Genomic DNA, 230,686 nt, shown 5'->3' on the forward strand with positions numbered 1-230,686 from the left:
CGTCATAAAAGTAAAAGGTTGAACATAATCCATTCCCGTGCGTTGAGCAACAAATGCGGTTCCCCAGATAAACGATGTCAGTATGAGCATTGCATTTCCCGCCGCCTTATTTTTATTCATAAAAAAATCCCCTTAAAAAATTTAATTCCGTATATATAGCTGCAAATAAAAATACCGAATAACCTTTTATAAAAATCATTCGGTATGTATTTAAAACCCGTTTTAAAATTTAGAACAGACTGTCATCGGCCGGTTTACCGATTACTTCCGGTTGAGGAGCCGTTTTTTTCTTTTCGGAAGGCTCTTCTCTTTCTTTATTTTCCGTGTCCGATGAGGTTGAAGAATCGGAGCGTGCGGCGGCGGCGGCTTTTTCCTGAGCTTCTTTTTGTTCTTGCGTTTTTTCTACAAAGCTTGAAACATAGGGCCTTCCGGGAAAGAGCTTTTCCCGCAATTCTTTTTCGATGTTACGCGTAAGCTCAATATTTTCTTCCAAAAATTTAACGGCATTGGGGCGACCTTGTCCTATTTTATCATCTCCGTAAGAATACCATGAACCGCTTTTTTTAATAATTTCCTGTTTAACGGCCGAATCCAAAAGGCTTCCGTAAGGACAAACTCCTTTTCCGAATTGTATTTCCATTTCGGCTTTTTTAAAAGGCGGGGCTACCTTATTTTTTACAACTTTTACCTTAATTTTATTTCCCCATGCTCCGTCATCGTCTTTTCCGAGAGTTTCGGTTTTTCTTACATCAAGACGTACGGACGCATAAAATTTAAGGGCATTTCCGCCGGTAGTGGTTTCAGGGCTTCCGAACATAACACCGATTTTCATTCTTATTTGATTAATAAAGATAATCATACATTTAGATTTACTTATAATCGCAGTAAGTTTTCTTAAGGCCTGACTCATAAGGCGGGCCTGTAATCCCATGTGAGAGTCTCCCATTTCCCCTTCTATTTCCGCTTGAGGTGTAAGGGCGGCAACCGAGTCAATTACTATTATATCTACGGCGCCGGAACGTACCAAACTCTCGGCAATTTCAAGGGCTTGTTCTCCAGTGTCGGGCTGCGAAACCCAAAGCTCGTCGATGTTTACGCCCAAAGCCTTTGCATATTGAGGGTCAAGAGCGTGTTCGGCATCTATAAAAGCCGCTATGCCCTTTTGTTTTTGAGCTTCCGCAACGGCATGAAGAGCTATTGTAGTTTTTCCCGACGACTCCGGTCCGAAAATCTCGATAATACGGCCTCTGGGGTATCCGCCTATCCCTAGAGCTTCGTCCAAAAGAATACTTCCTGAAGGAATTGAATCGATATTTCCTATTGCAGGATTGCTGCCGAGCTTCATTAAAGAGCCCTGTCCGAATTGTTTTTCAATTTGAAGTCTCGCCGCTTCAAGAGCCTTTAATTTGTCTTCGGTATTTGCGTCCGCAGGCATTTCGTTTCTTGTTTTTGCCACAATAATCTCCTTATGTGTAATTTAAATTTATTTTCCGCCCTTACACTATTATTATACGGAATAAAAAGGCTTTTGTATATTTTTTTTAAAATCTTATAAAAATATTTATAAGCGGTTCGTATTATATAAAATTCAAAGCTAAAAAGCAAGGCTGAAACTTATAAGGAAATAATTTTCTTTTCGATTTTGAGGTGATTTTCATCTATAAATTTTAAAAGTTAATTTTTATACGGCTTTCTTTTTCCATACTTTAATAAAATGTAAAAGAATGATATAATATAAGACATCTCTAAAACTCGATTATATTTTAGAGGTTATCCGGATTATTTCTAAAACTTAAGTTATATTTTAGAAAATTCCTATACGTCGGGAGGGGATAATGTCTATCGGAACAATAGTTACTTTAATGCGGGAAGGTATATGGGTAGTTTTAGTAATTTCCGCACCTATTTTAATTGCGGCTCTTTTGGTAGGGCTTATTGTGGCGATTTTTCAGGCTACAACTTCAATACAGGAACAAACCCTTACCTTTGTTCCGAAAATTTTTACTATACTCGGAATGCTTGCCCTTTTAGCGGGTTGGATATTTGCCGTTTTACGCGGATATTTTATTTCGCTGATGGATTTAATTCCTCAGCTGGTACGCTGATTGTTCGGTTATAACTTTATTTAAAGGCGTAAAAAATGCAGCCCTTAGGTTTTATTTTAAATAAAGAGCCCGTTTTTTTACTTGCGGCGGTCCGTATTTTTGCGATGATAATGACCTCTCCTCTTACTTCTATGCGGAATGTTTCGCGTATTGCTAAAATAGGGCTTGCAGGACTTACCGCCTTTACGGTTTCGCCCTATGCCTATCCTGCACTTACGATTCCCGACGCTTTTTCGCTTGAATACGCTCTTTTGCTTTTAGGCGAGGGGTTAATCGGTGTTTTAACCGGTTTTTTTATAAGTATTCTGTTTGCAACTTTCAGCACGGCAGGACAATTTTTTTCATTTCAAATGGGTTTCGGCGCTTCCGAAGTTTACGATGCCCTTGCTCAAATTGAAAACCCCTTAATGGGACAATACTTCAATTTTGTTGCAGCCCTTGTTTTTTTGCAAATTAAGGGCTTTCAAAAGCTTTTTTTAGGCGGAGTAATGAAAAGTATAGAATATGTAAACTGTCTTGCTTTTTTACAAAGACAGGAGCCTCTTTCAAATTATTTTTTAAACGCTGTAGGAAATCTTTTTTTAAATGCTATTATAATTTCGCTTCCCATTATGGGAACCCTTGTTTTAATTCACGTTACAATGGGGCTTTTAACAAAGGCGGCTCCTCAAATGAATTTATTGTCGGAAGGTTTTCCTATTACGATATTAACGGCATTTTTAATTCTTACAATAGCCTTGCCGTTTTTTATAAACACATTTGAAATTATTTTGGAAAACGGGTTATCCGCATTTTGGAATTTATTAAGCGGTTTAGGAGGGGCAAGGTGAAAAGTGCGGACGGTATTCTTTTGTATAAAATCTGTTTTGACTCCGAACTCGATTACTTTAATAAATTAATCGGATTACAATGGTTTGCCGCTGAAGATGACGGTAAAACGGAAGACCCTACCGAGCATAGAATCAGAAAGGCAAGGGAAGAGGGGCGCGTTGCGAAAAGTCAGGATTTAAACGCTGCGGTAGTAGTTCTTTTTCCAGTAATTGCTCTTATTATTTTGGGTCCTTATATGTTTAAATCCCTAATGCAGGTTATTTCTTTCTTTTTTGAAAGGTGCACTACCGAAAGTCTTTTTAACGGAGCTTGGTTCGCCGTATTTCTTAACTACTTGCTTAAAACCGTTTTTCCGATTACCATAATTGCAATGCTTGCAGGTGTTATAAGCAACATTATTCAAAACCGCGGTTTTTTATTTTCGGCAAAGCCGATTCAGCCTAATTTCCAAAAAATAACGCCCAATTTCGCGCGTTTTTTTAAGCGGGCTCTTTTTTCATCTGAAGGGCTTTTTAATTTGGCAAAATCGCTTTTTAAAGTAGTAATTATCGGTTTTATAGGATATCTTGTTATAAAAAGTAATATCACTACAATGATTTCCATGCTGCAAGTCGGCTTTGCGGATTCGGTTTTTTTTATTGCAAAGACGGCTGCGAAAATTTTAGCCTTTGCCGCTGCGGCATTGGTTGTATTGAGTATCCCGGATTATATTTTCCAGAGAAAACAGTTTTTAGATTCTTTAAAAATGTCGAAAACTGAAGTTACTCAGGAATACAAGGAATTGGAAGGCGACCCTATGATAAAGTCGCAAATAAGCAGACAAATGCAGGCAATTTTGAAAAAAACGGGAATAAAAAACGTGCCTAATGCCGATGTGGTAATTACAAACCCGACTCACTATGCGGTAGCATTGCAATGGAAGCAGGGAGAAATGCCTGCCCCTATGGTTATTGCAAAGGGTACGGATACGGCTGCACAAAACATAAAACGCATTGCCCGCGAACACGATATACCTTTAATGGAAAACGTTCCCTTAGCGCGGGCCTTATATGCAAATGTGGATTTGGGACAGGTAGTTCCCAATGAATATTATACATCTCTTTCTATTATTTTTATGAAAGTTTATGCAATGAAGGGGAAATCCCCGGGAGGACTGACGGAATAAATGGCTGATAATAAAATTATAAAAGATATTCCGAATGTAGCGGTCGCTGTTGCGGCGCTTCTTATTGTTTTTATGATAATAATTCCGCTTCCTACTTCGCTGTTGGACTTATTTATGGCGGTTAACCTCATATTCAGTTTGATGATATTGCTGATTGTTCTGTTTGTAGATAAGCCTACGGAATTTACGGTATTTCCATCTCTTTTATTGGTTTCCACGATATTCGGACTTGCTATAAATGTTTCTTCTACGCGCCTTATTTTAACCCTAGGCTCTAAATTTGACGGAAAAATGATTGATGCCTTCAGCTCCTTTGTTATAGGTTCCGGCGGAAATCAGGGCTTAGTGGTAGGTTTGGTAGTTTTTTATTATTTTAATTGCCGTACAAGCCTTTGTTATAACAAAGGGTGCAACCAGAATTGCCGAAGTTGCGGCACGCTTTGCCTTAGATTTTAACAATACGCGCAGTATGTCGATTGAGGCGGAATATAATGCCGGTATTATAACCGAAGCGGAAGCCCGTAAAAAAAAGGAAGACTTACAAAAGGCTACGGATTTTTACGGGGCAATGGACGGTGCAAGCAAATTCGTTTCCGGCAATGTTAAAATAGGAATTTTTATGACTATATTAAATATCTTTGCCGGTTTAATTATAGGCATGGTATTTAGAAACGAAGCTTTCGGCAATGCGGTACAAATGTATACGCGCTTTACGATAGGCGACGGGCTTTTAGCCCAGCTTCCGTCGCTTTTAATTTCGGTTGCAACCGGTCTTGTGGTAACTCGTTCAGCTTCTACCGGTTCTTTCGGAAGCGAGGTAACAAACCAATTTTCTCAAAATTCGAAAATATATTATATCGGAGCCGGAACTCTTTTGCTTATGGCGATACTGCCGGGCTTTCCTTCAATTATCTTGATTATTCTGGCACTTGCTCTTGCATTTTTGGGTTGGCGGTTGCAAAAAACGCAGACACTACGTATGCTTACCGAAAATGAAGCAAAGGCGGCAAAGAGCGCTTCCGAAAAGGCTTCAAAGCCGGGCGGTGAAGATTCCAAAGCGGTAAATCCCTTGGACGACCTTTCTCTTCAATTCGGCTACGGACTTTTACCTCTCGTTGACGAATCTAAGGGCGCAGAGCTTTTAGCCCGTGTAAAGCGGATTCGTCAGGAAATAGCCCTTGAAATAGGGCTTGTTATGCCCATTATCCGCATTATGGATAATGTAAAATTGGACCCCGATGAGTATTGTTTTACCATTCAGGGAACGGAGGTTGCAAGAGCTAAAATAAGAATGGGGGCATATCTTGCCGTAAATCCCGGTAATGTACAGGACGAAATTGCGGGCGAAACAACCGTAGACCCCGCCTTCGGACTTCCGGCTCTTTGGATTTCCGAAGAAAATAGGAGCGCTGCCGAACGTGCGGGTTATACGGTTATAGACCCCCCTTCTATTGTTGCAACGCATTTAACTCACATCATAAAAACACATGCGGCGGATATTTTAACTCGTCAAATGGTAAGCGATATTTTGGAATCCGTTAAAAAGACCAATCCCGTTGTTGTTGAAGAAATTCAGTCTAACCAAAAATTCAGCCTCGGCGAACTGCAAAAAATTCTGCAATGTCTTTTGGAAGAAAACGTTTCAATCAGAAACACGGCGGCAATTTTGGAAACCATTGCAGATTACCGCCGTTTAACGGGAGATGTGTATTTAATTGCCGAAAAGGTTCGTCAGAGACTGGGACGGCAAATAGTTCAGCAGTATATAGATAGCGATAATACGCTTAGAGCTTTTATGGTTGACCCCGTATTTTTACAAACCGTAATTGAAAGCAGAGTGGAAACCTTTAACGGACCTATGCCTGCAATAGATACGGAACAAAAAAAGGCTTGGCTCCGTTCGGTACAAACCGCATATAATAACTTTAATTCACAATTTATGGGTATTGCGGTTATTCTTGTACCTGAAGAAGGACGTCTTTTAATTAAGAAACTTATCGAATACGAGCTGCCTATGGTTCCGGTTTTGGGAATCCCGGAAATACCTAAGAATATTTCGGTAATAGGTTTGGGGAATATTAAACCGGAAGAAAAATAATGCGTCCGTTAGATTTTAATCCGGTATTTTTAAATTTACGCTTAAAGTTTATTTTAAAAAATATCGGATTAAAAAAAGAGAAACTCATTTTTTCTTTAAACCCCGTACGGATAAAATCAATGTAAAAAAGAGATTTACTTTTTAAAATATAAAAATCACTGAAATATCGTGTATTATCTTCAAATAAAACCGGTACGATTTTTGCCTATGTTTAAATGCCATTACAGGCATAATAGGAGAAATCGAAAAATGGAATTTACTGTAGATAATTTAAATATACTTGCGGAAAACTACAAATCGGCAAAAACGCAAAACTTACGCGATGAACTGACTATGAAAATTTTTACGGTTATGTACTTTAACTTGGAAAAACTGGGAGTTATTATCGGCGATGAAGACAAGCGCAACGACTTTCTTTTAGAATTTTATAAAAAAATTCCTAGCACTCTTAAATGTTTTAATCCCAACTTTTCATCATTTAAAACATATTTAATTACAAGGTTAAAGTATGCCGCTATAAATTTTATTTCGGAATTACGGAATGCGCGTATCAAAGAAGAAGTTTTAAAAAGTGAAGAGCAATATAGAATGAACATTATTGCCGAAGATTTGGAAAATGAAGGGTATTACACTTTTTACGCAAGTGAAAACACTGTTCCTTATAAAAAAGACGATATGGGAAAAAACTTTAAAGAAGTTTCTCTGCGTACCGTTTATGCAGGTATGAATATATACCAGAGAAGAATATTTTTGCTGACTTGTAAGGCTTGTTTATTTTTGGACGATAATATGATTAAAAAAATATCTAAAGAGATAAATATGCCTTTCAGGCTTTTATTCGATATAGTGCACTCTTTTAAAAACGAATGTGTGCGCTGTAAAGAAAATATTAAAGAAATAAATTACAAGCGGAATAAATATTATATAAAATTAAAAGTATTTGAAAATCTTTTAAAAATAACCGAAAAAGATTATCAGTCGTATGCGAAATTAACAAGGTCGTATAAGGCAAATGTCCGGTTTTTTTATAAGACAAAAGAAATAAGCGATAAACAGGTAAAAGGACCCAGTAATGCGGCTATAGGCAGGCGGCTTAATTTGGGCAGGGGAACGGTCGATAAAAATATTTATACTTCGCTTAAAAACGGAATTACCGCCAAAAATACGGGAACGTCTTTTTAAACTGTTTTATAGGGAATTCAATTTTAATCTTGCTTTTTTTTAAAAAAACTGGTATATTACGCCCGGAGGTACACAATATGTTTTCAAATAAATGGGTTGCTTTTGGTGTAGGAGTTGCCGCAGGTCTTGCAGCGGCTTCAATTATACGTACTCCTGTATTCCGCAAGGCTTGCGCTTCCGTTGTAGGAAAGGGAATGCAGCTGAAACAGGAAGCTGTAGCTTTTGCGGAATCTATAAAAGAAGATGCGCAGGATATTGCAGCGGAAGCCGAATATAATCAAGCAAAAAAAGCCTGATAAGTTTTTAGCTTACAATGGAAATTACCGTTAAACATTCTCTGCCGGGAAGAATCAGAGTGCATTATAAACGTTCTGGAATTTCGCCCCGGCAGGCGGTTCTTGCGCAAACTTTAATTGCGGTTCAGGAGGGTATTACCGATATTCAAGTAAACCCTAAAACCTGTTCTTTTTTAATTTATTACGACCTCAATATTATCTCGGAAAAAGAAATCATCGCCTTATTTAAGGTGCTTTCCGACAAGTATTTAAACGATGAAAAATTACTTGCAGCGGTTGCGGAAATACCTTTTACGGAAAGTATTTTGGATATTTTAGTCGGTACGCTCTTTGATGTTGTATTACGCTCTTTCCTTCCCATGCCGATACGCAATTTATTATTATATAAAAGCATATTACCCCGTATTTTTAAAGCGATACAATCCGTTATAAACGGGAAGTTTTTCAGTACCGATTTGCTTGATGCCGCGGCTCTTACGGCGGCAGTACTTGACGGTAAGATATCTACCGCACGTTCCGTTGCTACCTTGCTGGATATGGGCGAAGAAATAGAAGAGCTTACCCGCAGACAATCATACAGCAATTTAGCTCAAATCCTTCTTATTTCCAATGAGCCGGTTCATCTTGTCGAAGGAAGTGAAGAACGCAGTATTCCTGCTTCCGCCTTAAAAAAGGGCGACTTTATAGTTGTCCGTGCGGGCAGTCAAATTCCTGCCGACGGTAATGTGGAAAAAGGTGAAGGTCTTGTAAATCAGGCAAGCATCACAGGGGAATCGTTGCCGGTAGAAAAAACCGAAGGCTGCATCGTTTTTGCCGGTACAATTCTTGAGGACGGCGAACTTTATATCCGTGTACGCAGCGCGGGAACGGAAACCAAGGTAAATAATATTATTTCTATGATTGACCGCTCTCAGAGTTTAAAAGCCGCCGCACAAAAACGCTCCGAAAAGCTTGCCGAGCAAATAGTTCCTTTTAACTTTTTACTTACGGGTTTAACTTATTTATTTACGAGAAATATTTCAAAAACCATTTCCACACTGATGGTAGATTATTCTTGTGCAATGAAGCTGGCGGCTCCGATTGCCGTTCTTTCGGCAATGAAAGAAGCTGCCGAACAATATATTTCCGTTAAAGGCGGAAAATTTTTAGAAGAAGCCGCCTTGGCCGATACCGTTATTTTCGATAAAACCGGAACCCTTACTTATGCTGAACCCGTTTTGGCGGAAGTATATGCGTTTGAAGGGTTTAAAAAGAATGAAATACTTAAACTTGCGGCCTGCCTTGAAGAACATTTTCCTCATCCGCTTGGACGAGCCGTAGTAAAAGCTACCGAAAATCGGGGGCTTACCCATCCGGAGCGGCACGCAAAAGTAGAATATATAGTTGCTCACGGAATAGTTTCCACATTAAAAGGAAAAAGACTTTGTATAGGAAGCGCTCATTTTATTTTTGAAGATGAAAAAGTTCCGCTTACCGAAAAAGCTCTTTCCGTTCAAAAAGTCGCTGCGGAATCGGGATACTCCCTTTTATACTTGGCCGTTGACGGAAAACTTGCGGGTATTCTTACAATAGGAGACCCCGTGCGTGAAGAAAGCGCTGCGGCTGTAAAAGAATTAAGGCAAACCGGTATAAAAAAATGCGTAATGATAACCGGCGATGCCGAACAGGCTGCGGCAAAAATTGCTTTGCAAACGGGAATAAACGAGTATTATTCTCAAGCCCTGCCTGAAGATAAGGTAAACTATGTTCAAAACGAAATAAAATCGGGAAACAAGGTAATAATGATAGGAGACGGCATTAACGATGCCCCGGCACTGTCCGCAGCGAATGTAGGTATTGCTATGGATAACTGCTCCTCTATTGCAGGCGACACTGCCGATATAGTTTTATCGGGCGGCGGAATTAAAAGTCTTGTTACCGTGCGCCGGTTGGGGCAAGGTTTATTAAAGCGTATAGAAAACAACAACAAACTGATTATAGGAGGAAACTCTCTGTTGCTTTTCGGCGGAATGTTCGGTCTCATATCTCCGGCGATGGCGGCGGTACTGCATAATTCGCTTACCGTAACTATAAGCATTAAGGCTATGCAAAAAATTTTAAGCGGAGAAGAAAAGTGATTACGAGTTTTTTCCCGGGCAGAATACGGCTTAGAGCCGCAGTATTTAAAGATGAAGAAATTACCGCCGCCGCCGTTTCGATTTTAAAAAAATTCCCCGCCTTAAAAAACATTGAGCATAATCCGCTTACCGGCAGTATTCTTTTGGAATATAACCATTCCAAGGTTGATATAAATCAATTAAAACCTCTTTTGCCGGTTTTGGAAAAACTGAAAGACGAAGCGAATATTTATTCCGAAGATAAAAAGGTTAAAATACTTTCAATATTAAAAGATTTGGATAAAATTCTTCCTATAGAAACAATATAAATACCGACGGTATAATTTAAACTGAAAAGATTGTATATATGTTGTATACGTGATACAATGTTTACAGATGAGGACGTGTATTTATTCTGCATATTCAAAAAAAGACGTTGAAATGCTTTTATCTCAAACGCACGATATTTGGGATTTACAGGTAACTTACAACAGCGGAGCTATTTTTGAATTTTTAGAAAAGATTAAGTGTGATTTCCTTCTCTTTGATGTTGAAACCGGAGGTATGTTTCCCCTTGAAGCATTGGATAAATTAAAAAATTATTTCCCTATGCTTAATGTATTTCTTATCGTTCACGGCGGAGCCGAAATTTTAAAATTGCAATTTTCGAAATATTTAATTTCCGGCATTTTTGATTTACCGCAAGACTTTTTATTTATCAAACAATATATAGAAAATTTTTTTTCCGATAAAGAAAGCCGTAAGAATCAAACCGTTTTAATGAATATGGATAAAAATACTGCGGATATAATAAATTCAAACATTATCGGTAAAAGCCGAGCGGCAGCCGCCTTAAAGGAATTTATTGTAAAAGCTTCAAAAAACGATTTTCCCGTTTTGCTTTTGGGCGAAACAGGTTGCGGCAAGGGTTTGGTTGCCGAGCTTATCCATAAGCTGTCGGCTTTTAAAACTAAAAAATTTATGCCTATAAATGTCGGCTGTATCCCCGAAAATCTTGCAGAGTCGTTTTTGTTCGGAACTGAAAAGGGGAGCTTTACCGATGCTGAAACAAAAGACGGAATATTTGCTGCGGCAAACGGAGGTACTATATTTTTAGATGAAATGGAGAGTTTATCGCCGGCCGTTCAGGCCAAACTGCTGCACGTCCTGGAAACAAAGGCTTTTTGCCCCGTAGGCTCTATGAACATTAAAAAAACCGACTTTAGGTTAATTTGCGCTTCAAACGAAAATTTAAGAGAGCTTATAAAGAAAAAGCTTTTTAGACGGGATTTATACTATAGGCTTGATGTTTTGCGTTATGAAATTCCTCCTCTCAGAAAACGTAAAGAAGATATTGCCTTGTTGGTTAATTATTATTTAAAAAGTACGGGAAAAAGAATTTCTTCAAGCGCAATGGAAAAACTTTACCTTAATAACTGGCACGGAAATATACGCGAACTGAAAAATTGTCTAAACAGAGCCTGCTGCAAGGCGTCGGATACCGATATTATTACCGCCTTGCATATAGAATTTTAAATTTTTTATTCGTTTTCGGCAGGCTTTTGGCTTTGATGAATACCCTTGCCTCTTAAACACACTACTCCGTCTTTTATTTGAATTTGTCCTAAAACGCTTACCGGCCTATCGGGGTCTATTTTTGCGACAAATTCGCATGAAACGGTTACCACACCTTCCAATTGCTGTTTTGTATCATAACCTACTAAAAGATTAAAGACGGTGCTGTAAGAGCCGGATTGAATATTTGTAGGCATTCCCTTCCATACTACCCAGCAATCGAGATAAAGCAGGGGCTCTTTACGTACTTTAGAAAATTCATAAAGGTCTTTTATACTGTCGAAACCCGGCTCTTCAAGATAATCCATTAAAAGACGGGCTTTTTGTTTTATGGAAAACGAAGCATTGGACGAAAGCAGGCGGTTTATTTCCACTTGAGCCGCATTGTCGCGGTGCTCTTTAAAGTAGGATTGCGCATTTGAATAAGCCGAAAGAATTTGGCTTTCGGTAAGGACGTATAAAAACGTGCCTTCCATATCGACGGCATATTTTTTTTCGTTTGAGCTGAGTTTAAAATCGTCCATATTGGCTCTTTCGTTTTCGGAAAATTTACGTGTTTTGTAAATATACGGAACTATAACGGATATTGAAACGGCTGCAATTAAACAAACCAGAGCAACCGCTATTCTTTTCCCTCTTTTTTCCTCTTTCATGGGATTGGGATACAGTTTTTTTATTTTACCCGATTGGACAATATCTCCTATTTTTTCAGGAGAATTATTATTTCGGATAAAGCCCAAGCCTTTTTGTGCAAGTTTATAGTTGGGATTATATTCCAGGGCAAGAATATAATATTGAATGGCATTTGCGGTATCGCATCTGCGTAAAAACATTACGGCTTCTGCAGCAAGTAAATCGGGGTCGGTAGGTTTAATTTGTCTTGCCCGCGAAAAATAATCCTTTGCTGCGGGAATTTCTCCGGAATATAAATAGGCAAGTCCGAGATAAAAGTGGAAGGTAAAAGAATCCCTATAGTCCAAAACATGACGTTCAAGAGTGGAGATTACTTCGTTATATTTCCGCTTTGCAAACAGTTTTTTACCCTGGTCGATTACTGAAAGAGCCATTAGTTATTCCTGTATATCGTTTATAGCACTATCGGCTTGTTTTGTCAAATCGTCTATGTATTCATCGGAAACTTTGTCGGGGTCGGCTTCCACTTCCGCTATTTTTTCAAGCAAAGTTTTTATATAAGTATAATCTTTTAATTCTTGAGAAGACATTTGTTCCGGAACGGGCTGTACCGGTTCGGGCAAAACCTTTACGGTTTCTTGAACTTCCGTTACGGCTTCTTCTTTAGGTTTTTCATTACGTCTTAAGTAGTCGTAATAACCTATGAACATACTTACGGTTAAGGTTTCGTTGTTTTGCAAATGAGCTTCGGGCCAAACAAAAAGCAAGGCCGAATCGTTATGAAAATATTTTGTACTGAAACTGCGCCCCTGTACAATAGGCGGAATCCAGCCTACACTTTGAAGTCTGTCCCAGTTTGCGATATAGATATTTTCAACCTGCGAAGCGTCGGTATGGTTGATTAAAAACAGACAGGCAGCGTCCGAGTTGGCTGAAATAACGGCGGAATCTTTTTCAAATTTGGGTTCCAGTACGGTTTCGCGGAAAATTCCGGTACGTAAATCGGTATAAAGCGGAATACGTCTGTTTTCTCCCAAATTAGTATCGAATATGGCTTTTAAGGCTACATCGGCATAGGTTCCGCAAGTGTTTTCTATAGCGGTTTCAATTTTTAAAAGAGGCCCGCTTGTGCCGTATGTTTGTGCCGTAAAAGACAGTTTTTGAGTAACGTAAAATTTATCGGTAAAGTAAAAAATTATATTTATAAAGTCATCGCCTTGTTCTATTTTAACGGGTTTACCTATTTTCTTTTTCAGCTCATAAATTTTTTTGTTGTGCAGAACGTAAAACTTATTATCTCTTCCTAAAGAGCGGTCATCGTAAAGAGGCATATATAGCCCTTTTCCCCGCGGAGAAAGACTGTATAGGCAAAAATGCCCCGTTGCGGCGAAAACTTTAAGTTTTAAATTCCCCGAAATAAGTTCATAATCGGTTTTTTGCTTTGTATAACCCGATGAAATACACAATATCGATATTAAACTTATAAAAAAATCTTTTTTTTCATTTTTTATTTTCCTCCAATAATTGGTCGTACATACTTTGAAGCTGTTTTGCCTTTTCACGTAGGGCTTCAAGCGCCGCACGTTTTTTCTCGGCATCCGCATAGTCCGCTTCCGGAACTTCTCCGTTCATTTTTGCGGCATAATTGGGGTCAAGTTTGGCAAGCATAGCTTCCAGTTCTTGGTTTTTTAATTCAAACATAACCAATTTATCGTATAATTCTTCGTTTTTCTTTTGCTCCATTTGAAGTTTTTCGGCAAGCTCTGCAATTCTACCGTCGCGGTTTATTTCTCCCGCCTGTTTTTGGTAAACGGCTACGGTTTGTTCATAATTTTTCTTTGCCTTTTCATATTCTTCCGAAAGTTTTAAAAGTTCTTCATGGCTTATTTTTAACAGCTTTAACAATTCGTCCTGTGTTGAAGATTGGTCTATGAGGGCTATTTTATATCGTGAAGGCTCCACCTTTGCGGACGACGGGTAATCGATAATAACGCGGGAAAAAATGGTACGCGCATCTTTTAATCTGCCCGCCATATAGAGATTTTCGCCTATCCAATAATAGGCCGAAGGAATTTGTCTATGCCCGGGATAACGGCGCAAAAATCCGTATAAAATATTAATTGATTTTTCATGTTCCGCACAAAGACAAAGTATTCTTCCTTGCTGATAAATAACTTCCGGAGCTTTAAGACTGTTCGGAAATTTTTGCAAAAAAAGAGCCGTATCGGATAGGGCTTGCCTGTAATTTTTTGCGGAAGCATTCGCCATAATCAACCAATAGAGGGCCTCATCGGAGGTTCCGCTTGAAGCTTCAATTGCTTTTTGAAAGGAAAAAACCGCAGAAGACCAGTCGGAACGGGCATAAGCGTCAAGCCCCGAAGATAGGTAATCTTTATAAGTTTGAGAAAAAAGCTGCACACACAGTGCCGCAAAAAAAATTAAAAAAACACGCTTTTTCATATTCTTAATTCTCCCGAAAAAAATGCCGAGCCGGAAACTATAACTTCCGCACCTGCTTTTTTTACCGTTTCAATATTTTCGGAATTAACTCCGCCGTCAATCGAAATCAAATATTTTAAGTTTTCCTCTTTTTTTATTTCTTTTAAGACGGAAACTTTTTTTAAGCAATAAGGAAGAAGTTTTTGTCCTCCGAACCCCGGATTTACGCTCATTATCAATACAAGATCTACGATCGGTAAAATATTCTCTATAATACTTATCGGCGTTGTAGGCACAATACTTATACCCGCCTTCATTCCATTTGCTTTAATATCGGATATGAGTCTGTCGGTATGAACGGAAGCTTCCGCATGAAAGGTAAACCAGTCTGCCCCTGCCGCCGCAAAGTCCTTTACAAGATTTTCAGGATTATTTACCATAAGATGAACATCGAAGGGCAAAGAGGAGCACTTTCGGATACTTTTTACTACCGGAGCTCCGAAGGTTAAATTAGGTACAAACTGTCCGTCCATTACGTCGATATGAACCCATTTGCCTCCGTTATCTTCTATATATTTTAACTCGCTGCCGAGTTTTGAAAAATCCGCGCTTAAAAGCGACGGACTCAATATAAAACTCTTATCCATAATGTATATATTATCAAATATTTTCAGATATGTAAATACGGTATTTAAGGCTCATATTAAGGGAAAAGATTTATAATAAATTGTTATTTTGCTTTAAACCCCTTGACATAAAATTGAATTTACTGATATAATTTGAACCTGTTGACAGGGGGATATAGCTCAATTGGTAGAGCGCTTGCATGGCATGCAAGAGGTCAGGGGTTCAATTCCCCTTATCTCCATTTAAAAAAGGGCTTTCGGTTAAGATGCCTGATTTAGTTAAGGCGGTTAATCTTATGGATTCAACAACTGAAATAGATCTTGACGAACTTCTCAAAGATGTAGTAGTGCCGGCTAAAGGCGGAACGGGTACTGTTTCTATGCCCGATTCTCAAAATTTTTCGTTTAATGAGGATTCTAAAACCGTATTTCCGGAAATTAAAACAGGCGGTATAAGCAAAGATACAATGTTTTCCAATGCTCCCGAGGCAATAGGGGAGCGGCGGCGCGATGCAAGCGAAGTGGACCTTGCTTTAACTGGTTTTGAAAAAATCGAAAAATTTTATGAAGATAAACCTCATACTCTTTTTGATTCTTCCGAATTTTATAAGACTGTTTTAAAAGGCGAGGGTGAAAATGCTCAAAGGTTTCATACCGCTCTTACGAAATTTTTAACGGCGACGGACCCTAAAGACCGAGGCGTTTTTAAACAACAGGTGGAGTCGGCTTATTGGAATTTTGTTTCGGAAATGGTTACAAAAATAGCTTCGGCTAAGGCTTCAAAAGAAAAACAATATGCCGTACGCTACGGACTTGTTCTTCCTACCTTATTGACAACTTCCCAAAAAGATTTGTTTGCAAAAATTATCGATGAAAATTCTTATTGTGAGGCCGTTTATTATCTTGACGAGTGGTTCCGCGAAATAGGCTGCGGTAAAATAAGTCCGTCCGCTACGGATGAGGTTAAGGTTTCAAAAAAAGATGATAATTCGCGTTTTAATCAGCTTTTGGAAAAGGCGAAGGGTAAATTTCAAACGGCGGAAAACTTGCTGCGTGCGAAATCCGAAGAAATAAGCAGGTTTGAAGATTCCATTAAACAGTATATTTCGGAGATATTTTCTCACGATATTAAGGGCAATATAAGCGGAGTAAAGACGGTTTATAGCGAAAGCCAAAAGCAGCAAATAGGACAGGTCAACGAGCGGCTAAAAAAACTTTTAAATTTGGATAAGGAGCTTCAGCGTTTTTATGAGGAATATAAAGAAGCGGACGCCGATGTAAGAAGTTTAAGAGAAAAAGCCGATGCAACCGGAGGTGAGGCTACTAATGTTTCGGGGGCAACCGGAGAATACGATACCGTCAGGCAGATGGCAAAGATGACTTGCGGAAGAAAGGGGAATCATTTTCCGATTTTATCCCGTGAGTATTTTCGTTCCACTTCAAATGATGTAGGTACTCGTGAAAATGTTTTGAGGGAGCTTCGCTGGATTGAAAGTATAGATGTACAGGCTTATTGCAGGCAATATAAAAATCAATTAAACCGCATTCCTCCGTTTGTAATTTTGCTCCCCACTTACGGCGATATAGGTTTTTGCTGGGAACCTTTTGACCGTTATAACCGTGTTACAAGCCGGGGTCGTATTGCGATTCCGATGTATCCTAAAAGTTTGAGGGTTTCGCTTTTAATGGCAATTGCCGATTTACGTTGGCAGGTTGCAAAAGAAAAGGCTTCATACTATTGGATGGAAGAAGGCTTAACCGGAAATTATTATCAATGGTTTCAAAATCAAAAATTAAAAGGCGATATAAAAGAGTATTTTATTCAAGATTACATTACGTGGATGGTTAAAGAAAGCGAAGGCATTCAAAAAGTAGACAAGGAAGTGCGTGAAGTCTTTTGGAGGTATATGCCGTTTTCCGATGCCGTAAAGGCAAAGTTAAAAGACAGAGCTCTTGTTTATCAGGAATTATGTCAGCGCGATTTAAACCGCCAAATGTCGGACGGGTATTAAAATGGCAAAAAGACAATTATTTTTATTCGGAAGTAAACTGTGTCCCGATTGCGGGCCTGCAAAAGGATATTTAGAAAAAAAAGGAGTTAAGTTCCGTTATTTTGACATTACCGAAGACCTCGGTCATTTAAAATTTTTGTTAAAATATCGGGACGAGCGAGCCGAATTCGGTGAGCTGAAGAGGGAGGGGAAAATCGGCATTCCGTGTTTAATGGTTGGGAACGGAGAAGAATTTTTCTTTGATGTTACGACTGCGGATTTATCCGAATGGCTTTGACGGGCCGTTAAAGATTTTACCGCACCGCCTTTGCCGGTTTTGTACTCAAGATTTTTCTTGAGTATGCCTACTGCAGAATGGGGAAAAGAAGTAGTTTCTCCATTCTGCTTTTTTTTTGTAAGTTACCATGAAAATTTCCCTTTAAGCTAAACGGAACTTATCTTATTTAATTGTACAAAGTCTTCCATTACTGTCATAGTCTTTGGTATGAATGTCTCCTGCTAAAATTATATGCAGGTTGTCGGTAAAAGCGTAATCAATCCCATATCGTTTTTATGATTTAAAATAAGGTCTTCAAAATATTGGACACTTATCAACCATTGGCTTTTATTACAATTTCCGTTCCTATGCTGATGTCAATATCGGTGATTGAAGTAACCGAATCGGTATATGGTACTTTTTCTAAAAGCTAATTTTCGATTTCCTGTATCATATTTAAAACTTCACTCTTAAAAATGTAGTCCGATTTTATGAGTAAAACGATATTGTCGTTGCTGCCGAAAAGTTCTTTAAATCGGTATTCATTTTTTTTGTGTACTCATTTACATTTACAAAAACTTCTTCGGTCATATAAGTTGTTCTAAACTTTTTTAAACCGAAAGCCGCAAATACAGTTACGGCTGCGAGCAAAATCAGTAAAAGAAAACGGTGCTTTAATTGAAATTTTGCAATTAAAAAAAACCGTGTATTCCTTCCAATTTCATTTTATAAATCTCCTTGTAATACTAACAATTGGTAGACATCGTTTAGGGGGCGGATGTTTACACCGTGTTTTTTTAAGTCGCCGATAATTTTTTGCATGCAGCAACATCCGCCATTACGAATTCGTGGCGGATATTTTCGTATTTTTTTCCTGCCGAGCGGTTAAACAAAAGCTTAAATTCGTCTAAACGGCTGTAGACAAGAGTGCATAAATTCTGCAAAGATGTGCGTATTGTTTCTTTTGTTGAGAAAAGGTCTTTAGTTTTGTATAATGTATTGGGATTTAAGAAAAATCGGTATCGATGTTTAATGTTTGAGTGATAAGCTGCTGTACGGCAGCTTCAAAGATTTCCGCTTTTGATCTGATGATTTACTTTAGGCACATGAACCTGATCCAAATTTAAGACAAGCGGAAAAAATATCGTTCAAAGAACCTTTAACCGTATCTGTAAACGGTGAATTTTGCGAAATCTTAGCTCTTTCCGGTGTTGAAGAACAATTTTCAGATACCCCAATAACCTCTTTTCTTATACAGATTTCAACGGATGAGGTGAAATTTTCCGATAAGAATAAACTTGAACTCAGCATAATCGATAAAAACGGCGACTATGGAGAAGTCTCAATATTCTTGTTTACAATGTGATAAGGAGATACTAATGCAAAACAAAACTGCACCGAGATGGGGTTTAAAAAACATTTATCACAATTTTAAATCAAAAGAATATGTTGAATAAAAAAAGAAGATTCCTGTATTGATTCCCAAGTTTGAAAAGCTCTTAAAGGTTTTTTCGTACAGGGACTAAAAAAAATGGCTTATAAAAGCTTTAATTATAATACTTTCGCCTGTAATTCATAAAGCTCTTTATACTTGCCTTCTTGGTTTATAAGCTCTTCATGATTTCCGTCTTGAACAATCTTTGCATTGTCAAAAACAAGAGTCCTATCCGAAAACTTCGTTACCGCCATTCGATGCGAAATATAAAGCGAGCACTTGTCTTTAAAGAATTCATCAAACTGTTCATAAATTTTATTTTCGGCTTTCGGGTCTAGGGCGGCGGTAGGCTCATCTAAAATTGCTATCGGTGCATTTTTATATGCTGCTCTTGCAATCGCAATTTTTTGCCCTTGTCCGCCCGACGGTGTAAAACCCGCATCATCGAAATCGCGGTACACTAATGTGTCTACTCCCTTATTGAGTTTTTCTATAACTTCTTTTAAGCCCGTGCTTTCAACTATTTTTTCAAACCGTTTTTTATCTTCTTCCGTTTCCGTTTTACCGAAGGTAATGTTTTCTTTTATGCTGAAAGAAAAAAACTTAAAGTCTTGGAAAACGGCGGCAAACCAAGTTTGATAATAATCGTAGTCGATTGTTTTGATGTCGATACCGTTAATTAAAATCTTCCCATTTGTAGGCTCGTAAAGTCTCATTAACAATTTTACAAAGGTGGATTTACCCGCACCGTTTTCTCCGATGACGGCAATGCGCTCTTTAGAATTAAACTTTACGCTTACATTTTGCAGTGCGTACTTTTCGGATTTACCGTATTTAAAAGAAACATTTTGAAATTCAATATCGAAAGAAAAGGGAAGGGCGGGTTTCATATTGGAAAAATTTTGTTCTATAGGGATACTTATATAGTCCTTATATGATTTAAATAATATTTTAAAATGTTGAATATCTATTATATATCTTATTATTACGGTTAAAATGTTAAAAAAAGCTGTGATAGAAGCTAAATACATGGAAAAATCTGCAACCGTTAAAGAACTTGTAAATGTTTTTCTAAAAAGATAATAATAGGCTATGATTAATTGAAAAAGCATTGCAAATGCCGAAATGCAACCTGACTTCCAATTTGCAAACCCGATTTTTTTATAAAAAGAAAAAATTTCAGTTAATTGTATTTTATACTTGTCTAAGAACCAATCACCTAAATTATAATTTCTAATTTCTTTACCATATTGAAAATCATTTAATTTTTCATCAAAGTACATTCTGCGTCGCTCGAGTATTGATTTTTCTAAATAATATGTTTTTATCGGTTTTAAATATTTATCTAAAAAAAATGATTGTAAAAATACCACTATGACCAGTGAAAGCACAACGATAGGGCTTAGTGTAAAAATAATTCCGGCAAAACTTGCAAGTGCTAAAAATTGTCCGAATATGGAAAATCCGTTTCGTAAAACCGTGGCAAAATCCTCTCCTGAAGCAGAGATAAACTGCATAGCTTTTATTTTTTTATCGAGAAAACTTTGCTTTTCGAGTTCTTCATATTTTATTTTTACAAGGTTATCCGTAAATTTAAGGCTGTAAAGTTGCAAAGTTTTATTCCTTTGAACGAATTCTATACCATATAAAAAATTGCGCAACAGCGTTAAGATAAAAACAACAGAAATAACAGTCACTATCCAAAAAATTGATAGTATCTTACTTTTTTGTATAAACAATGCTTCTATAATGAACTTAGGCAACATGGCATTTGCAACATAGATTGAAGCAAGAATGATTTCATTTATCATAAGAAAAAAAGGAAATTTCCAATTAAGTTTCCAACATTCTAAAAAAAAGAACCAAAAAGCTTTGATCATTTTAAATTTCTCCCATTTTATTGTTTCCGAAAATTTTTAAATTCCGCATAAGGGTAATTTATATCGGACATATTTACATTATTATAAACCTCATAACATTGTTTAAGGCATCTGCTATATAGTTTATGGCATATTTCATAATTTTCATTGTTACAGGTTTTACAAGGAGTGCCATCTGGAAATACATTTCTATCCGGCGGTTCCAACCGTTTTTTGAGTTTATTGCTATTCCAATACTCCATTACAGAAAGTTCCGGCTAGGCTAAAATTAGATTGCATTGATACTGCTCACAATTCGTACCGCAAAAAAGTCCCCATGTGGGACCGCATTGATCGCCACATCCTAAACCAATAGCCTGTATTTCCGCATCATCAAAAATACCGGCAAGCTCTTACGTATTAGACGCTTCAATAAGTAATTGTTTATTACTCATAATATAACTCCTTTGATGCATACTCTGTATCACCTATAATTCTATCATATTTTATATATATATCAAGCCTAAAATGTAAAAAATGTATTTTTTTTGTTAAAATTTTACTTAATTTTCAATAAATTAAACTGCAAATATAGCTGTAAAATATATCTTATAGATATACTTTTCATCGTCAAATTTAAATGCGGTTAAATATGCCTGCATAAAATAAGCCTTAATTTATTTTATGCAGGCATTGTATAAAAATGCTGACCGGTTTTGTAAAGCAAACTTGTGTTATTGTATGAATTTTTTCGGTTTCGCTTGAAAAAATACGGCAAATCCATCGGTATGCTTAAGGTAAGCGCTCCTCTATGTTTGAAAAATATGCCGTTGATGAATTTATTGTAAGTGAAAAAATTTGAAGCTGCAAGAAGCGGAAGTTTTATACTGAGCGGAGGGTTTAACCCGTTCCGGGCTTATAAATAGTATCACGTTACTTTTGAAGTGAAACAAAGGGGATTAAAACCGTACCGCTATATCTTTTAAAAAACAGCCTTGCTGCTTTTAATTAATAAAATCCCGATTGATTTCTTTTGAAGGAGCTCATCGTTTTCTTAACTCATTAACTTTGCTTTTTTTAAATAAATTTTGAACTAATTTACTGCCGACCTTTCCCGGACTTTTGGTACTTAAGTAAAAAAATATCAAATAAGAAAAAGGCTATAAGAAAATTTTTTTGATGAACGTTATGGAAAATATAGCTCATTTGAGGTTGCCGCCTTCGTTTACGGTTTTACTCCGGCACCGGTAAAAAGGTTAATCTTATTTTAAAACCGTAAGCGGATTTATAAGTTTTCCGTTTTTATAAACCGAAAAGTGAAGATGCGGACCGGTAGAGCGTCCCGTATTACCTACTTTTCCGATTATTCCTCCCTGATTTACGGTTTGCCCGCGCTTTACCGCTACGGCACTAAGATGGCCGTACATGGATTGGTAACCTCCGCCGTGCGAAATAATTACATAATTTCCGTAAATTACGGAAACGCCCGTATAGGCAACCGTTCCGTCCAGAGTAGCTTTAATTTGGGTTCCTACGGGAGCTGCAATATCAATGCCTGTGTGAAAACTTAATCGTCCGGTAAACGGGTCACGTCGGTTTCCGAAAGGAGAAGTTAGACGGCCAGTTATCGGATAAATAAAAAGTTCTCCCAAGGCTTTTTTTAATTCAAATTTCCCGATAGAAGCTCCTGGAATAAATAATTTTTGGCTTATACTTACGGTTTGGTTTTCCAAATCATTTGCGTCCAAAATTGCCGTAACAGGTAAATTAAATTTGGCGGCAATGGAGCTTAAACTGTCTCCTTTTACCGCAGTATAAAATATTCCGTCGATTGAAGGAATTTTTAACTTATTTCCGGCTTGCAGGCGTTTTACGTTGGAAATGTTATTTGCCGAAATGAGCGTACCTATATTTTTTAATCCGAATTTATATGCAATACCGCCTATAGTGTCGCCTTTGGCTATAATATAATTTTGAAAATCAACTATAGGAATAAAATCCGGTACTTCGGCAAAAGAGGTTTCCTCTCCATCTAAGGTTCCGGCGTTTTCCGTTTCGTCCGAACTTGAGCCTTGTACAGACGCGGGCATTGAATATTCTTGCATTGCATTTTTTACTGACGGTTCCTCCCAAAAAGAGATGGTTTTTATAGAGGAAAGTCCTAAATCAAGTTTTAAAAAAGGAAGGTATAAAATTATAACGGCTGTAAAACTTGCAATAAAAGCAAGCGTTAAAGCCGTATGCGAAAAACCTTTGCCGGTTTTCGGCTTGATATATTTAAAAAAAGATGTTTTTTTTCTATTTTTTCTGCCTAAATATTCGGTGTTTTCTACAGGCAGACATGTAATAACGTTCATATCTTTTATATCGGCAAAAGAAAATACGGTTTTAGAAAATTAAAATTTATAAATTTGAAAAAATTAATATTTTCCATTGACATTTTTTTAAAATGAAGTTATTATCATCATCGGACAGTAGTACACTTTTAAGGAGCATACATATGAACTGGCTTTTATACGTTCTCCTTCCTGCTGTCGGAATAATTCTTGGATGGACGATTCGCTGGCTTTATGCCAGATTTCAACTATCTGCTTCTGAACAACGTGCAGAGCGGGTTTTACAGGAGGCAATAAAAGATGCCGAAGCCCAGAAGAAGGAATTTCTTCTTGAGGCAAAAGAGCAGCTGATTCGGGAACAAAAACAGCAGGAACGGGAAAACAGAGAGCGCAGGGGCGACCTCCAGCGTCTCGAACGCCGATTGGCGCAAAAGGAAGAGCAGCTTGACAAACGTGTTGAAGCGGCGGGAAAACAGGAAAAAGAGCTTATCGAGAGGGAAGCCGCTCTCGATGAAAGAACTAAAATTTTAAGCGGCGAAGAAGAACGATATAGGGAAGAACTTGAAAGAATATCGGGTTTAACTCAACAACAAGCTAAAGATTTAATTATCCGCAGCTTGGAAACTGAAGCAAAGCATGACGCTGTTTCTATAATAAACAAAATAGAAGAAGAAGCGCAGCTTACTGCCGAAAAAAGGGCCAGAGATATTCTTGTAACAACAATTCAGCGGCTTGCTACGGAAACTGCAAGCGATATTACCGTTTCAACGGTTAGTTTGCCCAGCGATGAAATGAAGGGTAGAATAATCGGACGAGAGGGGCGGAATATTCGTGCGCTGGAAACGCTGACAGGTGTGGATATAATAATAGATGATACTCCTGAAGCTGTTGTCGTTTCATGTTTTGACCCCGTACGGAAAGAAATTGCGCGTGTTGCATTGGAAAGACTGATTCTTGACGGAAGAATTCACCCCGCAAGGATTGAAGAAATAGTACAAAAGGTAACGCGTGAGATTTCACAAAAGATTTATGAAGAAGGGGAGCGTGTTTTATTCGACCTCGGGATTCATAATATGAACCAGGAAGGCATAAAGGCTTTGGGAAGGCTGTATTTTAGAACAAGTTACGGGCAAAATGTTTTGCATCACTCTAAAGAGGTTGCAATTATTGCCGGTATGATTGCAAGCGAAATAGGCGCCAATGTTGAAATTGCCAAACGCGGAGCCCTCTTACACGATATCGGAAAAGGCGCTGAAACCGATTCCGATAAAAATCATGCCGAAATCGGTATGGAGCTTACGCGTAAAATGAATGAAGACCCGCGCGTGGTAAACGCCGTGGGAGCTCACCATAACGATATCGAACCTTCTTCTATAGAAGCTATTATCGTTCAAATTGCCGATGCGATTTCCGCTGCAAGACCCGGAGCAAGACGCGAAACTATGGATAATTATGTTAAGCGGCTTGAAAATCTTGAAACGCTTGCGGAAGGTTTCACCGGTGTGGAAAAGGCTTATGCGATTCAGGCAGGACGGGAATTGCGTGTAGTAATAAATAATGAAAAAATTTCCGATGCCGATACGAAAATTCTTGCACGCGATATTGCAAAGAAAATTGAAAGCGAATTGCAGTATCCGGGCAGAATTCGGGTTACGCTTATCCGCGAAACAAGAATCGTAGAATACGCAAGATAAATTTAATACTTAAGAGATAAAAGCAAAGAGGCTGTATGCTTCTTTGCTTTTTTTTATAAAAAAGATAAATTGGCCGGTTTATAACGGCAGCTTAAAGTCCTCAGGCGGGTATTGTTTTCCGCGGAAGTAAATTCTAAAAAAAATATAAGAAAAGGTATTGACAAGATTTGTAGAAAGTGGTATAAACAAGACCGTTCGCCGGGTTAGGCGAAACCGTTAGAAAACGGAAGAAAAAAGTAGAAGTAAAGCGAAAATGTAGGAAGAATAGAGGCGTTTTTGCTTGAAGATGAAAAAAAAAAGAATACACTTTACTTTAAGTAAAAAATTAAAAAAAACTTTTAAAAACTACTTGACACAAACTGAAAAGTTATGATATAATCCTTTTTGCTCGCTAACGCGTTAAGCCGTGCGGGTAACGTTAAGAGAGAAGCTCTTAGCCTGATATTTGACAATTAAGAGGGAAGGAAAAGAACGCAAAGACATAAGTGTAGACCTTTAAAAGACAACTTTTAAAGGAAAACTTAGAATTAAGGGAAAATGAGTATCGGAAAAATAAGCTTAAAAAGAGTTCTTTTTCTATGTTAAGAAGAAGAGTTAAAAATAAGCAATTCCTTAAAATGAATAATTTGAAAGGGAACAAACTTAATTAAAATCGGGCTCTCTTTAAGGGAGCTTGAAATAAAAATAATGGAGAGTTTGATCCTGGCTCAGAACGAACGCTGGCGGCGCGTCTTAAGCATGCAAGTCGAACGGCAAGGTAAGAGCTTGCTCTTACCCTAGAGTGGCGGACTGGTGAGTAACGCGTAGGTGACCTGCCCTGAAGATGGGGATAGCTAGTAGAAATATTAGATAATACCGAATGTGCTTATACGGATAAAGCCGTATAAGGAAAGGAGCTACGGCTCCGCTTTAGGATGGGCCTGCGTCCCATTAGCTTGTTGGTGAGGTAACGGCCCACCAAGGCGACGATGGGTATCCGGCCTGAGAGGGTGAACGGACACATTGGGACTGAGATACGGCCCAAACTCCTACGGGAGGCAGCAGCTAAGAATCTTCCGCAATGGACGAAAGTCTGACGGAGCGACGCCGCGTGAATGAAGAAGGCTGAAAAGTTGTAAAATTCTTTTGCAGATGAAGAATAAGGAGATGAGGGAATGCATCTTCGATGACGGTAATCATGCGAATAAGGGGCGGCTAATTACGTGCCAGCAGCCGCGGTAACACGTAAGCCCCAAGCGTTGTTCGGAATTATTGGGCGTAAAGGGCATGTAGGCGGTTATGTAAGCCTGATGTGAAATCTACGAGCTTAACTCGTAAACTGCATTGGGTACTGCGTAACTTGAATCACGGAGGGGAAACCGGAATTCCAAGTGTAGGGGTGGAATCTGTAGATATTTGGAAGAACACCGGTGGCGAAGGCGGGTTTCTGGCCGATGATTGACGCTGAGATGCGAAGGTGCGGGGAGCAAACAGGATTAGATACCCTGGTAGTCCGCACAGTAAACAATGTACACTAGGCGTTGGAGCAAGAGCTTCAGTGCCGACGCAAACGCATTAAGTGTACCGCCTGGGAAGTATGCCCGCAAGGGTGAAACTCAAAGGAATTGACGGGGGCCCACACAAGCGGTGGAGCATGTGGTTTAATTCGATGATACGCGAGGAACCTTACCTGGGTTTGACATCAAGAGTAATGGTATAGAGATATATCAGCGTAGCAATACGACTCTTGACAGGTGCTGCATGGCTGTCGTCAGCTCGTGCCGTGAGGTGTTGGGTTAAGTCCCGCAACGAGCGCAACCCCTACTGCCAGTTACTAACACGTAAAGGTTGAGGACTCTGGCGGAACTGCCGATGACAAATCGGAGGAAGGTGGGGATGACGTCAAGTCATCATGGCCCTTACGTCCAGGGCTACACACGTGCTACAATGGTTGCTACAAATCGAAGCGACGCCGCGAGGCCAAGCAAAACGCAAAAAAGCAATCGTAGTCCGGATTGAAGTCTGAAACTCGACTTCATGAAGTTGGAATCGCTAGTAATCGCACATCAGCACGGTGCGGTGAATACGTTCCTGGGCCTTGTACACACCGCCCGTCACACCATCCGAGTCGAGGGTACCCGAAGCCGCTAGTCTAACCCGCAAGGGAGGACGGTGTCGAAGGTACGCTTGGTAAGGAGGGTGAAGTCGTAACAAGGTAGCCGTACCGGAAGGTGCGGCTGGATCACCTCCTTTCTAAGAGAAAGGTAAATAATTAAAGAAAGCGAATGTTTTCTTTAATAAAACCGTATAAATTGTTTTAATTTTTAATATACGGTAAGTCTTGAAGTACACAAGACACTCCCTTACTCTTTTCCCCAATGCCTGTTCTTTTCCTCTTCCTCTTTTTTTATAGGGCCTGTAGCTCAGTTGGTTAGAGCACTTCTCTGATAAGGAAGGGGTCATTAGTTCAACTCTAATCAGGCCCATACCGACTGAACTCGGTTTTTTATTCGATTGATAAAAAAAATCGAAATTGATATTTGAAATAGATAGGGAAGGGAACGAAAAAATGAAAGTAAGGCGGTTTATATCGGAGTATAAGCGTAAAATCGGTTAATTAAATTGACTGTGAGAGTTTATGTAAAGATATAAGCTGTTAAGAAATAAGTTCATTCTTTGAAAATGAGAAAGAAGGGACGATAATATGGTCAAGCGAAAGAATAGGTTTATGGTGGATGCCTAAAGGAGCTGTAAGGCGAAGAAGGCCGTGGTAAGCTGCGAAAAGTTTCGGGGAGGAGCACACATCCTGAGAACCGGAAATAGCCGAATGGGGTAACCCGTCAGTAGTGATACTGACATTACGTACCTGAATAAAATAGGGTAGTAAAGCGATACTGAGTGAACTGAACCATCTAAGTAACTCAAGGAAAAGAAATCAAAAGAGATTCCGAAAGTAGCGGCGAGCGAAATTGGAGGAGCCTAAACCCTTATAAGGGAGTTGAAGGACTGCATCGGCGTAGGACCGACAAGTTTAGAGAAAATCAATTTATAGCAGAAAGGTTTTGGGAAAGCCTGGCGAAGAGGGTGAAACCCCCGTAAGCGAAATAAATTGAACTTGTTGATGCGGCACCTAAGTACGGCGGGACACGAGAAACCCTGTCGGAAACCGGGTCGACCACGATCCAAGGCTAAATACTAGACAGCTACCGATAGTGAACAAGTACCGTGAGGGAAAGGTGAAAAGAACCCCAGCTAAGGGGAGTGAAATAGAACCTGAAACCGTAAACCGACAAGATGTTACAGCCCTTATAGAGGGTAGTAGCGTGCCTTTTGTAGAATGAGCCTGCGAGTTACGGTATGCAGCGAGGTTAAGGAATAGGAGTTCCGGAGCCGGAGTGAAAGCGAGCCTAAATAGGGCGTGTTTCAGCGAAAGCTGAAGTTTAGTTGCATGTCGTAGACCCGAAGCCGGAGTGATCTAGTCATGAGCAGGTTGAAGCAAGGGTAAAACCTTGTGGAGGACCGAACTATAATCTGTTAAAAAAGGTATGGATGACTTGTGACTAGGAGTGAAAGGCTAATCAAACCCGGAAATAGCTGGTTCTCCCCGAAATGCCTTTAGGGACAGCCTCATACAAAATTATCGGAGGTAAAGCACTAGTTGGACTAGGGGGTGTCAAAGCCTACCAAACCCAGTTAAACTCTGAATGCCGATAATCAACGTATGGGAGTGAGACTGCGTGCGCTAAGGTTCGCAAGTCAAAAGGGAAACAGCCCAGACCGTCAGCTAAGGTCCCCAAATACTGCTTGAGTGTGAAATGAAGTGTGGATACAAAGACAGCCAGGAGGTTGGCTTAGAAGCAGCAATTCCTTTAAAGAGTGCGTAACAGCTCACTGGTCGAGTGTTCATGCGCAGATAATGTAACGGGGCTAAGCAGTATACCGAAGCTACGGGTCTTACGCGTAATGTGTAAGGCGGTAGGGGAGCATTCCATTAACTGAAGAAGGCGTACTCGCGAGAGATGCTGGAGGAGATGGAAGAGAGAATGCAGGTATAAGTAACGAAAAGAGAGGTGAGATCCCTCTCCGCCGAAAATCTAAGGTTTCCTGGGTAAAGGTAATCTGCCCAGGGTAAGTCGGCCCCTAAGGCGAGGGCGAAGGCCGTAGTCGATGGGAAATCGGTTCAAATTCCGATACCTTTTATAATTTCGAGGGCAGGACGCATGAGGTGAAACCCGGCCGGAGAATGGTAGTTCCGGTCGAAGTATCCGAGCCGTTAAAAAGGGTAATAGGCAAATCCGTTATCCTAGGTAAGGAGCGACAGCGAGTGAAGCTACGGCAGAGCGAAGCGGGTGTAATCAAGGTGCCGGGAAATACTGTCTAAGGCTAGGTTATAAAAGACCGTACCGTAAACCGACACAGGTAGATGAGATGAGAAATCTAAGGCGCTCGAGAGAACTCGCGTTAAGGAATTCGGCAAAATGCACACGTAACTTCGGAAGAAGTGTGGCCTCCTTTTTTAAAAGATATGGGGGCGTCACAAACCAGGCCCAGGCGACTGTTTATCAAAAACACAGCCATCTGCGAATCATCAATGAGACGTATAGGTGGTGACACCTGCCCGGTGCCGGAAGGTTAAGAGGAGGGGTTAGCGGGTAACTGCGAAGCTCTGAATTGAAGCCCCGGTAAACGGCGGCCGTAACTATAACGGTCCTAAGGTAGCGAAATTCCTTGTCGGGTAAGTTCCGACCCGCACGAATGGTGTAACGATTCTGGGCACTGTCTCAACGCGAGACTCGGCGAAATTTATATACCGGTAAAGAAGCCGGTTACCCATAGTTAGACGGAAAGACCCCGTGAACCTTCACCGCAACTTATTATTGGGACTTGGTTTATCATGTGTAGAATAGGTGGGAGGCTGTGAAACTTGGCCGTTAGGTCAGGCGGAGCCGACAAGTGAAATACCACCCTTGATAAATCAGGTTTCTAACCTGTCCCGTGAAACCGGGATAGGGACAGTGGTAGGCAGGCGGTTTGACTGGGGCGGTCGCCTCCTAAAATGTAACGGAGGTGCGCGAAGGTCTCCTCACGCCGGTTGGAAATCGGCGCAGCGAGTGTAAAGGCACAAGGAGGCTTAACTGCGAGAGTGACAGCTCGAGCAGATACGAAAGTAGGTCTTAATGATCTGGCGGTAGCGAGTGGAAGTGCCGTCACTTAACGGATAAAAGGTACTCCGGGGATAACAGGCTGATATTCCCCAAGAGTTCACATCGACGGGAATGTTTGGCACCTCGATGTCGGCTCATCGCATCCTGGGGCTGAAGCAGGTCCCAAGGGTTTGGCTGTTCGCCAATTAAAGCGGTACGTGAGCTGGGTTCAGAACGTCGCGAGACAGTTCGGTCCCTATCTGCTATGGGCGCAGGATACGTGAGAGGAGCTGTTTTTAGTACGAGAGGACCGAAATGGACGAACCTCTGGTGTACCGGTTATCCTGCCAAGGGTAATTGCCGGGTAGCTAAGTTCGGAAGGGATAACCGCTGAAGGCATCTAAGTGGGAAGCCCGCCTCAAGACTACGTATCCCTAGGGGTTTAACCCCTCTAAAGACTCCTTGCACACTACAAGGTTGATAGGTTGGAGGTCTAAGCATAGTAATATGTTAAGCCGACCAATACTAATAAGTCGTGAGGCTTGACCATATTATTGTTTCTTTTTTCTTTTCGTTCTCTTTTTTATACCTTTAAAATGTTCTTTATATTTTTAAAGCTTTAATCAGTTTATTTTGCCATGTGACCATAGTGGAGAGGTAATACCCGTTCCCATCCCGAACACGGAAGTCAAGCTCTCTTACGCCGATGATACTGCAGATTATGCGGGAAAGTAGGTTGTTGCCTGGCTTTTTTTATTTTTCAAAACAGCAACCATATATTTTTATATCCTTGCTGTTTTTTTAATATTTTGTTTCAGCCGTTTTAAAAGAAAAAAGCGTTCGATTTTACCGAGGCATTAAATTTTAAGATAAGTATAAGTAAATTTTATTTTTTTACTGCCGCCGCTTTTTTAATAAGAGATTTTTTTTCGGCTGTTTCTTCAACGGAAAGAACCTCTCTGTTTGCAAGGCGTACTCCTAAGGTTTTTAAACCCTTTTCGGCATAATCCGATGACGAAAATTTATCTTCCGTCTTTTTTACACGCGGTTTAGGGGCGTATTTAACGGTAAATGAAAATTTAGGTTTTGTACTTACAAAAAGAATTTCTTCCGCATCGGGTGCAAAAACATAGTCTCTGTTTAAAATATATCCTTCAACACGTGAACGCTTAATATAAGGATACTTAGTTTTTGTATCACGGTAAATAACAGTAAACAGCACTTGAGATAACTCCTCTTTTTCCGCAAAGCCGCAATACCACATTCCCGTATCGACGAAAACCCTGTCGGGGACGTCCATAACGGTATATACTCCGCTTTTTCTTAAAATGAAAATTCTGTCATAGGGACTTACCCGTAAAATTTCTTTTCCTGTAGTAATTGCGGTACCGAGGTATCCCGTTTCTTCATCATATCGTAAAGGCGTATCGCGCGTTACAGCCTCTTTAACATCGACTTTTGTAAAACCCGTAATTTCGGTTTTTCTTTTAAATTCTTCATCGGGTAATTTCTTTAATATTCCGTCCAAAACGGAAACCGCGTACTCTTTTAAATTTTTTAAAAGTTTTGCGATTTCTTTTAAACGGTTATTTATTTCGCGTACTTCTTCACGGTTTTTATTTATATCATAAAGAGAAATTCTTCTAATCGGAATTTTAAGTAAGCGGTCTACATCATCTTCGGTAACTTCACGGATTAATTCTTTTTTAAATGGAACAAAGCCTTTTATAACCGCATTGATTACACCGTCGGCGGTTTTCATAGTTTCAATCTTTTTATAAATACGCTCTTCAATAAAAATGCGTTCAAGGGTACGTAAATGCAGTCTGTCCGTAAGCATATTGCGCTCATATTCAAGTTCGTCTTTTAAAATTTGAAGAAGCTGCTTTGCATGGTTTTTTATAATATCGGTAACGGTAATTTGAACGGGAAGATTATCTTTTATTACCAAAAGATTACAGGGAATCGATTGTTCACATTCCGTAAAAGCATAAAGAGAATCTACAACGTCCTGACTGTAAACTCCCCGCGGAAGTTTTAATTCTATTTCAACATGTTCGCCCGTGTAATCGCTTATTTCGGAAATTTTTACCTTTCCCGACTTTGAAGCATTTTCAATTGAAGTAATCATACTTTCTGTGGTACTGCCGAAGGGGAGTTCTCTTATTACAATCCGTTTATCATCGGAAGTGTCGAGTTTTGCCCGCACAAGCACCTTTCCTAATCCGTCATTATATTCTGAAATATCGATTAGGCCTCCTGTAGGAAAGTCGGGAAAAAGTTTGAAACTTTTTCCTTTAAGGCACTGTTTTTCGGCTTCAATTATTTCGATTACATTGTGCGGTAAAATTTTCGTAGACATACCTACGGCAATTCCTTCCGCTCCTATTGCAAGTACAACGGGAATTTTGGCACGAAAAGTAACGGGCTCCTTATTCCGTCCGTCGTAAGAAGTTGTGTAATTTGTAATATTCGGATTATATAAAAGAGTTTTTGCAAGTTCGTTTACACGGCATTCTATATAACGCGGAGCCGAAGCCTCATCGCCGGTATAAAGATTGCCGAAGTTCCCCTGTTTTTCAATAAAAAGATTTTTTGATGCAAGAACAACGAGGGCATTTCCGATTGAAGCATCTCCGTGCGGATGATACTTCATACAATGACCGATGACATTTGCTACTTTATGAAACTTTCCGTCGTCCATTTCAAAAAGAGAATGAAGAATTCTTCTCTGAACGGGTTTTAATCCGTCTTCTAAATCGGGGATTGCTCTATCTTTAATAACATAGCTTGCATATTCCAAAAAATTTTTATTAAAAAGACTTTCAATATAATCCATAGTTTCCTCAAAATAAAATATCCTTAAATAGTACACAAAAATTAAAAAATTGTCTATAATGTAAATACAAGCGATGTGATAAATAATTTCCGAGAGGAAGGTTTGTTTATCTTCCGTGTTTGTCTTTAGGCAAACACGGGAATAGTGTATCCGCTTTTTACTTCCGCTTATAAAAGCGATTAAAAAGTTTTTTTTTGGGATTTGATAATCCTTGTAAAAAAATTTTATGGGAGATGTTTTATGAAAAACTTAAGAAAAATCTTATGTGTTGCCGTTATGTTTGCGGTAACAACAGCTGCCGTATTTGCAGGAGGAGCGAAAGAATCCTCTGACGTTACTTCCGTAATCGATTTGTCTAAAGACCGTGCAGGAAACGAAATTACGCTTCCTGCAAAAATAGAGAAAATTATTTCTATGGCTCCGTCGACAACCGAAATTCTTATTGATTTGGGGCTTGCCGATAAAATTATCGCCGCCGATACGAACACGCAAAAAGACGGTTTGTTAAAACAGGATATTCCCTACTTTAATATGATGACCCCCGATACGGAAAAACTGATTGCGTTACATGCAGATGTGGTTTTTACTTCCGGTATGTCAAGGGCAAAAGGTAAAGACCCGTTTGCGCCGGTACGTGCTGCCGGTATTTGCGTCATTGAAATTCCGTCATCTACAAGTATCGCTGCAATTTATACGGATATTGCTTTTATTTCGAGTGTTGTAAAAGCGGAATCTCAAGGTGCAAAAATAATTGCAAATATGAAAAAAGAAATTGAAACGATTAAAAATACTGCCGCTAAAATTCCTGCCGATAAAAAGAAAACTGTTTATTTTGAAATAGGTGCGGCTCCTCATATGTACAGTTTAGGCACGGATACTTTTATCCATGAAATGATTGAAATTATAGGTGCAAAAAATATTCTTGCCGAACAAAAAAGCTGGGTTTCCGTTTCGGACGAAACGGTTTTATCAAAAGACCCGGATATCATTTTAACAAATGTAAGTTATCTTCCCAATACTGTTGAAGAAATTATGAGCCGAGCCGGTTGGCAAACGCTTAAAGCCGTAAAAGAAAAACAGGTTTTCAGAATAGACAATAATTCTTCCTCGCGTCCGAATCAAAATATTATTAAGGCGTTAAATCAAATGGCAAAAGCCGTTTATCCTGAAGTCTTTAAATAATAAATGAACACAAAATTAAAGACCGCAGTTTCCATAGCGGGCTGCGGTCTTATTCTTATTTTAGGCATCGGAATAGGAAGCGTCTTTATTCCGCCTAAAGATATTATTAAAATTATTTTTTGCAAAATAACTCAAAGAGAAATTACAGGCATTGCCGATACTTTTATAGCAATAGTTTGGAATGTGAGGCTGCCGCGCGTGCTTGTAGGATTTTTAACCGGAGGAAGTTTGGCGGTAAGCGGTGCGGTTATGCAAAGCGTTTTAAAAAATCCGCTCGCGTCTTCTTACACTATGGGAGTTTCTTCAGGGGCTGCATTCGGAGCAGCTTTAATTATTGCAACGGGAATATATCTTCCGCTTATTCCGAACTTTACACTCCCGATAGCGGGAACGGTTTTCGGTCTATTAAGCGTATATGCTGCGGTAAAGTTCGCTTCTCTCATTGATAAAAATTTTGAAAACGGTACGATTATTTTGGCGGGTATCGTTTTCGCTCTTTTTATAAACGGAATAATTACTCTGCTTATTGCATTAAACAGACACGGAATGGCGCAGCTTATTTTTTGGCAAATGGGAAGTTTTTCTACGCAAAATATAAAAAACTTTTTTGTGCTTTTACCCTTTACCACCGTCGGAATTTTTATCTTGACGGTATTTTCCCGCGAGTTGGATATGCTTACCTTCGGAGAAGAGCAGGCCGCTTCGATGGGTGTAAATACAAAAAAAATAAAATGGCTTTTTTTATTTTCGGCGTCCGCACTTACCGGTATTTCAATTTCATTTACGGGAATTATCGGTTTTATCGATTTAATTGCACCGCACTTGGTACGGAAGATTTTCGGAGTAAATCATAAAATTGTAATACCGATGTCGTTTGTTTTAGGCGGAACGGCAATGGTTCTGTTTGATATGGCGGCACGTACTATTTTATCTCCGCAAGAATTACCGGTAGGCGCAATTACGGCTTTAATCGGTGCTCCGTTTTTTTGTTATGTTTATTTTTCCGGAAGGAGAAAATAAAAAATGGATAGCCCTCTTATTAAACTGCAATCCGTTTGCGCCGGATATAATAACACACCTATATTAAAAAATATATCTTTTTCGGTTTCGGCAGGTGAAAGCATTTGCATTTTAGGACAAAACGGTTCGGGCAAAACAACCTTGCTTAAAACGATTGCAGGACTGTTATCTTATTCGGGAGATATTTTTTTAAACGGAGATAATTTAAAAGAATTAAACCGCAAACGGATTGCAAAAAAAATTGCAGTGTTAAGTCAAATTTCTTCAATCTACTTTTCTTATTCGGTGTACGATACGGTAATGCTTGGAAGATATGCGCAAAATAACGGAGGCGTTTTTTTCGGTATTTCAAAAGACGATAAAGTATGCGTTGAAAAATGCTTGCGTGCGGTTGACGCTTGGGATTTACGCGAGCGTAGAATAGATACTCTTTCAGGCGGACAGCTTCAGCGCGTATATCTTGCGCGCACCTTAGCACAGGAACCTGAAGTAATTTTATTGGACGAGCCGACAAATCACTTAGACTTAAAAAATCAAATTGAACTTATCGCTTTTTTAAAATCTTTAATTAAAAATGAAAATAAATCGGTAATAGGAGTTTTTCACGATATAAATCTTGCAATGCAATTTGCGGATAAAATTATTTTTTTAAAAGACGGATGTATAAAAAATTTCGGTACAAAAGAAGAAACCGCAACCGTTCAAATTTTTAAAGAAGTGTACGGAGTCGATGTTGTAAGCTGGATGCAAGACTCGCTTGCAGTGTGGAAATAAAAAAGGTTTCGAGCAGTATCAGCTTCGCTCCGAGCGCAAAATCCCGTATGAAATACTGTCATAATAGGTATTTTTCCAAAACCGCACTTTTCTTATCTGCGCTTCTTTTTTCATTCCCGCCTTTTCGGCAGCTTTCATCATTCCGATATTGCCGCTCCAAGTGGTAAGCCCGATATGTTCAAGTTTTTCGTACTTACAGAAATTTTCGTCTATCCAAAGTTTAAGCGCTTTCGTGCCTATTCCGCCGCTCCAATATTTAGAATCATATATGGTAATACCTATCTCAAACCATAACGTTTTTTTATCTTTCCAATATCCGGAAACCATTCCGACAGGTTTCCCGTCCGATAATATACACCGGCATTTTTCGCTCATAAAAAATTCATATTCCGATGATTTAAGAAAGGCTTCAAAAGTTTTAAAACAGGTGTAATCGTCATCAAAATACGGGCCGTCCCAATTTTTCCACTCGGGGTGTTCTTCCCTGAATCCCGCTTTCCATATATCTTTTAAAAATTCTTCGCGAAATTTTTCTAAAGTTACATTTTTTTGCATACGTATTACTCCAATAAATTTAAGATTTACCGCCGTACATGTTCATCATAGAAATTTAAAAACCGTTTAAAAAGTTTTTCGTCCAACCTGCCGCACCATCTTGTTCTATCAAGATTATCATTGATATACTTTGCTTTATCCGCCGCAAATTGCGCCTTGTTTGCATCGGCTTTATAGTCGTAATTGAGCGTTTCAGTCCATTTATTAAATCCCGTATTAAACTCATTTAAATAAGTATCATTGATGTCGGTAAAAATCTCATTATGCCCCTTATTCTCAAAACGGATAAAAGTAAATCGCGGGTTGTTATTATACTTGTTGTAATATAAATCGTATCCATAAGAAGCGGGCACAATGTTATCATCTGCGCTGTGAACAATCATAACCGCCGCCTTACTTGTCTTAAAACCGTCCATTGCCGTATTTCTTGCATATTTACCGTATTTTATCAGTTCGTAAAATTTAATAAACGGCATCATAGTATAAATTATCTTACCTGCTTCTCTTTTTCCGCTCGCTTCAAATAAATCGGATGACCTGTTGCAGCCCGAAATTTCTATTACGGCTTTTATTTCCGGGTGATATGTTAATACACTGCATACGCTGTAACCGCCCCAACTATGTCCGAATAAAGATATAGGCAGAGCGGGAAACTTGCCGCTTTTCTCTAGAAAAGATATTGCATAGTCGAGGTCTATTACACCTTGAGGGATACCGCCGACACCCGCTCCCTCGCTTTCATCGTTTCCGGTAGCATCATAGGCAAAAACATAGTATCCGTGCCGTGCGAAATAATTTGCACAATCCATATATGAATTATGTCCGCCTCCTCCGAACCCGTGAGCAATTACAATTATTCCGCACTGATTATCCCCGGCGCTATACATATATCCTGTCAGCATTTGTCCTTTGTCCGAAGAAAATTCATACTTTGTACGCTGTAAGCCTTCAAAATCCTCTACATGCAGCATTAAGGGTTCATAACTTTTAAAGCGTTTATTAAAATTGGAATTATAAATGTTCACGGCTAGCAATCCCCAGCCGCCGAGCAACAAGATTAAAACGCAAGATATGATTATAAAAACTCTCTTCTTTTTTGATTTTACCTTTTTCATTTATTTCCGCTCCTTATAACTTCCGATTTGTTTTTGTTTGTTTGTTTATTTATCATTATACTACTTTCTCTTAATTTTTTTCAATCTATGTAGATTATAATCCGTGCTTATGTACAGGAGGAAAAAGTTAATCAAAATAATTATTTTCTATTATTGTAAATTTAAACGGTATATGCTATAATAAATTTTATAAAATTGAGGAGGAAAATAATGCTTACAACAAAAATTAACACGGTAAAAAAGAACATCGCCTTATTATCGGCTTCACAATTTATTTCCGATTTTATTTTACTTTCAACGCTGAACTGCGTATTTGACGGTGCGGCAATAGTAATAATTAAACGTATCGGAGAAAAAAGTAATTTGGTTAAACTTAATAAGGAGATTCATAATGCGTAAAAATATTTTTTTTAAAATGTATTTAAAATATACACCGATTTATGCCGTTATTTTTGTATTGGATGTATTTTCCATCTATGTGTTTTTTAAATTATCCGATTTTTTAATCGGGTTCACACAAAATATTTCAGAATTTAAGAATACTGCTCATGAAATTTCTGCTTATTTAATTACATTATTACCGATTTTTTTATATTTTATTTCTCGCGTGTTTGATTCTTTTAAGTATAAACTGATTCAAATATTTTTATTGACTAAACCTAAGGAATTCTTACAAGCGCTTATATTAAAAAATATTATGACTTCAAATTTAAATATAGATAATATTTTAGATATCAACCGCAAGATAAACGGTTTTACATCGGCTGTTGCCGCAATGAGAAGTCCCATATTGAATATTTTAAAAATATCCGTTTCCATATATGCCGTTGCCAAACTCAACTTTATTGTTTCAGTAATCGGTTTTGGTTGTATGCTTATCATATTTTTTATAGGGCGCAAATTTTTAAAATACGAAAAACGGGGATTTGATAATATCAATACAGCTCAGTCCCATAGTATTGGTTTATTAACTGAAATGGCGGATTCTGCCTCGACAATCCATTTTAATTCTGCGGAAGATTTTTTTATACAACGTTTTACAAAAACTGTAAACTATTTAAGCAGGAGTTTTCAATTAACCGGTTTTACGGGGAGATTTCGAGAGCTTTTTTTTACTCTCTTCCCGTTTATTTTACCGCTTATATTTATATACATAAATTTAAACAGTACAAACAAAATGGAAAGTTTAGCGGGTGTTTACTCGGTGTTTCTCCTTTTTTTGCCCGTTGTGGTAAGTTTAATAAATACCGATTTTAAAACATATAAAGGTTTAAAATTCTTCACCTACCTTAAACCTTTTATTAAAAGCAAAAGGCTTACGTTTTTTCCGGAAAGAATAAGCAGCATTAATATGGAAAATATTAACCTGATAGCGGACGGTAAAAATATTTTAAATGATATAACTTTAGAATTTAAAGCAAATGAAAAAGTAGGCATAATAGGAAAAACAGGTTCCGGTAAATCGGTCATTGCAAAAACGCTTATGCTTAATCTTGCTCCTTCATCCGGAAAAATCAAATACAATGAAAAACAGGTTTTATACGGAAGTTCCGCAGGAAATCTTATAGGCTATGCAGGCTCGGATACTTTTATTTTTTCAGGAACATTAAAGGAAAATATTTTGTTGGGATTGGAAAATTATGATAAAAATTTTTTAACTGAAGCAATAAAATTATTTTCTTTTTCTTTTGCAGAAGATGATGTACTCCATAAAAATTTGTCGGGAGGCGAGAAAGCAAGAATAGGGGTTCTCCGTGCTCTCATACGTAAACCGGACTTTTTAATTATAGATGAAGCCCTGTCTTCAGTAAGCTCAAAACTGGCGGATGAAATAATAAACTTCATACAACCGTATATCAAAATGCTCATTATAATATCGCACCGTTTTTCGGATATAAAAGATATGGAGCGGATAATTATGATTAAAGACGGTTGTATAGTTTTCGATAAGCCTAAAGATACTGCCATGCAAAATGAATTCTTACGAAGTCTTTTTTCGGAACAAAAAATAAATTACTTGTTTTAGGAGATTATATTTATGAGATTAATTAAATTTTATTTGTATTTTTTTAAAAATTATAAAAAAGAACATGCGATACTCTTATTAAAAGAGTTATTTATCTCTCTTTTTATTATTCCAATCCCAATAGGTATAAATATTTTATATAAAAACAATGACCCTCAAATTCTTTTTTATCTTTTTATTTCAATTACCGTATGGTTTATATTTTCAATTATTTTACTTAAAAAACATATACAAGTTTTTTTATTTGAACCGATTCATATTATTGCGGTAACTTTTTATAAAAAATTTTTGAATGCACAAGAAAAAATAAATCACGGTTTTCTTATAGATTCTTTTAATTCAAACGGAATGATGTCTATAGAATACCTGGAAATAATAGCATATATGTTACTTTCTTTTTTTAAACTTATACTTGTAATTACCATTTGCTTTTTTATCAATTCAAAACTTCTTATTATATCCGTAATTCCCGTTTTATTTTTAATTCCAATTCAAATTTATTTTTATAAGCATATGGAAGAAAAAATATCAAATGCATCAAAAACAAATAAGACATTACAAAACACCATTTCTGAAATAGGTAATGGTATAGAAACAATAAGAAAATATGAAGCTTCAAATTATTTTTTAAATCAATTTTTTGCTAAAAGTAAAAAAGCGAGAGCCGCTAACATTAAAAAAGCTTGCGGAAATTATAATGAGACGCTTCTTACCGATATGATAAAAACCCTGTATATCCCTTTATTCTTTGTTTTTACGGCGTTTATTCCTTTTTTTAAAATTATGCCTGAAGTTTTTCTTACCTCTCTTACATATATCTATTTTATAACGGGAATATTATATGAGTTTATAGATTTCGTTTCTTTTGTACGGGAAACTGCGGTTATGACTGAGGAACTGGTATTGAGTTTTCCGCCTCAAAAAAATATTTCCGAGAATATTGAAAATATTTTTCCGATAGAATTTAAAGATTTTTCTGTACATATAAATGAAAAGAAAATACTTAATTCCATTAATTTAAAAATAGACAAAGAAGAAAAAATAGCTATTGTAGGAGAAACGGGCAGCGGTAAAACTTCTTTTTTAAATGCAATAATCGGCGGCTTTGAGCCTTCATCTGGAGAGATTTTATTTGCAGGAAAAAAAGCCTGTCAAACAAAAAATAGATTTGGTAAAATTGCCGCAGCGGAGCAAAGCCCTTATTTTTTTAAAATGTCATTAAGTGAAAATATATTTTTTTCTTTGAAAAACGATACAAAAATCGAACAAGCAATGAAAGATGCGGAGCTTAAATTATTTTATGAACAACTTGAATTTGGCGGATTAACTCGTTTAAAACCGGAAATCCTTTCACAGGGAGAAAAATCAAGACTTTCGGTATGCCGTATAAATGAAAAAGAAGCGGAACTTATTCTAATGGATGAAACAACGGCAAATCTTGATTCCGAAACGGAAGATAAAATACTTCCTAAAATACTTAACAGAAAAAATACTGCTGTTCTGTGTATTTCACATAGACTTTCTACCGTAATGAAATTTAAACGTGTATTGTTTTTTAAAGATGGAAAAATAATATATGACGGAGCCGTATGTAATGAACTTTTCTCTCTCCCGTTTTTTATAAATTTGTTTAAAGAACAGCTGTGTCCATAAAAATAAATTTTTTTCTTGATATATATTTTTGTTGTTATACTGTATCTTATATATTTCTAAAAGCTCAAAAGAAATTTTAATTATTTTCTATTTGTAAATTTAAACGGTATATGCTATAATAAATTTTATAAAATTGAGGAGGGAAATAATGCTTACAACAAAAATTAGCACGGTAAAAAAGAATATTGCCTTATTATCGGCTTCACAATTTATTTCCGATTTTATTTTACTTTCAACACTTAATTGTGTATTTGACGGTGCGGCATAATAATTAAACGTATCGGAGAAAAAAGTAATTTAGTTAAACTTAATACGTTTTTAGTACTGCTTGCAAATGCTTCGCTGTTAATCGGGCAATATCTCGGCGGATACTGTTTTACAAAAAAAGGAATATCGGAAATTTTAATTATAAATGCGATATCTTTTTTAATTTCAGGATTAATTAATCAATTCTTGTATAAAGAATATTGTACTGCCGTAGATAAAATGCAAGGCTCCGTATTTAAAGATTTGTATACGGCAATAAAAGCCGTTATAAAAAATAAAACGGCAATAATATTAATTATTACTATTTTGCTTATAAATATTCACTCTGCCGTATCGGGATTTTCAGTATTCTTTCTTTTTTCGGAAATAAATAACAGTATATTTACACCTGACGCTTATACCGGGTTTATTATGGCGGGAACCGTCGGAAATATTATAGGACTCAGTATAACGGTTACAACGGGAGATAACATTTTTAAAATAAAACATATTCCTTTGTTATTGATTTTTATATTTTTATGCACGATTTTTCATTTCAGTTTCGGCAATATAATATATGTTTGCATTATAAACTGTCTTATTTTCATAGCTCTGGGGCTTATGAATTCTTTGCTTGAAGCATATATTATGCATACGATTGACGAAAATTTCTTAGGGCAATACTACACCGTTTCCGCCAATATCAAGTTACTGTTATCTCCCGCTATAACGTATGCTCTTGGGTGCCTTTTACGGACTGTTTCAGCGGTTTATGTATATACCGGGTCGGCAGCTTTGTTAATAGGTCCGATTTTGTATATAGTTTTTAATGTAAAAAAGTTAAAAATATAATTAAAAGGTGGTGAAAAGCGATGAATAAAACGGAATTTACTCTACGGAACAAGTAGAAGACAGCAAAGATTTTTCGTTTGCAGATGTTCTTTTCGATGAGAATAATGCCGAAATAAGAAGCTGTTGTGTTATTGAGAGAAATCGAATGACAAGTTTATAAACAAACTATTTTAAGTTTATAATTCTTGATTATCAAACAATGCAGATTATTTCATCTGCAACTGTCGCTCTATCTTTTTTGTGGTCAATTATTTTCATTTTATGTTGCTGATTACAAAAAATAAGGCTTGATTTAAGTCTTTAGGTGTTCCTAATTTATAATTTCTTTTTTTAGGGGTTTTTTCTTGTTAGGTTTATACAAAGCAATAAAATCCCTAATATTTTATCCCAATTATCAAAAAATAAAGCAATATTGAATGTTTGGAAGAGAGTCAAAAAAGAGCCTTATTAAGAATGAATATGTCAATACTTAATTTAATGTTATTAAAAAAGAATTGATACCCAACGAAATTTTTCTAAAGTTATATGTTTTACCCGTTCACGACTTAATCAGCAAACGATATCCCGTGAACCGTACCGCCTGTCGCTTCCATCTGAGCAATATACTTTCTCAACCTTGCAATATTCAAAGGATTATAAAACCGGTCATTTTCAGTGAATATTTCAAAAGGTATTTTTATAATCGGACATAATTTTATAATCTTTCGATATTCCTTATGATTTTTATATTCGGTTGTGAAGACTCCTTTGCGGTGATTATATTAATTATTCTTTTAAATTCGACAACCGCAGAAATCATCAGATTTCGAGGATTGCCGAATTGCCGCATTTTTGCAACGAAGTGAAAAAGTGCATACAATAAAATCGATGTTTGCCGAACGGCAAACTCGGCTAGTGTTTTTAAGCGGCGCTATTTTAGCCGCTTAAAATAAACCTTCCTTTTTAGTTTCTTGTATGCATAATGTTAATTTAATTTATTATCTTAATAATTATAACCTGTATTGTACTTGCAGCAATTTCGGTTTTTATTTCATATAAACTTTTCTATGCACTTAAATACCGTACACAATTATAAGGAGAAGTTTATGGTTTTTGATATTACTTTCGGGTACAAAAACTCTTTAATTTTCGATGATTTTCACTTTGAGATTCCCGACGGAGAAATAACCGTTTTGTGCGGACATAACGGAGCGGGAAACCTACGCTTTTAAAAATTATTTCAAGTATTTTACCGTAAATCCATAAAATGTAAATTGCAAGTACTATTGACAAATATGTAATACCGTGTATATTTGAATTATGCTTTAAACTATAACTGCCTACATATTTATAATATGGTTTGACAAATATTTGATATGGTTTATAATGAAAACAGCGGCTATGATAGCTGTCATACCGGTTACTTATAAAGATGACGTATTAGAGGTATTAATCGAATGAAATCGAATCTTAAAATTTTACTTAAGAAAGAATTATACGAATTTAAGTATAACTATAAAGCGTGGATATTGACAATTATTGTTATTTGCTTTTCATATTTTCCAAATGTACGAAAATCGGCTATGCGGGATTTTACTATTTTAGCATTTATTATATTAGCAACAGGACAATATATTTATAACTCATACTTGACCGATATTTCTTATAATGGAATTTTATTTTAAAAAAATATAGGCATAAGACCTGTTTATCTTTTTTTTATTAAACTACTCTTTTCATCTATACTTACCGGTATTATTATGCTGGCGAATATTCCGAATCTAAAAGGAGTATTTTCTTTTTCGGATATTTTTTGGATATATCCGATTGTAGTTTTTTCATCGGCAATTATGCAAATTTCCGCCGCTTATGTAAACGGAGCGGAAAATACGGCTTCGGCAATTGCGATTACGATAAGTTTTGCAATGCTTATTTGTATTTTTTTTATACAAGTATTTTTTCTTAAAATTATTTTTAGTATTGTAATTACTTGTTTTTTTGTATTTATATCGATAAAAATTTTATATACTAAAATATATAGAATACAACTATAAGGAGCAATTACTTTCACGTCATTTTTCCATCAGCTTGATTATTTACTTGCTATGGTGTATAAAAATTATGATAAACAATCTTATTTAGAAAGGTATTAAAAATATGAATTCAAATCTAAAAATTTTATTAAAAAAAGAATTATACGAATTTAGATATAACTATAAAGCGTGGCTTATAATTATTATATGTACGGCAGTGAGTTATGTGCCATGGTTACGCAAGCATGACATATCGGTTTTTACAGCTTCCTTTTTTATATTATTAGCCGTAGAGCAATATATTTATAATTCATATTCGGACGAAATAAATTCTTCCGGCTCGATTTTTATCCATAATTTAAATTTCAGCTTTTTACAAGTCTTTTTTATTAAAATATTTTTTTCATTTGCAATTGCAGCGGTAATACTTATTGCCGATATTCCCAATATAAATGGGGTAATAAAAACAGCCGACTTTTTTTGGTTATTTCCCCTTATCGTTACGGGAGCTGCCGTAATGCAGTTATCATCCGTATCTTCTAAAGGTTCCGAAGATACTTCCGCTACGGTTTCGATAATCGTATCATTTATAATGCTGGTGTGCATTATGTTAATTCAAGTTATGATTTTAAGAATTTTAGCCTGTATGTTTTTAGCCGTATTATCGGTATATGCCGCCTATAAGGTTTCTTATTCGCTAAAATATCGTACACAATTATAAGGAGAGATTTATGGGTTTTTGATAATTTTCACTTCATAACTTAGAAAATTTAAAGGTTTACTTGACTTTTGATATAATACATTATAATATTAACATTGATAGATAGTCTATTTTAATGTATGCTGATAGATACCGCTGTAAACTAAAATTTATGTATGAGGAGGCATTTATATTGCACTAAAAATTGGATTTATTATATTGTTTATGCTTATAGGCGGAACCGCTTATTAATTTATCTTGGGATACAATAAAATTCTATTGTATTATCGCTATTAAGGCAATCCTTTAAGTGGGAAACTTGGGGATTGACTTTTATAGGAGAGAAGATGAAAATTTTATTTAAAAAAGAACTATATGAATTTTTAGCTAATTATAGACTTTGGATGGCTTTAATCATTTTTTCTTTAGTACCTTATTTACCGCAAATACAAAAATTGAAATTTTACCCTTTTATTATGCTCTTTTTTATGTTGTTAATCATTATTCAATATATATATGATTCATATAAAAATGATTTGCTTTATAAAGGTGTCTTTTTTTTACATAACATTAAGTTCGGTTTTTTCAAACCGTTTATTGTAAAAATTTTATTTGCCTTTCTTATGAGTATTGTTATGCTTTTAATTAATCTTCCAAATATTTATCATTTAATAAATTTACAAAGTAGTATATGGTTCCCTCTATATTTTATATATGCAAGCTCCGTTACATATATTTGCTCAATATATGCAAGAGGTGTAGAAACTACTGCAATCTCCTTTGCAATATTGATAATAGTTTCAATTTTGGTCTTAATCTTTTTACTGCCTTCCTTGCTGCTTAAAATAGTAACGGTTTTAAGTATTTCACTTGTTTCTATTATTGTCTGTCAAATATTTTCGCAATCTATGTATTACCGTACACAATTATAAGGAGAAGTTTATGGTTTTTGATATTACTTTCGGGTACAAAAAAAAGGATTTGATTTTCGATAATTTTCACTTTGAGATTCCCGACGGAGAAATAACCGTTTTGTGCGGACATAACGGAGCGGGTAAAACTACGCTTTTAAAAATTATTTCAGGTATTTTGCCGAGTACGCTTAAAAATACCGGCGGCTGGTTTGTACCTGCTTCAGGCGGTTTAATTCGGCATTTTTCGCTTGCAGAACATATCAAAATATTGGGCGCGGAAACAAACGAATTATATCAAGAAGCCTTTGAATTATTAGGTGCAAAAGAATTCGAAAAAAAACGCGTTTCAAAACTATCGGCGGGGCAGACGGTCATAGCTTCCGTTTTAACGGCTTTTGCAAGTAACAGAGATTTTTTATTATTGGACGAACCGTATGCCTCTCTCGACCCGGTCAATGCGGAAAATTTAACAAACCTTTTAAAAAAACGGAAGGGCACCACAATAATTACCAGCCACGATTTATTTTTAACCGCCGAAACAAGTTCTCATATTCAGTTTTTAAAAAACGGAAAGATTTCTTGGATAAACGATAAAACCGATATTACCGTAGATGAGTTAAAAGAAAAATACAAGGAATTTGCATAATGAATTATTTTTTAATTTTATTAAAAAAAGAATTGATTGAATGTATGCAAAATAAAAAATTTTGGAGCTTTGTTATTTTTGTAATTTCGGCGGTTGCCGCTATTTTTTTTGCAAAAAGAAAATTGCCCGAACAAGTTTATTTAATATTGATTGTTATGCTGGTAAGTCAATATGTTTTCGATTCCTGCTATAATGATATCCGCTCAGGCGGCGCTTTATTTTTTTTGAATATACGATGCGGTTCAATGCATATCATTGCGGCAAAAGCCGTGTATGCACTTATAATCGGTACGTTTTTATTTATACCCGCCGCCGCTTTTTTATTAAAAGAATTCGGGTATGCCGATTTAATTTGGCTGCTTCCTTTTTTTGTCTTTGTTACGGGACTTACTTATAATGCCGCAATTCTTACAAAAAAATCGGATTTACTTACTTCACTTGTAACTTCGGCACTGACACTCGGCTTTTTGCAACTGCTTCCTTATATTCCTTCATTATTTTTGAGGTTTGTTATTTTATGTTTTCTTTCATGCCTAACCATAATTCTTGCTTCAAAATTATCAAAGACAATAAAATACCGCACGGAAATTTCCGCTTTATAAATAAAGGATAAATATATCACTATTTAATTTGATACTGTCAAAGAAAAAAAAGAATTTTACTTATGTACGGTATTTTCCCGATAGTATTAAATATTGGAGATAGGGACAACCGTTAAATGATTTAAAACTTTTACTACTTCCGTTTTAATATTATAAATGGAAAGAATATTTTCAGGGGTCAAAACTTTTTCAGGTGTGCCTTGTACAAAAAGTTTTTTATCTTTTAAAGCAAAAATATAATTGCCGTAGCGGGCTGCCTGATTTAAGTCGTGCAACACTAAAATAATTGCGGTATTTGTTTTTTGATTTAACCCGTTTACAAGTTCTAAAAATTCTATCTGATGAGCAGGGTCTAAAAAAGTGGTGGGTTCGTCAAATAATAAAATGGAAGGTTCTTGAGCCAATGCCATTGCAATCCATGTCCGCTGTCTTTCTCCGCCGGAAAGAGTTTCCAAAGTTTTATGACGTAAGCCGAAGGTATTTGTAAGCTGTAAAACCTTTTTTACAATCTCATTATCCGATTGATTAAAAAATTCAAAATTATTTTTGTGCGGATATCTTCCGAAAAAAATAAGTTCTTCAACCGTTATTTCGTCCGGATATTTATTTTGCTGTAATAATATCGAAACCTTTTTTGCAAGCTCTTTTGTTTTCATTTTGGAAATATCTTTACCTTCAATAAAAATTTTCCCTGATGCCGGCTTTAAAATTCCTGCAATCGCTTTTAAAATTGTAGATTTACCGGAGGCGTTAGGACCTATTATCGAAACTATTTGTCCCGCCCGTACGGAAATATTTAAGTCTTCTATTATGCTTGAGCTGCCGTAAGAAAGATTAAGGTGTTCAATTTGCAGTATATTCATTTTTTAAAATCTCTTTTTCTATTTCATCGAGGCTGTCTATTCCGTTTTGTTCTTCGCGGTCAATCATAATCGGAACTATATTCAGTTTGCTGCAAGCTTCAAGTTTTTCTTTTGTGCCGCCTTCTTCGCCGCTGTTTTTAAGTACGACATATTCGGCCCCGTATTCCCGGAACATTGCCGTATTTAATTTTTCCGAAACAGGCCCTACAATTGCAATTATATCTTTTGCGGCAACTCCGGCATTTTTACATTTTTCAATACTTTCCGCCGTAGGAAGAATTCTATAAACAAAGCGGCGGTTTAAACGTACCTTTTCAAAATCCGGAATATTTTTTGAGCCTGTAGTAAAAAAAACGCATTCGGTTTTAAGTATTTTTAAAAAAGTGCAAACTTCTTCAATATTTTTAAAATGGAGGGTGTTTTTATTTTCGGTTATTTCAGAACGTAAAAAGCGGAAATATTTTATGTTTAACTCGTTTGAAGTTTCGTATGCCAGTTGTGAAACGACCAGCGCATAGGGATGGCTTAAATCCGCAATTGTAGTTATTTTTTCGGTTTTACAAAATTCAAGCATTTCTTCTTTTGTCATTCTGCCGATTTTTAATTTGCAATCTTGAAAAAATTCTTTTCCGTCTTCTGTTGCAATGCTCATAATATAAGCATTGCCGTTTTTTTCAAATCTCTTTGCAAGAATACCCGCTTCGCTTGTTCCTCCGATAAGCCAAATCATTTTATGCTATAACCTCTGGGTGTAATTATTTTTCCGTTTTTAATATAAGTGGCGGAGTTCCCTATAATTATAATTGTAAACATATCTATAGTTCCGTAATCGATTTTATCTAAGGTTGTTATAATTATTTTTTCTTCCTCCCTGCATACATTCTTTACTATACCTACAGGAGTTTCAGATGAGCGGAATTGTAAAATTGCTCCGACCGCTTCTTCTATATAATTTATGCGGGTTTTTGATTTGGGATTATAAATTGCAATTACAAAATCCGCTTCGGCTGCAAGACGGATTCGTTTTTTTATTATATCGTAATCGGTAAGCCTGTCGGATAAACTGATAAATGCGGTATCGTGCATTAAAGGCGCCCCCAGTTTTGAAGCCGCCGCAAAGGCCGCCGAAATGCCGGGCACGATTTCAATTTCCGTATTTGCCGTTGCCTTATTTTCAGGATATAATTCGTAAGCCAATTCAAAAATAAGACCTGCCATTCCGTATAAGCCGGCATCGCCTGAGCTTACGACGCTTACGATTTTCCCTTCCGCAGCTTTTTGGAGGGCATATTTACAGCGTTCAATTTCGCCTGTCATACCGGTTTGAAAAATTTGTTTTCCGCAAGCTAAATGTTCAATGTATTTTATATAACCCGAATAGCCTACAATCAGGTCGGACTTTTTTAATGCCTCGATTGCCTGAAGCGACATATATTCCGCTCCGCCCGGGCCTATGCCTACAACAAATATTTTTGCCATTTTTTCCTTTAAAGTATGTTTAATATTTCATCGGTTTTTTGAAAAGTGCTTACCATTCTGTCGGAAAATCCTGAAACCGCAGTGTACATTTTATCGGTTTTAAGATTGAGCTCGGTAAATGCCTTGTCAAGAGATTCGCTGCTTTTTGCGGTAACCGAAATGCTTTTTACGACTTCCATAACGGTCTTACCTATATCGGAAGAGCTTTCCAAGGCTGCCGCCGCAAGACGGCCGAGTTCTTCCGCAACAACAGCGAACCCTTTTCCGTATTCGCCCGCATGAGCGGCTTCAATGGCCGCATTCATACTGAGCATTTTGGTTTGCTCTGCAATTCCTGAAATTACTTCAGCCATTTCCTTAATTGCGGAGATGCTTTGATTTATGTAAATGATTTTTTCGTAAGTGGTTTTAAAAAGTTTATGCCCTTCTTTAAAAGTGTTTACAAGGTCGGCTGCGACCATTGCATCATCTTGTGCATTTGCCGCCGTAATTTGTACATCTTGTAAAAAGTTGCGTACCTGTTCTACACGTTCTTCTTTATCGTTTCCGAAAACCGACTGTTCGTTTTTTAATTTTAAATATGAGTCTTCAAGTTCGGTATATTTTTGTGCAAGTTCGGTTTTTGCGGTTTCCAATTCTTCCGACATAGTTTTAAGTTTTGCATACTCGTCTTTTAATTGAAGATAATTTTGATTATTATATGCGGTATTTGAGTCGGAAGTCCGTTCGGTTTCTGTTAAGCGGTTTGTAAATCGGTTTTGTGTAGAAGAATTAAAATTGCTTTCGGCTAAGGTCGATTTTTTTTCGATACCGCTTGACGCTTCCGTAAAAGAGTTTAAGGCTTTTTCGGGTTTGTTTGCAGTATCGTAAGTGACGCTTGTAAACAGGTTTTTTTCAGGTTTTAAGTTTTTTAAAGTTTCCTCAGTTTCCGTTTTTTGTGGACTATAGCCGGTTTTAAAAGAAGCAGATCCGTATTCCTGCAAGTTGATGTTTTCACCGTTATTTTTATTTTCGGTTTTAGGGCCTAAATGCAATCTTAATTTTGCTTTTTTGGCACGTTCCCTTTCTATATAAATGGAATAAATTACGGAGGAAACAAGCCAAGTTAAAAACACTCCTATTCCCCATGCCGTAATCATAAGCATAATTGAAAAGGTTTTTGCTTTTTTTTCTTGACGCATAAAGAGGTTTTGGTATGCCGTTTTTAAAGCTTCAAAATTTTTCTTTACGGAATCGAATTGTTCCAATACGGGTTTAAATGTTTGCTCCGAAGAATCCGAGCTTGCCTCGAATTCCTGTCTCCAGGCTTCAAGATTTTGAAAAAGCTTTTTATTTGCATTTTCATATCCTGTATATGCGGAGTTGACTTCGCTTTCATCTTTTACGGAGTATACCAGCTTTTTAAAATTGGAATAATATTGTTCGGTTTCGTTAAGTTTATTTTTTAAATCACTTGCGGAAAATCCGTTTCCCTTTACGGCGGTTCTGAACATATCCGCTTTTAGGGCTTCCGCATAAAATTCGTATTCAACAAGATAATTGATTTTTAATTGAAAGTCCGAAAAAGGTTTTGCGGCAATAACGAAGGCCGCTCCGGCAATTCCAAGAGCTAAAATAATACCGCTGAAGGCAAAGATAATCTTTATATAATTTTTCATTTTAACGTTCCTTTATTGAACACTGCACATAAGTATAAAAGCAAAATAGACGGTTCTCCTTTGCTGTCCAGTATGGGTTTTGCATAAAATTTACTTTATAAGTGTACCATAAGGAGGAAGCTCTGTCAATTGTATCGGAGATGTCAATTTATGCAAGGTTACGGCTCTGCGTTTTTTAGGTTGTCAGCTTATACTTTCCAAAAAACCGCTGCAAAAAGTAAAATTAAAATTTTGAAAAGAGGCCAAAGTGTTTTTATATGCGTAGCCGTCATCAAAAAAGCTTTCCGGTTCCGAATAAGGCTGCGGTTTACATACTTTAAAAGCGTGGGCTTCGTTTGTTATTGCCTTGGATTTATGATATTCGGCGGCATGTAAGACGGTTCCTTTCTTTCCTAAAAGGCAATTTTTTTCGAGTTTAATTATTTTGTAGCCGAAGTTGTATAAGGTTTTTGTACTTTCGGTTTTGCCCTTAAAAATACCGCACATTCCGTATCCGTCAAATTCTTCAAACAAATAACAAGCGGCCTCTCCTTCCGCTAAGATATAACCGCCTTTTTCCGCAAAAGATTTTACGGCGTTAAGCATATTTTTATTTTCGGAAAGAGCTTTTGCAAAAGGTTTTATATTTCCGCTTCCGAAATATAAAAAATTGCATTCGGGCAGGTTTTTATCGTGAATGGGCGAAAAATATTCTACGCAGCCCAAGCTCTTAAGTAAAAAAATGTTTTCGGTATAATATAAATTGATTGCATTATCTAAAGCGATTGCGGTTTTAATTTGTTTTTTCAAAGACCGTATTGTAAAGTTTCCTGTTTTTACTTCTTTAAATAGAGAAAGCAGTTTATCTTTATCAATATTTTCGCTTACGGTCTTATCCAGTAAATTTAAAAATTCGGAAGATTGTAATTCCGAGTTAAGATTAAGGCCCAGCCCTGAATCCTCTATTTTCAGTTTTTCTTCGTTCGGAAAAAAACCTAAAACCGGTAAGTTTAAATTTTCTTCTATCATTTTTTTATAAAGAGAAAACATTTTAGAAGAAATCTTATTTAAAATTATTCCGCAAATTCTTTTTTCGGAGCAGTCAATCATACCCTTTAATTTGGGTATCATTGTAAACATTTCGCCTGATGGGCTGTAAACTAAAATTATATTTATATCCAATTCTTTTGCGGCGGCGTATGAAGAGTTTTCCGAAGTGGAACCTATGCCGTCAAAACAGCCCATTACTCCTTCTATAATTGCATACTCGGAATTTGCAAAACCTAAGGCGTGTTTTATTCCGTTTTTACCCATCATAAATAAATCTATATTGCCGGCCGCTTTTCCGGATACGGTTTCTAAAATTTTACGGTCAACCTGGTCAGGGCCTGTTTTAAAGCCGCTTATATCAAAGCCCTTTTTTTTTAAAGAATAAAGGAGGGCGGCGGAAATGATTGTTTTGCCTGAATTACTGTTAGGGGCGGAAATCATAACGGCTTTCATTTTTAATTATCCTCCTCTTTTTTACTTTCGCTTATTTCGGTTTTATTTGTTTTGCGGGCAAGCATAAGGGAAATATAATTTCCGTCCGTTAAAATTTTTTGTTTATCGTTTGAGCGTAGTACGGTTTCTCCTTCAAGCGAAGCTCTCTTTATATAAACGTAATCCAATCCGTTTTTTTCAAATTCGCCGATTGCGGTTTCTTTTTGTTTGTAAGTTTTTAAAAGGGCAATGGAATCCGAATTAGCCGTAATTAAAGGATTAAGATGGTCGGTAACGGTAAGAACTTCTCCTTTTTTTGCAAGAGGAGTTTTTGAAATTGCGGCGGCGGCTGTAAATGAGGTTATTCCGGGAATTATTTTTAAATTTATTTTACTTTTTTTAAAATACGGAAGCAGATAGATAAAGGTGCTGTAAATCATAGGGTCACCTATTGTTAGAATTACCGAAGACTTTTCCTCTTCGGTTTTTTCAATTATCATTTCGGCCGCATTTTTATAGTGTTCTTGCGAAACAAAGCCCATAGGGAAATCCAAAAGAATTATTTTTTTTCCGTTTATAAATTCTTTTACGGTATCCAATGCCATTTGTTTTCCTTTATTATCGGGAGCAAAAATTATATCGGCATTTTTTATTGCATTAACGGCTTGAAGTGTAAGATATTCCGCAGCACCGGGGCCTGTGCCGACTGCAAAGATATTTTTCATTTTTATTTTCCGCCTTCGTTTTCTTTTATGGTATTTTCCAAAGATTGAAAAATAAGGCTGCGTATTTCAGGATATTCCCCCAAACCTTTTAATACGGGATAAACTTCATAGCCTTCATTTTGTAAAACCGTTTTCCAGCTGTCTTCTTCATCTCCCGCCATATCGTTTTGCGCATGGTCTCCTGCTACAATCATAAGGGGATAAAGATAAACTTTTTTTATTTTTTGCTTTAAAAGTTCCGGTAAAATATCGTTAACGGTTTTACTTCCTTCAACCGTTGCAATAAAAATATTGCCGTAGTTATGAGCTTTTATTTTTTCTTCCAATATACCGTAAAATTTATCCGCACCGTGATACGAACCGTGACCCATAAAAAGTATTGCCGTATCGCAGGGGAGTTTCGGGAGTTCGAGCGCTAAAATAAATTTTTCAAAATCGGCATTTTCGTTTAAAAGAGTTTTACCTAAAATACAGCCCGGTATTTTCAGTTTATCGTATTCGGCGCCCGGAATAATATGTGTAGGCTGAATATAAATTTCGGTATAGCCTTTTTGTTTTAATTGAGATGCGGCTTCTTCGGCTGAAGGAATCGAAATTAAATCGCGTTTTTTTAAAATTGAGCGTACAATATTTGAAGTATAAGCCGTAACAATTTCGATATTTTTAAATTTGTTTTCGGCTTCTTTTTCAATAACATCAATGGTTTTGCTTCGTGTTTCGGAGTATGTAGTGCCGAAACTTGCAATTATAATTGCTTTTTTCATAATGCGATAAGTATAATATATTGCGCCGTTAAATGCAATTACAAGCGAAAACATTTGTTGCAAGGTGTAATTTTTTAATGATAAAAGAAAACCGGAAAGAGTTTAAAAGGTGATATTATATAAGTGCCGATTTTACGGAGCTATAAATTTTCAGCGAAAATATATGGAAATTTTATAAATCCGGATTGACAGTAGAGGAAAGATATGAGAAAATTGGAGAAAGAAGGCGAGGCTTGAAAGGCTATATGAGAAATATATGGAAGGAGAGGAATGAATGAGGGGTGCAGTAATATTGGCAGCGGTTTATATTTTGCTGATAATAAGTTGTAAGCATAAGAGAGAGGAAGAGAATATAAGAGAGTATGAACCGTTTGAAGAAGGGGTTGAGATAGGAAGGAGCGGAGGGAGTTCGACTGAAAGCGGGATAGAGATATCTGAAGATAAAATATTTATAAAGGATGTGGGAATCCGTGAAAATAGATTATAGATTAAAAGAAAGAATTAATGATATATTGTCAGAATGGAATCCGCTGGATGTGCCTCCTTTTATAGCGAGTGTAGAGTATGCGGCTTATATTGAGCCAATAATAAAAGCCGGAAAAAGTATTGATTTGCTACGAAAATATTTTATAAATCTTATTATTGAGCAATTGGGATTAAGCTATGATTCATCAAATATAGAACAAAAAAACAGTTTAGAGGATGTAACGGAGAAAGTGATGAGTGTGTTACAGGAGAATGAAAAATTATATAAATAAATTTTATTATGAATATCCCCTAAATTTAAAGAGGTTAATGGAGAGCAGACTAAAGGACATGTGAAGATAAAAAGGAAATAAAAGAATGAAAAAATATATTGTTAGGAAGTTATTGATATTAGTATTACTTTTTTTATCGGCTTGGACTTATGCAGAGCATCCCGGTGCCCGGTTTTACTTATCACCTGAGAGTTTAGAAAAATTAATTAAAAAAGGTTTATCAGGAAATATGGAGGCTGGAACGAGTGTGTGGGAGTATTATGCTCTTTAGGAAACGTTCTCGGTTATAATAATGAGGCAAGCACTTACGAAACAACGCAAGCGTACAAATATGATAATCTATATCAACTTATAAGTGTAGAAGGATTATTTTGACATTGTATGTCAATTCTTTTCTTCTTTACATTTTTAATTCTTTTCGGTGTGATTCTTTTATTATATATAATTAAACTGATAAATAATAAAGAGAACTGAATTTTAACATATTGTAATTTATAGAGAAATATGTTATTTTAAGTAGAGTATAAATCTTGAGGCCCTTACATATAACATTTCTTAATCTATATGTTCTTTACCTCAAAAAATCCCATTTATGGAGAGGACATAGAATGCTTGGTAAATTTTCAATCCGGACTAAATTATTGTTGCTTTGTTCATTACTGGTTATTATCGGACTTGCCGCGCAAGGCGGTGTTTCCGGTATTTTATCGCATAAGGCGGTAAAAACGGAGGTTGCAAATGCCCTTATTGAAAAAGCAAAAGATATGGCGGCCTTTATCGACTCCGAAATAAAAGCCGATTTTTATTATTACGAAGGTTTAAGCCGCATACCTATGGTTTTTGACCCGAATGTTCCTCCGTTTGAAAAATCCTTTCTTTTGAAAGAGTATGCGGATATTAACGACGGGATATTCGCTCTTGATTTTTGCGATACCGCGGGAATCCGTTATACAAGTAAAGGAGAAAAAATTAACGTAAATGACCGCGAATGGTATAAAAATGCACTTGCAGGCAATTACTTTATTTCCGAACCTATTATTTCAAGAGAAAACGGAGAGCTTGTTATTGTAGTTGCAGTTCCCGTTATGGATAATAACGACAATATAGTGGGAGTATTGGCTTCTGTAAACTCCGGCACGGATTTATGTTTGTTTGTAAAAGATATTGTAATAGGTAAATCCGGTTATTGTCATATCATAGGTAAAGACGGCCATACTATAGGTCATAAAGATACACAGCGGGTTATTAAACATGAAAACATTATAGAAGAAGCAGAACGGGATTCTTCCTATAAATCTCAGGCCGAATTTTTGCGTTATGTAATGTTGTCGGATAAAGCGGATATAGGCTCTTATACACGTAATGGAGTTCAAAATATAGCGGCTTTTGCAACTATGAAAACGGGCTGGAATGTAATTATCCGCGCTCCCATAAATGACTTTTTAGGAAACCTTGATAAACTGGTTTACTCTTTGGTGATTATAGCCGTTACGGTTACGGCGGTAATCTTTGTTGCCGTATGGATTCTTACCGGGAATATTGTAAGACCTCTTAAAAAGGCGGTTAACGCTTTAAAAGAAATAGCGCAAGGGGAAGGAGATTTAACCGTCCGCTTGCCTATAAGCGGTAATGATGAAATTGCACAGCTTTCCGATTATTTTAATAAAACCATAGAAAAAATAGGCGTGTCTATAAAATCGGTTAGCGAAAATACAAACATTATGGAAGGTATCGGAACCGAGCTTTCGAATAATATGACTGAAACTGCAAGTTCCGTTCAGCAAATAAGCTCGAATATAGACAGCGTAAAACTTCAAACTTTAACTCAAGCCTCAAGCGTAACGGAAACGGCTTCAACTATTGAAGAAATTATACGCACGATAAAGCAATTAAATGCCGTTATCGAAAATCAGGCGGCAAGTGTAGCCGAGTCTTCTTCGGCAATAGAACAAATGGTAGCCAATATAGGTTCAATTACACATACTTTGGAAAGAACTTATGAAGTGGTAAATAATCTTAACGATGCTACGAATGACGGAAAGCATACGGTTGAAACATCAAATACGGTAACACAAAAAATAGCCGAAGAATCCAGCGGTCTTATGGAAGCAAGCTCCGTTATTCAGCATATAGCAAGCCAAACGAATTTGCTTGCAATGAATGCGGCCATTGAAGCAGCCCATGCGGGTGAGGCGGGAAAGGGTTTTGCCGTTGTTGCAGATGAAATCAGAAAACTTGCGGAAGAGTCCAGTATGCAGGGAAAAACTATAACGGCAACGCTTAAAACCTTGAGCGGAGAAATAGGTATTTTATCGGATTCATCTAAGGTTGCAGAAGAAAAGTTTAATGCTATTTTCGGCTTATCGGATGAAGTTAAAAATATGACCAATCGTCTTATGGAAGCTATGAAAGAACAGGAGCACGGCAGCGGAGAAGTTTTATCGGCCATTAGAGATATCAACACGGTTACGGCTCAAGTTCAGGACGGAGCTGTAGAAATGCTTAGAGGCGGAGAAAATGTAGCGCAGGAAATGCGAAAGCTCGATGAATTGACCGAAATTATTGCAGGAAATATGAATGAAATGGCTTCCGGAGCCGTTCAGATAAGTAATGCCGTACAAAAAGTAAATGTGATTACTCAAAAAAATAAACAAAGCATAGAGAATCTGGCGGCGGAGGTTAAAAAGTTTAAAATCTAATTTATAAACTTTCGTTTAAAATTTTTTATCCGGGTAATTTTGTCGCTTCGGTATTAAACCCCTTGATTATTTAACGTCTTCGGGGTAAAATAAGAGCATGGGTATAAAATCATTCTGGGGCGGTGCACATCCGCCTGAAAATAAAGCGGTTTTGCCGGAAGAAGAAGTGCTTTCGGTAAAACCTTCTACCAATATGGTTTGGATTCCAGTTACGCAAGGCGGAATGCCTAATACTCCGCTTGTAAGCGTAGGGGATAAGGTTTCCAGAGGGCAAAAAATTGCGGAAACGGATAAATTTATGTCCGCTCCCGTTCATTCCTCGGTTTCGGGAACCGTAAAAAAAATAGAGCCTCATCTTGTTACGGGCAACAGCGAGAACCTTTGTATTGCAATTCAAATTGATGAAGAAAACAGGGAAGAGTTTATGCCTCCTTTAGACCCGTTTACTTGTACAAAAGAAGATGCCGTAAGGCGTATAAGGGAAGCCGGTATTACCGGTATGGGAGGAGCGTCTTTTCCGACTCATGTTAAATTAACGCCCCCCCCCGATACGAAAATCGATTATGTAATTGCAAACGGAGCGGAGTGCGAGCCTTATCTTTGCACGGACGCAGCCGCAATGTTCCGTTCGTCCGAGGATATTGTTGACGGGCTTACTATTACAATGAAGATAACCGGGGCTCCTAAAGGTATTATTGCCGTTGAAGACAATAAAAAGAATTTGGTCCCTGTATTGGAAAAAGCAATCGAAAAAAATAAGACCGCTTCAAGTGCTGCGGGAGTTTTCGATATTTCGGTTCAGCTTTGTAAAACAAAGTATCCGCAAGGCGGAGAAAAAACGCTTACCGATGCCGTTGTAGGGCGGGAAATTCCTGCCGGAGGACTTCCGTTTCAAATCGGCTGCGTCATTCAAAATGTAGGAACTTTAAAGGCAATTTCCGAGGCTTTCCGCTTAGGAAAACCTCTTATTGACAGAGCTTTAACATTGGGCGGCGGAGCTTGTGAAAAACCGGTAAACGTTATTGCTCCCATAGGAACATGCGTAGGAGACTTAATTCCCGATGTAATTTCATTAAAACCCGGCGTTCTTAAAATAATTTCAGGCGGCCCTATGATGGGTTTTGCAATGAAAAATGCGGATTTTCCCGTTCAAAAAAATACCTCCGGTGTTTTATTCCTTACAAAAGAAGAAGTTTCGTTGGAAGAGGAAAGTCCCTGTATAGGCTGCGGGAAATGTATAGACGTTTGCAGCTGCCGTCTTATGCCCGTATTGATTGTTCGTGCATTAAAATCGAATAATACCGAAGAAGCTGTACGCTGCGGTCTTTTGGATTGCGTGGAATGCGGTACCTGCTCTTATATTTGTCCTGCACGTATTAAATTAGTGCAAAGGTTTAAAATAGGCAAACAAATTGTCCGCGAAGAAAAACAAAAGAGCGAGGCAAAGGCGGCCGCAAAAGAAGCCTTAAAAGCGGCTGCCAAGGTTCGGGAGGAAGCTGAAAAAAAATCCGCTCCGTCTGAAAATCAAACAAAAGAAGAAGGAGGCAAATAAATGGCAGAATCGGATAAAAATGAGATATTTATGTCTCCGGCTCCTCATATAGTTTCGCCTGTAAAAACGCAAACGCTTATGCTTGATGTAATAATCGCTCTTTTGCCGCTTGCAATTTACGGTGTTTATCTTTTTTCATATCCTGCGCTTATACGCATTGAAGTCTCGGTTGTAGCCTGTGTGGGCTTTGAAGCCGTTTTTAGGGCGATTTGCGGTGCGGATTTACGCGCTAAAGATTTGTCCGCAGTTGTTACGGGGCTTTTAATTGCTCTTGTAATTCCGCCGGCATTGCCTATATGGATACTCTTACTCGGCTGTTTTTTTGCCATTGTAGTTACTAAAGAATTTTTCGGCGGATTGGGAGCGAACGTATTTAATCCGGCCCTTGTCGGACGTGCATTTATGTTTGTAAGCTTTTCAGGTGCTATGACAAAATGGATTCAGCCGCGAGGGTCTATGTTTGATGCCGTAAGTTCCGCAACAAATCCCATTTTAGACGGAATAGCTTCTTCAACACCGTTAAAACTGATTAATGCAAAAGAAGGCATTGCAATGACTTCTTCGGAAATTGCAAAACTTCTTAATATGAATTCGGTTTCGGAGTTATATACTCAACTTTTAGCCGGCAATCATGCGGGGTGTATAGGTGAAACAAGCGTTCTTCTTATCTTGCTCGGTTTCGGTTATTTACTCGTTAAAAAAGTAATAGATTGGCGTATTCCCTTTACAATGATTGCTACGGCGGTCGGCATTACCGCCCTTGCAGGGATAAACCCCATTTTAACCTTAACTTCAGGCGGTTTGGTATTCGGTGCGGTTTTTATGGCAACGGATTATGTTACAAGTCCCGTAACGGCAAGAGGAAGAATTTTATTCGGTATAGGCTGCGGGTTAATAACGGCTCTAATCCGTTTATTTTCCGGAATGCCTGAAGGCGTTATGTACAGTATACTTATAATGAATGCAGCGGTTCCGTTTTTGAATAAATTGATTTCGGTAAAATACGGTTATGTAAAGCCTAAAAAAAGCTCGGGTTCTGCGGTATCGAAGGGGGCTGTAAAATGAAACAGACTATAAAACTTGCTTTTACGCTTGCAGCTTATGCGGTAATTGCCTGCATTGCCCTTGCAGCCGTTTATAATTTTACCGCTCCCAAAATTGAAGAGGTTAAATTTGAAAAAACAAAAAAAGCTCTTCAAGCGGTATTTCCCGAAGCGGACGATTTTAAAGAAATTACAAGCGATTTTCCTGAAGAAAACGGCAAAATTAAATTTATAAACGCTTATCTTGCCTTAAAAGACGGAAAAAATACGGGCTTGACTCTCACGGTAAGCGGGCCGACTTATTCCAAGGCGACCGTTTTAATTGCAATAAATTTGGATAAAACCGTTAAGGCAATTAAATTCTTGGAACTTACCGACACTCCGGGGCTTGGAAGCCGCGCGGCGGAAGACCCTTTTATAAGTCAATTTAAGGGTAAAGCTCTTTCTTCTTCGTTTAAAGTAAAAGAAGATGTGGAAGCTATAAGCGGCGCAACCATTACTTCAAACGGAGTTTCGGCCATGCTTAAAGCCGGTGCCGAAGCTGCAATAACTTATATGGATAAAAATAATTTAGCCGAAGGGGGAAGTAAATGAAAAAGTCGGAGATTTTTACAAACGGAATTATTAAAAGCAATCCTCTTTTGGTGTTAATGATAGGTCTTTGTTCCTCCCTTGCGGTTACTACAAATGTTTTAAACGGTCTGGGTATGGGTGTTGCGATGACCTTTGTTATCGTTATGAGCGAAATGATAATAAGTATATTCCGCAAACTTATTCCCGCCGATATACGTATACCCGTTTTTATAATTGTTATAGCCTCGTTTACTACAATCGTAGATTTGCTTATGCAGGCTTATACACCTGCTCTTTCGGAATCTATGGGACTTTTTATAAAACTTATTGTAGTAAACTGTATTATAATGGGACGGGTTGAATCTTTTGCTTCAAAAGAACGTGTAGGGAATTCCGTTTTGGACGCTCTCGGTATGGGCGTAGGTTATACTTTGGTATTGGTTTTAATTTCCGTAATCAGGGAACTAATAGGAGCCGGCTCGTTTGCAGGAATAAAGTTAATTCACGAAGATTATCATATTTTATTTTTTGCAAATCCTCCGGGCGGTTTTTTTGTATTCGGTTTAATGATTTCGATAAATATGGCCGTTAAGCACGCCATTGAGCGCCCGAAAAAAAAGAAGGCTGCAATTAAACAAACCGAAAATGGGAAAGAGGCGCGGGAGGAAACCGTTGCCGTCGAACAGGCCGGAAATATGGAAACCGTTCAAGAAGAAAAACCGGTCGTTAAAAACGAAGTAAAGGAGGAAGCAAATGCAGCAAGCAACTGAACTGTTTAAGATTTTTCTTTCCGCAATATTGGTTAAAAACGTTGTTTTAATGCGGTTTTTGGCGTTGTGTCCTTTTATAGGAATGTCTTCCGATGTAAAAAAATCTATGGGAATGGGTTGGGCCGTTTTATTTGTTACGCTTTTAGCCACGGCGGTTACTTATCCTATTTACAATTATATACTTATAGGCAATTTGCAGTTTTTACAAACTTTGATTTTTATTTTGGTAATTGCAAGTTTGGTTCAGCTTGTGGAATTTTATTTAAAAAAAAGCGGCTCCTGCACTTTACAGCTCTATGGGAGTTTATTTGGCCTTAATTACGACAAACTGCGCAATTCTTGCAGTAACTATTGATGTTATAGATGAAGGCTATACCTTTACGCAAGCTATAGTTCATGCGGCAGGTTCGGCTTTCGGTTTTATGATTTCGCTTTTGCTTTTGGCGGGTTTGCGCCAAAGAATAGATACGGCACCCGTGCCGAAATTTCTTAAAGGCACTCCTAGTTTATTTATAGCCGCAGCCCTGCTTTCGCTGGCTTTCGGCGGTTTTGCGGGGTTAATTTAATATTTTGTAAGGGTTTAATCCGAGCCGTCCGGTTTTATGCGGGCCGCTTGCGGTTAAACCCCCTCTTTTACACATTTTACCCAAAAAATTTTTGAAGTAAATGTTTATAAAAAAGCTCTTTGTATCGTTTCTTTAAAAGTTCCCTCCTATACCTGCAATAAAAATTGTGCTATAATCATAAAACATTGATTTCATATTTAGGAGCAAAAAATGAAAATTATTGATGTTGTTTGTGCCGAGGGCAAAACGGGCTTTTATTTTGATGACCAAAAAGCCATCAAACAGGGAGCCGGGCATGACGGTTTTTTCTATACGGGAAAACCTGTAACTGAGGGCTTTACCGCAATCCGCCAAGCGGGAGAGGCTATTTCCGTTATGTTTATCCTTGAGGACGGGCAGGTCGCTTACGGGGATTGTGCAGCCGTTCAATATTCCGGAGCGGGCGGACGGGACCCTCTCTTTTTGGCAAAGGACTTTATTCCCGTTATCGAAAAAGAAATTAAGCCCTTGTTTGCGGGAAAAGAAATTACCTCTTTCCGTGAAATGGCTAAAAAATTTGAAGAACATACAATAAACGGAAAACGTATGCATACGGCTCTCCGCTACGGAGTTTCTCAAGCTATTCTTGATGCCGTTGCAAAATCCCAACATAAGACTATGGCTGAAATTGTAGTAAAAGAATACAACACAGGCTGCAAAATACAGCGCATTCCGATTTTTACCCAATCCGGAGATGACCGCTATTTAAATTCCGATAAAATGATTATTAAACAGGCGGAAGTTTTACCTCACGGGCTTTTTAACAACGTTGAAGAAAAAACGGGCAAAAACGGTGAAAAACTTTTGGAATATGTAAAGTGGCTTAAAAACAGAGTGGAAACAATGCGTACTTGCGACTGCTATAAACCTATTTTCCATATTGACGTATACGGCACAATCGGCGATTTTACAAATAACGATGTTCCGAAAATGACGGCCTATCTTAAAACCTTGGAAGAAGCGGCGGCCCCCTTTAAACTTAGAATTGAAGGCCCTATGGATATGGGAGAGCGCGAAAAGCAAATGCAAGTGCTTGCAGCCCTTACAAAGAGCCTTGATGAAAATAATGTAAAAGTTGAACTTGTTGCCGATGAATGGTGCAATACCCTTGAAGATATTCAATACTTTGCGGATAACAGGGCAGGGCACATGATTCAAATTAAAACTCCCGATTTGGGCGGAATAAACAACACAATCGAAGCAATTCTTTATTGCAAAGAAAAAGGTATAGGTGCATATTGCGGCGGAACCTGTAACGAAACAAACCGCTCCGCAGAAGTTATTGTAAACTGTTCGGTTGCAGCGGGAGCCGCACAACAGCTTGCAAAACCCGGTATGGGAGTGGACGAGGGGTATATGATTGTAAACAATGAAATGAATAGAATTGTAGCCCTTGCAAACAGAAAATAACGTATTAAATAAAAAAAAAGCCTTGTATTTTACAAGGCTTTTTTTATGCTGCATTAAAAGGTTTTAAAGTTTAATAAATTTATACCTTGCTTGCAAGGTCTGCAAGTTCAGCCTTCCATGAATAAATTTTATTTTTATCTTCCCATTCTATAAGTTTAATTATTTTAAAATTTTTTCTTAATTTAGGATTTTCAAAATAGGCAACTGCAAAGTTCCCGTTACCGATATAAATAACCTCTTCATTTTGCTTTAAGTCTTCCGCTTTTTTAAGGAATTCCATTACACAGTCGAAATGAACGGGCTGACCGCTTTCCTTATCGGCGATGGCTGCACTTAAGTCTTCTATGGGTTTGCCGCATTTTGTACAAATAAATTCGGGATATTCTATTTTTTTAATTTGAATTTGAGGCCTTTTCGGCGGAGAATATTTGCGCTTTTTTGATTGAAAATCGGAATATTGAATACCGTAATTATTTTCGCGACCGGTGTTTTGTTTAAATTTCTTCTTGCTCATAATTCAATCCTCCGCTTAAAATTCTGTCGGTTATAATTGTTGCAAGCCTGTAAATAGCGGCGTCCATATATTCAGGGTCCTCCAGTTTTTCTTCTACCGCATGAATTTCGTCAATACTCAAAGCGGAGCAAGAGCCGATACAGTTTGCAGGTTTATTTTTTTTATGAGGAAATAAATTTACATTACTCATAGCAATCTCCAAAAGCATCTTTTAAGTGTAAAATTTCAGGCTGTTGCGCCAAAAACGGGTTTGACTTTAAAACTATCACATCAAATCTCATATACATTCCATTATATTGTCGATTATTTTCGATAAAATGTTTAGCGGTTTTGCTTATCTTCATTTGTTTTTTTTTATTTATTATAATATCCAAATCTTCCAAAGGCGTGTTAGGAAGAGTTTTTACTTCAATAAAAACCACTAAAAAGGCTGCGCGGTCAAGGGCGATAATGTCTATTTCTCCGTCTCTTGTTCTCCAATTTAAGGCGATAATTTCATAGCCTTGCATTTTTAACCATTCCGCAGCCAGGATTTCTCCGTTTTTTCCTATTTTCCCGTTATTTTTTTGTATACTCACGGGGATTAATTGCTCTTACTATAAACAGGTTTTTGTTTTGGCTTAAATCTATGATTGTATCCGTATCCGCCAAAAGCTCTCCGGTTTCATCAATAAGGATTTTAATGCAGGGACGCATCGGCGCATCGGGCGAGCTTTGTACAACCCGTGCAAGAGAGGCATCGTTCATTAGTACAAGAGAGCCGATAGGATATATTCCTATGCTTTTAATCATTACTTTTATTATTGAAGGGTCGAAAATACGGGCATTGTCCGCTAAAAGATTTTTCATTGCCTGGTATCCCAGCATAAAATCGCGGTAAGGTTTGGGGCTTATCATAGCAACGAAGGCATCTGCAACCGTAATTATTCTTGCTCCCAAATCGATATCTTCTCCTGCAACTCCGTTAGGTATTCCTTTTCCGTCCCACCTTTCGTGGTGCTGCATTATACTTTTTGCGATTTCTTTTGTATACATAAGTTCGTTTAAAGCGGTTTTATAACCGTAAGCGGTGTGGGCTGCAACTGCCTGTTTTTCCACATCGTTTAAGGCATCGTGTTTGTTTACAATCGTTTCGGGAATCTTCATCATTCCTATATCGTGTAAAATTGCGGCAATGGCAACGTCTTTTATCTGTTTTTCGGAAAGTTCCAGGGCTTCGGCTATTATAACCGCTAAAATTGCGGTATTAACTGAAGAGCGGGCTAAATTGTTTTCCTCCAGCTCCGTACTTAAAATAAAACTTACGCAAAGCGGAGAATCCTGTTTTATCAGATTTAAAATAATTTCGGCATAAGGGTTTACCGCAAGGTTTGCAACCGGCTGCCGGTGTTTCAGCTTTTCAAAAAAGTCGTTTATATCGTAAATAAGCTTACTGTATGTTTTATATAACTCCTTGGATTTTATATCGCTGCATATTTTTAATACGCTTTCATGCGAAACGTTTATGATTTCATTCTTTGTTATTGTTGTTCCGCTGATTACAACTTGGTCGGTTTCTTGCGGAGCGGTTGCCGATTCCAATTCTTCAACTTCGGACAGTTCTTCAACTTCCTGTATGTCTTCAAGCTCTTCTACGGTATCCGCGTTATTTAATAATTTATCAGCTTCGGCGGCCGCAATATCCGAACGCTTTTTCATTCCCGGCGGAATTATTTCCCCTGCGGTTATAACGTACGGGATTTTCCAACGTTTTAATACGTTTATTTCATATTCCGTAACGGGGCTGTTTTCTGCAAGCAGCATATTTTGTCCGTCATCAAATAAAATCGGAGCGGAATATCTTGAACCGATTTTGAGTTCGCTTACTTTAATTTTTTTTAACATTATAAATCTCCTCTGGTACTTCTTTTTAAAAATGCAAAAATTGCGGCAACGGCATTATATGTTTCAGGCGGAATACACATTCCGATTTGTCCCTCTGCAAGAATATTTGCAAGACCGGGATTTTCGATAATTTTTATACCGTTTTTTTCGGCAATCCGATTTATCTTTTCGGCAATTTCGCCTTTGCCCGATGCAATAATTATCGGAGCCTTTGAGCCTAGAATATATGATAATGCCGTAGAACTCTTTATATTTTTATCGTCAACTTTTATCATAACCATTAGTTTAGCATAAATATATGGTCAGTGTATAGATGTTATTTAAAAAAATCCTTATGTTTGACCAAATCTTTAAAAAAAAGTATAATGTAACGCTATGCAAAATTCAAAACCGCTTATAATTCAGGGCGACCGCTCGATTCTTTTGGATATTCACGATTCGCAAGCCCAAGAGGCAAGATTTGCTTTAATTCCGTTTGCCGAACTTGAAAAATCTCCCGAGCATTTACATACATACCGTTTGACGGCTTTGTCTCTTTGGAATGCCGCCGGAGCAGGGTTAAAGCCTGAAGATATAATGAATACCTTAAACGGGTTTTCCCGATTTAAAGTTCCGGATTCCGTTTCGGTTTGGATGAAAGAAACGATTTCCAGATACGGGAAGATAAAACTTTTGCCGTACACCGATGAAAATTTTTTAAGGCTTACCGCAGCAACGCCTTTAATTTATAAAGAATTAAAAACTGCAAAAACTCTTACAAAGTATTTAATTGAAGATACGCAAAATGAAAATTCTTTTTTAATTACACTTTTAAACCGCGGAACCGTAAAACAGGCTTTACTTAAACAGGGCTGGCCGGTTCAAGATGAAGTACCTTTGCGCGACGGGGAACCGCTTGATATTTGTTTAAAAGAAACGGTTTTAAACGGCACTAAATTTGAAATTAGAGATTATCAAAAAGATGCCGCGTCCGCCTTCGTAGGGGATAAATCGGCAGGAACGGGGTTCGGTACTATTGTTCTTCCTTGCGGTTCAGGAAAGACCGTTGTAGGAATGCTTGTTATGTCGATGTTAAAAACCAATACCCTTATCCTTACTCCGAATGTAGCCGCCGTTTATCAATGGAAGCGTGAGCTCTTGGATAAAACGAATATAGGTGAAGAGGATATAGGTTTATACACCGGGGAATCGAAAATAATAAAACCCGTTACAATTGCAACTTATCAAGTTCTTACATGGCGTCCCGATACCGAATCTCCTTTTCCTCATTTTAAAATTTTTAGAGAACGCTCATGGGGGCTTATTATTTATGATGAAGTCCATTTACTGCCGGCTCCGGTTTTCAGAATTACCGCCGAGCTTCAAGTTATAAGACGGCTGGGACTTACGGCAACTCTTGTAAGGGAGGACGGCTGCGAGGGAGACGTTTTCAGTTTGGTGGGGCCTAAGCGTTTTGATGTCCCGTGGAAAGACCTTGAACAAAAGGGGTGGATTGCAAAGGCTTATTGTATTGAAATACGTGTAAATCTTGCCTCCGAAAAAGAAATTGAATATGCCGTAGGCTCCGTACGAGAAAAACACCGTATTGCAAGTGAAAATCCCGCTAAACTGGGAATTGTAAAAAAACTTTTAGAAAAGCATAGCACGGAGCAAATTTTAATTATAGGGCAGTATTTATCGCAGCTTGAAAAAATTTCCTCCGAAATCAAGGCTCCTCTTATTACAGGGAAAAATACAAATGTAGAACGGGAAGAGTTATACGGAGCTTTTAGAAAGGGCGAAATTAAGGTTTTGGTAGTTTCCAAGGTTGCAAATTTCGCAATAGATTTACCTGACGCTTCCGTTGCAATACAGGTATCGGGTGTCTTCGGAAGCCGGCAGGAAGAAGCTCAGAGGCTGGGCAGGATATTGCGCCCCAAAGAATGTGATTCTCACTTTTATTCGATTGTTACGCGTCAAAGTGTGGAAGAAGAATTTGCGGAAAAACGGCAAAAGTTTTTAGCCGAGCAGGGCTATGATTATTCCATTTTTACTGAAGCGGATTTTAGTTTGGAAGATAGGCCCGGTATAAGTTAAAGCGGCAACAAAATGAATATAATTTTATTTTCCGAAAAAGATTATTTTAATTCCGAGGATTTCTCTTTTAAAAATTCCGTAAAACCGGAATTCGTCTTTTTTAAAAGCGATGAGCGGTTTTTGCATATAAAAAAAATTTTAAAACTTTCAAGCGGCTGTGATTTTAAAGCGGGCTTTATAAACGGGAAAATAGGAACAGCCGTAATTAACGAATTTTCAAATGAAAGAATTACTTTTTCTTTTACGGAAACCGCATTGCCGCTTCCGCTTCCGCCTATAAAACTTATTTTAGGTTTTCCGCGTCCTATTCAATTAAAAAGAATTTTGCGCGATGCCGCAAGTTTGGGTTTTTCGGAGTTATTTTTAACCGGTACGGAGCTTGGTGAAAAGTCTTATTTAAAATCAAACCTTTCCGATAAGGAAAAAATAACGGGATACCTTTTAGACGGAATTTCACAGGCTGGACAAAATTTGCTGCCGCAATTTTCTTTTTATAATTCGGTACAAGAAGTTTTACAAAAAATAAACGAAAAACAAAATGCTTCTTTTTTACAAAATGTGCAAAACGGGTTTTCTCAAGCCTTATTCTTAAAAGAAAAAAAAATACTGCTTGATATTTCGGAAAATGCCGAAACTCTGGGTTCTTTTAAATTAAAACGGGGGGAACATGTAATTGCGGCAATAGGGAGCGAGCGGGGGTGGACTGAGCGGGAAAGGGAGCTATTCCGAAATGAAAACTTTAAGACTTATTCAATGGGTAAAAGAATTCTCCGTACGGAAACTGCGGTTTGCGCCGCTCTTTCGGTTATCGGTTCAAACTGCGGTTTTTGGTAATTTTTTTCCCGCTTTTCAAAAAAAAAACGATGTGATATAATTTTTTTATGACAAAACATAAGTGGGACGCCTTTTGTAAATTTAAATCGGAATATAAACAAGAATGTATAGCAATGCTTAATCATTTAAATTTTAAATATAAAAATCCGAAAACGGATTCGGAAACTTCGGCTTTAACCTGTACTGTAAAAAACGGTTTTGCCGAATTACAGGCTATGGCGGCGAAGTCGGACGGAACTCCGGATTATCCTGTGGAAACGCCTGTTGTATATAATCATGCATGGGACGATGTTACTGAAAATGATGATATAAAATTAATTCTTGTAGGAGATAACCCCGGTAAAAACGAACAGCTTCATAAAAACCAAAGATACCTTGTAGGGCAGGCGGGGAAAATTGCAGACGGTTTTTTTAAAGCGAATATCGATTTGGGTATTGATTTTAGAAAAAATGTAATTATTTTAAATAAAACGCCTATTCATACCGCAAAAACAAAGGAGCTTTCCTTTATTTTAAAAAACGATAATACGGGTAAATTTAAAAACTTTTTTGATGCTTCACAGATTTTTACCGTGCAAAAAACTTATGAGCTTCAGCAAAAATTGGGTTGTCCTCTTTGGATTGTAGGTTACGGCGAACTTAGGCAAAAGGGCCTTTTTTCCGTTTATGCGGAAAAATTGAAAGAATTTTATTCCGGCTCGAAAAATCCTGAAGTTTATTTATTTCAGCATTTTTCGATGAACCGTTTTTTAATTGATTTTAAAGCAAATGCAAAACCCGAATTTTCTACGGCGGAAAATTTACAAAAGCTCGGATTGTTTCACCGTAAAGAAATTTTAAATTTTTAATGCATCGTTATTTTTTAAATCCCAATCCGAAAACTTCCCGCATATCACAAACCATTATAAAGGCGTTTCCGTCTATTTCGGTAATTATATCTTTTGCACGCATAAATTGTGCCCTGCTTACTACGCATAAAAGGACGGGGCGTTCCTGCTTTGAATACATTCCGGCTCCGTTTAAAATTGTAACTCCCCGTTCAAGATTTTGCATAAGAGCGTTTCCGACTTCTTCCGGTTTTGAGCTGATAATAAAAAAGCCTTTAAAATAAGTAAAGCCGTCCAAAACCATATCCGCAATTTTTGTACAAAAAAACAATGCAATTAAAGAGTATAAAGAAGTGTTTACGTTTTTATCGACAATACCTGCAAAGGCAACAATTACAAAATCCGCAATAGCCATTCCTTTTGCAATACTTAAACCGGGCCATTTATCATGTACGATAGCTCCTGCAAGGTCCGTTCCGCCCGTAGTTCCTCCCGCTTTAAAAACTATTCCCAAACCGAGACCTAATAAAATACCGCCGAAGATTGCCGCTAAAAATAAATCGTCGGTAAAAACATAGTTTTGCGGTAAAACCGCCAATACGCCGGAAAGAACAAATAAAGAATAAAGTGTAAATATCGCCGATTTTTTTCCTAAAAGTTTTGCACCTAAAATAAACAAGGGGATATTTATAACAAGGTTAAGAATGTAAACTTTTATACCGGTAAGTTTTTCAATTGCAACGGATAATCCGCTTACACCTCCGGGTGCGATTGTTCCGGGGATTAAAAAAAACTGTAGAGCTGCCGCCGCAATAACACTTCCCAAGGTTACAAGAAATAAATCGAACAGAATACCCAGTATAAATTTTGTAGAAAGATTTTTATTCATTTTAAAACTCCAGCTAAAGAACACAAAACACACCTATTCTACATTCGGTATTTGAGATTAACATAATTTATATAAAAAATCAACATAGGCGATTGTAATTATCATAAAACCGTTTTGTTTGCAAATTATAAAAGTTCTGAAAACCGTATAAGGCGGTTTTTAAAACCTGTTCGGATTTTAGAAGCCCTGCCGCATATAATACACGATGTTTGCCGAAAGGCAAACTCGTACGTTAAAATTAAGCGATGCTATCTTAGGAGCTTAATTTTAACCTCCGTTTTTTATTTGCCCTGTTTTTAAAAATTTCTTAACTGATTAACAAGACTTTTTAAATCTTTAGGATATTCCGCGATTACTTCAATTATTTTTTCCGTTACGGGATGTATAAATTTTAAAGCATAAGCATGGAGAGCGAGGCGGGCCAAAAGCGGACGTTCTTCATATTTATCACCGCGCCAATTCTTTTTTATTTGAGATAAAAAAACGGGTTCGTTTTTTCCGTATAGCGAATCGCATAAAATGGGGAAGCCGGAGAGTTTTAAATGTACACGTATTTGATGAGTACGACCGGTAACGGGCCTTGCTTCAATGAGAGTAAATCGGTTTAAATTTTCTAAAACGGTAAATTCGGTAAAAGAATCTTTTCCTTGTTTATTATCCATTACGGTACGGTGAAATTTATCTCCGTCTATTTTCAGCTTTGCATCGCAAGAAAAATTTTTACAAGGAGGTTTCCCCGCAACTACGGCATGATAGGTTTTTTCTATTTCGCGGTTTTGAAATTTTTCGCTTAACTTTTTATGTATTTCGGAGTTAAGGGCATACATAATTAAGCCCGATGTATCTTTATCTATACGATGAACCGTATAAAGTTTTTTATCATCCGTTCCGCTGTTTGAAAAAATATCGCTGCATATAATTTTATCCAAGCGGGGAGCGGTTTCGTCCCATCTATCGGCCGCAGCTGCCAGTCCTGCCGATTTATTTACAATCAATAAATCATCGTCTTTATATATAACGGAATACGGTTTTTGTTTCATGGTTATCCTTAATAATTTTTTTTCTACAATCAATAAATTGCGTTCTTTTTTTAAAAACGGAACGATGAGCTTTTCAACTTTGAATTTTAAATTTTCTTTTTTAATAAGCTCCGTTTCTTCGTTTATTTTTTCTTCAGTTGCCTTGTACAAAAAAAGTTTTCCGTTTTGCTTTGTACAATTTAAAAGTGTATGCAAAATATGTTTATCCAATGTGCGGAAAGCCCTGCATGTTACAATATCGAATTTATTTTGCGGGGAGTTTTCCGCCTCATCTTCAAGGACTTGTATGTTTGCCAAATTTAAAACGGCTTTTACATTTTGTAAGAAAGAGGCTCGTTTTTTCATTCTTTCTATTAAAGTAAATAAGACGCAAGGAGAAGTTCGTTCGGAATTTCTTTCACTTTCGGAAAATGAAGAAAATAAACATGCAAGAGGAATCCCCGGAAAACCAGCTCCGCTTCCTGCATCTGCAATATCGATTTTTGTTTGAGATTTTTTTATAAGAGATTGTATTTCAGCATTAAAAAACTTATATGCGGAAAGAGAATCCAAAATGTGCGAAATTACAAGTTCTTTATCGTCTTTTACTTTTACCAAATTAAAGCCGGTATTAAACATTTTTATTTCTTTTAAATATAAAAGTAAAAGTTCCGAACTTTTTCCTTCTTTATCCTCGATTCCCAACTCTTGAAAACCTTTAAGTAAAATATCTTTCATAAACTTACATTAACTTTTTTATTATGTTGAATTTTTTTTCGGAATACGGATGATAACGTACATCAATATCCGGGAAAAAGGATTTTTTTAAAATGCTTTTCGCATTGCTGAAAGTTTTAAAACTTTCTATGCCGTGATATTTACCCATACCGCTTGCACCGACTCCTCCGAACGGTAAGTAATTTGTTGCCAAATGAACAATAGTATCGTTGACGCAGCCTCCGCCGAAAGAAATTTCCGAAAGAAGTTTTTCTTCTATTTTTTTGTCTTGAGTAAAAACATAAAATGCCAAAGGCTTTTCACGTAATTTAATTTCTTTAATAACTTCATTAAGAGAATCGAAACCTATGATGGGTAAAATAGGTCCGAAGATTTCTTCTTGCATAATTTTTGAATTAAAGTCGATATTATCCAAAATAGTAGGTTCTATGAATTTTTGATTTTTGTTACCTTTCCCTCCCGTGATTATTTTTTCACCTTCAATTAAACCCATTAATCTGTCGAAATGTTTTTCGTTTACGATGTGCGGAAAATGTATTTGTAAATATGTTTCCGTAGGGAAAAATTCTTTTAATGCATTTTTTAACTCTTCTATAAATTCCGTTTTTACCGCATTTTCGAGTAAAAGATAATCGGGGGCTACACAAGTTTGACCCGCATTTAGGTATTTGCCGAAAACAAGTCTGCGTGCCGCCGTTTTTAAATTTGCCGATTTTTCTACAATGCAAGGAGATTTTCCGCCCAGCTCCAAGGTCATGGGCGTAACATATTTTGCCGCCGCCTGCATTACGAGTTTTCCTACCTCGGTGCCTCCTGTAAAAAATATATAATCAAAGCGCTGTTCTAAAAGACTTGAGTTTTCTTCTCTGCCTCCTAAAATTACATTAATGTATTCGGGAGGGAAATGCTTTGAAATAATTTTTTCGATTATTGCGGAAGTTGCCGGAGAATAGTTTGAAGGTTTTACTATTGAACAATTACCGGCAGCCATTGCTCCTATAAGCGGTGTAAGAGTTAAATTAAGCGGGTAATTCCAAGGAGACATAATTAAAACCGTGCCGAACGGTTCGTATATTATTTTGCTTGAGCTTTTAAAATGAGCAAGAGGGGTATGCACTCTTTTAGGTTTAATCCATTTTTTTAAATGTTTAATTGTAAAATCAAGTTCTTCTTTTACGATTGCAAATTCCGAAAAGTATCCTTCAAAATTCGTTTTATGTAAATCCGAATATAAGGCATTTAAAATTTCTTTTTCATTTTCAAACAAAGCCTTTTTAAGTTTTTTTAATTGTGTAAGTCTGAAATCACAGCTCTTCGTTATGCCCGTATCAAAAAAACTCTTGCAGTTTTTTACGGAGGATAAAATATCTTTTTTCATCGGAAAATTCCTTAATAAAATTGTTGTGCTTTAATTATACTTAAAACGGTTTTTAAAATCAATATTATACGCTTTGTCGCCCCTACACTTTTTTTTATTTCTATGATATAATTTAAAGTTGTATATCTTAAGGAGAATGTATGCGTGCCTTTTTTAAGTTGACGCCGGTATTATTGCTCGCCGGCTTGATGATGATTTCAAACATCGAATCTTTTTCCGCAGTTTGCGGGTTTAAGCTGGATATTTTAATTATCGCTCCCATAGCCGTACTTTATGCCGTAGCGGTTGCAATGATTACGGAAAAGTTTAAATTTATTGACGTTTTAAATTCGGCAATAGATAATGTAAAGGAAATGCAGCTTGTATTTTTTATTTTAATGTTTGCTTATGCGATGGCGGACGCTTTTATGTCAACCGGTGTAGGCGCTTCGATAATTACCTTGAGTTTAAAAATAGGGATTTCCGCAAAAACCGTCGCAGTCGCCGCCTTTTTGGTCGCTTCGGTTTTATCGGTTGCTACGGGAACCTCGTGGGGCACCTTTGCCGCCTGCGCTCCGATTTTTTTATGGCTGACGCATATTTTAAACGGAAATATGGTTTTAAGTTTGGCGGCAATTGCAGGCGGTTCCTGCTTCGGAGATAATCTCGGGCTTATTTCCGATACTACAGTCGTAAGTTCGGGTATTCATAATGTAGAAGTTACCGACAGAATGAAAAATCAGGGGTTATGGTCTTTGTTTTGTCTTGTCCTTGCATGTGCGGTATTTTTTATTGCAGGTTTAAATTTGCCGGGAGACTTTGTTTCTCCTTCAAAAGCAATTGAAGCTATACCTCAAGAAGTATGGGTAAAACTTCAAGAGGAAAAACCTGTTGCCGTAAATCTTTTACGTCAAGTTCAACACGGAGTTCCGGTTTATATGGTTATTCCTCTTGTGCTTGTAATAGGAATTGCCTTAAAAGGTTTTTCCACTTTGTTGTGTTTGGGAGCGGGCATTGTTTCGTGTTTTATTTTAGGCCGTTTTGCAGGTACGGTTTCGGGTATTATTTCATACTTTGATATTATTTACAACGGTTTCGTAGGTGCAGGCTCTTGGGTTATTATTATGATGATGTGGGTTGCCGCATTCGGAGGGATAATGGCAAAAATGGACGCTTTTAGACCCTTATCGAATTTAGCCGTAAAACTTTCGCACAATGTAAGACAGCTTATGTTTTGGAACGGAATTATTTCACTTTTAGGAAACGCAGCCCTTGCGGACGAAATGGCTCAAATTGTTACGGTAGGTCCGATTATAAAGGACATTACAAATGAGAATATTGAAGGCGATGAAAAATCTATGTATTCTCTCCGTTTGCGCAATGCAACCTTTTCTTCGGCATTGGGAATCTTCGGTTCGCAATTGATTCCGTGGCACGTTTATTTAAGTTTTTTTGCAGGGATTGCAGGTACAGTGTATCCTCTTATGGAATTTAGTCAAACTCAAATTATTAAATATAATTTTATGGCACATATTGCGGTTATCACGATTCTTATATTTACCTTATTCGGAATGGACAAAATGTTCCCTAAATTCGGAATTGCTGCGGAGCCTAAAGTTAGGCTCAAAAAACAAATTAAGTAATGTTAAAAGAAGACTTAAAATGAAATTATAATATTCTTATTCCGATAAAGCCTGCCCGCCAGTCGCTTCGGGTTTAAAGCTCTTTTGCGCAGGCTTTATTTAATTTAAAAAGTTATCTTTTTGCGGGTCTGCCTACAAGTACGCCGGAACTTACGGCATATACATCGTCAACCGACATTTGGAAATCGACTTCGCGGTTATCCGCTTTGCCCCGCTCTTCCAAACGCGAGCGGTTAAAATCCAAAATATCTTTTGTAAACGGAAGGTTACCCGGCATTAAATAGCGGATAAATCCTTCATTATCCCGTGCGGGAATTACCTTTCCCGCATTGTATTGGGAAGGTGCAAAGGGAATATCTATTACGCCGGCTTCGAATGCCTTAATCGTTCCTGCAACTAAATCGCCTCCGCCTATTTCGTAAACCTTATTCATAATGCACTTTGTTTCGGCTTTAATCAATTCTATTTCATCGGAAAGAACCTTTGCATTCGGATAACGCTGTCCTTTTAAAAGGTTTAAAACCATTTTGGTAGCCTTAATACCGCCGGCATTTGCTTCTTTTGTGGGGATACCGAAGGCCTCATGCGGAGTTTTAACTATAACCTTTGTAGCTCCTGAAAGGGCTGCCGTCGTACTTCCTAAAGAAATAAGGCCGTAGGCCCGAGCTTCATCGGCAGGGAAGCCTCCCATCCACTGATGGAAAACCGTCGTAATACACATATCTTTATATCCGAAGGTTTTCATATATTCTTTTGTAAGTTCTCTAAGTGAAATTACCGCTGCAACGTCCTGCGTCATATTTCCGCACATACCGTATCCTACGGTTATGCTTTTTACCCCCTGTTCCGCTGCAAGAAGAGCTTCGATTACTCCTACGGCGATTGCGACCGAAGGCGGTACAAGAGTGCCCGTAAGCGGTCCGAAAGGTTCGCGGTTTAAATGAACTCCGTTTTCTTCATAAAAACCTACAAGTCTGTCCGCATATTGCCAGCACATAATACTGTGTTCTATGGATACGGCTTTTGCATAAGGAACATTATAACTTATTCCCCCGCCTTCATTTGAAGTGTATCCTCCTGCATGAATAATTTCGGATAAAAGCCTTGCGTCCGGAGTGCCGTGTCTTGCCTGTAACGGAAGATTGACCGCTTCCAAAACCTGTCTGCAAGCTTTTACTCCCCAGTTTACCGCAGGGAAACCGTTCATAAGGGAGCGTCCCGCTTTTTTTGAAGCTTCTATTCCCGCTTCTCCTTCTTCATAACGGTTTTGTCTGGTATAGGCATCAATGGTACTCGGTAAAAAATCCGCCCCGCCTTCGTCCTGTAAAAATTTTAAAAGATTGATGTGTTCATCTAACAGGGGAACCCCTGCTCTAGGTTGTGCTGTCGTAATTCCCGCCTTATCCGCTTCTTCAAGTTTTATTGCAAAGTTTTTTTCAGGCGGAATTTTTTTTAAATAATCAATAGATTCTTTTAAATCGACATCTTTACCGGTAGGCCATGTTTTGAGAATTTCTTCCCGCATTTCCATAAATTCCCCTTCAGGGATTTTTTTGTTTTTCCATCTCATACTCTTGCTCCTAAAGTATAATAAAACGGATTATAGCATAATTATTATGAATGGTATAGCGGTAGTAAATTATATATTTTTTTATGTATCTTTTTTATAAAATAAAATTTATCCGTGGTTTGTAAACCGGTGCAAGCCCGCAAGTTTTAAATATAAATTAATTGCCGTAATTTGCAGCAATCCGTTCCAAAGCTGCCGCAGCTTTTTTAATTTCTTCTTTTGTGTTAAATGAAGAAAAACTGAACCGGACAATGCCCTGCTTTTCCGTGCCGAAACTTGTGTGAACAAGGGGTGCGCAGTGTGCTCCCGGTCTTGTAGCTATCGAATACTCTTCATCGAGAATACGGCTCACTTCTCCCGAAGGAATGTTTCCGAGGTTTATGCCGATTGAGGCCCCCGCTTCGGATTCGGTTGTTCCGTAAATTTTTATGTGCGGGATACCGTTTACGGCTTTTATAAATTCCTGCCGTAAATTTTTTAATTTTACGTTTATTTTTTCTATTCCCGTTTTAAGAATATAATTACAGCCCGCAGTAAGTCCCATAAAGGCGGGAACGTTCATTGTTCCCGCTTCAAAAATATCGGGCATTTCTTCCGGGTGCTTATGCTCGAAAGAATGAACTCCGCTGCCGCCTGAAAATACGGGTTTAAAATTAAAATCGCCGTTTACCGCAATTCCTCCCGTTCCCTGCGGACCGTATAAACCCTTATGCCCCGTAAAGCAAAAGATACTGTTTCCGTATTTTGAAATATCTATAGGAATTGTTCCTGCAGATTGGGAGGCATCTACAAGCATTATTAAATTATATTTTTTACAAACGGAATAAACATAGTCCAAATCGCAAATTGAGCCTGTTACGTTTGAACAATGGTTTACAATAACGGCTTTGGTGCGGGGTGTAACGGCGGCTTCCATATCATTGTAAAAAAGTTTTCCAGTTTCCGTATTAAACCCGATAAACGAAAGTTCCGCACCGCCTTCTTCAAGCTGATAAAGGGGGCGCAGTACCGAGTTATGTTCCAGTTTTGTTGTAATAATGCCGTCCGTACTTGAAAATAAACTTTTAATTACAAGATTAAGGGCGGCGGTCGCATTTTGGCAAAGGGCTATATTAAGCGGATTTTTGATATTAAATATCTTTGCAACGGCCGAGCGGGTTTTAAACAGTTCCGCAAGGGCGTTATGAGCCGAAGCATGAGCTCCGCGGCCCGGATTACCGAACCGTTCGGCAGAAATTCCTCTAAAAACTTCTTTTGCGACTTCTTTAGGTTTTTGCAAAGTCGTTGCGCCGTTGTCAAAGTAAATCATATTTTTCAGCAATCCTTTTTTTATTTTCGACGGTTAATTTATAAATTTCTTCATAAGGAATTTCGGCCACGTTTAAAAGTTCAGCCGTATTTTTGACGGCATCTTCTTTTACGCGCAGCACTAAACCGCAGCCTGCCGAAATTTCGGGCGGAAGAGGAATCAGCCTTGCCTCTTCTTTTCCTTTAACCGCAATTTCAGCTGCAATTGCATAGTGTGAAGACGAAAAAGAAAATACCGCAAATACTTCCGTGTTCATAAGGCGTTAATTTTTTTGTAAAACTAGGGACGTACAGTAAAATGGGTACGCATAATTTCTGTAATTCTGTACATATTTGTGGGGCTTCCCACTTGCAGTTTTTCTTTAACTCCGTAAAAATCCAAGCATAAACCGCATGAAAGAATTTCACAGCCTTGCGAAGCGAGGGCTTTTAAATCGTTTATTGTTTTTTCGTTTATTGTTGTAAGTTGGACACCCGAGTTATAACAAATAACGAATTTGGGTAAAATGTCCTGTTCGGTAAGCGCATAAATAAAACCTTCCAAAAGTTTTTTTCCGAAGGCCTCATCTCCCGAACCCATTTTATCGGAATTGATTACTACAGCGTAATCTCCAGTTCCCGTTTCCGGTACTGCAACCGGATTTTCAAGAAGCGTACATTTTTCACAACCTTCCATATCGAATAAAACCGTGTATTCCGCTTCTTTAATTTTAGTAATGTTGACTTTTATACCAAGCTGCTCCGCCATTTTTGAAAGATTTTGGGTAGCTATTTCGTTGTCCACTTTTACCAAGATGTTTTCTTTAGTTTTATTTTCACGAATTGCTTTTTTTGTCATAATGACCGGGATAGGACAAGCCTGACCCATACCGTTTACTTCTATCATAATTCTCTCCCGTTTTGAATATATGTAATTTTAATATATTTATAATATCATAAATAAAAAAAAAGATAAAGATGTAAGGAAATTTGAAAAGCCGAACTTGTATTGTTTTTTAATAAAAACCCCGCAAAAACCTTATCGGGCTTTGCGGGGTTTTAAAGCGGAGCGCCTTTAAAAATTCGATTGACTTTTTAAAGGCCGTTTTAATTTAAATATTTAATTTTATATATTTTCTTCGGATATATCCGTCTGTTCATTTACTATTTCTTGCGATTCGTATGTTTCTTCCGTAAACGGTTTATCGGTTTCTTTTTCTTCGATTTGTTCCTCAAAATCCGCCTGTTCTTCCATATCGTCGGAAGGTTTTCTGGAATGGCTTACGGTAAGACTTTTACCCCGGTAATAACTGTTATTTAATTTTTCGATAATTGTATCGGCTTCATCATTCATAACTTGAACGAAAGAATAATTATCCAAAATACGGATACCACCTATATGGTCCCGCGGGATACCTGCACCCTGAATAAGCAATGTTATAATATCTTTCGGAAAAATGCCTCTTTTTCTGCCTATTCCTATAAAAATGCTTGTAGCTCCGTCCTCAGGTAAAACTACACGAGGTTTAGGTATATGAGCCGATTTAAATCCCTGTTTAATCGCGGAACTGTGCATTCTGTTTCTAATATCTTTTTTTATCCCCGAAGCGGAACCGGTAAAACCCGCTTGTTTTATAAGGTAGGCGGCAACATAAGACCGCATCGTGAGCGGGACTGCTTTTTTAAAGATGCGTCGGTATTTATTTAATTCTTCGGGATTTTCTTTGGTTTTAATTGCTTCGACGGCATCTTTTAAATAAGAAATCAGTTGTTCTTCATTTTCGATAATAATTTTATTTAACACGATATATCTCCTAAGTCCTTATATTGCCATATAATGCAATTTTTGGCAAGCCCTTTGGAAATTCCGAAAGATAACATTTTAATCTTAATTTTAAAGTCTCAGGTGCCGATTTTCGATATTTTCGGGTTATATAAAAGTTTTGAAAACTTTTTTTCATATAATTACCTTGAAATTACGTAAGTTTTGAAGTATACTTATTTTTAAAGCAGAGGAAAACGATGAGTGAAAAACAAAAACACAAAACGGTAGTATTTTTACAAAAAAATTTAAACTATATAATTGCTCTTGCAGTTTTTTTATTTTTTACATTTTTCGGATTTTTAAAAGCGGGGAAAAACACCGAAAACGGTATTTATGATTTACTTCTTAGAATTAAACCTGAAGTGTCTGAACGAAATGACGTTCTTTTATTAAATATAGATGATTTTGCAATAGAACAGGTAGGTTCATGGCCTTGGCCGCGCGATATAATTGCCGATGCTTTGGTGCGTTTAAAAGAAGCCGGAGGAAAGGCTGCCGTATTCGATATTGAATATTTATCGGCAGGCAGAACGGGGGCAAACAGCGACTATGTTGAACATGATTTACCTAAAGAATATAAGGCGGTTAGAAACGAATTAAGCGAATATATAGAAGACTTTTCGGATGCGGTTTCCGCACAAAACATTCCGCTTAACGAAGTTAAAGCTGCCGGTAAGGATATGTCTTTATATTTTGATTCACGCATTGACGAACTTTCAAAATCGATTATTAAAAATGTATTTCGGGATAATGATGCTTATATGGGTAATGCCGTTAGGTTTTTCGGAAATGCTTATTTAACGATAAATGCCGTTGAAATAAATATAAACAGTGAAATTGAAGAGCTAAAAGAGTTTGCCTATAATAATTTTCTTTTCGATAATGTGGAAGATAAAAACGGTTTATTTAAAACGGAAACTGCGGCAAACATAAAGGCTGCAAACGAAGATTACGGAATTGCTCCCACAATTATGCCTATTTTGCAAGGTGCCCGCGGAGCGGGATTTCCCAATGTTATAATCGATTCGGACGGAGTGCGGCGCCGTATTCCTCTTTTTTCGGAGTATAACGGAAAATATATAGGCCAATTGGTTTTTACACCTGTTTTAAAAATGCTTGAACCTGAAAGAATAATACGTGAAAACAGGCGTCTTATTTTAAAAAATGCGTTGAATCCTAAAAATTTTAATGACAAAAAAGATATAATAATCCCGCTTGACGAAGACGGAAACCTTTTGATTAACTGGTTAAAAAAACGTTTTACCGATACGGAAAACCCCGAAAACGGAAGTTTTAAAAGTTTATCCGTATATGCTCTAATTTATGCGGACTTAATTGAAAAAAATCTCATCGATATTTTAAATTTAATTTACGATTTACAAATCAGAACTGAAGACGGATTTTTAACCTATCATGATAAGGTTCTTGCCCTTAAAAACGAGTATGAAGCCTTATCCGGTTGGAAAAGCGAACTGTTAGGCGGAGGAAAATATAATTACGAAGATTATTTTGAGGCGAGGCAAGTCTTTTTCGATAATTTTAAAACTTTTTTGGACGGCGGTTTTGATGTTGAGATACACGAAGTCTTTGAAAAAATAAAAGAGCAGACAGGCGAGAGTGAATATGAGACCGCCGATGAATATGTAACAAATCTTTTTACTAATGCAAAAAAAGATTATAAAAACTATATTGAACATTGCGATTATATAAAAAAAATTTTGTAATGGAGCTTTTTCGGTTATAGGCTACAGCGGTGTAGGAACATCCGATTTGGGGGTTAATCCGTTTTGGAACTCTTATCCCAATGTGGGAACGCATGCAAATATTTACAATACAATAATGAATGAAGCATTCATTACGCCTCTTTCCAAACAACTTTCACTTTTGATTGCTTTTATTCTTACATTTTTATGCGCCTTTGTTTTAAATAAAATAGAAAACAGCTTCGGTAAAATTCTTTTCGGCATATTATTTTTGTTTTTTATTTTAGGAGCCGGAATAAGTTTATTTATTTTCGGATTGATTTACTTACAGCTTTTTACTCCGATTATTTCTTTTGTAACATGTTTTCTTATAATTCTTGTACTTGATTTTGTTTTTACCGAAAAAGAAAAAAGTTTTTTACGTAAAGCCTTCGGTGTTTATCTTTCCGATGATGTCGTAAACGAAATAGTTTCCGACCCCGAAAAGCTTGCATTGGGCGGCGAGAAAAAAAGAATTACTGCCTTATTTACCGATATAAAATCTTTTTCAACACTGTCTGAAAAAATTACGCCTGAACATTTGGTTTCGGTATTAAATATCTACTTAACGCAAATGAGCGATTTGATTTTAGCTGAAAAAGGCACTATCGATAAATATATAGGAGATGCTATAGTTTCATTTTTCGGAGCACCTACCGATTTACCCGACCATGCTTATAGAGCCTGTCTTGCAGCCGTAAGAATGAAACAAATCGAAACTGAATTAAATAAAAAACTTTATGAATCGGGCGATATTCCTATGCCGATTTTTACACGTATAGGAATTAACACAGGCGATATGGTTGTAGGAAACATGGGTACCGAAAAGAAAATGAATTACACAATTATGGGAAACGATGTAAACCTTGCAGCCCGTCTTGAAGGTGTAAATAAAAAATACGGTACTTGGATTTTAGTTTCGGAATCTACATGGAATGAAACAAACGGGGCCTTTCTCGGAAGAAGACTGGACCGAGTTCGAGTTGTAGGAATAAATACACCTGTTCAATTATATAATATTATATGTGTAAAATCCGAAGCGGAACCTAAAATGATAAAACTTGTTGAAGTATTTGAAAATGCAATTACTTGTTACCGAGAAAAGCAATACGAAAAAGCTTTAGCTTTATTTAAAGAATGTTTAACGATTGCTCCCGACGATGAGCCGTCTAAAATGTTTTTTGAAAGAATGAGTTCTCTTATTTCGGATAAAGCGGCTGCCGCTATACATGATGATATTGTAAATATGACTTCAAAATAATGTTATAGTATATGAAAGACTTAACCGAAGGAAATGAATTAAAGCAAATTGTTTTTTTCTCCTTACCTATGTTATTGGGTAATATACTTCAGCAATTATATAATGTTGCCGACAGTATTGTTGTAGGTCAAAATATAGGAGCACATGCCCTTGCAGCGGTAGGAATGTCTTTTCCCGTTTTATTTGTTTTTTTATCGCTCAGTATAGGGTTTTCAATGGCGTCCAATATTTTAATTGCGCAATTTTTCGGAGCGAAAAAGCATAAGAGTATTGAGCTTGTAATACAAACAAGTTTTTTACTTTTATTTTTTGCGGGACTTATTATAACTTTGTTAGGAATTTATTTTGCCCCGTATATCTTAAAAATAATGCGCACTCCGAAAGATGTTCTTCCGGAGGCCTTAACTTATTTAAGAATAATGTTTTCGGGGTTTACCTTTATTTTTATGTATAACGGAATTACCGCAATGCTTCGCGGTTTGGGAGATTCGCTTATCCCCTTGTATGCTCTTGCAATCTCCGCAATTATGAATATAATTTTAGATTGTATTTTTGTAATTTGGTTTAACTGGGGAACGGCTGGAGCGGGATACGCAACTTTAATTTCGCAAATATTTTCCTGTGTTTGGATTCTTTTTTACTCCCGTGCAAAATACGGATATTTTAAAGTAAATTATTTTAAATTACAATTCGATAAACATCTTTGTATTGAATCGGTTAAAATAGGCTTGCCTACAGGAATTCAGCAGGCTCTCGTAGGCGGAGGCTTTATGGCGATGTCTTCCGTAGTAAATATTTTCGGAACTCAAGCTGCCGCCGCTTTTTCCGCAGTAGGAAAATTGGACGGATTTATTATTATGCCGGGACTTAATATAAGCGCGGCTCTTTCTTCGTTTACCGGGCAAAATTTGGGAGCGGGGAAAAAAGAGCGTGTAAAAAAAGGATTGCGCGGGTCTTTACTGCTGGGTTTAAGTATTACAACAATAGCCGTTTTTCTTTTAGCTTTTTTCGGAAGTTTTTTTATTTCGCTTTTTGTAGACAAAACGGAAGTTGTTTTAATAGGAGCTGAATATTTTAAAATTGCAAGCGTTTCTTATCTTTTACTGTCGGTTACCTTTATTTTAACCGGCGTAATAAGAGGTGCGGGCAAGGCGATGTTTCCGATGATTTCCACACTGCTTGCAATGTGGATTTTTAGAGTGCCTTCGGCAGGGGCTCTTTCTCAATATTGGGGCCTTAACGGAATTTGGTTTTCGTTTAATATAGGTGCCGGTGCCGGATTATTGCTTACGGTTATTTATTATTTTTCGGGGAAGTGGCAAAAGTAAATAGGTTAAGGTTCCGAATTATGATTTTTCCGATTTTTCGGTTCCTCGTCATTTATTTTTAACGGTACATACAAATTATATTTTGCAGGTCTTTACATAAACCCCGAATATCCATACACTGTGTGTATGAAAATATTACATACCGCCGATTTTCATCTCGGTAAAACCTTATACGAAACTTCACAAACGGAACGCCAAAAAAAAATGCTTAATGATATTTACAATATTCTTTTAAACGATAATTATGCGGCATTAATTATTGCAGGCGATATTTACGACCGCTCCATTCCTTCTTCGGAAGCGGTTGCAATGTTCGATTCGTTTTTATCGAAGATTCATATTAACCTTCCCGATACCGTAATTTTAATAATACCCGGAAATCATGATTCTGCCGACAGGCTTTCCTTCGGCTCGCAAATTTTTAAAATGCAGAACATTCACATAGCAGCCGATACTGCCTGTTTATGTACACCGGTTACCGTAAAGCAAAATAATGAAACCGTAGATTTTTTCTTATTACCGTTTTTACATTTGGGTTCATTTTTAAGGGAGGAAGAGCAAGGTGATTTATTTTCAATTGAAAATAAATTGGATACACAGGCTGCAATGGCGGAAGAGGCTTCCCGAAGATTAAAAGGTGCGGTAAAACCTGATGTGCCGTCCGTTTTAATAGCTCATTTTTTTACATTGAACGGAATCCCTTCTTCTTCCGAGAGAGCGTTTTTGGGTACAGCCGAATTTGTACGACCCGAGCTTTTCGATTTTTTTTCATACACGGCGTTAGGTCATTTACATAAAATGCAAAAGATAACCGAAAGAATGTATTATTCCGGAGCTCCCCTTACTTACAGTTTCGATGAAAGCGTAGCCGAAAAAGTTGTGTTATCCGTAGATATAAATTGTAATGCCGAAGGCTTTCCCGTTACGATAAAAAAAGTACCTATAGAGCCTTTAAAAAAAATGATACGTCTTGAAGGGTGTTTTCAAGATTTTTTTGAAACTGAAAAGTTCGATGAATACAAGAATGATTTTTTGGAAATTAATTTAATTGATAAAACTGTAATTAAAAGCCCTATGAGTTTATTGCAAAAAAAATTTCCTTATCTTTTAAATATTCAACAAAAATCTGTTTCGGAAAAACTTAAAACCGAGGATAAAAGTTTTTCCGAAATTTTAAAAAAGAATATAGAAGCTCCTGAAATTATTTTTGAAAATTTTTTAAATTTCGAAAATGCTATAGAAGAAACTGCGGACGGTAAAAAGCAAAACCTTTTTAAAGAAATATGCGGTAAGGCTCTAAGTGAGGAAGTATAAATGAAACCTGAAATATTAAAAATAAAAAATATAGGCCCCTTTGCAGGAACTCATACAATAGACTTTACGGTTTTAGACTCTATTTTTTTAGTATGCGGAAAAACCGGAGCCGGAAAAACTACAATATTCGATGCAATTTCATATATTTTCTTTTCAAGGCCTATCGGAGGACGAGCTCAAATTATGCGAAGCCTTAGAAGTCAGTTTGCCGAAGAAAATGAAATTGCCGAAGCGGAATTAACTTTTTCGATAGGAGCAAGCCGATATAAAATTTTAAGACAGCTGCCGTTTTTAAAACCGGGAAAGAAAAATGAAATTCCTGAAGAGGTTTTATTGTTTGAATGGAAATCGGGTAAATGGAATAATTTAACTTCAACAAAAAAAGAAACCGATGAAAAGATTAAAAATATAATCAAATTAACCGAAAAAGAATTTTCCCGTATAGTTTTATTGCCTCAGGGTGAGTTTGCAAATTTTTTAAAAGAAAATTCAAATCAAAAAAAAGAAACTCTTTCCGAGTTATTTCCCATTTCAAAATATTCCGATATAATGCAGCTTGCAAAAGAAATGCAAAAAGAAAAAAGTTCAAAAATAAATTTTATTAAAACCGCCTTGGAAAATATTCAATCTAAATTTAATTTGGAAACTTATTCTTTAAAAAAAGAAGGATTGGAAAAAGAAATAGCCGCTATAAAAAAGAATTACAGTCAAGCTGCCGATAAAATAAAAATTAAAACGGCTGAATTGGAACAGTCAAAAATTTTAAATCAAAAGGCGGAAGAGCATAAAATTGTTTTAGAACAATTAAGCGAATTGGAAAGTCAAGCAGTTGAAATCGAAGGTTTTCAAAATAAAATTGAAAAAGCTCGCCGAGCTCTTTCTCTTTCGGGACAGGCTGAGATGATAAACAAACTTACATCTTCAATTACGGAAAATAAAATTGAAACCGACAAAAAAATAAAAGAATTAAATTCCGTAACCGAAATTTTAAAATCTTTAAAAAATGAAGAAGCCGTAATTGAAGGTGAAAAAATAAAAACTGCGGAACTTAGAAAAAACTTGGATTCCTTGGAACGTGCCGCTTCGGTTTACAGTGAAATAGTTGAAAAACAAAAGGAACAAAAATTGAATAAGGAGCAAAAAAAAGAAATTGAAAGTAAACTTAAACAGGCGGAAGAAAGTGAAATCGATTTTACAAAAGAGATTTTGGAATTGCAGAGCGTAATAGAAGAAACGGATTTAAGGAAGGCAAATTCCGATAAGGCGGAGATGAGTTTAAATTACTTTAAAAGATTGTCGGAGCTTGCTGAAAGAAAACACTCCGCAAAAGAGCGTCATTTGAAATTTGTTGCCGCCGCCGAAAACAGCCGCCGTAATTTGGAATTGATTATAAAAGATTATGAGATAGAAAAAGAGATGCTTGCAGAATTAAAAAAACAAAAGACCGCCGAAGAGCTTAACCGAAAAGCGGCGGCAATTGCCGTTAATTTGGAGGAAGGCTCTCCGTGTCCCGTATGCGGTTCTACTCATCATCCTAAACCTGCGGTAAAAAGCGGAGAGAGTCTTTTTACATTGGAAGAAAAAATTCAAAAAAGCGAAAGGATTATAGAAATTCTTTCAGTAAAAAAAGAAACGGAAGATAAAAATTATACTGAGCTTAAAAAAGATGCCGAGCGTTATAAAGATGAAACCGATGAAACTGAAAATTATTTTTTAAAATTAAACGGAGAATTTTTAAATGAAGATTTTATTTTTAGTGAGATACCTAAGGTTGAAGAAATAAAGTTATTTATAACCGAAACCGCAAAAGTTTCGGAAAAAGCTTTTCTTTCTTTAAAAGAAGCTCAAATTGCAAACACGAAAAAAAATAATTTACAAAAAGAGCTTGAAAAAATCAGGAATGAAAAAGAGGCATTAACTTCCGCACTTACTGCCGTTGCGGTAAAAGAAGCCGGAATTCAAAGTACTTTAAAAGAAAAGCAAAAACAGTATGATGCCGCATTTACGGAGTTAAACAGTGAAATCCGAAAATCGAATATTGAAGATACAATTGAAAATTGCCGTAATTTAATTTCTTTAAATGACAGAAAAATAAACGGGTATGCGGAAAGAGTGGCGGAGAATCGACTGAAACACGGAAAGTTGGAAACTGCAATTATACAAATCCAGGAACAAATGAAAAAAGATGAAGCCGCTTTATTTAAAAAAACCGAAGAGCTGAACGGCAACCTTGAAAAAAAAGGATTTAATTCTTTAGAAGAGCTTTTTGCTTCCATATTAAAAGAAGAGGAAATAAATGAGCTTGAAAACGAAGTTAAAGAATTTACCGAAAAAAGAATTGCATTAAGACAGGCGTCTTTAACTCTTGAAGCCGAATTAAAAAATAAAGAAATAAAGTCAATTGAAAAAATTGCAAATGAAATACAATCTTTACAAAAAAATATTGATGAAGAGCAGGTAAGAGCTGCGGAATTTATAAAAGAGCTTACTTTAATTACCGGGCATTTTGAGGAATATAAAAAATATTCTCAAGAATTAAAAATCGCTTGTGAAGATTCAAGACTGATAACCGAACTTTCAGACAATTTAAACGGAGAAAATAAATTTAAATTAAAGTTCGATATATGGATGCTTTCGGCTTTTTTACGTGAAATTACGGTTTATGCCAACCGCCGATTGGAAAAAATGAGCGGCGGAAGATATATTTTAAAAGTAAGCGGAGAAGTATCGGGAAATAATCTGTCCGGTTTGGATTTGGAAATTTATGACGCTTACACCGGGGGTACACGTCCTACGGCAAGTCTTTCTGGAGGAGAAACATTTATGGTTTCAATCAGTCTTGCTCTCGGGCTTGCCGATTCCATTCAAAATAGAAGCGGCGGTATAAAACTTGATTCTATGTTTATAGATGAAGGCTTCGGAACTCTTGATGAAGCAAGTCTTGAAAATGCAATTGCGATTTTAGATGAAATTCGAGGCAGCCGAATGGTAGGGATTATTTCACATGTAAGTGAGTTAAAAAGGCGTATTCCTAAAAAAATAGAAATAGAAAAAACTTCAAAAGGCTCAAGAATTTTATAAATCAGGTTTTAAAATATTTTTAATTAATCTATTGACAAAATATTTTTTTATGCTATGATAAAACATTATATTTACAAGAGTGATGTGTATGAAAGTGATTATTAAAAAAAATATAGAAAATAGTTATATAATGCCAAGACAAGCGAAAATCAAAAAGGTTTGCCTTTTTATATTTTAAACGGTAAAAGAGATATTCTTTTTAATCGTCAAGTAAAAGCAAATACCGTATTTGAAAATCAAACTTGTAAAATAGAAATTAGAAATACATATACTTCTTAAAATCTATGACAACAAAGCTGTTCTTATAACTTTTATTTTTACAATACCTGCAACTGAAATACCCATTTTTTCTTTATCCGGTTCGGTATAAACCGTTAAATCCGCACCCGATGAGGTTTTTATAATTTCATAAGCCCTGCATAAAATTTTTTTCATTCCGTTTTCAGAGTTTAAGTGAATTTCAAGAAGCTTATTCCCTGAAATTGCCGTTTCCGCAACTCTCTGTTTACCTGTAAAATCCAGTCCGGCGGCTTCATATTTTTCAAATTTAATCGGAGTATTTTCTATTTGTTCTTCCAGAATGATTGCCTTACGGTTAATATAAGTTTTTAAAACCTGCTCTTCTTCTTTAGGTAATTTTTTTTCTTTAAGTTGAGCGTTTAATTTATCGATTCTTTTATTATATTCTTTACATCGTTTTGCCTGCTCATCATTCCATTTTGTTTTTTCCGTAAATTTAAATTCATTTTTTTCGAAATTAAAATCAAGTTTTTGTAAACCTCGAATTGAAGCCTGTTTATTTTGTACATCGCCGTAAAAAATAAAATCCAAACCGCTTGAAGACACGGCTTTTTCGAATTCTTTTATATCTTGAATATTTAAAAGATAAACTCCGCAGGCAAGTTTTTTTTTAATCAGTTTTTTAATTGAAGTATTATAATCAAAAAATTTTTCTTTTTCTTTTGAAACCGAAACTACAAACCCCGAGTAAACGGAAAGAGAGGTAAAATTGGCATACCATTCCGAAAGGGAAACCGTAATATTTTGAGGAATATTGCGATTTGTAATTTTATTTAATATATCGTATAAATCAGAATATGAAAATCCCGCCTCAAAGAATTTTAAGCAAGCATTTTTAGTTATTTCAAATTTACCGGCAGTTTGAATTAAAACCGGCTCCATAAATTCACAAACTTCCAAAAGTTTCGTTAAATTGCTGTTGGGTAAAATCGTTATTTCAAATGACGGATTAATTAAAAGAGGTTTATCAGGTTCGGTTTCAGGCAGAAATAAAGTCGGATTGCGGTAAATTAAATTTTCTTCCGTACAAAGTATGCCGTAAAATATAAGGATATCAATAAGAGTTTTTATTTTATCTTTTATTTTAAATTCCGTAGTATTTTCATCGGAGACCGCTCCTTTAAACGATTTTACACAAAGAAGAAGAAAAAAAACTTCCAAATCATTTTTTGAATATAAATAATCATTACCGAGCGAATCCAAAAATTCAAGCAAGGTTTGAGAAATAATTTGCATAGCATATCTTTTAAATTTAAAAATGGAAGCTATAGAAAAATAAATTTTCTTTTCTACTGAATTTAATTTTGCAAAGGCTTGCCATTTTTCTTTTTGTAAAATAATTTCACCTTCCGTAAAGTATAAAAGTCCCAGATTTTCGCAAGCGGTAAAAATAATTTCCTCGCCCTTATCTTTATTTGCCGTCCAAGGAAAGATTTTTTGAAGCTTTTCACTATATTTCTTTTTTAGCGTGCCGTTATTTTTTAAAACGGTTTTATTGTGGAAGCAAAAAGAATAAATGGCGGCTAATCCCGTATCGCTTAAATTTATTTCCTGCGGCTCGGATTTATATTTTTTTTTCAGCTAAAATAAACACTTTTTTATTAAGCAGCGGATTAAGTATTTCTTTTAAGACGGGATTTATTTTATAATCCCATTCGGCGATTGTATATATCCGTTCTGCCGATATTTCTTTTATATTTCTGTAAATAAGCAGCCGTTCTTCCGCATTTAAAAGTTTTTCATGTAATTCAGGATATGTGAATTTTGTTTCAAATAAATCGGCTAAACATGATTCAGTAACACCGTACAATTCCGCAATTGCCGTTAGTATTAAAATATCCGAAGCATCAATAGTTTTTATAATAAGTTCCTGCACGGAGGTTTTACGTAAAAATGCGCTTAATTGCTCTACAAGTTTTTGCTTATTAAAAGGAGTTTTTATTTTACCTAAATATAATTGTATTAAGTCAAAGAAATTAGCATCGGGCAATTTAACCATTGACTCTCGCCATACAATAATATCTTCATTATTCATTATTACTCCTCAAAACATTATTGGTTTTTATACCAGTCGGTAATTTTTTTATTTAAAGACGGAATTGGTTTAGTTTCGTTTTCCGCTCCGCAAGCATCTTTTAAATACGGCATTAATATTTCTTTTTTTAATTTTAACCAATTGCTGGGTAAAATATGCGGGGCATAAAAGGTTTCTCTTTGAGGTAAATGAGCAAGTAATAACGGGTAATAACGCGGTAAAAGTTTTTCCGTAACTTGTCTAAGCCCTGAAAAACCTCCTGCAAGTGCAAAAGAGTTAATCATTAAATCCATTTGATTTGAGCGGTCTAAAAGCTGCTTTTGTACATCTTCACGAAAAAACCAAATAAAAAATGCTTCGGCGGCTTTTTTGTTTTTTGCCTTGTTGCATATTCCGGCATATAAAATATTATCGTTAAGCGGCGTTTTTCCGTTAAAGCTGAGCCATCTGAAATCTATATTTTCCAATTGTTTTTGAGGCATTGAAAATAAGTCGTCGCTTGAAACATAATAAAAAAGACAGCGCCCGTTTCTTACAAGAGAGTAAGGAGAATCGTAAAGATATTTAAATTTGAATTCATCTTCGGCCCGGGTGGAAGAATTTATTTGTTTACTCCAATTGCGGATATATGATATTGCAGTTTGAAGCGATTTATCATTCCATGAAAAAAAATTATTTTCTTCTTCAAAAGAAGCATCAAAGCCTTTTGCCGTTATATATAAAAAATCGTCGGACCAGCGCGGAGAAAATCCCATGCGCGAAAAGACCGAACGGTTTGATCTGTTAAACTGCGTTGAAACTTCCCGGATTTCATCGAGCGATATGGTAAAACCTTCTTTTATTTGTGATTTCATCGCTGAAGAAAAAATAATCATAGGTAAGTTAAAACTGACCGGTAATAAATATTGATTTCCCGAAAGGCTTCCCAAATTTAAAAGTTCAGGATAAAATCCGTTTTTATCGATTTTTCCGGAGCCGAATAAATTATTTATTTTTTTAAAATTCCCTCTTGCGGATTTTCCTTTTAACCACGGCCCTATTACAATGTCGGGGTGAACTTCCGCATTTATTATTGCATCTGCAGGATTTTCTTTGTATTCGACGATTATTTTATATTCGTTTTGTGAATTATTAAAAACTTCACAATACGAAACGAAATCGATGCGGTCTGTCCAAATAACCGCAATTTTATTTTCCGCATTTTTTGAACAGGAAAAAAATACGGCTTGCAATAAAATTAAAAATAAAAATTTTATTTTAGTCTTCATAATACTCTCTCAACATAAATTTTATAAGGCATAACATCAATTATGAATATCAATACCGTTTGTTTTTAATAAAACTTTTTCTTTTCGGCTGTACCACGAAATTGTTCCGCCCATATTTAAACTGACAAAATAATTTTTAAGAATGGCCGCATCTTTTGAAAAACCGTAATCCCGCTTCAGTCTAATAGCTTGCCTTGTAGCGGTATTATAGTGTACAAGAGAACCTTTCCCCAAATTGGTTAATATATCGTTCCCGCTTGTTTTTAAAAATGCGGTAAGGTCTTCTTCTTTATAAGAAAGAACCGGTTTGAACGAGCTGTCGATTAAATTTTTTCCGCTTAATTTTATGGTTATCAATTCCGTTTTGTTCGAAGGTTTGGAATTTACTAAAAAGCAGCTTAAAGTATTCGGGTTTGAAGAATTTTGTTCAAGTGCAAAAATCAAATCTCCTTCAATTTGAATAGGGGCTGTTTCTTCAGTATTTATGTTAATGAGAAAAACGGGGCTTTGTGCTCTGTCGATAGCGCTTTTTGAAATTAAAATATTTTCATCATCTATTTGGACTGCATTTTGTACTCCGGGCGCATTATAAAAAAAAGTTTTTTTCCCTGTTGCAGAATTGATAAGAGAAACGCCGTTAAACGATTCGACATATAAAATATTATCCTTGTAAACGGAAAGGGAAATAACGCTTTCTTTCGGCTGTGCAGCGGTTTTTAACTTTCCCGTTTCAAAAGAATAATGATAAATTGGGATATGTTTACGTTCATTGGACCAAAGTAAAAAACCGTTATTGTAAAATAAAAAGCGGTTTGTTTTTAAACCTGCCGTAATAAGAACCGGTTTTTCATCGGGAGATTTTTGTGAATATATTTTTCCTTCCTGTAAAACATAAACACTTTCTCCGTCCGTAGTAATATCGTCAATTTCAGTCCGCTCATATTCCAAAGGTGTTTCGACTTTTACCGTTGAATCCACATTCATTCCAAGCATATAAACCGAACCGTCTTCAGTTCCTATTATAAGATTATCTTTTACATGGCGGGCTGCAGTGATTTTTGAATTTGAAGGAACATAAAATCCTTGAGAATAGGCCTTTCCCTGTCTTATACACCATTCATTTTTTTTTCTTGTGCGTTCAATCCAAATCGGGGCGGAATCCTGTAATTTTGCCGCAAAGATTGCATAATTTGCGGGATATTGCTCTTTAACCTTTCCGGTTACGGCATCGATTACATAAACGGTTTTATTTTTATATCCTATAATAAGATTGAAATTTTTTATGAGATTGGGATTTTCCAATTTATTTTCCGTACGGAATTCTTTTATTTTTTTCTTTGAAGCTATTTCAGTATAAATAAGTCTTCCCGATTCTCCGTAAGTTACAATATTTTTTTCGGAAGAAGCCGTTGCGGCTAAAAAAACTATACCCGGTGCTTGACTGTAAATATTTTTTACATTTCCTTTTGAGTCCAATACCGTAATTCCGTCCGTAGAACGGTTGCCGATAAAAAGATATGTTCCTTTTGCCGACCACGAAAGAGATGCTACCGAGTCGGAAAGGCGCTTTGCAAATATATTTTTTTTAAGAGTCCAATCCCAAAGCGAAACCTGATGTACTCCGAAGCCGTCGCTTTCGTAAATTGCAACAAGCCTCCCTTGAGGGTGTACGGCAATTTTTTTTATAGGCATAAACGAAAGCTGCCAAGTATCGGGTTTAAAATCGGGATAAGAATAGCGGGTTACAAAACCGTCGTTTCCAGCTGCAAAAAAAACCGGCTGCATACCGGCATTTACGATTTCGGAAACTCCTCCTGCAAATTTATGTACTATATTTGCGGATTGAGCCTTATCCGTTTCTTTGGGTTTATTTTTAAGGATTGCTTCTTTAACCGCCTTATCCGTTCCGAGTGTTATACCGAGCGAAAGAGCGTAAGAAGCGGCTTGTCCTACAGGAGGTTGTTCCGTTTTCGGTTCGGAACCGTCTGTATTTTGTTGCCCGGTAACGTTTTTTTCCTGTTGTGTTTTTTCCGTACCTGCGGGTTGCTGTTGTGAAATATCGGTATGGGACCCGCCGGAATTTTCCGGATTTGCCGTATCCTCCGCATTATTTTCGGTATTCATATTTTCTTGTTGATTATCGGTCGTTTCGTTTTCGGAATTTTCTCCGTTTTCGGATTGACCTGTTTCCGTTCCGTTTGTAACAGGAGGGGTTTCCGCCGGAGGGGCAACCTCGCTCCAAGGCAGCTCCCCGCTTTGATTTTGAGCATATATGCCGTGTAATACAAATACGGTAAAAACAATAACAAAAATTTTTTTAGCATAAGATTATTCACCTTGTCCTTCGGTAAAAATATTTTGGTATGAAAGATAATTTCCCAAATAAACCGCTTCAAATACTTCCTGTTTTTTCTTTTGTTGAATATCGGTTAAAACGGAATCGTAAAGTTTTTTAGGAATAGGCATTACCGCAACTTCATTCGCTTTAAGTCCGTGTACATAAAATTTAAAATTATCGCCTTCAACGGAATTAAAAAACATTTTAATTTTTTTCCCTTTAATATCCTTGCCGCTGTTAAGGATAAAGAATTTTAAAACTTCTATTGCATGCGGATTGAGTCCCGCATTAAGTACTGCTATACGGTCTGCAAGCTCGGCATAACCTATGACGGGAGTTTCATCGCTTTTTATATAAGGTGTTTTTTCTTCTTTATTTGTAGATAAATCTATTTGTTTAAACCCTGCCGAAGATGATAAACAGGCGATTCTGTCCGATTCCGGAACAAAAAGTAAGATACTTTTTTTTGAAGGCCATTCGATTCTTGTTTTTATTTCGGCGCGTACCGGTCTTCCGCATTGGGGGCATTTAAAAGTTAAAAAACTGCCGTCTTTAATTTTATCAATTATTTCAGGGGTTTTATCTAAATTTATAATTGTAGAATGCTCAACATCAAAACGCTTGTCGCACGGGCAATATATTTTCATAATTTATTTTCTCCTGCTTTTCATAGAATAACAGTATAGTATAGCATATTTTTGCAAGGATTGTAAGGGGCGGAATAAAGATAGTATCGGGTAGTGTTAAAGATAAGCATTAAAGGCCTATTAAGCAAAACGGTATATTAGAAAGTCTTTCCCATTAAAAATATTACGGAGCATTCTTTTTCATTAAGTTCTCTGTATTCACCTGTTTTTAAGGATTCATCTAGCTTTATTCCGTCTATCGCAATGCGGCGTAAATAACATAGTTTATTTCCTGCCGCCAAGCACATTTTTTTTACCTGATGAAATTTTCCTTCCGTAATGTGAATTAAAAAGCCTTTTTTTGCAGAACCTGTTTTATTTTCACATTTTTCGAATTTTGCAGGAAGGCACTTGTATCCGTTTTTTAAAATTATACCTTCTTTAAAAAGTTCGGTGTATTTTTCAATTTCCGTCTCGGAAGGCTCATTTAAAAATTCCAAATAATATGTTTTTATAATCCCCGATTTGGGAGAAGTAATTTTATGAGTTATTTCCCCGTCGTCCGTAATAAGCAATAATCCTTCAGTATCTATATCCAATCTGCCTACGGGAAACAGTTTCATATTATTAAAAGGCGGATTTAAATATTCCATAACGGTTTTATGAACCGGGTCATCGGTAGACGTTACACAGCCTTTGGGCTTATTCAGCATTAAATAAACATTTTTCCGTATTTTAATTTTTTCACCGTCAACGGTAATGACTGCATTTTCAAGTTCAAAACAAAATGAAGAAGATAAAATGCGCTCTCCGTTTACACAGCATTGTTTTTTGCGCAGTATTTTTTTTACGTCTTTACGCGAGCCTAATCCGCTTAGAGCTAAAAGTTTATCTATTCTTATTTTCATTCGGTTCGGATAACTCCGTTAAAAAAGGTATGACCGCCGAAAATTTCTTTTATCATACTTTTTATGCCCGCATCTTTGTCTCTAAGAATGGCGGTAATGCACGGTCGTCCCAACAAAATTTCCGAAGCGCCTAATGAAGATGCGGCAATAAAATCGCCGCACTTACGTAAGCCGCCGTCAATCCAAACTTCATGAGTATACTTTGCAATTTCTTTAAGATGACGGGCGGCAAAATCGGCGGTACTCCCGGCTTCCGTTTCTATTCTTCCGCCGTGATTTGAAATAATTGCAATTTCAGGCTTTAACTCTTTTATAATTTCCATATCGGTAAAAGTAAATACTCCTTTTACGGCAAACGGAAGTTTTGCTCTTTTTCTCAGTTCGCGTAAATCACAGGCGTTTTTTTTCTCAAGATGGACAAGATTGCGCATTGTTATGATATTATATGCGTCCGTATCGACTCCGATTATTTCCGCAACATCGCGCGACATTTCGATTCTATCAAAAAGTTTTTTTTGGGGATAAGGTTTAAAAAAAACGGCAGCTTTCTTTTTAAAAGAATGTAATGCCTCAATTCCGAAAAGCAGTTTTTCATCAGGGAATCCGTCCCCCAAACTTAAAGCAAGGCCGGCATCAATTGCATTTTTTATTAAATCGAAATAAAATTGCTTTTCTTCATAGTATCCGGCATTTTCTACAGCACCCGTCATAGGGGCAAGTCTTATTTTAGGTAAAACTGTTTTTAAAGAAGAGACTGAGCGGATTTCAATATCGGTCTCTTTTTTATCGTAATATTTTTCCCATGCGGCACAGTTTGCAATAAAGTTTGCACTTTTAAAAACGCCGCCCATTCCCGGCAATTCACCTATACAGCCGTAACCGTTACAGTTTTTACAAAGTTTACATTTTTTGTTTTTTGTCATACTCTTTAGATTTAAACTACTGCTCCGTCAGTTAATTGTTTTAGTTAAACTTAAAATTTTATCTTTAATTAAAATATCCGCCCGGATTTTTTTTGCCGTACCCGTTTCATCTTCCGCGAAAAAACGAAGTTCGGCACCGGTATAAATTCCTTCAGGCAAAAAGGATTTTATTTTATTTTCGTTTTTATCGAAAAAAGTAAATTGAATTTTAACCGTTTCTTTTAATTCGATATTTTCAGATTGCTTTAAATTAGGCAATAAAGACGTATTTTCTATTTTGACGCTTCCCAATTTTAAGTTGGCAAGTGCTTTTCCGTTATGGGTAAAACTTTGAAGCTCGCATTTAATTCCGTAAATTTTTCCCTTATTTCTGTCTGCGGTAAGAAAAAATACGGTAAAATTGACGGCCGCAAAAATTATAATTGCAAAAAAAATAAATTTAAGTCCGCGCGTTGCGGTTAAACTTTTAATTAAGCCTTTACGTTTTATAAAATCGGGATTGTGTAATTGCCTAACCTTTTCCGAAGCGTTTTTTAAACGCTCTTCCCTTTTGTACCGTGTAAAAGGAATTTGAGAAGAGCTTTCTCTTTGTTCGAATAAATCATCGGACATAATTTAATTTGCACTTCCTATTATTTTATCCGCCCGCCACCAGGCAATTACGGCTTTGTCTTCGGAAGCGAGCAGGGCGGAAATAATTCCTTTGGAAGAAATATGAAAGGCGTTATACATCATTTCCGAATTTTCAATCATTAGATTTTTTTTGAACCTTTTTTGAGATTTTAAATCAATCAGTTCAAACGCATACCCGCTTTCAGTAGGAGTACTTAAATAGCACCAGCCGTTTTCCGTAACGCCTGCCAGCTCATAAACTTTTTTAAATTTTCTGATTTCTCCGTTATCCGATTCGGTATCTTCATAAAAATTTAAATCTACTTTGCGCTCATATTTTCCTGTCTTTAAATTTAAAAAATACAGACAACTTTTATCGTACTTAACGCCTAAACTTGCCTGTGTTGCAGAATCTTTTTCTTCGCCGTAATAATCTATTTTTACATATAATCTAAGTTCGTTAAAATCTGGAATTATTTTATCTACGGAAGAAAAAATATTTTCCGATTCCGAATACGGGCCGGGCAGAGCATCAAAGAAAATAGGTATTTTATACAGTAAGGCTCCTGTTACATCATACCAATAAATTTTTAAACTTGTTTGAGTTCTGCATACTACAATTAATTCATTGTTTGCATTTGTATGAACACCTTCGATAGAAGGAAATGGAGTTCCTCCGGCTCCTTCCTGGCCTATGTAATCGGTAAAATTACCCTCTTCATCAAAGCGCAGAATAATTTCTCTAAGAGCCAAATTTTCTTCATGGTCGTATTCTATTTTTTCATCGTCAACGGAATCCGCTACAAAAAGCTGTTTTGAATTTGTTACGGATAATAGACCGGGTCTGTTAAACGGATATTTTACTGCAAGGCGTGTTGCCGCTGCAATTGAAACCTGTTCCGTATCGGAATTTGTTTCGCCGTCTTTTTCGGTTTTTTCCTCTACTTTTTCTTCATTTTTAGCTTCGTTTTCCAAAAACAGGGGAGGGGTGTTTGTTTCGGGGTTATAAAAAAAAGTTAATAAATCGCCGAAAGAGGAAAGTTTTAAGATTTTTTGCCCGCCGGAATTTGCTATATAAAAAAGTCCGTCTTTCATAAAAATTTGGGTGTCGGGGCGCGTATAGGAACTGTTTAAATTAAATAGATTAAGTTCATCTTCAAATGAACCGTAAGCAAGAGTAAATTTTTCCTCGCGTTCCAAATCCGCTGAAGTTTCATTTGTGCAGCCTGCAAAGAAGACTGATATTAAACATATTATATTAAAAATTATTTTTTTAAAATTTATTTTCATTTAATCGGCTCCTAATTTTACAAACGGCTTTATTTTAACTTTTTTTTTGAATTTGTAAATAACTGTCATAGTGTCTTTAAAAAATTCAAGAGTATTTTTAATACCCTAATTAGGAATATCGATAGCGTATGTTTAATTTTATATTGACGGGGAGGGCACGGTAAAATAAGCGGTTTATTATTCCATAATGCTTGAAAAGAAATCATAAAAGCTATATCATCGTTTACAAGAGGTATATTATGAAAATTTTATATGAAAAAACGGCTTGCTTTGATGAAGGCTTTTTAAAAGTTTCGGATATTCACAATATTTATTACGCTCAATACGGTAACCCTAACGGAAAGCCTGTTGTGTTTTTACACGGAGGCCCGGGCGGCGGCTGTATTCCCGTTGCAAGTCAATATTTTGACCCCGAATTTTATAGAATTGTTCTGTTCGACCAGAGAGGCGCCGGTAAAAGTCTGCCTCTTTGTGAGATGAAAGAAAATACTTCCGATAATCTTATTGAAGATATGGAAAAGTTACGTGAACATTTGGGTATTTCCAAATGGACGGTTTTCGGCGGAAGTTGGGGAAGCACATTGGCTTTAATTTATTCTATAGCGCATTTTGATAAGGTTGTTTCAATTATTTTGCGCGGTATTTTTTTAGGCACTCAAGAGGAAATCGATTGGATATATGAGGAAGGCGGAGCATCGAAATTTTTCCCCGAAGCCTTTGAGGGATACCGTAACTTTATTCCCGAAGATGAACGTAATTGTTTGGTAAGAGCTTATTCAAAACGCTTGTTTTGCAAAGACGAAAAAATTGCGCTTGAAGCGGCTCATCATTGGAGTCGTTGGGAGTCGGCACTGGTAAAACTTTTTCCTTCAGTATACGATATGAATGATAATGAAGCTCTTTCTATGGCAAAGGCCGAATGTCATTATTTTTTACATAAATGTTTTTTTAAAGACGATAATTATATTCTTAACAATTGTTCTAAAATAGAACATATACCATGTACAATTGTTCAAGGACGGTATGATATGGATTGTCCGCCTTTTTCCGCATATAAGCTGCATAAAAAACTGCCCAAGTCTTTTTTAAACATAGTTTTACTCGGAGGACATTCGAGTATGGAGCCGGGTTTGGTGGACGGTCTTGTTTTTGCAACGGAAGAACATAAAAAATATTTTTAATAAAGGCGGAGCGTTATGTTTGAGCGTATAAAAAGATACTTTTTGATTATCGGTTTTTTTTGTTTTTTCGGATTATATGTATTTACGGAAAATAAGACGGACGATTTTATAGGCTCTTATGAGATTAAAGCATATAATGATGTAAGCCGTATAGGTTTTAATAATGTGTATAAAAGCATTGTAAAAGATAATACTTACGATAAAACTCTTTCAGATAAAGAAAATTTACGCGGGGAAATTACCGTTTATCTTCCTAAAAAGACCGGAAAATATCCTCTGATTATGATTACGCACGGTTGGGCTAACTCCAAGCTTGCTTTTTTATCTCTCGGAAGATACATCGCTTCTCACGGTTATGCCGCCGCGGTTTTTACCTCGAAAAAACGCTCGCTTCCCAAAGATTGGCTGCCTGCTTTTTCCTCCGTTTACGGAATTATAAATGAAGCGGTATGTAATAAAAATCATAGTATGTATAATTCCATAGATATGAACAATATAGGTATTATCGCACATTCTATGGGAGGTGCCGCCGCATTATACTATGCAAACTTTATACCTGAAGTAAAAGCCGTTGCGGCAATTCATCCTTATAACGGCTCTTCCGTTTTAGTTGAAACCGTAGGCAGTTCAAATGAAGAATTGGGCGATTCTTTTACGGAAACAAATGCAGCCGTTTTGATTCTTACTTCGGAAATAGACATAACCGCTTATCCTGAAAAAACATATAGATTTTTTAAAAACTTAAATAAAAATAATCCTGCGTGTTTTTTATCTTTTCAAAATGTAAAGCATAACGGAAGTTTGGATATTTACAGAACACCTCTTTCCGGCGGATATAATGAGCCTTTTTTTAAATTATATGCCGGTTTGGACTTGGCATGGTTTGATGTTTTTTTAAAAAACAAAAGAGACGGTCTTGAATACTTTAAACCGGACGGCGAAAAATTTAAAGAAATTAAAAATTTTTTATATGAAAAACCGAGAGGAGAACACGAAGTATATCCCAATTATGATAGCCGTAATTTGGAATAACCGCTATATATTATAATTTTTTTTCTCTTAGTATACCCCTATATAAACCGTCTTCACATATGCCCGTCCGGATAAATCCGTGTTTTTCATAATATCCGTTTAGCTTGTCGTTATTTGCGGCGCAATCAAGTCTGAAATATTTCTTACCCTTTAATTTGGCATAATCTATTGCATATTTTAAAAAATCGCCGCCTGCGCCGCTTTTTCCGATTTTAGAAACAAAGTTGTGAATATATAATGCGTTTTCGCCGTCGTTCCAAATTTTATCGGAGTCTTGCAGCACTGCGGCGCATATAATTTCGTCCGTTACCTTGTCTAAAAGTACAAACAGTTCTCCTTTTTTCCGCTTTTTTTCGTAATAATCCCGTGTATAAATTTCGGTATAATTTATTACATTCCATTGTTTTATATTATTTTTATCCATCCACTTTATTCTGTCAAGAATAAGCTGAAACATTTCCGAAACTTCCCTTTTTTTTATTACACGAAAAAGTTTTTTCTCAGTTTTAAATTTTTGGTATAAACTTTTGATTGTTTTTAACACTTTAAAAACTCCAGATAAAATTATTTTTACCGTAATTCGAATAACTCATTAATCCCGAGCAGGATAACCCCTTCTTTAGCGGCTCTTTCAACTACGGATTTTGTATAACCTCCCTTGCTGAAAAACATCATATATTTTTTCCTCACTGAAGGAAAAATTTCTGCAGCCCGCATAAGGTCCTCGTATTCTCCCATAGGCATAGGTTGATTTCTAAACTTGCATTCACAGAATATTCCTTCATCTCCTTTTTTATTAAGAGCCAGAATATCGATATCGTCCTGTTCTTCGGTTAAAGGGTTGTTTCCCCACCATTTGCCCATAACATACGGAACAAACGGCAGCTTACGCTTTTTTGCCTGCCGTACCAAATATTGTTTGCAAATATCTTCAAAAATTTGTCCCATAAAATTGGGAAGGTCGGCGATAATTTCCTCCGAAGCCTCCTGATGCCCCAGCATTCCGTAATAACCCTTGTTTGCAAATACATATCGATACCAAAATTTATAATAATTATCGGTTAAAGTATAAATTGATTTTCTGCTTTTTAAAGATTCTCCGCAAGGGACGCTTCTTTCTACAAGTCTTATCGATTGCAGTGTTAATAGGTACTTACTTACCTTTGATTTATCTTCGTGAATACGGTCCGCAATTTTGGTAAGTGCATTACAGCCGCCTGCAATCGCTTCGAGAATACTGTTATAAGTTCCCGGCTCTCTTAATTCCATTTTTAAAAGCATTTCAGGTTCATCGTTTAAAAAAGCCCCGTTTTTAAGTATTTCGTCCGCAATATTCTTTTTTACGGTTTTTGTATCGGTAAATGAATTTAAGTAACGCGGTATTCCGCCAAGGATACCGTAAGCGATTAACTTGTTTTCGTTTTTATAATTCGGAAAAAATTCTGAGCTTTCAAGATAATCGAACGGAAGAACCTCCCTTGTTTCCGTTACCCTGCCGAATAAAGGGCTTTTAGCACCCATAACGTCCGTTACCATAAAACTGACGCTTGAACCGCATAGAATAAGAAATATGTTTTTCTTTTGCCATTCGTGGTCTATTTCGTGTTGGAGTATACTTTTTATTGAAGGATTTTGTTCCGCTAAAAAAGGGAATTCATCGATTATTAAAACGGTTCTTTTAGTTTTGCATTTTCTTGTAATGTATGAAAAAGCATCTTTCCATGTTAAAAATTGCGAAATAAATTCACCGTCGAAATGTCTTTGTACGGTTTTTGAAAAATCCTGTAAATTTAGAGCATCGTTTTTTTCCTGTGCGGGGAAAAATATCGCATTGTTTGTTTCGGCAAATTCTTGAAGAATTGTAGTTTTGCCTACTCTTCGTCTTCCGTACATTACAATAAATTCGAATTTGTTGCTGTTATACAGGGCTTGCAGTTGGGTCAATTCTTCTTTTCTTCCAATCATGTTATACTCCTCTAAAGTATACTACTCATAAGTAGTATACTTTAAAGGAGTATACTTTAATTTTATGATAAATTCAAGTATATGCCGGAATATGTATATACTTTGCAAGGAGAAAATAAAATGCTCCGTATCCGGGTAAAACTCAAGCCTGTAAATTAAAGTTAAAAAATTGCCGTATTCAGGCGTATAAATCTATGGGCTACTTCCACATATTCCGTATTTGTGCTATTATAACTTTCACTTATGGAAAAAAACGATAATAAAATTTCTAATGAAGTATTTTCTTCTCTTTTGTACTTGTCGCGGCTTTCTGCAGGAAAAGAAGAAAGCGAAGTTCTTTCGCAACAAATAAACCGGTTAATCGGTTATTTTAAAATTTTGGATAAATTTGCGGACCCGGATACGGGCAATTCCATGTATGCGGCACAAGATGAAACTTCTTTACGCTCCGATGAGATAAAAGAGGGTGTACGTCAAATTGATTTAAAAAAGATGACTGCTGAATATATGGATAATTATTTTAGAGTTCCTAAAGTTTTAGGGTCGGGAGCATAGTTAATTATGATAACCAATTTAACCTTTACTCAATTAAGAAATAAGTTAAAGTCCGGAGAATTGTCGGCTTTGGAAATTATACGGGCTTTTAAGGCCGAATACGAAGCCGATTTAAAAACCGAAATGCCTTTAAACGGATTTTTGGAATTTTTTGATGAAGCTGAAGAAAATGCAAAAAAAGCCGATGAGCTTATACGAAGCGGAGTTTCATTTGATGAAAAACCTTTGTTGGGCTTACCGGTTGCAATTAAAGATAATATTTCTATGAAGGGCAAACTCTGTACATGTTGCAGCAATGCTTTAAAAAATTATTATGCGCCTTATAACGCTACGGTAATTACACGGCTTTTGGAAGCCGGAGCCGTTTTAATGGGCAGGGTAAATATGGACGAACTTGCAATGGGTTCTTCCACCGAATTTTCATGCTACGGCCCTACGCGTAATCCGGTAGATAAAACCCGCACTCCCGGAGGAAGCTCCGGCGGTTCCGCAGCCGTTGTTGCGGCAAATCAGGCTCCTTTTTCGCTTGGAACCGAAACGGGAGGCTCGGTACGCCTTCCGGCTTCGTATTGCGGTATTTACGGCTTAAAACCCACTTACGGACTTTTCAGCAGATACGGGGTTACGGCTTTCAGCTCTTCTCTTGACCAAGTAGGCCTTTTCGGAAAAGAGGCTTCCGATATTGCCTTAGGTATTGCGGTAATGTACGGAAAGGACGAAATGGACGAAACATCGGAGGAAGCGGATTTTTCTTCGCTTTTAAATTTAACTTCATATTCAAAAGAAGAAATTGCAAAAATGAAATTTGCCGTGCCATCGGAATTTATGCATGCTGAAGGTTTGGACCCGGAAGTAAAAAATGTATTTACCGAAGTGTGCGGTTGGCTTTCGGGCTTGGGAGCGGAAATTGAAGAGATTTCCATACCGGTTTTGGACGCTTCCATTCCGACTTATTATACTTTGGCAATTTCGGAAGCGGCAAGTAATCTTTCCCGCATAGACGGAATTAGATACGGAATGCGCGAAGATGCGGGGCAGGGGAACGATGAGCTTTATATTCAAACCAGAAGCAAGGGGTTCGGTCTTGAGGTTAAGCGTAGAATTATAACAGGCAACTATGTTCTTTCAAAAGAATATTCGGGTGATTGTTACGAAAAAAGTTTAAATGTGCGTGCAAAAATCGAAACGGTTGTAAATGATGTTTTAGATAAATACGATTTTATAATTTGTCCTACAAGCCCTACACCGGCCTTTAAATTGAATGAAAAAGTAAACGACCCTATTGCGATGTATCTTTCCGATTTATTTACAACATTTGTAAATCTTGCCCACATTCCGGCTCTTTCCATTCCTGCCGGAAAAAACGGGAGCGGGCTACCCATAGGTATTCAGTTTTGCGGCAAGCGTTTTTCCGAAGACAGGATTTTAAAACTTGCAAAAGCGTGGGAAGAGCGGTAGATTTTTGAAGATAATAGTTATAGACGGGCAGGGCGGGAAAATAGGCAGTATTTTAATTAAACAGCTTATGCAGGAAATGCCCGAAGCTGAAATTCTTGCGATAGGCACCAACAGTGCGGCTACGGGAAATATGCTTAAAGCCGGAGCTTATGCCGGCTGCTCGGGGGAGAACCCCGTTGTTGTGCAATGTAAAGATGCGGATATAATTGCAGGTCCTATAGGTATTTCAATTGCAAATTCTCTTTTGGGCGAAGTTACGCCGAAAATGGCTAATGCGGTATGGAAGAGCCGCGCGGAAAAAATTTTAATTCCGTGCCACCGCTGCCGCTTGCATATTCCCGGAGTTGAAGATAAAAAAATATCGGAGCTTATCGGCGAAGCCGTGTCTATTATAAAAGATATTGTAAGCGGTAAAAAGACTTCGGTTTTTAGCTGTATGGAATAATAACGGCATTTTTACTTTAGTTTTTTTCTACGGCCTTACGTTTTAAAAGCATAAGAGACTCTTTTGAAAGTTTATCGCCTTCTTTTATTCCCATTCTGCCGAACATACCTTGCGGAACTTCCAAGGCATAGCGTACAAAATAAGAGCTTGCCGTTGATTCCAAACTGTAGGGTGTCATATCGTATATTTCCCGGATTGTGCCGGAACTGTCTATAAAGGCAATTGAAAGAGGGTGAGGCGTGTTTTTCATCCAAAAGCGAACCTTTTCATCTTCTTTGTAGATAAAAATCATTCCCGTGCCTTCGGGTATAATTTTCCGCTCCATAAAGCCCCTGTTTTTTTGAGCTTCGGTAATTGCAAGTTCAACCGTAATTTTTGCAGTTTTTAAAGCCGGTTGTTTTTGTTTTAAAGATTCTTCTTCCGATTCCGTTGACGGGGAGGCTTTTTCAAAAAAAATATCGGCTTTTTCGTTTTTTGATTCCGCCGAACATCTTAGGCATAAACTTACGGCAAATAAGATACAAAAGATTTTTTTACAGTTCATTTATAAATTCCTCGCGGAGAATATCCGTATAAGCCTTATCTGTTTTGCTTTTTTCAAGAAGCTCGTTGAAAACAGGCAAATCGATGTATTTTAAAGCAAGCGGTCTTTCTAAAATCATTGCCGTTTTATCGTTTTTCCAAATAGAGCGTTTAGGGTCAAGGGTATCCGGTTCTCCGTACTTGTTACACAATGCGGAATAAACGTCGTAATAGGAGATTTTATCGGTATCCATTTGAATAATTATAATGTAGAGTTTTTCCTCGTAAAATTGAAACCATGAACGTTTAATATTCGATGAGCCTTCAGTTTCTATTAAACTGCGGTTTTTTCCGGCTAAAATGGAAAGGTCCCGTTCCCCTCTATAGCCGAAAACGGAGTCTTCTTTTAATGCCGCTTTTGTGCTTTCCATATCCATTCCAAGCATGATTTTTCTGTATCCATGCGGTAATTCCGCAAAGGTTTTTTCTTGCGACGCCTTTTTTAAGGTTTGTTTACCGTTTGTTTCCGTCAAAGATGTTGCACCTTTTTCTTTCGAGGAATTCTCATTTGCCGGCTCTTCCGTATTTTCTTGACTAAAACAAAAACTTGAGAATATAAAGATTATACAAAAAATAATTTTTTTCATAATTTTTACCAATAATTTCCGTTTTTTGCGCGGGCTGTTAATCTTGATTTTTCTATTTCCTGCATTTTTTTAAAGTATGCCGCCTGTTTTGACAGCTCCAATTCATCCGTAATGGAAATTTTTGTACCGTCGCAGCGTACAATAGGTTGTTTTAAAAAGTTTGTAACTGCTTCCGAAACCTCTTCTTTAGGAATACCGCACATATTTGCAAGCTCGACGGGGCCGAAGTTAAAAGTGTGAAATTTATTTTTAACCGGTTTTATTCTTGATTTTTCCAATTGAATTGCAAGCATATCGTACATTTTTTCGACGGGGTCTTTTATTAAGGTATTTGCAAGCTGTTTGTACATTGCCCAAATTCTGTCGGCAAAGGTAGTGGTTAAGCGGGCAATAAGTTGGGGCTGTGTGGAAACCATTTGATTAAAGTTTTGTCTGTTTACCGCTAAAAGCTGGCAGCCGTCTTCCGTAACTATTGCACTTGCCGAACGAGGTTTGTTTTCAAGCAAAGCCATTTCACCGAACATATCGCCTTCTTTTAAAACCGCTAAAAGGACTTCGCTGTTATCGAGAATTTTAGTAATTTTAACATGCCCTTTTTGAATAATGTACAGCTCCGAACCGGATTGACATTCACAAAAAACCATAGCTTCTTTTTCATAAATGCGTACCATTTGGTCCGTTTTCGGTTCAAGCGTTTCTACCGGCACCTTTATACCCATTGCCTTAATAGCCATAAATCTCTTTTGAGCTGCGGCGGCATATTCGCCCTTAGGTTGTGTTTTTAAATAGTGATAATATGCGTACAAGGCTAAATCGAATTTGGACATACGCAAATAATATTCTCCTATGTTAAAAAGGTGCGAAATGTTTGTTACGGCGTTCTTTTTTAGGGTAATTCTGGTTAACGCTTCGTCCAAATAGCGCATTCTTTTGGAAAAAGAATAAATTATTTTCATAGCTACCGGGGTGTTTTTTTCTATCAGTTTAGGGAATTGTCCGTAAGGTACTGAAATTAAAACTGCGTCGGTTACGGCAATTGCCGTTTCTATTTGATTATGCCCGGACATACAGGCAATAACTCCTAAAAAGTCTCCGGGCCCTAAGACATTACCGCCTTCCTCAACTACTACCTCATCTTCTTTAACAACTTGAACTTTTCCGCTTTGGATAATATAAAAATGGTCGGTATCCGATTTTCCTTCAATCAGAATATAAGAGCCTCTTTTAAAATTTAAAAATGACAGTTGTAACAACTTTTTACCCCTCCGCAGTTACGGGTTTGTAAAACAAAATTCTACATACTACAGTATATTTTGAAAAAGCCAAATTGTCAACCTCGCATAGAAAAATATGAAAAAAAAAGCTATGCCGGCAGTAATTATGCTTAAAAAAACGGATATATATTTATAGGGGGCTTTAAAAAATACGGCTTGCCTTTTAAAAGTCCTGTCAGGTTTTTAATAAGTTTTTATAAAACGAGGCTTTATTAAAAACATCGCAAATTAAATTTTAAGGAGAATTTCCTAAAACTTTAAGGTTGAGGTTTTAATTATGAAAAAAATTAAATTTTTTGTTTGTGTATCGGCGGTTTGTTTTTGCGTTTTTTTAGCGGTTTCGTGTACCGCCTGCACTAATCCCTTTGTAAATTTAGGCTCGGAGTGTAATTCCGTTTCAATTGTAAGCTATAACACACAAACTTTTTTCGATGCGGTGGAAGACGGGGGCGAATTTAAAGAGTTTAAGGGAAATAAAAGCAAATGGTCCAAAGAAAAATATGCCGAACGGCTTATGCGTCTAAAAGAAGCGGTTCATATTGCAGCGGTACGGTTGGGCTTCGGTGAAACGGATATTCCCGATATTTTGGTATTGCAGGAAATCGAAAGTAAAACGGTTATTGAAGATTTTTGTAAATTGTTGCCGCTTGATAATTCGTACCGTTATGCGGTTTTTATTCCGTCCAAAAAGCAGGGGGCATTCAGTACGGCGTTACTTTCAAAATTTCCCGTCGACGGAGTAAAGGTGTATGACGTTTATGCAGGCAATACGGATTTGCGTCCTCTTGTAGAGTGCAGAATAAAGCTGAGAACGGCTAAAACCGAAGAGGAAATTGTTTTACTGAATGTTCATTGGAAATCGAAGGTGGGAAAGGGTGAAACCGATAAAATAAGATTTTTGCAGGAAAAACAGGCGTTTGACAGGCTTTGCTTTTTGGAAAAAACCGAACCGGACACGCCGTTTGTATTGTGCGGCGATTTTAATCAAGTATTTACCGAATTTTCTCTTTTAAATGAATTCCCCAACTGTTGGGATTCGGAAGATTACAAAGAAGCCGCCGAAAATGGAGTTCAAAAAGCGGGGAGTTATTTTTTTAAAGACTCTTGGGAGGATATAGACCATATTTTTTATTCCCGTAATCTAAAAGACGGACGGAATTTCGACTTGACTTTTTTTTGTGTTATCGATTCACCTCCTTTAATAAACAAAAACGGGGAGCCTTCAAGGTATTCGGTTCTTTCAGGCAGCGGATACTCGGACCATCTTCCTATAGGTTGTGTTTTAAAACTGCAATAAAGGATTTTTTATAAAGCATGCTTTGGATAAAATTTTGTTAAGCGGGTATTTTAAGATTAAGATAAGGATATAAATAAAAAAGCCGCTCTTTAAAAGGAACGGCTTTAAAACTTTATACAAAGTTTTTACCGGCGAAGGGACTTGAACCCTTACGGAGTCGCCCCCAGTAGATTTTGAGTCTACCGTGTATACCATTTCACCACGCCGGCAATAGTGAAAGCAGAGTATCATAAAAACGTTTTTTTGTAAAGCCCCTTTTTTATGATATTAAAGTGTAAATTTATTTATAAGTAAATTTTAGTTATTTTTTTAAAAGCCATATATTGTTAAAAACCTTTAAATATGTTATATTTCCCGCCGGAAGCCTTTTGCTTCTTTAATTTTTAACCCGGAGATTTTATGCAAGCTAGAGAAATAGGAGATTCCGTTTATTGTATTCATGCGGACATTCACGAGAGAACAGCCCGTTTTGAGGGCTTGTGGATTTTACCCTACGGTGTTTCTATAAATTCATATATAATAAAGGGCGAAAAAAATGCCCTTATCGATATTGTAAGAGATTGGGACGGTTCGATTGAAAGTTACCGCTCTCAATTATCTTCGATAGGTCTTACATTTGCCGATTTCGATTATGTAATATTAAATCACCTTGAACCGGACCATGCCGACCTTATTCATCTTGTACGGCGGGAAAATCCCGAGGCTGAAATTATAGCCTCCGCAAAAGGGATTGCAATGGTTCAAAAGTTTTTTAAAATAAATGAAAATTTACGTGCGGTTAAGGACGGGGACGTTTTGGATTTGGGCGGAGGAAAGGTTCTTACTTTTTACGATACACCCAATATCCATTGGCCCGAAACAATGATGACTTACGATACCTCCGATAAAATTTTATTCAGTTGCGATGCCTTCGGTTCTTACGGCTGTATAGGAGAAAAAATATTCGATACCGAGCATACGGAAGAAGAACTTAAATTCTTTGAAAACGAAGCCTTGCGTTATTATTCCAACATAGTTGCAAGTTTCAGTACCTTTGTTAATAAGGGTGCGGCAAAACTTGACGGGCTTGAAATAAAAATCGTTGCTCCGAGTCACGGTATTTTGTGGAAGGGAAATCCTTTGCGTATTATAAACCTTTATAAAAAATTTGCAGGCTATAATACTTCCGGAGAACAGGAAAAGGCCGTCTGTATTATTTGGGGTTCTATGTACGGATACACGAAGGCGGGTTTGGACGCCGTAATCGAAGGTATAGACGAGGCCGGTATGCCTTATTCCATTTATAGAATTCCGGATGTTGACCCCACCTTTATTTTAGGCGAGGCTTACCGTTCGGCAGGCTTGGTGTTGGCTATGCCTACTTACGAGTACAAAATGTTTCCGCCTATGGCGCATATTTTGGATTTATTCGAGCGGAAACATTTTACCGGTAAAAAAGTTTTACGCATAGGAAATTGGGGCTGGGTAGGCGGCGCAAAAAAAGAGTACGAAGCTGCAATCGAAAAACTTAACTGGACAAATTTGGAGTCTTATGAGTGGCAGGGAAGGCTGGGCGACGAAGATAAGCAAATTTTAAAGCTGCGCGGAAAGGAACTTGCCGAAATGATTAAGGGAAATTGCAATTAACATACGGATAAGATACGAACCCTATTAAATTAATTTAAAGTTTTTAAAACATTTACTTTGCCTCTAAGAAGATACCCGTTTAACCAATGGCTTGCACGGTTTTAACTATTATGTTATAATTAAAAAAGGAAATTTTTAAAACCGACGGCACGGGTTTTTAAAGACGGCCTTTACAGTAAAAACAAAAAAATTTGATTTTTACGGGCAGGGGAAAAATGAAAAAAAACAAAATTAAACCGATTATTTTTTTTGCGGTTTTATTGCCCGCAATATTGCAGGCTCAAACAATTGCAACATGGAAGGGTAATACCGATGATTGGAATACCCCCGGTAATTGGACTTGGCTCGGTACGCCGCCTCCGTTGCAAATACCTGATATGAATACCGAAGTTACAATTCAGTCGGTTCCGACACCGAATCACTATCCTAAAATTTCAAGCAGTATGCAAGTAAAAGCAAAAAAGGTAACAGTAAATTCAGGTGCGACATTGACATTGGAAGGAACTCTTGAAGCTGAAGAAATAACAAATAACGGAACAATCAACAATGCGGTAAATGGAACAATAAAACTCGGGAAAAGTCTTACCAATAGCGGAACTTTAAAAGTACAGACGGTCGAACTTGCGGATAATGCGGGTAATGAGATTACAATTAAGGGTACATCAAGTCCTTCCAATAATACGGAAATCGGGAATTTAATGGTGGAAGATAAGGGCGGTAAAACGCTTAAACTGGACGGGAAAATTGAAATTAAAACGGCTTTGAAACTTTCAGGTACGGAAAGTTCAAAGTCGTTTCTTGTAATAGAAGGAGGAACCTCACCGAGCGAAATTACTTTAACCGGCAGCGGAGAAGGAAACTTCTTAGAAATTGATACTGATAAGGTTAAAATAACGGGCAATAACTTTACGGCAAAAAACAGTAAACAAAAAGGAGGTAAGAGGCCTGACGACCAGACGGCTCAAAACGGGTGGAAGTTTCCGCCTGTAAATTTGGAATGGACGGGAAAAGAAAATATCAACTGGGAAAACTTAAAAAACTGGAATTTAATGATGGTTCCCTCACAACAGGACGATGTTACAATTTCAAACGAGGCACACATCAACCATTGGCCCAAACTTACCTCATCTGATGCGAAAGCAAAAACAGTAACCGTAAAAGAATTTGGATTTCTTGATTTAACAAATTATACAATCTCCGCTTCTTCATCAGATAAATCCGAAATGAAGGTTTCAGGTAAACTAAGCCTAGAATATACTCCTGAACAAAAAATCTGGTTTAACCAAACATTTCAAAAAAACAAAATAACCCTTAACGACGGCTCTACTGTTGAAATTAACGGCAACGGAACATCTTTAGCTCTTCACGATGCCGATATTAACGGGGGCTTTAAAAGCCTTACTATAAATAGAAGCGGGAATACAACCGTAACTACAGATTCCGGCCCTATTAAAGTAAAAAATATGTTTAAGATAACAGGAACCGCAATATTAAATTCAGAATTACAAGCGACAAATATTACTGTTGACTATAACAGTACTTTAACTGCAAAGCAAAAAATAACGGTAAATTCCAAATTCGAAAATAACGGTATTTTTAAATCGGAAAACGAGGTGTTTTTGTCTCCTTCAAATATTATAAGAGTTATAGGTAATATGGCTGAAAGTAAAACCGAATTTAAAAAATTAACTTGTAAAGATGCCGGGGGGAAAATTTTAAGCATAAACGGTAAGATAAAAGTAATCGAAGACTTAACTTTATCAGGAAATTCCACTTCAAATAAACTTGCAATAAACGGCAATAGCAGCACATCGGCTATTTATCTTACCGCTTCCAAAGACAATACGGGTAAGTATTTAAAAGTAAACACCGAGAGCATAAAAATAAACGAAGGCGATTTTAAACCGTATTATAAACTTAAAGATAGCGAAGACAATAGCGGAAAACCAACAAACAAAAACGGCTGGGTATTTGACGATACCTTCGAGCTTAAAAATTCTTTTATACGGGTAAACGGTAACGAACTTTACATAGTTTTTAGACGCAACACGGAAGAAAACGAATTTACCCATTCAACATTAAAAATAAAAAACAACAGTACAGATATTACAAGCAGCTCAACCTCTCAATTGCCTGTAAAGTATAAAACAATTTCGGGACCACTTGCCGTTTGGAAATACACCTTAAACAAAAACATATCGGCAGATGAGATTTTACAAAAAGGGTTAAAAATAGAAATACAGCATTTTAACAAAACTTACAATAAAGATAACATCTCCGATGTGGGCATAGGCCTTACGAACGTTTTATTTGCAGCCAACTCAAGAACAATCCGAGATTTTTCAGGAGAAAAAGATTTGCCTAAATTAAACACAATGATAGTAACGGCTCTTGCAGGTACATCAAATAACGTAAAACTTTATTTAAGCGTTGATAAATCCGGCTTTTGGTATCCCCCTTCGGCACAAGTGCCGAAGGGCGGAATTATAGGAGCAAGTAAAATTGACGGTTTCAGCGACTACTCCGGAGAAAGCGAAGGCGGTAAAATAAAATTTACGGTAGTCGATACGGATTCAAATTTTAAAGAAGGCGGCACAGCGCAGTTTATGTTTTTGTATGACGGGTGGCTACCCTGTGCAAGACTAAAAAATCCTTCCGACATTTTGTCTTTTGATGTATGGAAATTCGTTGTTATAGGCGTAAGACACCAGCGCGGAGGGGTTTCAATTTTTAACAATGTAATAAATCCCGACAAAGGGGAAAACACTTCTATTCAAATTTTCGTTCAAAAGAAGGGAGCCCTTACAATACAGGTAATGACGCTTGACGGGAACATAGTAAAAACTTTGGAACGTTCTCAAAAGAGCGGCGGGACGCATTTTTATTATTGGGACGGAAAAAACAATTCGGGAGTTTCGGTTGCACGCGGAATGTATTTTATAAGAATTGCCGGCCCCGACATTGACGAAACAAGAAAGGTAATGGTTACGCGCGATTAAACTGTCTGTAGCTTTAAGCTCTTACCATAAACGGTATTTTGTAAAAAAGAGAAACGGAGATAAATGCTGACAATAAAGTCGGTCAAGAGCGAAATCGTCTGCGGGCTACACTTGCAAGGTAAAAGCACAGTTATATCAAAATAGGTTTGCCCGTACTGTCAAAGGGTCTTTGCCCGCAGTATCAAAGGACGCCAGTCCGAACGAGTGAGAACAAAGGTTATCGGCAGCCTTACAATCTATGATTACGAGATAAAAAACTGCCGATTAACAAAACAAAACCGCAAAGCTCGCAGAGCACGCAAAGAAGAACAGAGGGGCTTACAAACGGCAACACCCTGAAAAGCCTTAGCACCCTTTGCGCTCTTAGCAGTTAAATAAAACCGCAAAGCTCGCAGAGAGAAAGAGGGGGCTTATTAAACGCACAGTGTAACGGTATAAGGTTAGTCGGTCTTACCGCACAAGGTAAGGGAGTGTTACCGCATAGGGTAAGACAGACGAACCACATAGGGTAAGACAGAGTTACCGCATAACGATAGACGGTCTATACACGTAATGGGGAATTGGACATTACCCGTTAAAAAAGGAGGCTTATTTTATAGGAACATCGGCAAAGCAAACACCTTACCGATTCGTAAAACAAAACCGCAAAGCTCGCAGAGCACGCAAAGAGACAATAGAGGGCTTGTAAAATACGGCACCCCGAACCCCTAGCACCCTCTGCGCTCCGAGCGGTTAAAAACAAAACCGCAGAGCACGCAAAGAGACAATAGAGGGCTTGTAAAATACGGCACCCCGAACCCCTAGCACCCTCTGCGCTCCGAGCGGTTAAAAACACCCCCATAGCGCAACCCGCTAATTAAATTGCAATCCCAAATCATAGCCGCCAGCCGCAAAGCGCGTCAGCGCCTTTGCCCCCGCAACCCGCCCCAAACCCCAGCCGTAAGCGGGGTTCTTATGGGCGGCGAGCCCCTAAGCGGTTCTTTTGAAAAGAGAGGGGGTCACAGGGGGAGAGGAAAACTTTTATCCGAAAAAGTGTTCCTCTCCCCCTATTAAATTCCCCCGACGTATGCTATACTTAACCGTAAGGAGGGCAGACGCTATGGCAAGCACCTTATATACACTTGCACAGCCTGAAAAATTCACCGTCCGCAATGACTATGCGTTTAAAAGAGTCTTCTGCACGGAAAAGAATAAAGACATTCTCATAAAATTCTTTTCGCTTGTAACCTGAATGCAAGAAATCATTTTGCCTATTTTCGGCTTGAAAACAGCGAGCTTACTACCCGCTTTTACGATGAAAAAACAGGCAGGCTCGACATAAAAATCAAATTGCACTCAGGCGAAAAAATCAACCTTGAAATGCAAAATATCTGGTTTGAATACTTTACCAAACGCAGCATTTTTTATTGGACGCAACTTTTTCTCGAAGACTTCAGCAAGGGAGCCGATTACAGCGAACTCAAAAAATGCATAGCGATAAACATTCTCAATCAGACGTTTCATCTTGCCAATAAAATCCACTCCGTCTATAAGATTTTGGAAACGGAAGAACACAGCGAGCTGGACGGAATGCTTGAAATCCACTTTTTGGATTTAACGAAAATAGCGAAAGAACAGCGCAGCGAACTGGAAAAATGGCTGCTGTTTATACAAACCGACGAAAAGGAGGTGAGGAAGATGTTGGCAAAAGAAAATCCTTTAATGCAAAAAGCCGAAGACACGATGGAAGAATTCTACACTGTTGCGGAACAACGAGCCCTTTACCAAGCTGCATGGCGATACGAGAGCGACCGCGTTTCTATGATAAATGAATCGATGAGAAAAGGCATTGCTCAGGGCTTACTACAAGGCAGAAGCGAAGGTATGCAGGCAGGAATTGCTCAAGGCTTTTCCGACGGAGCGAGGCAAACAAAACTGGAAACGGCAAAGGTCTTAAAACAACTCGGCGATTCGGTGCAAAAAATAATGCAGGCTACCGGCTTGTCCGCAGACGAAATAGAAAAACTGTAAAACGGCGGCGGTATTAAAAACTATGCGGCTTTCCGTCTAGAGGAGAATGCCTGTAATAAACTTTACCAAGAGCGAAGTGGAGAAACTATAGATATTTATTTTATACGGAATACGCTTATCTTAAAAACGGCTTTCATCTTGCATATATAACTTTTTTATTCGGGTTGTCATTACCGTATGTGAATTTTTATCATACTTGATTAAAATAAAAAAAGATGTTATATTATCGAAAGAAATATTCAGGAGGACTTTATGTCGGAAAAATATGATTTGGTTATAATCGGCGGCGGGCCGGGCGGAATGGCGGCGGGAATTTATGCTGCCCGTTCAAAACTGAAGACGATTATTCTTGAAGAAAAGCCTAATCAAGGCGGTCAGTGTTATATTACGGAAGAGATTGAGAATTACCCCGGTTTCCCCGAATCGTCCGGACCTGCTTTAACGGAAGCATTCCAAAAGCATGCTCAAAAATTCGGTGTTGAATTTAAAAGGGCTAGAGCCGAAAAAATCGAACTTGTCCCGAATTCTCCGGTAAAAATCGTACATGGAAGCGACGGTGTTCAATATGAATGTCTGGCTGTAGTTGTTGCAACAGGTGCAAGTGCAAGAGAACTCGGTTGTAAAGGCGAAAAAGAACACTGGGGTAAGGGTGTTTCCTATTGCGCAACCTGCGACGGAGCATTTTTTGAAGAGTGTGAAATTGTAGTTATCGGCGGCGGAGACTCCGCAGTTGAAGAGGCAATGTATTTAACTAAATTTGCCGACAAAGTAACGATTGTTCATCGAAGAGACGAATTGCGTGCAGCAAAATCAATTCAGGAAAAAGCATTTGCAAATCCGAAAATGGCATTTAAATGGAATGCGGTTGTAGAAGAAGTTTGCGGCGAAGGTCTTGTAGACAGCGTTATTCTTAAAGACACAAAAACAGGTGAAACTTCTAAATTTGCTGCTGAAGGTGTTTTTGTATTTATCGGACATAATCCTCAAACCGCCTTTATTCAAGGGTTGGTTGACCTTGATGAAAACGGTTATATTCTTACCAATGCTAAAATGGAAACAAATGTACCGGGTATTTACGGTGTAGGCGACGTTATTCAAAAAGAATCCCGCCAAGTCGTTACCGCTGCTGCAGACGGAGCCATTGCAGGTATTTGGGCGGGACATTACATTGACGATATTAAAGCCAAAATGGCTATGGGAAAATAATAACGGATTTCACATAAGATTGATAAGCAGCCGGGCATGAATTCTGCCTTGCCGCTTATCTGACAAGTTTGCTTTTGAGCGGGCATCGGTTATTATATGCAGTTTGTAAATAAACCGCTTGAAAAATATTTTTCGGGATTTAATAATCCCTCCAAAAAGTTTTATAGGAGAAGAAGATGATTGAATTAAACAAGGAAAATTTTGAACAGGAAGTACATCAGTCAAAGGGTGTAACTTTTGTGGATTTTTGGTCGGAAGGTTGTGTTCCGTGTAAACAATTAATGCCTGATGTTCATGCAATGGCGGAACGCCATGCAGGAAAGGCGAAATTCTGCTCATTTAATATCGATGGAGCAAGACGCGTTGCAATGAAAGAACAAGTCTTAGGTCTTCCTACAATGCTGATTTATATTGACGGTGAAAGAAAAGACAGTGTTACGGGCAACGACTTAACCATTGAGCAAATTGAAGAAATGGTTAAAAAATATATCTAAACTATAATCTTTGTAAGCCTGACGGCTTTTTGAAGATACGGCTGAATAAGCCGAGGGCAGTATTGCCCGAAAATATCCTAGGAGGGATGCTATGGAGTTAAAAACCAAAAAGGTCATCATTATCGGTGACCGCGACGGCGTTCCCGGGGAAGCTATAAAACTTTGCGCGGAATCTGCAGGAGCTGAGGTTGTATATGCTGCAACCGAATGCTTTGTCTGAACAAGCGCAGGTGCAATGGACTTGGAAAACCAAAAACGAGTTAAAGATTTGGCTGAAAAATACGGCCCTGAGAACACTGTAGTTCTTTTAGGCGGTGCGGAAGCCGAATCTGCAGGATTGGCATGCGAAACTGTTACCGTAGGCGATCCGACTTATTCAGGTCCGTTGACGGGAGTCTCGTTGGGACTCTTGTGTTATCACGTAGCAGAACCGGAAATTAAGAGTCAGATAGACCCCAAGGTCTATGAGGAACAAGTTAGCATGATGGAAATGGTTATGGACGTCGATGCTATTATCAAAGAAGTTTCGGAATATCGAAACAAAGGATGCAAGTTCCTATAGAGCATTATTTAGGGTCTTAATGGCAATCATTAAAGGCTCTGCTCGGGGCTTTCCGGCGGCTTAAATCCTATGCGGAAAATTTAAATCCGATATACCGTTTATCGGTAAGGTCAGGGTTTGTTTTCTAAAGACGGGATTTAAGCCGTTTTTTATTTGTGCTCGGAATAAGGGCTGTATAATAAAACCTCTTGCAACTTTATTTAAGTTAAATGGTCTAGTTAAATAAGAGGTTGAAATGACAAAAGAAAAACAAATTCAAAAAAGAAGATATTCTATAGGAGAAGAAATTGCAAATGCAATAACACACGGTATAGGTGCGGGCTTGTCCGTGGCGGCCTTGATTATATTGATTATAAGGGCGGCAAAATATGCTCCTTATGAATTCCGGGCAGGCTATATAGTAGGTTTTACTATTTTCGGTGCATCGCTTATTATCTTATATTTATTTTCTACACTGTATCATGCCTTGCCTTTAAAACAAAAAAAGTTTTCGGGATATTCGACCACTGTTCAATTTATATTTTAATAGCGGGAACTTATACGGCTTATTGTCTTACCGTTTTGAGGGGTGCTGTCGGCTGGGTAATTTTCGGAATAATTTGGGGACTGGCTGTTTTAGGCATAGTTTTATATTCGATATTCGGAAGTAAGGTAAGAGTTCTTTCTGTAGTAACCTATATTCCTATGGGGTGGCTTATAATTTTTGCAGCTCGTCCGTTAAAAGAACAGCTTCCGACTTTAAGTTTTAAATTTTTACTTTTAGGCGGCATTATTTATACGGCAGGCTGTATATTCTATGCTATGAAAAAAGTCAAATGGATGCACGGGATTTGGCATTTGTTTGTGATGGGAGGAAGTATAATGCACTTCTTTTCTTTATATTATTGTTTATAAAAAATGGGCCCAGCTGGACTTGAACCGGCGACCCGCGGATTATGAGTCCGCTGCTCTAACCAACTGAGCTATAGGCCCTGAAAGAGATATAAATATAGCAGAAAACACGTAAAATGTCAATCGGTTTTAAAAAGAAAAATTAGTATAATAATTTTTCAGTAATATTTTACGGAGTTTCACATACTTAAAAGAATTGCATCAAGCGTGGGAATAAGATTTTTAGGGTTTATCTCATTTTTTACCGAAAGAAGTTTTTGAAACACATTTAACGAAGCTGAAACCGTTTTACCGAATTTACTTTTAAAATTAAATTCCGTGTTTAACGCCCACTTGGAAATGTAAATCATTCCTTCCAAGATGACGGCTTTTTCAATTCCTCGAAGCAAGGCTTCGGAAGTAATTTCGAAGCCGAAGATACCGAAAACGATTTTTCCGGCAGGCGGAAATAAGTTGAATATTATGATAACGATAAACATTACAATAAGGTTTGTAAAATTTATTTTTTGTCTATCTGCCGTACATAAAATCAAACTTGCCCCGAAAATTATGGTTTTTACCGCTAAAAAATCGGTAAACAACAAAAGTAAAAATAAAACTATGCCTGAACCGCAGCGCAGATATTTTTCATTAAAAGGTAAAAGCTTTTTTGTTTCGGATTTACGGGAGTAAGAGTCTCCGTAATCATGCAAAAATGAAATTTTAAATTTACCGTTTATTATATTTTCATACCAACTGGAATTTTGAGTAAATTCGTTTGCAAACAAGCCTAAAAAAAACGATGTTATAATACCCGCAAAGAAAAGCGGAGGAATTATATATCTTGCCGATTTTCCGAAAATAAATAAAATCGCAAGTACTGTTTGGACCGAATTTGAAAGAAATGCCCCCGCAATGCTTATTCCGATAAAGGAAACCGCTTTACGCGGAATTCCGCGCATAGAATACATTAAAAGCCCTGCACCGAAAGTTCCGAGCAGAGAAAATAAAAAAACATAGGAAAAAAGCGTTCCTGAAATAATTGCCTGTCCCAATACTTTTATAAATAAAAGAGCGCAAAATGCCGGAAATGAGAAAACGTCTATTCCTAAAAGAAGCGGAAGATTGGCTAAACCTATTCTGAAAAACGGAACAGGTTTAGGAATCATCAATTCTATTGCTGAAAGAAAAAAGCAAAATCCTCCGAAAAGCGGAATCAGTTTATCGGACTCTTTCGGTTTTAATGACACCCGGAGCACCCGCAGCCGCAAGCATGTTCGTTTTGCTCATGTCCGCAACCGCACCCGCAGCCGCAGGAATCCGCCGACATCATTTGAACAAGAGATTGCAGTTCCTCTTCCGTAGTTTTTTTTACGGAAAGAATTTTAACTTCAAAATGAAGAGTTTCGCCTGCAAGAGGGTGATTCGCATCTATAGTGATTTTATCGCCGTCGATTTTTGTAATTCGTACTACCCTGCTGTGGGGGCCGTCTCCCGCTTCAAAATCCATTCCCACTTCAATTTGTGCCTCCGGAGGAAATTGTGAACGGTCCGTTTCAACAATTAAATCTTCAAAAACTTCCCCGTACGCATCTTCAGGCGGTATGGTTTTTTTGAATTCGTCGCCCGCTTCTTTACCTTCAAGGGCTTTTTCAAGACCCGAAATAATCATATTATATCCGTGGATATATTCCAACGGACCCATTACTTCCGACGAATCAAGGATTTCGCCGGTATCATCTTTTAGCGTATATTCTACGCTGACCGTAGTATCTTTTGTAATTTTCATATAGTTAGATAATACTTATTTCCTTTGTAAAAATCAAGTGTATTTATTTTTTTGTTTTTGAGCGGATTTTCCGGTTTAATAATTTTTAGGATTTTAGGCGTAATTAAAATTGCCGTTTAAACTTAAGATTTTAAATATTCGGGTTTTAAAGTACACGGATATTTACTTGACAGGTCAGCTTATGTAAAACGGATTTTTCGATAAGTTTTTACCGGTTATTCTAAAATACATTTCCCGTACATTTTCTAATGTACGGGTTTGTTTATAGGATATAAAAAGTTATTTTCTTTTTCCTTCAAAAGAGCCTGATCCGATAACAGGGTTATCCCCTAATTGCCAAGTGCCCGATACGGCTCCTGTTTCTTTAATTTCTCCGTTAAACTTCATTTCAGGACCTACATGGTTAGGGTCTTCATTTTTTGCAGAGCCGGAAAGCTTTCCGTTTTTAACATTGCCGGTTGCAGTATATTTATACCCCCTATCGTCTTTAAATATTCCCGAAAAGGCTCCGCTTTCGGTTACGCTTCCGCTCCATGAGCCGATTCCCATGTTATCATTTGTTTTGTATGTCCCTGCATAGTCTCCTGTGTATTTTGCTATACTTTTAGGTGCACGGCACGCAGTTAAAGCAAATATAAGAGCGAACAAAATCGCTAAACCGAACATAGAAATCGATTTTTTGTGTTTCATATTTAATTCTCCTCTCTGCAAAATATTGCAGATTATGAAGTTATTATAACACAATACTACTTTAATGACAAGTCGGCAGTGAAAGAATGTAAAGAGTAAAAATATTTTAAGTTCCGTTTTAAAGGACGGAATTTACATACGGTTTACAGCCGTTTCGGTTTATTTATAGACGCTTGACCTTATGCGAAAGTTTGGGCGAATTTCCGATTGTATCGTTTACGGGGCAGTGCGAATCCACAAAGGCGATGAATTTTTCCGTTTCTTCCTGCGAAGCGGAAGTTTTAATATTGTAAACGGTTTCAATTTCCGATAAACCTATTTTTGCATTCGGATTTAAACCTTTAAAACCGTCGGAGTCAAATGTGCCTGTGCATTCTACTGAAATAGAGTCGAGGTTAAACCCCTGTTGTTTTGCCGTTAATTTTGCAACGACGCATTTACATGCTCCCAACGCATTTAACAGGGCTTCAAGCGGATTCATTCCGAGGTCGGTTCCGCCTACACTTTTGGGTTCGTCCAAAATAAATTGTTTTCCGCCGGATTCACAAACTACCTTATAACCGGCACCCATATCCATTTCCGCTTTTCCTTTAACTAAGCCTTTTGCCATAAAATCCTCCGGATAATTATTTAGTGTTTTAATTTATTTCTTCAAATATATAAGTTTCTTCTTTTTTATCAAATCTGTAGTTGTATGTTTTAAAGGCTTCCACGGAAACCTCCTGCTTGCTCGGCCCGTATGTAGTTGTAACTTTTCGGTACATAATACCCGGCCGCGATTTTGAAAAACTGGATTCTATTATATGAGTCCCCGGAGTAAGATAAAAGCCGGAGGTTATTCCTTCGGTAAAGGTAATCGGCAGCTCTCCGTCTGTTGTGTGAACGGTTAGGCCGGTCATACTTAAGTCCATAATATTTGCGTTTTTGTTGATATAAACCTTTACCGCATTTTGATGTTCCGATAGCCAGTTTGCGGTTCTTGCTTTGTTGTTTTTCATTTTTATAAATGAAAAAATTGCTATTGCAATAAAAAATATGGGAACAATGACGATATAATACATTGTAGGCCCTAAATTATTAAAAAATTCGTTCATTATTTTCTCCTTATGATAATTTTTTTAATATTCTTTTTTTGTGTCAATTTTATTTACGGGCGAAGAATCTCCTGAAATGCCTAAATCTTCGATTAACTGTTGAAATTTATATTTGCCGATAAGTTCGCAGTTTACCATTTCTTCATTTCCGTTTTCAGGTGTTATGTAAAGCATACATTCCGTATCGGTACTTATTACGGAGTTTCTTTGTCTGCGAGTTGTAATTACGGCTCTAAAAGAGGTTGTGTCAAGCGGATAGGTCTTTGCAGTTTTTCCCTTTTTTATTACCGCTTTAGAATCGTATACTTCAATTGTGATTATGTTATCCAGCACAACCAGCCAAATATAAGCCGCATATACTCCGACAAAGATAAGCAATTGTATAAAAGTGTTTTTTATTAAAAAAGAAGTTAAAAGAGCTATAAAAGCAGATACGAAAAAACCTAAACCGATGTTTAAAATAATTCGATACAAACTTGTTTTATAAATATGCTTCATGCAGCCTCCTTACATTATAAAATAGGTTAAATTTTAAATACTTTAAGTTAAGTATATATTTTTCTCGGTTGAATGTCAAGCTGCAATTTCCGCATATAAAAATTTTAAATCTATTTACAAAAAAGCATTTTAGATTTATACTTTAATATATGAAAAAATTTTTTTTTACGATTATATTTATTTCTTTTTTTTGTGTGCTTAAGGCTCAAGATATTTCGTTAGGTAAAGATGATGTTTTGGTTATACAGAGTCCCGAAGGCGGCTATCATCTTTATATAAAAGCGAAGCCCGATATAAAAAGCGTTTTGCTTACCGAAACTACGCGCGACCCCGAATTAAAAGAGGCAAATTATGCTTATCGTAATCCCGATTATAATGTTATAAACGGGGACGAGAAGCGGCTTCTTAACGGGGAATTTCTTTTACCTGAGAAAAAATTATATAGTCTTATAGATTCGACTCCGGAAGAAGATACTCCTTTGGGAAAGGCTTTTCATATTTGGATTCCGTATATAATTGTATACGGTTACGATTGGTCCAGAAGCGGTGAGGTTGAAGTTGCGGACGGAACTTTTTTTAATATAAGAACCTTTGTTAAACCTTACGGTGATTATGACGGAGGTTTTCAAGATAATCCCTTTGTTTTACGTGTAACGCAAAAACCTGTAGAACCGGAAAACGAAAAAACCGGTTACAGTAATGATGCCGTTAAGGTATTTACCGAGCTGGCGGATACTACGGCGGGAAAGCTGATTTATGCAAAATCACCTGAAGAAATAGTACCTCTTATAGAAGAGATTTTGACAAAAACGGAAAAGGAAAATTTGGATTTACTGTTTGCTTTGGATTCTACTGAAAGTATGAAAGATGATATTGAAGCCGTTCGTAAGAGTATTCTTTCTATGTTGGAAAAAATTATTCCCCGCTATAAATCCTGTAGAATAGCTTTAATTTTGTATAAAGACTACCGCGAAGATTTTTTAGTGCGGGAGGCTTGTATGTTTACCGGCAATCTGAAAAAATTCGAAAAAGCCTTATACGGATTTAAGGTATTCGGCGGTAGAGATATTCCCGAGGCGGTTTATGAAGGCTTGTATTTGGGCTTACAACAATCATGGCGGACGGATAATGAGAATACGGATAAAAAACTTATTCTTATAGGAGATGCTCCTCCTCATTCTCGTCCCAGAGGTAAGGTAAAAAAGGAAGATGTGGATAAACTTGCAAAAGAAAAAAACGTGTCCTTTTATCCTATTATTCTTCCGCACGGGCTTTCGTATTAGATTGTCGGGATTTTAATTAAATACAATATACCCTTGCCCGATATGCTTTTTGCAGGTTCGGTATATTTAATATTGTGTTTAATTTTCCCGAGCCCGTTACGGCGGCAGAGCTAAAGGTATATTTTTACGTTTATTACAAGCGGATTTTATCCGTATCTGTAGCTTACTCCGATTTCTCCTACCGGGTGTTCCCAGCTTTTTACAATTTTCCCGAGTGAAAGAACCCTGCATGTCCCGCATTCAAGGCAGCCCAGATGGCTAAAACTTAAGCTGCCGTTTATGTATTTATAACATTCGGCAGGGCAGGCGAGCAGGAGCTTTTTAATTTCCTTCTCATCCGTATAAGTTTTGTCCACATCTATGTGTGAATGCTCTTCATCCGTGTGAAATATGTCAAGACCGAGTTTATCTTCAATTGTCATTTTTTTCATAATTAAAACGCCTCCAGTATTGCGGTAATTAAGTTCATAACTTCCGATGCGGTTGTCCGCTGCGCAACGGAATTGACTATATACATAATTAAGCCCGGTCCGGGTTTTCCGTCCACGGTAAAAGCTTTTGCCGCTATATCATTTACCATTTCAGGAAGGGTTTCAAAGATTTCTCTTCTGGACAGGATTGTCGGGAAGCCTTTATAGCTTTCCATTTCTTTTATAACAAAGCTGTTGTCAAGCGCTTTTTTATAGTAGGAAAGGGTTTGTGCGCTGAAATCTCCCGCTTCGCGCGCCCTGATTACGGTTTCTGCGGCAAGACGTCCGGATTCAATTGCAAAATCCATACCTCTTACGGTAAATCCCAGGTTTACGCAAAATCCGGCGGCATCTCCTGCGATAAGAATTCCGTCTCTGTAAAGTTCCGGTATCATATGTATGCCTTCTTCGGGAACGAGATGCCCGGAGTATTCTATTACTTTTCCGCCTTCAATATACGGGGCAATGGACGGGTGTTGTTTAAATCTGTCAAGCAATTGGTTTATTGAAAGGTCGCTGTGACCTATATCGCTTAGGGTTGCAACTATTCCTATTGAGACAGTGTCTTTGTTTGTATAAAGTAAGCCTCCTCCGAAGCCTCCCATGGTTGGGTCTCCGCAGGCAAGCCATGAAAGCCCTTCTCCTTCTGCAAGACCGAATCTTTGGTTTATAACGTCTTCTCCCAGTCTTATAACTTCTTTTGCTCCTACGGCAACTTGATTGGGTTCAAGCGCTTTTTTCATTCCTATGCTTTGGGCAAGAAGGGAATTAACTCCGTCGGCAAGGATAACTACATCCGCATAAAGTTTTTCACCTGTAGCTTCAACGCCTATTACTTTGCCGTCTTCAAGAATCAGATTGGTTACCAAAATGCCGGGGATAATTTCGGCTCCCGCCTCTTCCGCCTTGGAGGCAAGCCATTGGTCAAAGGTCGCTCTAAGTACGGTGTATGAGGCGTTGTCGGCTTCGGAGCTTAATTTTTTTGACCTGAAACCTACATCAAGGGAGCTGTCCGCACTCATAAGGGAGATTTGCTCCTTTATAACCTTTCTTTCAATCGGAGCTTCTTTAGCAAAGCCTGGGATAATTTTTTCAAGGCTGTGCCCGTAAATACGTCCGCCGGTCATATTTTTAGCTCCGCAGTAGTCTCCTCTTTCTACTAAAAGCACTTCAAGTCCTGCATTAGCAAGAACAATTGCCGCCGAACTTCCGGCAAGCCCCCCGCCAACTATTATGGCATCAAATTTTTCATCGCTCATACAATTCCTCCTGATAAATGTTAATCCTCTATTTTTGTCCGCATATAAGCGCACAGCAACCGAAAAAATAGCTGTAACAAGCCGTATTTGCAAGACCTATTTTAGAATATAATTTCATTAAGTCTTTTTTTCCAAGAAATTTAGAAGTGGACTCATACAGCCATAAATACTCTTTGTGACAGTGTATGCCTCCGCCTAAGACGGGGACTATATGTTTAAAATAAAATTTATGAAAAGGGCGTATAAATTTATTTTCAGGTATAAATGAGTCCAAACAATAGATGTTGCTTCCTTTTTTTACAACCCTTTTCATTTCAAATAAAACCTTTTCGTACTCTGAGGTATTCCGTAAACCGAATGAAATATCCGCCGAATCAAAGGTGTTGTCGGGAAACGGCAGTTTTAAAGCGTCGGCCTGTTGCCAAGTAATATTTTTTATTTTAATGCTTTTTTGTCGAGCTTTTTGCAGCATGGAAGATGAAAAGTCTATACCGGTAACGGAAATATCCCGTCTTTTTTTTGCCGTCCATATTGCAATGTCGCCCGTCCCGCAGCAAACGTCAAGTATATTATTTCCTTTGGAGCTGCCCCTTATGATTTTATTGACAAGATTCATTTTCCACTTTTTGTGCATATAAATGCTTATACGGTTATTAGCCTTGTCATATCTATCGGAAATGGTTTCGAAAATTTTATGTACTTTTTTTTCTTTTGTTTCCGTTTTCATAATGTTACCTCATAACGGCGAGTTTTATTACCGCAGATATTATATAAGCCCCGCCGCCGAACATATTTGCAGCAACAATTCCCTTCATTAAGGATATTCTATCACTTTGTTCGAGTTTTGATTTCATTTGTTTTATAAAATATTTTCGTCCCGGAATAATAATTGTAAATGTACAGATAAGCCCCGGTATTCCGAACAGTATTAAAGGTAGTATGCATAAAACCGTAAGCCACAGTAATATCATATTTTTATAAATTGAAACGGTTTTATTTCTTCCCATTATTACCGGAAGTGTGCGCCGTCCTGCAGTTTTGTCTTTTTCAATATCGCAGCCGTTATTTGTCATCATAATAAGAGATATACCTATTATAAGCGGAAGGCTGTAGGCAAGTACTTCAAGATGAAGTTTATTGTCGGCGGCAGATGCTACGGCGAGCGGAATAAAGCCTCCCATTACAATACCGGAAACGGCCTCTCCCATCGGGAGGTATGAAAGCGGTAAGGGGCCGAGAGAATAAAGTAAAACTACAGCTCCTCCTATCGCTCCTATGTATAAGGGCATAAGGCCTGTTTTTATTGAGCAGTATATTCCGAGGCTTGCGCCTAAAGTTAAGTATAAAATGCCTAAAAACAATACATGGTGCGGATTTACGTTATTATATACAAGTACAGAATCTGTTTTTTCGACATTATCGTTTATGCTGTCGGTTCCTTTAATATAATCCGCATAGTCGTTAAATGTGTTTACGGCGGATTGCATAAGTATGCATACGGCAATAAGCATTATGCTTGAGAAAATATTTAAACCGTATCCTTTTATATTGCTGAAAATTATTCCGAAGACAGCCGGATAAATTGAGGCAACCCATGTATGAGGTGCGGCTAATTGAAGAGCCATTCGCAGTGTAAGTTTTGTGTATTTTTCCATTTTATACCTCTAAGCATTCCACTATCTTTTTAATCAGTTTAACGGCATCGTTTTGATTTCCGATTAAATTCAAAATATCTTTATTTTTTTTTGCAAGTGCTTTAATTTTAAGACGGGTTTTTTCAACTCCTCCGAAGTATACGACTTTTTCTTCGATTTCCGCAATTTCTTTTTTTGAAAGTTTTCTATTTGAATTTTCAAGTATAATAGGCAGTAAGCCGTTTTCAGCGTTTTTATTTTCCAATGCTTTAATAAGCGGCATTGTATAAATGCCGCTAAAAAAATCTCTGTGAGTGTTTTTGCCTAAAGTTTTCCCTTCGGCGGTAAAATCAAGCAGGTCGTCTCTAAGCTGAAGCATAAAACCGATATTTTCACCCAATATTTCAAGTTTGTTTATCAATTCATCGGAACAACCCGCTTCGCTTGCTCCCATCCTGCAAGCGGTTTTAAACAGGGCGCATGTTTTTCCTTTTATATTACGTAAGTATTCTTTTTCCGTTATTTTTTCATTGTACCGGAAAGTATCCTGTCCTATTTCTCCTATACACATTTGTTCTATAGCTTTTGAAAGTTCAACCGCCGATGTGTTAAAACCGTTTTCCGTCTGGTAGTGATAAATTTTTGCGATAATAAAGTCCCCGGCATATACTGCGGCGTTTTTTCCGTATTTGCTTTGTACGGAAGGTTTCCCGCGCCTGTAAGGGGCTTCGTCTACAATGTCATCATGTATTAAAGATGCAAGATGAGTAAGTTCAAGTATTGCCGCCAATGCACATAGTTTTTCTTTGTTTTTTTCCCATAAAGGCCCCAGAATTCCGCAAAGTAAAAGCAGTTTTGCTCTTATCATTTTTCCTGAAGAGGCAACGGCATCATTGATTACCTTACCCGCTTCGGTTTTTTTAAGCGAATCGCCTATAATCAGGTAAATGTATTTTTTTACGCAATCCGCCATTTTTTCCATAAGGCTTTCAAGTTCGGGAAGTTTAAAAATTTGTACATCGGCAGCACTTGTGTTTTTCAATTTTTAAACCAAACCTCTTTTTTCGGCAATAAGTTCAGCTGTGTGCTTAACATCTATGTCCAATCCTCTGGCATCAAGACCGCCCTTAATTTGCATAATACAGCCGGGACAGTCTACCGCAACGATTTTTGCGCCCGATTCCTGTATGTTTTTAATTTTATTTTCAAGAATGGGCGATGAGATTTCAGGATATAACATACAGTAAGAGCCGCCGAAACCGCAACAGTTGTCATGTTCATTCATTTCAACAAATTCAACGCCTTTTATATTTTTTATAAGTTCGCGCTGTTCTTTTGTTACGCCGAGACTTCTTTTAAGGTGGCATGAATCGTGATATGTAACTTTGATTGGTTTATCATCTCCTTTGTCGGAAACTCCGCCCAGGTCATAAAAGAGTTTGCAAAAATCGACTGATTTATCGGCAATGATTGTCGCTCTTTTGTGCATAGGCGTTCCTTCTTCAAAAAATGACGGGTATAGTTTAAGCTGGTGTGTACATGAAGGACATGCGGAAATTATATAGTCGTATTTTTCGGCATTCATTCCTTCAATATTTATGGCCGCTTCTTTTTGTGCATTTTCTACATCGCCTAAACTTGAAGCGGGACAACCGCAACAGGCTTGTCCCATAGGGAATTCAACCTTGTATCCTATGGAGTTCATGTTAGCGATAAGAGCTCGGGCAAGGTCTACATAAACAAAATCAAGGAGGCAGCCTGCAAATAACGCCGCCGTCCCTTTGGGATTGGGAACTTCCTGTTCAATTGTCGGGAAGATGTCTCTAAACGGTACTTTGGCAATGGCCGGAAAGCTCCTTCCTTTGGTAAGCCCCGATAAGAAAAGAGGTAAGTGCCTTATCATAGGCTGACCTTTCGTAAAAGGCTCCTGCACTATGGAGGCTATTCTAAGCATAGAGTGGAAAAGTTTTCTGTCCGTTACGGCGTCCAAGGCGAATTTCGCAACCGCATCGGGTTTTTCCTGCATTTTTTTCTCTCTTAACTTCATAATCATTTCGGAAATATTAAGTCCGCCGCCGCATACTTCATCACATCTTCCGCATTGAAGACAAATACTTTGAATTTGCGATGCCCTTTCTTCCGAAACTAAAAAATGCGTGAGCATAGTTCCTATACCGCCCGTGTATACGTTTGAACCGTAAACGTGTCCTCCTACAAGAGCAAAGGCGGGACATACATCAAGACAGGCTCCGCATCTTATGCAGTCAAATATTTGCCTGAAATCTTGACTTGCAAGGATTGCTCTTCGGCCCGGGTCGTCAAGTATTACGCAATAAAAATCTTTTTTCTTTTTTTCGTCCGTTTCTTTATTTGAAGTAACTTCACATGCTCCCGTGTACATAGATAAATAAGAGGTAATTCTCTGAGCCGTTCCGTTTCTGGGTAAGGCTTTAAAAATCCAGCGGGCGTCCGAAAATGATTTTACGAATTTTTCAATACCGAATATGTATAAATGGGTATCCGGAAGCGTTCCTACCATTCGTCCGTTGCCCTCGTTTGTAAGGGTAAACACGGTTCCCGTCTCGGCAACGGCAATGTTGGCACCTGAAACACCCATTTCGGCACTTGTGAATTTATCCCGCATTACCTTACGGGCTGTTCTTACTTCTTTTAATATAACCGGTTCGTTTTTAACCTTTGTGTAATCCGTAAAAAGGTCTGCAACCTGTTCTTTATTTAAGTGAAGAGCGGGCATAACCATATGAACGGGTGTGTTTTTTTCAAGTGATATTATAAATTCGCCGAGGTCGGTTTCCTGAACGTCTACTCCGTCTTCCTGCAATATTTTGTTAAAATGAATTTCTTCCGACGCCATCGATTTCGATTTTGCAATGTTTTTAATACCTTTTTCTTTTACAAGTTTACGTATCCATTCCATTGCATCTTCGGCGCTTTTTGCATGATAAACATGACCGCCTCTTGCTTCACAGTTTTTTGTAAATTCTTCAATTATTTCATCGATATGGTCCGCCGCATAGGATTTAACTTTTTTAACCATTTGCTGTGTAGTTTTAAAATCAACGCCTTCATAAGATTTTTCTCTGCGTGCGGGATAGTTTTTACAAAAATTACCCAAGGTCTTACCCAAAGTGGCGTTTTCCAGTGCCGACTGTATTTCCTGTTTTAAATTTTCATTTGACATATTTTCCTCCTGAACTATTCATCTTCTACTACAATTATGCATACATCGATAGGCCCGTGTACCCCTACCGTAGCTACACATTCAATATCCGCCGTACGGCTTGGGCCGGTTATAAATCCGATATAATTGGGAAGCAGGGGCATTGCACTCAATATGTCAAACATATCGTCATATGTAGGTACAATTAGAGAACCCTTTATTATTCCGATATAATACTCGGACATAGTGGCTACAATTCTTCCGTCAACGTCATCCTGTTCCTGTACTATAGTTCCGAGTTCGGCTATACCGTGCTGCGCTTCGGAAACTCCGCCCTTATCCGTTTCGGCATGCAGACGTATATGGTCGGTATGAACCGTTATACCTGCAGCTTCAAGTTCCGATACAACTGCGGCTTCTTTTAAAAACTCGGATTCAAAAACACAGGTAGAAGAAATACCCTGTTCTTTAAATACTTCCGCGACGGCTTTTCCAAGACCTGCCTTGGAAACGCGCCGGCAGCTTCCGTTTACACTTTCGAGATTTTTCTTAAATAGATTATATAAATCATCTGTCATACTACTCATGGCTACCCTCACTCTTTTAAATTTATCTTTAAAAATGAAATTTTTATTCATTTAAAAAAACATTAATCATATATTTAATATCCGGGCGGATTCAGGTAGGAAAGCACAAAAAAGTTATAAAGCAAATCTTTTAGACCGGATATTATATATAAATACCTGCATACATAAAAAGTCTATCACAGAATCTTTTAGCTGTCAACAAAAAAGATTGTAAAATGTCAAAAATTTATGAAAAAAAATTGAATTTTTGTAAAAGATATATGAAAATTTATTTAAAAGTTAAGTCGTAAAATAAATTACATAAAAAAGAAGAGCATAATTTAATGAAAAATGAAAAAAGTATACTTAAAATAATAGAAAGCATATGCCGGCGAAAACTATTAAAATATGCGGCCGTATTAAAAAAAATATTACGTACAAAGATGATTAAAGTTTTATAATATCGATAAATAAAACTTTAAAAGTAAGTATTTATAATTATATCGAATTGCAAATAAGGTAAATATAAATGTGAAAAGATAAACATTGAAATAAATGTCTTCGACGATAAAACTGTTAATCAAATGTATGTTTGAAATTTCATAAAATTATTTTTTTAATTATTAGTTATTGCGATTGATATTTAACAATGTTGACAAAGTATTTATAATGCTTTATGATTATTTCGGGCATATAATATTTGTTTATATGTCAGGCGGAGGGGGTGCTTTTACGACATAATGTGTAATATTTTCGTAATGATATAGTTGTTCACAGAAGAATTTATAAATGGTTTAGTTGACTTGAATGTTTTTTGAAAAAAAATCTCGGGCAGTAATGACGGCTAGTTAAAAGATTGTGCCGCAGGTACATACTACTAAATATCAAGAACTGCAGCGATGACTGTAATTCTTTTATTATTAAAATACAAAAGGATTGACGGCAAAATTTATGGCGAGATAGGAAGCGGAATGAAAGATTTTTATAAAAAATTTATTTTATATAATTGAGTTTGGAAATATGATTATGGGATATATATCACGGTTTGTAAGAAAGTATGAAAGAGCTTATCAGGAGAAATTAAATCAGGGGTGACTTCGATGAAAAAAAATACATTTATCCGCACATTCCGCTTATTGTTTGACAGTTCTCCTATACGGGTGAGTGTCGTACTTTTCCTTACGCTTATTTCCGGAATAATGCCTTCAATGCGAATTCTTATTTCAATTAAATTAATAAACTTAATTGCAGAGGCTGTTACAAATTTTGAAAATTTTAATTTTGCCGGAACATTTTATCTTCTTATTGCTTGGGCCGCTGTTTCAGCGGCTTTGGAATTGGCAGTTGCACTTCAAGGTACATTAAATACAATTATAACCGAAAAATTTTCCGCTTTAATTATGACGGCATTATCGGAAAAGTTGGGAGCTTTAGATGATTTAAGTTTTTTTGAAACTGCGGAAAACCTTGTAAAGATTGATATGGTTCGGGACCAAATACATGTACGTCCGCAAAATTACGTTTTTAACTTAACGCTTAATTTACAAAAAATTATAAATTTATTCAGTATGTTTGCAGTTTTATTTTCAGTTAATTATTTTTTACCTGTTTTAATGCTTTGCTCTACCGTTCCCGTTTTTTTAATTACGCAAAAAGTCGGAAAAAAGCAATGGAGTAAAACGAAAAAACTGCAAAATGAAAAACTCAAACTTACGACATATATTAAACATGCACTTGAAAGTGAAAAAGCAAAAGATAATTTTTTATTCGGTTTTACCGAAAATTTTAAAGATTCATACAAAAAAACACGTGACGGATATTTAAAAAAATTTATTCAAATAGCACATAGAGGTTTATTTTTTCAAGTTATCAGTACTCTTATTTCTTCGGCAATAGCTATAGCTTTGTTTTTTCTTATGATTTTTATTATTATAAAAGAACATCTTGCGGTGGGTGCCGTTGCAGGTTATGTGCAGACATTTATCTATACACAATATGAAATTCAAGATATTGCAACGTATGGGCGTTGGTACTTTATTTTAATGGGTTATTTTCAGAACTTCTTTTTTCTTATAGATTGGGAAGCTAGTGATGAAGAATCGCATAAAAATAGAAAAATCGTTTTAAATGAAAAAATATATTCGATTGAATTAAAAAATGTTTGGTTCGGTTACAATGTAAACGGAGATGATGAAAAAAATTATATAATAAAAGATCTCTCACTTTTTATCGACGGCAAAAAACCGTATGCTGTTGTCGGTAAAAACGGGAGCGGGAAAACAACTCTGGTAAAACTTTTAACTAAATTTTATACACCGCAAAAAGGGAGTATAATAATTAACGGTAAATACGAGTTAAAAGACTTAGATACGAAAGAATATCAAAATCGTTTATCGGCGGTTTTTCAGGACTTTGCATTTTATACAGGATTTACTGTAGATGAAAATATTTTTGTAAAGTCGGAACATTCCGCTGCTGAAGAAAATGAAAAACTTAAAAAGATAAATTATTTCGGAGAAGAATTTAAACAACGGCTTGCAGGTAAATATACTTCGATTGTAGGAATGCAATACGGAGGTGAAGAGTTTTCAGGCGGTCAGCGTCAGCGGATTGCGGCATTGCGTTCTTTTATAAAACAAAGCGATGTAATGTTTTTCGATGAACCCACCTCCGCTATTGATCCAATTGCCGAAAATGAATTTATCGAAAATATTTTTATGCAAGCGAAAGAGAAAATATCCGTTATTGTAACGCACAGAATGGGAAGTGTAAGATCCTGCGGTGAAATCATTGTAATGGATAATGGACGGTTAATTGAACAGGGCGGTTTCGATTTCCTTATGTCGAAAAACGGTCTTTTTGCAAAACTTTATAACAGTCAGAAAAAAGGTTTTAGCGAAGATGACGGTATATAGTAAAGTTTGAATCTTTAATTATATTAAGAATATAATTTGTATAATCAAAACGGTTTAGCTGCGATATTTTAAACATACTTTGATATTTTTAATATCTGTAACAAATTCCGGAATTAAATATTTTAATTTATTGAAATATATTGACAACCGTACAATTTAATACATATAATGCAATATAAGGTTATTCTGTATGAAGAAAATTGTTATATTTACAGGTAAGGGAGGCGTCGGGAAAACAAGTCTTTCCGCAGCTGCGGCTCTTACTTCGGCAGCCGAAAATAAAAAAACGCTTCTTGTAAGTACGGATATGGCTCATAATTTGGGCGATATTTTTGAAATGAATTTGTACGGTTCCGTAACTCCCGTTTCCGAAAACCTTGATATTCTTGAACTTAATCCGCCTGAACTTATGCGAAAGCAGTTTTCCGAAATTAAAAAAAACGCTTCCGCCCTGTCGGGAAGCATAGGCTTCGGTATAAACGGTCTTGATAACAGTTTTATAATCCCCGGTTTTGAAAATCTTTTTTCTCTTATGGAAATAAAAGAAATTTATGAAAAAGAAAAGTATGAAAGAATTATCGTCGACTGTCCGCCTACAGGGGAAACTCTTTCTCTTTTAAAACTGCCTGAACTTCTTGCATGGTATATGGAAAAATTCTTTCCGGTAGGTAAGGCTTTTATAAGGGTTCTTGCTCCTATTTCAAAATTACGGTACGGTATTAAACTTCCGGATAAAAAAGCATTGAACGATATAGAAAAAATGCACGAATCGCTTTTAAACCTGCAAGAATTTCTTAAAAATAAAGATATTTGCTCTGTACGTCTTGTGTGTACTCCTGAAAAAATGGCTGTGGAAGAAACAAAACGCAGTTTTATGTATTTGAATCTTTACGGATATCAAGTAAGCGGTTTATTTATAAACAGGATTCTTCCGGATGATACCGAAATTCCTTTTATGGAAAATTGGAAAAGCATTCAGGAAAAATACATAAAAGAATTACATTCCGTATTTACGGACATACCCGTTATTCCGATTCCATGGTATCCTGAAGAAATACGCGGTAAAGAAGCTGTAGAGAATATTTGTCGTAGTGAACTTTCGCATTATAATTTATTTGATGTAAAAACGGATATAGTGCGGGAAGAGTATATCAAAACTGAAGACGGATATATATTAAGAATAGCAATTCCTTATTCCGAGGAGTGTAAGGCGGAGGTTATAAATAATAATTCGGATATAAGTATAAAGCTGAATAATTTTATACGATGTATTCCTCTCCCGGGCGTATTGTATTACAGTACAGTCAAAGGAATGGATTACAGTAACGGGAAGCTGGATATATATCTTAAACCTAAAAATTCTACGGCTAACGATAAGGAGGCGGAATGAGAATCCTTATATATACGGGTAAGGGCGGGGTAGGCAAAACAAGCATATCGGCGGCAACTTCTTTGCATCTTGCAAATTCGGGGAAACGGGTGCTTATTATCAGTACCGACCAAGCGCATAGTCTTTCGGATTCTTTCGGGATACAACTTAGCTATAAACCCGGTGAAATTTGTAAAAATCTTGATGCGATGGAAATAGACCCCGCCGAAGAAGGTAAAAAAGCATGGGGGAATTTAAGCGGTTATTTAAGGCAGATTATATCGTCAAAAGCTAATAACAGTATTGAAACTGAAGAGGCTTTGCTTTTTACGGGGCTTGATGAAATATTCAGTCTTCTTTGTGTTCTTGATGTATATGAGAAAGATGAATACGATGTAATAATAATGGATTGCGCTCCTACAGGTCAAACCTTGGCTCTTTTAAGTTACTCCGAGAAATTCAATGTACTTACAGACAGTATACTGCCGATGGTACGCAATATAAATACGGCTTTGGGTTCTCTTATTTCTAAAAAAACTTCCGTTCCCAAACCCAAAGATGCCGTTTTTGAAGAAGTTGTAAAACTTGCGGAAAGACTTAACCGTCTTCAAAAAATATTGCGCACACGGGAGATTACAAGTGTCAGAATAGTTACCACTCCTGAGCAAATAGTTATTGAAGAGGCAAGACGCAGCTATACATGGCTTCAGCTTTATGATTTCGGAGTAGATGCAATATATATGAATAAAATTTATCCCGAAAAAGCTCTTAAAAACCGCTTTAAAAGTTGGGCTTTTAAGCAGGAAGAAAGCATTAAACTCGTGCGTGAAAGTTTTTCCGAACAAAAATTTTTTCAACTGGAATTACAGGAAGATGAACTTCTCGGAATGGGAAAACTTCTTAAAGCGGCGCGTATAATGTACGGCGAGGCCGACCCTTTTCAAGTGTTTTGCAGCGAAATAGCGTTCTCCATAGAAGAGGTATGCGGAACGCGTATATTTGTTATAAACCTTCCGTTTGCCGATGAAAAAAGTATTTTTGTGTTAAAAGAAAAATCCGATATTGTTCTTTCATTTCGCAATGAAACAAGGCGTTTTTCGCTTCCGGATAATTTAAAAAGAAGGAATATGACAAGCTATTTTTATAAAGACGGGAGACTTCGTATTTCGTTTGATTATTAAAATGAATTTTATCCTGCTTAAAAAGCATATTTTTTTGTAAAATTTGATGTTATTTAATGTAAAGTGTTGACAGAATTTAAAATGCTGTGTTAGAATGTTATAAAAATAAAAGTATGGAGGTTTTACTGTGTTGTTTTTAAAATTTGCTCTTGCCATAATACCTATCGTATGGCTGATAGTTTCTCTGAGCCGCTTAAAAATGCCAAGCCACAAGGCATGCGGTATCGCTCTTATAATCACTTTTATACTGGCAATATCGTATTGGAAGCTGAGTGTGGTAAATACATCTACGGCGGCGGCCGAAGGAGTGTTGACGGCTTTGTGGCCTATATGTCTTGTTATCATTGCGGCTCTTTTTACATATAATCTTACCGTACATACTAACGCAATGGACACGATAAAGAAAATGCTTGCAGGGATTTCCGATGATAAAAGAATTTTAATGCTTATGATAGGCTGGGGATTCGGAAACTTTATGGAAGGTATGGCGGGTTTCGGAACGGCAATGGCAATCCCGGCTTCCATGCTTGCAGGAATAGGAGTGGACCCTATACAGGCTGTAACGGCCTGTCTTGTTGCCAATACAATGCCTACGGCCTTCGGTTCGGTAGGTGTACCTACTGCAACATTGGCGCAAGTATCCGGATTGGAGCTGGCTCCTCTTGCAGCAAATGTTGCTCTTATCGAAGGTCTTATTACCTTTATTTCTCCGTTTTTAATGATAATTATTTGCGGAGGAGGCATAAAGGCTCTTAAAGGAGTTATGGGAATAACTTTAACGGCGTCTTTATCTTTTGTTGTTCCGTGGTTTATAACTGCGCAATTTCTGGGTGCGGAACTTCCGGATATTATAGGCTCTACATGTTCTATATTGTGTATGATAGCTGCAATAAAGTTGTTTAAAAATAAACCGTCTCCGGAATATTCTATAGGTCTTGTTAATGAGGATATGAAATTTAAGATAAGCTCAAAAGACGGCCTTAGAGCGTGGATGCCCTTTATTCTTATTTTAGTATTCCTTGTAGTAACTTCAACCCTTTTCCCCGTAATTAACAAACCTCTTTCTTCAATAAAAAGTTCATTTCAAATATATTCAGGTGAAGGCGGAAAGGCTCTTTCATTTATATGGATTAATACTCCCGGTATTCTTATATTTGCGGCTGCAATAATAGGAGGTCTTATTCAAAAGGCTTCAATAGCGGAGATATTTAAAGTATTTTTGTCTACATTAAAGAAATATTGGAAAACGGTTTTTACTATTTGTGCCGTTATAGCCATAGCAAAGATAATGACTTATAGCGGAATGATTTCGGATATCGCCAATATGCTTGTAGTTACTACCGGCTCATTTTATCCGTTTGTTTCCCCTTTTATAGGCGTTTTAGGAGCCTTTATAACCGGCTCGGGAACGTCTTCTTGCGTTTTATTCGGCAAACTGCAACAGGAAACCGCCGTATCTCTTAGTTTAAATCCGTATTGGATTACGGCGGCAAATGTTATGGGTGCCGGAATAGGTAAGATGGTATGCCCGCAGGGTATTGCTATCGGAACAAGTGCTATTAATGCCGTAGGCTCGGAAAGTAAGATTTTATCCGCAGTTTTTAAGTATTTTATATTTTATACGTTACTTGCATGCATTATTTGTTTTGCAGGTGCATGGATAAATATTTAATATTTAGATTTTTTTTAGATAAAATCGTTATTTTTTTACTTGCGGTTTTAGTAAGATAAAAATCAGGAGAAAGCTTATGAACATTTGCGTTTGCGTAAAACAAGTACCGGATACAAATGAAATCAAAATTGACCCGGTAACTCACAATTTGATACGGGCTGGTGTTCCCAGCATCGTAAATCCTTTTGATACCTATGCTCAGGAAATAGGTGTTAAACTTGTAGAAAAACTGGGCGGAAAGGTTATCATTCTTTGTATGGGACCTAAGCAGGCTGAAGAAGCCGTGCGGACATGTTTGGCTGTGGGCGCCGATGAAGGATATTTAATATCGGGAAAGGGGCTCGGCGGTTCCGATACTTTGGCTACAGGCTATATAATATCGGAGGCGATAAAAATAGTGGAGCAAAGGGAAAATCTTAAATTCGACCTTATCCTATGCGGAAAGCAGGCTGTAGATGGAGATACCGCTCAAGTAGGGCCTCAAGTAGCTGAATGCTTAAATATTCCGCAAATTACATATGCTTTGGATATTTTGGAAGATAATGGAGAAATACAGGTCAAAAGGGAAGGCGAAAACGGCTATGATATGATAACAACTAAACTGCCCGCTCTTGTAACTGTAGTAAAACTTCCTTATGAACCGAGAGTTCCCACAATAAAAAGCAAGATGGCCGCAAAGAAAAAAGAAGTGCATATCTTGTCGGAAGAAGACCTTGGAGGTTTGGACTTTGAGCGCTGCGGTTTAAAGGGGTCGCCTACAAAGGTTAAAAGAACCTATACTCCCGTTAACGAAAAAAACGGAGTAAAACTTAACGGACTTCCGGCTGAAGAAGCAGCCAAAAAACTGGTCGATTTAATGGCTGAAGCAAAGGCTATATAGTAAGGAGAGATAAATGAACAATCTTAGTGATTATAAAAACATTTGGGTTTTCATAGAATCGGAAGGCGGAAAGGTAAAAAGTGTAAGCTATGAGCTTTTGAACATAGCAAGAAAACTTGCCGATGAAAAAAAATGTGAACTTGTAGCCGTTGCGGTAGGTAAAAATATAGAGAAAGCCGCTAAAGATGCAATATGTTATGGCGCCGATTCTGCAATTATAGTTGAAGGCGACGAGTACGAAATTTATTCTACAGATGCATATACTCATGCTATGTCCGAACTTATAAAAAAATATAAACCTGAAACTTTAATGATAGGAGCTACTCATAACGGCCGTGATATGGGCCCCAGAGTTGCCTGCCGTCTTCAAACCGGTCTTACGGCGGACTGTACGGAAATATCCATAGATAAGGAAACGGGTACGGTAATTTGGACCCGCCCGACTTTCGGCGGAAATCTTATGGCCTGTATTCTTTGCCCCGACCACAGACCGCAGATGGGAACTGTACGGCATGGTGTATTTAAAAAACCTCCTTATGATGAGAGCCGTACCGGTAATATTGTAAAGGAAGAAATTCACGTATCTAAAGACGATATAAGAACCCGTATTATAGAGCATGTCGAGGAAATAACCGACGGAGTAAGTCTTGACGAAGCGGAAATTATAGTATCGGGAGGACGCGGAGTAGGTTCGCAGGAAAACTTTGCTCTTATTGAAGAGTTGGCCGAAGTTTTGGGCGGACGTGTCGGTTGCAGCCGTGCGGTAGTAGATGCAGGTTGGAGACCTCAGGCTCAACAAGTAGGTCAATCGGGTAAAACGGTTGCGCCTAAACTTTACTTTGCAATAGGTATTTCCGGGGCTATACAGCATCTTGCAGGTATAAGCGCTTCCGATGTAATTGTTGCCGTAAATAAAGATGAAGAAGCTCCCATCTTCGGTATGGCGGATTTCGGAATAGTGGGCGATTTACACGAAGTTGTTCCTGAAATGATAAAAGCGTTTAAAGCAAAAAAAGGAAAATAAGAGATACCGATTTTTAAGCGGTGCTGTTTGCACCGCTGTTTTATATGTTAGGCAGCTTCTAATCTTTGAAGTTTTAGAAGCTGCCTTTTAAAGTAATAAATGTTAATTTAAAAAAATAACATACGGTCTTTAGAATTCTTTATATTTTATTTTTATATTATTTATCAGCTTTGCTTTTTTAAAGTACCGTCCGGTTTGTAAAAAATTCCCCGTAAGATTAATGCTAAAGCTCCGTCACCCGTTACGTTACAGGCGGTACCGAAGCTGTCTTGAAGAGCAAAGATTGCTATCAATAAACCCGTTCCCGTACTGTCGAAATTAAGAACGCTTAAAACCAAACCTAAAGATGCCATAACCGTTCCTCCGGGAACTCCCGGCGCTCCTACTGCAAAAACTCCGAATAAAAATGAAAATAAAAGCATTGTTCCGAAGGAAGGAACCGAACCGTAAAGCATTTGCGCAATTGTCATACAAAAAAATGTTTCCGTTAAAACCGAGCCGCAAAGATGAGTTGTAGCTCCCAGCGGAATTGCAAAATCTGTAACTTCTGAAGGAAGAGCATTTGACTTATGTGCACAGTTTAAAGCAACGGGAAGAGTTGCGGCACTCGACATTGTTCCTACCGCCGTCGTATAGGCGGGGCCGTAATGACGGATAACTTCAAAAGGATTCTTTTTTGAAACTGCGCCTCCGATTAGATATAAAACTGCAAGCCATAAAAAATGTCCCATTAAAACAATAATTATAACTTTTAAAAATACAGGGAGCTGTTTTGTTAGACTTCCGCTGTATGCAAGTTCCGCAAATGTTGCTGCAATAAAAAGAGGTAAAATAGGAACTACTATCCGGTTTACAATTTCTAAAACCATCTTTTGAAATTCAATTAAAACTTTTTCAACCGTTTCGGCCTTTGTCCATAAAACTGAAATGCCTATAAGAATTGCCATTACCAAAGCGGTCATAACGGGCATTAAAGGCGGAATTGAAAGTGAAAAAGCTGTTTTAGGAATATCAGCAAGTGATGAAACGGAACTTGGAATTTTTAAAAAAGGAATTAATAAATATCCCGCAATTGCCGAAAAGATTGAAGCGCCTACCGCAGAAAAATAAGATAAACCTAAAAATGTTCCGAGCATTTTGCCTGCATTTTGTTTTAATCCGCAAATTGCAGGGGCAATAAAACCGAAAATAACTAAAGGCACTATGAAAAAAATCAGTGAACCTAAAATTGATTTTGCCGTATTTATAACAGCCATTACCTGTGCAGGAACAAAAAGACCTAAAAGAATGCCGGCGGCAATACCTATGCCCAGTTTGGGTAAAAGCCCGATGCATTTTCCTTTTGCCATAAAAGCCTCCTAATATTTATCGATGACGATATTTATCAATGTATCATTTTTAAAAGTTTATGTCTATGCGGATTTATTCCGCCGGTTTACGCTTCTTCAATTATCCATTCACCGACGGTTTTCTCTTCGGAATTAAAACTTACTCCGATTAACACGATTTTTTTGTTTTCCGCCCTGTACCGTTCCGCATAGTTTTTTTCCTTGATTTGCTGCAAGGCGGCAGCTGCGGAATCTTTTAACTTAAATTCAAAAATATACACCGCCGTTTCGGTTTCTACCGTGCAGTCGCTCCTCCCCGTTGATGACGGAGTTTCCGTTTTTACAAACTGTCCCATTAGTGCAAAGATTAAGTAGACGCATATTTGAAAATTGTGTTCCCTTAAAGCAATGCTTTCCGTACTTTCTTTTTTTACCGTGTCGTAAGGAAGACTTGCCATTATCGATTTTAACCGCTGCATAAATTCGTTTACTCTTCCTGCAATAATATCGCGGTAAAATTGCGCTACCGGTAAAATTGCGCTACGGAAAAGGCGGCATCGGAATAAAGCACATTTGAATAGCTCGGTAAAAGGTTATATAAAAAACCGTAGCGCACTTCGTCATTGGGAAAGCCTAATGTATAAAGCCGTACTGTATTGTCATAATCTTTTATCGTCAAATATCCCGCTTGAAACAAAATAGGAATTGCGGAACCGGAGTTCGCCCTGTAATCGGATAAACCGGCGGCATCCATTTCCACATGCCCGTCCAAGTCGGGAATATTGTAATGCATTTGTTTTAACGCCTCCACTAAAAACGTCGGAGTTCCCGTTGCAAACCAATAATATTCAAATTGCTTTGCATAAAAAACATTCAACAAGCTGAACGGATTATACATATTTTCAGTACCGGGTGAAAAACAATAGCCGTCATAGTTTTGTTTTAATTTTTGTATACATCTTTCATAGCTTAATTCATGCTTTTCAGCTAATTTTTGAATTTCAGGCTGAAAGGTTCTTTCAAGTTCAGTTTGACTTATTCCGCATATTCCTGCAAAATCGGGATTTAAACTTATGTCGTTTAAATTATTTAAATCGCTGAAAATACTTACCTTACTGAATTTTGTAACACCGGTTAAAAAGGCGAACCGTACATATTGGTCTACACTTTTTAACACCGAGTAAAATGCCTTGAGTGTTGCGCGGTATTCTTCATTCAATCTTTCGTTTACATTCATTGTTTGTAAAAGCGGTTTATCGTATTCGTCTACGAGCACAACAACCTGCTTGCCGGTTGTTCCGTAAACCGATTTTATAGCCGTTTCAAACCTTGACGCAAAGGATTTTTTTTCTTCCGGTTTAATGCCGTATTCCGTTTCGATTTCGTTGAGTAAAAAATGAAGCCTTTCATCCAGAGCCGTGTTATCGGTATATTTTCCGACATTAAAATCAAAATAAAAAACGGGATATTCACGCCACGGCTCATCTTTTGCATTTTCATAGTGCTCGATTGCAAGCTGTTTGAATAATTCTTTTTGCCCTAAAAAGTATGCTTTTAACGTCGAAAGAAAAAGACTTTTACCGAAGCGGCGCGGGCGGCTTAAAAAATAAACTCGATTTGATGAAACCAGTTTTGTAATAAATTCCGTTTTGTCAACATACAGATAGTTTTCATCGCGTAATACTTTAAAACTTTGCACGCCGATAGGCAGTTTTCGGTTAAAATCCATAAGCGTCCCTCCGCCGTTATTATAGCATATTTTTCATGATTGTATAAGTATGGTCTATAGAGTTTTGATAAAGGTAAAACGAACCGTCTTTCTGTTGGGAACCTCTAAAAACCTCAGTTTTTATAGGTTTACCTTAGATTTAGTTTGCGATGTTTTATTTTAAGTCATTACAATATAAAGACTTAAAATAAAACTCGACGGGCATCTCTAAAAATCTAACCGAGTTTTTAGAGATGCCCTGTTGTTTTTGAGCACTAATCGGTAAGACTTTTTTTGATTTACATTTCATTCATTGCTATGTCGAATCTTTTATTCGGTTGTTTGAGGTTAGAAAAATGAAACCTTATCCGTTTTGTAAATAAGCTGAAACGGAATTGCTATGGGATTCCCAAAACAGCTCTCGAAGTAACGGATTGCTGCAAATACGGCAGCTTTAACCAATTATGTTCTTATCATACTGAGTTTTGATACCTGCCTGAGTTAAGGCTGTGTCCAAGCTCTTCTATAATAATACAGTGAGGATAAAAAACTATTTTTTCATAGTTCGTAGCTTGTTTTCTTGAAATCTTTTACATTTATGACAAAGCCTTTTGAAACCGGCTCTAATCTTTCCGACTTGACGGGTAATCAACCCCATGTTTTTGCGATAGTACCATACATATATTATTCCGATAATTCCTACACCGTAAATACAGTTTGCCGGAATTGTGAAAATATACGGCATTGCATTCAGGGAATAGTTCCAAAAGGGCTTTTAAAAAATTCATATCAAGTTCCGCTCTTTCCAAAGCGAGAAGACTGGCGGCAAGCATATCCGTTCCGATTACCTGATATTTACATTCCGAAAGTATGGTTTCTTTTTTTTCGGGGCAATTCCGCATTTGCATTTTTTTAAACTCATCAATGTCGGCGCCGTTAAAAGAGCCTGTCATAATATTCAACATCGTCGGAACGATTCCGTCTTTAAATTCGGCCTTGTATTTTTTTTTGAAGGAAAACAGGCTAAGGATTCGTTATAAGAGACACACTCGGAATATCCTAAATGTTTTTGCATTATAGTTTCCATTTTTTCTTTTTTAGGCATTTTAACGGGCGTTTTAAATAAAAGCTGTATAATAAACACGGAACCGTCCCTTTGTGTTTCATTTAAATTTTATTGAAATACTTTTTGCATATTCTTATCACTTTTTTTAAAGCTGATATTTTTCAATTAATTCCGTCAGTACGGAGGCGGTATCGATTTCGTCTGAAAGTAAATCGTCAAACTCCCGTTCAAGTTCATCCTGCATATCGCAAATCCATGATAAAAATTCTTTCGCTTTTTCATAGTTTTGATGAATAAAATAATATTCGCCTAATATACATTTTGCGGATACAACATCGGCAAGATTATCATCAAGTTCGATAACCTTATTCAAAGATTCCAAGGCTTCCGTATACAATTTTTTGTTTAGTTGAAGCAATCCTTTTTTTAGATATAATTCTCCGTTCATATTTCCCTCCCGCTAAAATAAGCATCTTATATTTATTCTATCATTTTTTTATCGGTTTTTGTAAGCTCTGTAATTATTTTATCATAATTTTTTTATACCTCCGCTAAACTTTTAATAACGGTTTCTTTAAACAGTTTGCAGTCAAAATCGCAGCCGGCAGCTTTAAGTTTTTTCCCGATGATTTCACCTAAACTTATCAATGATTTTTCAATAAACAAAATAAATTTCTTTTTTATCGGAAGAACGGGGGCGGACGTCCAATACTTTTTATCGATACAAAGCTCTGCCGCACATTCTTTTTTTGTATGGGAATATCGAGTTACGGTAATACCCGTTTTATCGCAATAGGCGGAAACATCTCCGCCGATATATAAATTTATTCTTATCCTGTTAAGACCTTCAAAAAATATTTTTTTAAAACCTTCTTTTAAAGATGCTCTCGTTTTTATTATCGATGAATGAACGGCTTTTCCTCCGTCACAGTCGGCCGTAATTTCTCCGCCGATTGCGGCACTTAAAATAATTTCCATGTATTGCTCGATATCATTTTCTTTTATTTTTAAGTTTAACGACCACAGCAATAATAAAGACGCATATCCAAAGGCTCACTTCGGTTATACCTATCGTGATTAAGGCGCCTTTCACCGTAGCTCCGCCGCTGCCCTTGCCGTAAACTAAATACCACCATAGTACAGAAACGGCAAGCGAAATAGACAAAACTATTGCAGAGACAATCCTGCCTTTTTTTGTCATCAGTCCGTTCTGGTTTTCTTTCGTTGCAAATTTCTTTGTACCTATTGTTACCAGTAAAAACAATCCCAATAAAAAAGGAGTTGCTAAGACCGCCATTTCAGGCGTTATTCCTATTCCCATATTTTCCCACCTCGTTTTTATTTTATCCAGTACTGCTATAGTTATAATTTTTTTACTCAAAAAAGTTGTTTTTAGTTCTGAAAACAGTAAAAGCCAAGTAAAATATCCCTGCCTTTATGCTTGTGTTTTAAGATTGTTTTTTTGACAATCAGATAATTATTCCAATAACTTTCGATTTGGAGCATTACTCAAAGTCTTTGAATGTGTCATATTTAGAGTAATAATCCAATGCTAAGATATAATCATCAATTGTAGGAGCATTTTTTTGTCCCAAAACATTCATCAATACGTCTTCAAATTGTTGTCCATAATACAATAGGCTTAAAGATTTTTGGATTGTAAAACTAGGATAAATTTCTTCATCATCATCTGATATTGTTGGAGACAACTCCAAATAACAAATAAGTTCTGGTTTTAAAATATCCTCACTAGCATACAAACAAAAATTTCTGTTTGTAAAACCTTTTTCATCTATTTCCTTAGACATTATATCAATTATTTCTTGTAATTGATATGGTTTTCTTAATTCCATAATTATCTCCAAAATGAATTATTTTCAGTTTATTCATATCTACTTCTTTTAAGTTTCCATCATTGCCGTAACCGCCGTATAAGACATCTTTTTTAAGTTTCGGTTTTAACGACAAAAACTCTTTATATGCCCGCTCATCTGTTCGTCCTTCAAATGAAGAGCAAAACCATTCGCCTTGCATATAACCGTCATTGCCTATTTGCACCGCTAATGAAATATTGTGCAGCTCACATTTGCTTTGTTTATCTACATCGGGCCACTGTGGAGGTGCTTGAAAATGCTTACAACCTACACAGTTAAGCCCAATGCTATCCCACCGCGAAGAATAAGAAAATATGTCTTTTATTTTTGCCATATTCCTCCCAAATTTCATTTACCATACTGCTATTTCCTTTTTTTCTTTGATAAAATCAATCGCTATTGCCTGAAACGGCAATTTACTCCTTTGCAATAATCTTTGTTATATGTTTTAAAAAAGCTATTGCCGTACATTGTTGCGTTCCCAGTGCATTGTAAATTAAATCCTCCGAAAGAATTCCGTGAGGTATTTCTGCAGGGATTTCATTTCGGTTACTTGCTTGAACATCTTTTTTCCATTGAGTGCTGTAGTAATATGTTTCCAACTCTTTCATATCTGAATACAGGTTTTCCCACTGCTGTAAAAACCGTTCAGCTTCCTCAAAAAAAAGTTCCGCTTTGTTGAGCACCGCTTCCATCCGTTTAATATGTTCCAATCTTTCGTTTGTCATATATACCTCTTTTTTATTACACTAAATTTTTCGATTATACACAACAAAATAAACTTTTTGGCTGTTTCCGTGAAAGTGTACAAAACGTCATCATCGGAGTAATATTGTGCAAATTCATATAGCCGTTATTATCTATTTGCATAGTTACGCCTAGTTTAAAATAATACAAATCTTTTTTTTACCCATTCTTCTATTCTTTTTCTATTGATTCCCTTAGAAACCGATAAATACGCCGGTTTGTCTGTTTGAAAAGTTGTACCGAAATGGTTTTCCGCTTCTTTTAAAAATAAATCCAACTTACATAAATCGGGCGCTTTGAATTCTTTTTCACTCACGTTAATGGTAAATACTCCGCTGTCAGAAAATTCCTCAAACCTGATTTTCTTCCGTCTTAAAGAAAGACTGTTTTGAATTTCAATTTGAAATGTGCTATTGAGCGTTCCCGGACTTCCAAAGAAAATAGTCATCGTGTATTGTTGCTCCATCTGTTCTTCTGTCAACCCGTTTGTGGTATACCATTCTCCAAAATTGATAAGGGTTATCATCACAGACCAGTTAAATTTATCGAGAGGAGTAATACCTAACAGCTCCATTAATTTATAAGAAACAAGTTCTTTAGATAGATTTTCATACAAACTGATGAGCATGTCTGTATAAGGATGTTTGACACACTCGTGACGGAAGTAAGAAAGCAAGTAATGTAAATAAAATCTCTTGTTCGGGCTTTCTCCTACAATAAGCTCTTTAAAATAAGCAAGAACATTCTTTTCCCTTGAAAAAGCAAGCAATGCCCATACGGCACGGAGACTAATCACATCATGATGTAAGTTATAAAGCCGTTCCGTTTCATCGTATTTTTGTATACACTCCAGTAAAAAAGTGCATACTTCGGGGGCTGCAAGCTCCTGTAGTTTTACGATGTTTTTATCATCAACAAAATAACCGTCGATTTTTATTTTATTGTAAAATTTATTTACAAGTTTTAAGGTAGGTTTCGCTAAGGTTTCTTTTCTTTCATCTATTATTTGAAGCAGGTCTCTCATTTTTCTTCTCCGTAAAAAAAATTTTCGTTTAGAAGCACATACACTATACCATATTTTCACAGTCTTTGGTAAGTGTATCAAAATATAATTTTTCTATATGTTCTATATTTGTCAATAATTTTTTCCGTTAATCATAGAGGGGTTCTTAATAGTGCTTCTCGCAATCTATCAATTAATTCTTTAGATTCGAGGCACTCTATCGGCATCAGATTATCTAAAGCCGGGCTTCTTCTTTCAATCCGATTAATGCTATCATTGTAGAATAGATAGTAAGCAACATAAGCTATATCATCATTGTCTTTCAGTTTTCTTTTTAGTTTATCTAAAATAGATTTGTCTGTATTAAATCCGGCAGAGCAAACTTCTTCTTTTGCTATCTCCGTGAAATTATACCACATTTTATCTCCTGAGTAATATTGTTCTAAATTCATAACTATAACCTAATATCCTCTTTTGACAACCAGACATTACCGCATTTTCCGCACCCCCAAAACTTTTCATCTTCGGTATCAATATAAGTTACAATTCCTTCGTGACAAATCGTAGGTTTAAATTAAGCTCCTAAAATAAGCGTCGCTTAATTTAAACTGTGAGTTTGCCTTTCGGCAAACATCATATTATTGTATGCCGTTTCTCACTCCGTTCCGAAACGGTGGAAAATAAGCAGTGCTCAAAAATTGATATTTTTTCCGCTTGCTTATTTTATAGGGAGATTTTATTACCTCGACGCTTTCGTTCTTATTGTCCTTATCTTTTTGAGGAGTTTTTGATAATAAATTGTTCGTATTTATTGGAACATCTTTCAAACACTTGGGACATTCAATAAATATCAATCTTTGATTGTTTTTTCTCGCCGTATCTGTCAACAATTTTTGTTGAGAGTCGGCTTTAAAAATTTTTTGACAATTAGGACATCTTATTTCCATTTTTTAATTTTACCTCTCTTTTTACTCATTGCTGCCTCCGAACTATCCGAAAAAGAACGATAGAAAATCTTCAACTTGATTTGTGTTTAAGCATTGCGAAAGAACGCCTTCTATATCATCGATAAAATTTTCTAAAGGCTCCTCGTCATCATCGCTTGTGTTAAATTTATATTTTTCTTCTTCCAATTTCATACATTCGGATAAAAGAAAAAAGAAATCGGCAAGTGAAGAGCTTAAATGGAAAAACCGTCTTTTATCGATAGAGCCGTATACGCCGCCGTCAGTCTTATCAAAGTAAACGGCATCATCATTTCTATTTGCAAATACAACCCAATCCTTATTCCACTTTGTATCGTCGTTTTGCCGCTTCCCTTCTTTGTTAAGAATTATGTACCAGCCTTCTTGAGCTCTATCAAGTTTTATCTTAGGTTGAACGGTAAGAAAAAATTCTCCTCCGATTATTAACACATTATCGAAAGATGTTAAAGAATAAAACTGCTCCAGCTCATCCGTGCATTCGGTATTTTTCACGGCATCATCAATGACGGAAAAATTGCCCATATCGGTTTTATTTCTGCCGAACACATTATTAAATTTTGTTAGCGCTTCTATTAATTTCACAATATTTATCCTTTTTTAATTATATCACAGTTTTTGTTCTTTGATAAGTTTATCCGAATATAATTTATCTACGCTGAGCCATTCAATGCTTTCTTTGCCGTTTTTATAATTGCGATATTGGAAAATCATTTCGTCTCTTGTTTGAAATAGTGCATTTACACCACAGCTATTTTCTAATTTATCTATCGTATAATCGATGATAAGTTCATCAATCAGTTCAAGTGTTGATAAATCAAAAGCATAGCATTTCCCCTCGGTAGTACAAAATATTCCGAAACTATCATTGATTTTTTGGACATTGGATAATGAATCTTCTTTGAATAAAGAATATGTTTTCTCGGCAATTGGTGCAAAATCGGAGGAGAAAATTTTAAAAAAGGTCGAGCTGTAAAAATCTGCAAGCAAAGCATATTTATCGAAGCTAAACATATAGGATAAATTTTCCGGGAACTTATATATTATCTTGAGCTCATTATTGTTTAATTCCATGCAATAATCTTGAGAACCGTCCTGTCCTGCCGTAAAAGATACTATTATACGAGTTTCTTCATTTAAGCCTGCAAAAGCTATTTCCGAATCGTTAAATTCATCTTCCAATTTTATAGAAGCAATTTTATTTACGGCTTTATCGAATACCGTTATGTTTATGCAATCATCATCTATTCGCTTTACCGTCCAAATAATTTTATTTGTATGAGGCGACTGATAGATGACATCAGCTTGCATATTTAATTTTTTTTCAATCTCGGTATCAGGTTTTCTATTTAGGTCTTCTAAAAAGCAACCTGTGCTCTTATTATAGTATTTAATATAAATCATAGTTCACAATTTCCTTAAACATAATTATTTAAACCGTTATTTTAAATTAAGTACATTTTTTGATGAAAAAGTCATAAAATAATTATCACAACCGTCAATCGCTTCTTTTAATACGGGCAATTTTTCATATCCGATTTTTTTGATTCCGGATTTTTTAATTTTCTTATAAATTTCATCATTTACAATGATACCTGTTAAAGCACTGGGAAATAAAATAGAATTTGGGATAGACTTATCAACAATATACCAACTATTTAACGGTAAAGGGAAATATAAAACCGCTCCGCATTTATCACATATTTTGCAAGTTGACTCTTTACCGCCTCTTATAAAAGTTGAGACCTTTGGGACTACAGAGATGTATTCTTTGGATACGCTTTTATTTACATCATAAACCTTTCCCACATAATATACATTCTCAATATTCTGCAAGCCGAGTAATGAAACAAGGTCTTCCCGTAACATTCCAATAAATGTACCTCTTGCGTAGGTTATCGGAGCAAAACTCTTTTTTATTTTTTCGTTTAGAAATACATCAATTGCTTTATGCTTAATGATATTCCAACAATCACAGATTATTTTTTCTTGTTTTAATTGCTCTATCCAACCGGCATCTCCTTCGGGAACATTTTGTGTTGGGTCGCTGAGTTGATAGAATATTTTTTTTCCATTTATATCTCGTATATAGCGTTCTGATAATATCTCCGCATTAGGGAATTTGTTTTCTAACCAAGTTCTGGCGATTGCTTCACGAGCATTGCCTGCAACTTTATTAGGAATGGCGCCTAATTCCAATGGGTCAATCTGTGTATTACTGTCAAAACCATATCCATAAAGCGTTGGATTATTCCCTGTTAATCTTATCGGGTCTTGACTGATGTAAGTCTCTGTTTCAGATGAATAATACCTAAACCTATTGTATACTAATTCGGTTTCTGTATCAAGATATTGACCTTGATAGCGGAAAGGACAATCGCTCAAAGAACGCCTTGCGAAATTACAATTTATTCCCGATAAAAAGATGTTTTTAGTTCTAAAAACACTAAAAGGCAAGGAAAATATCCCTGCCTTTACGCTTAATACTTGAACTTTCTTTTGATAATCTGATAGTTATTTTGACAACTCCAGATTTGGAGAACTTCCGATTTGGAGCATTACCATAATATATAAACAAGATAATCGAACTATACAGAGTAAAAGACTATACATTTTCAGAAACAAAGCGACTCAAATCATTTTCAATAAATAAATTAAATGATTTATTTATAATATGTATTTGATTTTTCCCTATATCATGAAAATATACAGAAGTTTCATGAGGTTTGATATATAACTCATCTCCATCACTGTTCAACCATAATTCACCAATTTTAATATATTCCTCCCGTAATTCTAACATATTAAAATCGATAAAGATACTCTCCATTTTTAATTGTGAAATACAATAAAAAAATGTAATCACATCACTATGTAATAATTTATAAAAGAATGATGAGGTTAATTTCTCGTCGGTTAGATTATTTTCCACAACATCATTTTGCAGTAAGTGTTTTTTTATTACTGTAAACAAGTTAGGATAACTTTGCTTCAATTTGGTAAATTTCAAGTCAAAATCAATAATATCAACTTTGTCATAGTTCAAGGAGATATCATCTATTTGCTTTCTCCATCCTTCCATATAATTGATTTGTGAATTCTCGTTATAAGATTGATTTATAGATTTTAAGTATTCACGAGCCGCATTTTGAGATATTAGTGCGGCACCCATTAAACCTTGTGGCATCTTAGGTTTTATCTTTAAATACCACCGCGGCGGCAAAAATTGTTTTGCAAATTTTTCATTTTGTTTCCACCAATCAATCCATTCTTCAGGTAGGAATAGTCCTTCAGATAAATGTTTTAGCCCGTTTATTATATTATTCGTTTCCATGTTCTAATCATCATCCGTTTCATAGCTTCCAACAAAGACAAATTTTTCGGGGTTATTTTTAATATAGTCTATCAGTTTATCATCAAATGAATCATTTGCATAAAAAAACTCGTCATGCGTATCCAAAAAATCATAAAAAGCTTTCTCATCTTTTTCTTCCGTTTCTGAAAGTATATCACAGCGCTGGTCCCTATCAAAAGAAATTGAGCCGCCGAAAAATTCTACGACTTCCAGAAGATTATTATATAAATCATCAATACCGAAAAGCTTAAAACCTTCCAAAGCATCTTTCCATACAATACCCGTGGAGTTGGAAAAAAACTGATGGTGTCCGCCGTTATCTACTTCCGCCTCGTACCACTGTATGGCTAATAAGTAACGCTGCTCTAAAGTAAAACCGTCTGCCGATTTTAAATACTCTTCATAGGTTCCGTAAATGTTTACGGTCCACCACATCGGGTCAACCAGCCGATAAAGGTCTATTTCTTCTCCCATTTCTTTTATCGCTTCTACCGTTAGATTTTCGTTTATTGTTTTCATTTATAACACTCCTTATGTTTTTAAAATATCCGGAAATTCCGGTGTAAATACTTCTTGTTCTTTCGGCTTCCCACATCCGCAAGCAGAAAAATAGTGCGGGAAGTAAACGCTGCATCATAAATCAATATACCGTGCTGCAAGCGACGGTGGATATTGTTAATACTCCATCTTTAAAACCAATGTACTATTCTATTTTGTTTCCTCCGACACCGTTGTAAATTTCCAGCCCCATCGCCAGTCCTTCCGCGTCAAAATAGAAAGTAACGGATTGTTTTTTTTGTTCGATGGCTCGCCAAAACCAGTATTCAAAAAATCCCAATTCGTTGGAATAATCCGTTGGCGAGAATATCCATTTTCCCGATTCGGGATCACTTGACGAAGGATATTCATTCCACTCAAAGTTATTTCTCATTTTTAAGGTTTGCAAGCAAATACCGTTTTTTAAGCATACTTTTTCTTTTATATATTTAGAATAAACGCGAACTCCCTCTACGATGCAATCTTCAATTTTCGAAAGTTTTTCGGAACGGTTTTCAAGGTCTACTTCTATATACGAACCGTTCTTTTCCAATGTTTGAATAGTCGTTCCCCAAGGAATCAATTTTGTTCCGTTTTCTTTGCGGGAAAGTGTGTACCGCATTTCATACCAATCTTCATTGCGATACGGATTCATGTAAAGCTTTTTGTTACTGATTTTCCAGCCGTTTTTAAAAAAAGCTTTTAACTCGCAAAAAACGGTATATTCTTCTTTTCCAATCATGATAGTCATTGTTTCCGGGAAGATGTCTTTCGATTCTTGTGCATAAGTGTAATTTCCAAATAATATAAGATTACAAAGCATAATCAACACCATATTCTTTTTTGTCGTTTTGATTTTTGTTAAATCGCTCATAATGCAGTTCTCCTTTGAGCATTTTAGCAATTATATCTTTCCACTCATTTCTTTTGAAGAAGGTAATCGGCGATAGTGCCCTTTTCATCTGTTTAGTCCAATGTTCAATTTTGAAAAATGAAAAAGTATCTTTTTGTTCATTTTACTGCTTAGTCTTCTCTTCTCACGGCAGTATCTGCAAGCTGCCAGCTTTTTCAACAGGAGCGTGAATAAAAAACGAAAGGTACTTTAACTGCTCTGCGCAACACGTTGCGATTGAGCGGTAATCTTCTTCATCGGTAAGGTATAGGAATACGGAACAATCATTACCGAAAAAATTTTGTTTTATAAGATTTTCAACAGTATGTTCAAAATCCGCCGGTACTTTGTTTTTGTTTACGGCAATATATATTTTTGTGCCTGAAGGAAAATCGCCGACATCTTTGGTTACGGTTTCCGGGATAGCGATTTCAACAATACAATTATCCGCAAACTGCGATAAGGCGTTTTGCGTTTTTACTAAAAGCGGATAGGTGATTTTTACGGTAAGATAGTCGTCATGATACGGCTCTTTCTCATTGTCCAAATAACAGGTGAAGCGTAATTCCGGCCGGTCTTCAGGAGCCGCGTAAATGTGATACATCATGTTTGAAAAAAAAGGAAAAAGAGTATTTCCGCCGACTGCATACGAGATACCGTAATTCAAAAATGAGTACGAAGTTTTAAACTTGATGCCGTATTTGTGTTCAAGGTATTTTTCGGCATTGCGGTACGAGTACACCCATTTTACATGATATAAAAGAACGGCGCAGGCAATGAAGACTACTACAGCGGCCGCAATAATAAAAACTTTTTGCATTGCTGCCTCTTATTATTAACTTTCCCAGTCAATTGCTATAACGGCTTCCTCTTCGCCGAATTTTACGCAGAGTATTTCATCGCTTTCATCAGGGGAAATCATAAAATCCATTGTAATGTGCGGTTTTTCACTGTCAATCCATAATCCTAAATTTGTTACCGTCATTTTTGCTGCAAAGTCGGCACTATCATTCGGCAAGTCTTCGAGTCCGCATTCTTCAATATGAAAGTTTATATAGTAGCCGTCATCTTTTAAATATGCTATAAGCGCTTTTCTTGCTTCTTTTATTTTCTCGTCTATGTTTTCAAGAAAATGTGCATAAAGGTCGAGTATGCCGATAGACGGTTCTACATTTTTGCCGAGCCAAAGACATGTATCTATCCCCTGAATATTTTTTTCCCAAATTACTTCCATATCATCCGTTGTCGCAAGATTCAATTGACCGAAATAGCGGTGTTCAATGCGTTTCATAGTTTAATCTCCTCGTTTTTTTTGTATTTTTTCGAGTCGTACTTTCGTTTTATCGACTTTTGGGCAATACCTCTACGTATCCATCGAAATATCGAACCAATCGTTTCCTTCGGAAATAAGCCATTCAAGTCCACGCCTTCGTTCCATGACAACTTCGGGGTTTAAATCTTTGATTTCCGTTTCGGAGCGGAGCCGCTTTTCCTCCGTCGCCCAATGGTAACGGTAGTGAAGGTCGAGCATATCCAGTATTTCTTCTATGTCGCGCAGCCTGCATTGCGCTTTGAACGCTTCTTTTCCGTCGGTATCGCCGACCAGTTTTATCGCACGTTCCACATCGCAGATGGTATTCGGGTACGAAATATCCTCGACTAAGCCCAAAGCCCACACGAGTGACCAATACGCCTCGTAAGTCCAGCAGACATCGATAACATCCTGTTCGCTGTATGTTCCGTCAAAAAGGCGTTTTTCTTTTTCAAACAGGCATTCCGATACTTCGTATTTTTCAAGCAAATTTAAAAAGAGTTTTTTCGATTCTTCATATCCTTGATTGTTTCCAATATCTTCGGCTAATTGAATAGACAACAGCGCTGCTATTGCTCGATTACAAATGTTGTCAAGACTTTTCAACCTTACCTCTTTTGATGACTCTCGCAAAGGCAGCTCTTCCATACAGGTGATGCCCATTCCTTTAATTTTCTCGTTTGATTTCCTTCGTCGTTCTTCCGGTGTGATATACATAATTATTCCTCCATAAAAACTTTTCAAAAACTATCAAATTTTTAAAAAAGTTTTTAGCCGGTGCTTTTGCAACGAAGTGAAAAAGCACATACAATATAAGATGTTTTGCCGCAAGGCAAAACTCGCTAGATAAACAGTGAGGCGCCATTTGCACCGAACCGTTTATCACATATCCTTATATTTACGGGTAGTGTCATTATATCACAAGATAAAATGGTTGATAACCGATAGAAAAACATCTTAAAAACGATATGATAGAATGAGCAGGAAAATTTTGAAATCGACAGTTTACTGCCGGTAATCGAATCGGTCAAGGATTGGGAAAAAATTCGGATTATAAGGTAAAATAAGCATAAACTTATAAGGCAACGAAGTGAGAAACGGCACATAATAATACGATGTTTGCCGAAAGGCGAACTCGACAGCGTTTTTAGGCAATGCCATCTACATTGTCTAAAATAAGCCTCCCTTTAAAATAAACAACCGGAAAAATCTTCAGATTTTGAGGATTGTTTATTTTCCGCCGTTTCGCAACGAAGTGAGAAACGGCACACAATAATACGATGTTTGCCGAAAGGCGAACTCGACAGCGTTTTTAGGCAATGCCATCTGCATTGCCTAAAATAAGCCTCCGTTATTTGGAAGACGGGATTATCAAATAAAATTAGAAGCATTTGACTATTTTGATTCAGCACAATTTGTACCTGAGTATTCTTATGAAGATAAAACGATCTGCTATGGAATTACCGGCGGTGTTGCAAAATATCTATCAATGATTGAGCCTGAAAAAAGTTTTGATGAAAATATTATAAGGTTATTCTTTCGGACAGCCGGATACTTATATGATGAAACTAGAAACCTTCTAACACAGGAATTTTCAGACATAACATTTCCAATCCTTCACGCAAGCACTCTCCCGCGACATCGTTTTCTGCACCGTTTGCGATTTAATAAAGATAGATCTAATCTGCTTCGGCGGATTGGCGGTGTAGGTATATTTATGGTAGAAAGTTGTATTGTACAATTTTTACGGCAGATTAGGTTGACAGAATAGCGGATTGTGGGGTATAATGAGGAAAGGTACAAAAGATGTTATGTAGATGTCCGCACAGGGACGCTTGATTGCAATATAGAATTTTTTGAAAAAACGGTATAATATAAACCTATGATACAACCAACACTTTTTGATACAGACGAAAATTACACAGTAGAAAGTATTTCTAATCCGAAAACTTATAAGGGCATTTATGCCTTTCATAAATATTGGGGGAAAAAACCTATTGAGAGTTTGGACTATTGTATAGAAAACTGCACCAACAAAAATGATATAATCTTAGACCCATTTTTAGGCTCTGGATTAATTTCTAAAGAAGCTCATAATTTAGGAAGACGTTTTTTAGGAATTGATATAAACCCTTTTTCAATCGAACATACATTATTTTTACTGTCTTTACCAAAAGCGGACGATTACAAAAAAGCAATTACTTCAATAAAAAAAAATGTTTTTTCAAAAATATCTGAAACATACATTATAGAAAATTCTGATATTGCAACTCATTTTTTATGGAATAAAGATAAATTACAAGAAGTGTGGATTAAAAATAACACTTCAAGAAAAAAAATACAATTAGAACCTTCTGAATTTGATTCAAATAAGATTAAATCCTTTGAAAATTATTCTGTCAGAAATATTCAAAAAGGTACATTTTTTGAAAACGCTAGAATAAATTCGCTGGAAAACATGACTATTTATGATTTGTTTACAAAACGAGCATTATACAATATTGATTTGATTTTAGATGAAATTAACAAATTTTCAGGAAATTTAAAAAGATCTCTGCAATTAACACTAACTGCTTCTTCTGGTCAAATGTCAAATATGGTATTTGCTATCACAGGTAGAGGTAAAACAAAAAATCAGCAATCAGAAAAAATTGAAGTTGGAAGTTGGGTTATTGGTTTGTGGAGACCTGATTTACATTTTGAAATAAATGTTTGGAATTGTTTTGAAAATAGAGCTAATAAACTGTATAAAGCTTTGTTAGAACAAGATTCTTCTCAGATTTTGTACAAAAATAATATTTTTGATTTTTATGAAAAACAAGCAGATATGGGAATTGTTCAAGGAAATTCAAAAAATGAATTGAAAAAAATTCCATCTGGATCTGTAAAACTTATTATTACAGATCCACCTCATAGTGATAGAATTCCATATTTAGAATTAAGTGAAATGTGGAATTGTTTATTAAATAAAAAATCTGAATTTTCAGAGGAAATTGTTGTATCAAATGCAAAATCCCGTAAGAAAAGTAAAGATGAATATTTAAACGATATGCGTGAAATATTAAATGAAGCCTCAAGAATCTTAACAAACGATGGTTATTTATTACTCTATTTTAATGCAAAGGACAAGAATAGTTGGAGTTTCTTTGATAGCATTGAAAAACAAAACTCTTTAGTTTATCTTGGGTCGTTCCCAATGGAATATTCTGCAAATTCTGTTGTGCAAGATAATAGAAAAGGAGCAATGAAATCTGATTATGTTTTGGTTTTTAATCACTCTCGAACAGAACAAACTCTCGGCATATTCAATAAAATAGACGGTTGGACAAACAATAAACCTTTTAAGGAAGTGAAGAATGCCTAATACTTTCAACAAATGGAAATCTATTTATGATGCAGAAGATTTGATTTCTTTTTCAGAAGATAAGGAAGCCCTGTTATGGTTAAAAGTGAAATCAATAGTTCGCAAGGAGATTATTAAAGAGTTTTGTTTTGCCAATAAAATCGTTCTAAATGAAACATCTTTGTCAAAACAATTTGAAGAACTTTTTAATCTTCTTAGTTCTAATATAAAAGATTCTCATAAAAAACTTGATAAATATATTCTTTTCAAAAATGAAAAAATATTAAATGATTTGAATCAAGAAAAACTTGTTTCTGAACTTTATAAATTACAGAATTTTGAATGGGGCGGTGACTATCAAAACTCTTTAGACAAGTATTTGGTAAGCCATTATGTAAAAACTATTCAATCATATGATGAATTAACTTCAAAATTTGATAATGAAATAAAGCACGCAGTTCAAGGATATGTTTTAAATAGTTGGTACAACCATTGGTCAAGTATTTTGATAGAGCACATTTTTAAGTCACATGAAATCGTTTTACCTACAGTCGGACAAATAAAGAGCGTAGATTTCTTTGTAAATCAGATTCCTTGTGATTTAAAAGTAACTTATTTTCCAGCCGAATTTTTGAAAGAACAGAGGAAAATAAATGGTTATCCTGTTGAATTAACCTATTTGAAATCAAAAGCTAAAGAACTTGGTATTTCTTTTGATAAGGACGCGAAACCTAGTGAAATACATTATGAAATTTCTGAAAAACTCAAAGATAGAAATTCAAAAGAAAGTTTGGAGGTTCTAAATTCTATAAAGCGAGAAAATCTTGGTATTGTAAAGGATTGTATAAAAAATCCAAAATTGCTTGCAAAATGGTTATACGAAAATCAAGGCGAAATGAGATTCGGTTCTGAAAATCGACTCTTTTTAGTTTTGATTGATACAGATGATTTTTCTGCTTCTTGGAAATTAAAGAGAAATTTGGATTTGTTAAAACCTGCAATTCATGGTTATTTGGATAATTTTGGAAATAAATCCTTAAATGATATGAAAATAGAGTTTACATATCAAGGTAAATCAAAGGTTTATAAAACCTATGCAGATGTGATATTTGTAATGAAGTAAATAACACATAACACCGTTTTCAAAGCCGACAACGCTGTCGAGTAACGTTGCGGTTTAAAACAATGTTAGACAGATGCTTAACGGCACGATAAACTGCAACTTTGAAAAATTGAGTATGTATTTTTTGTAAATTAAAGCATAAAACCCAAATTAAAAGTTTAGGTTCTTTGAGTAAAGTTGTGTTTATTATAATATCTACTTGAATAAGGAAAAGAAAACTTTAATCTTTCGATTTTAAAACTTGTTGAGGAAATCAACGAAATAAAAGTCCTTCGGACGGTCATGGTAATTATGATAATTAACTTGGTAAGAAAAATAAATCTTGTATCTTAGGATTTTTAAACTAGCTCAGGAAATCAACGAGTTAAAAGTTCTTAGGACAGTCATAGTGATTATAATAATTATTTGTTAAGTAAAATAAAATTTTAGCCTTATAGTAAAATTATTGATTTTTTTTAATTTAATGATGAAAAGCTGTATAGGTTAAAAAATAAAGTCTTATTGTTAAGAATAAGCTTATAATTTTAAGATAATATTATTTTTAAAAGATTAGTTTTGTAAATAATATAGAATTATAGTTAAATTAATAGTTTTTAATATATGCGTTAAGTAATATGAAAGTTGGATATACAAATAATAAAGCTTTATAGTAAAATTTAAAGTTTTTTTTATTTATTAAATATTGTAATAGAAAGCTAAATAGTGTAAAATTAAAATCGTAGCTGTTAATATAAGCGATTAAATAAAATAAAAGTGTCTAACACCCCCGCTTCAACGCTGACAACAAGGACTTCGCCTTGTTGCAGGTTAAGCGAATGTTAGGTGGACTCATGCTATTGCACGAATTGAATTTTTAAGGCATAAATCTAGACTTAATATTCAAAAAAAGGTATAATACCAATATGAAACCTAAAGAAAAAAAAGAAATTTTTAATTTCTTAGAATACAACAAAAATATTCTCCAGTCTTATGGCGTAAAAAAAATAGGGCTTTTTGGTTCTTATGTACATAATCAACAAAATAAAAATAGTGATATTGATATATTGGTCGAATTTTATGCCGGTAAAAAAAATTACAATAACTTTATAAATTTAGTTTATTACTTGGAAGATAATTTCAATACAACAATAGATTTATTAACCACAGAAAGTTTAAGTCCATATATTGGTAATAGAATACTTAACGAGGTTGAATATGTATCGATCGAATGAAGATTTATTCAAGCATATTTTTGATGAAATTATTTTTTTAGAATCTGAAACAAGTAATATGATAAAAGAAGTGTTTCTGAAAGATGAAAAAACGCAGCGAGCGTTTGCACGAAGTATTGAAATTATCGGAGAAGCTGTTAAAAATATTTCAAATGATATAATAGTCAAATATAAAGAAGTTCCCTGGAGAAACATTGCCGGTATGAGAGATAAACTCATTCATAGTTATTTTTCCGTTGATTATGAAATTGTGTGGGATGTTGCAAAAAATATCATTCCCGAATTTAAGTGTCAGTTGATAAAAATTATGGATGCAGAGAAAAATGAAAATTAAAGAAATAATAGCTGAAATTAATAAAATAGAAGTGGATATTGTTGATTTTATAAGTAGTTATAAAAATGAGAAACTTGTTAGTACTTACAATGATTGGAATTATAAAGATATTATTGCACATCTTTTTGAATGGATTATGTTTTCAAAAAGTAAACTAAATGCCATTATCCATAATCAGGATTTTCAAGAAATAAGTAATATTGATATATTCAACGAACAAAATTATATCAAGAACAAGAATAAGCAGATTATGGAATTACAGAACAATATAACCGGTGAACTGAATGAATATAAAAACATTGTACTGTTGTATACGGAAGCTGATTTACAAAGAAAAGATTTACCGACAGGTTTTTCATTTGAATTGTGGCGGTATATGATACTGGATACGATTATACATCCTGTAATGCATATATTATATTATTTGCTTAAAACAAAAAACTATGAATTATTTTTCAAATTATGCAAAAAATATACTGAAATATTTTATTGTTATGCAAATGGAAATCCGGAGGTATATTCTTTTAATGACTATATTGAAGATAGTAAAAAATTTATTGAGAATATAAAAGAATTAGGCGAGCAGTATCAACATGATGATGTGATACATTCAATCTTAAAAGTTAATAAATTATAAATAAAAGCATCTAACACTCTTTTTCAACTTGACATTGCGGAGGAGCCCGCAAATGCAGGTTAAGCGGTAGTTATGTGTACTGCCCGCCGGGCAGCTTTGGAGGTAGAAATGAAAAAATTGTTTTTAGCAATGATTTTTGGAATTATTTTAAGTTTTGTATATGCTGCCCCATTTGGCTTAAAAATGGGTATGACGGTTGAAGAGATTGCCGAGCAATGTGAGGAAGAACCTTCGTATGTAAAAGATGATATTTACTTGGTAAAGCCTAGAAAGAAACATCCTCTTTTTTCATATTATGCAGTTTATGTGAATGAAAAAACTGGATTGTATCAGATAAGAGCAATTTCTGATTCTGTAACTTGTAATAAATATGGTACAGAAATTCAAAATGCATTCAATAGCGTAAAAGATAGAATCGCTAAAACTTATGGAAAACCTCAAATTATAAATAAAGTAGATTCTGCTATATCCTCTTTTTTACAAAAAGATGAATATTGGTTTCAAACATTAAAAGCCGGTTCTCGTCGACTCTCTGCTGTTTGGGGAGAAAAACAGAACTTGCTGACGGTTTAGTTTCCGTAGCATTAGATTGTGTAGCTGATAATGATATCTATCATTACGAAGATGCTCATTTAGTGTTGTATTATTATTTTAAGAATGCAGCTTCTGTAGAAGATGAACAAGATGAAGTTTTTTAATTCTGACTAAAAAATATGGATACTTCTCACAGCATAATTTATATGACTGATAAAAACGGCAAGCAGGATAAGACTCGTCAAATCAAACGAATTCGTTTTAATGAAACTAAAAACATCTATCTCATTACTTTTGAAAATTCCGAAAGAATTTTTCACTACAAACCTGAAAATGTAGAGATAATCGGAAATGCCCTTGCCACGGAAAAACAAACAGGGACGGTCTTTGAATACTTGAAAAACATTGCTTCTTTAAGTGATATGCGAAATGATTTTGATGAAAAAATCCTTGTCAAAAATTATGAGAGAGTCCGCCTTGTAAATCCAGATTCGGCTTTGGCATTTTTCTTAAATCCGAATGGCAAAAAAATAAAATGGAACGGAATCGCACATCCGATTTTTCCATTCGGCTGCAACAACAGCCAGTATAAAGCCGTTACAAACGCACTTGAGAATTCATTCAGCATTATACAGTGGCCGCCGGGAACGGGAAAAACACAGACAATTTTGAATATCATTGCGAATCTTCTTGTATGGGACAAAACCGTCCTTGTGGTTTCAAACAATAACTCTGCGATTGAAAATGTTTACGAAAAACTTTCCTCTCCCAAATACAATCTTGGTTTTATTGTTGCTCCGCTCGGAAAAAGCGATAATATCTCAGAGTTTTTGGAAAAACAAGCGGAAGAATATCCATCAGAAATAAAATCATGGACAATAGAGCAAGATGAAGCACAAATGTTCGATTCGCTTACAAAATCCTTTGAGACTTTAAAAGGGCTTTTTGAGTATCAAGAAAAAGAGGCGACTTTAAAACAAGAACTCGATGAATTAGAAACAGAATACAGGCATTTCTCACTTTCAAATGTCAGTGAAAATCTTTTTGCAAGCAAACCGCTGTCCGCTCTCTCATCAGAAGAAATTATGAGCTTGTGGCAGAGCATTCAGTTTGAAATTGACAGAAAAGACTTTCTTGGATTTTTATTCAAACTGAAAATCTTTTTTAAGTTCCATATTGGAAGTTATAAGTTTTGGAAGATAGAATCAAGTAAGTTAATTACAACTCTAAAAGAATTGTATTACAAAAATCGAATTCAAGAATTGAAAAATGAAATTTTAGAGAAAGAGGAGTTGAAAAAGAAATTCAATGCAGAAAGACTTTATGCTTCATCGCTTGATTATCTTCGTTATAAAATTAACAAAAGATACGGAAAAAATGAAAAGCGAAAAGTTTTTACAGATAAAGATTTAGACAAAACTGAAAGCGGATTTTATCAAGAATATCCGATTGTTCTTAGCACTACTTTTTCTTCAAGAAACTGTTTGCCTTATTTTTCGCAAGATTTTTTATTCGATTATTTGATTATGGACGAAGCCTCGCAAGTTGATGTTTCAACCGGGGCATTGGCTCTTTCCTGTGCAAAAAATGTCGTGATTGTCGGCGACAAAAAGCAGCTTCCAAATGTAGTTACTACTATGGATAAAAAGAAAGCAGAGCAAATATTTTCTGAGTACAAGATAAATCCTGCGTATGGTTTTTCAAATCACAGTTTTCTTTCTTCGATTGAAGAACTTATTCCCGATGTTCCGCAAACTTTGCTTCGCGAACATTATCGCTGTCATCCGAAAATCATAAATTTCTGTAATCAAAAACTCTATGACAACCAGCTGTTAATTATGACAAGCGATAAAAACGAAAAAGATGTTCTCAAAGTCTATAAAACTAATGTCGGGAATCATTGCAGGGGACACAAAAATCAAAGGCAGGTTGATGTGATTTCCAAAGAAATTCTTCCAAGCCTTGCAAATGTTACCAAAGATGAAATCGGAATAATCGCACCTTACCGCGACCAAACGAATCTTATCTCGAAAACGATTCCTGACATTCAGGCAGATACAGTTCACAAATTTCAAGGGCGGGAAAAAGATATAATCATCATTTCTACAACCGACGATGAAATTACGGACTTTGCAGATGATGAAAATCTTCTGAATGTCGCAGTCTCCCGTGCAAAAACAAACCTCTGTATTGTAATTTCAGGAAACGAACAGCCTAAAGATAAGAATATCAGCGATTTGATTTCTTACATTCAGTACAATAATTGTGAAATCTCAGAGAGTAAAGTAAATTCTGTTTTTGATTATTTGTATTCTCAATACACAAAGAAAAGATTTGAGTATCTTTCTAAAATCAAAAAAATATCAAAATATGATTCTGAAAATATAATGTATAAACTGATTTGCGAAATTCTTGAAACAGAGGAATTCAAAAATATTGGCATTATTTTTGAGCAACCTCTAAAGGATATAGGAAACCTTAACAATTTGAAAAATCTAAATGAAGAGGAAAAAGCATACGCTTCAAAAACTTGGACACATATTGATTTTCTCATATACAATAAGATTACCAATGAGCCGGTTCTTGCCATAGAAGTTGACGGTCATAAGTATCATAAAAAAGGAACGCGACAGTCAGAGCGAGATATACTGAAAAACCGTATTTTTGAAGCATGCAATATTCCGCTTTTACGGCTTTCTACTACGGGAAGCGGAGAGAGGGAAAAGATATTAGAAAAACTAAAAACTATAAAATTAAACAGTGAGGAAAAATAAACACATAACAAGTAGCTCAAAGCCGACAACGCGCTCAAGCCGTGCTGCGGTTTAGCTACATAGTTATGCCGCAGAGAGCCTTACGGAATTGGTTGATGATATAATTGCAGAAATTAATTAAAATCATTTTCAAAAGCTGAGGCAATACAATGGAAGCGAATTTTATATAATGGAAGGGAGAAATAAAGTTGAGGAAGGAATTGTTGATGAAATTTGCTTCCGTAAATAACAATGAATTGATAGAAAAACACTGTGAATTATGCTATAATAATACAGACAAAAGGCAGGGGGAACATGGCAATAGACGGCGTAAAAATTATAGACAGTGATGACGGATATGAAAAGATTAAAGCGCGCCCTTATTTTTATTGTGAATAATGTCTTAAAACATTCGGCTTGACCGCATTTACTCACGTAAAAATCTAACTTTAAGCTATGTAGACCACCGCTAAGCCATTGAAATAAGTTTACTATGTAGCTCTTGCGTTTTATCAAGGAGCTGTTGTAAATCTAAACTATCCTTCCTATGTTGCAGTTCATCTTTTTCAGCATCGCTTATATCAGAGCTTTCCATAAGCCTACGATACGGACTCTTAGCCTTATAATATTTCTTTATGGTCTTTGCCTCTACCCTACGCTTTGAAATAATCTTCATTGAAGGAAAAATGAACATCAGTAAGGGTAAGAGTGCAAATATACTGTCCTTTAGTGCTTATACCGCAATTTGCGGCAGTATCAACCTCAAAAAAGCCTTATTTTACGTTCATCCCAATCGAAAAAGGTAATCGGTATTATCGCGGGATAAACGGAACGAGCCTTTTTGAACACAGGTACATTGAAAAAATCCACAGCCGGATAACTTGCTCTTGTACGTCTTGACCGTAGTACTTTTCATAGGTTCGCTTTTTACGTGTCTTTTTAATGACATGCACGCTTTTTTTGGCGACGTTGTTAAAGTGCGTTACTTTTATGTGATGAACAGCTTTTTTTCGGTTAGATTTAACGTGAGGCAATGCGGACCCTTGCAATTTTTATAGAAATATTCTATACTACAAGACAAATGTTAACCGAACACCCCGAAAGCAGTTACAAAGATTCCCCCAAAAAAAGTGCAAAAAGTTTTGCAAAAGCACCGTGCTTTGCACTTGACATAAAGTACCGCATCGGGCAAAATTCACAGCTTCACAGCTTCACAGCTTCACAGCTTCACAGCTTCACAGCTTCACAGCTTCACAGCTTCACAGCTTCACAGCTTCACAGCTTCACAGCTTCACAGCTTCACAGCTTCACAGCTTCACAGCTTCACAGCTTCACAGCTTCACAGCTTGAGGGCGCGTCATGCCCAAATAAACAACCTTACAGCAAAGCGTCGAGGTATAAAACCCTCCGCACGGATAAATTTAAATACCGATTACTTAAACCGCGCCCAAGGGCAAAAAGTCAGTCAAAGACCGATTGTTTGTTCTTGGGCTTTTTTTATATTACACCGTTTAATAAAACCGCAAGGAGCGCAGAGCGTTGAGCTTTGCTTGACTTCTCAAAGGAATAATCGGCATGTCTTACGGATTGAGACTAGTCAATTCAAAACGGATTAGGGGGCTAAGGGGACACATCCCCTTAAATAAGGAGGCTTTTATGTTAAAGTATTGTTTACGGGAAAACTTACTCACGGCAAAACCGGACGATTACATGGCTCAAGTAACCGACAGCCAAGTATTCACACTGGAGGACATCATCGACCGCATGGTAAGGCGCGGCACCACCGTTACCCGCACCGACCTTGTCGCCATAATGCAGCTGTACACCGAAGAATGCTCATTTATCGTTGAAGAAGGCGGCACCTTAAACACACCGCTTATCAACACGAGTATGAGCATAACAGGAGTCTTCGATGGGGCGGATGACAGCTTCGACAAAAAGCGGCATGCGGTTTCCTTGAACATCAGCGCGGGCACGGCTCTTAAAACCGCTCTCGGCAAGACAAAAGCGGTGAAAACCGAAACTGCCGGCACCGAGCCGTATATAACCGCCGTAACCGACAAGCTCACAGGCGACTCGGAAACCATCAAAATCGGCTCTGTAATGGAAATACTAGGCAGCCGTCTCAAATTCGATGACAAAGACACGGAACAGGGCGTATTCGCCGTATCGGGCATGAGTGCCGTCCGCTGTGCTTCCGTCGTCGAAAACAAACCCGCCCGCCTCATAGTCTTGCTGGACGCAACCGTTCCGGCAGGAGAGTTTACGCTTGAGGTAAGAACGAAGCTTACGAGCAACGGTAATAAAAAATCGAAGAGCCTTAAAAAGAGCTTTTACCACAAAACCTTGAAAGCGGCGGTATAAGAAAACGGACGGAGCTGCCGTCTGCATAGGGACGGAGTAACCGTCCACATAAGGAGGGACTGACCGTCTGCATAAGGAGGGACAGTCCGTCTACATAATGACGGAGTTGCCGTCTGCATAAGGACGGAGCTGCCGTCAAGGTAATTACTAATTACTTATTAAAAATTGCCGGCGGGCATAAACGCTAAGGAGATTACAAAATGAAACAAAGAAATGTAAGACGGGCAGTAAACTTTACTGCATTGGTATTGGCAGCGGGGCTGCTGATGGGATTATTGACGGGCTGTCCTCAAAGCCGACCGGGCAACTCTAAACCTCAAACAGGTAACTCTGAACCTCAAACAGGTAACTCTGAACCTCAAACGGGTAACTTTAAACCTCAAGTAGATACTACTATTTTTAAAACCGATGGATACGGCAGAATAACGGGTTATACTTGCACAAAGGAAGAACTTCCTGCTATTCTTGTAATCCCCGCTAAAATAGGGGATGAAGTAATTACCGAAATAGGCGGGGCGGCTTTTAAAGACTGTAAGGGCTTAACAAGGTTAGACCTATCCGGCTGTACAAGCCTTACTACAATAGGCAACTCTGCTTTTTACAAGTGTGAGGGCTTAAAAAGTATAGACCTATCCGGCTGTACAAGCCTTACTACAATAGGCAACTCTGCTTTTTACAAGTGTGAGGGCTTAAAAAGTATAGACCTATCCGGCTGTACAAGCCTTGCTACAATAGACAAGTATGCTTTTGACGGCTGTACGGGCTTAACCGGGGTAAAACTGCCTGCAAGCCTTACCGAAATAGGCTCGTCAGCTTTTTCCGACTGTACGGGCTTAACCGAACTAAAACTGCCTGCAAGCCTTACTGAAATAGGCTCGCTTGCTTTTTCCGGCTGTACGGACTTAAAAAGTCTAGACCTATCCGGCTGTACACGCCTTATTACAATAGGCGATAATGCTTTTAAAGAGTTTACAGGTTTAAGAAGTATAGACTTATCCGTCTGTACAAGTCTTACTAAAATAGACGGGTATGCTTTTTCCGACTGTACGGGCTTAACCGAGGTAAAACTGCCTGCAAGCCTTACCGAAATAGGCAAGAAGGCTTTTAGCGGCTGTAGGGGCTTAACAAGTGCGGTCTTTGCAGATACTAAGGGCTGGAAGGCGGGCGATTCTGCCACAGAAACCGATACTTCCATAAGCTCGAGCTCTTTGGCAAATCCCGAAACTGCTGCCCGGTATTTACGCGAACTTTCCAGTGACGGCGGTTATTGCGATAAATACTGGAAGAAAAATTAATTCATAATTAAAATAGGTTTGAACTTTACCTGCCGTTTCCCCGATAAGGAGAGCGGCAGGGGGTAGACCTAAAATTAAACACTAAAATTAAACGGGGCTTGTAAAGCCCAAAGGAGAAAAAAATGCTATCACCCGATAAAACAAAAAGCGATGCAAAAAACAAAGCCGACGCACTAAAATTAATCCAAATGGCAGGGCTGTAGTTCCGGACAGTGTCGGTAAAGAACCGTCGATATTTCCGAGTCGGTTGGGAAATGTATGTCTTTATCCCTTAAAAAATTCCCCGTACACCATAAGAACTATCACAAACAAAAGGAGAAGACCTAAAAAGATAATAACCTTTTCCAAGCGTAAACCTGCAACGCTGTGCTTTACTCCATTGCGGTTTAAAAATCGTGCAAGAAAGTAATTTATACTTGAAAGAATTATGTGGCTTATCAATACCACAATTATCTGCACCCTGCCGCTTTGCGAGCCGATAAACGGCAATTTCGATATCAAAGACATTCCGCCTATATAAATTACCGTAACATAAAAAAGTCCCAAACCCCGACCGTATATCATTTTTCTACCTCCTGTAATAATTTAGTTCCCATATTTCTCGAACCGTTCTTTCCTGATAAGAATATTTTTCATGCCCATTTTAAAGCCGAGAATCAGCACGATAATTCCCGATATAAAAAATAAAACCGCCTGCCATGATATTGTTTTTGCCCGTACCTCACTTCCGATAAAAAATTCACCGCGTGCGGAGCCCGATGTATCGCAGTACACGCTGACCGTTCCGCCCGGTGCGGAAAAAGAAGCTGTCGGTATAAATTGCTCCATAATTTTTCCGTCAAGGGGAATTGCCCTTTTACCGCTCAGCTTTGTAAACTCGATTCTTTGTCCCGCCTCGTCTTTTATTTCATACATATAATCGTTACGCTTTACAGAATAGATATCGGTGTAGATAAAAATCGTTTTATCTTTTTTTGTTTCGATGTGCGCCGTTTCTTTTGAAAGTGCGTGCACAAAACTGCCGGTGCTTGTCGTATTTTTATACTTGTGTTGAATACCGAAGCCGATTATAAAAAATACAGCCGAACCTGCCGTCATAATTAAAAGACCGATTGCTTTCGGTAATCTTGAAGGACGTTTTGTCATGTCCATTGTTGCCTCCTATAAATTATTTAATACGGCTTAAAAATATTGCCGTCCAATTTCCAATATCCGATTCCGGTATCGCCGCCGCATTTTTTGCAGCAAGACTTTTCAGATGCCGAAAAACCGATTCCGCTTTGTTCGATAAGTTTTATAATCCGCTCTCTTTCTTCAAGCAAATTCGGAATATCGGGCAATAAGCAGGCTGAAATCAATTCTGATGATGTTGAACGCTGCCCGTGCTTAGATATTCTTTAATATCGGTTTCAATCCATTTTTGCCAAGCGCAGGACGTTTCGGTAAATAATTGTTTTAAGGCTTGCAATGCACAAATATAATATCTGTCATTTTCTATCTTGCAATCTTTCTTATCCTGTAATTTTGACATTGTTTTTTTACTGACACTCCTTTTAAGCTTTCCACTTATTTATTATTTCGGTAAAATCGGCAATCATTAAATTGAAGTCATAACCGGGTATTTCCTTTATATTTTAAAAATTCTATAAAAAGTTTTTCGCGCAGTTTTTCAACATCGTTTTGAGAATGTAAAAAATTTTCTAATTGTAATAAATCGTTAATTGCATAAATTTCCTTCATGTCCGGTTTTCTTCTCTTTTCTTCTTATCTATTATTCAAATTATAATTTATCCGTTTATACTGTTATTTTTGATATTATATTCTTTATCCACTGTCATACAGGCTAAATGTCCCAAAAGATAGTCAGGTTTTGCATCAATATCGAAAGAGCAAGTTATACCGGTCGAGTCAAGTTCAAAATTAAGATATAAAATAAACAATGATGCTCTAAAATCGTCAACGGTGATATGGCTATCCGCTTCAAATTCTTTATTGTCTATCATTTCGTTTATAGTATCTACAAAATAGCTATTCTCTTTTAAAAATTCATCTAATATTTTTTCTTTATTTATGTTAAGCCATTTCAGTCTTGATAAAATCGGAGAGAGGATATCAGGCGGGTCATTTTTGACTTCAATTACCGTTTGCACTTCATTTCCCCAAATTGTATAACCGCCTTCATAACAGCCGTCATGCTCATTGAAAATAAATATTTTATTGTTAATTACTATCTTGTTCTTCATCTTGTTTATCCTTATTCTTAGTTTTTTGAATTACATATCTATCCTGTGTTCTTATACTCAAACGCCCCAAAAGATAGTCGGTCAAATTTACATGCAAGGGTTTGATAATTTTTTTTATCGGTATATTCCGCTTTCCAATAATGTACATCATTAATTTCGGTATATGTTATTCCCTTTATATCCTTTTGTATAGGAGTTAAAAAAGATTTTTCAAGAAACACGAACAAATGTCGAGGTTCTGCTTTTGAAAACCAGCCTATCGCCGTTTCCGCAACGGTGTTGCCTGCATGTATTTCCGCTTGTAATATTTTTTTTAATTTGTCATTTAATAAAACTATCTGTTCTTTATTTACCATGAACTCTCCTATAAAAGTAAAGAAGAAAGTATTCTTGCAATTCCTGCAAATTTTGTATCTTTTAATTTAACAAATTCTTCACGGTATGTTTTTAATACCTCAAAAGAATAATAATAAAAACTGTAAAAAAGATTAGCAGGGAAAACATTTTCTTCTTCATACCGAAGTAAATCATCGTCTTCATTATAAATTTCAGACCATAAATATTCTTCTTTTAACATATCCTCAAAAAAAAGGAAGAGGCTCCGCATGGTTTAACACTTCGCCTTCACAAAAACTTTCAGCTATTACGGAAAAAATTTCGAGAAGTCTTTCAACTATATAATCTGCATTTATATTTGCCTCTGTTTGATTTAATGCTTTGATAAAAATTCTTGTAAGAAACACAAGAGTAAATGGAGCAGCATACCATAGAGTACTTTGATGTTCAACATTTATTGAAATTTCATCCAATGCATTTTCTATTTTATCCGTGTCCTGCATATTTTCCAGCACTTCAAAATATTGCGGAAACGGAGTTGCTCTTGCATAAGTTGTAGGAAGGCGATGCCACGGTACATCTTCTATTTTTAAGTTACGGATATAAGAATTGTTTTTCATACAATAGTATTCCCCTTTTCATTCATACGTCTTTTCCTTTTCTAAAACGAATCTATTTTTTCCGGCGGAAACGGCCATATTGGAAACCCCGCAGTTTCTATATCCAAGTTTTTATCCATTACAAATAAAAATGAATTATCCGCCGGTATATATGTTTGCATTATTTCCTCATCAGACATATTCAGTAAATATTTTATAAAAACTCTTATCGTATTTTTATCGGTTACTACCAAAATATTTTTGCCCTTACCGCTGCGGCCTGTAAAAATAACTGTGTTATAACCAAAACGATAGGTAATATTATTTTTTCATTTTAAATCAGCACACCTTTAACTTATACAGGATTTTATAGTATTTTTCTATCCGGTAAAAAACGTAAAAAACTGTCCCGCATAGAGATAGAAAAAAGAGCTCAAAAATGATATATGCACAGCCCTGTAAGCCGGTAAAGTAATAAAAAATATAAGGGCATCTCCAAAAACCAAACAGGTTTTTAGAGATGCCTTTTAGTAAACGGAGTTTTTTTCACGTTTAATAATTGTGCCGTTGAAACGGTTGTTATCGGCTATGGCTTTTTCTGCTATGCTTTCGATTTTAAATTGCCAATACAATTTCATCATAGTTGATTTTTAGTTTTTTAGATAAGTATGTAAGCCTTGCTTCTTTTTTTCTTAGGCACGCCTTTTCTCCATTTTCTTACCGTATATATGAATTTTGATTATTCCATTTTGCCTAACCTCTACGGTTTTGACCATGGGGGATACCAGCACTCTTTTTTGTACAATGAGTACGGACAAATCATTTGACAAATTATATTTAAATTTGTATAATTAGATTCAGTTATATATTTTTTAAGGAGTGTAGACTATGAAAAAAGAAGTTAAGAAAGATTTAAAACTTACAATTAAAGAAATCAAAGCGGATAGTAAGCCTGTTGGAAGTAATCCTTCGACGGCAAGCGGAGGGGCACGATCTTGTAGTCCAGCCCATGCTGGTTAAATTTATAATATGTCAAATATTTATTTGGATACAATTAAATACTATATAACTCCACAATAGGATACTTTATCTACAATGAGGTGGCTTAAGGTGATTGAATATATGTGTAGTGACGATAGCCGTATAAGCAGTTATTTATATGATGTGTTGATAAAGGAATGTAATGACCCCATTGGCGATAGATATTTGATGAATTTTTGTGTAAATAAAATGCTTAACCTGCAGCAACAGAAATTTGTGACTTTTGATTTTCCTATTAGAATTTTATGGAAAATTACTGGTAGGTGCAATTGTAATTGTCGGCACTGCTGGGCAGATCTAGGAAAAACAGCAGGGAAGACCGATTTATTAAGAGTCGCAAATGAAATTGCTCAAAATAATGTGTTCCATGTATCTATATCGGGAGGAGAGCCTTTTTTATGTAATTCACTGTTTGATATTCTTAAAATATTAAAGCGTAGGAATATTTTGATAGAAATTATGACTAATGGTGTATTACTGTCAAAGGAAGTAATAAGTAAGTTAAAAGAAATATTAAACCTTACTACAGATGTTATCCAAATAAGTTTGGATGGATCGACTGCTGCTGTCCATGATATGCAGAGGGGTACAAAAGTTTTTGATAAAACGCTTTATAATATAAAGTGTTTGACTGATTCTGGTTTTAAAGTTCGAATAGCTTATACAGCTACATTTATAAATGTAGGTGATATTTTGAATACATATCATTTGGTTAATTCATTGAATGCAGTTACTTTTTCAATTTCACCAGTTTTTCCATTTCGAAAAGGTAAAGGTATGTTAAATACAGTTGATAACAGTAAATATTTACATCAAATTTATTTATGCAAATTACTTGAACCTAAAATGGAGACTAAGTTAAGAATTCAAGTGAATCAGTTTTTTCAAAATGTTATTTATCAAAATTTAAAAGGTAATGATTTAAATATTCCAAGCGAGAAAGATCTACTTTATCTTCCTTTAGAAACAAATTCGACAGTCCAAATAGATGCTATGGGGAATCTCTTGCCTGGACCTGAATGGGATATAACGCATAGTTCTGGCAATGTATATGAGTTTGGAATAAAAAAATTATGGCTCAATGGTATTAAATGGAATGAATTTAGGAAAGGTAGGGATTTGCGTAAAGCAAAATGTTCACGATGTAAGATATTTTTTTTATGTAAGGGTGGAAATATGAAATTGGCATATGAGAAATATGGAACTATAAATATGCAAGATGGTAGCTGTCAAATATGTATTCAAAAAGCTGCGATAGTAAATTCTTAAAAAGATATATTGACTATAATATTCAAAATAATGGTAGATGTAATTCTGTCTTTGATTTTATAAAACAGAATTACTTTAATGTGTCGCATGATTATATGGAAAATATGAAATTTCCATTACAAGTAGGTCTCAATGTAACAAATAAGTGCAACTTGAAATGTGTACATTGCTCAAAAAAAAATAAAAATGAAGATATGTTAAATTGGAAAGAAATAATAGATATTTGTAAAAATAAAGAGGTTTTAAATATTTATTTAACAGGAGGAGAACCTTTCTTACACAATGATATACTTGAGATTATTAAATACATTAAAGAGAAAAAAATTACTTTATCAATATTGACCAATGGGATATTACTTACTGAACATATTTGTCGAAATCTCGCTGCTTTATTGAACAATAATACAGATTATATGCAAATAAGTATAGATTCTGTTTATGATAAATATGAACTCTATAGGAATAAAGCAAGCTTTAATATTTTAGATATGAATATAGACATATTGAAAAAATATAATATTCCTATTAGGGTAAATTGTGTAATAAGCAAAAAAAATTCTGATAGTTTCGAAGATGTTTATAACTATATAAAATCTAAAGGTATAAAATACTTGCGATTTACCCCATTTGTAGAAAATAAGAATTCTTTTGAAAGACCTGCATGTGACAATGATATTTTAAAACCTTTTATTAAAATATATGAATCTGCTATTAATGATAATATATGCATTTATGGAGATCCAATAAAAAATGTATATGGATTATTAAAAAAGTATGAATATCTTACACTAACAAAACAGATAAAACTTGACAAATTTATTTGCCCAGAGGGTAAAATTTCATGTGAAATCGATGTGAACGGTGACATATATGGATGTACATACTTCGTTGGAAGTGATAAAAAAATATGTAATATTTTTGATAAAAATATTATTGAAATGTTTTATTGGTATCAAAAAAATAAAAGCGATAATATTTTAGCAGAGTGTAAAATATGCAAATATAAAAAGTTATGTATGTGTGGCTGTCCCGCAATTCAAGCCTATAAATTACAAAATACCAGATTGCTAAAAAAATATTGTTGATATTAATGGATAAATATTTATGAATTTAAAAGAATATGTATTATTTAGATTTGAAGAAAAATTAAATGAGACTTGCCTCATCTTTGATTTGAAAAATTATAAATGTTATACAGTCGGAAAAGATGAATACATTATATTGAAAGGTATTCAAGATAATCAACCTATGAAATATCTTGCGTCAATGTTAAAGCACTCATATGAGAATTATACACAATCTGAAATAGAACACAAAATTAAAACATTTATTGATGAGTTGGTAAATTTAGATTTAATTGAAGTTTAAAGGATAATATAATAAATATGGTAGTAAAATGGGGAATTACTGATTGCTGTAATCTAAACTGTAAACATTGTTATTATACAACTTTAAAAAAGCAAACATACGGATTAGATATTAGAGACATGAAATGTTTGGTTGATAAGTTGTTTTCTGCTGGTGTGGATTGCATTCAACTGTTAGGAGGAGAGCCATTTAATTATGATGCTATTACCGAACTAATAGATTATATAAAATATAAAGGTATTAACTTATGGGTAAATACTAATTTCCAAAATTTATCTGAAAAAACATTGTATCAAATAAAAAATTGTGCATTTGATAGATTTATTATTAGTCTTGATGGTGCAGATGAAGAATCGAATGATACAAATCGAGGTGATGGAACTTTTCTAAAAATAATAGATAATTTGAATAAATTAAAAAATATATGCACCGTGAATAATAATATTTATATAAATTCAATATTGAATAAACTTGGCGTAACGCGGATGCATTTTTTTTATAGTTTTATAAAAAAATATGATTATATAAAAAATATATCGATCTCACTGCCGGATATAACGGGGAATGCACTTAGTCAGTCTACAGATTTCTTTTCAAATGTAAATGATTATTTAGATAATGTATTTGCTTTTTTGGAAAAAATAATAATCGACAATATATATCAAAAATTTACATTTGGTGTTTCTCCTTTTATAGAAAGTTATATATATGATAAACATAAAATAGAAAATGTTTTTAATAAAAATTATTGTATGGGTGGATGTTCTGTGTACTATTTAGATCCAGATGCTTTTCTATACCCATGTAATCTAGAATATGGCATAAATTATTTTAAAAAAATAAATAACTGTGATAATAATTTGTTAAAACATAGTTTTGATGAAATAATAAAATGTATTCCATTCAACAATTTTTATGCAGATGTAAGGCTGATAGAAAAAAATTGTATTGATAAAAAAACTATATGCAATAAATGTTCATTTCGTATGAATAACATTTGCCAAATAAAATGCCCTCTGGATAAAAAAGAACCTATTTATAGGAAAATGTGTGAATATTTTCTCTCGAAAAATAAAATATTGGACTCAAAATTTGAAATTATTACGAAAAAACTAACAAAAAAAATAGTAAAGAATGGAAAAATCAATATTTTTAAGCTAGTTCCAGGTAGTCGATGGGTAACATATGAAAATTCTATTGAATTTTATTCTAGAAAATTTAATAAAAACTATCTAATATCATATGATAATGTTGATCAGATTATTAAAATATTAGAAAATGAAAATGAATTAAATTCTGGAAATGTTGAAACTAAACTTTTACAAATGTTAAAATCTATAGGTATTATTGAATATGCATCATAAAAAAATAGTTTCGCTAAAGTATATTATTTATTTTTTCTTCTTCTTAGCAAACGGTGCATTGGAAAATTTTTATCCGATGTATTTAACGGTTCTAAAATTTAACGGAAAACAAATAGGGTTTATTTTTTCAATTATCTCGGCGGCAGGTATATTTTTACCGGGACTTACCGGTATTATTTCGCAAAAGAAAAATCCGTATTGGATTGCTGTGTGCGGTATTTTGTGCGGAGCGTTTTTTTCAATTTTATTCGGCTTTAGAGAAAATTTTATATCGGTTATGTTGCTGGGAATATCAATTTTTTTTATACGCAGTGTGTTTAATTTTTCGGCAGGCAATAGCATAATCGTTTCAATCGACGCTGATAAAAGAAGTTCTTATATTGCAGTTCGGGATTTGTTTTTATTTGCGGGAATGTCTTTAGGGATATTTTTATTTCCGAAGCTCTTAAAAATATGCATGGCAAAACATTCTATTTTTTATTGGAATGCATTATATCTATTCCCGATTTTGCTGCTGGTTATATTGTTGTATAAAAATAATACACATATTGAAGATGAGAAAGAAGAAAAAACTCATCGGCATAAATTATTCGATGTATTAAAAGATAAACCCTTTATGTACTTTTTGATTGTCAATATTTTATTAAGCATATCGGCTGCCTGCAGCGGATTTATTCCGATACTTGCAATTACCATAGGCTTTGATATTGATAAATTTATGACCTATAATTCTCTCTTTATTATTTTAAATTCCGTTGCAGCATTTTTTCTTTCAAAAACTTTAGCGGATAAAAAAAGAAAAACAATATATCTTATTGATATTTTTATAGACTGTGTGCCGTATCTGTTGTTTGCATTAACAGAAAATAAAAATATTTTTTTAACGGTGTTTTTGATTCTTAAATTAAAAGATATTTTTATGCCTATTTCATTTTCATATATCCTTGATATTTTTGATGACAAATCCATTTCGGCTGTATTAGGATTAACCGAAAGTGTAAACAATGCGGTGAGTATTATTTCTCCGATAATTATAGGAATACTGTGGGATTACATTTCAACAAAAATATTTTTAATTGCAACTTTTTTCTCATGTATATCCGGAATAATCGCATGGAAAAAACTGCCCGCGGTAAGAACGAAGTAGTGTTTCCATGCGAATTAGAAATAATTTTATTTATCAATTTTAATTAACCTTTAAAAAATTGCTTTTGAAATTTCGGCAGTAATGCTGTTACTTAAAAAATCAAAGACGAAAAATTTACAATTACAAATTATTATAAAAAAACGAAAGATATAAAATAGTATATAGAAAAACGGATCTTTTTGTAGGGGTATTTATGAAAACAATCTAACACCCGCTTCAACCTGACATTTGCTTTGCCTCGCTATACGCGTGAGGCAAAGACACAAATGCAGGTTAAGCGAATGATATATGCACAGCCCTGTAAGCCGGTAAAGTAATAAAAAATATAATAAACTGTTTTACCAACGGCAAAATAAAAATGAATTTAAGCGTTCAAATCCGCTTTATATATTGCCGATAATATGTTATAATAGTACCTATGAATAAGATAAAATACATATCCGTTCAAGAAACTGCAAAACGCTGGAAAATCAGTGAACGCAGCGTAAGAAATTACTGTTTGCAGGGCAGAATCATCGGTTCACTTTTGGAAGGAAAAACATGGAAAATCCCTTCCTATGCGGAAAAACCTCATCGGAAAACTCGTCATAGTGCAAAACAGGATACTCTCTTATCATTTCTTAAACGTGAAAAGGAAGCCGGCTTGAAAGGCGGAATTTATCACAGAATCCAGATTGACCTTACTTATAATTCAAATCACATCGAAGGTTCAAAACTTACACACGAGCAAACTCGATTTATTTTTGAAACAAAAACACTTGACATTACAGATAAAGTAGTTAGAGTTGATGATATTGTTGAAACGGTAAATCATTTCCATTGTATTGATTTAATAATAGAAGGCGCACATACGAAACTTTCGGAAAGTTTTATAAAACAACTCCATTATATTCTAAAGTCCGGCACAACTGATAGCCGGAAATCATGGTTTAAGGTTGGGGACTACAAAATGCTTGAAAACGAAGTAGGCGGCGATGAAACTGTAAAACCTGCGGATGTTTCGGCAGAGATGAAATTATTATTAATGGAATACAATTCAAAATCCGAAATCACTTTTGATGATGTGTTAGATTTTCATGTCCGATTTGAAGCGATTCATCCATTCCAAGACGGTAACGGCCGTATTGGAAGATTAATAATGTTCAAAGAATGCCTTAAACATAATATAGTCCCTTTTATAATTACTGAAGAACTAAAGGCGTACTATTACAGAGGAATTAAAAATTGGAAAAATGAACGCAATTTTTTAAGAGATACGTGTCTTACCGTGCAAGATTTAATGAAGCAATGTTTGGATTATTTCGGCATTATGTATAATTAGTGATTATTTTAATTAATAGTAATTCAATCGACTGCAACTGTAAAAAATAAGGTGTGTTATTTTATAATAAGTAATTTTTTAATTTAGTATTTATAGCTGACTTTTTTTATAAAAAGTTGTATACTCTACTAAAGGGAGGTTCTTATATGTCGGAATTAGCTTTTAAGCAACTGGCGGCACAGGTTGATATGCTTTCTTATGCTGAGAAAATCAAATTACTTGATAAAATAGTACGTACCTTACATACACCTGTAAAAACTCATAAAAGAGAATTCTCAGACTTTAATGCAGCCTTTGGCTTGTGGAAAGATAGGTCTTTTTCCGTTGAGGAAATAAGAAGCAAGGCTTGGGGGCGTTCTTAATGATTTATCTTTGCGATACTTGTGTTCTTATAGATTATCTTCGCGGGAAAAACGAAGTTCAGCAAAAACTTGAGCAAGACAAAGGATTCGGTTTGGGGATGTCTTCCATTACTTATATGGAGTTAATGGTTGGTGCTTTGAACAAGCCGGAAGTCGGCATTATAAAAAAGGCCTTTTCTGAATTGACATTTCGGATAGGCTGCAAATGGAGGTTAAGCGAATCTATAATTATCGATAATATTTAATTTGCAGAAGGTTTTTTACATGACAACAGAAATAAATACTTTAAAAGAATTTTTAGACAGCGAAATGTATTCGGAACTGATTCGGCTTACGGACCCGACGGGAATTGAAGAAAAAATCAGGGACATTGAAATTTCCCTATTACATAACAGATTAAAACAACGCCAATTTTTATTGGAAGGATTCAGTTGTAAGCTGTCTACGGAAAAAGAATTGATTGGGTGGTACCTGCGTTTAATCGAGGAAAATAAAAGCGATATTATTCTTTGGACAAAGGCATTTTGGAAGTACAGCAATGATACTCCCGAGAAATATCCGGACGGCGAATTTGCTCCGGGAGAAGAACTTGATGAAGATGAAAAATCAAAGACTATTTCACTCGGCAAATATACAAAATCATGCTTAGCAATGTATATGGCGGAATTTGAGATATTAAAAAATCATCCTGCAATTTTAGCGGATTATTATAAAAGATTGCGCATTCCCGGGGCGGTTAAATATGCAAGAGAAATGAAAAAACTCTTTGACCGAACATTCGGCAAAGATTAACTTTTTTCAGGAGGCATGATAAACAGTTCGGCAGAAATACTGCCTCTCTGTTTATCTGACGAGTTTTGTGCAAAGCACAAAACATCGCATTATTATATGTAGTTTTACAAAAGCAAAACTACTTGAAAAAACTTTTTTCAGGATTTGCCAATCCTTGCAAAAAGTTTTTATAGGAGGGAGAAAGTGGCACGATATGAAATAGGAGCAATTTACGAAATAGAGGCGGGTGAAAAAATCTATTATGCCCGTCTATTAAATTGCGATGTATACGGAATATTTGAGCCCATCATCGGCGAACTATCGGAAAAAGTATTTGAAAACACGGCGTACCGGCTGTATATTTCTACCGGCACTTATGCGGTAAAACGAGGCTTTTGGAAAAAACTTTTTCCCTCGCCCGATAAAACGGATATTGAGCGTTGGAGTAGGCCCGAGCATTTGGTTGTGTTTACACCTTGGGATATTGAGGGAGCTCTCAGCCGCCGAAGCTCATTTGATAAATACGGGAATACGGAACTGCTTGACGAAAAAACGTATATCGAATGTCTTAAACATGGCTATATTTCAATCATTCAACCTATGTATGAAAGAATCCCTCAGTTCCTAAACAATTACTATGATGCTTGGCCCGAAAGTGACATTTACAGCGATATTCTAACCGGAATAGGCACTGCGGAACACAGGCAAAAACAAATCATCAATTTAAAAAAGATGGGTTTTGATGTTATGAAATATAAAATTGATGGAGGAGAATCATGATTAGAAAAGCAAAAACACAAGACTTATTTTCAAAGTAAAGGTTTCGGTAGCAAGCTAATTGAATATGTCGTTCAAGAATTGGGCACAAATAATTTGTGGGTATTGGAAAAAAATACAAAAGCCGTTTCTTTTTATAAAAGACACGGTTTTAATCTTACGGGAGAAAAAAAATTAGAAGAAGGCACACCGGAGTATCTTCTGCGAATGGTGAGGTAAAAAATGAATATAACCGCACAACAAGATTTATTGAATCAGTGGATTGAAGAAGAAAATCAAGCACACATTAAAGGTTGGGATTTTTCCCATATTAAAGGCAGATATATTGAAGAAGACGACTTGCCTTGGGATTTACGGACGATAATAAAAAAATATTTAAATGCTGATATGAAACTTTTGGATATGGAAACCGGGGGCGGAGAATTTTTACTTTCGCTCGGTCATCCGGTGAATAAAACTGCTGCAATCGAAGGTTACAAGCCTAATGTTGCATATTGCAAAGAAGTGCTGTTGCCGCTTGGAATAGATTTTAAAGAAGCAAACGGAGAAGATGAATTACCATTCAATATGCATTCGTTCAATATTGTAACTAACAGGCACGGCTCTTATAATGTAAAAGAATTAAAAAGAGTTTTGAAAAAAAATGGATTTTTTATTACCCAGCAGGTAGGTGCCGAAAATGATAGAGAATTGGTAAAACTTCTGCAGCCTGAAATTACAAATCCGCCCTATCCCGAACAATGTCTTGAAATTAAAAAACAGGAACTTATTGAAAGCGGATTTGAAATATTGGAAAGCGGCGAAGTATTCAGGCCTATTCGATTTTATGATGTAGGAGCCCTGGTATGGTTTGCAAAAATAATAGAATGGGAGTTTCCTCATTTTTCGGTAAAAACGCATTTACAAAATTTATATAATGCACAAAACATCTTGGAAACAGATGGTGTCATTGCAGGACGAATTCATAGATTTTATATTGTTTCACGAATTAAATAACAAAAGGAGACATGATATGTATGAGCAAATTGTATCAAGACTGAAATGGTATAAACAAAGAGTAGAAGAGCTTAGCGGCTATACAAGAGAATTAATCATTGAAAAACCTGCAACTGAAAAAGAAATTTCAGAGCTTGAAGAAAAATTGGGATGCAGCCTGCCTAAAAACTTTAAAAAGGTGCTGCTTGAGTTTTCTTCTCATTTGGAATTTTATTGGAACATTTATGATGAAGAAAAAGAAATTTTAAAACTGCCCGATGAGTTGGGTAATGTTTTTTCAGGTAGTTTTCACTTCGACTTAAAACTCCTTCCCGTTTTTGAAGAGTCAAGAAAAGATTGGATTAAAATTTGTTATCCCGATTACAATAATCCGTATGATAGAATCTATCATAATAAACTCAGCTTTTATGAAGTCGGTAACGGCGATTTGGTCGCAATTGACCTGGAAAAAGAGAGCTATGGAAATATTGTTTATTTAAGCCATGACGGAGATGAGATGCATGGATATGTAATGGCTCATTCATTTATAGCGCTGTTGGACGAGTGGACAAAACTCGGCTGCGTCGGCGGTGAATGCTGGCAGTGGGAGGTTTTTACCGATAATCGAACCGGGATAATTAACAGCGAATGTGATAATGCAAAATTATGGTTAAAAACAATTGGGAAAATGCAATAATTTAAGGAGAATAAAATGCTTACACTGAAAGAACTAATCAAAAATCAAAAAGATTTTACGGAAGACTTCTTTGCAGAAGTTTCGGATAACCTATGGGAAATCGGAGAAATAGAAGACATTAAAAATCAAACCGATGAGGACTTATTTCTTTTTCATATTGCCGTTAACATCATAGGAAATTGGAAGGGGGACGGTTGGTGGGAATTTATCTGCAATTATCCGAATCTTATTTGCTATGTTCCCGCCGCATTGGAAGCGTTAAAATTATCCGATATGAAAACCGCCTTTGAAAACGTAATAAAATGCTTTCCTGAAAATACGGTCTTTGAAGATTCGGCTGCCTATGTCGATACGGTTAATTTTCTTCAAAATGTCAGATTCAAAATAAGCGATACATATCTAAATTCGATTCCCGCAGATAGAAGAAAAGAAATGTCCGAGGCTTTGCATAAAAGCATTGACGACCTTGAATCCTTGACGGATAAACGCTGGGGCTATGATGCAAAAGATGACGGTTGGTCTGATGTGATTGATTTTATCGAAGAAAGTAAGGAGGCATAATGCACTATATCGGAGAATTAACAACACACGGTTACGGAATGGCGGTTATTCCTACCGATTTACTTACGGAATATCTTGCTTCAAAAAAATGCAAGGTGAAGAAGTTTTTAAGTTATCTACAGAAGAACTTCGATCTTTTTCTGGAGCTTGTAGAACAGGCAAAGCTGATTCCTTTTTACCGTATCAATGCTTTTGAATATCATATATTTACTTCAATAAATGAAGAGATTGCGATACCGGAAGGATTTAAAGAAGTATGCAGATTTGAAAAACTTTATTTGGAAGTAGGGGAATTAAATAAAATTTGCTTTTCCTGCTTCGATGATTTAGACTATGATTTTGAAAATATTAAAAAGCATATTACCGAGCGCACGAAATATGTAAAAACCGGTTCGGAAGGAATACCGGAGCCTTATAATTATCGTTTAGGTTTTGATATACCCGAAGGTAAGTATGAATTTGATTTAATCGGTTTGGAAAAAACCGAAAAAACGGATAGGGAAAGTAAAAACTACGGCTATGCCTTTGTGTTTAAAAAGAATGAAAATGCAGTAAATAATAATTTGACAAAATGTGATAATGAGAGTGATACTTATAAATTTAATGTACCTAAGGAGTAGCTTATTAAATATCAATAAAGGAATTTAATGTTTTTAGATAACCGCTTTTTAATTGCAGAATCCGTTCGGAAAAATACATGAGCTCCTATTGAAAGTGTAGTAATTAATATTTTAACCGGAAAATATATAGGCTTAAATAACCGGTATCACCGTGTATGCATTGAAAAAACGGAATAAAACCGGAAAACGACTATACAGGCAAAAATCTTCACATAAAAGATATAAATCTACTTGAATGGGAGAAAAATATATAAATCACTATATGATTTTTTATCGTAGAGTTCCTGATGCTTTCTATAGGAATGGAAGGCGGCCTAGGATGTTGTACAAGCAAATATCAAGTATTTAATGAATACGGTTATGACTACGATAATGAATATCTTAATAATGGAGTATGCTATTTAATATATGAAAAAACAAAAACTGACATCAATGAATGCAAACCATACGTAAGAATTGTGATGATATAGATACAGCTTTTAAAAGTGCACACAAATACGATGACAAAATATGAGAAAGGTGATATAATGAGACGGACGAATAATTGAGAATATATCCTAAAAAACTTAAATGAAACAGGATTTAAAATGCTTAAAATGGAACGATAAAAAAGAAAGCAGGAGATTTGAGTTTGGAGGTAATCACACAAAGAAGCCGTAATAATCCCAATGTTTTACTGCATCTTTCCGCTTCAATTTTTAATAAAAATAAAGTTCAATTATATCAACTTTTATTTACAGCACCCCAAAGTAGAGCAATATATATTCCATTTTACATCAAGCAAAAAACATTAAATTTTCAAGCGCTTGATAGAATCATTAAAGATTTAAATGACCATTTTGTAGAACCGATTCATCTATTACATGAAAATCCGAAAGAATTATTTAAAAATACGAAGTATCAACCTGAAATCCGTTCGGAAGATTATCGTTATCGTATTTATCTTTCAAAGAGCTTATATGAGCATTTTGTAACAGAGGAAGAATTGAAACTCTTTGAGGAAAATTACATTGAATACAAATGCTTAGAGAATGAGATAAAGAGAGATACGGAAGAATATTTATACTATATTTCAAATGTAGTGCCGAATGACTTTTTACTTAAAAACGCAAAAAAATATAGCAATGAGAAACTTTTAGAAATACTATTATTTGCATATCATTTTGCTAAAGAAGAGAACTATCATGAGCGCTTTGCTATTCGTTATGAATATATAAAAAATCGCAAATCTACAAATGAAGAATTATTTGTTTTAGTATTTTGTTTTATCATTGTAAGTGGAATGGAAAGCAAAATTCTTGCAAGGCTTAAAAAAGAGAGTAATATAGATTTTGTGTTTCGAAAAAAGCCGCTTTTGTTTTCTTTATAAAAATTTAATGATATGATGAGTTAGTGAAATCAGCAAAATTATATTTTTTGGAGGTAAAGGTATGACATCAAATTATGAAAGAAAAAAAATAAACGAAAACAATAAAATTCTCAAACAGGATATGAGTCAAACTGCCGACCGACCCGGCTCTGTTTTTGTTATTCATTTGCTTATGGAAGAAAAATGTAAAATGCCCAAAAAAGAGCTGATACATAAAATTATGCGTGAACATTTTGGCGAAACGGATTGCTTTTGTTATGACGGTAATATGGCAGGTTTTGCTCCTAAAAAATATTCCGTATACTTTGAAAAAGAAAAACTGAATGTTCATCCGCAGCTTATTATTATGAATTGTTCTGAAATTGAAAACCCGATTATGGATGATATTGCAGCAACACAATTATGGGGCTGCCCGAACGGCAGCGAAATTTTAGAGACTTGTAAATATCAAGTAATGGCGACGGATATGTTGGCAGCAGGTTTAGATTATAAAGAAAGAGCGGAAATGCTGGTGCATTACGTTGAAGCATTGGTAAACATTTATCCGACCTGCAAGGCAGTCGTTTTTGAAACATCTAAAAAAATGCTCACCCGAGAAGAAATTTTAAATTGCAACTTACCCGAAGAAATGCGCTTTATCCATTATGCGGTAAATGTCCGCTTTTTTAATATTCAAGGAACAAATGATATGCTCATTGATTCGCTCGGTATGAGCACCCTATTTTTACCTGATATTCAATATCATTTCCATGGCTTAAATCCGAATGATGTTGTAAACCATGCATATAATGTTTTATCTTACATTTATGATAATGATAATCCGATAGAAGACGGAAATACAATCGCAGGTTTCACAAACGGCAACATGGATTACGATGTGAAATGGAAGGTTCAATATGAAGATTCTCTTATACAGCCGATAAGAGAAGTTATAGATATTAATACAGGCGAATACGCTTCCGGAAATCGGTAGTGAGGAAATTAAGTATTACGAAGAGAGGAGAATTAAAATGTGCAAAGAGTGTTATATCGGCAAAAATAGAATAACGCCGCTTTTAAACACGGTTGATTGTTTAGAAAATCATAGTCAATATATGTGCGGAACATGCGGATTATCCTAATACGGAGGGACGAAAATTAACCGATGATGAAATAGAAAAGTATCTTTCAAAGAGATAAGTTAAAAAACTATATAAAGTGGGGAGTATAAAGATGATTAGTATTCAAGAAATTTCTATAGGTGAAATACAAGATTTCTGGAGTCGGCATATTACATATTTGATTAATGACGGCATAATTACAGATAAAGAAGATATCGAATATTTTACAAGCAATGAATACCGAGGTATTCTTGAAGCCCACATGGTACGGAGACATCGATAAACAGCATATGATTTACTTTATTCGAAATGAAAAACGAATAGGGGCAGCATCTTACTGCACTTATCAAAGTGAAGATGGAAAATGTTTTATTTTGGATTATTGGATTTTTCCTGAATATAGAGGAAATGGAACAGGGCATCTTTGTTTTACAGCCTTAGAACAATACACTAAGAATGACGGGGCAAAGTATTATGAACTGAATAGCAGCAAAGAAAATTCCATACGCTTTTGGAAGTCGATTGGATTTATCGAAAATGGCAAAGACGAATACGATATGCCGTTATTGATAAAAATATAGTACAAAATTAGATAATGAGATATAATAATTTCAATTGAATAGATTGCTTATTGAGGTACAAATGGCATCAAGGAAAGAATATTTATAAGCTGCCGTATGATGGTGCAAAAGAAATGCTTTCAGTTAATAATGTAGACAGCGAAGATTTTTTGATAGGACTATTCAAAGCTATGTTTGATAAATTGCCTGCTCAAAAACTTAAAAAGGAAAAAGCTCAATGACCATAAAACGCATAGACAGATATGATGACAAAAGATTTTCAAAGACCGTATTGTTTCAGCATGGTGCCTATGATATTGACGGAGTGCCGTACGAAGTTGAGATTATAGATTCGGAATGTGCGGTAATTCGTGGAAAAGACACCGAAAAATATTTATCCTTAGCAGAAGAGTTTCGGTTTCATGCTCCTCATATTTCAAGGTTTGTAAACTCTTATGGAATAACGGTTTTTGAGTTTCCTACGCCGGAACAATTTAATCTGCCGTTAAATTTAATTCAACCTTCGCAGTTTTATGTGAGTAGTCAAAAACTTCAGGCTGTCCGTTCTTTTATTAAAAAACCGGAAGATATTATCGTTCCTGTCATTCGGAGAAAAAATCGCTATGTTTCATTGGATGGACATACCCGTCTATATCTGGCACATGAAAAAAAATGGAAAACAGTTCGTGCCGTAATCTCCGAAACAGATGAGTGGATTCGGCGATTTGTCGAAGAGGCGGAAAAAAGATGTATTTATCTTCCATCGGATTTGCAGTTGGTATCTCATGAAGAATATGAAATATGTTGGAATATGTTCTGCGACAAAATGTTAGATAGAAAATCACAAATTACAATTTAAAAGACTGTAAGAATTAGTATGCAAAATTAATTTACAGCAAAATGTTATGAAACGACTATGGAGTTCCGCAGCATGCCGTTTTTTATTTCGATAAAACATTATCCGTGCCAAGCATAATACATTCCTTGAAGGGCGGCACGATTAGTATTTTTACGGTTCATCCAAGTATAAGTTTCTCTTATCCATTGTTTTCCTTGTTCGTACAAATCTTTATTTGCAGTTTCATTTTTGTAATCATAACGGTCATAAAAATATTTCTCTATATCGTCTCTTGTTTGTTCAATATAAGCTGCAATAAAATTTTTTTCATTAACGGAAATATTCGGATAAAGTTCCTCGATAATTTCAATGATGGGCTTGTGGAAATTTTCTCCGAATTCCAGTGATGCATTATAAACCGAATTTAAAATTTCTTCATTCATACAGCAGCTTTCCTTTTAGTTTACTATTTTTTAAAATAAAGAAGACTTCTTATATCTTAGCCAACATTTTAAAAGCAATATATAATTTTGCAAGATTATGATTGGCATTACGAAGTTCTTCGATTTCATAACTGCATTCTCCCAATACATCTCCTGCTTCTAAAAAATTATAAAGCTCCAGTTGATTGAAGTCGCAAACGGCCTGCACTCCGGCAAGTTCCATTTCCACAGCAATACAGCCTTCGCTTTTTCTTTTATTCACCAGCCCGACCGTTTCCCTAATCATCGAATCTGTTGTCCAAACTTTTCCCCGTACATAAGGGACATTTAGTTCTTCAAATATTGCGGCAACCTTGTCGCTGTTTTTGATTTTGATATAGTCCGCAGGAGGGGCATAATAATAAGAGCATCCCTCTCCCCGGTAGCTATCTGTCGGAATAATGTACTTGCCGGCAGTTACTTCTTTATTCAAACTTCCGCAAGAACCGAACATAATAAATTTAGTTGCTCCCGTTGTCCAGTTTGCCTCAAAACATTCGCCTGCAGCAATCGCAGAACCTATGGAGGATAAATAAAAACCAATATCTTCCCCGTTTAAATTCATTTTATATATTGGGGTATTACCGTTACAAGCAGTTAAACAGGCTATCTCATTACATTCAAAAGTTTCGAGTAAACGGTCATGAATTTTTTTGGATAAAATAATCAAGCATTTTTCCAACAAACTCTTTTTCTCACCATAAAAATCTTTTAAACTGATAATGGGTTTTGTTTCGATATCATAACATGATGTAATCATTTTTTCTCCTTGGTTTTAAATTTAGAATTATAATGGGTTCATTAGTTTTACCTTATTAAATTCAGGGTTCTTTTATTTATTATATCATTAAAATTATGCTCTATTCAATCCGCCAAGGCGAATGTATGTTTTCACGCACGGCAGACCGACCGCATTCCAATTCAGGGATATTGCATAATGTGCCGTCGTGTTTTATCATTTCTTTCATCGAGAGTACCACAGCATCGCTTTCGTCTATTTCTTCTGTACCCAAAAACTGCCAATCGCCGTCTTCGTCATAAATGACGCAAACAACAGGCGAATTATTTTTAATAACATAGCGGGTGGTCAATACGGCTTTGTTGGGGTTTTCATCAATCGGTTGCATTTTGTTGCTCTCCTTAATTATTTACATTTGTTTCAGTTCCACATTTTCATTATCATCTTTTGCAACATCAAGGGCTTCAAACAGTACATCGAAAAGGTCTTCACCTTCGCTTGTTACAAAATAGTTCGATAGGTCCGTAATATCCTCCGATATGTCGTTTCCCCAAGGCGGCGGCTGCGACAAATCTTCAATATCCCATATTACCTTTTGAGGCGGTATGCGGGCAAATTCTTTTTTTACCGTATGCAATTCTTTTATTGCATTCTTTACATATTGTTTCTCTAACAGCCCGTTATAAAGATGTTCCATCAAACAGGGGAATCTATCTCCCCACTGACCGTTTTCCAAATGATATGCAATGTTTGAGAAAAAACAGTGCACAAAACTCCCTGTGCCGATTGTGTAAAAATCAGGGTCAACAAATATTCCAACACTCATAAATGTCTCCTTTTATTTAGTTTATAATTACTTTTTTATATTTTATTATATTTGTCTTGTATCAATACACTATAATTCGTAAAATACATTGTTAATCTATGGTAATCTTCTCTTGTTACCTCCATTTCAATAAGCATTTCTTTCTTATTATCAAAAATCCGTAAGATTGGGTTCGGATCTACCATCTCTCTTCTATGATGTACTTTATAAAATTCAATATAATTTATGTCGTCTGTTTTTATTGAATTGATTTCCTTATTCTCATAGAAGATTTTTACGGTTTCGCCGCTTATACTTAAAGAGTATTTTTTATTTTTAAGTTCTTTGAAGAAGTTATAAGTGCAAAAACCCAAAAGTATAATTAATATGATAACATTTAAGGCAGATTTATATGTTAATTCTTCAATTAATATGTTTATATGAGTAGGTAATACCCAAAGAAGCAAACTATCAATTACAATATAGAAAAGCAGAGTCCAATTGCTTTTTAAAGATTTTATTTCAAATTCTCTTGATAACTCTAATTCTAATCTTAATTCTTCTATTTTATTCATTCTCTTTTCTAAGCTAGAAATATTTAAGGTAAGTGCAAGCCAAGCAATTGACAAGAAAAAAATGAAAGCTATAGACAAACCGAAAAACAACATTTGCTCTAATGAAGTTTTATCTAAAAAATAGAGCTGTATCAGAGAAATAATAACGGATATCAATATAATATAATGTACTACTTTACTGAATTTTCTTTGTCTATTTAAATCACGAATAAGGGTATTTGTTTTTCTATCAATAATATAACCTTTTTTATATGGGATTTTCTCATTTGAAATTTTATTTTTAAATTCCCTTTTATCAACATAATCCTTAGCTTCCTCTAAACTTATTTCTCTTTCTCTATGAAGAAAAGCAATGGCTTCTAATTGCTTGTTCTCTTTAAGTAAAGAAAAAATATATTTTTCGTCAGCTTCCGAAATAATATTACTTCCGGTATGCTCCGTATTGTCATTAATTCTTTTCGTATCAACATATTCTTTGGCTTGTTTTAAGCCCATACCTGTTTTTTCTTTGACAAAAAAAACAGCTTCAACCATTTTATTTTCTTTGACAAAAAAAACAGCTTCAACCATTTTATTTTCTTTGACAAAAAAAACAGCTTCAACCATTTTATTTTCTTTGATTAATGAAAGAAGATAATTATTATCTTCATTTGATAACATTTTTAACATTTTCAATTCCTCCAAATTTTATTTTGTAATATTTTTTAGATTTTCTCATTTTATTCGATTTGTGTTTTAGCATTACCTACTGCTGTTTTCTTTTTTTATTTCTTCAAACCAATTATCGGAAACTATGCTTGCCGTTTTTACAGGGTCGTTGGTATAGACCAAATCATAACGGTACTCCGCTTTTAGACTCTTGTTCTTTACATCATAAATCAGCTTCATTTCCGTAGGCATATCTCTGTTATGCTCTTTGCATATTTTCATAAGTTGTTTTATATCGGAGTTTATCACATCCAATACCATTCTTTGCCTCTCGCCCGACACATCATATTCCGCCTTGCCCTGAGCAATAGCATCGTTCAACTTATGCCTATCTACAACCATTCCGTTGATTTTGTAAAAATAAGCAGAGGCGATAACATTATCCTCACAGGAGCAATATATGTACACCGTATCCGCTCTGTCTTCCACATTTTCCATACAGATACTTACCATATCCGCCTGCAATTCGCTAAAATAATCTTCAAATATTTTTCTAATTTTGTTTTTCTCCTTATTGTTATTATAACCTATTTTTGAAATTTTAAATATCTTTTTTATATTTTATTTCAGACAACTATGTTTTGTCCGAATTGTTCAATAATTTTTTAGTATTGTCCCTGCACGTGTATTTATAATCCTGTCCGATATTATTTTGCTTGAAGAAACGAAATCGGTATATAAAATCTCATTTAAAAAGATAAGTTCATTATCAAAAAGCATAAAAGGTTGGGGGTTATATTCTTTCTTTGCTCTTGTCAGTCTAAAAATTAAATCCTCCTCCGGCTCCGGACAGTTTATATTTTCAGCCAAAGCTAAGTTAGCTATTCCTAAAACAAAAGGATTGCAATATTTAAAAAGTGCGGGACGATTATAAACCGTTTTTAGCCACTGAGTTTTAGAACTCAATTTCATTGCTTCGGCGAAGTTTTTACAAAAACCGTTATCGTCTTTTTCCGCAATTGATTTCAAACAGTTTATCAAAGCCGTGTCGGATTTTGAGCGGACAAGAGAAATGTTTTTATGGTAATAATCAAGTGCTTTGTTTTTCCATTCATCGTTGTGAACTATAATTGCACGAAGCAAATTTTTGAACAGATAAAACGCTTCGTCTATTTCTGTTTCGTCGTAAGATATATTGCAATAAACCTTTTCTAAAAGCTGAGTATCGGAAGAGATAAAAGAATTTAAAACAACCCAATCCCTTATTTGATACGGAATACGGTTGTAAAAATCCAATCTCGCATATAGTACAAATCCGTTTAGAGAGGTTTCAAAATCTTCATCTTTAATTGCCTTATAAACGGCAATATCAAGTATCGAACTTAATATTCCTGCAGGCAAGTTAAGTAAAAACAGGTCTTGCAGTGTAATAGCTTTCCTAAAATTATCATACGAACTATAGGAAAGTTTTTGCCTGTCAATTTTTGTGTCGTTGTAAAATTCCTTAAAGGCACATAATAGTTTCTCCGTATTTTTGTACGGAGTTTTCATAAAATCTTTTTCAACTGTTTGTATGTTCATAATTTCTAATTACCCCTACATCATAGCTTTTATTAAATCAAAATATTTTTCGTCCTGCCCCTCGAAGATGTCTTCGCCGTCGAACATATAGGCTCGTACCTTAGTTTATAATTTTCAGTATGGCCACGAGTTACAAGCTCGTACCGGCGGGAGCGTATTTTATTGCCTTCAAATAATCTTATCTCGTTTGTTGCCATTTTGTTTTTCTTCTTTTATTTTTTAATTTATGATTTTATTTAACCAATTAGGTATAGTCTCTCTGGGGTATTTTTTCAGCTCATCAATATATTGCTCTTTACTTGGCTTATACTCAAAAACCGGTTCATCATCGTAATTAAATACAGTCTTAAAATCTCCGGAAGAAAAGAATGTAAATTTACACGAAAACCAAGCCCCCTTGTCAGGAGAAAGTTTATACATCTGCTCCCTCAATTTCAAAAAAACAAAGGTCAGGTCATCTTCAATACCGACGGAATTTTCATATTCGGGATTAAACGAAATTGCCTTTCCGTCTTTCAAATAATACGAGGCTTCAAGTTCCGTGTATTTCGACAAGGTGCAAACATCTATTTCGTATCTTTCCCAGCCTTTTTTAACCGGCAAATTATCATGCGAAATCTTCGCAATTTTTTTGATTGTCAAATCAATATCTTCCATATAAAATATCTCCCTTTTTTATTCGATTTGTGTTTTAGCATTACCTACTGCTGTTTTCGTTTTTTATTCACGTCAAAACCGTACGGGGTCTTTTTGCAGCTTTTTAAACGAAGGTTTTGTGTTGAAAAAATCACGCCGTCTTTGAATCATATCACAAATCATTTTTTTTGCATTTTCCTTGGAATTGCATTGAGGTAAAAGAACTTCTGTGCAATGATTATAGAATGTTTCACGCCATTCTACATAATGTTCTCCTTCCCAAAACCTCTTTTTAAAATTGTCTAAAAAGTTATTGAATAACTTAAGCCCCTCTGTGAAATCCCCTTTTAAAAAGCACAGCATTATCAAATCGTAATCCTGCCAAAGAGGATTTTTTTCGCCTTTAACCAATGCCTTTTTTGCATATTCCAAGTCTCTAAATTTTTCGTACTCTATTACCTTACCCAAAGCCTTTTGTGCAAGATTTTGTATCTCCTTTTCAAAACGGACATCATCGCCTGTATAATCAACAAAAGAATTTCCGTTTACCCTGTTTCCAAAATTAAATGCAAGCACAGAATTTAAACCCTCGGTTGATTCCCATAAAAAAGAAATTCCCACATTAAGATAAGAGCCCTTACTCCAGCGGCTTGGTTGAAATTCGACCTGAGTTATATAGTAACCGTTGTCTTGCAGCCACACTCTTGAAGCCCCCTGTCTAAATAAGCCGTGCGGAGCCAGTACGTTTTTAGCTACGGCATTGATAATTTTATTATGTTCATTCATCGTCTTTTTCCTAAATATATTTTAATTCGTAATTCCTAATTAAGTATTCATAATTTTTAATTTATACATCTGATTTCTATAAAAGTCCTTGATTGTCATACCATTCTTCATAAACATCTTGGGCTGTTTTGGTCGCAGAGTTTGAGTAGTTTTTTTCGTAACCAAAATTACTTTCGAACTTCCCTGATTTTGGAAAATAGACGAGCTTTAGTATAGTGGGAATGTTCTTATTATTATCTATAAATAGTTTTTCAATTTTCATTAGTGTTTCGTTCCCAAGTTTCAATAGATTAAATGCGATATCGTTTGAAATATCGTATTGTTGTTTAGACACAGTATTTACTTTATGCGATTTTACCAATTGTCCGTTTATTTTATAAAAGGGTTTAAAGAAATACCCTTTCTCTATTAATCCGATAACATATACAGTATCAACTTCATCTGCATTATTATCTACAAATTCATAGGCAAGCTCTATCATTTCTGTGAGAAGTTTTTGAAAGTCATTATCAAAGTCATTATTCATAAATTTGTTTCCTCCTAATTATTTAATTTCTAATTCATTTTAAACCATAGATTTTATTAAATCAAAATATTTTTCGTCCTGCCCCTCGAAGATGTCTTCGCCGTCGAGCATATAGGCACGCAGTAAATGTTCTTTTGCTCTTTCCGTGTTGCCGAGTTCGTACAAGGCTTGCCCAAGACGCAAGTGTACAAACGGATTTGCCTGTGCATCCGGGCAGTTGAGAGCATCGAACATATTATCGCTGCACTCCTTGTAATTGCCGAGCATAAAGTTCATATCGCCGATACTTGCATACAGCCACAAAGCGGCTTCCCAATCGGTTTTGGGTGCCGGCACAAGGCTGAGGGCTTCTTCGAATTTAGCTTTTGCCTGTGCATATCGTTCTTCGTCGGCAAACTCGTTGCCCTCTTCCGATAGTTCTTCTATACGTTCGTATAGTTCGTCATCTAATTCTGCCATAGTATTTAATGCTCCTTATTGTTTGTCAGTTTCCGTATCTCTTTATCAAAATCGGAATCTATTTTTTGTGTTTTATTGAAGATATTATATTCCTGTTCTGCCTTTTTCTTCGCAGCGGTTGCGGAGATACGCCCCTTGTCGGGCAAAATCTCATACTGCCTGAGATTATGGCATCGAGATTATAGAAAATCAGTTCCCTATTAACATTTCTCGTACCTTCTTTTTGAACTACCGAGATTTTCTCGGCAGTTGCCTGTTCCGTTAATTCACCTTCTTGAAAGATATTCTTTAAATGCAGTCCGATGTTATCCGCACTGCAATCAAAAAGCTGCGACATAGCTTTTTGTGTCATCCAAATGGTTTCGTCCTTGACCGCTACCTGAACATTTGCGCCGCCATCGGGAGTATTGTATAAAAGAAATTGTATCTCGTTCATATTTGCACTTTCCGATTAATTAACTTCATCATCACTTTTGTCCTTATAGTCTTACCTTATGTATTTTTCGGGGTGTTTGTAAAAATCAAGATATTTGGGGTCTTCATCATCGAAATATCTGAATCCTGCCTCTTCAACTACTCTACTAAATTTATCAAACGAATCTTTATATTCTCCCATTTCAAATTGATATTTTGCATAGTTAAAAAAACAATCCTCATCAAATAAATGAAGAGTGTTATTGTTTTCAATCATTCTATTAAGCCAAATCTTTGCATGAGCAAATTGTTTGTGGTTTAAAAATCCTTTGTAAATCATTTTTGCATAATTATATCCCTGATTCCAGCTATTTTTGGGTTCAGGAAAGCACTCCCATCCGGTTTCTGCTAATGTCGCAAATTTATCAATGTCATTATTTTTTAGGCTATTGATTGCCTCTTTTCCATAAGTGATAACATTGTTATACCTTTCTGTTTCTAATACTGCCATTTTGTTTTTCGCCTTTTTAGTTTATATTATATATTTAATTTAATCTATCCGTTTTAATTCTTCAACTGCCTAAATCCAAAAAATAAACAGGTTTTCCGCTGTTATCATCTTCATAATAAGATAAACCCTCAAAAAAGTGTTTGTCTTCATCTTTTAATTTTTTCACACATTTGTTGTGAATAACAAACAGTAAATCAAGGGCAGTCCAATAATCTGTGTCGCTCTTTGCAGTAATTTTTCCGGTCTTCTCAGTATCATTTGCAAAATAAGTATAGCAGATAATTAATTCGCTATCTACTAAAACCTTTTTATCGGGATACCAATGTTTACCTAAATTCGCCATATATTTCGAGACTTCCATTGAAAATTGCTGTTTATCTTTGTAAGTGTTGCCGGTAAAACTCCAAGAAATATCGGTCAGTAATGGAGGGTGAGCTAACTCTTTTTGCTCTTGCTGTTCTCTAATGCTTAAATAATTAGCATATAATTTTGTGTTGTCGCCCCAATGGCTGTTCTCGTATGCCCAATCAAAATCATCACAATCGCGGTTTTTGACTAAATGCGTCCAAATATCAATGCATTCGTTATCTGTTGCTTCTTGACATAAGTACTGATTTATTTGTCCGTCTTCTACAAAAGTAAAGAGTATTTTGTAATTTTTTGGTTCAATCAAACGACACAATGATATTTTTAGATAAAAAGGAAGTTTGACACTGTCATTGGCAAGGAAAGAACGGACACGTGCCAAATCCAATTCTTTTTTATCTAAAAAATCCGGAACAATAGAAGATAATGCAAATGAACTGATTTTTTCAGTGCAGACAAGGTTCAAAAATTCTTGCACATTCTGTTTCAATAATATTTCATATTCGCTATCGTTTAGAATGAAATACAATTTGCTCTCATTTGTATTTTCGATTATTTTTTTCATAAAATTTTTCTCTTTATTAATTCGATTTGTAATAGTTCATATTCGGTTATTTATCAGCATTTCCATATCAAACCATTCTTCTTTGGTATTGGTAAGGGCCGCTGTGTCGCTTTTGTTAAATGCTTTGATATGATGTTCCAAGTTATCAAAGTGATTTGAGAGTTTTTCAAAATCGGATATATGATTGGAACTGCCAAAATGCTTTTTAGATTCGTCAATGCCGAGTTTTCCGATTATGTCGAATTTGTCGTAAAATGTTTTTAAATCCTTGTGCGAAATCTCTATAAGGTTCAGGCCTATCCGACAATCGCTCTCTTTACCGGCTTTATCTTGCAGTGTCTTTTCTATATTTTTCATCATATCGGCAAAACCTTCCAAATTATTTAGAGCCGTTTTATTAAACATACCAATCATTGTATCGGAGATAAAATCTTCCGACATAAATTTATGCCCCAGTATTTTACATTTGCGTATCTGCTCGACAGCAGGAGGCAGGCTATCCCTGTAATCGGTAATTGCAAATCGGTAGTCGCACATATTGCGGTAGCGATATATGTCTAAAAGTATTAGTGCAAAATGGTCTCCTCCCGAAGTGTGAAATGTAAGCACATCATTAATTTCAAAAAAGAAGTCGGTTATCTTCTTATATTTTTTGCGCTTGCGTATTTTAGGATTGGGCGAATTGATTTTACCCCACAGCTTGTCAAGCTCTTTTTGACGAGCCTTGCCTGTTTTTGCTCCGCCTTCTTCCGTCCACGATTTTACGCAAGCTCCCGCTTCTATTACGCGTTTTACCTCCGCGATGATGTCTTCGCTCATAAAGCCTATTTCCCAAAATGCCTGTGCGTATGCGGTTACCATAACTTCATAGTCGAAGTCGTCCGCATATTCTTTCGGCGGGAAAGGTTTTTGTTCTCTTATACTTTCTGCTGTTCCACCACTATCGTACAAATCCATTATTTCATTATATATGTCGTAAGCGGTATCGCCGTCAATAATTTTTACTCCGTCTGTTGCCATTTATGTTTTTCTCCTTTTTTTAGTTTATATTATATATTAATAATCGTGTTTTGTCTTTGTGTTATTGTGTGTGTTTCCCTCAACAGTTTATTTTTAATCTTGTAATTCGCTTATCCATGGGTTTTGTGTCCACATTCCTTTATCTTTATCAAATAAATATCGGATAGCATCGAGCATCATATAGGTGCTGTCAATATCCATACAACCCGAATCTCCGCTCTGCCAAAAAAAACGTCCGAGCATATAATCGTGTGCGAAACTGCCGAAAGATTGATATTGTTTTATTGCGCGTCGTGAGTTTTTATCCAAAAACTCCCATGCAGTCTGTTCGCCGATGTAGCCGAGCGAATAGCTCCATCGTATAACATTTGCACATCGTCCTATATCCCATGCATCGAGACAAACGGCTTTTTTCGCTCCCAAAAGACGGACAAAATTCATAGTGTCTTCGACATATTTTCTATGTTCTTTCATAAAGACTTCGATAAGATATTCTTCGTTTTTTTTCCAAATCATAGCTTCGTCAAAGTTATTCCAGTCGGGGGTTGTTTTGTCGAGAAATTTACGAATATGTTTTTGTATTTCATCGTAATGCTCTCGAATGTAGTATTTAACTTCGAGAGCTATCACTTCATCGAGTGTTGCATTATCGGAAATCGGATTGTCGTCCGAACGCTGTTTTTCTTTTAACCAAAAGATACTTATTTTTCTGTCCGCTTCCATCGCTTCTTCGAAATCGGAGCAGGCTGCAAACTCATCATACCTGCGTGCATGCCCGTCTCGCAGCAGCCAATGAATGGTGTAAATAGCGGAAGTACCGTCATGTATATCCCACCATTCTTTTAACGAGTTCCTTTTTAGCTCCCGTCCCTCATCAATGTGGGCACGGTCTTCTTCATTCAGTTTTTCATAACGCCGGTCTTCGGGGATAAAAGAGAGTTCTTCCATTGCCTCTTCGTTGACAACGGCAAGAATACCGGAAAGAAGAAGATGAAATTTTTTCCAATAATGGTCGGCAGAACTTATGACGATGCTGTCGTGTGTGCACAAATTTTCGACGGTTTCTGCAATAAGATGCAATTCATCAATGGACAAGTTTTTGTCGTTATTGTTGCTGCCGATAAAGTTTCTGATTTTTTTTAATTGTCTCCTCTCGTTCCTTGTTTTAAGTTGGTAGTCGTTTTCCGCTATCCTGTCATAGTCCGATATGGGTTGCAAAAATCTTCCGCCTTCATCTTCGTATCCTTCAAAAATTTTCAGTTTTTCATCAACCCATTTTTCCGTATCCGCATAACGGCCGAGAGCTTCTTGTAAGGTTTCGCCGCTAAGCGTTGCTTGTGCCTGTTTGCGGGATTTATCCAATCCGCTTTTTATTATCAGCAATCTTTCCCGCCTAATTCTTTTCCGTTCATATTTGTCTTTGTTCTCTTTTACTATCCGTTGAATCTCGTCGTCGGTAAGGGTAAATATTTTGGTGTTTTCATCAATCTTGGAAAATAGCAGCGGAACGGTTTCTTCATAGTAGTATTCCCAATTAGCCCAGTCTTCGTGCGGTAAAACATAAAACTGCAACCGCTCTGTTCCGATAGAATCACGAAACAATCTTATTTCATACTCTTGCGAAATAATTTTGTTAACGGCTTTTATCGTAACATCTTTATTTCTAATGTTGTCGGGATAGTCTATTTTTATATTTTTACCTTTGTATCGGATACAAAGATTTTTGTTTTCGTCATAGGCAGCTTGCAAAATATTTGTCTTCAAAATATTTGCAGCAATGCCGTCTATAATAGCTTCATCATCCGTATTGTAGTCGAAGTCCAGAAGTTCCCAGCCTTTGACAACTTTCCGGGAATTTTCTTCTGTCGGATTTTTTAACAATCTTACCACCTTAGAAAATTTTTGCACTATTTCAAATAATTTGTCGATAATGTAACTCATTTTTTTCTCCTTATATTTTAAATTTATAATTTTATTTACGCTGTTTTACTTTAACTGTTTTATGTTTTTGTTTTCTACAAGCGATTTCATTTGTGTAATGGCTACACGGTTCAGCTGCACAAGGCGGTCGCTTTGCGGCAGTCCCTGTTTGATGAGCAGAGCATTGATACTCTCCATATTGCTAAGCACGACCAATTGCTCCAATGTGGCATAATCACGCAAGTTTCCGCTCTTGTCGGGGTTGTTTTGCCTCCACTCTTTGGCGGTAAGACCGAACAAGGCTACATTGAGCAGGTCGGCTTCGTCGGCATAGACCAAGGCAGCCTGCTTGCTGTAGCTTTTAGCCCGATAGCATTTGTTTTTTCGACCCATTCTTTTACGCTCAATTTGTAGCTATTCAAACCGGTTTGACTTTTAATTACGGCGAATTCGCCATAATTAAAATCGGGGTTATATACACTTTCCCAAATACCGAGATATTCAACGGTATTCCTGTTTCGTAACCAGTCGGAAATAAAAAAATCTCCGTCTTTGGCTTTCAACATATCGGTAAGAGAAATATACTCCCACTCCTTATCTCTGATAATAGTAATTTCATTTCCCTGCACATTTATTTTACTGTTCTTTGCCATTTTGTTTTTCTCCTTCATTTAAATTTATATTATTCTTTATGCCGGTAGTATCTATGCCAACCAATACGGCACGGCACATATCGCCCTCTAAAAACGAAATGCAATCATTATACAATTCTTTGCAATCTCCGTCGTTCGGATAAACTTCGTCCCACAGATATAAAATATTTTTGATTGTCTTCAATACCAAAACACCTCTTTTCAATGGTGATAGCTGCTCAAAAATCAAATTCCTGTACGGTAATCTTAAATGATGTATCGAATCGTATCTAATTATTTCACTGCATTTCACAATTATATCTTGTACATTATTCATCGTTGCTCCTAAAAATTTCCGTTCCATAAATAATCATCGTAAAAACAACAGGTCAATTTTTTCCTCTTCCGGTTGTGCAAGTTCATCTGTCGTCATGCTTTTTCCCTTTTTTTGATTTGTTGTTGTGTTTAAAATGGTCCCGCTTCATTACATACACAAATAAAACCATCAGTCCTACGAATGGAGGAAGAAACCGCCAATCTATGTGTTCGCAGCTTGCTTTAATAAGAGCCCACTGTTTCGATAAACTATACCCAAAATAATACGAACGATAAAACAACATCAGCAGCACAAAAGATAATATACCATTGACAAAAACCGAAAGCATTACCCTTTTTGATACTTTCCATCTTTCTTCGGGAGATAAGTCTTTTTTAAAATACCCAATAAAGAATAAGGAGTAAAGTGCAGGAACTACCACCATCGCCATTATGGGCTCTATTCTTCCACGACCAAGGCCAAAACTCAGTCTCGTTCTTTGAAATGCTGTTGATATAACTTCATTTTCTATGCCTATTATACTAAATATAATAAGTACAGAATAAGATACCGCCATTGCTAATATATACCTTAGCATCTGATTCTTTATCTTATCCAAGAACATTTTTTTTATGCCGTACAAGAGCAGAATGACAACTGCAAAACTTCCGTATACTATTAATCGATTCATATATTATTATCCATAATGATACATCAACTGCCGATTTCATATTATAAATTATTTATCTGTAATCAGATTCATGTACACACCCTTTTTTATATTGAGATTGACTTCTAACAGTGCCGTTTTCATAATATCCAACCATTGTACCATCTTGTAAGCCGTCAATATATTCGGTTCTACTGCCTAATACTCCGTCCTTATTATACCATTCTTCAATACCTGTAAATAATTTACCGTTATAATAAATATATCCGCTGTCATCATTACTTAGATATAAAGAATTTACTATTAACTTTTCATCCATATTCTATCTCCTTTTTTATTAGTTATTTATATTATACAAGGCTATTTCTTTTAGTCCTTTATCGAAAAGCGAGGTAAGGCATATTTCGCCTGCGATATTTTCGAGTTTGTGTTTTGACATTCCTCTTGGGAAAGCAATATCGGAATATTCGCGTGTGCCGAGTGAAAAAACTTTTTGTTTACCCTTCCAGTCATCGGTTTTAAAAAGAGGCGTCATTATCACATATTGAGAATCCGTAAAGCGTCCGTTGATACCGCGTCTTTTATCGTCTTTTTTTAGGAAGTCCGATTCGATAAGTTTTTCGATTACTTTCCCGTTTTCGGAAACTCTTGCAAGGGCATAATAATTCATTCCCCACTTATTAACCGATGTTTGGCTGTCACCCGGAATAAAGGCATAGATTTCTTTATTCGATATTTTAATACTGTCTATTTTGGGAGCTTCTTCATTTCTGCCGTCTTGATAGATAAATGCCTTTTTGTCGATTGTAGAAAAACATTTCCATTCGGCATATTTTGCAGCAGCATCAAATTCAAAAAGAGCAAAACATCTTGCGTCTCCGCAATAAAATTCATTTTCAAAGCAAACGGGAATTATTCGGCTGTCGGATATATTTTGAAAATACCTCTGTTGAGCTTTTTCCGGTACGATGTTTCGCCGTAACAGAGATTTGTTTTTTATTGGAATAATTTCAGGCGACGAATGAATACCTGAGTAATACCGCAGTTCTTTTGCCGAAATGATAAGTCCGAAACCTGCACCATATCGAAAAAGCACAGGATAATCTCTGCTTGATACCTCTTCATATTCAATCGGAATCTTTTTTATGCCGTCGGAAGAAAGCATAAGGAGGTAATATTTATCCCAATTGATATTGCCCGAAGTTAGAATTATTGCAGTACTGTTCGGCAGCAAGACAGAGCCGTGCACAAACGAATACTCACTATCCAATTCCCATTTTTTTAATAAACTTAATTTTAGGTTATTCATATTTTTTTCTCCTTATTGTTTAATTTATAGGGCACCTCTAAAAACCTATTTTTCAGTGTACTTATTTATTATTTTAGGCACTTTTTTATAAATTGTATAGTGTAAAACTTGGATTCTTTATCTTAGTTCTACATTTTCATTATCATCTTTTGCAACCTCAAGAGTTTCAAACAATATCTCATATTACCTTTTGAAGCGGATTGTTTATTCTAATTCAAAAAACCATTCTAAAAATGAATTAAAATCTTTCCATTGAGGTTGTAGTTGCCCATTTTGAAAATCAATTAACTTTTGTCCAAGTTCAAGTTCTAAAACTTCCCCTGTTTTAAGATTATAGAAAAATCCTCCCTCTGCTTCAAAGCTATCCAATGGAATATATTCTTCGGGTAAATTTAATGCTGATTGCATATTCTCTATTTGTTCAGAATATGTAGAGTTAATAGCAAACCAACAGACATTATATATATCATAAGCTTGTCCTGAAAATGTTACAGCATTTGTATAAAGATTAAATTGGGCGAAAGCCGCATCCAATTTAATACCTAAATCTAACATTACTTTTTGATAATTTGTATCTTCAGTTTCGTCGTACAACCCTGTTTCTATCAAATAATTTTTAACTTTTTCTGACAACATAATTATCTCCTTATTGTTTAATTCATAATTAAGTATTTCCAACTCCTAATTGCGAAATAATCTATTTAAGATATTTGGCTTTTTTTCCTAAAATATCCTGCCACCATTGAGGGGTAAATTCCTTACTGCGGGGATAAACACGAAATTCTTCTTTTATTTTGTCCGACTCCCTTGCTGTTTTAGATAACTGATTGTAATCATCATAGATAAAGTTTATTTTGTATGATTTATCCGGGTAAATAACCATATGGCTTTCGAGCCATGCTCCTTCTTCGGGACTTTGATTATACATTTCCTGTTTAACATCATCTATTACATCACTTTGATTTTCGTCAGGCCACATTCTCATTTCCTTTAACTTGATTGCATTCCCTTTAATATAAAAGAGAATCTCTGTAGTTGTGCCAGATAATTCCAAACAAATAGAATTATATTCTATTCTGTCAAAACTCATGTCATTCTCCTGATTATACAAATCCTCAATTGTCATATCTACAATATGTTCAAGTTTTTCTCTGATAGTATCTGATGTGTAAGACTGGTTTCGTCTGAATTCAGATGATTTTGCAGGCTTATTTGTACTAATATTTAGAACAAGTACAGCTGTATCGGGGGAAGTGTATAATTGTAAGGCCGTTTCTAAATACCAATCCCAAAACTCTTTTCTGCGAACAACATTGCCCTCTCCCACAAAAGGATTACCTCCCGAATAAGCCATTGAAGCGTAAAAATCGGGTGTCCAGTCCTGCCAATCGAAAGCATTGTCATCTTCTCCCTGATAATCCTCTATCTCCAATTCGGTACCATAGCCCAAAGTGGCACATAAAGAAAGAGCCGTCATGCCGACTAATCCCGTATCTCCCATGATAGATTCAAAATAGTTGGTATTATCATTATAGAGTGCTTCAAATTCTTTTCTGTCACACGACTGCCGGTATAAAAAAACGTCTGCTTTATTAATAATACCCGTCATTATCGGATTGTTCGGAAAATCCTTTGCCCAGACAGGATATACTTTTTTAAGGCATTCGAAATAAAGTTTACCAATAACACTTGTATCATTTATAGCATTCAATAATGATACTCTTTCCTTTAAAGGCAAATGACCCGATTTGCTATTCTTTACTATTTTGTGCAGGCTTTTAATAAGTGATTTTATTTTTTCCATAGGTTACACCTTATTTTTAGGTTGTTCATATTTTTATCTCCTTATTGTTTAATTTATAATTAAGCATTTCCAACTCCTAATTGCGAAATAATCTATTTAAGATATTTGGCTTTTTTTTCTAAAATATCCTGCCACCATTGAGGAGTAAATTCTTTACTGCGGGGAAATTTTTCAAATTCACTCACGAAACGATCAGGTTGCTGCCAATTATTCGGAAGTTCTTCTATATTATCATAATTAAACTCTATCGAATAGGTTTTGTCTTCGTTAATTTCTATTTTGGAAGTAAACCAAGCTCCTTCGCATTTATTTTGTTCATACATCATATATTTTATTTCGTTCATTAAATCAAAAGATTCTACTTTTCCTCTAATTTTACAAACTTCCCCATTTTTAGTAAAATAAGAATTTACACGAAGCCCGGTTTTCATACAATATGCTTTTATATGTATTTTACTCCAACTGTCCTGATAATCTCTACAACACGAATCAATGGTTTTATTTATCACTTCATTGAGTTTATTAAGTATGGCATCAGTTTTATAAGTTTGAGTTCTGTCAATATTTTTAGTTAACTTCTCCGATTCGATTTGTAATGGAGGTGATAAGAGCAGAGGATTATCCGGTAATCTATATAATTCCAAAACCATATCTAAATACCAATCCCAAAACTCTTTTCTGCGAACGATATTGCCCTCTCCCACAAAAGGATTACCTCCCGAATAAGCCATTGAAGCGTAAAAATCGGGTGTCCAATCCTGCCAATCGAAAGCATTGTCATCTTCTCCCTGATAATCCTCTATCTCCAATTCGGTACCATAGCCCAAAGTTGCACATAAAGAAAGAGCTGTCATGCCGGCTAATCCCGTATCGCCCGTAATAGATTCAAAATAGTTGGTATTATCATTATAGAGTGCTTCAAATTCTTTTCTGTCACACGACTGCCGGTATAAAAAAGCGTCTGCTTTATTAATAATACCCGTCATTATCGGATTGTTCGGAAAATCCTTCGCCCAGACAGGATATACTTTTTTAAGGCATTCGAAATAAAGTTTACCAATAACACTTGTATCATTTATGGCATTCAATAATGATACTCTTTCCTTTAAAGGCAAATGACCCGATTTGCTATTCTTTACTATTTTGTGCAGGCTTTTAATAAGTGATTTTATTTTTTCCATAGGTTACACCTTATTTTTAATTAGTTTTTAAAACTTTTATTCTGCAATATTAATTCCTTTTTCGATAAGTTTTTTCTTTGCTTTTTCGGAAATATAAATAACCGTGCCGTCAATAAGTTTTAAGTTTGGAAACTGTGCCAACTCTTCATCGGAAATAGATTTAATATCAAATGAATTGTCTTCGCCGTCCCACTGCGGAATAAGCTGCATATTAATTTCGTTTCCGCCGTCAAGAAAGAGCTGTGTTACCTTTGGGGCAAGTTCGGCAGGGATTTCCAATTTCTGAAACCAACTTTTTACTTCCGGTATCATTTTATCGCAGTAATCATCGGGGTCTATTTCTTTTTTTGCATAATCTTTGCAAAAATCATATACATCGAATTTCGGTTTGAGCAATTCCTGTTCGTACATCAGTTCTTGGATAATAGCAAGTTTAAAATTGAAGTTTGTAAATTTAAGGACTTCACCTTCCGCTTTCGGCAATATCCATTTACCGCTCGACACTCTCGGCGGTTTGTACCAAAAACTTATATTCCGTATAGGTTCAGGGTCGGCACGCACCAAATTGGCTATCTCATCGGTTTCGGATTTTCTTAAACGTTCCTGAAAAGGTATTGCTTTTAAAACCGAATTAATTTTACTCGACAATGAGCAATTTACTTTCCAGTTGCCGACTTTCATTTCCAAAAGTATATAAGCATCTCTCAATTCTTTTTGAGGGATAGCCTCCAAAACAGTTTTGCCGTTTATCGTAAAAGTGCCGGAAAATATCTGCTTTGGATTTGCATCGAAAAACGCAAATTTTACATTTTTCTCCCAGTCCGGGTCTTCGCATATCCTTAGCTGTATTTCTCCAATACTTCCTTTGGAAACAAAAATCTTTATTCCCAGATTATCCCAGATATATATTTCTTTTGCATCGTCTTTACTTGCTGTTCCATCAGGTGATTCGTACGATATTTTTCTGTATTCGCCGAATTTTTCCGCCAGAATATCCGTTGACATATTTTCCATAAACTCATCATTAATATACAAGCCGTTTTTAGTCAGGTTGATACAAAGTTCCTGTTGCGGCATAGACGTTTGTTTGCCTTGTTTGTTCTGTTTGTTCAATCCGAAATTTTTTAAAATATTCATATTTTTATCTACTTTATTTATTTTTCAATTAAGCAATAAGTTTTACATTTTATGAAAAGCCTTTTCTGCGGCGTAATGCAGTTTTTTCGAAACATTTTCAAATTCCGAGGACCAAATCGATTCATCGTATTTCCATTTAAGCGGTGTTTTGTAGTTTTCCCATATTATGCAAGCCTGTTTATTCACTTCCTCGATGAGGTCGGTAATTTTCAAAGCCTTGCCCGCATTGCTCATCATTATATGCCAGTTGTCCAAATCGGCAGGGTCTTCGGTATGGATAGATTTATTTCTTGGAAGGTAATACACAAAGTCGCTTGTGTCGAAAGGAAACAGGGTATGACACATAGCAATATCGTAAACATCTTGAGCTAATACGGTTGGCTGCTGCTCGTCGGAATAGCCGAAAGTGGAGACGTATAAACAGCTGCGTAAAACGCTTGCCACAGTTCTGCAAACAGGAGCAAAGGCATATTTCGACACCTTGTTTGTTATAGCTCCGTTTCGAATAAAACTGATAGCACTGTCTATTTCTTCTCTTCTTGCCTTTACGTATTTTATTCTTTTAAACCGCCAAGCAGGCATCAGCTCCAAAGAATTGTCGATGGCTCGCAAGTGCTTATCTCTTTTTTCTTCCGGCGTACCGTTAAGCTCCGCAATCCTCATAACAGCCTGCTTCCAAAACGGCATTAAGGTTTTTACCCATTCAAAATACTGCAAAAACAGGTCATCGGGCTTTTCTTTCTCTAAAATATTTCTTATCTCTGTAAGTTTTACCATTGTTTTATCTCCTTATAGTTTAATTGAACATACGTCTTCGAGAAACTTCATATTTCTTCCTTTTTTGATTAATCCGCTGTAATGCCCGAACTCGGGATAATCTTCGTATAAGCCGCTAATATCAAGCGGCTCTTTGGTTTCATAATCCATTGTTTTTTTGTTTATTTCGTCATACTTGCGGTAGGCTGCATTGCCCTCCCGGTCGAAAATAAAATTAATCCGATATTCTTCATTATCAAAAGATTTATCCCCGGGGGTATAATAATTATACCAGACTTCATTTAAAAACAACTTCTTTTTAGCTTCGATTTCGGAAAAATGATAAGTTAAATAAGCACGTCCCACCTCATCCATAAAATTGACCCCTATGAATTCATTTTTATGATTAATCTGTAAAAAAACAGCAGAGGTATCTTCTTCCAAGACGGTAACCTCATAAAGAAGACCGTCTTCGTGATTCTTCCGGGCTATATCTTCAATGGTCATCTGCCCTTTTTGAAACTTCTTAAAAAGTCTTGTTGTGTTCACTGTGTCCCAATATTCTATCGTGTCGGACTCGGTTTTAAGTATGCCTTTCCACACATTATATCTTTGATATATTATTTTTTTCATTTTTATATCTCCTTATAATTCGATTAATATTATAACATAATTTGATTAACATAATAACTATCTTTCGAAGATGGTTTCCCAGCCTGTAATTTTTCCGTTAGCTGAATATTCAAGTGTACGTCTGTCGGCTCGGGCACCCCATATCAGATTCTCCAAATGATTATCGTCAAATTCGTCTATCCACTCTCTGCACTACACGCTTTTGGCTTTGCCGACCTTTATGGCATTTGCCAATTTTGCCATCTCCATAACAAATTTTTTTATTTCCTGCTCGCCTTTTATATCTGCATAACGTTCGCTTATGTAAATATAAACTTCGATATGAGCTTTAAAATTGCTTATGTGATTATTTGACGGGTCGCCGCAACCCGGCATTTCAAAGATAAAATCGGGGTAATATCCGACTAAGGGATTCCTTATATTGACATCTTTTGATAGAGAACCGTTTACAGTGTTTCTATGAAAATAAATATATGAGTAGCGTTGCGGGAATTGCTTTAGCTGCCAGTCGCCGTAGCTAAGTCCGCACGCTTTTGCCTGATTAATATCGTCAATCTGTTCATTAAGATAGAGTGTACATATCTTTTCATTGTTTTTGCGATTCCATGTCAAAACTCCACCCAAAGGCGCATTTTTGCTGGTAATTCCGGGAATTCCGTTTTTTTCAATTTTAAGAATTCTATTTTTCATTTGCTCGGAGTGAATACTTTTACTAGGCAAACCTTTTATAAATTTATCAATGACTTCGTAGCATTTCATCCAATTATCGGGATACTCCAAGCCTTGTAACAACTCTTCGACTTTACCGAGAATACAGTAACAATGCCATATAGAATGTTTAGTTAATTCTTTCATGTTTTTATCTCCTTATAGTTTAATTGAACATACGTCTTCGAGAAACTTCATATTTCTTCCTTTTTTGATTAATCCGCTGTAATGCCCGAACTCGGGATAATCTTCGTATAAGCCGCTAATATCAAGCGGCTCTTTGGTTTCATAATCCATTGTTTTTTTGTTTATTTCGTCATACTTGCGGTAGGCTGCATTGCCCTCCCGGTCGAAAATAAAATTAATCCGATATTCTTCATTATCAAAAGATTTATCCCCGGGGGTATAATAATTATACCAGACTTCATTTAAAAACAACTTCTTTTTAGCTTCGATTTCGGAAAAATGATAAGTTAAATAAGCACGTCCCACCTCATCCATAAAATTGACCCCTATGAATTCATTTTTATGATTAATCTGTAAAAAAACAGCAGAGGTATCTTCTTCCAAGACGGTAACCTCATAAAGAAGACCGTCTTCGTGATTCTTCCGGGCTATATCTTCAATGGTCATCTGCCCTTTTTGAAACTTCTTAAAAAGTCTTGTTGTGTTCACTGTGTCCCAATATTCTATCGTGTCGGACTCGGTTTTAAGTATGCCTTTCCACACATTATATCTTTGATATATTATTTTTTTCATTTTTATATCTCCTTTTATTTAGTTTTTAATCCGTATTTATACTATACTCTTTGTTGATGTCCAATACGTAATGTCCGAGTATTGTTTTTTCGGTTAAGTCGATGATAACGATATAGTGCACATTATGCAGTTGTGTGTTGAAAATAATATGCCTGAACTTGCCGTCCTTTGTTTCATAGATAAGGTCAATATTCATTTTCCCCAGCATTCCAATCAAATTACCATTTACATATTCGTCAAATTCTTTTGAATTGAAATTTTCGGCAGAATGTGTACAATCAACAAACTCCGATGTCATCGTATTCTTATACTCTTTTTCCGTTAATAACATAAATACTTCCTTTAATCCTTGTTTAAAAATCGTACAGCCGATTTTCGAACTTTTTCTATTGCATTCACAATCCATACTTTTTATTCTTCCGGTAAAACATCGGAAAAAAAACTCTCTAACAGTTCATCTAAGGTTTTGAATTTGTTAATTATGTTATCGGTTACAGGTTTGTCTAATTCATAATAGATTTTCTCATGTAAAGAATAAACCCAAAAGCTGATATCACTGTCCCCAATAAATATATATTCTTTATTTTCTTCTATTTCGTACCAAATTTTATTTGTATCGATAAATTCACTGACATGTTGATTAACAGAAGTGACATTCGTTAAATATTCATCTACTTGATACAATATAAAACCATTATACTCAAATCCATTGATATATTTAAGAAGCTTCAAATAATCAGGCGGTAATTCATACCCGAATTCTTTTCTTACCTCTCTTTGAAACTTAAGTATTTCTTTATCAACTATGCCTGAATTTGTTTTCTCCTGATATAGCTCCATTTCTTTTTTTAGAATTTCAAGTTTTTCTTTCCACATATTAATTTCCTTATATTTTTATGTCATTCCAAAACTATGACTACTTAAATTTTTGAAAGATCTTGTTTTGTTTGCGGTTTATATTTCCCGCTTCTTTTTTGATAAAACCGTAACCGACTTGAGAATAAAAATCCGCAAGTTCCGGCGGAAGTTTACTTTGCAGTTCCGTTTCCAAAGAGGTAATTTCCCTGTCCGTTACCGGATAGAAAATTGTATCTAATCCATTATCCTGCTCTTCGTTTATAACCTTATAGGCTCCTAAAAATGTAAAATCACTCATTTGTTTTTCTTCCTTATGCTGCTATCATATCTCCTCCCAGCCGTCATTTTGCGGGTCATATTTGGCAAACTCGCCTGTATCGGTTAATTCGGAAGCTATCAGTCCTACCTCGAAAATATCATTATAGTTGAATGAAGTAGTAAAGAACAGAGCTTCTTCGGTAAGCAATGCAGTTCCATACTCTTGATGCTCGAATAACAAACCGTATTTATTTTTTTCTTGAAACACATAATCGTATTCTTCCAATCTTGCTCTTAAACTGTGATATTGTTCTTCCGTGAAAGGCACTAAGTTTTCACAATTATCAAAAAAGTTTTCATCGTTCGAATGAAGTTCTTTTTCTTTAGTTTCAATCCTGTAAAGGTTTATATCGTAACTCATATTTTTATATCCTTTTGATTTAGTTTTTAATCCAATCATACAACCGATTTTCTTTTTATATCGAAAATATCAATTGCTTCGTTTTCAAAAAGGGTTTCGAGTGCATCAGTGCCGTATTTGCTCTTGTATTCGAGTTCTTTGTCGGAAATGGGGACTAACAGAAGCGGGTATATCTTTCGATTGTCAATCTCCACACGTGAGAGCTTGTCTTCCCACAAAAACGGAGGTGTGAACATAATATGCTTCATATCGCAGCGGTAATAATCGGACACAATCGTTTCGAATACCGTACCCGGCTGACAGTTCCATTTGTTTTTTATAATAAAAAATGACGCTGTCGATAAAATATTCGGAATCTGCTCATACTCTTTATATCCTGCCATAAGGAGCTCTACCGGAATATTCGCAACAGAGCCGTCTTTTATGTTTATCGGATTCGGATAGCCTGACAAACCTATGGTAGAATAAAATTTTACCTCGCTGTCCGTAGGGTCGTCACAGCTAAGAATATCTATGCTGTGCGTTTCGTTTTCATCATAATATGCAAATACTTCGCTGTTCACACCGATTGCCTGTGAAACATAGCGAAAATATTTTTTGTCTATCTCGGTTACTTCTTTCATTTTCTTTTCTCCTTATTTTTTATTATATTGTTAAATTTATATTCTCTTCAATCCGCCAAGGCGAATGTATGTTTTCACGCACGGCAGACTCTATTGCATGTTTTACGTGCCCGATAATTTTTAAAATATTCATAATATATTTTCTTATTACTGTATTGAATTTAATTTTTATAAAGTCGCTTCCGCAAATTCATGTATGTGTTCCAAAACATAATTGTTTATTTTTTTAGTATCCCCGTCCATTATCTTATAAAACTCATCTTCAAAGGGTTCAAAATCAGTAATTTCAGAGTATAAGTTTGAAAAATCCGTCATTGACACTTCCGTTTCCAATCGCTCTTTGTATTTATCGTATATCGGTTTTGCCCTTTTTACTATAGAAGCGGTTTTTTCCGCTCCCCACAATTTAACGGTTTCGGCAAATGGACTGCTAAAAATATAAGCTCCGTATCCGTTTTGAATGAGCTGAATAAAACCGCCGTTACATACTTCTCCGTATAGGTAATTAAATGCAAGAAGTGTATGCTGCGAAGGATTAAACTCTCTTATGATATTTTCATCGCTGTTTATCATTTTGACATACTCATCGATAAATAAAAATAAGAGCTCCCACATGTCATCTGACATTTTTGCTTTTTCAATTACTTTGGTTTTGATTTTAGGTAAATTATTCATATATCGGTACCCTTTAAAATTTTATTTTAGATAAAAATAAATCTATTAATCATTATACCTCGCTTTATTTAAATTGTCCATATTTTACAATACAAATTGATGAATATACATATTGTATTGATTAACATACCGCAGCTTAAGGTTTACATCATTTTAAATAAAAAGTATTTGAAGATTTTATAGTATTGTGATATTATTATATTGAAAAATATAAGCGGGGAATACTATGAAAGAATTTTTAGTAAAAAAATGCAAGGCCTATATGCGCTACCATGATTTTAACGGTGAAGGCATACCGATATTGTTTATTCACGGATTGGGCTGTGCAGGTTCATTTGAATATCCTGAAGTAATCGGAACATCTCATTTAAAACACCGCAGGTGTATACTGCCGGATTTACTAGGAGCGGGATACAGCGACAAACCTGTCGATTTTGAATACACCGTTACGGCTCATGCCGAATATTTAAAAGATTTTATAACAGAACTCGGAATTAAAAAGCTGATTATTTTCGGACACAGTCTCGGCGGCGCCGTTGCAATAGAACTGGCTTCGCTGTGCGGCTCTCTTGCGGCACAGCTTATCCTCTCCGAATCGAATTTGGACGCAAGTAAAAAGGGTGCGGTCAGTTACAGTATTGCCCGATATTCGGAAAAAGATTTTATTTCAGGCGGTTTTGAAAAACTTATACATAAAAGTAAAAGCGCCGGAAATACATTATGGGCGGCAAGTCTTTCACATTGGCTGCCGCTTGCCGCATACAGACTGTCAAAACATGCAGCGGCCGGAGGAACTCCGTCATGGAGAACCGTGTTGTACGATTTGCAGATTCCTAAAAGTTTTATCTTCGGCGAATATTCTCTTCCCGATGACAACTATGCGGTATTAAAAGAAAAGGGATTTCATATGGAAACGGTTGAGCGGGCTGGACATTCAATGGCATGGGAAAACCCCGCAGGCTTAGCCGCCGCTATTGCCGCCTGCATTACAGTATAACCCGTCATTACTGTTTTGGAAATTTGTTATTTGTTGAAATATAACAAAATATTATGTATACTGTTTCAATATATGCATAAAGAGGCTTTTTTGAGATATGGTAATCCTTTTCAATAATAAGCCGGCAAAAGAATTGTACACGCAGTACAAAATGATATAAAAAAATAAAATGTATAAAATCCGTTAATGAGAATTAAAATTGTGCGAGGAGAGATTATGAAAAAAATAATTACAAAAGCCGTATGTATAAAGAATATTATAACATGGACAGTTATTTCGCTTTTATGCGTACTTGTTTTGATTGTTTTTGTAAAAAAACTTATAGAAGGTTTAACGAATAATACGGAACTTTTTATACCCGGTATATCGCTCTTATTTGCCGTTGCCATACTTTTTTTGATATTCGGCATAACACGCATTATAAAATATATAAGACTGATAAAATAAATTGCCGAAGCTATATCTAAAAAAGCGGGGCTTTTTTATTTGCCGGCTTTTAAGAGAGCATTTTTGTTTTATTCCGTTTTCACAGTTAATGCATGAAGCTGAATGTAAAGCGCTCATAAAACCGACATCACAGTAAGCGGTGTTTCATGTACAATGTCCGCAGAGAAAAAATATGTCCTTCTGTAAATTGTAAGAGGTATTGCCCAAAAAAAACATTTTTATGAAATTCCTATATACATTTGATTGGTTGTTTTATAGCCAAACATCCGTCTAGGATAATTATTTATACACTCCTCTATACCTTTTATTTCCAGTTCATCATATTTATCTATGTCTACACCTTTCGGTATAAAGCGTCTAATAAGTTTATTTGCGTTCTCATTACTTCCCCTTTCCCATGAACTATAAGGATGAGCATAATACCAAGTAGTTCTTTTTTCTCCTTTTTTTAAGCAAGAGGCTTCAAGGCCTTCTTGGTCTAAAAATTCAGGTCCGTTATCCGCAGGTTATGCTTTTAAATATTTGTTTAAACTCATCTTTATATTTCATTTCAAGCATATCTAAATTTTTTTTAATGCTCTGCTGTTTCTTGTCAGGGATTTTAAATATTAATTCTTTTCTCATAACCCTTTCAGTCATAACCTGTAAGCAACATCTTCCTTTGCCTACCACCAAATCCATTTCCCAATGACCTTTTTCTTTTCTGTTATTTATATGTTCTGCTCTTTGCTCAATACTACCGTCCTTTTATGTTGTTTTTATCAACTTTGTTTATTTTTTTATGTTTTTGTTTAAGTTTATTGCGTTTTACAGGCAAATCTTTGTTTGTAAATCCGGAAAAATCCCCTCTGTCTATCATGTTGTACACGGTTTTAGTGCATATCATAACCGGAAAATGTAAGCCTAGCTGTTTTATTTGCCCTATTGCGGCATCAGGAGAAAATTTATTATCCGCTATGCAGTTTTCCAAATACCGTAAAAGCTTTTTATCCTTGCCTATTTTTAAATCCCGGCCTTTTAGTAACTTCATTTTATCGGCTCTTTGTTGTCCTTTTTTTGCCGAATAACTTATTTTTTCAATATAGTCAGGGACTTGAGGATTACGGCTTATATATGGATTCTCTATTACTTTTATCACCGTTGCTCTTTTTATTTCTCTGTCTATTGTCCTTCTATCCCTATTTAAAGACTTTGCGATTTGTTTTGCTTTATGGCCGGTTTTAAATAATACTTCAATCACATATCTTTCTTTTTCATTAAGGTGTTTCCATTTTCTTCTTTTTATGGTATTATTATTGCGGTTCATCTGTTCCCCATTATTTTTGTTTTTCATAATTTCATTATAATGTTTTTTTTGGTTCAGATGAACCTTTTTTATTTATTTTTTGGGCAATTTATTTTACACCTTACCTACTATTTCTACTATCGAGTGAAGTGAGTTCTGCTAACATTCGCTTAACCTGCATTTGCGGGCTCCTCCGCAATGTCAGCATTGAAGCGGGTGTTAGACGATTTTATTTTAACCATATCGTACCGTGTGTCGGTACTGAAAATTTAAACTAAGCCTTGACTGTGTAATTTTTAATTATTTATCTGGAGGTCCAATCTGATTTGGATATTTTTTTTGTAATAAATATTCAGTTTCTTTTATTTTTTTTTCAAGTTCTAAAGAAGGATTTTTTAAATACTTAATTTGTAATTCATCTAATCTATCCAATAATATTACATATTCAAAAGATACTTCATTAGCTAATTTAATTTGTTGAACTACTTTTGGAATTAATAAAGGATTTGTAATGACTAAAAGCAATATAACTAAAACAAATAAAAAAAGTACATCTATTATCAGTTTAAAACTTCTCCTCACTACAAATCCTATCTAATCTTAATTTAAGAATTAAAGTTGCGGAACATAAACATTCTCTACGAATGCATTATGATAATACGACTCCCCATTCTCAAAAGCTGTCGCTTGGTAATCATAGTATGTATTCCCAGTTACATAATAATCTCTGTAATATTCATCATCATTTTGAGTCGGAGTTACACTTCCTCGATAATAATAAGAATTTGAATATGTTCTGTTTCTTCTGTATATTTTGTATATCTCTGCAGGGATATACGACTCTGTCCACCAAACTGTCACAAAATCAAAAGAGCCGACAGCTCTAACAGAGTCTCTCCATGTACTTGATGAATAAGTAGAACGAGCTGAATGAGTGCTACTATTATCCGAATTTGATGAAGTAATTACCCAATCGGGAAATTCTCTTAATCCGTAAGCCTCAAGTTCATTTATCTTACTTTTTAACTCATCTGAAGGATTGCTTTTATATTCCAATTGATAATTTTCTAATTCAGCAAGGAACATTACATACTCCTGCGATGTTTCAGAAATTAATTTGTTTTTTTGTACCTCTCTTAGATTTTCAATTTCTTCTGTCGAAAAAGAAGTGATTGTTTTTGATCCTGTCAATTTCAATTGTGAACACCCAAAAGAAATGGCTATTAATAAACAAATAATAAAAACTGATAAATATCTTCTCATAAAATATCTCCTTATATTATCTATAATAATAACATATTATTAAAAAGTCAAGACTTGCTTAATAATATTTTTTGTTAAAAGCAATTATTTTGCTATTTTCATAAGAAAAATTAGCAAAAATTTATTTAAACCTTTTTTTACCTAACAAGATAATATAGGATCTATAACAATGTATCAATACCTCTTGTTAATTTACAAAAAGATATCTTATTTTTCAAAGTTGCAGTTTAAAGTGCCTTTAAAGAAATTATTAACCTGCCGTAAATTCAAAAACTGCATCGCAAAGATCAAAGGACTTTTTTCTATGCGTTACAAAAAGAATAATTGTATTCTTAAACAATTTCTTTAAAAGTTCAATCGCAGAGGTTTCTCTTTTTTCATCAAGACCGGAAAGCGCTTCATCTAAAATAATTATTTTAGGTTCTTCTTCAAGTGCTAAAAGTCTCAATAAAACTATACGCTGTCTTTGCCCGAGTGAAATATTCGCCCCTTCCGTTTCTAAATTTGTTTGAAGTGAAATATCATCGCTTTTATCAAAAATTGAATTAAAAACTTCTTCCGTAATATGTGAGGTATCTGAAAGCTCTATATTTTCTTTTACCGTACCTTGAAAAATAAAAGATTCTGCACTTACATAAAAAATTTTTCCGTTAAGCGAATCAGTGTCAAAAGTTTTTATTCTTTTTCCGCCTACCGAAACATCTGCCGTATCGGAATAGAGCAAACCTGAAAGAATTTTTAAAGCGGTGCTTTTGCCTAAACCGGATGGGGCGGAAATTCCGTAAAAACCGGGGGTAGAAATATTTAAATTTGCTTTAACATTTATATCTTTGTTTTCAAATTTATGCTTTACCTCGTGCAGCAAAATGTCTGAAAAATTATTACAGTTTTCGTTTCCTGATAAGACAACGGCAAAATCTTTTTTTATTTCGTCTATCAATTTCTTTTTTTCACCGGCATTTAAAACCCCAATGCGTAAATCTGCAAGATTTTGTGCCGGTTCTACAAAATATCCGACATACATATAAAAAGAAATAACGGTACCTAAACTTATTTTTCCGTTTTGCATAAAAATAAAACCGGTAACCAATATTATAAGAGGCAAAGCCTGAAACATAAATCCGTTTATATTTCTATACATCCGTTGATAAAATTCTTCCGTTTTTTCTACTTTTAACATATTACGCCTAATTTCTTTTAACGAAGAATTTATTTTATTTTCCGCACGGAAAATTTTTATATCGGAAAAACCGTTTAAGGCTTCACTTAAACGAAGTAAAAATTTTTCCATAACTAATGATTTTTCTTTGGAACATTTAATAATATTTTTTCTTACTAAACAACCTACTGCGTATACCGCAGGAATAAATAAGGATGTTAAAATTAAAAGATACACATTTAAATATAAAAGTACGCAAAAAGCTACAACAAACATTATAATGTTTTCTATAAGCATTACAGGCGTTGTCCCGTAAAGACTGCCTAATTTATACGGCTCATGCGCTATACGGTTTAGCAATTTTTCGTTATTAAAAGTTCCCGATAAATTCGATTTTGAATTCAAAAACTCATCAAAAAGAATTTCCGTTTCCGCTTCTGCAACTATTTTTTCAGTTATATTAAAATAATAGTTCCAAATGAAATTAAAAAAACCTTGAACGAATATAATAACAAAGCAAATAATGATAGCCTTATGTATTTCAGGTGAAGCCTCGCTGTTTAAATTATCAATTATTTTTCCAAGTAAGAGCGGAATTGCAGTAGAACAGGTAAGAGGAATAATAGAAAGTAAAATAACTTTTAAGTGAAGTTTAAAGTAGCGCTTTTGATATGTCATAAATTGCTCCTTTTTGTTGTATATCGGTAAAAGCTGTTGTAAAACTGGTAACAAATGATTCATAGCCGTCAAATACATTAATTTCCGTGTAAGGAGAAAAAAGGACTTCCGCAAAAATATCAGACTTATTTTTAGAAGAATTGTTATAAAGGAAAACTAAAATAGCTTTTATAAGATTATCCTCAATTTCATATATATTATCCAGTTTTACATCAAATAAATACATTGTGGAAGTGTTCTTGTATAGAATAACATTTTCAAGAATAACATTTTCAGGAATTCCATATTCATCATTAAGGCATTCTGATTTAAATTTTTGTATCCATTCCGTAAATATTTTTTGTTTCATTTCCAAACAGTATATATATGCTTTATCTGCATCCGTATTTTTTAGTACTACCATACATGGATAGCATATTTTTTTATGATATGGATAACCAATACAAGCCTTAGCCTTAATAGTCTCATCGGCATATACAAACGAAAATGCCTTGAACAAATCCGATGTGATACATTTATCCAAAGAAGTTTTATTCACATATAGTTCGTGGATTTTTAAATTTTTATAAATATCTTTATTAAGATTGGTAGGGAGAGCTCTATCACAAGGATAAAATCTTCCGCTCCAGTCAATATATGCAAAAGTTAAGTCTGCCCCGCAAAAATGTTCTGCAAGATATAACTTAAAACCATAAGTAATATTTACATACTGTACAATAAATGGAAATGTAAATTTTGGCTTTATTATTAGCGATACTTCTTGCTGAATTTGACCTAGCTTTTTTAGAATTTCAATTATTTCATCAAGTGTGAAAGTCTTCTCATTCGTATCAAATTTTACTAATTCTAATCCATGCCAATAGTCTATACCAATCCCATCTAATACATAAAGTAACTCATAAATATCTTCGGTATTTTCTCCTGTCAATACAGTATTTACACCTACAGTGAGCTGGACATTTTTCTGTTTTTTTAACTTAATTAAAGTATTTAAATTATCTATGATAATATTAAAAATATTAACCGCACGAATTTTATTATGTAATTTTTCTAATCCATCTAAGCTTATAATAATATCATCTACGCAATTTACATTTAAAATTCGCTTTATGTTTGCTTCCGATAGCATAACACCGTTTGTGTTTATTCCTACTTTTATTCCTTTAGAACCTATATAATCCAGTAAATCAAAAATTCTATCACTGTATAAAGGCTCGCCGCCTAATAGCTGTATTCTTTTTACGCCAGACCCAGCAAGTTCATCGACACCCTTCTTTTTTTCTTCATACGTCAACTCTACTAGACTAGCAAGTTTGCGTTCTTTTGCATTAAAACAAAAATAACAACCCAAAAAACAGCGTTTGGTTATATCCCCTTTTACATTTCTTAAGAACATATTTGCATACTCCACACATTAGTACAAAAATGAGGCGGATAAATAAATCTATCCGCATACGCGTCTAACAATTATTACAGCCATTTTCACCGCTGTTACAATTGTCATGCCTCTTATTGGCAGGGACAATAAATTTGTCTTTTACATCTTTCATAGCATGCCTCCTTATAAAATAAGGTAACACAAAAAAAATTAGCTGTCAAGTCTGTACATAAAAAAATTAAAATTTCAATGAGCCAATATTGCTTTGATTGGTTCCGTACCTGCCTGCCCCCCTTATCCCGTCGGATAAGAGTACTACATCTCCCCGCAAGTAAAAACATATCATCTTACACGTTAAAATTAAGCGACGCTATTTTAGGAGCTTAAAATCAGTCTTTTTTTAAAAGTGCTGCCAGATGAGCGGCATAGTTTTTTACCGCACGGCGGCCGGCCGGTGTTGCCTCATATAAAGTCATCGGTTTACGGTTTACGAATTTCTTCTCCGAAGTGATATAGCCGGCTTCTTCAAGTTTTTTACAGTGAACGGCTAAATTCCCGTCCGTAGCTCGTACTTTTTCCCGCAATACGGTAAACTCCGCTTTTTCACACCCGAGTAAAACGGACATAATTGCAAGACGAAGCCTGGAAGATAAAAGTTCGTCAAACAAACCGTGGTCAAAATTTTTTTCTTCTTGTTTAAGGCTGCCCATTTGCTGCTCTTTTCTTTTTTTGCGTACCCAATAAAACGGCAAAAGCGGGAACTGCAAACAGTAAAAAAGTCGCCGCTGCGATAATCAGCGTCGCATTGCGGGCATTTACAAAAAGGCAGCATACCGCACTTACCGTCCAGCCGCTGCCGATAGCATACAATAGCAGCCTGCCTTTTTTTTGTATAATTGTTCCGCTCGTGATACAAGCTACTGCAAGCAGGATACCGATAATAAAAAATGCCGCCGTAAAGGTAAGCGTACCGATTGTCGCAAAGACAAAACTCAATACTATCACGGCCCCTGTGCTTCCCCATAATGCCGCAAAAATACGGTCGCTTGCCCGTTGTATTTTTTCGGCGGATATGCTTCGATGATAAAAAATCAAAAAAAGCTGACAACTTCCTATCAGTGTGAACCACAGTATCCAAATAAACCGCCCCAGTCCGATAGAGCCTAGATAATAGCTTAAGGCAGTGCCTGCCGGCACCGCCAAACCGTACACTAAAAAAGGTACAATCATCGCTTCTATGCCGGCTTGTGCATCCTCTGCCAAGTCGGCTATCAAGGATAAGCGTTTTTGAATTTCGGAGTCTTTCATTATAGGTATCAGTTTTCTCCCGATTTTTGTGTTAACGGAATACAATACCGGAACCCGGTTTTTACGGTAAAACCGTTTACATCAAGCCGCTTGCTTGCAGCAAATCCGCTGCCGCCCAATTCAATGAAATAAGATGAGCCTACCGGAAGTGCCGCCATATAAAATTCAAAACCGAAAAAGCCTGCGCCGCCGAACATAACGGGTTTTTCTCCTGCTGAAGCCGGAAACAGGAAAATCGGTCCGCCGCCGCCGTAAAGACGGATATTTGCCGTTTTCATTAAAGTCCCGCCCAGAAAATAAAAATCAAGGCTGTAATACGGCTTCCAAGCGTCGGTTTTACGAAAGAAAATACCCCCTCCGGTTTTAAATGAAAACGAATTCTTAAAAAACCACGGAGCCGTTATTTCCGCCGTAATACCGAAATCGCTCCTGCCGTTTGCGTTAAGAGCAAACCCGAGTCCGATTCCCTTAGCGTCTTCCGGCATTGCGGTTTGTGCATATAAGCCGATTGTACATGCAAATAATAATGTGATACAAATCTTTTTCATAAATATATCTCCTGTAAAAAATTTCGGTAAGATGTTTTAATCTACATCCTGCTTAAGATAAGTGTAACACATTAACTTTATTTTGTAAAGTACTTTGTTATGAAAATACCCTGTTTTCGTATAATATGATGTATAATAATTATTATTTTTCATATCGCACATATAATAAGCGAGGTTTTCAAAATAGTTTTTCAAGCAAAATCAGGCGGTTACCTTCGGCTGTGCAATGGCGACAGTGTTTTTAGACAATGCTATCTGCATTGTCTAAAATAAGCCTCCCTATAAATTCTGTAACCGCAAGAATTTTCAAATTCTGAGGATTGCAGAATTTCCGCCGTTTTGCAACGCAGTGAAAAACGGCATACAATCATGACGTTTGCCGAAAGGCAAACTCGACAGCGTTTTTAGACAATGCTATCTGCATTGTCTAAAATAAGCGTTCACTTTTACTTTAAAATCCCTTCTACAAACTTCTTGATATCCGCACCGCTTCCGCGGGTAAAATCCTTACCGCCTTTGAATTCAGCCCCTTTTGCATACGTTGCCAAATCGGCTCCGCTTTTGCCGAGACCGCTTCCGCCGCTTGTACAAAGGGTGATAAGGCGTTTTCCGCTCCAGTTCAGGCTTTCTACAAATGTGTACACGATTTTGGGAGCATACCCCCACCATATCGGGTAACAGAGGATAACGGTGTCGTAGTCCGTCAAATCAATTTTGTCGGCGATTGCGGGGCGGCTTTTCGGGTCGTTATGTTCAACTGTTGCAAGTGATTTTTTGTCGCGCCAATTTAAATCCGCCTGCGTGTATGTATGTACCGGCTTAATCTCGAAGATGTCCGCCTTTAAGGCTTCCGCCGCCGCCTTTGCAGTCTTTGCCGTTGTTCCGGTCGCACTGAAATACACAACCGCCGTTTTAGCAAAAAGTCCTGTCATACAAAAAACTCCCAGTAAAAGTGTGGTAAAAAGTTTTTTCATAAAAATATCTCCTATAAAAACTTTTTGCGGAACATTGCAGTTTCCGAAAAAAGTTTTTTTCCAGCACTTTTGCACAAAAGCAAAAAAGTGCAAATAATAAGTGATGTTTGCCGAAAGGCAAACCCATGTAGATAAGCGGCGAGGCGCCATGCGTGCCGAACCGTTTATCGTATCTCTTTGTTTTATTTCAAAACAGCGAATACCGCTGTTATATCACCGGTGCCTAAAATCTTTTTCAGTTCAGCCTGCGTTACTCCGTCCACCTTACCGAGCAGGGTAAAATCCCAGCTATTTACATCGTAGTAAATGGTAATTTTATTCCCCTGATACAAAATGATATCGCCCACACTTGTTGTAATTTGCGTGTCATTACGCGGCAACGATTTCGGCAATAGTCCGACTTTTTCAAAATTACCGTAGTCCTGCATTTTGACCGTAATCGCATTTTTTTTCAAAAGCTCGTAAAATGCGGCTGCCGAAGAATTGTCGGAAAGTGCAGCGGTAAGCGTATGCTTTCCGCTTTCGCTTGTGATTGTAATTGAGATTTTCATATCGTTTACTCCTTGCGTAGAAGCGGCGGATTTAACGGATTTAAATGCCTCATCGATTTTTGTAGCAAGCGCACATGCCGCCGAAAGACAGAAAAAAAATGCAGCCAATATAATAAAAAATTTTTTCATAAAAATATCTCCGTGTTCAATGTATTGACATCAAAAGCTACATCTTTCCCCCGAAAACGGGGAAAAATCCGAACTCTCCGTAATCCTTGATTTTTTCAATATGCTGCAACATCTCCATATCGTCGGCGCTGATTTCAAAATCAACATCGATATTTTCTTTAAGATGATTTTCGCTGCTTGCCTTAGGTATGCTGATAAGACCAAGCTGAATTGTGTATCGAATACAAAGCCGGGCTGCACTCACGCCGTATTTTTTTGCCGTTTCGTTAATCACAGGATTTTTAAGGGCTTCGCCGTGAGCCACCGGCGAGTATGCTTCAACTGCAATTCCGTGCGACCGACAAAATTGAATAAGTTCAAGCGGTGTGTTGGAAATATGACACAAAATTTGGTTTACCATAGGTTTTACGCGGCAGGCAGCCAAAATATTTTCAATATCGCTTTGCAAAAAGTTTGAAACACCTATTGCACGAAGTTTCCCGGCCGACAACGCATATTCCAATGCACGCCAAACCGCGCGGTTTTCTTTTAAATAGCGGTTGGCGCTTCGGTTTACCTCTTTCCACGGTTGGGGACTGTGGATTATCATCATATCAAGGTATTCCATCTGCATTTTGGAAAGGGTTTCGTCGATTGAACGAGCCGCCTCATCATACGTTTTCCATTCCGCAGCAACTTTTGAAGTTACAAAAAGTTCAGAGCGTGCAACGCCGCACTCGCGGATTCCTTTTCCGACTCCGCTTTCGTTTGCATAAGCCTGTGCCGTATCTATGTGGCGGTATCCAAGCCTGACTGCGTTTTTCACAACCTCCGAAACCTTGCCGTCATCAATGCACCAGGTTCCAAGTGCCGGCTGCGGAATTGTTACACCATTCGATAAGGTCAATGTGTTTTCTTTCATTGTATCCCCCCTCTCTCAAAAATAAGCAACGTTTTGTCGCTAAAACAGAATATAACATAATATTAGTTACAAGTCAATAGTAAAATGCAATTTTATTAACACTTTGCCGCTTATTGTAAAAATAATAAAATTATCGTATAGTGTACGCATGGCAAATTATATCCGAGCCCGAAGCGGCGAGCACAAAGAAGAACGCCTTAATCAGATAAAGGCGGCAACGGCGAGTCTTTTTGAAAGTATACCCTATGCTGAACTGACACTTACTACAATCGCCGAAAAACTTGGCTGCTCGCGTGCAAATCTTTATAAATATATTTCTACAAAAGAAGAAATTATTTTGGAAATTGCAAGCGATAAAATGACAGCCTATTACAATTCGCTGCTTTCCGCCTTTCCGGAAGGAAATAATTTTTCAGTCGAAGTGATTTCGGAGGTATGGGCAGGAATCCTAAACGCAAACCAAGATTATATGCGCTATGTTTCGTACTTAAATCCCGTTATTGAAACGAATGTTACGGTTGAGCGGCTTTCCGTTTTTAAGAAAAGCTATTATGAAAAGGCAAATGCACTGTGCGATAGGCTTTCTGCCATGCTAAATGTTGCTTTTGAAAGAGCTTATAAAATACAACTGGACGTTTTATTTTTTGCTTCAAGCAATGCAATTTGCTGTTATAAAAATCCGCTTGTGCAGGAAGCCTTAAAACTTATAGAAATAACTCCGCCTAAAATGGACTTTTACAAAGATATGAAAGAATTTGTTCTTATGCGGATTCAATGGGAAAAAAGTTTTTCCGCGCCCTTGCTGTCCGGTAAGCTTTCAGGATAGCATTTGTTTAACCTGCAAATCGGCTTGCTCCGCTGTCGGTTTTGAAAACTTTTCGGCTTTGAATCGGGGTGTTAGATGAAATTCCTCGACTTAATTTGATACATTAACTCAGGAATTGATTCCGATGCAATCAGCCAAATTCGATCCGTTAAGATTTCTCCATAATCATGAACAATTTTGTTTCTTAACCCAATAATTTTTGTCCAAGGAATATCCGGATTTTCTTGCATAAAATCTTTGGAAAGATGATTCGCTGCTTCTCCAATTATTTGTATTAATCTTTCAATCGCTAATCTTTTTATACGATTATTTACAAAACTATTATGATTTTCGTCTTTTATAATATCAATCACTTCTTGTGAATACTTTAATATATCGTAAATATAACTTTTATCACGCTCATTATGAAACATAAAGAGGCTCCCTAGAATTCATTATTGCTTCTCTTCTATATGGATTTACTAAAGCATCAGGTTCCACAATATCAACATTTCTTTTTGTAATATTCTGAAGATAGTCTTGTATATCAAGTATATCAAAAAGTGATATTTTTTCAGAATTTCTAAACTCTATAAGAAAATCAACATCGCTTTCACTCGTACAATCATTTCGTATTGAAGAGCCAAATACAGATATTTCTTTAATATTATACTTAGAAATTATATATTCTAAATCTTTGTGAGTTACATAGATTCCATTGTTTGAAAGCTTTTCAAATACTGTCATTTTCTTTCCCTTTTAACTATACCACATCTTTATCAAAATCGCAAGATGAAGTTAATTTCTTACTATAGTTACAGAGCCGAACAAGTCCCTGCCCAACCTTCAGGATAGCGGGGTTCAATTTTGTTTATTATTTGTGTTACAACCCATTTGGAAAGAGACATCCTGTCTGCACGCGCTTCATGTTCAACTTTTGAAATTTGCTCTTGCGTTAAATATAATGATAATTGCGGCATAATGTACCTCCCAGTATTTTTTATCTTTTTACAATAAGGGTTGCGTAAACCGCCGTCGGCTTTGAAGCGGGGGGTGCATTTTACCGAGCGTAAGCTCACGGAGTCTATACGCTTTTTCAGTATACACCGCTCCGCTTCTTTTACCGAACATTAAACCTTTTACTAAACATCACACCTTAAACTTTCCGACTTCCCGTGCCAAAGACTCAATGCTCTGTTTGTTCTTTTGGGTAATTTCGTTTACCTCTTGCACGGCATTATTTATCTGCACGGCACCGGAAGCCATTTCGTTCATGCTGTCGGTTATCGTGCGGGTTAAATTGTCGAGTTTGTTCATTTCTTCGGCGACGCCTTCACCGCCTTTAAGCATTTCGGCGGAGCCGGCTTTTACTTCTACAGTTACTTCGTTAATGTTTTTAATAGCGGATAACACTTCACGACTTCCGTTTTCCTGTTCGCTCATTGCTTCCATAATGCGGTTACTCATCTCTTTTACTTTTTCGGCGAGGGAGTATATTGCATTGAACTTTTCTTCTACGGTTTTGGAAGAAGCGGAAAGCGTTTCGATTTCGCCCGATAAGGTCTTTAATGTTGCAGTAATGGTTTTGCCCTGTACGGAAGACTCTTCCGCAAGTTTACGTATTTCGTCGGCGACGACGGCAAAACCTTTTCCGGCATCTCCTGCATGAGCGGCTTCGATGGCGGCGTTCATAGCTAAAAGGTTTGTTTGGCTTGCAATGTGCTGAATAACGGAGCTTGCCTCTAAAAGTCCGCCCGATTCTTCGGCAATTTTTTGCGTTACGCTGTTGGAAGAAGAAAGCGTTTCTTTACCGTCGGCGGTAGCTCTTGCCAAATCTCCGATAACCTCATTACTTTTGCCTAAGGTCTGCGTAATCGAAGCGATGTTTGCAACCATTTCTTCTACGGAAGAAGAAGACTGCGCAACGCTTGCCGCTTGCGTTTCGATACTGCCGTTTAAGTTTTTTATGGTGCGGATAATTTCTTCAATCGTGGCGGCGGTTTCGGTTACACTTGCCGCCTGCGTCATCGTCTGCTGTTTAACGCCGTCGATGTTTGCGCTGATTTGATTAACCGCGCTTGCCGTTTCGGTCATGTTTGAAGAAAGCTCGGTGCCGATTTCCTGCATATTTTCCGTATTGCTGCCGACGGATTTTATTGACTTTCCTATTTTTTCGATGGTTTGGTTAAAATATTCGGAAAGGTCTGTTACCTCGTCGTTTCCCTGTAAGGGCAGGCGTACCGTTAAATCGCCCTCGCCTTGCGAAATATCTTTTAAGGCGGTTACGACTTTTTCAACCGGTTGAACCATTTTGCGGGCGGTAAAAAACACAATCACTAAGGCGGAAAGCAAAATAACAAGCCCGATGGTAATCATCGATGTGCGTAAGGCATCTATCGTGCCCATAAATTCGTCAACCGGGGCTTTAATAACTACCGTCCAATCGGTGATTTTTATTGTAGCATACGAAGCAATTTTTTTTATACCCTTGTACTCATAAAACCCGACGGAAGACTTATTTGTTTCCATTGCCATTTTTTCAAATGCGGCAAGAGAAATAAGCGTGCTATCGATTTTTACCAGTTCGGCTATATTTTCCGCTTCCTTTACTCTGTCAAAGTCTTTAGAAGCAACGGTGGTTCCTGTTAAACCGAGTACATAGCAGTACCCCGTTTTTCCTACAACAATGTCTTTAATTAATTGCGTAAGTGATTCGGCTTTTGTCGCAGCCAATATCACGTTCACAACGGTGCGGGTGTCATCATATACCGGTACGGCAAACACAATGGCAAGGGTTCCGTCCAAGCGCGATACAAGAGGCTCAGAAATAAAATCTTTGCCGGATACGGCGGCTTTATAAAAGTCTCTGTCGCCTACAAACGAAGTTTTCCCACCCTCCATATAGCGTGTGCCGTTTGTATCGCAAATATCCAAACGGTGAAACAAGCTGTTAAATGCAGCTTCTTTTTTTAAATATGCTGTCTTTTCCGAATATGGAATTTCCCGATTGCGTAGAACAGGCGAACGTGCAATGCCTTCAAGGAATTGAAGTATGGCTAAGGCAGAGCCGTCAATAATTTCCGCAGTATCGACGGCTTTGTCGATTAAATGCATCTCTACTTTTTCGGTAACGGCTCTGCGTGAGGTACGTACCGCTAACAAGATTTCAATTGTACTGGCAACAACAACCAATAAACCGAAAATAATCAGTAATTTTAATTTGATTGAAAAGCGTTTTCCATTTTTTTTATTTATCTGCATGTGTCGGGGTATTATAGCGTTTTTTCCATTTTGTCAAGCTCCTTTTTGACGGAAAAATTTTATTTTTGTTTCGTATTGATTATCGATAGTATATATCATTTTATTATACTTGTCCAGCAGGTTCGGTATATATAATTTTACTTGGCTTACCTACACAAACGGTGTCAATTCATCAGTATTTTAAACAGCAAATCGGCTTGACCGGCTTTCGGTTTTGAAAACTTTGTTGTACGTTAATCGTTCGTAACTTATATATCCGATTCTTTAATAATTTCCGGCGTTCTCTGTGATGCCAACATATCCTTTTTCATTTCAAACAAGGTGTTTTTATCTATCCATTTGTAGCCGATAGTTTCTCCTTCTTGTAAAATGACGGCATTTTTTTTTAAATCGGTACAGTGTAAATATATCACATAAAGTGTCTGATAACCTTCGTGTACAATTCTTTTGATTTCTATTAGGTCATTAGAAATAATACCTGTTTCTTCTTTTAATTCCCTGCTTGCGCATTCTATTGCAGTTTCTCCCGATAATGCGGAGCCTCCAGCTGTCAATTCCCACATTCCGCCATAATGTTTTTGTAAATCTCTTTGCATAAGAAGATATGTTCCGTCATTATGTTTGACTATTATCTCGCACGATAAATGGTACAAACCTTTTGGGATAGTTTTTCCTCGTATCAATTTTTTATTCTCAATTTTGCGAAAATTTTTATCATACGCATCCCATATTTCAACCATTGATAACTCCTTTATATCTTCCTGAATTTCTGTTTATTTAAACGACTGTTTTCCAAACAATAAAGTTGTGTTCTTTCATTCAGCAGACTTTTTGTGCTGTGAGTATAGTATTTGCTTAACCGCAAGCAAGCGCAATCCCGTTTGTCAGCATTAAAGCGGGCGTTATATAAAAATATTAACTGCCTACTTTTCCAGTTGTCTATCTTGAAAATATAAAACAATTATTTTATTGTTATATTTTATAGGATAAAACATTTCATAATTTCCATCATATGCGCTGAATTTCTTTTCTAAGAAATTATTTTGAAACACTTTTTCTAAATACTCTCGTTGTTTTATATCACTCTGAAATACAAAATCGACTTTATCGGGTTTACTGTCATTTTTTATGTAATAATAATTATCAAACATCAAAAATACCGGAACACCGTCGATTGAATCATTAACAAGTATTGAGATGTTTTCATAGTTTCTGTCCAGTTTTGATAATAACTTAAGTTTTGCGGACGTATTATTAATCCATTCTTTCGAGAATTCATAATTTATGATTTCATCAATAACATTTTTATTGCTAACAACTATTGATTCGGCGGATTGTACTAACATACGTTCTTTTTTACGGGTTGTCAAATAGTCTCCTGAAAATAATAAAATTGTAATTATTGGAAATAATGATATAAGACAAATTAAACTTATTTTATTACCGGTTTGTTTTGAATCGGCAGTATCATTATTATGTTTTTCCGCTATTCTTGTCAAATTGAACATAACATTTGTAATTAATGCACCGAACATCAAAGCCAATATTCCCAATATGCTTAAGTAAAATGTTTCAGTCAAATTTTCTCTAAAAACTTTTAAACCGAAAACATTCATAACAATAAAAGTGAATACCCAATAGCATAATGCAATAACCGATATAATGCATAAAACATTACTTAATTTCACAATTCTTTTTGCAGTCATATCTTTCTCCTTTATTTTATCTACCGCAATAGCGGCATTAATCTAATATTCGCTAAACCCTTTATTCCAATTTTTCTATTTTTGCCGAACCGGAAGAATTCAAGGTAACTTTTTGCGGATTGCCTGCATACCGGACAGTTGCGGAACCAGATGTGGTTGCCTTTAAACTTGTTTCGGCATATATTTCAATATTCCCGGAACCGGAAATCGTGCAAGAAATATCTTTAGCCTTAAGCTCCGTCGCCTTTAGAGTTCCCGAACCTGAAACACTGACAATAATTTTTTCAGCAGTCCCTTTTAAATATGTATCACTTATACCCGATGTATTCAAAGTTATATTGTTTGCAATAACATCGGCAATTACATTTGTGCTTCCGCTAGCCTTAAGAAAAAACTCTTCCATCTTGCCTTT

Annotated in this window: 230 protein-coding genes, 4 tRNA genes, 3 rRNA genes and 11 pseudogenes (2 of these 248 running past the window's edge); 105 read left to right on the plus strand and 143 right to left on the minus strand. The window is 36.1% G+C overall.

What is annotated here, in order from left to right; genetic code table 11:
• A protein-coding gene (locus tag DYQ05_RS05265) for a DMT family transporter (protein ID WP_206183979.1) crosses the window boundary here: on the minus strand, positions 1-120 show its 5' portion. 792 nt of this gene lie to the left of the window's left edge; only the first 120 of its 912 coding nucleotides appear in the window; its start codon is at positions 118-120; the stop codon falls past the left edge of the window.
• A 109-nt stretch (positions 121-229) separates the two neighbouring features.
• Positions 230-1,456, minus strand: a complete 1,227-nt coding sequence (recA, locus tag DYQ05_RS05270; RefSeq protein WP_206183980.1) for a recombinase RecA — start codon at positions 1,454-1,456, stop codon at positions 230-232.
• Positions 1,457-1,835: 379 nt separating this feature from the next.
• Between recA and fliQ the strand changes: the two genes are divergently transcribed.
• The 9 genes and pseudogenes from fliQ (at position 1,836) to DYQ05_RS05315 (ending at position 11,309) form a co-directional block, all read left to right on the plus strand.
• Complete coding sequence (gene fliQ / locus DYQ05_RS05275; protein WP_020964915.1) at positions 1,836-2,105, plus strand: flagellar biosynthesis protein FliQ; 270 nt, start codon at positions 1,836-1,838, stop codon at positions 2,103-2,105.
• Between the two features lie 35 nt (positions 2,106-2,140).
• Positions 2,141-2,935 (plus strand): flagellar biosynthetic protein FliR, encoded by a 795-nt coding sequence (fliR, locus tag DYQ05_RS05280; protein WP_206183981.1) that lies wholly within the window; start codon positions 2,141-2,143, stop codon positions 2,933-2,935.
• Positions 2,936-2,949: 14 nt separating this feature from the next.
• The gene (flhB, locus tag DYQ05_RS05285; protein WP_051296396.1) at positions 2,950-4,101 is read left to right on the plus strand and encodes a flagellar biosynthesis protein FlhB; all 1,152 of its coding nucleotides are present in this window, start codon (positions 2,950-2,952) and stop codon (positions 4,099-4,101) included.
• Positions 4,102-6,199 (plus strand): annotated as a pseudogene (gene flhA / locus DYQ05_RS05290) (flagellar biosynthesis protein FlhA).
• Between the two features lie 249 nt (positions 6,200-6,448).
• The gene (locus tag DYQ05_RS05295; protein WP_206183982.1) at positions 6,449-7,381 is read left to right on the plus strand and encodes a hypothetical protein; all 933 of its coding nucleotides are present in this window, start codon (positions 6,449-6,451) and stop codon (positions 7,379-7,381) included.
• Between the two features lie 77 nt (positions 7,382-7,458).
• Positions 7,459-7,677 carry a hypothetical protein gene (locus tag DYQ05_RS05300; protein ID WP_020964921.1) on the plus strand — a complete coding sequence of 73 codons (219 nt, stop codon included), beginning with the start codon at positions 7,459-7,461 and terminating at the stop codon, positions 7,675-7,677.
• A 17-nt stretch (positions 7,678-7,694) separates the two neighbouring features.
• The gene (locus DYQ05_RS05305) at positions 7,695-9,794 is read left to right on the plus strand and encodes a heavy metal translocating P-type ATPase (RefSeq protein WP_206183983.1); all 2,100 of its coding nucleotides are present in this window, start codon (positions 7,695-7,697) and stop codon (positions 9,792-9,794) included.
• Positions 9,791-10,102, plus strand: coding sequence for an HMA2 domain-containing protein (locus DYQ05_RS05310; protein WP_206183984.1), 312 nt, complete (start codon positions 9,791-9,793; stop codon positions 10,100-10,102). Before DYQ05_RS05305 ends, DYQ05_RS05310 begins: the two co-directional genes overlap by 4 nt.
• A gap of 67 nt (positions 10,103-10,169) precedes the next feature.
• The gene (locus tag DYQ05_RS05315; protein WP_020964924.1) at positions 10,170-11,309 is read left to right on the plus strand and encodes a sigma 54-interacting transcriptional regulator; all 1,140 of its coding nucleotides are present in this window, start codon (positions 10,170-10,172) and stop codon (positions 11,307-11,309) included.
• 5 nt (positions 11,310-11,314) lie between these two features.
• On the opposite strand, the gene DYQ05_RS05320 is transcribed toward DYQ05_RS05315, so the two are convergent.
• Genes DYQ05_RS05320 through rpe form a run of 4 tightly spaced genes read right to left on the minus strand, consistent with a single transcriptional unit; the run spans position 11,315 to position 15,067 of the window.
• On the minus strand, positions 11,315-12,415 hold the full coding sequence (locus tag DYQ05_RS05320; RefSeq protein ID WP_020964925.1) for a tetratricopeptide repeat protein: 1,101 nt from the start codon (positions 12,413-12,415) through the stop codon (positions 11,315-11,317).
• Positions 12,416-12,418: 3 nt separating this feature from the next.
• Complete coding sequence (locus DYQ05_RS05325) at positions 12,419-13,543, minus strand: hypothetical protein (protein ID WP_206183985.1); 1,125 nt, start codon at positions 13,541-13,543, stop codon at positions 12,419-12,421.
• Positions 13,482-14,441, minus strand: coding sequence for a tetratricopeptide repeat protein (locus DYQ05_RS05330; protein WP_020964927.1), 960 nt, complete (start codon positions 14,439-14,441; stop codon positions 13,482-13,484). The genes DYQ05_RS05325 and DYQ05_RS05330 overlap by 62 nt, the downstream gene beginning before the upstream one ends.
• Positions 14,438-15,067 carry a ribulose-phosphate 3-epimerase gene (gene rpe / locus DYQ05_RS05335; RefSeq protein ID WP_206183986.1) on the minus strand — a complete coding sequence of 210 codons (630 nt, stop codon included), beginning with the start codon at positions 15,065-15,067 and terminating at the stop codon, positions 14,438-14,440. The genes DYQ05_RS05330 and rpe overlap by 4 nt, the downstream gene beginning before the upstream one ends.
• A gap of 148 nt (positions 15,068-15,215) precedes the next feature.
• Here rpe and DYQ05_RS05340 point away from each other — a divergent pair.
• From DYQ05_RS05340 to DYQ05_RS05350, 3 genes are all read left to right on the plus strand, one after another.
• Positions 15,216-15,288, plus strand: a tRNA-Ala gene (locus DYQ05_RS05340).
• A gap of 138 nt (positions 15,289-15,426) precedes the next feature.
• Positions 15,427-17,058, plus strand: a complete 1,632-nt coding sequence (locus tag DYQ05_RS05345; protein WP_429615468.1) for a DUF8510 domain-containing protein — start codon at positions 15,427-15,429, stop codon at positions 17,056-17,058.
• Position 17,059: 1 nt separating this feature from the next.
• On the plus strand, positions 17,060-17,335 hold the full coding sequence (locus DYQ05_RS05350) for a glutaredoxin domain-containing protein (RefSeq protein ID WP_020964930.1): 276 nt from the start codon (positions 17,060-17,062) through the stop codon (positions 17,333-17,335).
• A 741-nt stretch (positions 17,336-18,076) separates the two neighbouring features.
• On the opposite strand, the pseudogene DYQ05_RS13665 reads toward DYQ05_RS05350, so the two are convergent.
• The 3 genes and pseudogenes from DYQ05_RS13665 to DYQ05_RS05360 form a co-directional block, all read right to left on the minus strand.
• Positions 18,077-18,398: pseudogene (locus DYQ05_RS13665) on the minus strand (TetR/AcrR family transcriptional regulator); the annotation flags it as partial.
• A gap of 467 nt (positions 18,399-18,865) precedes the next feature.
• Positions 18,866-20,629, minus strand: a complete 1,764-nt coding sequence (locus tag DYQ05_RS05355) for an ABC transporter ATP-binding protein (protein ID WP_206183988.1) — start codon at positions 20,627-20,629, stop codon at positions 18,866-18,868.
• A 1,241-nt stretch (positions 20,630-21,870) separates the two neighbouring features.
• A complete protein-coding gene (locus DYQ05_RS05360; protein WP_206183989.1) occupies positions 21,871-22,965 on the minus strand; it encodes a peptidoglycan DD-metalloendopeptidase family protein in 1,095 nt (364 codons plus the stop codon).
• A gap of 143 nt (positions 22,966-23,108) precedes the next feature.
• On the opposite strand from DYQ05_RS05360, the gene rny reads away from it, so the two are divergent.
• The 5 genes from rny to rrf all read left to right on the plus strand — a co-directional run bounded on the left by rny (position 23,109) and on the right by rrf (position 30,509).
• Positions 23,109-24,638: a ribonuclease Y gene (gene rny, locus DYQ05_RS05365; protein ID WP_020964936.1), complete on the plus strand. Its 1,530-nt coding sequence runs from the start codon at positions 23,109-23,111 to the stop codon at positions 24,636-24,638.
• A gap of 684 nt (positions 24,639-25,322) precedes the next feature.
• Positions 25,323-26,870 (plus strand): 16S ribosomal RNA (locus tag DYQ05_RS05370).
• Between the two features lie 159 nt (positions 26,871-27,029).
• Positions 27,030-27,103 (plus strand) — tRNA-Ile (locus tag DYQ05_RS05375).
• Positions 27,104-27,323: 220 nt separating this feature from the next.
• A 23S ribosomal RNA gene (locus DYQ05_RS05380) occupies positions 27,324-30,311 on the plus strand.
• A gap of 86 nt (positions 30,312-30,397) precedes the next feature.
• Positions 30,398-30,509, plus strand: a 5S ribosomal RNA gene (gene rrf, locus DYQ05_RS05385).
• The 16S, 23S and 5S rRNA genes sit together here with 1 tRNA gene alongside, the layout of an rRNA operon.
• Positions 30,510-30,647: 138 nt before the next feature.
• Here the strand turns inward: rrf and DYQ05_RS05390 are convergent.
• Positions 30,648-32,600, minus strand: coding sequence for a DNA topoisomerase IV subunit A (locus DYQ05_RS05390; RefSeq protein WP_206183990.1), 1,953 nt, complete (start codon positions 32,598-32,600; stop codon positions 30,648-30,650).
• Between the two features lie 240 nt (positions 32,601-32,840).
• On the opposite strand from DYQ05_RS05390, the gene DYQ05_RS05395 reads away from it, so the two are divergent.
• From DYQ05_RS05395 to DYQ05_RS05405, 3 genes are read left to right on the plus strand one after another with little or no spacing between them, the layout of a single operon-like run.
• A complete protein-coding gene (locus tag DYQ05_RS05395) occupies positions 32,841-33,782 on the plus strand; it encodes an ABC transporter substrate-binding protein (RefSeq protein WP_206183991.1) in 942 nt (313 codons plus the stop codon).
• Between the two features lie 3 nt (positions 33,783-33,785).
• Positions 33,786-34,802 (plus strand): FecCD family ABC transporter permease, encoded by a 1,017-nt coding sequence (locus DYQ05_RS05400; protein ID WP_194076614.1) that lies wholly within the window; start codon positions 33,786-33,788, stop codon positions 34,800-34,802.
• A gap of 3 nt (positions 34,803-34,805) precedes the next feature.
• Positions 34,806-35,576: an ABC transporter ATP-binding protein gene (locus DYQ05_RS05405; RefSeq protein WP_206183992.1), complete on the plus strand. Its 771-nt coding sequence runs from the start codon at positions 34,806-34,808 to the stop codon at positions 35,574-35,576.
• Between the two features lie 18 nt (positions 35,577-35,594).
• Here DYQ05_RS05405 and DYQ05_RS05410 read toward each other — a convergent pair whose 3' ends face one another.
• Together DYQ05_RS05410 and DYQ05_RS05415 are read right to left on the minus strand one after the other, a co-directional pair.
• Positions 35,595-36,131 carry a GNAT family N-acetyltransferase gene (locus tag DYQ05_RS05410; RefSeq protein ID WP_206183993.1) on the minus strand — a complete coding sequence of 179 codons (537 nt, stop codon included), beginning with the start codon at positions 36,129-36,131 and terminating at the stop codon, positions 35,595-35,597.
• A gap of 26 nt (positions 36,132-36,157) precedes the next feature.
• Entirely contained in the window at positions 36,158-37,246 is a 1,089-nt protein-coding gene (locus tag DYQ05_RS05415) for an alpha/beta hydrolase family protein (RefSeq protein WP_206183994.1), read from the minus strand.
• Between the two features lie 210 nt (positions 37,247-37,456).
• Between DYQ05_RS05415 and DYQ05_RS05420 the strand changes: the two genes are divergently transcribed.
• The 10 genes from DYQ05_RS05420 (at position 37,457) to DYQ05_RS05460 (ending at position 46,897) form a co-directional block, all read left to right on the plus strand.
• Complete coding sequence (locus DYQ05_RS05420) at positions 37,457-37,645, plus strand: hypothetical protein (RefSeq protein ID WP_020964945.1); 189 nt, start codon at positions 37,457-37,459, stop codon at positions 37,643-37,645.
• Complete coding sequence (locus DYQ05_RS05425) at positions 37,638-39,272, plus strand: ATP-binding cassette domain-containing protein (RefSeq protein ID WP_020964946.1); 1,635 nt, start codon at positions 37,638-37,640, stop codon at positions 39,270-39,272. Before DYQ05_RS05420 ends, DYQ05_RS05425 begins: the two co-directional genes overlap by 8 nt.
• 12 nt (positions 39,273-39,284) lie before the next feature.
• The gene (locus DYQ05_RS05430) at positions 39,285-40,925 is read left to right on the plus strand and encodes an ATP-binding cassette domain-containing protein (RefSeq protein WP_020964947.1); all 1,641 of its coding nucleotides are present in this window, start codon (positions 39,285-39,287) and stop codon (positions 40,923-40,925) included.
• Between the two features lie 279 nt (positions 40,926-41,204).
• On the plus strand, positions 41,205-42,023 hold the full coding sequence (locus tag DYQ05_RS05435) for an MFS transporter (RefSeq protein WP_338065480.1): 819 nt from the start codon (positions 41,205-41,207) through the stop codon (positions 42,021-42,023).
• A gap of 1,085 nt (positions 42,024-43,108) precedes the next feature.
• The gene (locus tag DYQ05_RS14315; protein ID WP_290121754.1) at positions 43,109-43,234 is read left to right on the plus strand and encodes an ATP-binding cassette domain-containing protein; all 126 of its coding nucleotides are present in this window, start codon (positions 43,109-43,111) and stop codon (positions 43,232-43,234) included.
• A 528-nt stretch (positions 43,235-43,762) separates the two neighbouring features.
• Positions 43,763-44,056, plus strand: coding sequence for a hypothetical protein (locus DYQ05_RS05440; RefSeq protein ID WP_206183995.1), 294 nt, complete (start codon positions 43,763-43,765; stop codon positions 44,054-44,056).
• A 103-nt stretch (positions 44,057-44,159) separates the two neighbouring features.
• Positions 44,160-44,756, plus strand: coding sequence for a hypothetical protein (locus DYQ05_RS05445; RefSeq protein ID WP_206183996.1), 597 nt, complete (start codon positions 44,160-44,162; stop codon positions 44,754-44,756).
• 326 nt (positions 44,757-45,082) lie between these two features.
• Positions 45,083-45,667 (plus strand): hypothetical protein, encoded by a 585-nt coding sequence (locus DYQ05_RS05450; protein ID WP_020964954.1) that lies wholly within the window; start codon positions 45,083-45,085, stop codon positions 45,665-45,667.
• A 10-nt stretch (positions 45,668-45,677) separates the two neighbouring features.
• Entirely contained in the window at positions 45,678-46,295 is a 618-nt protein-coding gene (locus DYQ05_RS05455) for an ATP-binding cassette domain-containing protein (RefSeq protein WP_206183997.1), read from the plus strand.
• Positions 46,295-46,897, plus strand: a complete 603-nt coding sequence (locus DYQ05_RS05460; protein ID WP_206183998.1) for a hypothetical protein — start codon at positions 46,295-46,297, stop codon at positions 46,895-46,897. Before DYQ05_RS05455 ends, DYQ05_RS05460 begins: the two co-directional genes overlap by 1 nt.
• Positions 46,898-46,983: 86 nt before the next feature.
• Here DYQ05_RS05460 and DYQ05_RS05465 read toward each other — a convergent pair whose 3' ends face one another.
• The 7 genes from DYQ05_RS05465 to DYQ05_RS05495 all read right to left on the minus strand — a co-directional run bounded on the left by DYQ05_RS05465 (position 46,984) and on the right by DYQ05_RS05495 (position 53,847).
• On the minus strand, positions 46,984-47,760 hold the full coding sequence (locus DYQ05_RS05465; protein WP_024469637.1) for an ABC transporter ATP-binding protein: 777 nt from the start codon (positions 47,758-47,760) through the stop codon (positions 46,984-46,986).
• Positions 47,741-48,490, minus strand: a complete 750-nt coding sequence (gene cobK, locus DYQ05_RS05470; RefSeq protein ID WP_020964958.1) for a precorrin-6A reductase — start codon at positions 48,488-48,490, stop codon at positions 47,741-47,743. The genes DYQ05_RS05465 and cobK overlap by 20 nt, the downstream gene beginning before the upstream one ends.
• Positions 48,487-49,239 carry a precorrin-3B C(17)-methyltransferase gene (cobJ, locus tag DYQ05_RS05475; RefSeq protein WP_206183999.1) on the minus strand — a complete coding sequence of 251 codons (753 nt, stop codon included), beginning with the start codon at positions 49,237-49,239 and terminating at the stop codon, positions 48,487-48,489. The genes cobK and cobJ overlap by 4 nt, the downstream gene beginning before the upstream one ends.
• Before the next feature lie 8 nt (positions 49,240-49,247).
• The gene (locus tag DYQ05_RS05480; protein WP_029410241.1) at positions 49,248-50,897 is read right to left on the minus strand and encodes a methyl-accepting chemotaxis protein; all 1,650 of its coding nucleotides are present in this window, start codon (positions 50,895-50,897) and stop codon (positions 49,248-49,250) included.
• A gap of 183 nt (positions 50,898-51,080) precedes the next feature.
• Positions 51,081-52,379, minus strand: a complete 1,299-nt coding sequence (locus DYQ05_RS05485; protein WP_206184000.1) for a cobyrinic acid a,c-diamide synthase CobB — start codon at positions 52,377-52,379, stop codon at positions 51,081-51,083.
• Positions 52,380-52,381: 2 nt separating this feature from the next.
• A complete protein-coding gene (locus DYQ05_RS05490; RefSeq protein ID WP_024467662.1) occupies positions 52,382-53,083 on the minus strand; it encodes a precorrin-2 C(20)-methyltransferase in 702 nt (233 codons plus the stop codon).
• A gap of 2 nt (positions 53,084-53,085) precedes the next feature.
• Positions 53,086-53,847, minus strand: a complete 762-nt coding sequence (locus tag DYQ05_RS05495; protein WP_024465914.1) for a sirohydrochlorin cobaltochelatase — start codon at positions 53,845-53,847, stop codon at positions 53,086-53,088.
• Between the two features lie 274 nt (positions 53,848-54,121).
• Here DYQ05_RS05495 and DYQ05_RS05500 point away from each other — a divergent pair, with 274 nt between their 5' ends.
• The 10 genes and pseudogenes from DYQ05_RS05500 to DYQ05_RS05545 all read left to right on the plus strand — a co-directional run bounded on the left by DYQ05_RS05500 (position 54,122) and on the right by DYQ05_RS05545 (position 63,257).
• On the plus strand, positions 54,122-54,334 hold the full coding sequence (locus DYQ05_RS05500) for a hypothetical protein (RefSeq protein ID WP_206184001.1): 213 nt from the start codon (positions 54,122-54,124) through the stop codon (positions 54,332-54,334).
• Positions 54,318-54,605, plus strand: a complete 288-nt coding sequence (locus DYQ05_RS05505; RefSeq protein ID WP_206184002.1) for a hypothetical protein — start codon at positions 54,318-54,320, stop codon at positions 54,603-54,605. The genes DYQ05_RS05500 and DYQ05_RS05505 overlap by 17 nt, the downstream gene beginning before the upstream one ends.
• 85 nt (positions 54,606-54,690) lie before the next feature.
• Entirely contained in the window at positions 54,691-54,876 is a 186-nt protein-coding gene (locus DYQ05_RS05510) for a hypothetical protein (RefSeq protein ID WP_206184003.1), read from the plus strand.
• Positions 54,877-55,213: 337 nt separating this feature from the next.
• Positions 55,214-57,304: a methyl-accepting chemotaxis protein gene (locus tag DYQ05_RS05515; RefSeq protein ID WP_206184004.1), complete on the plus strand. Its 2,091-nt coding sequence runs from the start codon at positions 55,214-55,216 to the stop codon at positions 57,302-57,304.
• Between the two features lie 97 nt (positions 57,305-57,401).
• A complete protein-coding gene (gene rsxC / locus DYQ05_RS05520; protein WP_206184005.1) occupies positions 57,402-58,856 on the plus strand; it encodes an electron transport complex subunit RsxC in 1,455 nt (484 codons plus the stop codon).
• Positions 58,857-59,921 (plus strand): RnfABCDGE type electron transport complex subunit D, encoded by a 1,065-nt coding sequence (locus DYQ05_RS05525; RefSeq protein WP_194076669.1) that lies wholly within the window; start codon positions 58,857-58,859, stop codon positions 59,919-59,921.
• Positions 59,918-60,493 carry an RnfABCDGE type electron transport complex subunit G gene (locus tag DYQ05_RS05530; protein WP_020964968.1) on the plus strand — a complete coding sequence of 192 codons (576 nt, stop codon included), beginning with the start codon at positions 59,918-59,920 and terminating at the stop codon, positions 60,491-60,493. Before DYQ05_RS05525 ends, DYQ05_RS05530 begins: the two co-directional genes overlap by 4 nt.
• Positions 60,490-61,140: pseudogene (rsxE, locus tag DYQ05_RS05535) on the plus strand (electron transport complex subunit RsxE); the annotation flags it as partial. The gene DYQ05_RS05530 and the pseudogene rsxE, both read left to right, overlap by 4 nt.
• An 85-nt stretch (positions 61,141-61,225) precedes the next feature.
• A pseudogene (locus DYQ05_RS05540) lies at positions 61,226-61,808 on the plus strand (electron transport complex protein RnfA).
• 210 nt (positions 61,809-62,018) lie between these two features.
• On the plus strand, positions 62,019-63,257 hold the full coding sequence (locus DYQ05_RS05545; RefSeq protein ID WP_020964971.1) for a methylaspartate ammonia-lyase: 1,239 nt from the start codon (positions 62,019-62,021) through the stop codon (positions 63,255-63,257).
• A gap of 79 nt (positions 63,258-63,336) precedes the next feature.
• On the opposite strand, the gene DYQ05_RS05550 is transcribed toward DYQ05_RS05545, so the two are convergent.
• The 5 genes from DYQ05_RS05550 to DYQ05_RS05570 are packed head-to-tail and all read right to left on the minus strand — an operon-like array spanning position 63,337 to position 65,936.
• Complete coding sequence (locus tag DYQ05_RS05550) at positions 63,337-63,771, minus strand: hypothetical protein (protein WP_020964972.1); 435 nt, start codon at positions 63,769-63,771, stop codon at positions 63,337-63,339.
• Positions 63,752-63,961, minus strand: coding sequence for a hypothetical protein (locus DYQ05_RS05555; protein ID WP_029409701.1), 210 nt, complete (start codon positions 63,959-63,961; stop codon positions 63,752-63,754). Before DYQ05_RS05555 ends, DYQ05_RS05550 begins: the two co-directional genes overlap by 20 nt.
• Positions 63,954-64,343 (minus strand): YraN family protein, encoded by a 390-nt coding sequence (locus DYQ05_RS05560; protein WP_024467670.1) that lies wholly within the window; start codon positions 64,341-64,343, stop codon positions 63,954-63,956. Before DYQ05_RS05560 ends, DYQ05_RS05555 begins: the two co-directional genes overlap by 8 nt.
• Positions 64,330-65,655, minus strand: coding sequence for an HD-GYP domain-containing protein (locus DYQ05_RS05565; RefSeq protein WP_206184006.1), 1,326 nt, complete (start codon positions 65,653-65,655; stop codon positions 64,330-64,332). Before DYQ05_RS05565 ends, DYQ05_RS05560 begins: the two co-directional genes overlap by 14 nt.
• A complete protein-coding gene (locus DYQ05_RS05570; protein WP_020964976.1) occupies positions 65,655-65,936 on the minus strand; it encodes an EscU/YscU/HrcU family type III secretion system export apparatus switch protein in 282 nt (93 codons plus the stop codon). Before DYQ05_RS05570 ends, DYQ05_RS05565 begins: the two co-directional genes overlap by 1 nt.
• Positions 65,937-66,030: 94 nt before the next feature.
• Between DYQ05_RS05570 and DYQ05_RS05575 the strand changes: the two genes are divergently transcribed.
• The 3 genes from DYQ05_RS05575 to DYQ05_RS05585 are packed head-to-tail and all read left to right on the plus strand — an operon-like array spanning position 66,031 to position 69,413.
• Entirely contained in the window at positions 66,031-67,731 is a 1,701-nt protein-coding gene (locus tag DYQ05_RS05575) for a DNA repair helicase XPB (RefSeq protein WP_206184007.1), read from the plus strand.
• Positions 67,732-67,743: 12 nt separating this feature from the next.
• Positions 67,744-68,565 carry an RsmE family RNA methyltransferase gene (locus tag DYQ05_RS05580; RefSeq protein WP_206184008.1) on the plus strand — a complete coding sequence of 274 codons (822 nt, stop codon included), beginning with the start codon at positions 67,744-67,746 and terminating at the stop codon, positions 68,563-68,565.
• A gap of 47 nt (positions 68,566-68,612) precedes the next feature.
• Positions 68,613-69,413, plus strand: a complete 801-nt coding sequence (locus DYQ05_RS05585) for a uracil-DNA glycosylase family protein (protein ID WP_024468288.1) — start codon at positions 68,613-68,615, stop codon at positions 69,411-69,413.
• Positions 69,414-69,420: 7 nt separating this feature from the next.
• Here DYQ05_RS05585 and DYQ05_RS05590 read toward each other — a convergent pair whose 3' ends face one another.
• The 4 genes and pseudogenes from DYQ05_RS05590 to DYQ05_RS05600 all read right to left on the minus strand — a co-directional run bounded on the left by DYQ05_RS05590 (position 69,421) and on the right by DYQ05_RS05600 (position 73,416).
• Complete coding sequence (locus tag DYQ05_RS05590; RefSeq protein WP_038095610.1) at positions 69,421-70,281, minus strand: YitT family protein; 861 nt, start codon at positions 70,279-70,281, stop codon at positions 69,421-69,423.
• Positions 70,282-70,577: 296 nt separating this feature from the next.
• Positions 70,578-71,351, minus strand: a complete 774-nt coding sequence (locus DYQ05_RS13670) for an RluA family pseudouridine synthase (RefSeq protein WP_290121758.1) — start codon at positions 71,349-71,351, stop codon at positions 70,578-70,580.
• Positions 71,352-72,038 (minus strand): annotated as a pseudogene (rsmG, locus tag DYQ05_RS13675) (16S rRNA (guanine(527)-N(7))-methyltransferase RsmG); the annotation flags it as partial. It abuts the gene before it with no gap.
• Between the two features lie 4 nt (positions 72,039-72,042).
• A complete protein-coding gene (locus DYQ05_RS05600; RefSeq protein ID WP_024470134.1) occupies positions 72,043-73,416 on the minus strand; it encodes an aldehyde dehydrogenase in 1,374 nt (457 codons plus the stop codon).
• A 140-nt stretch (positions 73,417-73,556) separates the two neighbouring features.
• On the opposite strand from DYQ05_RS05600, the gene DYQ05_RS05605 reads away from it, so the two are divergent.
• Positions 73,557-75,038, plus strand: a complete 1,482-nt coding sequence (locus tag DYQ05_RS05605) for a Na+/H+ antiporter NhaC family protein (protein ID WP_206184010.1) — start codon at positions 73,557-73,559, stop codon at positions 75,036-75,038.
• A 112-nt stretch (positions 75,039-75,150) separates the two neighbouring features.
• Here DYQ05_RS05605 and DYQ05_RS05610 read toward each other — a convergent pair whose 3' ends face one another.
• The 5 genes from DYQ05_RS05610 to DYQ05_RS05630 all read right to left on the minus strand — a co-directional run bounded on the left by DYQ05_RS05610 (position 75,151) and on the right by DYQ05_RS05630 (position 79,699).
• Positions 75,151-76,608 carry a methylaspartate mutase subunit E gene (locus DYQ05_RS05610; RefSeq protein ID WP_020964986.1) on the minus strand — a complete coding sequence of 486 codons (1,458 nt, stop codon included), beginning with the start codon at positions 76,606-76,608 and terminating at the stop codon, positions 75,151-75,153.
• A 157-nt stretch (positions 76,609-76,765) separates the two neighbouring features.
• Positions 76,766-77,917 (minus strand): aminotransferase class V-fold PLP-dependent enzyme, encoded by a 1,152-nt coding sequence (locus DYQ05_RS05615; protein ID WP_024469594.1) that lies wholly within the window; start codon positions 77,915-77,917, stop codon positions 76,766-76,768.
• The gene (locus tag DYQ05_RS05620; protein ID WP_206184011.1) at positions 77,904-78,173 is read right to left on the minus strand and encodes a putative Se/S carrier protein; all 270 of its coding nucleotides are present in this window, start codon (positions 78,171-78,173) and stop codon (positions 77,904-77,906) included. Before DYQ05_RS05620 ends, DYQ05_RS05615 begins: the two co-directional genes overlap by 14 nt.
• Positions 78,174-78,196: 23 nt before the next feature.
• Complete coding sequence (gene yedF / locus DYQ05_RS05625) at positions 78,197-78,802, minus strand: sulfurtransferase-like selenium metabolism protein YedF (protein WP_194076680.1); 606 nt, start codon at positions 78,800-78,802, stop codon at positions 78,197-78,199.
• A gap of 219 nt (positions 78,803-79,021) precedes the next feature.
• Positions 79,022-79,699 carry a DbpA RNA binding domain-containing protein gene (locus DYQ05_RS05630; RefSeq protein WP_206184012.1) on the minus strand — a complete coding sequence of 226 codons (678 nt, stop codon included), beginning with the start codon at positions 79,697-79,699 and terminating at the stop codon, positions 79,022-79,024.
• A gap of 218 nt (positions 79,700-79,917) precedes the next feature.
• Between DYQ05_RS05630 and DYQ05_RS13680 the strand changes: the two genes are divergently transcribed.
• The 5 genes from DYQ05_RS13680 (at position 79,918) to DYQ05_RS05650 (ending at position 88,446) form a co-directional block, all read left to right on the plus strand.
• Positions 79,918-81,444 carry a CHASE2 domain-containing protein gene (locus DYQ05_RS13680; RefSeq protein WP_252723528.1) on the plus strand — a complete coding sequence of 509 codons (1,527 nt, stop codon included), beginning with the start codon at positions 79,918-79,920 and terminating at the stop codon, positions 81,442-81,444.
• 46 nt (positions 81,445-81,490) lie between these two features.
• On the plus strand, positions 81,491-82,723 hold the full coding sequence (locus tag DYQ05_RS13685; protein ID WP_252723529.1) for an adenylate/guanylate cyclase domain-containing protein: 1,233 nt from the start codon (positions 81,491-81,493) through the stop codon (positions 82,721-82,723).
• Between the two features lie 11 nt (positions 82,724-82,734).
• Positions 82,735-84,051: an MATE family efflux transporter gene (locus DYQ05_RS05640; RefSeq protein WP_024467631.1), complete on the plus strand. Its 1,317-nt coding sequence runs from the start codon at positions 82,735-82,737 to the stop codon at positions 84,049-84,051.
• 126 nt (positions 84,052-84,177) lie between these two features.
• Positions 84,178-85,365 carry an exonuclease subunit SbcD gene (sbcD, locus tag DYQ05_RS05645; RefSeq protein ID WP_206184013.1) on the plus strand — a complete coding sequence of 396 codons (1,188 nt, stop codon included), beginning with the start codon at positions 84,178-84,180 and terminating at the stop codon, positions 85,363-85,365.
• On the plus strand, positions 85,366-88,446 hold the full coding sequence (locus DYQ05_RS05650; RefSeq protein ID WP_206184014.1) for an AAA family ATPase: 3,081 nt from the start codon (positions 85,366-85,368) through the stop codon (positions 88,444-88,446).
• Between the two features lie 282 nt (positions 88,447-88,728).
• Here the strand turns inward: DYQ05_RS05650 and DYQ05_RS13690 are convergent, their stop codons facing one another.
• From DYQ05_RS13690 to DYQ05_RS05690, 9 genes are all read right to left on the minus strand, one after another.
• On the minus strand, positions 88,729-89,982 hold the full coding sequence (locus tag DYQ05_RS13690; protein WP_252723530.1) for a hypothetical protein: 1,254 nt from the start codon (positions 89,980-89,982) through the stop codon (positions 88,729-88,731).
• 328 nt (positions 89,983-90,310) lie between these two features.
• On the minus strand, positions 90,311-90,781 hold the full coding sequence (locus tag DYQ05_RS13695; protein ID WP_252723531.1) for a hypothetical protein: 471 nt from the start codon (positions 90,779-90,781) through the stop codon (positions 90,311-90,313).
• 17 nt (positions 90,782-90,798) lie between these two features.
• Positions 90,799-92,049, minus strand: coding sequence for a lipoprotein (locus DYQ05_RS05660; RefSeq protein WP_020964998.1), 1,251 nt, complete (start codon positions 92,047-92,049; stop codon positions 90,799-90,801).
• A 36-nt stretch (positions 92,050-92,085) separates the two neighbouring features.
• On the minus strand, positions 92,086-94,362 hold the full coding sequence (locus DYQ05_RS05665) for a WD40 repeat domain-containing protein (RefSeq protein ID WP_206184108.1): 2,277 nt from the start codon (positions 94,360-94,362) through the stop codon (positions 92,086-92,088).
• A gap of 15 nt (positions 94,363-94,377) precedes the next feature.
• Positions 94,378-95,034 (minus strand): CpXC domain-containing protein, encoded by a 657-nt coding sequence (locus DYQ05_RS05670; protein WP_206184015.1) that lies wholly within the window; start codon positions 95,032-95,034, stop codon positions 94,378-94,380.
• A gap of 137 nt (positions 95,035-95,171) precedes the next feature.
• On the minus strand, positions 95,172-95,921 hold the full coding sequence (locus DYQ05_RS05675; protein ID WP_024467785.1) for a pseudouridine synthase: 750 nt from the start codon (positions 95,919-95,921) through the stop codon (positions 95,172-95,174).
• Complete coding sequence (locus tag DYQ05_RS05680; protein ID WP_206184016.1) at positions 95,918-96,844, minus strand: alpha-hydroxy-acid oxidizing protein; 927 nt, start codon at positions 96,842-96,844, stop codon at positions 95,918-95,920. The genes DYQ05_RS05675 and DYQ05_RS05680 overlap by 4 nt, the downstream gene beginning before the upstream one ends.
• A gap of 27 nt (positions 96,845-96,871) precedes the next feature.
• Positions 96,872-97,456: a hypothetical protein gene (locus DYQ05_RS05685; RefSeq protein ID WP_024467787.1), complete on the minus strand. Its 585-nt coding sequence runs from the start codon at positions 97,454-97,456 to the stop codon at positions 96,872-96,874.
• Between the two features lie 3 nt (positions 97,457-97,459).
• Positions 97,460-98,746, minus strand: a complete 1,287-nt coding sequence (locus DYQ05_RS05690; protein WP_206184017.1) for an LIC_12708 family protein — start codon at positions 98,744-98,746, stop codon at positions 97,460-97,462.
• Positions 98,747-98,985: 239 nt separating this feature from the next.
• Between DYQ05_RS05690 and pip the strand changes: the two genes are divergently transcribed.
• Both pip and DYQ05_RS05700 read left to right on the plus strand, forming a co-directional pair.
• Positions 98,986-99,927, plus strand: a complete 942-nt coding sequence (gene pip / locus DYQ05_RS05695; RefSeq protein WP_024467789.1) for a prolyl aminopeptidase — start codon at positions 98,986-98,988, stop codon at positions 99,925-99,927.
• Between the two features lie 15 nt (positions 99,928-99,942).
• On the plus strand, positions 99,943-100,959 hold the full coding sequence (locus DYQ05_RS05700; RefSeq protein WP_024467790.1) for an alpha/beta hydrolase family protein: 1,017 nt from the start codon (positions 99,943-99,945) through the stop codon (positions 100,957-100,959).
• 10 nt (positions 100,960-100,969) lie between these two features.
• On the opposite strand, the gene DYQ05_RS05705 is transcribed toward DYQ05_RS05700, so the two are convergent.
• Together DYQ05_RS05705 and DYQ05_RS05710 are read right to left on the minus strand one after the other, a co-directional pair.
• Complete coding sequence (locus DYQ05_RS05705; RefSeq protein ID WP_206184018.1) at positions 100,970-101,503, minus strand: GNAT family N-acetyltransferase; 534 nt, start codon at positions 101,501-101,503, stop codon at positions 100,970-100,972.
• 26 nt (positions 101,504-101,529) lie between these two features.
• Positions 101,530-102,924, minus strand: a complete 1,395-nt coding sequence (locus DYQ05_RS05710) for an ATP-binding protein (protein ID WP_024467792.1) — start codon at positions 102,922-102,924, stop codon at positions 101,530-101,532.
• Positions 102,925-103,167: 243 nt separating this feature from the next.
• On the opposite strand from DYQ05_RS05710, the gene DYQ05_RS05715 reads away from it, so the two are divergent.
• From DYQ05_RS05715 to DYQ05_RS05725, 3 genes are read left to right on the plus strand one after another with little or no spacing between them, the layout of a single operon-like run.
• Positions 103,168-103,479, plus strand: a complete 312-nt coding sequence (locus tag DYQ05_RS05715; RefSeq protein WP_024467793.1) for an Asp-tRNA(Asn)/Glu-tRNA(Gln) amidotransferase subunit GatC — start codon at positions 103,168-103,170, stop codon at positions 103,477-103,479.
• Positions 103,480-103,485: 6 nt separating this feature from the next.
• Positions 103,486-104,937, plus strand: a complete 1,452-nt coding sequence (gene gatA / locus DYQ05_RS05720) for an Asp-tRNA(Asn)/Glu-tRNA(Gln) amidotransferase subunit GatA (protein ID WP_206184019.1) — start codon at positions 103,486-103,488, stop codon at positions 104,935-104,937.
• A 4-nt stretch (positions 104,938-104,941) separates the two neighbouring features.
• Positions 104,942-105,382: a DUF3842 family protein gene (locus DYQ05_RS05725; RefSeq protein ID WP_020965012.1), complete on the plus strand. Its 441-nt coding sequence runs from the start codon at positions 104,942-104,944 to the stop codon at positions 105,380-105,382.
• Between the two features lie 16 nt (positions 105,383-105,398).
• Here the strand turns inward: DYQ05_RS05725 and DYQ05_RS05730 are convergent, their stop codons facing one another.
• Genes DYQ05_RS05730 through DYQ05_RS05740 form a run of 3 tightly spaced genes read right to left on the minus strand, consistent with a single transcriptional unit; the run spans position 105,399 to position 107,804 of the window.
• A complete protein-coding gene (locus DYQ05_RS05730) occupies positions 105,399-105,926 on the minus strand; it encodes a DUF192 domain-containing protein (protein WP_024467795.1) in 528 nt (175 codons plus the stop codon).
• Positions 105,916-106,551 carry a hypothetical protein gene (locus tag DYQ05_RS05735; protein ID WP_206184020.1) on the minus strand — a complete coding sequence of 212 codons (636 nt, stop codon included), beginning with the start codon at positions 106,549-106,551 and terminating at the stop codon, positions 105,916-105,918. Before DYQ05_RS05735 ends, DYQ05_RS05730 begins: the two co-directional genes overlap by 11 nt.
• A 5-nt stretch (positions 106,552-106,556) precedes the next feature.
• Positions 106,557-107,804, minus strand: a complete 1,248-nt coding sequence (locus DYQ05_RS05740; protein WP_020965015.1) for a Crp/Fnr family transcriptional regulator — start codon at positions 107,802-107,804, stop codon at positions 106,557-106,559.
• Between the two features lie 298 nt (positions 107,805-108,102).
• Here DYQ05_RS05740 and DYQ05_RS05745 point away from each other — a divergent pair, with 298 nt between their 5' ends.
• On the plus strand, positions 108,103-109,122 hold the full coding sequence (locus tag DYQ05_RS05745; protein ID WP_024469369.1) for an endonuclease/exonuclease/phosphatase family protein: 1,020 nt from the start codon (positions 108,103-108,105) through the stop codon (positions 109,120-109,122).
• Positions 109,123-109,248: 126 nt separating this feature from the next.
• On the opposite strand, the gene DYQ05_RS05750 is transcribed toward DYQ05_RS05745, so the two are convergent.
• Positions 109,249-109,331 (minus strand) — tRNA-Leu (locus DYQ05_RS05750).
• Between the two features lie 190 nt (positions 109,332-109,521).
• Here DYQ05_RS05750 and DYQ05_RS05755 point away from each other — a divergent pair.
• The 8 genes and pseudogenes from DYQ05_RS05755 to trhA all read left to right on the plus strand — a co-directional run bounded on the left by DYQ05_RS05755 (position 109,522) and on the right by trhA (position 118,913).
• Positions 109,522-110,748, plus strand: a complete 1,227-nt coding sequence (locus DYQ05_RS05755; protein WP_024467798.1) for an FprA family A-type flavoprotein — start codon at positions 109,522-109,524, stop codon at positions 110,746-110,748.
• 215 nt (positions 110,749-110,963) lie between these two features.
• Positions 110,964-113,747, plus strand: coding sequence for a FlgD immunoglobulin-like domain containing protein (locus DYQ05_RS05760; protein WP_206184021.1), 2,784 nt, complete (start codon positions 110,964-110,966; stop codon positions 113,745-113,747).
• Between the two features lie 1,099 nt (positions 113,748-114,846).
• The gene (locus tag DYQ05_RS13700) at positions 114,847-114,978 is read left to right on the plus strand and encodes a PD-(D/E)XK nuclease family transposase (RefSeq protein ID WP_252723259.1); all 132 of its coding nucleotides are present in this window, start codon (positions 114,847-114,849) and stop codon (positions 114,976-114,978) included.
• Positions 114,975-115,757 (plus strand): Rpn family recombination-promoting nuclease/putative transposase, encoded by a 783-nt coding sequence (locus DYQ05_RS05765; protein WP_252723548.1) that lies wholly within the window; start codon positions 114,975-114,977, stop codon positions 115,755-115,757. The genes DYQ05_RS13700 and DYQ05_RS05765 overlap by 4 nt, the downstream gene beginning before the upstream one ends.
• 252 nt (positions 115,758-116,009) lie before the next feature.
• Entirely contained in the window at positions 116,010-116,963 is a 954-nt protein-coding gene (trxB, locus tag DYQ05_RS05770) for a thioredoxin-disulfide reductase (protein WP_020965021.1), read from the plus strand.
• 176 nt (positions 116,964-117,139) lie between these two features.
• Positions 117,140-117,457 carry a thioredoxin TrxA gene (gene trxA / locus DYQ05_RS05775; RefSeq protein ID WP_020965023.1) on the plus strand — a complete coding sequence of 106 codons (318 nt, stop codon included), beginning with the start codon at positions 117,140-117,142 and terminating at the stop codon, positions 117,455-117,457.
• Between the two features lie 91 nt (positions 117,458-117,548).
• The gene (gene grdA / locus DYQ05_RS05780; protein ID WP_080653114.1) at positions 117,549-118,019 is read left to right on the plus strand and encodes a glycine/sarcosine/betaine reductase complex selenoprotein A; all 471 of its coding nucleotides are present in this window, start codon (positions 117,549-117,551) and stop codon (positions 118,017-118,019) included.
• Positions 118,020-118,254: 235 nt separating this feature from the next.
• Positions 118,255-118,913 (plus strand): annotated as a pseudogene (gene trhA, locus DYQ05_RS05785) (PAQR family membrane homeostasis protein TrhA).
• Positions 118,914-118,917: 4 nt separating this feature from the next.
• On the opposite strand, the gene DYQ05_RS05790 reads toward trhA, so the two are convergent.
• From DYQ05_RS05790 to DYQ05_RS05820, 7 genes are all read right to left on the minus strand, one after another.
• A tRNA-Ile gene (locus tag DYQ05_RS05790) sits at positions 118,918-118,991 on the minus strand.
• A 98-nt stretch (positions 118,992-119,089) separates the two neighbouring features.
• Positions 119,090-120,139: a Gx transporter family protein gene (locus DYQ05_RS05795; RefSeq protein ID WP_225969355.1), complete on the minus strand. Its 1,050-nt coding sequence runs from the start codon at positions 120,137-120,139 to the stop codon at positions 119,090-119,092.
• The gene (locus DYQ05_RS05800; protein ID WP_020965028.1) at positions 120,130-120,678 is read right to left on the minus strand and encodes an FKBP-type peptidyl-prolyl cis-trans isomerase; all 549 of its coding nucleotides are present in this window, start codon (positions 120,676-120,678) and stop codon (positions 120,130-120,132) included. The genes DYQ05_RS05795 and DYQ05_RS05800 overlap by 10 nt, the downstream gene beginning before the upstream one ends.
• Before the next feature lie 279 nt (positions 120,679-120,957).
• Positions 120,958-121,368, minus strand: a complete 411-nt coding sequence (locus DYQ05_RS05805; RefSeq protein WP_206184022.1) for a hypothetical protein — start codon at positions 121,366-121,368, stop codon at positions 120,958-120,960.
• Between the two features lie 163 nt (positions 121,369-121,531).
• A complete protein-coding gene (locus tag DYQ05_RS05810) occupies positions 121,532-121,978 on the minus strand; it encodes an OsmC family protein (protein ID WP_020965031.1) in 447 nt (148 codons plus the stop codon).
• 28 nt (positions 121,979-122,006) lie between these two features.
• A complete protein-coding gene (locus DYQ05_RS05815; protein WP_020965032.1) occupies positions 122,007-122,462 on the minus strand; it encodes a hypothetical protein in 456 nt (151 codons plus the stop codon).
• Between the two features lie 24 nt (positions 122,463-122,486).
• Positions 122,487-122,960, minus strand: coding sequence for a hypothetical protein (locus tag DYQ05_RS05820; protein ID WP_206184023.1), 474 nt, complete (start codon positions 122,958-122,960; stop codon positions 122,487-122,489).
• Positions 122,961-123,109: 149 nt separating this feature from the next.
• On the opposite strand from DYQ05_RS05820, the gene DYQ05_RS05825 reads away from it, so the two are divergent.
• The gene (locus tag DYQ05_RS05825) at positions 123,110-124,243 is read left to right on the plus strand and encodes a vWA domain-containing protein (RefSeq protein ID WP_194076721.1); all 1,134 of its coding nucleotides are present in this window, start codon (positions 123,110-123,112) and stop codon (positions 124,241-124,243) included.
• 146 nt (positions 124,244-124,389) lie between these two features.
• On the opposite strand, the gene DYQ05_RS05830 is transcribed toward DYQ05_RS05825, so the two are convergent.
• From DYQ05_RS05830 to DYQ05_RS05860, 7 genes are read right to left on the minus strand one after another with little or no spacing between them, the layout of a single operon-like run.
• A complete protein-coding gene (locus DYQ05_RS05830; RefSeq protein ID WP_020965035.1) occupies positions 124,390-124,674 on the minus strand; it encodes a ferredoxin family protein in 285 nt (94 codons plus the stop codon).
• Positions 124,675-124,676: 2 nt separating this feature from the next.
• On the minus strand, positions 124,677-125,972 hold the full coding sequence (locus DYQ05_RS05835; protein ID WP_020965036.1) for an FAD-dependent oxidoreductase: 1,296 nt from the start codon (positions 125,970-125,972) through the stop codon (positions 124,677-124,679).
• Between the two features lie 28 nt (positions 125,973-126,000).
• Positions 126,001-126,699 (minus strand): bifunctional demethylmenaquinone methyltransferase/2-methoxy-6-polyprenyl-1,4-benzoquinol methylase UbiE, encoded by a 699-nt coding sequence (gene ubiE / locus DYQ05_RS05840; RefSeq protein WP_194076724.1) that lies wholly within the window; start codon positions 126,697-126,699, stop codon positions 126,001-126,003.
• Between the two features lie 4 nt (positions 126,700-126,703).
• On the minus strand, positions 126,704-127,627 hold the full coding sequence (locus tag DYQ05_RS05845; RefSeq protein ID WP_206184024.1) for a prenyltransferase: 924 nt from the start codon (positions 127,625-127,627) through the stop codon (positions 126,704-126,706).
• Between the two features lies 1 nt (position 127,628).
• The gene (locus DYQ05_RS05850) at positions 127,629-128,648 is read right to left on the minus strand and encodes a polyprenyl synthetase family protein (RefSeq protein WP_206184025.1); all 1,020 of its coding nucleotides are present in this window, start codon (positions 128,646-128,648) and stop codon (positions 127,629-127,631) included.
• A gap of 3 nt (positions 128,649-128,651) precedes the next feature.
• Entirely contained in the window at positions 128,652-130,808 is a 2,157-nt protein-coding gene (gene ldhH, locus DYQ05_RS05855) for an L-lactate dehydrogenase (quinone) large subunit LdhH (protein WP_020965040.1), read from the minus strand.
• Positions 130,809-130,822: 14 nt separating this feature from the next.
• The gene (locus DYQ05_RS05860; protein WP_024466143.1) at positions 130,823-131,374 is read right to left on the minus strand and encodes a LutC/YkgG family protein; all 552 of its coding nucleotides are present in this window, start codon (positions 131,372-131,374) and stop codon (positions 130,823-130,825) included.
• Between the two features lie 1,079 nt (positions 131,375-132,453).
• Here DYQ05_RS05860 and DYQ05_RS05865 point away from each other — a divergent pair.
• The 6 genes from DYQ05_RS05865 (at position 132,454) to DYQ05_RS05890 (ending at position 140,394) form a co-directional block, all read left to right on the plus strand.
• Positions 132,454-134,268 carry an ATP-binding cassette domain-containing protein gene (locus tag DYQ05_RS05865; RefSeq protein WP_206184026.1) on the plus strand — a complete coding sequence of 605 codons (1,815 nt, stop codon included), beginning with the start codon at positions 132,454-132,456 and terminating at the stop codon, positions 134,266-134,268.
• A gap of 190 nt (positions 134,269-134,458) precedes the next feature.
• A complete protein-coding gene (locus DYQ05_RS05870) occupies positions 134,459-135,658 on the plus strand; it encodes an ArsA family ATPase (RefSeq protein WP_206184027.1) in 1,200 nt (399 codons plus the stop codon).
• The gene (locus tag DYQ05_RS05875) at positions 135,655-136,818 is read left to right on the plus strand and encodes an ArsA family ATPase (RefSeq protein ID WP_206184028.1); all 1,164 of its coding nucleotides are present in this window, start codon (positions 135,655-135,657) and stop codon (positions 136,816-136,818) included. The genes DYQ05_RS05870 and DYQ05_RS05875 overlap by 4 nt, the downstream gene beginning before the upstream one ends.
• A gap of 127 nt (positions 136,819-136,945) precedes the next feature.
• Positions 136,946-138,490 (plus strand): L-lactate permease, encoded by a 1,545-nt coding sequence (locus DYQ05_RS05880; protein WP_024468784.1) that lies wholly within the window; start codon positions 136,946-136,948, stop codon positions 138,488-138,490.
• A gap of 76 nt (positions 138,491-138,566) precedes the next feature.
• Complete coding sequence (locus DYQ05_RS05885) at positions 138,567-139,370, plus strand: electron transfer flavoprotein subunit beta/FixA family protein (protein ID WP_020965047.1); 804 nt, start codon at positions 138,567-138,569, stop codon at positions 139,368-139,370.
• 13 nt (positions 139,371-139,383) lie between these two features.
• The gene (locus DYQ05_RS05890) at positions 139,384-140,394 is read left to right on the plus strand and encodes an electron transfer flavoprotein subunit alpha/FixB family protein (protein WP_020965048.1); all 1,011 of its coding nucleotides are present in this window, start codon (positions 139,384-139,386) and stop codon (positions 140,392-140,394) included.
• A 164-nt stretch (positions 140,395-140,558) separates the two neighbouring features.
• Here the strand turns inward: DYQ05_RS05890 and DYQ05_RS05895 are convergent, their stop codons facing one another.
• The 20 genes and pseudogenes from DYQ05_RS05895 to DYQ05_RS05990 all read right to left on the minus strand — a co-directional run bounded on the left by DYQ05_RS05895 (position 140,559) and on the right by DYQ05_RS05990 (position 155,916).
• Positions 140,559-141,743 carry a dicarboxylate/amino acid:cation symporter gene (locus tag DYQ05_RS05895; RefSeq protein ID WP_206184029.1) on the minus strand — a complete coding sequence of 395 codons (1,185 nt, stop codon included), beginning with the start codon at positions 141,741-141,743 and terminating at the stop codon, positions 140,559-140,561.
• Positions 141,744-141,829: 86 nt separating this feature from the next.
• Positions 141,830-143,451 (minus strand): annotated as a pseudogene (locus DYQ05_RS05900) (ATP-binding protein).
• A 602-nt stretch (positions 143,452-144,053) separates the two neighbouring features.
• Positions 144,054-144,395, minus strand: a complete 342-nt coding sequence (locus tag DYQ05_RS05905; protein ID WP_206184030.1) for a hypothetical protein — start codon at positions 144,393-144,395, stop codon at positions 144,054-144,056.
• A 246-nt stretch (positions 144,396-144,641) separates the two neighbouring features.
• On the minus strand, positions 144,642-144,944 hold the full coding sequence (locus DYQ05_RS05910; protein WP_206184031.1) for a tetratricopeptide repeat protein: 303 nt from the start codon (positions 144,942-144,944) through the stop codon (positions 144,642-144,644).
• Positions 144,945-145,036: 92 nt separating this feature from the next.
• Positions 145,037-145,474, minus strand: coding sequence for an Imm12 family immunity protein (locus DYQ05_RS05915; RefSeq protein WP_206184032.1), 438 nt, complete (start codon positions 145,472-145,474; stop codon positions 145,037-145,039).
• A 13-nt stretch (positions 145,475-145,487) separates the two neighbouring features.
• Complete coding sequence (locus tag DYQ05_RS05920; protein ID WP_020965058.1) at positions 145,488-145,877, minus strand: hypothetical protein; 390 nt, start codon at positions 145,875-145,877, stop codon at positions 145,488-145,490.
• Between the two features lie 124 nt (positions 145,878-146,001).
• A complete protein-coding gene (locus DYQ05_RS05925; RefSeq protein WP_038096027.1) occupies positions 146,002-146,349 on the minus strand; it encodes a DUF7716 domain-containing protein in 348 nt (115 codons plus the stop codon).
• A complete protein-coding gene (locus tag DYQ05_RS05930; protein WP_206184164.1) occupies positions 146,309-146,704 on the minus strand; it encodes a hypothetical protein in 396 nt (131 codons plus the stop codon). The genes DYQ05_RS05925 and DYQ05_RS05930 overlap by 41 nt, the downstream gene beginning before the upstream one ends.
• An 82-nt stretch (positions 146,705-146,786) precedes the next feature.
• Complete coding sequence (locus DYQ05_RS05935) at positions 146,787-147,098, minus strand: DUF4298 domain-containing protein (RefSeq protein ID WP_206184033.1); 312 nt, start codon at positions 147,096-147,098, stop codon at positions 146,787-146,789.
• Between the two features lie 155 nt (positions 147,099-147,253).
• Positions 147,254-148,141 (minus strand): hypothetical protein, encoded by an 888-nt coding sequence (locus tag DYQ05_RS05940; protein ID WP_206184034.1) that lies wholly within the window; start codon positions 148,139-148,141, stop codon positions 147,254-147,256.
• A gap of 131 nt (positions 148,142-148,272) precedes the next feature.
• Entirely contained in the window at positions 148,273-148,572 is a 300-nt protein-coding gene (locus tag DYQ05_RS05945; RefSeq protein ID WP_152513569.1) for a hypothetical protein, read from the minus strand.
• 537 nt (positions 148,573-149,109) lie between these two features.
• Positions 149,110-149,688 (minus strand): hypothetical protein, encoded by a 579-nt coding sequence (locus DYQ05_RS05950; protein WP_206184165.1) that lies wholly within the window; start codon positions 149,686-149,688, stop codon positions 149,110-149,112.
• Between the two features lie 24 nt (positions 149,689-149,712).
• On the minus strand, positions 149,713-150,507 hold the full coding sequence (locus tag DYQ05_RS05955; RefSeq protein WP_206184035.1) for a hypothetical protein: 795 nt from the start codon (positions 150,505-150,507) through the stop codon (positions 149,713-149,715).
• Positions 150,508-150,543: 36 nt separating this feature from the next.
• Positions 150,544-151,488 (minus strand): RHS repeat domain-containing protein, encoded by a 945-nt coding sequence (locus DYQ05_RS05960; protein WP_206184036.1) that lies wholly within the window; start codon positions 151,486-151,488, stop codon positions 150,544-150,546.
• A gap of 220 nt (positions 151,489-151,708) precedes the next feature.
• A complete protein-coding gene (locus DYQ05_RS05965) occupies positions 151,709-152,437 on the minus strand; it encodes a hypothetical protein (RefSeq protein ID WP_206184037.1) in 729 nt (242 codons plus the stop codon).
• A gap of 3 nt (positions 152,438-152,440) precedes the next feature.
• Entirely contained in the window at positions 152,441-152,977 is a 537-nt protein-coding gene (locus tag DYQ05_RS05970) for a DMP19 family protein (protein ID WP_206184038.1), read from the minus strand.
• Positions 152,978-153,161: 184 nt separating this feature from the next.
• Positions 153,162-153,869, minus strand: a complete 708-nt coding sequence (locus tag DYQ05_RS05975) for a hypothetical protein (RefSeq protein ID WP_206184039.1) — start codon at positions 153,867-153,869, stop codon at positions 153,162-153,164.
• A gap of 163 nt (positions 153,870-154,032) precedes the next feature.
• Positions 154,033-154,707: a hypothetical protein gene (locus tag DYQ05_RS05980; protein WP_206184040.1), complete on the minus strand. Its 675-nt coding sequence runs from the start codon at positions 154,705-154,707 to the stop codon at positions 154,033-154,035.
• 15 nt (positions 154,708-154,722) lie between these two features.
• A complete protein-coding gene (locus DYQ05_RS05985; protein WP_029410687.1) occupies positions 154,723-155,178 on the minus strand; it encodes a DUF2004 domain-containing protein in 456 nt (151 codons plus the stop codon).
• A gap of 72 nt (positions 155,179-155,250) precedes the next feature.
• Complete coding sequence (locus DYQ05_RS05990; RefSeq protein ID WP_206184041.1) at positions 155,251-155,916, minus strand: DUF4272 domain-containing protein; 666 nt, start codon at positions 155,914-155,916, stop codon at positions 155,251-155,253.
• A gap of 1,165 nt (positions 155,917-157,081) precedes the next feature.
• On the opposite strand from DYQ05_RS05990, the gene DYQ05_RS05995 reads away from it, so the two are divergent.
• The 11 genes from DYQ05_RS05995 to DYQ05_RS06040 all read left to right on the plus strand — a co-directional run bounded on the left by DYQ05_RS05995 (position 157,082) and on the right by DYQ05_RS06040 (position 168,793).
• Positions 157,082-158,563: a DNA methyltransferase gene (locus DYQ05_RS05995; RefSeq protein ID WP_020965075.1), complete on the plus strand. Its 1,482-nt coding sequence runs from the start codon at positions 157,082-157,084 to the stop codon at positions 158,561-158,563.
• Positions 158,556-159,665, plus strand: a complete 1,110-nt coding sequence (locus tag DYQ05_RS06000) for a hypothetical protein (RefSeq protein WP_020965076.1) — start codon at positions 158,556-158,558, stop codon at positions 159,663-159,665. The genes DYQ05_RS05995 and DYQ05_RS06000 overlap by 8 nt, the downstream gene beginning before the upstream one ends.
• 902 nt (positions 159,666-160,567) lie before the next feature.
• Positions 160,568-160,876, plus strand: a complete 309-nt coding sequence (locus DYQ05_RS06005; protein WP_024465813.1) for a nucleotidyltransferase family protein — start codon at positions 160,568-160,570, stop codon at positions 160,874-160,876.
• The gene (locus DYQ05_RS06010) at positions 160,860-161,210 is read left to right on the plus strand and encodes a HepT-like ribonuclease domain-containing protein (RefSeq protein WP_024465812.1); all 351 of its coding nucleotides are present in this window, start codon (positions 160,860-160,862) and stop codon (positions 161,208-161,210) included. The genes DYQ05_RS06005 and DYQ05_RS06010 overlap by 17 nt, the downstream gene beginning before the upstream one ends.
• Positions 161,200-161,847, plus strand: coding sequence for a hypothetical protein (locus DYQ05_RS06015; protein ID WP_020965078.1), 648 nt, complete (start codon positions 161,200-161,202; stop codon positions 161,845-161,847). The genes DYQ05_RS06010 and DYQ05_RS06015 overlap by 11 nt, the downstream gene beginning before the upstream one ends.
• 108 nt (positions 161,848-161,955) lie before the next feature.
• On the plus strand, positions 161,956-162,420 hold the full coding sequence (locus DYQ05_RS06020; RefSeq protein WP_225969229.1) for a hypothetical protein: 465 nt from the start codon (positions 161,956-161,958) through the stop codon (positions 162,418-162,420).
• A 167-nt stretch (positions 162,421-162,587) separates the two neighbouring features.
• A complete protein-coding gene (locus DYQ05_RS06025; RefSeq protein ID WP_024465811.1) occupies positions 162,588-165,155 on the plus strand; it encodes an AAA domain-containing protein in 2,568 nt (855 codons plus the stop codon).
• Between the two features lie 252 nt (positions 165,156-165,407).
• On the plus strand, positions 165,408-165,533 hold the full coding sequence (locus DYQ05_RS14320) for a hypothetical protein (RefSeq protein WP_020965081.1): 126 nt from the start codon (positions 165,408-165,410) through the stop codon (positions 165,531-165,533).
• A gap of 634 nt (positions 165,534-166,167) precedes the next feature.
• Complete coding sequence (locus DYQ05_RS13705; protein ID WP_252723533.1) at positions 166,168-166,677, plus strand: hypothetical protein; 510 nt, start codon at positions 166,168-166,170, stop codon at positions 166,675-166,677.
• Between the two features lie 113 nt (positions 166,678-166,790).
• Positions 166,791-167,498 (plus strand): DNA-binding domain-containing protein, encoded by a 708-nt coding sequence (locus DYQ05_RS06035; protein ID WP_206184042.1) that lies wholly within the window; start codon positions 166,791-166,793, stop codon positions 167,496-167,498.
• Between the two features lie 200 nt (positions 167,499-167,698).
• The gene (locus DYQ05_RS06040; protein WP_206184043.1) at positions 167,699-168,793 is read left to right on the plus strand and encodes a leucine-rich repeat domain-containing protein; all 1,095 of its coding nucleotides are present in this window, start codon (positions 167,699-167,701) and stop codon (positions 168,791-168,793) included.
• Positions 168,794-169,057: 264 nt separating this feature from the next.
• Here DYQ05_RS06040 and DYQ05_RS06045 read toward each other — a convergent pair whose 3' ends face one another.
• From DYQ05_RS06045 to DYQ05_RS14470, 7 genes and pseudogenes are all read right to left on the minus strand, one after another.
• Positions 169,058-169,357, minus strand: a complete 300-nt coding sequence (locus DYQ05_RS06045) for a hypothetical protein (protein ID WP_206184044.1) — start codon at positions 169,355-169,357, stop codon at positions 169,058-169,060.
• A gap of 21 nt (positions 169,358-169,378) precedes the next feature.
• Complete coding sequence (locus DYQ05_RS06050; protein ID WP_206184045.1) at positions 169,379-169,945, minus strand: hypothetical protein; 567 nt, start codon at positions 169,943-169,945, stop codon at positions 169,379-169,381.
• 20 nt (positions 169,946-169,965) lie between these two features.
• A pseudogene (locus tag DYQ05_RS14465) lies at positions 169,966-170,324 on the minus strand (hypothetical protein).
• A gap of 77 nt (positions 170,325-170,401) precedes the next feature.
• Positions 170,402-170,533, minus strand: coding sequence for a hypothetical protein (locus DYQ05_RS14325; protein WP_290121717.1), 132 nt, complete (start codon positions 170,531-170,533; stop codon positions 170,402-170,404).
• Positions 170,534-170,580: 47 nt separating this feature from the next.
• The gene (locus DYQ05_RS06060; RefSeq protein WP_206184046.1) at positions 170,581-171,036 is read right to left on the minus strand and encodes a hypothetical protein; all 456 of its coding nucleotides are present in this window, start codon (positions 171,034-171,036) and stop codon (positions 170,581-170,583) included.
• A gap of 38 nt (positions 171,037-171,074) precedes the next feature.
• Positions 171,075-171,392, minus strand: coding sequence for a hypothetical protein (locus tag DYQ05_RS06065; protein WP_206184047.1), 318 nt, complete (start codon positions 171,390-171,392; stop codon positions 171,075-171,077).
• Positions 171,393-171,400: 8 nt separating this feature from the next.
• Positions 171,401-171,992 (minus strand): annotated as a pseudogene (locus DYQ05_RS14470) (hypothetical protein).
• An 867-nt stretch (positions 171,993-172,859) separates the two neighbouring features.
• On the opposite strand from DYQ05_RS14470, the gene DYQ05_RS14330 reads away from it, so the two are divergent.
• The 21 genes and pseudogenes from DYQ05_RS14330 (at position 172,860) to DYQ05_RS06170 (ending at position 188,132) form a co-directional block, all read left to right on the plus strand.
• Entirely contained in the window at positions 172,860-172,991 is a 132-nt protein-coding gene (locus tag DYQ05_RS14330) for a hypothetical protein (protein WP_264080068.1), read from the plus strand.
• Positions 172,992-173,081: 90 nt separating this feature from the next.
• Positions 173,082-174,281: a radical SAM/SPASM domain-containing protein gene (locus tag DYQ05_RS06075; protein WP_187289360.1), complete on the plus strand. Its 1,200-nt coding sequence runs from the start codon at positions 173,082-173,084 to the stop codon at positions 174,279-174,281.
• A gap of 95 nt (positions 174,282-174,376) precedes the next feature.
• Positions 174,377-175,366, plus strand: coding sequence for a radical SAM/SPASM domain-containing protein (locus DYQ05_RS06080; RefSeq protein ID WP_192814962.1), 990 nt, complete (start codon positions 174,377-174,379; stop codon positions 175,364-175,366).
• Positions 175,367-175,385: 19 nt separating this feature from the next.
• Positions 175,386-175,649 carry a hypothetical protein gene (locus tag DYQ05_RS06085; RefSeq protein ID WP_020965102.1) on the plus strand — a complete coding sequence of 88 codons (264 nt, stop codon included), beginning with the start codon at positions 175,386-175,388 and terminating at the stop codon, positions 175,647-175,649.
• Between the two features lie 17 nt (positions 175,650-175,666).
• Entirely contained in the window at positions 175,667-177,013 is a 1,347-nt protein-coding gene (locus DYQ05_RS06090) for a radical SAM protein (protein WP_024468835.1), read from the plus strand.
• On the plus strand, positions 177,003-178,160 hold the full coding sequence (locus tag DYQ05_RS06095) for an MFS transporter (protein ID WP_020965104.1): 1,158 nt from the start codon (positions 177,003-177,005) through the stop codon (positions 178,158-178,160). Before DYQ05_RS06090 ends, DYQ05_RS06095 begins: the two co-directional genes overlap by 11 nt.
• Positions 178,161-178,578: 418 nt before the next feature.
• Positions 178,579-179,481: a Fic family protein gene (locus DYQ05_RS06100; RefSeq protein WP_206184048.1), complete on the plus strand. Its 903-nt coding sequence runs from the start codon at positions 178,579-178,581 to the stop codon at positions 179,479-179,481.
• 146 nt (positions 179,482-179,627) lie between these two features.
• Positions 179,628-179,843, plus strand: a complete 216-nt coding sequence (locus DYQ05_RS06105; protein ID WP_020965106.1) for a hypothetical protein — start codon at positions 179,628-179,630, stop codon at positions 179,841-179,843.
• Complete coding sequence (locus DYQ05_RS06110) at positions 179,843-180,088, plus strand: PIN domain-containing protein (RefSeq protein ID WP_252722854.1); 246 nt, start codon at positions 179,843-179,845, stop codon at positions 180,086-180,088. The genes DYQ05_RS06105 and DYQ05_RS06110 overlap by 1 nt, the downstream gene beginning before the upstream one ends.
• A gap of 19 nt (positions 180,089-180,107) precedes the next feature.
• Entirely contained in the window at positions 180,108-180,635 is a 528-nt protein-coding gene (locus tag DYQ05_RS06115) for a hypothetical protein (RefSeq protein ID WP_024468832.1), read from the plus strand.
• Between the two features lie 183 nt (positions 180,636-180,818).
• Positions 180,819-181,394 (plus strand): hypothetical protein, encoded by a 576-nt coding sequence (locus DYQ05_RS06120; protein ID WP_206184049.1) that lies wholly within the window; start codon positions 180,819-180,821, stop codon positions 181,392-181,394.
• Positions 181,395-181,433: 39 nt separating this feature from the next.
• Positions 181,434-181,610, plus strand: a pseudogene (locus tag DYQ05_RS14475) (GNAT family N-acetyltransferase); the annotation flags it as partial.
• A gap of 3 nt (positions 181,611-181,613) precedes the next feature.
• Positions 181,614-182,387, plus strand: coding sequence for a class I SAM-dependent methyltransferase (locus DYQ05_RS06130; protein WP_020965111.1), 774 nt, complete (start codon positions 181,614-181,616; stop codon positions 182,385-182,387).
• 16 nt (positions 182,388-182,403) lie between these two features.
• The gene (locus DYQ05_RS06135; protein WP_206184050.1) at positions 182,404-183,063 is read left to right on the plus strand and encodes an SMI1/KNR4 family protein; all 660 of its coding nucleotides are present in this window, start codon (positions 182,404-182,406) and stop codon (positions 183,061-183,063) included.
• A gap of 15 nt (positions 183,064-183,078) precedes the next feature.
• On the plus strand, positions 183,079-183,624 hold the full coding sequence (locus tag DYQ05_RS06140; protein ID WP_206184051.1) for a hypothetical protein: 546 nt from the start codon (positions 183,079-183,081) through the stop codon (positions 183,622-183,624).
• Entirely contained in the window at positions 183,624-184,244 is a 621-nt protein-coding gene (locus tag DYQ05_RS06145; protein WP_206184052.1) for a hypothetical protein, read from the plus strand. Before DYQ05_RS06140 ends, DYQ05_RS06145 begins: the two co-directional genes overlap by 1 nt.
• Positions 184,245-184,875: 631 nt before the next feature.
• A complete protein-coding gene (locus DYQ05_RS06150; RefSeq protein ID WP_206184053.1) occupies positions 184,876-185,613 on the plus strand; it encodes a hypothetical protein in 738 nt (245 codons plus the stop codon).
• A 61-nt stretch (positions 185,614-185,674) separates the two neighbouring features.
• Entirely contained in the window at positions 185,675-186,586 is a 912-nt protein-coding gene (locus DYQ05_RS06155) for a DUF4261 domain-containing protein (protein ID WP_206184054.1), read from the plus strand.
• 360 nt (positions 186,587-186,946) lie between these two features.
• A complete protein-coding gene (locus tag DYQ05_RS06160) occupies positions 186,947-187,294 on the plus strand; it encodes a GNAT family N-acetyltransferase (protein WP_290121755.1) in 348 nt (115 codons plus the stop codon).
• A gap of 50 nt (positions 187,295-187,344) precedes the next feature.
• The gene (locus tag DYQ05_RS06165; protein WP_192814673.1) at positions 187,345-187,515 is read left to right on the plus strand and encodes a hypothetical protein; all 171 of its coding nucleotides are present in this window, start codon (positions 187,345-187,347) and stop codon (positions 187,513-187,515) included.
• On the plus strand, positions 187,512-188,132 hold the full coding sequence (locus DYQ05_RS06170) for a ParB/RepB/Spo0J family partition protein (protein ID WP_024467469.1): 621 nt from the start codon (positions 187,512-187,514) through the stop codon (positions 188,130-188,132). The genes DYQ05_RS06165 and DYQ05_RS06170 overlap by 4 nt, the downstream gene beginning before the upstream one ends.
• A gap of 98 nt (positions 188,133-188,230) precedes the next feature.
• Here the strand turns inward: DYQ05_RS06170 and DYQ05_RS06175 are convergent, their stop codons facing one another.
• From DYQ05_RS06175 to DYQ05_RS06345, 36 genes are all read right to left on the minus strand, one after another.
• On the minus strand, positions 188,231-188,554 hold the full coding sequence (locus DYQ05_RS06175) for a hypothetical protein (RefSeq protein ID WP_206184056.1): 324 nt from the start codon (positions 188,552-188,554) through the stop codon (positions 188,231-188,233).
• A gap of 49 nt (positions 188,555-188,603) precedes the next feature.
• On the minus strand, positions 188,604-189,353 hold the full coding sequence (locus tag DYQ05_RS06180) for a nucleoside phosphorylase (RefSeq protein WP_206184057.1): 750 nt from the start codon (positions 189,351-189,353) through the stop codon (positions 188,604-188,606).
• A 100-nt stretch (positions 189,354-189,453) separates the two neighbouring features.
• On the minus strand, positions 189,454-189,720 hold the full coding sequence (locus tag DYQ05_RS06185; protein ID WP_024467467.1) for a hypothetical protein: 267 nt from the start codon (positions 189,718-189,720) through the stop codon (positions 189,454-189,456).
• A 21-nt stretch (positions 189,721-189,741) separates the two neighbouring features.
• Complete coding sequence (locus DYQ05_RS06190; protein ID WP_024468803.1) at positions 189,742-190,158, minus strand: immunity 70 family protein; 417 nt, start codon at positions 190,156-190,158, stop codon at positions 189,742-189,744.
• Between the two features lie 35 nt (positions 190,159-190,193).
• Complete coding sequence (locus tag DYQ05_RS06195; protein ID WP_206184058.1) at positions 190,194-191,381, minus strand: hypothetical protein; 1,188 nt, start codon at positions 191,379-191,381, stop codon at positions 190,194-190,196.
• Positions 191,382-191,453: 72 nt separating this feature from the next.
• Entirely contained in the window at positions 191,454-191,873 is a 420-nt protein-coding gene (locus tag DYQ05_RS06200; protein ID WP_206184059.1) for a hypothetical protein, read from the minus strand.
• A gap of 141 nt (positions 191,874-192,014) precedes the next feature.
• Complete coding sequence (locus DYQ05_RS06205; RefSeq protein ID WP_024468800.1) at positions 192,015-192,941, minus strand: hypothetical protein; 927 nt, start codon at positions 192,939-192,941, stop codon at positions 192,015-192,017.
• 219 nt (positions 192,942-193,160) lie between these two features.
• Entirely contained in the window at positions 193,161-193,598 is a 438-nt protein-coding gene (locus DYQ05_RS06210) for an immunity protein YezG family protein (protein WP_024468799.1), read from the minus strand.
• Between the two features lie 72 nt (positions 193,599-193,670).
• Entirely contained in the window at positions 193,671-194,363 is a 693-nt protein-coding gene (locus DYQ05_RS06215) for a DUF4304 domain-containing protein (protein ID WP_024468798.1), read from the minus strand.
• A gap of 76 nt (positions 194,364-194,439) precedes the next feature.
• A complete protein-coding gene (locus DYQ05_RS06220) occupies positions 194,440-194,889 on the minus strand; it encodes an immunity protein YezG family protein (protein ID WP_029408801.1) in 450 nt (149 codons plus the stop codon).
• A 39-nt stretch (positions 194,890-194,928) separates the two neighbouring features.
• Positions 194,929-195,348, minus strand: a complete 420-nt coding sequence (locus tag DYQ05_RS06225; protein WP_020965130.1) for a tetratricopeptide repeat protein — start codon at positions 195,346-195,348, stop codon at positions 194,929-194,931.
• 58 nt (positions 195,349-195,406) lie between these two features.
• On the minus strand, positions 195,407-195,784 hold the full coding sequence (locus DYQ05_RS06230) for a virulence RhuM family protein (protein ID WP_024465245.1): 378 nt from the start codon (positions 195,782-195,784) through the stop codon (positions 195,407-195,409).
• A 51-nt stretch (positions 195,785-195,835) separates the two neighbouring features.
• Complete coding sequence (locus DYQ05_RS06235) at positions 195,836-196,273, minus strand: hypothetical protein (RefSeq protein WP_024465244.1); 438 nt, start codon at positions 196,271-196,273, stop codon at positions 195,836-195,838.
• Positions 196,274-196,334: 61 nt separating this feature from the next.
• Positions 196,335-197,204, minus strand: coding sequence for a hypothetical protein (locus DYQ05_RS06240; protein WP_020965133.1), 870 nt, complete (start codon positions 197,202-197,204; stop codon positions 196,335-196,337).
• A 36-nt stretch (positions 197,205-197,240) separates the two neighbouring features.
• A complete protein-coding gene (locus DYQ05_RS06245; protein ID WP_024465243.1) occupies positions 197,241-198,224 on the minus strand; it encodes a hypothetical protein in 984 nt (327 codons plus the stop codon).
• A 93-nt stretch (positions 198,225-198,317) separates the two neighbouring features.
• Complete coding sequence (locus DYQ05_RS06250; protein ID WP_020965136.1) at positions 198,318-200,165, minus strand: DUF1266 domain-containing protein; 1,848 nt, start codon at positions 200,163-200,165, stop codon at positions 198,318-198,320.
• 45 nt (positions 200,166-200,210) lie between these two features.
• Complete coding sequence (locus DYQ05_RS13730; protein ID WP_020965137.1) at positions 200,211-200,483, minus strand: hypothetical protein; 273 nt, start codon at positions 200,481-200,483, stop codon at positions 200,211-200,213.
• Positions 200,447-200,797, minus strand: a complete 351-nt coding sequence (locus DYQ05_RS13735) for a KilA-N domain-containing protein (protein WP_020965138.1) — start codon at positions 200,795-200,797, stop codon at positions 200,447-200,449. The genes DYQ05_RS13730 and DYQ05_RS13735 overlap by 37 nt, the downstream gene beginning before the upstream one ends.
• Positions 200,781-201,113, minus strand: a complete 333-nt coding sequence (locus DYQ05_RS06260) for a hypothetical protein (RefSeq protein WP_152513605.1) — start codon at positions 201,111-201,113, stop codon at positions 200,781-200,783. The genes DYQ05_RS13735 and DYQ05_RS06260 overlap by 17 nt, the downstream gene beginning before the upstream one ends.
• 82 nt (positions 201,114-201,195) lie before the next feature.
• A complete protein-coding gene (locus tag DYQ05_RS06265) occupies positions 201,196-201,543 on the minus strand; it encodes a hypothetical protein (RefSeq protein WP_206184060.1) in 348 nt (115 codons plus the stop codon).
• A 292-nt stretch (positions 201,544-201,835) separates the two neighbouring features.
• Positions 201,836-202,081, minus strand: a complete 246-nt coding sequence (locus DYQ05_RS06270; RefSeq protein ID WP_020965141.1) for a toxin-antitoxin system YwqK family antitoxin — start codon at positions 202,079-202,081, stop codon at positions 201,836-201,838.
• Positions 202,082-202,099: 18 nt separating this feature from the next.
• Positions 202,100-203,071: a hypothetical protein gene (locus DYQ05_RS06275; protein WP_029409595.1), complete on the minus strand. Its 972-nt coding sequence runs from the start codon at positions 203,069-203,071 to the stop codon at positions 202,100-202,102.
• 204 nt (positions 203,072-203,275) lie between these two features.
• Entirely contained in the window at positions 203,276-203,707 is a 432-nt protein-coding gene (locus DYQ05_RS06280; RefSeq protein WP_024465350.1) for a hypothetical protein, read from the minus strand.
• Positions 203,708-203,768: 61 nt separating this feature from the next.
• Positions 203,769-204,875 (minus strand): Imm5 family immunity protein, encoded by a 1,107-nt coding sequence (locus tag DYQ05_RS06285; RefSeq protein WP_020965144.1) that lies wholly within the window; start codon positions 204,873-204,875, stop codon positions 203,769-203,771.
• Between the two features lie 92 nt (positions 204,876-204,967).
• On the minus strand, positions 204,968-206,056 hold the full coding sequence (locus DYQ05_RS06290) for an Imm5 family immunity protein (protein ID WP_020965145.1): 1,089 nt from the start codon (positions 206,054-206,056) through the stop codon (positions 204,968-204,970).
• Between the two features lie 36 nt (positions 206,057-206,092).
• Positions 206,093-207,193, minus strand: coding sequence for a DUF6892 domain-containing protein (locus DYQ05_RS06295; RefSeq protein WP_020965146.1), 1,101 nt, complete (start codon positions 207,191-207,193; stop codon positions 206,093-206,095).
• Positions 207,194-207,235: 42 nt separating this feature from the next.
• A complete protein-coding gene (locus DYQ05_RS06300) occupies positions 207,236-207,970 on the minus strand; it encodes a hypothetical protein (protein ID WP_029409593.1) in 735 nt (244 codons plus the stop codon).
• A gap of 12 nt (positions 207,971-207,982) precedes the next feature.
• Complete coding sequence (locus DYQ05_RS06305) at positions 207,983-208,582, minus strand: hypothetical protein (protein ID WP_029409592.1); 600 nt, start codon at positions 208,580-208,582, stop codon at positions 207,983-207,985.
• A gap of 192 nt (positions 208,583-208,774) precedes the next feature.
• A complete protein-coding gene (locus DYQ05_RS06310; RefSeq protein WP_206184061.1) occupies positions 208,775-209,437 on the minus strand; it encodes a hypothetical protein in 663 nt (220 codons plus the stop codon).
• Positions 209,438-209,449: 12 nt separating this feature from the next.
• Positions 209,450-210,049: a hypothetical protein gene (locus tag DYQ05_RS06315; RefSeq protein ID WP_029409592.1), complete on the minus strand. Its 600-nt coding sequence runs from the start codon at positions 210,047-210,049 to the stop codon at positions 209,450-209,452.
• Positions 210,050-210,074: 25 nt separating this feature from the next.
• Positions 210,075-210,380: a hypothetical protein gene (locus DYQ05_RS06320; RefSeq protein ID WP_020965153.1), complete on the minus strand. Its 306-nt coding sequence runs from the start codon at positions 210,378-210,380 to the stop codon at positions 210,075-210,077.
• Between the two features lie 80 nt (positions 210,381-210,460).
• Positions 210,461-210,925 (minus strand): YrhA family protein, encoded by a 465-nt coding sequence (locus DYQ05_RS06325; RefSeq protein WP_020965154.1) that lies wholly within the window; start codon positions 210,923-210,925, stop codon positions 210,461-210,463.
• Between the two features lie 40 nt (positions 210,926-210,965).
• Positions 210,966-211,205, minus strand: a complete 240-nt coding sequence (locus tag DYQ05_RS06330; protein WP_206184062.1) for an SMI1/KNR4 family protein — start codon at positions 211,203-211,205, stop codon at positions 210,966-210,968.
• Positions 211,206-211,229: 24 nt separating this feature from the next.
• Complete coding sequence (locus DYQ05_RS06335; protein WP_029409590.1) at positions 211,230-211,586, minus strand: hypothetical protein; 357 nt, start codon at positions 211,584-211,586, stop codon at positions 211,230-211,232.
• Between the two features lie 35 nt (positions 211,587-211,621).
• On the minus strand, positions 211,622-212,209 hold the full coding sequence (locus tag DYQ05_RS06340; RefSeq protein ID WP_020965157.1) for a suppressor of fused domain protein: 588 nt from the start codon (positions 212,207-212,209) through the stop codon (positions 211,622-211,624).
• 168 nt (positions 212,210-212,377) lie between these two features.
• Positions 212,378-212,884 carry a DMP19 family protein gene (locus DYQ05_RS06345; protein ID WP_206184063.1) on the minus strand — a complete coding sequence of 169 codons (507 nt, stop codon included), beginning with the start codon at positions 212,882-212,884 and terminating at the stop codon, positions 212,378-212,380.
• A gap of 226 nt (positions 212,885-213,110) precedes the next feature.
• Between DYQ05_RS06345 and DYQ05_RS06350 the strand changes: the two genes are divergently transcribed.
• Positions 213,111-213,881 carry an alpha/beta fold hydrolase gene (locus DYQ05_RS06350; RefSeq protein WP_206184064.1) on the plus strand — a complete coding sequence of 257 codons (771 nt, stop codon included), beginning with the start codon at positions 213,111-213,113 and terminating at the stop codon, positions 213,879-213,881.
• Positions 213,882-214,097: 216 nt separating this feature from the next.
• Complete coding sequence (locus tag DYQ05_RS06355) at positions 214,098-214,328, plus strand: hypothetical protein (RefSeq protein WP_024467443.1); 231 nt, start codon at positions 214,098-214,100, stop codon at positions 214,326-214,328.
• 218 nt (positions 214,329-214,546) lie between these two features.
• On the opposite strand, the pseudogene DYQ05_RS06360 reads toward DYQ05_RS06355, so the two are convergent.
• The 11 genes and pseudogenes from DYQ05_RS06360 to DYQ05_RS06410 all read right to left on the minus strand — a co-directional run bounded on the left by DYQ05_RS06360 (position 214,547) and on the right by DYQ05_RS06410 (position 224,502).
• A pseudogene (locus tag DYQ05_RS06360) lies at positions 214,547-215,634 on the minus strand (IS30 family transposase).
• Between the two features lie 279 nt (positions 215,635-215,913).
• Positions 215,914-216,195 (minus strand): hypothetical protein, encoded by a 282-nt coding sequence (locus DYQ05_RS06365; RefSeq protein ID WP_024467440.1) that lies wholly within the window; start codon positions 216,193-216,195, stop codon positions 215,914-215,916.
• A 30-nt stretch (positions 216,196-216,225) separates the two neighbouring features.
• Positions 216,226-216,876 carry a hypothetical protein gene (locus DYQ05_RS06370; protein WP_206184065.1) on the minus strand — a complete coding sequence of 217 codons (651 nt, stop codon included), beginning with the start codon at positions 216,874-216,876 and terminating at the stop codon, positions 216,226-216,228.
• 250 nt (positions 216,877-217,126) lie between these two features.
• A complete protein-coding gene (locus DYQ05_RS06375; RefSeq protein ID WP_206184066.1) occupies positions 217,127-218,713 on the minus strand; it encodes an ABC transporter ATP-binding protein in 1,587 nt (528 codons plus the stop codon).
• Positions 218,688-220,109, minus strand: a complete 1,422-nt coding sequence (locus tag DYQ05_RS06380; RefSeq protein WP_206184067.1) for a radical SAM protein — start codon at positions 220,107-220,109, stop codon at positions 218,688-218,690. The genes DYQ05_RS06375 and DYQ05_RS06380 overlap by 26 nt, the downstream gene beginning before the upstream one ends.
• A gap of 371 nt (positions 220,110-220,480) precedes the next feature.
• Entirely contained in the window at positions 220,481-220,801 is a 321-nt protein-coding gene (locus DYQ05_RS06385) for a winged helix-turn-helix domain-containing protein (RefSeq protein WP_024468810.1), read from the minus strand.
• Positions 220,788-221,399 (minus strand): hypothetical protein, encoded by a 612-nt coding sequence (locus DYQ05_RS06390; protein WP_206184068.1) that lies wholly within the window; start codon positions 221,397-221,399, stop codon positions 220,788-220,790. The genes DYQ05_RS06385 and DYQ05_RS06390 overlap by 14 nt, the downstream gene beginning before the upstream one ends.
• An 8-nt stretch (positions 221,400-221,407) precedes the next feature.
• Positions 221,408-221,947, minus strand: coding sequence for a hypothetical protein (locus tag DYQ05_RS06395; protein ID WP_024466362.1), 540 nt, complete (start codon positions 221,945-221,947; stop codon positions 221,408-221,410).
• A gap of 446 nt (positions 221,948-222,393) precedes the next feature.
• Positions 222,394-222,921, minus strand: a complete 528-nt coding sequence (locus DYQ05_RS06400) for a flavodoxin (RefSeq protein ID WP_024468807.1) — start codon at positions 222,919-222,921, stop codon at positions 222,394-222,396.
• 182 nt (positions 222,922-223,103) lie between these two features.
• Positions 223,104-223,601, minus strand: a complete 498-nt coding sequence (locus DYQ05_RS06405; protein WP_252723538.1) for a cyclophilin-like fold protein — start codon at positions 223,599-223,601, stop codon at positions 223,104-223,106.
• A gap of 37 nt (positions 223,602-223,638) precedes the next feature.
• The gene (locus DYQ05_RS06410) at positions 223,639-224,502 is read right to left on the minus strand and encodes an aldo/keto reductase (protein ID WP_206184069.1); all 864 of its coding nucleotides are present in this window, start codon (positions 224,500-224,502) and stop codon (positions 223,639-223,641) included.
• 148 nt (positions 224,503-224,650) lie between these two features.
• Here DYQ05_RS06410 and DYQ05_RS06415 point away from each other — a divergent pair, with 148 nt between their 5' ends.
• Positions 224,651-225,328 carry a TetR/AcrR family transcriptional regulator gene (locus DYQ05_RS06415; protein ID WP_206184070.1) on the plus strand — a complete coding sequence of 226 codons (678 nt, stop codon included), beginning with the start codon at positions 224,651-224,653 and terminating at the stop codon, positions 225,326-225,328.
• Positions 225,329-225,399: 71 nt separating this feature from the next.
• Here DYQ05_RS06415 and DYQ05_RS06420 read toward each other — a convergent pair whose 3' ends face one another.
• The 7 genes from DYQ05_RS06420 to DYQ05_RS06450 all read right to left on the minus strand — a co-directional run.
• Positions 225,400-225,741, minus strand: coding sequence for a HepT-like ribonuclease domain-containing protein (locus DYQ05_RS06420; protein WP_024465854.1), 342 nt, complete (start codon positions 225,739-225,741; stop codon positions 225,400-225,402).
• Positions 225,731-226,054 (minus strand): nucleotidyltransferase family protein, encoded by a 324-nt coding sequence (locus DYQ05_RS06425; RefSeq protein ID WP_024465855.1) that lies wholly within the window; start codon positions 226,052-226,054, stop codon positions 225,731-225,733. The genes DYQ05_RS06420 and DYQ05_RS06425 overlap by 11 nt, the downstream gene beginning before the upstream one ends.
• A gap of 68 nt (positions 226,055-226,122) precedes the next feature.
• The gene (locus tag DYQ05_RS06430) at positions 226,123-226,287 is read right to left on the minus strand and encodes a hypothetical protein (RefSeq protein ID WP_243442835.1); all 165 of its coding nucleotides are present in this window, start codon (positions 226,285-226,287) and stop codon (positions 226,123-226,125) included.
• A gap of 169 nt (positions 226,288-226,456) precedes the next feature.
• Positions 226,457-228,568, minus strand: coding sequence for a methyl-accepting chemotaxis protein (locus tag DYQ05_RS06435; protein WP_206184071.1), 2,112 nt, complete (start codon positions 228,566-228,568; stop codon positions 226,457-226,459).
• 248 nt (positions 228,569-228,816) lie between these two features.
• Positions 228,817-229,308, minus strand: coding sequence for an NUDIX hydrolase (locus DYQ05_RS06440; RefSeq protein ID WP_024468858.1), 492 nt, complete (start codon positions 229,306-229,308; stop codon positions 228,817-228,819).
• A gap of 183 nt (positions 229,309-229,491) precedes the next feature.
• Positions 229,492-230,274, minus strand: coding sequence for a hypothetical protein (locus DYQ05_RS06445; RefSeq protein ID WP_206184072.1), 783 nt, complete (start codon positions 230,272-230,274; stop codon positions 229,492-229,494).
• Between the two features lie 61 nt (positions 230,275-230,335).
• Positions 230,336-230,686, minus strand: the 3' end of a protein-coding gene (locus DYQ05_RS06450; RefSeq protein WP_206184073.1) for a head GIN domain-containing protein. It continues 492 nt past the right edge of the window; 351 of the gene's 843 nt are visible here — the last part of the coding sequence; its start codon lies beyond the right edge, outside the window; the stop codon is at positions 230,336-230,338.

Source organism: Treponema pedis (assembly GCF_017161325.1).
GTDB lineage: Bacteria > Spirochaetota > Spirochaetia > Treponematales > Treponemataceae > Treponema_B > Treponema_B pedis.

Coding starts and splice junctions, on each gene's coding strand:
- DYQ05_RS06290 (WP_020965145.1), bottom strand. CDS start 206,056: ATGGAAAAAATAAAATCACTTATTAAAAGCCTGCACAAAATAGTAAAG.
- DYQ05_RS05830 (WP_020965035.1), bottom strand. CDS start 124,674: ATGAAAAAAATGACAATTGAAGATAAACTCGGTCTTGACATATTTCAC.
- DYQ05_RS05355 (WP_206183988.1), bottom strand. CDS start 20,629: ATGATCAAAGCTTTTTGGTTCTTTTTTTTAGAATGTTGGAAACTTAAT.
- DYQ05_RS14325 (WP_290121717.1), bottom strand. CDS start 170,533: ATGAAGGAAATTTATGCAATTAACGATTTATTACAATTAGAAAATTTT.
- DYQ05_RS06305 (WP_029409592.1), bottom strand. CDS start 208,582: ATGAAAAAAATAATATATCAAAGATATAATGTGTGGAAAGGCATACTT.
- DYQ05_RS13695 (WP_252723531.1), bottom strand. CDS start 90,781: ATGAATAATGAAGATATTATTGTATGGCGAGAGTCAATGGTTAAATTG.
- DYQ05_RS05305 (WP_206183983.1), top strand. CDS start 7,695: ATGGAAATTACCGTTAAACATTCTCTGCCGGGAAGAATCAGAGTGCAT.
- DYQ05_RS06215 (WP_024468798.1), bottom strand. CDS start 194,363: ATGAATGAACATAATAAAATTATCAATGCCGTAGCTAAAAACGTACTG.
- sbcD (WP_206184013.1), top strand. CDS start 84,178: ATGAAAATATTACATACCGCCGATTTTCATCTCGGTAAAACCTTATAC.
- DYQ05_RS05935 (WP_206184033.1), bottom strand. CDS start 147,098: ATGACAAACGAAAGATTGGAACATATTAAACGGATGGAAGCGGTGCTC.
- DYQ05_RS05395 (WP_206183991.1), top strand. CDS start 32,841: ATGAAAAACTTAAGAAAAATCTTATGTGTTGCCGTTATGTTTGCGGTA.
- DYQ05_RS05350 (WP_020964930.1), top strand. CDS start 17,060: ATGGCAAAAAGACAATTATTTTTATTCGGAAGTAAACTGTGTCCCGAT.
- DYQ05_RS05700 (WP_024467790.1), top strand. CDS start 99,943: ATGTTTGAGCGTATAAAAAGATACTTTTTGATTATCGGTTTTTTTTGT.
- DYQ05_RS06090 (WP_024468835.1), top strand. CDS start 175,667: ATGGTAGTAAAATGGGGAATTACTGATTGCTGTAATCTAAACTGTAAA.
- DYQ05_RS05610 (WP_020964986.1), bottom strand. CDS start 76,608: ATGAGATGGAAAAACAAAAAAATCCCTGAAGGGGAATTTATGGAAATG.
- DYQ05_RS05545 (WP_020964971.1), top strand. CDS start 62,019: ATGAAAATTATTGATGTTGTTTGTGCCGAGGGCAAAACGGGCTTTTAT.
- DYQ05_RS05295 (WP_206183982.1), top strand. CDS start 6,449: ATGGAATTTACTGTAGATAATTTAAATATACTTGCGGAAAACTACAAA.
- DYQ05_RS06105 (WP_020965106.1), top strand. CDS start 179,628: ATGTCGGAATTAGCTTTTAAGCAACTGGCGGCACAGGTTGATATGCTT.
- DYQ05_RS05885 (WP_020965047.1), top strand. CDS start 138,567: ATGAACATTTGCGTTTGCGTAAAACAAGTACCGGATACAAATGAAATC.
- DYQ05_RS06410 (WP_206184069.1), bottom strand. CDS start 224,502: ATGAAAGAAAACACATTGACCTTATCGAATGGTGTAACAATTCCGCAG.
- DYQ05_RS06190 (WP_024468803.1), bottom strand. CDS start 190,158: ATGAGTGTTGGAATATTTGTTGACCCTGATTTTTACACAATCGGCACA.
- DYQ05_RS06430 (WP_243442835.1), bottom strand. CDS start 226,287: ATGCCGCAATTATCATTATATTTAACGCAAGAGCAAATTTCAAAAGTT.
- DYQ05_RS05565 (WP_206184006.1), bottom strand. CDS start 65,655: ATGTTAAAAAAAATTAAAGTAAGCGAACTCAAAATCGGTTCAAGATAT.
- DYQ05_RS05945 (WP_152513569.1), bottom strand. CDS start 148,572: ATGAATTTAGAACAATATTACTCAGGAGATAAAATGTGGTATAATTTC.
- DYQ05_RS06170 (WP_024467469.1), top strand. CDS start 187,512: ATGACCATAAAACGCATAGACAGATATGATGACAAAAGATTTTCAAAG.
- DYQ05_RS06230 (WP_024465245.1), bottom strand. CDS start 195,784: ATGAACGAGATACAATTTCTTTTATACAATACTCCCGATGGCGGCGCA.
- DYQ05_RS06000 (WP_020965076.1), top strand. CDS start 158,556: ATGCCTAATACTTTCAACAAATGGAAATCTATTTATGATGCAGAAGAT.
- DYQ05_RS05825 (WP_194076721.1), top strand. CDS start 123,110: ATGAAAAAATTTTTTTTTACGATTATATTTATTTCTTTTTTTTGTGTG.
- DYQ05_RS13705 (WP_252723533.1), top strand. CDS start 166,168: ATGCGGACCCTTGCAATTTTTATAGAAATATTCTATACTACAAGACAA.
- DYQ05_RS06135 (WP_206184050.1), top strand. CDS start 182,404: ATGTATGAGCAAATTGTATCAAGACTGAAATGGTATAAACAAAGAGTA.
- DYQ05_RS05515 (WP_206184004.1), top strand. CDS start 55,214: ATGCTTGGTAAATTTTCAATCCGGACTAAATTATTGTTGCTTTGTTCA.
- DYQ05_RS05680 (WP_206184016.1), bottom strand. CDS start 96,844: ATGACAAAAAACAAAAAATGTAAACTTTGTAAAAACTGTAACGGTTAC.
- DYQ05_RS05975 (WP_206184039.1), bottom strand. CDS start 153,869: ATGAGCGATTTAACAAAAATCAAAACGACAAAAAAGAATATGGTGTTG.
- DYQ05_RS05715 (WP_024467793.1), top strand. CDS start 103,168: ATGGAAAAAAACGATAATAAAATTTCTAATGAAGTATTTTCTTCTCTT.
- DYQ05_RS06270 (WP_020965141.1), bottom strand. CDS start 202,081: ATGGATGAAAAGTTAATAGTAAATTCTTTATATCTAAGTAATGATGAC.
- DYQ05_RS06220 (WP_029408801.1), bottom strand. CDS start 194,889: ATGAATAATGACTTTGATAATGACTTTCAAAAACTTCTCACAGAAATG.
- DYQ05_RS06210 (WP_024468799.1), bottom strand. CDS start 193,598: ATGGAAGATATTGATTTGACAATCAAAAAAATTGCGAAGATTTCGCAT.
- DYQ05_RS06100 (WP_206184048.1), top strand. CDS start 178,579: ATGAATAAGATAAAATACATATCCGTTCAAGAAACTGCAAAACGCTGG.
- DYQ05_RS05550 (WP_020964972.1), bottom strand. CDS start 63,771: ATGAGCAAGAAGAAATTTAAACAAAACACCGGTCGCGAAAATAATTAC.
- DYQ05_RS06195 (WP_206184058.1), bottom strand. CDS start 191,381: ATGTTAAAAATGTTATCAAATGAAGATAATAATTATCTTCTTTCATTA.
- DYQ05_RS05805 (WP_206184022.1), bottom strand. CDS start 121,368: ATGAAACACAAAAAATCGATTTCTATGTTCGGTTTAGCGATTTTGTTC.
- ldhH (WP_020965040.1), bottom strand. CDS start 130,808: ATGTCAAATGAAAATTTAAAACAGGAAATACAGTCGGCACTGGAAAAC.
- DYQ05_RS06350 (WP_206184064.1), top strand. CDS start 213,111: ATGAAAGAATTTTTAGTAAAAAAATGCAAGGCCTATATGCGCTACCAT.
- DYQ05_RS06060 (WP_206184046.1), bottom strand. CDS start 171,036: ATGAAGAACAAGATAGTAATTAACAATAAAATATTTATTTTCAATGAG.
- DYQ05_RS06395 (WP_024466362.1), bottom strand. CDS start 221,947: ATGAAAAAGATTTGTATCACATTATTATTTGCATGTACAATCGGCTTA.
- DYQ05_RS05485 (WP_206184000.1), bottom strand. CDS start 52,379: ATGAAAGCCGTTATGATTTCCGCCCCTAACAGTAATTCAGGCAAAACA.
- DYQ05_RS05810 (WP_020965031.1), bottom strand. CDS start 121,978: ATGGCAAAAGGCTTAGTTAAAGGAAAAGCGGAAATGGATATGGGTGCC.
- DYQ05_RS05685 (WP_024467787.1), bottom strand. CDS start 97,456: ATGTCCGATGATTTATTCGAACAAAGAGAAAGCTCTTCTCAAATTCCT.
- DYQ05_RS05870 (WP_206184027.1), top strand. CDS start 134,459: ATGAAGAAAATTGTTATATTTACAGGTAAGGGAGGCGTCGGGAAAACA.
- DYQ05_RS06130 (WP_020965111.1), top strand. CDS start 181,614: ATGAATATAACCGCACAACAAGATTTATTGAATCAGTGGATTGAAGAA.
- DYQ05_RS05410 (WP_206183993.1), bottom strand. CDS start 36,131: ATGCAAAAAAATGTAACTTTAGAAAAATTTCGCGAAGAATTTTTAAAA.
- DYQ05_RS05575 (WP_206184007.1), top strand. CDS start 66,031: ATGCAAAATTCAAAACCGCTTATAATTCAGGGCGACCGCTCGATTCTT.
- DYQ05_RS06375 (WP_206184066.1), bottom strand. CDS start 218,713: ATGACATATCAAAAGCGCTACTTTAAACTTCACTTAAAAGTTATTTTA.
- DYQ05_RS06035 (WP_206184042.1), top strand. CDS start 166,791: ATGTTAAAGTATTGTTTACGGGAAAACTTACTCACGGCAAAACCGGAC.
- yedF (WP_194076680.1), bottom strand. CDS start 78,802: ATGATAGAAGTAAACGGTATGGGTCAGGCTTGTCCTATCCCGGTCATT.
- DYQ05_RS05440 (WP_206183995.1), top strand. CDS start 43,763: ATGCTGGCGAATATTCCGAATCTAAAAGGAGTATTTTCTTTTTCGGAT.
- DYQ05_RS06240 (WP_020965133.1), bottom strand. CDS start 197,204: ATGAAAAAAATAATCGAAAATACAAATGAGAGCAAATTGTATTTCATT.
- DYQ05_RS05640 (WP_024467631.1), top strand. CDS start 82,735: ATGAAAGACTTAACCGAAGGAAATGAATTAAAGCAAATTGTTTTTTTC.
- DYQ05_RS06405 (WP_252723538.1), bottom strand. CDS start 223,601: ATGAAAAAATTTTTTATTATATTGGCTGCATTTTTTTTCTGTCTTTCG.
- DYQ05_RS06185 (WP_024467467.1), bottom strand. CDS start 189,720: ATGCAACCGATTGATGAAAACCCCAACAAAGCCGTATTGACCACCCGC.
- DYQ05_RS06440 (WP_024468858.1), bottom strand. CDS start 229,308: ATGGTTGAAATATGGGATGCGTATGATAAAAATTTTCGCAAAATTGAG.
- DYQ05_RS05940 (WP_206184034.1), bottom strand. CDS start 148,141: ATGAGAGACCTGCTTCAAATAATAGATGAAAGAAAAGAAACCTTAGCG.
- DYQ05_RS05990 (WP_206184041.1), bottom strand. CDS start 155,916: ATGTATATCACACCGGAAGAACGACGAAGGAAATCAAACGAGAAAATT.
- DYQ05_RS05890 (WP_020965048.1), top strand. CDS start 139,384: ATGAACAATCTTAGTGATTATAAAAACATTTGGGTTTTCATAGAATCG.
- DYQ05_RS06310 (WP_206184061.1), bottom strand. CDS start 209,437: ATGAAAGAATTAACTAAACATTCTATATGGCATTGTTACTGTATTCTC.
- DYQ05_RS05445 (WP_206183996.1), top strand. CDS start 44,160: ATGAATTCAAATCTAAAAATTTTATTAAAAAAAGAATTATACGAATTT.
- DYQ05_RS06020 (WP_225969229.1), top strand. CDS start 161,956: ATGAAAAAATTGTTTTTAGCAATGATTTTTGGAATTATTTTAAGTTTT.
- DYQ05_RS05465 (WP_024469637.1), bottom strand. CDS start 47,760: ATGAATATACTGCAAATTGAACACCTTAATCTTTCTTACGGCAGCTCA.
- DYQ05_RS06415 (WP_206184070.1), top strand. CDS start 224,651: ATGGCAAATTATATCCGAGCCCGAAGCGGCGAGCACAAAGAAGAACGC.
- DYQ05_RS06235 (WP_024465244.1), bottom strand. CDS start 196,273: ATGGCAGTATTAGAAACAGAAAGGTATAACAATGTTATCACTTATGGA.
- DYQ05_RS06015 (WP_020965078.1), top strand. CDS start 161,200: ATGAAAATTAAAGAAATAATAGCTGAAATTAATAAAATAGAAGTGGAT.
- DYQ05_RS06110 (WP_252722854.1), top strand. CDS start 179,843: ATGATTTATCTTTGCGATACTTGTGTTCTTATAGATTATCTTCGCGGG.
- DYQ05_RS05905 (WP_206184030.1), bottom strand. CDS start 144,395: ATGTTGAATATTATGACAGGCTCTTTTAACGGCGCCGACATTGATGAG.
- DYQ05_RS13700 (WP_252723259.1), top strand. CDS start 114,847: ATGGCAAGCACCTTATATACACTTGCACAGCCTGAAAAATTCACCGTC.
- DYQ05_RS05530 (WP_020964968.1), top strand. CDS start 59,918: ATGAAACAGACTATAAAACTTGCTTTTACGCTTGCAGCTTATGCGGTA.
- DYQ05_RS05980 (WP_206184040.1), bottom strand. CDS start 154,707: ATGCAAAAAGTTTTTATTATTGCGGCCGCTGTAGTAGTCTTCATTGCC.
- DYQ05_RS05405 (WP_206183992.1), top strand. CDS start 34,806: ATGGATAGCCCTCTTATTAAACTGCAATCCGTTTGCGCCGGATATAAT.
- DYQ05_RS05390 (WP_206183990.1), bottom strand. CDS start 32,600: ATGGATTATATTGAAAGTCTTTTTAATAAAAATTTTTTGGAATATGCA.
- DYQ05_RS06355 (WP_024467443.1), top strand. CDS start 214,098: ATGAAAAAAATAATTACAAAAGCCGTATGTATAAAGAATATTATAACA.
- rsxC (WP_206184005.1), top strand. CDS start 57,402: ATGGGTATAAAATCATTCTGGGGCGGTGCACATCCGCCTGAAAATAAA.
- DYQ05_RS06295 (WP_020965146.1), bottom strand. CDS start 207,193: ATGAATATTTTAAAAAATTTCGGATTGAACAAACAGAACAAACAAGGC.
- DYQ05_RS06380 (WP_206184067.1), bottom strand. CDS start 220,109: ATGTTCTTAAGAAATGTAAAAGGGGATATAACCAAACGCTGTTTTTTG.
- DYQ05_RS05755 (WP_024467798.1), top strand. CDS start 109,522: ATGCAAGCTAGAGAAATAGGAGATTCCGTTTATTGTATTCATGCGGAC.
- DYQ05_RS06275 (WP_029409595.1), bottom strand. CDS start 203,071: ATGAATAACCTAAAATTAAGTTTATTAAAAAAATGGGAATTGGATAGT.
- DYQ05_RS06340 (WP_020965157.1), bottom strand. CDS start 212,209: ATGAAAGAAGTAACCGAGATAGACAAAAAATATTTTCGCTATGTTTCA.
- trxB (WP_020965021.1), top strand. CDS start 116,010: ATGTCGGAAAAATATGATTTGGTTATAATCGGCGGCGGGCCGGGCGGA.
- DYQ05_RS05460 (WP_206183998.1), top strand. CDS start 46,295: ATGAATTATTTTTTAATTTTATTAAAAAAAGAATTGATTGAATGTATG.
- DYQ05_RS05835 (WP_020965036.1), bottom strand. CDS start 125,972: ATGAGCGATGAAAAATTTGATGCCATAATAGTTGGCGGGGGGCTTGCC.
- DYQ05_RS06325 (WP_020965154.1), bottom strand. CDS start 210,925: ATGTGGAAAGAAAAACTTGAAATTCTAAAAAAAGAAATGGAGCTATAT.
- rpe (WP_206183986.1), bottom strand. CDS start 15,067: ATGGATAAGAGTTTTATATTGAGTCCGTCGCTTTTAAGCGCGGATTTT.
- DYQ05_RS06330 (WP_206184062.1), bottom strand. CDS start 211,205: ATGAGTGATTTTACATTTTTAGGAGCCTATAAGGTTATAAACGAAGAG.
- DYQ05_RS06335 (WP_029409590.1), bottom strand. CDS start 211,586: ATGAGTTACGATATAAACCTTTACAGGATTGAAACTAAAGAAAAAGAA.
- DYQ05_RS05760 (WP_206184021.1), top strand. CDS start 110,964: ATGAAAAAAAACAAAATTAAACCGATTATTTTTTTTGCGGTTTTATTG.
- DYQ05_RS05965 (WP_206184037.1), bottom strand. CDS start 152,437: ATGGAAACGAATAATATAATAAACGGGCTAAAACATTTATCTGAAGGA.
- DYQ05_RS05525 (WP_194076669.1), top strand. CDS start 58,857: ATGGCAGAATCGGATAAAAATGAGATATTTATGTCTCCGGCTCCTCAT.
- trxA (WP_020965023.1), top strand. CDS start 117,140: ATGATTGAATTAAACAAGGAAAATTTTGAACAGGAAGTACATCAGTCA.
- DYQ05_RS06050 (WP_206184045.1), bottom strand. CDS start 169,945: ATGGACATGACAAAACGTCCTTCAAGATTACCGAAAGCAATCGGTCTT.
- DYQ05_RS05735 (WP_206184020.1), bottom strand. CDS start 106,551: ATGAAAAAAATTATTTTTTGTATAATCTTTATATTCTCAAGTTTTTGT.
- DYQ05_RS06140 (WP_206184051.1), top strand. CDS start 183,079: ATGCTTACACTGAAAGAACTAATCAAAAATCAAAAAGATTTTACGGAA.
- DYQ05_RS05910 (WP_206184031.1), bottom strand. CDS start 144,944: ATGAACGGAGAATTATATCTAAAAAAAGGATTGCTTCAACTAAACAAA.
- DYQ05_RS06315 (WP_029409592.1), bottom strand. CDS start 210,049: ATGAAAAAAATAATATATCAAAGATATAATGTGTGGAAAGGCATACTT.
- DYQ05_RS05585 (WP_024468288.1), top strand. CDS start 68,613: ATGACAAAACATAAGTGGGACGCCTTTTGTAAATTTAAATCGGAATAT.
- DYQ05_RS05320 (WP_020964925.1), bottom strand. CDS start 12,415: ATGGCTCTTTCAGTAATCGACCAGGGTAAAAAACTGTTTGCAAAGCGG.
- DYQ05_RS05930 (WP_206184164.1), bottom strand. CDS start 146,704: ATGGCAAAAATAAAAGACATATTTTCTTATTCTTCGCGGTGGGATAGC.
- DYQ05_RS05730 (WP_024467795.1), bottom strand. CDS start 105,926: ATGAACTGTAAAAAAATCTTTTGTATCTTATTTGCCGTAAGTTTATGC.
- DYQ05_RS05455 (WP_206183997.1), top strand. CDS start 45,678: ATGGTTTTTGATATTACTTTCGGGTACAAAAAAAAGGATTTGATTTTC.
- DYQ05_RS05555 (WP_029409701.1), bottom strand. CDS start 63,961: ATGAGTAATGTAAATTTATTTCCTCATAAAAAAAATAAACCTGCAAAC.
- DYQ05_RS06390 (WP_206184068.1), bottom strand. CDS start 221,399: ATGAAAGACTCCGAAATTCAAAAACGCTTATCCTTGATAGCCGACTTG.
- DYQ05_RS05690 (WP_206184017.1), bottom strand. CDS start 98,746: ATGAAAATAAATTTTAAAAAAATAATTTTTAATATAATATGTTTAATA.
- DYQ05_RS05605 (WP_206184010.1), top strand. CDS start 73,557: ATGCGTGCCTTTTTTAAGTTGACGCCGGTATTATTGCTCGCCGGCTTG.
- DYQ05_RS05480 (WP_029410241.1), bottom strand. CDS start 50,897: ATGAAAAATTATATAAAGATTATCTTTGCCTTCAGCGGTATTATTTTA.
- DYQ05_RS05510 (WP_206184003.1), top strand. CDS start 54,691: ATGAAAAAATATATTGTTAGGAAGTTATTGATATTAGTATTACTTTTT.
- DYQ05_RS05675 (WP_024467785.1), bottom strand. CDS start 95,921: ATGAAAATAAGAATAGATAAACTTTTAGCTCTAAGCGGATTAGGCTCG.
- DYQ05_RS06320 (WP_020965153.1), bottom strand. CDS start 210,380: ATGTTATTAACGGAAAAAGAGTATAAGAATACGATGACATCGGAGTTT.
- DYQ05_RS06175 (WP_206184056.1), bottom strand. CDS start 188,554: ATGAATGAAGAAATTTTAAATTCGGTTTATAATGCATCACTGGAATTC.
- ubiE (WP_194076724.1), bottom strand. CDS start 126,699: ATGAAAACGGAAACAAAAGAAAAAAAAGTACATAAAATTTTCGAAACC.
- DYQ05_RS05580 (WP_206184008.1), top strand. CDS start 67,744: ATGAATATAATTTTATTTTCCGAAAAAGATTATTTTAATTCCGAGGAT.
- DYQ05_RS06180 (WP_206184057.1), bottom strand. CDS start 189,353: ATGATTACATCATGTTATGATATCGAAACAAAACCCATTATCAGTTTA.
- DYQ05_RS06435 (WP_206184071.1), bottom strand. CDS start 228,568: ATGCAGATAAATAAAAAAAATGGAAAACGCTTTTCAATCAAATTAAAA.
- DYQ05_RS06040 (WP_206184043.1), top strand. CDS start 167,699: ATGAAACAAAGAAATGTAAGACGGGCAGTAAACTTTACTGCATTGGTA.
- fliQ (WP_020964915.1), top strand. CDS start 1,836: ATGTCTATCGGAACAATAGTTACTTTAATGCGGGAAGGTATATGGGTA.
- DYQ05_RS06205 (WP_024468800.1), bottom strand. CDS start 192,941: ATGAACATACAAACAGTTGAAAAAGATTTTATGAAAACTCCGTACAAA.
- DYQ05_RS06085 (WP_020965102.1), top strand. CDS start 175,386: ATGAATTTAAAAGAATATGTATTATTTAGATTTGAAGAAAAATTAAAT.
- DYQ05_RS06065 (WP_206184047.1), bottom strand. CDS start 171,392: ATGGTAAATAAAGAACAGATAGTTTTATTAAATGACAAATTAAAAAAA.
- DYQ05_RS05400 (WP_194076614.1), top strand. CDS start 33,786: ATGAACACAAAATTAAAGACCGCAGTTTCCATAGCGGGCTGCGGTCTT.
- DYQ05_RS05600 (WP_024470134.1), bottom strand. CDS start 73,416: ATGAAAAAAGATATTTTATCCTCCGTAAAAAACTGCAAGAGTTTTTTT.
- DYQ05_RS05450 (WP_020964954.1), top strand. CDS start 45,083: ATGAAAATTTTATTTAAAAAAGAACTATATGAATTTTTAGCTAATTAT.
- DYQ05_RS06370 (WP_206184065.1), bottom strand. CDS start 216,876: ATGAGAAGATATTTATCAGTTTTTATTATTTGTTTATTAATAGCCATT.
- DYQ05_RS05490 (WP_024467662.1), bottom strand. CDS start 53,083: ATGAAAAATATCTTTGCAGTCGGCACAGGCCCCGGTGCTGCGGAATAT.
- DYQ05_RS06250 (WP_020965136.1), bottom strand. CDS start 200,165: ATGAGTTACATTATCGACAAATTATTTGAAATAGTGCAAAAATTTTCT.
- DYQ05_RS06245 (WP_024465243.1), bottom strand. CDS start 198,224: ATGGCAACAGACGGAGTAAAAATTATTGACGGCGATACCGCTTACGAC.
- DYQ05_RS13680 (WP_252723528.1), top strand. CDS start 79,918: ATGAGTGAAAAACAAAAACACAAAACGGTAGTATTTTTACAAAAAAAT.
- DYQ05_RS06300 (WP_029409593.1), bottom strand. CDS start 207,970: ATGGTAAAACTTACAGAGATAAGAAATATTTTAGAGAAAGAAAAGCCC.
- fliR (WP_206183981.1), top strand. CDS start 2,141: ATGCAGCCCTTAGGTTTTATTTTAAATAAAGAGCCCGTTTTTTTACTT.
- DYQ05_RS05745 (WP_024469369.1), top strand. CDS start 108,103: ATGAAAAAAATTAAATTTTTTGTTTGTGTATCGGCGGTTTGTTTTTGC.
- rny (WP_020964936.1), top strand. CDS start 23,109: ATGAACTGGCTTTTATACGTTCTCCTTCCTGCTGTCGGAATAATTCTT.
- gatA (WP_206184019.1), top strand. CDS start 103,486: ATGATAACCAATTTAACCTTTACTCAATTAAGAAATAAGTTAAAGTCC.
- DYQ05_RS05860 (WP_024466143.1), bottom strand. CDS start 131,374: ATGAGTAGTATGACAGATGATTTATATAATCTATTTAAGAAAAATCTC.
- DYQ05_RS14315 (WP_290121754.1), top strand. CDS start 43,109: ATGGTTTTTGATATTACTTTCGGGTACAAAAACTCTTTAATTTTCGAT.
- DYQ05_RS06225 (WP_020965130.1), bottom strand. CDS start 195,348: ATGGCAGAATTAGATGACGAACTATACGAACGTATAGAAGAACTATCG.
- DYQ05_RS05710 (WP_024467792.1), bottom strand. CDS start 102,924: ATGATTGGAAGAAAAGAAGAATTGACCCAACTGCAAGCCCTGTATAAC.
- DYQ05_RS13735 (WP_020965138.1), bottom strand. CDS start 200,797: ATGGCAAAGAACAGTAAAATAAATGTGCAGGGAAATGAAATTACTATT.
- DYQ05_RS06095 (WP_020965104.1), top strand. CDS start 177,003: ATGCATCATAAAAAAATAGTTTCGCTAAAGTATATTATTTATTTTTTC.
- DYQ05_RS05415 (WP_206183994.1), bottom strand. CDS start 37,246: ATGAAAAAGGTAAAATCAAAAAAGAAGAGAGTTTTTATAATCATATCT.
- DYQ05_RS05915 (WP_206184032.1), bottom strand. CDS start 145,474: ATGGAAATTATTTTAAGTGCCGCAATCGGCGGAGAAATTACGGCCGAC.
- DYQ05_RS06155 (WP_206184054.1), top strand. CDS start 185,675: ATGACATCAAATTATGAAAGAAAAAAAATAAACGAAAACAATAAAATT.
- DYQ05_RS06285 (WP_020965144.1), bottom strand. CDS start 204,875: ATGGAAAAAATAAAATCACTTATTAAAAGCCTGCACAAAATAGTAAAG.
- DYQ05_RS05345 (WP_429615468.1), top strand. CDS start 15,427: ATGCCCGATTCTCAAAATTTTTCGTTTAATGAGGATTCTAAAACCGTA.
- DYQ05_RS05985 (WP_029410687.1), bottom strand. CDS start 155,178: ATGAAACGCATTGAACACCGCTATTTCGGTCAATTGAATCTTGCGACA.
- DYQ05_RS05650 (WP_206184014.1), top strand. CDS start 85,366: ATGAAACCTGAAATATTAAAAATAAAAAATATAGGCCCCTTTGCAGGA.
- DYQ05_RS05315 (WP_020964924.1), top strand. CDS start 10,170: ATGAGGACGTGTATTTATTCTGCATATTCAAAAAAAGACGTTGAAATG.
- DYQ05_RS05425 (WP_020964946.1), top strand. CDS start 37,638: ATGCGTAAAAATATTTTTTTTAAAATGTATTTAAAATATACACCGATT.
- DYQ05_RS06045 (WP_206184044.1), bottom strand. CDS start 169,357: ATGATATACGGTCGGGGTTTGGGACTTTTTTATGTTACGGTAATTTAT.
- DYQ05_RS06200 (WP_206184059.1), bottom strand. CDS start 191,873: ATGGTAAGTATCTGTATGGAAAATGTGGAAGACAGAGCGGATACGGTG.
- DYQ05_RS05360 (WP_206183989.1), bottom strand. CDS start 22,965: ATGAACGTTATTACATGTCTGCCTGTAGAAAACACCGAATATTTAGGC.
- DYQ05_RS05670 (WP_206184015.1), bottom strand. CDS start 95,034: ATGAAAATATATTGCCCGTGCGACAAGCGTTTTGATGTTGAGCATTCT.
- DYQ05_RS05955 (WP_206184035.1), bottom strand. CDS start 150,507: ATGATTTATATTAAATACTATAATAAGAGCACAGGTTGCTTTTTAGAA.
- DYQ05_RS05970 (WP_206184038.1), bottom strand. CDS start 152,977: ATGAAAACAATAAACGAAAATCTAACGGTAGAAGCGATAAAAGAAATG.
- DYQ05_RS06005 (WP_024465813.1), top strand. CDS start 160,568: ATGAAACCTAAAGAAAAAAAAGAAATTTTTAATTTCTTAGAATACAAC.
- DYQ05_RS06115 (WP_024468832.1), top strand. CDS start 180,108: ATGACAACAGAAATAAATACTTTAAAAGAATTTTTAGACAGCGAAATG.
- DYQ05_RS13690 (WP_252723530.1), bottom strand. CDS start 89,982: ATGCAAATTATTTCTCAAACCTTGCTTGAATTTTTGGATTCGCTCGGT.
- pip (WP_024467789.1), top strand. CDS start 98,986: ATGAAAATTTTATATGAAAAAACGGCTTGCTTTGATGAAGGCTTTTTA.
- DYQ05_RS05660 (WP_020964998.1), bottom strand. CDS start 92,049: ATGAAGACTAAAATAAAATTTTTATTTTTAATTTTATTGCAAGCCGTA.
- DYQ05_RS06010 (WP_024465812.1), top strand. CDS start 160,860: ATGTATCGATCGAATGAAGATTTATTCAAGCATATTTTTGATGAAATT.
- DYQ05_RS05495 (WP_024465914.1), bottom strand. CDS start 53,847: ATGAAAAAAGCAATTATAATTGCAAGTTTCGGCACTACATACTCCGAA.
- DYQ05_RS05815 (WP_020965032.1), bottom strand. CDS start 122,462: ATGAACGAATTTTTTAATAATTTAGGGCCTACAATGTATTATATCGTC.
- DYQ05_RS05430 (WP_020964947.1), top strand. CDS start 39,285: ATGAGATTAATTAAATTTTATTTGTATTTTTTTAAAAATTATAAAAAA.
- DYQ05_RS05865 (WP_206184026.1), top strand. CDS start 132,454: ATGAAAAAAAATACATTTATCCGCACATTCCGCTTATTGTTTGACAGT.
- cobK (WP_020964958.1), bottom strand. CDS start 48,490: ATGATTTGGCTTATCGGAGGAACAAGCGAAGCGGGTATTCTTGCAAAG.
- DYQ05_RS06025 (WP_024465811.1), top strand. CDS start 162,588: ATGACTGATAAAAACGGCAAGCAGGATAAGACTCGTCAAATCAAACGA.
- DYQ05_RS05995 (WP_020965075.1), top strand. CDS start 157,082: ATGATACAACCAACACTTTTTGATACAGACGAAAATTACACAGTAGAA.
- DYQ05_RS06345 (WP_206184063.1), bottom strand. CDS start 212,884: ATGAATAATTTACCTAAAATCAAAACCAAAGTAATTGAAAAAGCAAAA.
- DYQ05_RS06280 (WP_024465350.1), bottom strand. CDS start 203,707: ATGTTGTCAGAAAAAGTTAAAAATTATTTGATAGAAACAGGGTTGTAC.
- DYQ05_RS05570 (WP_020964976.1), bottom strand. CDS start 65,936: ATGGTTATGATAAAAGTTGACGATAAAAATATAAAGAGTTCTACGGCA.
- DYQ05_RS05820 (WP_206184023.1), bottom strand. CDS start 122,960: ATGAAGCATATTTATAAAACAAGTTTGTATCGAATTATTTTAAACATC.
- DYQ05_RS06420 (WP_024465854.1), bottom strand. CDS start 225,741: ATGTTTCATAATGAGCGTGATAAAAGTTATATTTACGATATATTAAAG.
- DYQ05_RS05590 (WP_038095610.1), bottom strand. CDS start 70,281: ATGAATAAAAATCTTTCTACAAAATTTATACTGGGTATTCTGTTCGAT.
- DYQ05_RS06080 (WP_192814962.1), top strand. CDS start 174,377: ATGGAAAATATGAAATTTCCATTACAAGTAGGTCTCAATGTAACAAAT.
- DYQ05_RS14330 (WP_264080068.1), top strand. CDS start 172,860: ATGAAAAAAGAAGTTAAGAAAGATTTAAAACTTACAATTAAAGAAATC.
- DYQ05_RS05800 (WP_020965028.1), bottom strand. CDS start 120,678: ATGAAAATTACAAAAGATACTACGGTCAGCGTAGAATATACGCTAAAA.
- DYQ05_RS06400 (WP_024468807.1), bottom strand. CDS start 222,921: ATGAAAAAACTTTTTACCACACTTTTACTGGGAGTTTTTTGTATGACA.
- DYQ05_RS05615 (WP_024469594.1), bottom strand. CDS start 77,917: ATGATTTACTTTGACAACGGCGCAACGACTTTGCAAAAACCTAAAGAA.
- DYQ05_RS06425 (WP_024465855.1), bottom strand. CDS start 226,054: ATGACAGTATTTGAAAAGCTTTCAAACAATGGAATCTATGTAACTCAC.
- DYQ05_RS06445 (WP_206184072.1), bottom strand. CDS start 230,274: ATGACTGCAAAAAGAATTGTGAAATTAAGTAATGTTTTATGCATTATA.
- DYQ05_RS05925 (WP_038096027.1), bottom strand. CDS start 146,349: ATGGAATTAAGAAAACCATATCAATTACAAGAAATAATTGATATAATG.
- DYQ05_RS05620 (WP_206184011.1), bottom strand. CDS start 78,173: ATGAACACGGAAGTATTTGCGGTATTTTCTTTTTCGTCTTCACACTAT.
- DYQ05_RS06145 (WP_206184052.1), top strand. CDS start 183,624: ATGCACTATATCGGAGAATTAACAACACACGGTTACGGAATGGCGGTT.
- DYQ05_RS05500 (WP_206184001.1), top strand. CDS start 54,122: ATGAGGGGTGCAGTAATATTGGCAGCGGTTTATATTTTGCTGATAATA.
- DYQ05_RS06385 (WP_024468810.1), bottom strand. CDS start 220,801: ATGGGCAGCCTTAAACAAGAAGAAAAAAATTTTGACCACGGTTTGTTT.
- DYQ05_RS05300 (WP_020964921.1), top strand. CDS start 7,459: ATGTTTTCAAATAAATGGGTTGCTTTTGGTGTAGGAGTTGCCGCAGGT.
- DYQ05_RS05845 (WP_206184024.1), bottom strand. CDS start 127,627: ATGGAAAAATACACAAAACTTACACTGCGAATGGCTCTTCAATTAGCC.
- DYQ05_RS05875 (WP_206184028.1), top strand. CDS start 135,655: ATGAGAATCCTTATATATACGGGTAAGGGCGGGGTAGGCAAAACAAGC.
- DYQ05_RS06160 (WP_290121755.1), top strand. CDS start 186,947: ATGAATACCGAGGTATTCTTGAAGCCCACATGGTACGGAGACATCGAT.
- DYQ05_RS06265 (WP_206184060.1), bottom strand. CDS start 201,543: ATGGCGATGGTGGTAGTTCCTGCACTTTACTCCTTATTCTTTATTGGG.
- DYQ05_RS06260 (WP_152513605.1), bottom strand. CDS start 201,113: ATGAATAATGTACAAGATATAATTGTGAAATGCAGTGAAATAATTAGA.
- DYQ05_RS05420 (WP_020964945.1), top strand. CDS start 37,457: ATGCTTACAACAAAAATTAACACGGTAAAAAAGAACATCGCCTTATTA.
- DYQ05_RS05895 (WP_206184029.1), bottom strand. CDS start 141,743: ATGGCAAAAGGAAAATGCATCGGGCTTTTACCCAAACTGGGCATAGGT.
- cobJ (WP_206183999.1), bottom strand. CDS start 49,239: ATGGCAAAAATATTTGTTGTAGGCATAGGCCCGGGCGGAGCGGAATAT.
- DYQ05_RS05330 (WP_020964927.1), bottom strand. CDS start 14,441: ATGAAAAAGCGTGTTTTTTTAATTTTTTTTGCGGCACTGTGTGTGCAG.